We start from the raw sequence: 223,291 nt of genomic DNA, 5'->3' as shown, positions 1-223,291 counted from the left end.
GCAGCCGGGCCTTAGGATCGGTCAGGGACACCGGGGACTCCTTGTCGTGTGTCGAAGGCCCAAGATACGCCCTTGCGGCCCAAAAATCGCCTCCGACCTGGTGTTGGCGGACTAGCAGAGCAGTGTGACCCTTTTATGTCCGGGGTGTTAAATCGATTCCCGCTGGGCTAGGGTTAGGGTATGCACGGTCGAATCCTATTGCTGGTTTTGTGGCTTTGCAGCTGCGCCAGCACCGCGCCCCTCCAGGTCGCTTCTCCGGACCTGTTTGCTGATACCGCGTTTCAGCAGACTCAGCCTGTGCCCTCCCCCGAGTCGATCTTTGCCCTCAGCCCCGAGATGAAACGGACGGTGTTCGAGCTGTCGCGCTCGCCGGATCCCAAGGCGGCGCTGTTGGAGATGATCCGCGAGGACGGCGGGATCCGCTACGACAACAGCCTGACCCAGAACGCCGCCGACACCTTCGCCAGCCGCACCGGCAACTGCATGTCCCTGGTGGTGATGACCGCCTCCCTGGCCAAGGCGCTGGAGATGCCGGTACGTTACCAGCTGGTGCACACCCCGCCGGTGTGGGACCGACAGGGGGGGCTCTACCTCATCAATGGCCACGTGAACCTGCGGGTGGCGGCCGCCTACAACGCCAGTGAGGTGCGGGTCACCGACGGCGGCACCGTGGTGGACTTCCTGCCGGGCAACCAGATCCGCGGTTTCGAGGTGGGACGGATGAGCGAGAACCAGCTTATCGCCCGCTACTACAACAACCTGGCGGCGGAGGCCCTGGTCTCCGGCGATCGGGACAGCGCCTACTTCCTGCTTAAGGCGGCGCTGACCCTGGAGCCCCAATACGGCCACGCCTGGAACACCCTGGGGGTGCTCTATCGTCAGGCAGGCCTGGAGGTGGAGGCCGAGGCGGTGTACCGCTTTGCCGCCTCGATGGACAGCAGCGAGCTGGATGCCCTGCATAACCTGGCGATCCTGCTGGCGGCCCAGGACCGCCTGGTGGAGTGGCAGGCGGTGCACGCCCAGCTGGAGCTGAAGCGAATTCGCAACCCCTACTACCACTTCGACATGGGGGAGCTGGCCTACCAGTCCGGCCAGTACGACAAGGCGGTGCGCTTCTACCGCAAGGCGGTGGACCTGGCGGACTACCGCCACGAGTTCCACTTCGGCCTCTCCCGGGCCTATTTCAAACTGGGCAACTTTGCTCAGAGCGAGCGCCACCTGGACCGGGCGGAAGCCCTGGCGCCCAAGGACGAAAAGTCCCGCTACCAGCTCAAACTGCTGGCGCTGCAGAGCCACCGCCACTGATTTTCCTGCCCTTTGAGCGTCGTTTCCCGGCTATTCCCGTCTCGCGGCGATCTTTGTTAAAATCACGCCAAATTTTGAGGAGACGATTTCTATGCCGATTTACTGCGTGGGTCACAAGATCCCGGACTCTGATTCCATCTGCGGTGCCATCGCCCTGGCTTACCTGAAAAACCAGATTGGTGAAGACGCGGTGGCCGCTCGCCTGGGTGAGCTGTCCCCGGAGACCGCCTTCATCCTGGAGAAGTTTGGCTTCGAGGCCCCCGAGCTGAAGCTGAGCTACGCCGGTGAGCAGGTGTACATCGTGGATCACTCCGAAGTGACCCAGGCCCCGGACGACATCGCCGAGGCCACCATCGTCGGCATCGTCGACCACCACAAGCTGGGCGATCTGACCACCTCCACCCCGCTGGAGTGCTGGATCCGCCCGGTGGGCTGCTCCAACACCGTCATCAAGATGATGTACGACTTCCACGGCGTCGAGATCCCCAAGAACATCGCCGGCATCATGCTGTGCGCCATCCTGAGCGACACCGTGATCTTCAAGTCCCCCACCTGCACCACCGCCGACATCCGCTGCGTCGAGGCGCTGGCCGAGATCGCCGGCATCGAGGACTTCAAGGGCCTGGGGATGGAGATGTTCAAGGTGAAGTCCGCCGTTGAGGGCACCCCGGCCCGGGATCTGGTGCTGCGGGACTTCAAGGACTTCGACATGAACGGCAACCTGGTGGGCATCGGCCAGCTGGAGGTGATCGACCTGTCCGTGCTGGACGCCATCAAGCCCGCCCTGGTGGAGGACATCGCCAAGCTCAAGGCCGAGGGCAAACGCCACTCCGTCCTGCTGCTGCTGACCGACATCATGAAAGAGGGCTCCGAGCTGCTGGTGGTGAGCGACGACACCGCCGTGGTGGAGCGCGCTTACGGCCAGAACCTGGCCCAGGGCAAGGTGTGGCTGGACGGCGTACTGAGCCGCAAAAAGCAGGTGGTTCCGCCGCTGCAGGAAGCCTTCGCGTAAGGCACCGACAAAGCAAAAAAGGCGCCCCTCGGGGCGCCTTTTTCGTGGGTTGGATTCGGCCTTAGCCGTGGTAGCCCAGGCAGGTGTTCACCTCGTTCTTGGAGCCGAGGATCACCGCCACCCGCTGGTGGATCCCGTCCGGCTGGATCGCCATGATCCGCTCGTAGCCGGTGGAGGCCACGCCGCCGGCCTGCTCCACCAGGAAGCTCATGGGGTTGGCTTCGTACATCAGGCGCAGCTTGAACGGCTTGGCCGGGTTCTTGGTGTCCTGGGGGTAGGTGAACAGGCCGCCGCGGGAGAGCACCCGGTGCACGTCACCCACCATGGCCGCGATCCAGCGCATGTTGAAGTTCTTGCCGCGCTGACCCTCTTTGCCCTTGAGGCAATCGGCGATGTAGCTCTGCATGGCCGGCTGCCAGAAGCGTTGGTTGGACATGTTGATGGCGAACTCGGCGGTGTCCTCGGGGATGCGGACCCGCTCCTCCACCAGCAGAAACTCGCCGCTGTTGGGATCCAGGGTGAACATCAGGGTGCCGTCGCCGGTGGTCAGGGCCATCACGGTGGCGGGGCCGTACAGCATGTAGCAGGCGGCCACCTGGTTGGCCCCCGGTTGCAGGAAGGCGGACTCGTCCACCGCGCCGGTCGGGGCCGGCAGCACGGAGAAGATGGTGCCCACCAGGGAGTTGATGTCGATGTTGGAGGAACCGTCCAGGGGGTCGAAGCTCACCAGGAAGCGACCCTCGGCGTTGGCCGGTACCACATCGTCCTCCTCCTCGGAGGCCAGCCCCTTGACCAGCGGCTGGGCGGCCAGGGCGTTCTTGATCAGGTCGTTGGCGATGACGTCCAGCTTCTTCTGGGTCTCGCCCTGGACGTTCTCGCTCTCGGTGGCACCCAGCACCCCGGAGAGGGCACCGCCGCGGACCAGGGTGCTGATCTCGCCGGCGCACTGGGCCAGGGTCTGGATAAGGGCATGGAGGTCGCCGTCGATGCCGCGGCGGCTCAGGGTCTCGTTGAGCGATTGCATGGGTCGGTCCTGTGAGCGGATTTTTGTAGGGTAATTAATGGCCGCAATGATAGCGGAAGCGGCGGGGGATTGCAGTGGGGCAGGGCGGATTTGACGGCCCGGCGAACCCGGTGGTGTGAGTTTGCCACAGCGAATGTAAAGAAATTGTAAATGTACCTATGCCTTTTGTGATGAGAGTCGGATAGACTCCTGTTTTTCGCCCCTTTTCTTGGCGAATTCTCTGAATGGAGTCGGATAATGAATCAGAAGCTTTGCCTGCTGGCCCTGCTCAGCGCCACCCTGACCGCCTGTGGCGGCTCCTCCTCCGGTGACGGGGACGACAACGGTGGGGGCACCCCGCCGCCCCCGCCCCCGCAGACCACCCTGGCGCTGCAAACCCTGAACACCTCCCAGTGCGGCGTGGAGAGCGCAGCGGCCGGCGTCGAGGTGCTGGTGCACCGGACCGACGGCAGCGTGATCAGCAGCGCCCGAACCGGCAGCGACGGTCGGCTCGATCTGGTGTGGCCCGACGGGGCCGCACACCTGACCGTGGCGGGGGAGCGGGTCGCCGAAGACGGCAGCCGCGGGCCGGACATCCGGACCCAGGTGGCCTGGAACTCCGGCGATCCCGGCACCTTCCGCTTTACCAACCTGGCCTCCACAGCGGGCTGTCAGTGCACCGAGGTGACCCTGGACGGCAACGACGTGCTGGCCCAGTTCTCCGGCCTGACCCTGCACGTGACCACTCGCACCGCCAACCGGATCAGCACCCGGCAGTTGAGCGGCAGCGACAGCTTCACCCTGTGTGGCACCGAGGCCGAGTGGGCGCCGGTGGACCTGGTGCTGCGCTCCGACTTCGGCGAGGCCTACGCCGCCGAGCTGACCGCGGATTTCCTGGCCGAGCCCTACCAGCGACTGGACCCGGCCCTGTTTATGGGGGCGGAGAACCGCGGTGAGCTGGTCTCCCTGGCGGTCAACGACAACTACAGCTACAGCTACAGCTTCGCCGAGACCGAGCGGGGCCGGCGTCACTACGCCTACGCCACCCCCTTCGAGCCGGTCTACTACTTCCCCGGCCTGCACGAGCACAACCTGGTCCAGGCCTACGAGTTCCTGGATCTGGGGGCGGTGGCCGAGGGCAGCGTCAGCTACCTGCGGGCCAACCGGGACCGGGTCCGCGATGGCGCCGTCAGCCTGACCCTGCCCACCAGTCAAAACGCGTTCTTCGATGAGGCGTTGCGGGTGCTGGTGGGCATGACCGAGGGCAGCGACGTGTCCGGCTACGATTTCCGTGGCATCGGCGAAGGGCGCAACCTGTTGACCGTGACCCTGGCCGACCGCAATGGTCAGGCCCGCTGGACGGTGGACGCCCCCCTCAGCGGCACCCTGCCGGCCCTGGAACTGCCGGACGCCTACCTGCAGCAGTTCGAGGGGATGGCAGCGCCGGAGCTGACCATCAACAGCTACGGCTACCACCAGGCGCTGGACACCGACAGCTATCGACGCCGGGTGCGGGAGCTGGCGGAGCAGGGCGGGGTTCGCAGCGACTTCTACGACCGCTATGTCTACGAGATGCTGATCGTCACCCTGAACGGCCTGTAAGCGACCAGACGGAAAAAGCCCCGCACTGGCGGGGCTTTTTTTGTGGGCTGACAGGACTCAGAACATCAGCCGCTGGTTTTCCCAGATAAAGAGGCCAATCACCACCAGGGGCAGCAGGGCCAGGGCCAGGGCTGCCACCACCTGGCCGTCCAGCGCCCGGGGCAGCTGCTTCAGACCGAAGAACAGGCTGACCAGGCAGCTGGCCACGCCGGCCAGCACCACCAGCGCCGAGGCGATGGCGCTCCACATGCCGATGCGCCCGCCCATGATCTCCGCCGCTTCGCGGCCGCTGTCGGCGAAGGCGTAGGGGGCAAACAGCAGAATAAAGGCGGTGGCAAAGAGGCCATAGGCCAGCAACACCAGTTTCATTTCGGGGCGGATTTCGGTCACGGTGGGCTCCGATTCAGGCTCGTGATTTCATTGTACAAAAACGGCCACCCCTGTGGGTGGCCGTTTTTAAAAAAGAGTCTGAAGATCAGCCGTTTTGGCGGTTGCGCCAGAGGATGGTGCCGATGGCCAGGCCGGCCAGCAACATGCAGTACCAGCCGTGACTCACCACCGCCAGGGGGGAGAGGGAGAAGGTGGCGGCCAGCAGCAGCGCCTGGGCCCCGTAGGGGATCAGGCCCTGGATGATGCAGGCGAAGATGTCCAAGGTAGCGGCGGCGCGGCGGGGTTTCACGGCGTTCTGCTCGGCCAGCTCGCGGGCCACGGGGCCGGCGACGATGATGGAGACGGTGTTGTTGGCCACGCAGGCGTTGGTGGTGGCCACCAGGGCGCCCATGCCCAGTTCGGCGGCGCCGGCGTTGCCGCGGCGGCTCAGGCGGGCGATCAGGGCCGCCACCTTGTCGGTGAGCCAGGCCAGGCCGCCCTGGGCTTTCATCACTGCCGCCAGGCCGCCCACCAGCATGGAGAGCAGGAAGATCTCCTGCATCTTCTCGAAGCCAGTGACCATGTCCTTGCCCAGGGTCATCAAGCTGTAGTCGCTGGTGACGAAGGCGGTGAGGGCCGCCAGCACTATCCCCAGGGAGAGCACCACGAAGACGTTGATGCCGATCACCGCCAGCACCAGGATGGCCAGGTAGGGCAGCACCTTGACCAGCTCCAGCTGCTGCGGCGCCACCTCCGCCTGGCCGCTGCCGGCCAGGGTGAACAGGACCACGGCGAACAGGGCCGCCGGGGCGGCGATGCGGATGTTCTCCTTAAACTTGTCCTTCATCTGGGCCCCCTGGGTGCGGGTGGCGGCGATGGTGGTGTCGGAGATGATGGAGAGGTTGTCGCCGAACATGGCGCCGGAGAGCACCACCCCGGCCATCAGCGCCGGATCGATGCCGGTCTGCTGGGCGATCCCCAGGGCCACCGGGGCCACCGCGGCGATGGTGCCCATGGAGGTGCCCATGGCGGTGGCGATAAAGGCGCTGATCAGGAACACCCCGGGCAGCAGCAGGGCTGCGGGGATTAGGTGCAGCCCCAGGGCCACGGTGGCGTCCACCCCACCGGTGGCGGAAGCCACGGCGGCGAAGGCGCCGGCCAGCAGGTAGATCAGGCACATGGCGATGATGTTGCTGTCCCCGATGCCGGCGATAAAGGTCTGGATCCCCTGCTCCAGGGACTGGTTGAACTTCCAGGCGCCCAGGCCCAGGGCCAGCACGATGGCCGGCAGGATGGCGACCACCGGGGAGAGTTCGTAGAAGGCGAAGGCGACGCCCTGGGCACTGAGGTAGACCCCGGTGCCGACAAAGAGGGCCAGGAACAGCATCAGGGGCAGCAGCGCCAGGGGGGTGGCGGTGGGCGCGTCTAGGGTGCCGGTGGCGGTGCAGGCCTGGGTTTGGCTCATGGTGTCGCTCTCGTTCAATCTTGGACTTGGCCTTCCCAGGCGGTGGTGATGGTCGCTCCGGACACTGGCGGCGACTTTAGTGGAATTCCAGAAGTCCGTCAATATAGACGTCTAAACGGCTTGATCGCCGTAACACCCTTTATATGGACGCTGTGATCGGTGCAAGGAGAACAATGCCGCTTTGGGCTTTGGTGCCCGGGCCATGCCACGGTTACAATGGCGCTTTTGAGCCACGTCAGGACAGCGCATGCACGTTCACATCCTCGGGATCTGCGGCACCTTTATGGGGGGGCTGGCGCTGCTGGCCCGGGCCCAGGGGCACCGGGTCACCGGCTCCGACGCCAACGTCTACCCCCCCATGAGCACCCAGCTGACCGAGCAGGGGATCGAACTGATTGAGGGGTACGACCCTGCCCAGCTGGATCCCGAGCCGGATCTGGTGGTGATCGGCAACGCCATGAGCCGGGGCAACCCCTGCGTCGAGGCGGTGCTGGAGCGCGGCCTGGCCTACACCTCCGGGCCCCAGTTCCTGTGTGAGCACGTGCTGCCGGGGCGCTGGGTGCTGGCGGTGTCCGGCACCCACGGCAAGACCACCACCGCCTCCATGCTGGCCTGGCTGCTGGAGGACAACCAGTTGGCCCCGGGCTTTCTGATCGGCGGCGTGCCCCGGGAGTTCGGCGTCTCCGCCCGCCTGGGGGAGACCCCCTTCTTCGTGGTGGAGGCGGACGAGTACGACAGCGCCTTTTTCGACAAGCGCTCCAAGTTCGTCCACTACCGGCCGCGCACCCTGCTGATCAACAACCTGGAGTTTGATCACGCGGACATCTTCGACTCCCTGGCGGACATCCAACGCCAGTTCCACCACCTGGTGCGCACCGTACCCGGCTCCGGCCAGATCATCTGGCCCAAGGCGGCGGACGCCGTGGCCGAGGTACTGGCCCAGGGCTGCTGGAGCGAACAGGCGGTGCTGGGCGAGGGTGGCTGGCAGGCCCGCAAGCTCAGTGAGGACGGCACCCGCTTCGAGGTGCACCTGGCCGGCGAGTGCCAGGGCGAGGTGGCGTGGGATCTGATGGGGGATCACAACATCCAGAACGCCCTGGGGGCCCTGGCGGCGGCCCGCCATGTGGGGGTGCGGCCGGCGGACGGGATCCGCTCCCTGGCCCGCTTCCAGGGGCCCAAGCGACGCATGGAGCGGCGCGGCGAGGCCGATGGCGTCACCCTGTACGACGACTTTGCCCACCACCCCACCGCCATCGCCACCACCCTGGCGGGGCTGCGGGCCCGGCTGGGATCCGAGCGGCGGATCCTGGCGGTGCTGGAGCCGCGCTCCAACACCATGAAGCAGGGGGTGCACCAGGCCACCCTGGCCGCCTCCCTGGCCCAGTGTGATGCCGCCTTTGTTTACCAGCCCCCGGGGCTGAGCTGGGACATGGCGGCGGCCATGGCCGAGGCGCCGGTGCCGGTGCAGCTGGCACAGCGGGTGCCGGATCTGGTGCAGGCGCTGCTGGCGCAGGCCCGACCGGGAGACACCATACTGGTGATGAGCAACGGCGGGTTCGAGGGAATCCACCAAACCCTGCTGGACGAGTTGGAGGCGCGCCATGACAAAGCGTGAGCAAGCCATCACTTTGGCCTTTACTGGCGCCTCCGGGGCGCCCTACGGGCTGCGCCTGCTGCAGTGTCTGCTACAATCCGGCCTCCAGGTGCACCTGATGGTGTCCGCCGCGGCACGGGTGGTGCTTAAGGAGGAGGAGGGGCTGTCCCTGCCGGGCAACCCCAAGGCCTGCGAAGCCCTGCTGGCGGAGCGCTACGGCGCCGAGCCGGGCCAACTGCGGGTCTACGGCAAGGAGGAGTGGTTCTCCCCGGTGGCGTCCGGTTCCGGTGCGCCCCGTCGGATGGTGATCTGCCCCTGCTCCACCGGCACCCTGGCGGCGGTGGCCACCGGCATGAGCAACAACCTGATTGAACGGGCGGCGGACGTCATCCTCAAGGAGCGGGGCCAGCTGATCCTGGTGCCTCGGGAGACGCCCTTTAACGCCATCCACCTGGAGCACATGCTCAAGCTGACCCAGCTCGGGGCGACGGTGATGCCGGCGGCGCCGGGCTTCTACCATCAGCCCCAATCCATCGACGACCTGGTGGACTTTATGGTGGCCCGGATGCTGGACCACCTGCAGATTGAACATCGACTGATGACCCGCTGGGGTTACGGTCCCTCTTCTGACTCAGACAACGGCAAGCAAGACCATGAGTGAATTGATGAAGCACAGCCTGGAGGAGATGATCTCCCGGGACGAGATCGACGCCATCCTGGATAAGCTGGCGGCCCAGATCAACCAAGATTACGCTGGCGTGGACAACCTGCTGCTGGTGGGGCTGCTGAAGGGCTCCGTGGTCTTTATGACCGACCTGGCCCGCCGCCTCAGCGGCGACATCCGCTTCGACTTTATGACCGCCTCCTCCTACGGCAACAGCACCGAGTCCTCCGGTGAGGTGAAGATCGTGATGGACCTGGCCAACAACATCCATGGTCGCCATGTGATGCTGGTGGAGGACATCATCGATACCGGTCGCACCCTGTCCAAGACCCGCGAGCTGCTGATGACCCGCGAGCCCGCCAGCCTCAAGATCTGCACCTTCCTGGACAAGCCCGAGCGCCGGGTGGCCGACGTGCCGGTGGACTACGTGGGCATTCAGATCCCGGACGAGTTCGTGGTGGGGTATGGCCTGGACTACGCCGAGCGCTACCGCCAGCTGCCCTACATCGCCAAAGTGGTGCCCCAGTCCTGAGGCACAAAAAAAGCGCCGAACTCGGCGCTTTTTTCTTATCTGCGGCTCAATTGGACTCGTCGTCCTTGGCGGGCAGGGCCTCCTCCAGCAAGGCCACCAGGGCGGCGCCCAGGTCTCCGTTGCGCCAGTGGCTCTCATCCGATTGGGCCAGGGGCGGCTGTGGCTCGCTCATCATCAGGTTCCCTCACATTGCATCTGGGGCGGTCGGACCGTCAGGGTAGAAAAGGCGACGGGTCGGCCACCATTGGACTTTGGTCGTAACGCCGCTCAGTCGTCGTGACCGGCGTCCTGGTAAGCCTCTTCCAACAGGTCCACCAACTGCTGCCCCAGCTGGCTGTCACGCCAGTTGGACTCGGTGGTGGGCACGGACTGGGCCAGCTCCTTCGGGGAGTGGGTCTCGGACATGGGGCCTCCAAAGCGAACGACATTTACCGAATAGATAGCATTATCGCCCCGGCGGATCGAGCAAAAATTCGACTGGTCCGGCCAAATGCCCCGGGCCGGGGCGATGATCACTTCGGGTGTTGGTTATAACTCAGCCACTTCCTCTCTTTTTTGTCTGGTGGCGAGGGGGTAGAGTGGGGGCTTTCGTGAGCAGGTCCGAAGGAGAGAGCGGATGTTGAAGGTGGGGTTCGTCGGGTGGCGCGGCATGGTCGGGTCGGTGTTGTTGCAGCGGATGGTGGAGGAGGAGGATTTCGCCCGCATCGACGCGCGCTTCTTCACCACCTCCCAGGTGGGGGAGCCGGGCCCGGCCCTGGGGGGCGGAAAACCCCTTAAGGACGCCTATGACCTGGACGCCCTGGCCGAGCTGGACGTGATCCTCACCTGCCAGGGCGGCGACTACACCCAGGCGGTCTACTCGTCCCTGCGCCAAGGTGGCTGGCAGGGCTACTGGATCGACGCCGCCTCGACGTTGCGCATGACCCCGGAGGCGGTGATCGTGCTGGACCCGGTCAACCGCGGCGTCATCGACCTGGCCCTGGCCCAGGGCCAGCGCACCTTTGTCGGCGGCAACTGCACGGTATCGCTCTTGCTGATGGCCCTGGGGGGGCTGCTGGAGGCGGATCTTATCGAGTGGGTCAGCCCCATGACCTACCAGGCCGCCTCCGGTGCCGGGGCGCGCAACATGAAGGAGCTGCTCAGCCAGATGGGGGCGCTGCACCAGAGCGTGGCCCCGGCCCTGGCGGACCCGGCCAGCGCCATCCTCGACATCGACCGGCAGGTCACCGACACCCTGGCCAGCGACGCCTTCCCCACGGCGCAGTTCGGCGCCCCCCTGGCGGGCAGCCTGATCCCCTGGATTGACAGCGCCCTGCCCAGCGGTCAAAGCCGGGAGGAGTGGAAGGCCCAGGTGGAGGCCAACAAGATCCTGGGTCACGACGAGGGGCACCTGCCCATCGATGGGATCTGCGTGCGCATCGGCGCCATGCGCTGCCACAGCCAGGCGCTGACCATTAAGCTGCGCCGCGATCTGCCCCTGGCGGAGATCGAAGCCCTGCTGGCGGCCCACAACCCCTGGGTCAAGGTGGTGCCCAACGAGCGGGAGGCCAGCATTGCCGAGCTCTCCCCGGCCAAGGTTACCGGCCGCCTCAGCGTGCCCATCGGCCGGCTGCGTAAGCTGTCCATGGGGCCGGAGTACCTCAGCGCCTTCACCATCGGGGACCAGCTGCTGTGGGGGGCGGCGGAGCCCCTGAGACGAATGTTAAGGATTTTGACGGAGATTCGACGTTAAAAGGGCAAAAAGGGAGCAAAAGTGGCTCCCTTTTTTGTGCTTCAGCTCCAATTTTGACATTTTGTCCCGCTCGGAAGAGAGAAAATTGGGCGTATAGCACAGTTGTGTTAAGAAACCGGACGTAGAGTGTGGTCACTTGTATTTGGCGATAAGGCGATCCAAATGACTACAGCATCGGCCATGGAGGCCAGCGGCACATCCAGCTGGAGCTCTCCCACTCAGACCCGTTTTCGTCAACGGGACCAAGTGCTAATACGTCTGGCGGAGCAACTTATCCGAGAGCAGGGCCTGGTGTCCTTCCGCTTCTCCGAGCTGGCCCCCCTGGCCGGCTGCAGTGCCGGCACCCTGTATAAGCACTTCTCCAGCAAGGAGGATCTACTGGTGGCCATCTTCGCCCGGCACGTGGAGCAGATGGTGGAGCGTCAGCCCCACTTTATGACCAGCGAGCTGAGCTTCGCCGAGCGCTGGGTGGCGATGCACCTGTGCGCCGTGGTGGCCGTCAACCGTTCCGCCTGGACCCTGGGCTTCAACACCCTGGGGGGCGCCCCCAAGGTGGTGGAGCGCGCCAGCGAGTACCGGGTTCAGGAGCTGAAGATGTACCTGGAGCAGTTCTACACCGCCATCCTGCGGGTGGTGGAAGCGGCCCGGATCCAGGGCGAGCTGACCGCCACCGACGACGAGGTGAAAACCCTCCACGCCATGATGGCCTGTTTCCAGCGCGGCGCCTCCGGAGTGATCCACAACCCGCTGATGCACAACGCGGTGAAGCAGCTGAACCCCCGGGAGATCTACTCCGCCTTCGCCATTTTGGTGGGCACCCTGGACTGGCAACGTCCGCTGCAGGAAGACTCCTACCAGCGGATCATCGCCGAGGTGGAGCATCAGCTCTCCGCCAGCGAAGAGCAAGAAGCGATGGTGGCGGCGTTCTAAGCCGCGTGACGACGGCCTCGACCGAGGCTGTTGGCAAACTCCGGACGGGCGGCCAATAGGGCCGCCCGTTGTTGTTCTGACAGGTTGCCTTCCGGCAGACGCAGGGCCTGGCGGCTCAGCTTGGCCCGGGCTTCGGCGGCGATCTTCATCTGGCCCACCGGCCCCTCAATGGCGTAGTGCTCCGGCGCACCGAGCTGCACCAGCACACCGCAGCCTTTGAGCTCCTCCACCGCCGGGTGGTTCAGGGGCATGGGGATCACCGACTTGCCCTGCAGGAAGAACTCCCTCAGCACCGCCCGCTCCACGCCGTCCAGCACCGACAGCTTCGCCTCAATGCTCTGACGGCGTTGTTGCGCCTGTTGGCGATGGTGCAGGTTGCCCAGCCAGATGCGCAGGGCGCCGGCCAGCAGGTAGCTGGCGCTCAGTACGGTCACCAGGCCCAGCAGGAACCCGTTTTGCGCCACCCACTCCTTAAGGAAGAGGGATTGCAGGGCGGACAGCGGCAGGAACAGCAGCGCCAGGCTGGCCACCAGGGCCCAGAGGGCCAGGCGGGTCATCAGCGGGCCGAAGCGGCACTGGCGAAGAAGGTCCAGAAGTTGAGCCATGGGGTCTCCCAAACGACAGATTCTTGTCACTCTGTGGCCCCATCGAGGGGCGGGAAAAATCAAGCAAGCATAATGCCATAAGCGACCACCTGCATCGAAACATGCAGTCGCTTATGGCTGGGGTTTTAGGCGTGGGGGTGCACCAGGGGGGCGACGGTGAACTTGCCGTCCCGGTTGAGCAGCTGGCTGGGGCCGCTCTCCTTGTGGCTGATCCCCTGGGCGGGGCCGATCTCGCACTCCACCCGGGGAAACAGTCGGGCCTTGACGGTGATCAGCACCCGGTCGAAGAAGCCGTCGATCTCCGCTTCGATGCCTCGCAGCTGCTCCAGGTGCTCCTGGTGCTGCTGATCGATCTTCTCCCGACCCAGGGCCAGCTGTTGGCGCAGGGTCTGCAGGGGATCGGCGCCGGACTCCGGCACCGGGGCCAGGTTGCGCTGGGCCAGGCGCAGCTTCATCGACTGGTCCTCCAGCGCCTTGAGCTTGTCCGCCAGGCGTTCGTGCTGCTGTTTGAGCGCCTGGATCCCGTCCCCCAGTCGAAGCCGGGTCTGGGTGCCGGCACGGGCGCCCAGGTTGACCGCCTCCACCGGACCGCTGCAGACGATCTCGCCGCCCACCAGGTCGCCCTTGCGGCCGTGCTCGTCCCCCACCCGGATGCTGCCCCGGCAGTGCACCTGGCAGTGCATCAGCTGGCGCTCAATCTGGATGTCGCTGTCGCACTCCAGCAGGCTGTACTGGATGAAGCGGGCCAGGATCTGGCCGCCACTGCGCAGCACGCAGGTCAGGCTGCCGTCGTCCCGCTGCCGGCCCACCACCCCCTGGGTGACGATGATGTCGCCGCCGGCCTCCAACTGGGCGCCGTCCACAAAGCCGCCGACGGTGATGTCGCCGGTGGCCTTGACTCGCATCCCCTCGCTGACTTCACCGAGGATCATCACCGAGCCGTCGTACTCCACGTGGCCGTGCTTGGCGTCCACCTGCTTGACGGTGAGCACCTCGTCCACGTCCATGCCGTGGCGGATCTCTATGGGCTGGCCGACGCGGCTGGCCCGCAGCAGGTTGGGATCCTTGGGATCCAGCTCGGTGCCCTTGCCGGTGCGCAGGGGGCTGTCCTTGCCCTTCTTGGCGGGCAGCGCCTTGCCGGTGACCGTGTAGCCGCCCTGGCCCTCGGTGGGGGGATGGCGCCGCATCACCGGCTCGCCGGCACGGACCATCACCACGGCGCCGAGATCGCGCATGTCGACCCGGCCGCCGTCCTGCTCCTGGGGTTTGAGCAGCCGCTCCCGGGCCAGGGGCACCAGGCGCTCCAGTCGCGCGTCCTGACCGTGACGGGGGGCACGCCCCCGGGCGATCTCCGCCTTGACGCGGCTGCCGGGCACCCCGCGTTTGGCTTGTTGGATCAGGTCATCGATGGCGGCGCGCAGCAAGCCTTCACTCACCTCCAGCTCCTGCAGCGCGCTGAGCAGCTGGCCGAAGCTGGCGTGCTGGCCCCCCTGGGGCGCGGTCAGCTCCGCTTGCAGGCTCATCTGGTCGGCGGTGAGGGTCAGCTTCCACTGGCCGTTGCGACGCTCCGCCAGACGAAGGCGCATCGGCCCGTCGGCGTTGTCGTTGGCCAGCCGGCCCTGGAGCTCCTTGAGTCGCTGCTCCACCTCGCTGTCGAGGAAGGCGCACTGGGCGTAGGCACTCTGGCCGAGCAGGGCCTGCAGCTGTTCGCGGGTCAGGTCATGATGCTGGGAGGGGATGAGGTCGATGCAGACGGCATTCTGGTCCTCATCCATAAGGAGCATATCGGTATTGAGCATGACGGCTTTTTGCTGGGTTTAGAATTTGTTATCAGCGCGAGCCAGTATAGCGACAAGGGGGGGAGGGGAAAAGCAAAAGACCCCGGCTCTGTGAGCCAGGGTCTCGAATATGGTGCAGATGGGGAGACTTGAACTCCCACGTCCGTTAGGACACTAGCACCTGAAGCTAGCGCGTCTACCAATTCCGCCACATCTGCAAATGTGGTGCTCAGGGGGAGACTTGAACTCCCACGCCCGTTAGGACACTAGCACCTGAAGCTAGCGCGTCTACCAATTCCGCCACCTGAGCAATGTAATCAACGTCGATGGTGCAGATGGGGAGACTTGAACTCCCACGTCCTTTCGGACACTAGCACCTGAAGCTAGCGCGTCTACCAATTCCGCCACATCTGCCTGATGCATCGTCGTTGCTACGGAGGCGCATTATAGGGAGATTTGAGGGCGGGTCAATAAGGTTTTCGCGATTATTTACTGTCTGCGTAGATTTTGAACTTGTTATTGGCCGCCAGGATGTTCACCCGACCGAAAGCGTGAGCCAGGTCGTCGCCATAGGGCAGATGGTGGTTGGCGACGATGATCAGTTGGCCCCCGGGCTTGAGTGCCGCGGCGGCGTCGCGGATAAAGCGCCGGGCGGTGTCGAAGGTCTGCTGGGCCCCGTGATGGAAAGGGGGGTTGGAGACAATCAGATCGAACTGTCCCTGCACTTGGGACAGGCCATCGGAGGGGTAGACCTTGCCCGTCAGCTCGTTGCGGACCAGGCTCTGGCGGGCCGCCGCCAGGGCCATGGCGTTGATGTCCACCATCTCCAGCTCAATCTGGGGGTTGCGCCGGGCCAGGAAGGTGCCGATCACCCCGTCACCGCAGCCAAAATCCAGCACCCGACCCTGGGGCTTTGCGGGCAGGTGCTCCAGCAGCAACTCGGTGCCCGGATCCAGCTCTCCGTGGCTGAACACTCCCGGCAGTGAGGCCAGGGCCAGGGGGCCGTCCGGAGTGGCCACCTCGTAGCTTTGCCACCACTGCGACAGCTCCAGGGGGCGGGGGGCCGGGTTGTGGCCCAGCAGCAACTGGCAGTGGCTGCCGGAGGCCAGCTTGGGGCACTGGGGCAGCCAGGGGGCCACCGCCTTGGCGGCGCTGCGGATCCCCCCCTTGTTCTCCCCCACCAGGAAGATGGGCGCCCCCTGGGGCAGCCGGGCGCAGGCCAGCGCCACCAGAAAGCGCAGCTGCTCCCGGGCCTTGGGCAAGCGAATGAGGGCGCCTTCGGCGCTCAGCCCCTCGCCCTCCACCCCGTAGTGCACTCCCTCGAGCTGACCGGCCAGGCGCTGGTGGTTGAGGTAATCGGCGGTCAGCACCTCGACCTTGTGGCCCTGCTGGGCCAGTTGCAGGGGCAGGGGATCGGCATCGGCATTGAGCATCAGCAGGTGACGGGGCAGGCGGTCGGCGTGCTTCCACACCAGCTGACTGGGATTGGAGAGGGACATGGCGGTGATGGTCGAGTCGAGAATGGGCGCCAGTATACCCCGAGCCTTGCCCACGAGGTAACCGCCGCCGGTTGCTCGGCGGCCCCGCGCTGGTGTGAGCCGGGGCCCGGACCGGGCCGAGGCGCGCTGAATATGTTCTAAGCTCTTTAAAAACCATAAAAAAGGAGCCCAGGGATGGGAAAGTTGCGAACCGCTTTGGCGCTGGCGATCCTCTTGGGCGCGGTGGCAGGGGAGGCCAGGGCCAGTGCGGCGCCGGTGCGAGTGGTGGTCAACAGCGGCCTGGAGCCGGTGACCCTGGCCCCGAAGCGTTTGCGAGCGCTCTTTACCCGTAAGGCGGCCTTCTGGCCCGACGGCAGCGCCGTGGTGGTCTTCGTGCTGCCCACCCGCCACCCCCTGCACCAGCGTTTTTGTCGGGAGCAGCTGGGGCTGCTGCCCTTCCAGCTGGATCGGGCCTGGAACCACCTGGTGTTCTCCGGCGCTGGCGAGCGCCCTCAGGTGGTGGCCAGCGAAGAGGAGATGCGGGCCCGACTGCGCCAGACCCCGGGGGCCATCGGCTACCTCTCGGCGGAGCGGGCCGAGGGCCCGGGGATCACCGCCCTGAGCCCCTGACACCGCGGCGGCGCAAAACGGGGCCCTGCATTGGCCAGATCGGGACTACGCTTAACTTAAGACGACAAGGACGGCGATCGCTTTTCCACCGGCCTCGGGATGAGAGGCCAGACAGGTGGGGACCGCCAGCCACCGAGATGCTGCCGCGCACACTGCGTTGGCGGCTTTTTTCACCTCACTCACACCGGATGGCGGTAACAGCATGATGCAACGGGGCCATGGGCGTTTTCTCAGTTTACGGTGGAAGTTTGTCCTCGCCACCGTCCTCATGCTGCTGCTCATCAGTCTGATCATCGGCCTTATCGGCCTGCGCCGCTTCGACCAGCAGGTCGACAAGGTGCTCACCAACCAGTACCACTACCTGTGGCGGGACTACCAGAGCCGCCTGCAGACGTCGCAGCGACGCCTGGTCTCCCTGAGCCAGGAGCTGCACATGCTGATGGGCAGCGGTGAGGGGCTGGCGCTGCAGGCCATGCAGGAACGCTTCCAGGGGCAGTGGCACGACTTCGAGCTGTTCTGGGATCTCAAGGGGGTGACCCTCTACGACCCGCGGATGGCTGTGGCGCTGGGTCAGGGTGAGGCGCTGGGGGAAGCGGCCCCCTGGGTCGACCGGGTGGCCCAGGATGGCGAGCCGGACCACCGCATTCGCTGCGAACTGGCCTGCCTGATGGACGTGGCGGTGCCGGTGCTGGTGGACGGGGAGATCCACACTTTGGTGCTCACCACCTCCCTGGCCCAGGTGCTGGCGCCCATGAGCGAACATCACCAGGTGGAGCTGGCACTGCTCAGCGCCGAGTCCGGGGCCGGGCCCTGGGGCCTGAGCCTGTTGAGTCTCACCAACCGGGCCGCCACCTTGGGGCTGCTCAACCGCCTGGCGGTGCAGGTGCCCCTGTCGGCGCTGCAGGACGGGCCCAGGCAATTGGCCCAGGACGGCCGGCACTGGGCGCTCTACGCCTGGCCGGTGGCGGATGGGGGGCAGACGCTGATGCTGATCCGAGACGTCAGCGAACTGGCCCAGGGGGAGCGGGCCTTTGCCGGCGATCTGGCGGGGATCCTCCTGATGGCGGTATTGCTTGCGGGGGGCCTGGGGGCCGCCCTGTTCTGGCGGCCGTTGGGGCGGCTGCATCGCCTGGGTCAGGCCCTGCCGCTGCTGGCCCAGAGCCGGTTCGATGATCTGCGGGACCGGCTGCGTCACCAGTCCCGCTGGGCCCGGGATGAGCTGGACCAGCTGGAGAGCACCACCTTGGAGGTGGCCAGCCAGCTGGAGCGTCTGGAGGGGGACGTCGATCGCTACACCAACGAGCTGCAGCGGATGGCGATGATGGACGCCCTGACCGGGCTGCCCAACCGGGCGATGTTCCACCACGAGCTGGCCAAGGCCCTGGCCAGCATCGGCCGGACCGACGAACAGATCGCCCTGCTGTTCCTTGACCTGGACGAGTTCAAGCGGGTCAACGACACCCTGGGCCACGACATCGGCGACGAGCTGCTCAAGACCGTGGCCAACCGACTGCAGAAGAGCATCCGTAACATGGACACCGTGTGCCGGCTGGGGGGCGACGAGTTCACCATCATCGTCCGCGGCCTGGAGTCGGAGTCCGACATCCACCGCATCATCCACCAGATCTTCACCAGCTTGCAGCAGCCGGTGCAGCTGGGGCGCCACACCCTGATCATCACCACCAGCATCGGCGTGGTGTTCTGCGACAACCCCATGATGCGCCCCGAGGAGCTGCTTAAGCGGGCGGATCTGGCGATGTACCAGGCCAAGCAGGCGGGGCGGTCCAACTACCGGGTGTTCAACGAGCAGATGCTGGAGAGCGCGTCCCGGCGTCTGATGCTGGAGCAGGACATCCGCACCGCGCTGAAGGAGCGCCAGCTGGCCCTGGCGATGCAGCCCATCCTCTCCATGGACAGCCAGCGACTGGTGGGCTTCGAGGCGTTGATCCGCTGGTACCACCCCAATCGCGGACTGGTGATGCCGTCGGAGTTTGTCCAGGAGGTGGACGAGAGCAAGGAGGGGGTGGAGCTGGGCAACTACGTGCTGGAGTACGCGGTGGAGCTGCTGGCCCGCTACTCCAAGCTGCGGGGCAGCGACGCCTTCTACGTGGCGGTCAACCTCTCCCCCAACCAGTACATGAACGGCGCCCTGGTGGACCACCTCCAGCAGCTGCTGGAGAAGCACCGGATCCTGCCCTCCCGATTGGTGTTGGAGCTGACTGAGGAGAGCCTCATCAAGAACCTCGACCGGGCCATGACCATCATGCATCAGCTCAAGGGGATGGGGGTGCGGATCGCCATCGACGACTTCGGCACCGGCTACTCCTCACTGAGCTACCTCAAGCAGCTGCCCTTTGACCTGCTCAAGGTGGACCGGGGTTTTGTCTCGGATCTGGACAACTCCGATGTGGACCGCAACATCGTCACCAGCGTGATCGAGCTGGCCCACAACCTCAAGCGCCAGGTGGTGGCCGAGGGGGTGGAGAATCACGACCAGCGCCAGTTCCTCACCAAGGCCGGGTGCGACTTCGCCCAGGGCTACCTCTATTCGCCCCCCCTGGATGAACACCAGGCCCTCCATCTGCTGGAGAGCCTGGATGCGGACCTGCACTGGTCCGAGGATGATCGGGGGGCCCAGGTGATGGGCCGCCAGTCCCGCTAATCCGCCAGACGCAGGGCCTGACGCAGTTCCGAGTCCGACAGGTTGTAACTGGCGGCGATCCGCTCCAGCTCCTTGACCCTCAGGGTCTGTCCCGCCGCGGTTTCCGGCACCTTCTGCAGGTGGGCAAAATCCGGCTGGCAGACGCACAGCATCCGCGCCCCCTCCTCACCGTTCACCGCCTGGTACATCAGGTTGGGGCAGGGGCTGTCCCGCCAGGGGGCCTGCAGGCAGGGCTGGGCCAATGCCGGGGCCGCCAACAGCCCCAGCAGGAGCGCCACCGGCCGGATCACGACAGGCGCCGCTCGATGGCGTCCATCAGGTGGCCGGCGATGTTGATGTCGTAGGCCGCTTCAATCTCCCGCACGCAGGTGGGGCTCGTGACGTTGACCTCGGTAAGGCGATCGCCGATGACGTCCAGGCCCACAAAGATGAGCCCGCGCTTTTTCAGCTCCGGTGCCACCGCCTCGGCGATGCGACGATCGCTGTCGGACAGCGGCTGGGCCACGCCCCGGCCACCGGCGGCCAGGTTGCCCCGGGTCTCGCCCCCCTGGGGGATGCGGGCCAGGCAGTAGGGCACCGGCTCGCCGTCCACCACCAGGATCCGTTTGTCGCCGGCGGTGATCTCGGGGATGAACTTCTGCACCATGGTGTAGTTCTTACCGTGGTTGGTCAGCACCTCGATGATCACCCCCAGGTTGTGGCCATCGGCGTGCACCCGGAAGATGTAGGCCCCGCCCATGCCGTCCAGCGGCTTGATGATGATGTCGCCGTGCTCGGCGTGGAAGGCGCGGATCCGCTCGGCGCTGCGGGTCACCAGGGTGTCCGGAGTGTGCTCGGCAAACCAGGCGGTGAACAGCTTCTCGTTGCAGTCCCGCAGGCTCTGGGGCTTGTTGACGATCAGCGTCCCCTGCTCCTCCGCCCGCTCCAGCATGTAGGTGGCGTAGATGTACTCGGTATCGAAGGGCGGATCCTTGCGCATCAGGATCACGTCCAGTTCCGCCAGGGGTTGATCCACGGCGTCACCCAGCTGGTACCACTGCTCCGGGTTCTCCTCCACCGTCAGCGGCTGCATCCGGGCCCGGGCTTCGCCCCGGTCCAGGTAGAGATCCGCCATCTCCATGTAGTGCAGGGCGTAGCCCCGGCGCTGGGCTTCCAGCAGGAAGGCGAAACTGGTGTCTTTCTTGATGTTGATGCCCGCGATGGGATCCATCACGATGCCAAGCTTGATCATCCTGGACTCCTTATCCAAGGTCGCCAAAGCGAACCTGCAATGCCGTTATGGCGGTCAGGGCCGCGGTTTCGGTGCGCAGCACCCGGGGCCCCAAAAGAATATCAGTAAAACCCTGGTCCCGGGCGGTGCGGATCTCCTCGTCGGAGAGGCCGCCCTCCGGTCCGATCAGCAGCCGCAGCGCCGTTACCGGCTCCGGCAGGGTGTTGATGCTGTAAGGGGCGCGGGGGTGCAGATTGAGCTTGAGGCCCTCGAAGGGCTCGGTGAGCCAGGGCTCGAGCCGCATCACCGGCCGGATCTCGGGCACCCGGTTGCGGCCGCACTGCTCGCAGGCGGCGATGGCGATCTTCTGCCACTGGGCCACCTTCTTGTCCAGCCGGTCGCCGGAGAGCTTGACCCCGCAGCGCTCCGACCACAGCGGGGTGATGCTGGCCACCCCCAGTTCCACCGACTTCTGGATGGTGAACTCCATCTTCTCCCCCCGGGAGATCACCTGCCCCAGGTGCAGCGCCAGGGGGGACTCCGAGTCCTGGGCCTCCATCGATTGGACCGTCACCCGCACCCGCTTCTTTCCCGCCTCGTCGATGAGCGCCGGGTATTGCTGGCCGTCGCCGTTGAACAGCATCAGTGCCTGGCCCGGCTGCATCCGCAGCACCCGACCGACGTGGTTGCTGCCGTCGTCGTCCAGATCGAGGCTGTGGCCCGGGGCCAGGGGAGAGGGTTGGTAGATCCGTGGTACGCGCATAGAGGGTTCCGCTTCAGGGGTTGCACTGTTCGGCGGTAAAGGGGTTGTCGTGGCCCTGCCGCTGGCTGACCAGGCGATGCCGCTGGCACTCCGCCTCGTCCGCCGGGTACATAGTATGCCAAGAGTGCATCAGTTTTTCCTGCGACTCGGACAGGCGCAAATCGTACTGCCCGGCCATGTAGAGGGTGGCCCGGGCCACCGGCCCGCGGGCGGCCATGGGGGGCTGGGCCCGCCGCCCCTTGAAATCCACCAGCATCTGGCACTGGCCGTACTGGTTCGGCTCGCCACCCCAGACGGTGAGCCGGTAGTTGGAGCGATCGCCGTTGACCTCGCCGATGGCCGGGTAGAGGTTGTGCAGATCCGCCTCCATGGCGCGAAAGACCGGGTCCTTGGCGCACTGGCTGCGACCGCCGTTTTGCCAGCACTGGCGCTGGTGGCCGAACTGCCAGGCGGGCACCACGTGCTCCCACTCGATGCGGTTGGCTCGCACCGGTTGCTTGCGCACCTGGTAACCGCACTGATTCAGGTCTGGCACCAACTTGCGGCCCTGGGCCTCGAAGGGGCAGCCGCAGTAGAGGCTGGTGGCGGCCAGAGGGCCGGTATAGAGCTCAAACATCAGGCGCTTGGCCTGGCTGAAGCTGGTGGGGGCGGACAGGGCCGGGGCGGCCACCAGGGCCAGCAGGAACAGCAGGGGTCTTAACATCAACGACAACAACGAATGGGTGGGGTGGGAAACTCGGGAGTCAGGCGGGCTTTAACGCGCTGCCGCAGGCTTTACACAGGTAGCGGGCCTGGCCCCGCTGCACCTTGTTGTGGCGCCGCACCGTCAACTGGTGACTTTGGCAGTCGCAGCGGTAGGGCCAGGTCCTGGGGGCCACACTGGCCAGATCGAACGAATGACGGGTGCGGGGCTCCAGGCCGAAAAGATCCCGCATCATCCCCTGCCACTGGCGACCGTGGGGGGCCACCTTGCCGTGGCAGTGCCACACCAGTAGGTGGGCCACCTCGTGGGGCACCACCTCCTTGAGGAAGGCCTCGGGGTTCTCCGCCAGGAGCACCGGGTTGAACCTCAGCCGGTTCTGGGTCGGGTGGGCGGCTCCGGCGCTCTGCCCCCGCATCGCCAGGCTGATCTCGGGGCGCTCGAACGCCCGGCCGAGGCGCTGCTCCGCCAGGGCGTAGCAGTCGGCCACGGCACTGAGCAGGGCCTGGTGCAGGGAGGGGGACAGGGACATGGGGACTCCGATTGGCTTAACCGCGCCAGTATACAAAGCCTTGCGTCCCTGTCCATCGGCAGGGTTAAAGGGCACGCAGGCCCAGGTCCAGCATCGCTTCGAGCTGCTCGACGATGGCCGCTTCCTGCTTGGGGTCGTGGCCGGTGATCCGCGGGGTGTGGATGTGGCCCAGGGGCACCCGACTCTCCAGCAGCTCCTTGAGCAGGATGCTGCGGTAGCTGATCTCGTTGGAGAGATAACCGCCGCCGGAGCCCTCCACCGAGACGCTGCTTTGCAGGCCATAGAGGTGCTTGGCCTCCTGGGTGCCGGCGGTGGTGGTGACGGTGCGGTTGTCCAGCACCTGCCAGGGGCCCTCGGCCTTCTGCATGGCGGCCACCGGCAGGCTGAACTCGACGAACTCCGGTCCGTTCAGGGTGTGACCATCCAGTTTCGGCGGCAGGGGCTGCTGCTTGCTGGCGCCGGTCAGCACGTTGAGGTTGTCCGGGGCGCTGGCGCTGCGGTTGCGGCCGGGGTAACGCTCCAGATCGAAGTGGTCACGGCCCATGGAGACGGTGACCACCAGGTCCACCTTGTTGTCCCGCAGGTAGGGGGTCAGCAGCGCCTCCACCAGCCCCTGGTCGAAATCCTCGAATCGCACCGGGATCATCACGGTCTCGATCTGCGCCTGGCGACCGTTGACCTGCCAGCGCTTGCCATCCAGTGCCAGGGCGGCCAGGCCGGAGGGGTTGGACTGGGTGATGTCCCTGTCCAGCAGGAAGGGGTCGAAACCGGTCAGCAGCACCCGCAGCTGGCTGGCCTCATCGAACTGGATGTCGCTCATCCCCCGGGAGGCCTTCTCCAGGGTGTCCAGCAGGATCCCCCGTTGCCAGTCGGCGATGGGGAAGGCGGGATCCCGTTGCTTCAGCTCCGCCCGGGCGGCCAGGCGGCCCCAGTAGAGGCTGCGGTCGTCCAGGTGACCGGATTGGACGTCCGCCACCGCCGCGCGCCACAGGGCGTTGCCGTCCTCGGCCACCTTGCGGGTGACGGTCAACTCGTCCCGGTCCGCTTCGTAGCGGGCCAGCAGTGCCTCGACCTGGGCCTGGTAACGCTGGGTGACCTCGGTGCCGAGTTCGGCCTGGGCCTGGGGCAGGCGCTGCTCTTCGACGTCGGTGGGAAAGGCGGCGGACAGGGCCGGGGCGCTGGCCAGCACCAGGGCGGCCAGGGTGGCTAGGGGCTTCATGGCAATCCTTGTCAAAATTGAGTTATAGCTCTTTGAAATTTAGTGGTTATGAATTCAAGAAGCAAAAGAAATCCGGCCGGGTAAGGGGGGCTTACCGACCCGGGGTCAGGGGTCTGAGGGGGCGTTGAGAAAGTGCAGGATCGCCTGGATGGCGTGGTGCTTCTGAGGGCTCTCCCCCGGGGCCAGGGACAGGGGCAGCTTCACCGACTTGCCGGTCTGGTCCTCGGCGATGTGCAGCCAGTCTGGGTGCCAGTAGAAGCTTTGGCCATCCTGGGTCATCCAGTTGTGCACCCCGGATTGCTCGCCCCGGTAGTTGATGTCGTGGGCCTGGTAGAGTTCGCTCATCGTTCGCCTCCCGCTTTTTCGGCGACCCGACAGGTATAGCATAGCCACGGCATCTCGCCGCCCTGATAAAAAAGCCCTATGAAAACCGAGGGTTTCGCTATTTCCAACCGACCCGGTGCCGTTGCTATGGTGGCGGCATACTGCGATGTACCGAGCGTTTTCATGATCGAACCGGGCACCCCCGACTACCGCCGGGCCAGCCGCGCCCTGGCCCTGGGCTCCCTGCTGGTGTTTGCCAACCTCTACCTGTTCCAGCCCCTGCTGCCGGCGCTGGCGACCCAGTTTGCCGTGCCCTCGACTCAGGCCAACTGGGTTCACGCCGCCACCACCCTGGGGTTGGCCCTGACCCTGGTGCCCTGGGCGCTGATGTCGGAGCGCTGGGGTCGGCGCGCCACCTTGCTGCTCAGCCTGGCGCTGCTGCCGGTGCTGGGGGTGGCCCAGGCCCTGGTCAGTGATCTGGTCCAGCTGGCCCTGTTGAGGGGCCTGATGGGGGTGGTGCTGGCCGGGTTTGTGGCGGTCGCCGTGGCCTACATGGCGGAGGAGTTTTCGCCGGTGGCCCTGGCGCTGGCGGTGGGGGCCTATGTGGCGGCCAACTCCCTGGGCGGGATCCTCGGTCGGGTGTACGGCGGCATGGTGGGGGATTGGCTGGGCTGGAAGAGTGCGACCCTGGGGCTGGCCCTGGCCACCGCCGTGGGCACCGCCCTGGTGTGGCGTTGGCTACCGGCGCCGCGGCGTTTTACGCCGAGCCCGGCGCCCTTTGGTCGACGCTGCCAGGACGCCCTGGCCCACCTGAAAAGCCCCCTCCTCTGGTGGGCCATGCTACTGGGCGGGCTCAACTTTGCCCTGTTCGTAAACCAGTTCTCGGTGATGGGCTTTCGCCTGGTGGCGCCCCCTCATCAACTGCCGGTGGCCCTGGTCTCGCTGATCTTCCTCTGCTACCTCACCGGCACCCTGACCTCCCGCCTCAGCGGCCGATGGAGCCTGCGTTTCGGCCCCCGCTCGGGGATGACGGTGGGCACCCTGGTGGCCCTGGCCGGGGCCCTGCTGGCCCGGGTGGAGGCGGTGTGGGCCATGGTGCTGGGGCTTTTGTTGATCAGCGCCGGGGCCTTCTTGGTGCACGCCCTGGCCTACGCCTGGGTCAGCCAGCACGCCCGGGGGGCCAAGGCCAGCGCCACGGCCCTTTACCTGGTGCACTACTACCTGGGGGGCAGCCTGGGGGGGTTCTGGTTGCTCTACGGTTGGGAGCAGGCGGGCTGGGACGGGGTGATCCTCGGCAGTGGCCTGCTCTACGGGGGGATGCTGCTGGCGGTGGCCCGGCTGGGACGACAGCCCCAGGGCGCCCTGCTGGCAGACTGAGCCGCAGCGGATTGAGTCGCACAAAAAAGCCCCGCCAGAGCGGGGCTTTTTCCTGTTGGCCTTAAGGCTTACAGGTTGGCGTCGGCGCGCAGGGCCTCGGCCTTGTCGGTCTGCTCCCAGGGGAACTCGACCCGGCCGAAGTGGCCGTAGGAGGCGGTCGGCTGGTAGATGGGGCGCTCCAGGTGCAGCATCTGGATCAGGCCGTAGGGGCGCAGATCGAAGTGCTTGCGCACCAGGGCGATCAGCTGCTCTTCCGGCAGTTTGCCGGTGCCGAAGGTCTCGATGCTGATGGAGGTCGGCTCGGCCACGCCGATGGCGTAGGAGACCTGGATCTCACAGCGATCCGCCAGGCCGGCGGCAACGATGTTCTTGGCCACGTAGCGGGTGGCGTAGGCGGCGGAGCGATCCACCTTGGAGGGATCCTTACCGGAGAAGGCACCGCCACCGTGACGGGCCATGCCGCCGTAGGTGTCGACGATGATCTTACGGCCGGTCAGGCCACAGTCGCCCATCGGACCGCCGATCACGAAGCGACCGGTGGGGTTGATGTGGAACTTGGTGTCCTTGGTGATCCACTCCTGGGGCAGCACCGGCTTGATGATGGTTTCCATCACGCCTTCGCGCAGATCCTCGGTGGTCACGGTGTCGCAGTGCTGGGTGGAGAGCACCACGGCGTCGATGCCGGCGATGGTGCCGTCCGGGTTGTAAGCGAAGGTCACCTGGGACTTGGCGTCCGGACGCAGCCAGGGCAGGGTGCCGTTCTTGCGCACTTCCGCCTGACGCTTCACCAGACGGTGAGAGTAGGTGATGGGGGCCGGCATCAGCACGTCGGTCTCGTTGCTGGCGTAGCCGAACATCAGGCCCTGGTCACCGGCGCCCTGCTCGCGGGGGTCGGCTTTGTCCACGCCCTGGTTGATGTCCGGGGACTGCTTGCCGATGGCGGACAGCACGGCACAGGAGTCGGCATCGAAGCCCATGTCGGAGTGGATGTAACCGATGTCGCGAACGGTCTGACGGGTGATCTCTTCGATGTCCACCCAGGCGGAGGTGGTGACTTCGCCGCCCACCATGACCATACCGGTTTTTACGTAGGTTTCGCAGGCCACGCGGGCCTTGGGGTCCTGGGCCAGGATGGCGTCAAGCACGGCGTCGGAGATCTGATCCGCGATCTTATCGGGATGACCCTCGGACACCGACTCGGAAGTGAACAGGTGACGTGCCATAGGAATTCTCTCGTCTATCTATACTGAAAAACGTGTAGAGGCTTCTACATCTGGATGGCTATTCTATGGATTTTTGACGCCATTGCCAGTGCGCCGGATCAAATCCTCAACACCGAGTCGTAAACCCATTGCCGGACCTTGAGTTTAGTGCCCTTTTTCCCTGCTGGATTTTGCCCAGTAAAGGGGGTATAAATGCGCGCCTTGGCGCAAGCCGACATCGTCAATCCAAACACAAGAGGCAGTATGGTTCTCGAGGCATAAGCCGTGTGGGGCAGAGATCACCGCACGGCACCTGGCACATCACCCGGCCCACCGGCCCTGATCCCCTCCCCTCGGGCGGCGTCCGCCGTCGAACCACACGCTCTCTTATCTGACTGACGACGTCGCCATGGCGACCGCCGTGAACCATGCTGTCACTGTGACCCATCCCGCGCCCTGGTGCGGCAGTTAGGAGAGAACAACAATGAGCGATACCCGCTACCTGGAGACCCTGTACCCGTCCTACGGCCAGCAGTTCGAGATGGAGGAGGTGCTGTTTCGTGCCCCCACCGAGCATCAGGAGCTGATCATCTTTAAGAACGAACGTTTCGGCCGGGTGATGGCGCTGGATGGGGTGATCCAGACCACCGAAGCGGACGAGTTCATCTACCATGAGATGCTGACCCATGTGCCGATCCTGGCCCACGGCAACGCCAAGCGGGTGCTGATCATCGGCGGTGGCGACGGCGGGATCCTGCGCGAAGTGCTGCGCCACCCCGGCGTCGAGCACGTCACCCAGGTGGAGATCGACGCTCAGGTGATCGAGATGTGCAAACAGTATCTGCCCAACCACAGCCAGGGGGCCTTCGATGACCCGCGGGCCAAGATCGTCATCAGCGACGGCAAAGCCTTCGTGATGAACTGCACCGAGACCTTCGACGTGATCATCTCCGACTGCACCGATCCCATCGGTCCCGGTGAGGCCCTGTTCGAGTCCGATTTCTACAAGGGCTGCAAAAACTGCCTGACCGAAGGCGGCGTGTTCGTGGCCCAGAACGGCGTGCCCTTTATGCAGCCGGACGAGGCGGAAACCACCAAGGCGCGCCTCAAGCCCTTTTTTGCCGACCGCAGCTTCTACTGCGCGCCGGTGCCCACTTACATCGGCGGCGTCATGTCCCTGGCCTGGGCCTCCGATAACGCGCAGCTGCGCCAGCTGTCCACTCAGGTGATCGCTGAGCGCTTTGCCCAGGCGGGCTTTAACACCCGCTACTACACCCCCGCGGTGCACACCGGCAGCTTCGCGCTGCCACAGTATCTGATTGACCGCCTCGAGGCGGTGGAATAACTGAGGGATCCGGCATTGAACTGGACCGTTGACGACGCGCTGAACCTGTATAACGTCCCCTACTGGGGGCGCGGGTACTTTCACATCAATGACAAGGGACAGGTGGCCGTGCGCCCCAACCCGGAGCGGCCCGACCAGCCCATCGATCTGGCTGAGCTGACCGACACCCTGGTCAAACAGAAGGGGGCCAAGCTGCCCCTGCTGGTGCGTTTCCCCGACATCCTGCACAGCCAGGTGAAGGGGCTCTGTGGCGCCTTCCGCCACGCCATCGCCGAGTACGGCTACGAGGGGGATTACCTGGCGGTTTACCCCATCAAGGTGAACCAGCAGCGCAGCGTGGTGACCGAGCTTATCGCCGGTGGCCGTGAGCAGCTGGGGCTGGAGGCGGGATCCAAGGGGGAGTTGATGGCGGTGCTGGCGATGGCCCAGGACGCCGCCTCGGTGATCGTCTGCAACGGTTACAAGGACCGGGAGTACGTGCGCCTGGCCCTGATCGGCCAGAAGATGGGCTACGAGATCTATCTGGTGATCGAGAAGATGTCGGAGCTGGACCTGGTGCTGGAGGAGGGCCGCAAGTTGGGGGTCACCCCGCGCCTGGGCGTGCGTGCGCGCCTGGCCAGCCAGGGCAAGGGCAAGTGGCAATCCTCCGGCGGTGAGAAGTCCAAGTTCGGCCTCTCCGCCGCCCAGATCCTCAAGCTGGTGGCTCGGCTGCGGGCCGAGGGCCAGCTGGATTGCCTGCAGCTGCTGCACTTCCACCTGGGCAGCCAGATGTCCAACATCCGGGACATCCAGAAGGGGCTGACCGAGTGTGGCCGCTTCTACATGGAGCTGCGCAAGGTGGGGGCCCCCATCGCCACCGTCGACGTGGGCGGCGGCCTGGGGGTGGACTACGAGGGCACCCGCAGCCAGAGCAGCTGCTCGGTCAACTACTCCCTGCAGGAGTACGCCAACAATGTGGTGTACGCCATCGGTGACGTCTGCCGCCAGTACCAGCTGCCCCATCCGCGGCTGATCTCCGAGTCCGGCCGGGCCATGACCGCCCACCACGCGGTGCTGATCGCCGACGTGATCGGGGTGGAGGCCTACCAGCCGGAGGAGGACTTGGCGACCCCGGGCCCCGGGGCGCCGCTGGTGCTGTCCAACATGTGGCAGACCCTGGAGGAGGTGCGGGCCAATACCGACACCCGTGCGCTGGGGGAGATCTACCACGACACCCACAACGACCTGGCCGACGTGCACGCCAAGTACAACTACGGCCTGCTGGATCTGGCCCAGCGTGCCTGGGCCGAGCAGGTGCACCTGGCGGTCTGCCACCAGGTGGCCCAGAAGCTGACGCCGAAAAACCGCGCCCACCGGCCGATCATTGACGAGCTCAATGAGAAGCTGGCGGACAAGTTCTTCGTCAACTTCTCCCTGTTCCAGTCCCTGCCGGACGCCTGGGGCATCGATCAGGTGTTCCCGGTGCTGCCCCTGTCGGGCCTCGACAAGAAGCCGGACCGCCGGGCGGTGATCCTGGACATCACCTGCGACTCCGACGGCACCATCGATCAGTACGTGGACGGCCAGGGGATCGAGACCACATTGCCGATGCCCGCCTGGCAGGCGGAGACCCCCTACCACATCGCCTTCTTTATGGTGGGGGCCTACCAGGAGATCCTGGGGGACATGCACAACCTGTTCGCCGACACCGAGGTGGTGGACGTGCGTCTGGATGAGCAGGGCCAGTGGCAGCTGGTGGACCAGGTGGAGGGCACCACGGTGGCCGAGGTGATGGAATACGTGAACCTGGACCCCGGGGTGATCCTCGACCGTTACCGCTCCCGATTGGAGGGCCAGGCCCTGGCCGAGGCGGACAAGGCGTCCATCCTCGAGGAGCTGGAGGCGGGTCTGCAGGGTTACACCTACCTGGAGCCCTGAACCGCAGCGCCCGCCGATATGAAAAAAGGCCCCGATTGGGGCCTTTTTGTTTGCTCGATAGGGGCTCAGTCCGCCAATCGGCGCTCGGACTCATAGCCGCTGGCGTCCGCGTCGGTGCGGCGCATCCGGCCCATGGCCGCCACGAAGTCGGCGTTGGGGGTGACGAAGGCGTCGGTGGAGTAGTGGGTGCTGCCCTCGAAGTGCTCGATCTCCAGGCGGGTGGTGCCGTCCATCAGGGCGGCCGCCTTCTCATCCAGCTCGATGGCCAGGGCTTCGTTGGTCTGGGCCCGGCCCAGCTCTTCGCGGCTGCCGTCGGCTTTCACCAGGATGTAGATGGAGTCGCAGGCCACGTGGGCGGTGTCACAGCTGACCGGACGATCCCAGGTGTGGTTGCTCAGCTCCAGGCGGGTTTCGCGGGTCACCTCGTCGGTGCGCAGTTCGAACTCCAGGGAGCCGCTGCCGTTGTGCTGTTCCGGGGCGGTGGCCAGCTCACCGCTGATCACGGCCACGTCGTGGGGGTTGCTGTCCTCGCTGTAACGCAGGGCGCAGTGGATCTCCGGCAGCTCCTGGTCCAGGCAGGTGTCCACCAGGTCGTCGGCCTGCCAGCCAAAGGCGTTGGCCATCTCGTCCAGTTCCGGCGACAGGGCCGGGGCGCTCTCCTCGGCGGGGGCCGGCTGGGCCATCTCGGCCACGGCGGCGGTCTGTTCGATGCTGGCCTGGTTGCTGGCCGGCTCGTTGTAGCTGCGGTGCTGGTCGTCGGAGCTGCCGCAGGCCGCCAGGGCCAGCGTCAGTGCAAAAGCGGTCAGAGTCTTTTTCATGTTGCCTATCGTTGTCGTCTTGTGTGCCCCAAGGGGGCGGGCCTCTCTCTGTTTCCGGGGTGCGTCAGACCGCAAGTTGCGGCCAGGGGATGACGCCCGGCTGGGAGGTCTAATGATTGGTTCTTGGTTCGCTTTCGAGTTTGGCTAGCTTGAGGCCGTCAGCCTCGGCTGTGCCCAATTCATAGCGGGAAGGAGAATGAATTTTGGTGACTTCTTAGTCACGGTATCGCGATCTTGATGTGGGCGACCGCAGTGGTCGGCCCGGATTTGCTCAGTACCCATAGCTTTCCCCAAGAGGTTTACAACGCACCGACCATCTCTACGAAATCCACTGTGAATCCAGGAACTTGTTGTGGCCCTATTCCGCATAAGAGGAGACTGCTTGGGCACATCTTTTGTTTCGTAGCTTATCGCCAGTGTTCAGTTCTGGTGAACAAGATTCGGTCGAAGATTATACACGGAATGGGACACTGGGCCAGCCTTGCAGTTCAAATTGTGATCAGTGCAATTTTTAACCAGAAGTGCCTGATTCTCCTTGTTGTAAAAATGTGACATTGGTTTCATGGATGTTGATCTTGGGGCGGAGCCCGGCCGGCGCCGGTTTTCCCCCGCTGGCCAGGCCCGTTTGGCGCCGCCCCGGGCCCGGCGTCCGGCCGGGCTTTACCTTATCTGTCTACCCGGTTGTGTTTTTTGTTGAGAGATTTGCGTCTGGGGTCCCAAGGGGCGAAAATATGCCCCCGCCTCAATTCAATTATCTCGGAACCAGGAGCCCAGATGTCTTCCCGTAAAGAGCTTGCTAACGCGATCCGTGCCCTCTCCATGGACGCTGTCCAGAAAGCCAACTCCGGTCACCCCGGCGCCCCCATGGGGATGGCCGACATCGCCGAAGTGCTGTGGCGCGATTTCATGAACCACAACCCGGCCAACCCGGAGTGGGCGGATCGCGACCGCTTCATCCTGTCCAACGGTCACGGCTCCATGCTGATCTACTCCCTGCTGCACCTGACCGGTTACGATCTCGGCATCGAAGACCTCAAGCAGTTCCGCCAACTGCACTCCCGCACCCCGGGCCACCCGGAGTACGGCTACGCCCCGGGCATTGAGACCACCACCGGCCCCCTGGGCCAGGGGATCACCAACGGTGTGGGCATGGCCCTGGCAGAGAAGGTGCTGGGCGCCCAGTTCAACCGCCCCGGCCACGAGGTGGTGGACCACTTCACCTACGTCTTTATGGGTGACGGCTGCCTGATGGAGGGGATCTCCCACGAAGCCTGCTCCCTGGCGGGCACCCTGGGTCTGGGCAAGCTGATCGCCTTCTGGGACGACAACGGCATCTCCATCGACGGCCACGTCGACGGCTGGTTCAGCGACGACACCCCGAAACGTTTCGAGTCCTACGGCTGGCACGTGATCCCGGCGGTGGACGGCCACGATCCTCAGGCCATCAAGGCGGCCATCGAGGCGGCCCGCGCCGAGAGCGGCAAGCCGACCCTGATCTGCACCAAGACCGTCATCGGTTACGGCAGCCCCAACAAGTCCGGCTCCCACGATTGCCACGGTGCCCCCCTGGGTGACGACGAGATCGCCGCCGCCCGTGACTTCCTGGGCTGGCAGCACGGTCCGTTCGAGATCCCCGCCGACGTCTACGGCGCCTGGGACGCCAAGGCCAAGGGCGCCGAAGTGGAAAGCGCCTGGAACGCCAAGTTCGACGCCTACGCCGCCGAGTTCCCGGAACTGGCCGCCGAGCTGAAGCGTCGTCTGGCCGGCGAGCTGCCCCAGGACTGGGCCGGCCACGCCGACGGCTACATCGCTCAGCTGCAGGAGACCGCCAACAAGGTGGCCACCCGTAAGGCCTCCCAGGACTGCCTGAACGCCTTCGGCCCGCTGCTGCCGGAACTGCTGGGCGGCTCCGCGGATCTGACCCCCTCCAACCTGACCTACTGGTCCGGCTCCAAGTCCATCAGCGCCGACGACGCCTCCGGCAACTACGTCCACTACGGTGTGCGGGAGTTCGGCATGAGCGCCATCATGAACGGCGTGGCCCTGCACGGCGGCTTCAAGCCCTACGGCGCCACCTTCCTGATGTTCATGGAGTACGCCCGCAACGCGGTGCGCATGGCGGCTTTGATGAAGAAGCCCTCCATCTTTGTCTACACCCACGACTCCATCGGTCTGGGCGAAGACGGCCCGACCCACCAGCCGGTGGAGCAGGTGGCCTCCCTGCGCATGACCCCGAACATGAGCACCTGGCGCCCCTGTGACGCCGTGGAGTCCGCGGTGGCCTGGCGCCACGCGGTGGAGCGCACCGACGGCCCCACCAGCCTGATCTTCTCCCGTCAGGGTCTGGCCCCGATGGCCCGTGATGCCGAGACCCTGGCCAATGTGGCCAAGGGCGGTTACGTGCTCAAGGACAGCGCCGGTAAGCCGGAGCTTATCCTGATCGCCACCGGTTCCGAGGTGGAGCTGGCCATGGCCGCCGCCGCCGAGCTGGACGCCGCGGGCAAGGCGGTGCGCGTGGTCTCCATGCCCGCCACCGACGTGTTTGACGCCCAGGACGCCGCCTACAAGGAGTCCGTGCTGCCCTCCGACGTCACCAGCCGCATCGCCATCGAAGCGCTGATCGCCGACTACTGGTACAAGTACGTGGGCCTGGACGGCCGGGTGATCGGCATGACCACCTTCGGCGAGTCCGCCCCGGCCGGTGAGCTGTTCAAGCTGTTCGGCTTCACCGTCGAGAACATCGTCGACACCGCCAACGACCTGCTGGGCTAAGCCCCGTCCGGTCGCAAAAACGCCCCCATTCGGGGGCGTTTTTTTATGCCTGGCGCTGGCGGGCCTCAGCGCTCGATGATCTCCTGGACCTCGTCCTGGCGGATCATCTGCTCCTTCCCCTCCTTGTCCTCGTAGCGGTACATGCCGGTTTCCCGGTCCAGCTCGGGTTTGCCGTAGGTGGGGATCAGGCGACCGTCGTGGGTGCTCATGATGTACTCGGTGCTGCCACAGGCGGTCAGGAACAGGGCGAAAAAGAGGAACAGGAACGGGCGCATACGACTCTCCAAACCTGATGGGGAGAGAAAAGTGTAGACCAAAGCGTCGCACCCCAAGGGGCCCCGGTCCCACCCCGGGGCGGGGGATTCAATAATCGCCGCCGGCAGGTCGCCATGGGCTGGGATAAATAGTACTGTTTGTCCGATACTTAGCCCCATTTTCGCCATCGAGAGGGAAAGGTTCCCGCCGTGAGTAGTTCCGATCGTACCCTGCTGTTTTTGCTGCTGCTTCTGATCCCCACGGCGTTGTGGGCCCCCGGCTACGTGGTGATGCACTACCCGGAGCTGGTTTCGCCGCTGCTCTACCTGCCCTGGCTGACCCTGGGGGCGACCCTGCTGCTCAGCCAGGTCTACCACCAGGGGCGACTGGGGTTCCTGGTGATACTAACGATGCTGCTGTACGGCCTCATCCAATGGCAGCTCCAGGTGCCCCTGTTCCAACCGGGCAAGCGGCTGCTGTTCTGGCTGATGGGGCTGGGGGGGCCGCTGCTGGCGCTGACCCTGGCGCTGCTGCCGGAGCGGGTGCCCTTCAGCCGCGCGGCCCTGGGCCACTGGGCGCTGCTGCTGTCGTCGGTGGGCGCCCTGGTGCTGGCGGTGCAGTGGCCGGGAGCGGTCCAGGTGCTGACCGAGTTTCTCGAGCCCCGCGCCTTCGTGCTCACCGAGCACAGCCCGGCGCCGCTGCTGATGCTGGCCTGGCAGGCCCTGGTGGCGGTGGCCTGCTGGTGGCTCTACCTGCGCCGACGGGAGTCGGCGGACATGGCGGCGCTGTTGGTGGTGGTGGGGCTGATGCTGGTGTGCATCGGCTTCGCCCGGCCGATGATCTCCGCCACCTTGCTGGCGGTGGTGGGGGTGGCGCTGTTTGTGGTGGTGCTGGAGCAGGGCCACCAGATGGCGTTTCTCGATGAACTGACCGGGATCCCCGGCCGGCGCGCCCTCAACATGGCCCTCAAGCGGGTGGGCAAGCGCTACAGCCTGGCGATGATGGACATCGATCACTTTAAGAAATTCAACGACACCTACGGCCACGACGTGGGCGACGAGGTGCTGAAGCTGGTGGCCAGCCGACTGTCCCGGGTCAGGGGAGGCGGCAAGGTGTTCCGCTACGGCGGCGAGGAGTTCACCGTGCTCTTCCCCGGCAAACCCGCCAAGGCCTGCGTGGCTGCCCTGGAGGCGGTGCGGGAGGATTTGGCGGATTACCCCTTCGTGGTGCGAGCCGCCGGTAAGCGGCCGGAGGATCACAAGGCCGGCCGCCAGAACCGGGGGCAGGGGGGCGCCAACAAGCAGGTGCAGATCACCATCAGCCTGGGGCTGGCCCAGCGCGGGGGTGAACTGGGGGACGCCGAGGCGGTGATCAAGGCGGCGGACCAGGCCCTCTATAAGGCCAAGAAAGCCGGCCGCAACTGCCTTAAGCTGGCCTAGCGGCCGCGCCCATCATGCTCTGGGCCAGGGTCAGAAAGGCCTGGGCGGCGGGGCTCAGGGGCGTGTCCCGCCGCCAGATCAGGCCGATGGCCCAGTCCAGGGCCGGGGCCAGGGGGCGCTGCACCACCTGCCCTGTGGGCAGGCGGTCGCAGATGGGCTGCGGCAGGATGGCCAGCCCCAGCCCCGACCCCACCATGGCGCCGATGAAATCCCACTGGCCGCTGCGCAGCACCACTTCCAGCTCCACCCCCTGGCGCTGGCTCAATCGGGTCAGCCACTGGGCCAGGGCGAAATCCTCGTTGTAGAGGATCACCGGCTCACCGGTCAGATCCGCCCAGCCCAGGGCGCTCTTGGCGGCCAGAGGATGGTCCGGGGGCAGACAGACGGTGAGCGGGTAGCGGACCAGCGCCTGCTGTTCAAACTCCCCCTGGTGGGTGGTGGGCAGCGCGGTGAAGGAGATCTCCAGGCGGTCGTTGAGCAGGGCCTTCTCGCAGCCGTAGCCGCCATCTTCGGTCAGTGCCAGCTCCACGCCGGGGTGTTCGCCGAGGTAGCGGCGCAGCAGGGGGGCGGCCAGGGGGCTGACCATGGGACAGAGCCCCAGGCGCAGCGTACCCTGCTCAAGACGGTCCAGGGCCTGCATCTCCCGCTGCAGGTGCTGCCATTGGATCACCATCCGCTCCGCCCGCTGCTGCATCCGTTGTCCCGCCTCGGTCAGGCCCAGGCCCTGGCGCCCCCGCACCAACAGCGGTTGGCCCACCTCCGTCTCCAGCTTCTGCATCATCTTGCTGATGGTGGGCTGGGTCAGGTGCATCCGTTCGGCGGTGCGGGTAAAGCTGGCGGTCTGGGCCAGGGTGAGGAAGCACTCCAGGGTTTTGAGGTTCATGGATTCCACTTTGGAATGGCGGTGATAGATGGAATTCATTTTATCTATCATTGGCCCTCCTCTACCATGATCTCGCACTGGAATGGCGGAGGAGAGCCTTGATGTCTTACACCCAATCACTCTGGGTCGGCGCCCTGGCCGGCCTCTTTGTTCCGATCCCGGCCCCCCAAGGCGAGGCAGAGCAGGCGCCTCGCACGGACGAGCCGAACTGACCCTCAGGGTCTTCGCGTGATAACAAAAAAGGCACCCCTCGGGGTGCCTTTTTTTGTGTGGGGTGCGGGTTAGGCTTTGCGCCCCAGGCGCACCTGCTGCTCGTCGACAAACCAGAGGGCTTCGGCGCGCTTTCGGCCCACCACCAGGGCCTGGTCCGCGGCGAACAGGAAGGCCTTCCAGCTGCGCTGGAACACGCTGTAGCGGGTCTCCAGCACGTGGTCGCAGTCGTAGCAGATGTATACCAGGGTGTCCTTCACCCAGCCCAGGTGCTCGGCCAGCGGCGCTGGCAGGGCCGGTTCGTCGCTGTCGAAGGCCTGGTCCCAGTGGGCGATGTCGCTCCAGGTGTCCGCCTGGCTGGGCCAGTCCTTATCGTCCAGACGCTCCAGCTCCACCGCGTCCTGGCTCACTTCCCGCTGCCAGACTTGCTTGGCGTAGGCCGGGGCCAGGGGGCGGATCTGGGCCAGATCCTCCGCCGGGATCGCCAGATCGGCGCGGCGAAACACCCAGAGGAAGGGGTACTGCTCGATGTCGGTGTATTTCATGGCAACCTGTGCGCGCGGGGATGGACGGCGTTAGGGTATCAAAGCCCCGACCCGGCTGCAGGGGTTTTCACGCCCGTCCCCCGCCAGTATGCTGGAGAGCCTGAACCCCGACGAGGAACCCCATGTCTATCTGGAAACGCCCGGTTTGCCTGGACCGGCTCAACGAACAGTCCGCCAACACCCTGGTGGCCCACCTGGGGATCCGCTACTGCGGCTTCGATGAGCGCTCCTTGAGTGCCAGCCTGCCGGTGGACGGGCGCACCCATCAGCCCCTGGGGCTGCTGCATGGTGGGGCCTCGGTGGCGCTGGCGGAAACCGTCGGCTCCCTGGCCGCCAACCTGTGCGTGGACGAGGGCTACTACTGCGTGGGGCTGGACATCAACGCCAACCACATCCGGGCGGTGCGCAGCGGCACCGTCATCGGCCAGGCCAGCCCCATCCATCTGGGGGCCACCACCCAGGTGTGGCAGATTGAGATCCGCGATGAGCGCCAGCGGATGGTGTGCACCAGCCGCCTGACCATGGCGGTGCTCAAACACAAGCGGCCGGCATGATCCTCGAATTCAGCCAGGGCAAGCTTATCGCCAATGCCCACGAGTTGATGGTGCGCCTGAACGGGCCCGGGCGCATCACCCTGCAGGCGGCCGCCGATGCGGTGGAGCTGGTGGGGATCGCCAACGTGGTCACCGCCTTTGGCGGTGGGATCAGCTGGTCGGTGCAACTGGACAGCGCCGACCAGCTTCAGGCCCTGGCGGACGAGCTGGGGCTGAAGATCAAGGCCGCCGGCGACAAGGGCTGAACTACTCCAGCCACAACCACACCCCCAATCCCATCATCAGGGTGCCGGCGATCCGGTTCATCCACTGCACCTTGTCGGCCCGCAGTAGCCGGCGCAGGGTGCTGCCCCCGCTGGCGTAGATCAGCATGCAGACCAGTTCGCACACCAGGATGATCGCCACCAGCACCAGCAGCTGGGGGGCCAGTGGCCGTTCGGCGGAGATGAAGGGGGGCAGCAGGGCGATCATAAAGGCCCAGCCCTTGGGGTTGGCGATGGCGGTGAGCAGGCCGCGCAGGAAAAGCCCGCCGGGGCGCACGTCCGCCACCGGCTCGGCCCGACCCAGCTGGCCCTGGCTGCGCCACATCTGCACCCCCAGGTAGAACAGGTAAGCACCGCCGACGACTTTCAGCGCGGTGAACAGGCTGGGGGCCTTGAGCATCAGCGCCGCCACCCCGAGCACCGCACTGAAGGACACCAGGGCCACGCCAATGAGCTCCCCGGCCATCATCGGCAGGGTGCGGCGCACCCCAATGCTCATGCCCAGGCTCAGGGCCAGCAGCATGCACATCCCCGGGGTAATGGAGACCATAAAGAAGGTCGGCACAAAAAGTGCCAGGGCGGTGGCGTCAATCATGGTGTGGGTTGGCAGGAAAACGGGGCCGGGATTATGCCACGGCCCGGGCCTAGCCGCCCAGTGTCTTCAACTCGGTGGCGGTGGCGATGGCGTCGATGGGCACGTCCCAGGGTTCGCTGGGCAGTTGAGGCACCCGCTGGCAGTCGTGGGCCAGGCCCACCAGGGCCGGTCGGGCGGCCATCTCCAGGCAGCCCAGGGTGCGGTCGTAGAACCCGCCCCCCATCCCCAGCCGGTTGCCCTGGTCATCGAAGCCCACCAGGGGCATCAGGATGAGATCCAGCTCCGCCATGGGCACCACCCGGGGCTTCTCCAGGGCCGGCTCCGGGATCCCGAAGCGGTTGGCCACCAGCGACTGGCCGGGGACAAACTCAAGAAACAGCAGGTGCTGGGGGTGGAAGGGGTGGAGCACCGGCAGGGCCAGGCGTTTGCCCCGGGCGTGCAACACCTCCGCCAACAGGTGGGGATCCAGCTCGCCGTCGTTGGCGATGTAGAGGGCCACCGTGGTGGCGTGCTGCACCAGGGAGCGGTCCGGCAGGTGGCCGGCCAGGCCCACGGCGGCGGCTTTTTGCTGTTGGGGTGTCAGGGCGCGACGAGCTTGGCGCAGCTGCTGGCGCAGGGGCGCGCGGCGTTGACTGGCGGCGGTCATGGTGAACTCCGGACGGGGTTTGTCCCAGAGTGCCCATCGGCCAGGGTAAACACAAGAGAGAGTTGGGTACGGGAGAGGGGGGCCGGACTGGCCAGGGTGAAGAGTGCTCCCCGGGAATGCCGCTGCGGCTGTAAGCCCTTGAACCGTAAGTTCAAGGCGGGTACCCCATCCACGCTTTCGGCTTCTCGGTCGAACCGAGCGTGCGCAGCCGCGTCGAGCAGGGCACCCTGGGGTTGTTAGCATCGGCCAGGGACATGTCACCGCTGGCGAACACCTCAGGGAGCGATTCCAGTGTAGGAAAAGCGCTGGGCTTTTCCTAACCGTCCTCGCCAGTGTATGGCGAGGGTGAGTCGGCTTCAACCCTTTTCGGACGGTTCTGCAGGCGTTCGGACAATGCCTGTTCAATGGCGTCCTGAAGCACCTGGATGCGGGTGGCCATCTGCCGCTCGGTGACCGCCTGCTGCTGCTCGCTGACCATCAGTTCGTGGCTCAGATTCAGCGCCGCCATCACCGCCAACTGCTCCAGGTTGCCCGAACCGGTGCGCTGGCGCAGCTGCTCCAGGCGCTCCTGCAGCCGATCCGCCACCCGGCGCAGCTGCTCCTCCTGCCCCGGGGGACAGGCGACCGCGAAGGCTTTACCCAACAGGTTGATTTCCAGTGTTTTACTACTCATGTGCCGTTCCGCAGGCCCTAGGAAGGGCGACTATAATACAGGGCGTCGGAGGCCGCCATGACGGGCCCCCGACACCGCCCGCCGAGGGGCGCTTTTTCCCGAGGTTTTCGGGTGTTGGCGCCAATGGTGCGGGCTGCTTGGCCATGATAGCATGGGCCAACTCTCAACCGCGGATCTTTGACCCATGAAATGCAACACGCCTCTCCTGCTCAACAAACTCCAAGCCGCCCTGGACGACGCCAAGATCGCGGTGTTGCCGGCGGAGGTGCACGGGGTGCTGACCGGACTGGTTTGTGGTGGCGTGCCGGTGGACGGCAAGAGCTGGCAGAAACCCTTCCTCGAGCTGGTCAACGACGGTGAGCCGGTGCCGGATGGCCTGATGCAGATCGTGCGCGAACTCTACCTGGACGTGGTCAACTCCCTGGTGGACCCGGAGATGGGCTTCTCCCCGCTGCTGGCGGACGAGGACGACCCGCTGGTGGACCGCCTGGAGGCGTTCATCAACTGGGTGCAGAGCTTCCTGACCGGCCTGGCGATGATGCAGCCGGCGCTGGATAAGGCCTCCGCCGACGTTCAGGAGCTGATCCAGGATCTCACCGACTTCACCCAGGTGGAGTTGGAGGTGGAGGAGAATGACGAGAACGAAGAGGGCTTCGCCGCCCTGGTCGAACACGTCCGCATCGCCGCCTGGGAGTGCCTGCGGGAGTTCCGCGGCCTGGGAGAGGACGACGAAGCGGCGCCCAAGACGCTGCACTGAGCCAGACACACATCAAGGACCCCCCGACATGGAACCGATCGATTTCGCGGCCCACCGCCGCGCCCTGTTGTCACAGTTGCCCGCCGGCAGCGTGTTGGTGCTTTGCGCCGCGGAAGAGACCACCCGCTCCAACGACACCGAATACCACTTCCGCCAGGACAGCGACTTCTTCTACCTGACCGGCTTTAACGAGCCGGACGCCGTGCTGGTGCTGCGCCCGGGCCAGAGCCCGGAGTCGGTGATCTTCGTCCGCCCCAGCGACAAGCTGGCGGAGATCTGGCACGGCCGTCGGCTGGGCAAGCAGAAGGCCGCCGAGACCCTGGGTCTGGATCAGGCCTTCGAGCTGGCCGAGCTGGAAAGCGAGTTGCCGGGCCTGGTCAGCGGCGCCGAGAACCTGGCTTACCTGCCGGGCCACAGCGCCCGCGGTGATGCCCTGGTCGCCGATCTGCTGACCCGCCTGCGGGCCGGCTTCCGCCAGGGGCTGAGCGCCCCGGCCCAGATGCAGGACCTGCGCCCCCTGCTGCACGACCTGCGGCTGTTCAAATCCGAGGCCGAAGTGGCCCTGATGGCCCAGGCCGCCCGGATCAGCGCCCGGGCCCATGTGCGCGCCATGCAGGCCTGTCAGCCGGGCCTCTACGAATACCAGCTGGAGGCGGAGATCCGCCACGAGTGCGCCATGGCCGGCGCCCGCGACATGGCCTACAACAGCATCGTCGGCGGCGGGGAGAACGCCTGCATCCTCCACTACACCGAGAACGACGCCCCCCTCAAGGATGGGGATCTGGTGCTGATCGACGCCGGGTGTGAGTTCCAGGGCTACGCCGCCGACATCACCCGCACCTTCCCGGTCAACGGCCAGTTCAGCGAAGAGCAAAAAGCGCTCTACCAGATCGTGCTGGAGGCGGAGAAGGCCGCGGTGGCCATGCTCAAGCCCGGGATCTCCATCAAGGACGCCAACGCCGTGGCGCTGAAGATCCTGGTGGGCGGCCTGGTGGAGCTGGGGATCCTCGAGGGTGAGGTGGACAGCCTTATCGAGGAGGAGGCCTACAAGCCCTATTACATGCACGGCCTGGGTCACTGGCTGGGGATCGACGTCCACGATGTGGGCGACTACCGCACCCCGGACCGGGGCCGGCAGCTGGAACCGGGCATGGTGATCACCGTGGAGCCGGGCCTCTACATCGGCCCCGACGCCGAGGTGGACCCCCGCTGGCGCGGCATCGGCATCCGCATCGAGGACGATGTGCTGATCACCGAGGAGGGCCACCGCAACCTGACGGTGGACGTGCCCAAGGAGATCGAGGAGATCGAGGCCTTGATGGCCGGCTGAGACGTTATGGCAAAGCAGTACGACATTGCCATCATCGGTGGCGCCATGGCGGGGGCCTCTCTGGCCCTGGCCCTGGCCAACCAGCGTCGCCCCGACGGCGGCCGCTGGTCCATCGCCCTGGTGGAAGCGCAACCGGTGGCCCAGGGTGGCCACCCGGGCTACGACAGCCGGGCCATCGCCCTGGCGGAGGGCTCGGTCCGCCGGCTCGACCGCCTGGCGCTGTGGCCCGCCCTGGCCCCCCACGCCCAACCCATCCAGTCGATCCAGGTCTCCGATCGCGGCCACTTCGGCGGCGTCACCATGAGTGCCGAGGAGTACGGCGTCGAGGCCCTGGGCCAGGTGGTGGAGCTGGAGCGGGTAGGGCCGGCCCTGTGGCAGGCCCTGGCCCGACATGAGGGGCTGGACACCTACTGTCCCGACGGTCTGGCCGGACTGACCCAGCATGCCGACCGGGTGGACCTCACCCTGGACTCCGGGGCCCGGCTGAGCGCCCGTCTGGTGGTGGGGGCCGACGGCACCGGCTCCCGGGTGCGCGCCGGCCTGGGCCTGGCGCTGAATCGCGAGCCCTACCCCCAGACGGCGTTGATCGCCAACATCACCGCCGAGGATCACCCCGGTATCGCCTTCGAACGCTTCACTGAGCAGGGCCCCCTGGCGCTGCTGCCCATGGTGGATCGGCGCTACTCCCTGGTCTGGGTGCAGGCGCCCGACGAGGCCGAGCGGCGCCTGGCGCTGTCCAAGGCGGAGTTCCTCGCCGAGCTGCAGAGTGCGTTTGGCTACCGGCTGGGGGCCCTGACCAAGGTGGGCCAGCGGGCCAGCTACCCCCTGGCCCTGTGCAGGGCGGAGCAGCTCACCCACCACAGAGCGGTGCTGGTGGGCAACGCCGCCCAGACCGTCCATCCCATCGCCGGCCAGGGGTTCAACCTGGGGCTTCGGGACGTGGAGGCCCTGGCGGACCGCCTGCAGGCGGCGCTGCTGGCCGACGAGGACCCTGGCGCCTTTGCCCTGCTCAGCGGCTTTGCCGAGGCGCGGGCGCCGGACCGGGACCGGGTCACCGGGGCCACCGATGCCCTGGTCAAGATCTTCTCAAGCGCAGCCCGCCCCCTGGCGCTGGGCCGCAACCTGGGGCTGCTGACGCTGGCCCTGTTTCCCGATTTGAAAGCCGGCCTGGCCAAAGGGGCCATGGGCTGGCACGGGGGCGGTGCCCCCGGCAGCGACAAGAGGTAGCCATGACAGGCGCACAGATTCAGGAGGGGGCATGTTGAAAACCGGTTCGGTCGACATCGCCATCGTCGGCGGCGGCATGGTGGGCATGGCCACCGCGTTGGGGCTGGCCAAGGCCGGCTTCCAGGTGGCCGTGGTGGACAGGGCCCGTCCCGAAGCCCCCAGCGGCGAGCCGGACCTGCGGGTCTCCGCCATCAACCGGGCCAGCGAGCGCTGGTTGCGGGAGTTGGGGGCCTGGCAGCGTCTGCCCACCGAGCGCCTGGGGCCCTACGGCGCCATGGCGGTGTGGGACAAGGACAGCCTGGGCAAAATCGGCTTCGATGCGGCGGATCTCAACGAGCCCAACCTGGGCCACATCATCGAGAACCGCGCCATCGCCCACGCCCTGTGGCAGGCCGCCAAGGACCAGCCCGGGCTGACCCAGTACATCAGTGCCCCCAAGGCGATGGCCCTGGGGGAGCGCGAAGCCTGGCTGACCCTGGAGGACGACACCCTGCTGAGCGCCCGCCTGCTGGTGGCGGCGGACGGCGCCCACTCCTGGGTGCGGGAGCAGGCCAAGGTGCCCCTGGTGTTTCGCGATTACGGCCACCACGCCCTGGTGGCCACCATCCGCACCCAGCGGCCCCACGACCAGGTGGCCCGTCAGGTGTTCCTGCCGGACGGCCCCCTGGCGCTGCTGCCCCTGGCGGACCCCCACCAGTGCTCCATCGTCTGGTCGTCGCCCCCCAAACAGGCCGAGGCCCTGAGCCAGTGTGACGCCGCGCGCTTCGGTCAGCAGCTGACCGTGGCCACCGACACCCGGCTGGGCAGCCTGACCCTGGACTCCGAGCGGGCGGTGTTCCCCCTGACCATGCGCTACGCCCGGGACTTTGTCCGGCCGCGCCTGGCGCTGATGGGGGATGCGGCCCACACCATCCACCCGCTGGCGGGGCAGGGGGTCAACCTGGGCTTCGGCGACAGCCAGACCCTGGTGGAGGTGCTCAGCCAGGCCAAGGAGCGGGATCCGGGGGATCTCAAACTGCTCAATCGCTACGGCCGGGCCCGCAAGGCGGCGGCCCAGGAGATGCTGGCGGCGATGGACGGTTTCCGCTGGCTGTTTGCCGGCAACAACCCGGTGAAAAAGGGGATCCGGGATCTCGGTCTCAACCTGGTGGATCATGCTGCGCCGCTGAAAAAACGGCTGCTCAGCCACGCGCTGGGATTGGGATTACAGAGTCATGTTTCATGGAACCGCTAACGAGCGGATGAATTGTATACAAAGACTTTGTGATCGGTATAATGCGCCGAAAAAGAACAATGTGATCCAGCGCCCAGGGCGGTCGCCCGGTGTGAAGGTCGCCGCTGTAGCCTTTCCAAGGAACCGATATGGCAAGCAAGACTGTACTCTACGATAAGCATCTGGAATCCGGTGCAAAAATGGTGGATTTCCACGGTTGGGAGATGCCGCTGCACTACGGCTCCCAGGTGGAGGAGCACCACCAGGTGCGCCAGGACGCCGGCATGTTCGACGTTTCCCACATGACGGTAGTGGACGTGCTGGGCGCCGACGCCCAGGCGTTCCTGCGCAAACTGCTGGCCAACGACGTGGCCAAACTCACCGTGCCCGGCAAGGCCCTCTACGGCGGCATGCTCAACGAGCGCGGTGGCGTGATCGACGATCTCATCACCTATTATCTCTCCGACACCCACTACCGCCTGGTGGTGAACTCCGCCACCCGGATCAAAGATCTGGAGTGGATCGGCCGCCAGGCCCAGGCCTACGAAGTGACCATCACCGAGCGTCCGGAGCTGGCGATGATCGCCGTCCAGGGCCCCGAGGCCAAGGCCAAGGCCGCCGCCGTGTTCAGCGCCGAGCAGAACGCCGCCGTGGCGGGGATGAAGCCCTTCTTCGGCGTGCAGAGCGGGGATCTCTTTATCGCCACCACCGGTTACACCGGTGAAGCCGGCTACGAGATCGTGGTGCCCCAGGAGCAGGCCGCCGCACTGTGGCAGGCGCTGCTGGAGGCGGGGGTCAAGCCCGCGGGCCTGGGCGCCCGGGACACCCTGCGCCTGGAAGCCGGGATGAACCTTTACGGTCAGGACATGGACGAAGAGGTGAACCCCCTGGCCGCCAACATGGGTTGGACCGTGGCCTGGGAACCGGCGGAGCGGGACTTTATCGGCCGGGACGCCCTGGTGGCCGCCAAGGCGGCGGGCACCGACAAGCTGGTGGGCCTGGTGATGACCGACAAAGGGGTGCTGCGCGCCGGCCTCAAGGTGTTCTTCACCGACGCCGAGGGCAACGAGCGCGAAGGGGTGATCACCTCCGGCACCTTCTCTCCGACCCTGGGGCACGCCATCGCCATGGCCCGGGTGCCGGCGGGGATCGGCAGCGACGCCGAAGTAGAGATGCGCAAAAAGCGGGTGGCGGTCCAGGTGATCAAGCCCAGTTTCGTCCGTAATGGCCAGAAAGCCTTTTGATCTTGCTAATAGGGAATCGACAACATGAGCAACATTCCGTCTGAACTGAAGTTCACCAACTCCCACGAATGGATCCGCGCCGAGGGCGACGGCACCTACACGATCGGGATCTCCGAGCACGCCCAGGAACTGCTGGGTGACATGGTGTTTGTGGAGCTGCCGGACGTGGGCGACGAAGTGAACGCCGGCGAAGATTGCGCCGTGGCGGAGTCTGTGAAGGCCGCCTCCGACGTCTACAGCCCGCTGACCGGTGAGGTTGTGGCGGTCAACGAGGAGCTGGAGGACAGCCCGGAGCAGGTCAACAGCGACCCCTACGGCGACGGTTGGCTGTTCCGCATCAAGGCCAGCGACGAGTCCGAGTTGACCGCGCTGCTGGATGCCGAAGGCTACCAGGCCGTCATCGACGAAGAATAATAATAAAAACAATAACAAAGCCCCAATTGGGGCTTTGTTTGTATCGGATATCTGTACCTAAGGAAGCAGTCAACCATGAACGAGAAGTTGACCCTGGCGCAACTGGACACCCACGACGAGTTTCTGCGCCGCCACATTGGCCCCGATGCCGCCGAACAGAAGGCGATGCTGAGCGCCGTCGGCGCCGACAGCCTGGAAGACCTGACCGCCCAGATCGTCCCCGAGGGGATCCGCCTGGACCGCGAGCTGGCCGTCGGCCTGCCCACCTCCGAAGTCGATGCCCTGGCCCGCCTCAAGGCGATCGCCGGCAAGAACGAGGTGCGCAAGAGCTACATCGGCATGGGCTACTACGGCACCCTGGTGCCCCACGTCATCCAGCGCAACGTGTTGGAGAACCCGGGCTGGTACACCGCCTACACCCCCTATCAGCCGGAGATTGCCCAGGGCCGCTTGGAGGCGATCCTCAACTTCCAACAGCTGACCATGGATCTGACCGGCCTGGACTTGGCTTCCGCTTCCCTGCTGGACGAGGCCACCGCCGCCGCCGAGGCGATGGCCCTGGCCAAGCGCACCTCGAAGAACAAGAAATCCGATACCTTCTTTGTGGCCGACGACGTCTTCCCCCAGACCCTGGACGTGGTGAAAACCCGCGCCGAGCAGCTGGGGCTGACCGTGCTGGTGGGCCCGGCCAAGGCCGCCGCCGATCACGACATCTTCGGGGCCCTGCTGCAGTACCCCAACCAGTTTGGTGAGGTGGCCGACTACCGCAAGCTGGCGGACGCCATCCATGAGAAGAAGGCCCTGGTGTGCGTCGCCTCGGACCTGCTGGCCCTGATCAAGCTGACCGCCCCGGCCCAATGGGGCGCCGACGTGGTGTTCGGCAGCGCCCAGCGCTTCGGGGTGCCCATGGGCTACGGTGGCCCCCACGCCGCCTTCTTCGCCACCCGCGACGCCCACAAGCGCTCCATGCCCGGCCGCATCATCGGCGTGTCCAAGGACACCCGGGGCAAGCCGGCCCTGCGCATGGCGATGCAGACCCGTGAGCAGCACATCCGCCGCGAGAAAGCCAACTCCAACATCTGTACCGCTCAGGTGCTGCTGGCCAACATGGCCTCCTTCTACGCCGTCTACCACGGCCCCGAGGGGCTGAAGAAGATCGCCGAGCGCACCCACCGCCTCACCTCGGTGCTGGCCGCCGGTCTGATGCAGCGAGGCGTCAAGGTGGTCAACTCCAGCTGGTTCGACACCCTGACCCTGGCCGTCGCCGATCGTGACGCCGTACTGGCCCGCGCCGAGGCCGCCAAGCTCAACCTGCGCACCGACCTGCCCACCACTTTGGGGGTGAGCCTGGACGAAACCACCACCCCCGCCGACCTGGTTGCGCTGTGGAACGTGGTGCTGGGCGAGGATCACGGCCTGACCGTGGACGCCGTCGACGGCATGGTGGACAGCGTGCTGGAGGAGAGCCTGGTGCGCCAGGACGCCATCCTCACTCATGGGGTGTTCAACGCCTACCACTCCGAGACCGAGATGCTGCGCTACATCCGCCGCCTCGAGGGCAAGGATCTGGCCCTCAACCACTCCATGATCTCCCTGGGCTCCTGCACCATGAAGCTCAACGCCACCGCGGAGATGATGCCGGTGAGCTGGCCGGAGCTGGCCAACCTGCACCCCTTCTGCCCCCAGGAGCAGGCCCAGGGTTATCGGGAGCTGGTGGACAGCCTCTCCGAGTACCTGCTGGACATCACCGGCTACGACGCCCTGTCGATGCAGCCCAACTCCGGTGCCCAGGGTGAGTACGCCGGCCTGGTGGCCATCAAGAAGTACCAGGAGTCCATCGGCCAGGGCCACCGCGACGTCTGCCTGATCCCCAGCTCTGCCCACGGCACCAACCCGGCGTCGGCCATGCTCACCAGCCTCAAGGTGGTGGTGGTGGCCAGCACCAAGGAGGGCACCGTGGACATGGAGGATCTCAAGGCCAAGGCGGAGGAGTTCTCCGATCGCCTCTCCTGCATCATGATCACCTACCCCTCCACCCACGGGGTGTACGAGGAGCAGATCCGCGACATCTGTGACCTCATCCACCAGCACGGTGGCCAGGTGTACATGGACGGCGCCAACATGAACGCCCAGGTCGGAGTCACCTCCCCGGGCCTCATCGGCTCCGACGTCTCCCACCTCAATCTGCACAAGACCTTCGCCATCCCCCACGGTGGCGGTGGCCCGGGCATGGGCCCCATCGGCGTCAAGGCGCACCTGGCCCCCTTCCTGGCCGGGCACGCGGTGGTCAAGACCGGTGAAGAGACCCAGGACAACGGTGCGGTGTCCGCCGCCCAGTACGGCAGCGCCTCCATCCTGCCCATCAGCTGGATGTACACCGTGATGCTGGGCAGCCGCGGGCTGACCGAGTCCACCCAGGTGGCGATGCTCAACGGCAACTACCTGGCCACCGAGCTGGGCAAGCACTTCCCCATCCTCTACACCGGCCGCAACGATCGGGTGGCCCACGAGTGCATCATCGACATGCGCCCGCTGAAGGAGGAGACCGGGGTGACCGAGATGGACGTGGCCAAGCGTCTGATGGACTACGGCTTCCACGCCCCCACCATGAGCTTCCCGGTGGCCGGCACCCTGATGGTGGAGCCCACCGAGTCCGAGTCCAAGGCGGAGCTGGATCGCTTTATCCACGCCATGGTGAGCATCCGTGAGGAGATCGCCAAGGTGGGCCGCGGCGAGTGGCCGGCGGACAACAACCCGCTGTGCAACGCCCCCCACACCCTGGACGACATCATGGACCCGGCCTTCGATGCGCGCCCCTACAGCCGCGAGCAGGCGGTGTTCCCGGTCGAAGAGGTGCGGGCCAACAAGTTCTGGCCCACGGTCAACCGCATCGATGACGTGTTTGGCGACCGCAACCTGTTCTGCGCCTGTGTCCCCATGGACGCTTACCAGGACTGAGGATCACTTCAGCCATGAAAAAGCCCGGCCAATTGGCCGGGCTTTTTGCTGGGTCGCCTGCGCGCTTACGCGGTCACTTCGGTGTGGAGTCGGTCGTACTCCTGGTGCCACTGGCGCAGCGGAGCATCCAGGGCCGGCCCCGGCCGTTCAGACCAGAGCACCAGCAGCGCCGAGCCACGCTCCAGCAGACCGTAGCCCAGGCTGCAGTAGCGGGCCTGGACGCTCTGCTCGGGCTGGGCCGGCAGCCGCTGGTCCAGCCATTGCACCCGGCTGGCCAGCTGCTTGACCCGCTGGCGGCGGGCCTTGGCGCGCCGGGCCGCTCGCAAACGGGCGAACAGGGGGCGCAACGGGGCGATAACAAAGGCGGACAACTTGGGCAGACTCCCACACAAATGGCTCAGAGGCTGGCCATGGTAGGGGCATTGTGTGACACAAATATGTCACTTGCGCCACTTTGGTGCAGTTTGGCCGGACGGGTGACCGACTGGGTCACCAGCTCACAGACGCACTCCAGCAGCCAGTCCGGCAAGGCCCCGTCCTCCTTGCGCCGAATGGCGTAGTACTTGGGGGGCGGGCAGCGGTCGTGGAGCAGGGCAAACTCCGGCTCCGACATCTCGCGGATGCTGACCCCGGGGATGTGCTGCATGAACTCCGCCGCCTGGCGGGCGCCGATAAAGGTGATGGCGTCGCTCTCCATCAGGTAATCGCTCACCTCCGACAGCACCCCCGCCTTGCCGGCGATCTTCAGCTGACGGCCGTGGTCCATGGCGTACAGCTCCAGGGGATCGATGCGGTCGTTGAAGGCCGGGCATTCGGTCACCAGGAAGGGGTAGTTGATGATGGCGTCCAGCATGTTGTTGGCGGGCCGGTGCCAGATGGGGTGCTCATCCCGGGCCACCACGAACAACCGCTCGCCGGTGGCGATAAAGCGCGACTCCAGCCGCTCCTTCTCGCTGGGCTTGAAGCTCAGCATCAGATCTGCCCGGCCCTGGAGGATGTCGTCCGGGCCGCTGGCGGAGAGCGGCCGCACGCTCAGGGAGAGCTCCTGCTGCTTCAGCACCGCGTGGCGCTTGAGCTCCGAGGCCAGTTTGCAGGAGAGGGTGGCCGGGGCGTAGACGATGTAGTGTTGCTGTTGGCTCGGCTGGTCGCCGGCGCTCTGGCACACCTGACCGGCCAGACACATGATCTGCTGAAAATAGGGATAGAGCTTGTCGGCGGTGGGGGTGGGCTCAAAGCCGTATTGGCGGCGAATGAACAGCTGGTCCCCCAGGGCGTGGCGCAGGGCCCCCAAACAGCGGCTGACCTTGGAGGGGGCCACGTTCAGTGAGTTGGCCACCGACAGGGAGTTAAGTGACTCATACACCATCACAAAAACGCGAATGGTAAATAAGTTGATGTCTCTCAATTTGTCCATAAACCGCTCCCTTAATTCCCAAATGCGGATGTCCCGAATTGAAAAGTAGCTGATTAGATGGAAAGAAATCTTGCTGCAGAGCAAGAGTTCATAATTTTTCTTATCAGGATATACCATTCGTGACAGCTCACGTAAATCTAAGCCATCGAAAGAATGTTTTTTCTGTGAGCTGGGTTGTTATGATGATGTTTAGTGAGATGTGAGTGTTTTGCTCTCGAAATTGCCGTTTTCAAAATATTCATTTTTATTCTTCGATTTTCATAAATTTCAATATGAACTTTAGGTTTTGTGCAATTGGAATGCGCCTCTAAGTTCTTTTATGAAAATTATCAGTCAGAAATGCAAAATGATTTAGATCAATAATCCGAGGCCAATTAACTCCTAATAATTAACTCGGGGATTGGGAATAACCCATTTGATTCTCCCCGTTAATAACCAGGAGGTTACTATGAGCTTCGGTATGTTTTTGACTGTAGTTGTTCCTTATCTGTTCCTCTTCTTCGTGGTCTTTATCGGTCTGCCGGTGGTGATCGCGGGTGTGGTTCGAGCCGGGTACGAGCACTTCAAGAGTGAAGAGCAAGCCAAGGCGCCCCAAGGGGCCGCCGGTGCGGTGCGTATCTGAACCGGATCCCGGGCGCCTTCGGGCGCCCTCAGTGTTGTATGAGGAAAAGATGAGCAAATCCTTACTACTGCCCGTGATGGCCTTGCTGGCGTTGTCCGGCCCGGCCATCGCCTCCGACGAGTCCTGCCTGCGTTGCCATAAGCGCAACGGCACCATGGAAGGTGTCCACGGCCAAATTGGGGCCAACGGCCTCAGTTGCGTCCGTTGCCACGGCGAACAGGATGGACACCCGAGAAACAAAGCGGCCCTGGTCTATTTCGGCCAGGACAGCAAAACCCCCCTGGCAGAGCAAAACGCCCAGTGCACCACCTGCCATCGTGACGCCAAGTTGCGGGAAGCGGATTGGACCCACGATGTGCACCGGCCGGTCCTGCCCTGTGCCAGCTGTCACCAGCTGCACCCGGAAACGGACCCCATGAGCACCCTGGACGACGCCGGCCGCACCCAGGCCTGCGTGGACTGCCACAGCCTGTTAAGCGAGGAGGGGGAGCAATGAGCCTATCCCGTAGAGAGTTTCTGGTCACCGGCAGCCTGGCGATCCCGGTGCTGACCCTGACCGGCTGCGGCGCCCAGGCCAGCAGCGAGGGGCGCAACCTGGCCCTGGCCTTCGATCAGCGCCGCTGCATCGGTTGCGAGGCCTGTGTCCAGGCCTGCCGCCAGACCAACGACGTCCCCGAGGGGGTGACCCGGCTGAACATCGTCCGCACCGGCCCCTTCGGTGAGGGGGAGGAGACCCACTACCGTTTCGACCGCGAAAGCTGCGTGCACTGCGAAACCGCGGCCTGCATCGCGGTGTGCCCCACCGGCGCCTGTTTCCGCGACGAAGACGGGGTGGTGGACGTGGTGGCCAACAAGTGCGTCGGCTGCCAGTACTGCATCGCCGCCTGCCCCTACCGGGTGCGCTACGTCGACCCGGTGACCAAGGCGGTGGACAAGTGCGACCTGTGCCGCAAGACCCGGCTGAGCGCCGGTCTGCCCCCGGCCTGCGTCGAGGCCTGCCCCACCAAGGCGCTGACTTTCGGCGATCTCAATGACCCGAACAGCGACATCGTCAACCTGCTGCGGGCCCACCAGACCTACCGAGACAAGGTGGACCTGGGCACCCGGCCCAAGCTGTACAAAGTGCCTCACGGCCGAGGGGAGGTGATCTGATGAACTCGTCCATCAATGCGGTGCTCAACTTCGACACCATGGTCTGGCCCTGGCCCATCGCCATCTACCTCTTCCTGGCGGGGGTGTCCGCCGGTGCGGTGATGGTGGCCGTGGCGGTCAAGCGTTACCGGGAGTACAAGGGGCTGGTGGTGGCCGACAGTGGCATCATCAAATCCATGGCCCTGATCGCCCCCCTGGCGGTGATCCTCGGGCTGGGGATCCTGATCATCGACCTGACCAAACCGTTGGAGTTCTGGAAGATGATGATCTACTGGAACCCCACCTCGGTGATGTTCTGGGGGGTGATGGTGCTGTCGGTCTACATCGTGGTGCTCTTCCTCTATATGGCGGCGCTGTTCCACCAACCCCTGATGCTGTTCGGCCGCCGTCTGCCCTGGCTGGGCAAGGGGCTGGATCTCATCAAGGCCCAAGAGGGCAAGATGCAGAGCGTGCTGCTGATCCTGGCGGTGGCGCTGGGGGCCTACACAGGCTTCCTGCTCTCCGCCCTCAAAGGGTTCCCGCTGCTCAACAACCCGGTGCTGCCGGTGCTCTTCCTGGTCTCCGGGGTCTCCTCCGGGGCGGCGGCCACCATACTGTTCAGCTTGCTCTGCTTTAAAGAGTCGGCCCACAGCCAGGACATTCACTTTGTCCATACCATCGAAAAGCCGGTGCTGGCCACGGAGATCTTCCTGCTGATCGCCTTCTTCCTTGGCCTGGTGTTCGCCGGCGGCGCCAGCGCCGAAGCGGCCCGGGTGGCCCTGATGGGCGACTTCTGGTCGATGGTGTTCTGGGTGCTGGTGGTGTTCTGCGGCATGGTGCTGCCCTGGGTGCTGCAGTGGACCCTGCCCCCGCGGCTCACCGGCCACGCCGGCTTTGTCGCCGCCCTGTGTCTGCTCAGTTTGACCGGGGTGTTCGCCCTGCGTCACTTCATTCTCTACGCCGGTCAGATGACCGTGGCTTAATCCAAGAAAAATAAGGACTGACTGTGAAGAAATTCCTGATGACCCTGGCCCTGTGCCTGCCCCTGTCCGCCTGGGCCGCGCCCATCGCCGATACCCACACCGACATGGCCGGCTGCGACGCCTGCCACGACCAGGGGGTGCCCTCGGAAGATTTGGCGTACGAGAACGAGACCTGCATCCAGTGCCACGGGGATCTGGCGGCCCTGGGGGGGATGCACGCCGACCACGCTGGCATAATGGAGTGCACCGACTGCCACATCACCCACGAGGAGCACGACGCCAACAGCGGCTGTGCCAATTGCCACTGAGCCTGGCAACCCAATAAAGGAAGCTCATCGCAAGGACGCGCCTCAGACGAAGCGCCTGGCGCTTCACCCCAAAGCCACACCTCGGTGTGGCTTTTTTTTTGTGACGCGCCGGTAAATTTGCCAGCGAGAGCATTCGGGAAAAGCGAAGTGGCGCGCCAGATATACCGATTTAATATGCTGGCGATTGCGGTCGTCGGGGGTCAGGGAGCGTGGCCGATTCGTTATCCTCGATGTTATCGAATGGTAGGACTTTCAAAGATGGGGGGTAAATATCATTATTTGTGTGTAGCAAATTTCAGATGTGGCAATTCTCAAAAAGGTTCGAAAAATTTGATCCCGTTTTTGCCCGGCCTGAATGGCGTTTTGTTCTGTTCGGGACAGGCTGTCGCAGCAGGTTACCCAAAAATAACCTTTCATTTAAAATAACATCATTATCCGTTATCCGCGGTTAAATTGGTGAGCTGACGCATACTTCCCCCCGCCATTCCCTCGTATGTTCAACCGCGGGTGCAGACGCACTTGGAATAAAAATATTGGGAGTGATGATGAAACAACTCAGGAAGCCACACCTTGCTTTGATCGTGGCCGCCGCCATGGCGGTCGCAGGTTGTGCTGACGACGGTAAAGACGGCGCCGATGGCGCACCGGGCGAACCGGGACCCCCGGGCGAAGGCGCGCCGCCGCCGACGGTAGAAGCCACCGAGAGCACCCACATTGAGCTGCTCAACTACGCGGTTGAAGAGGGCCAGGTGGTCTACAGCTTCGAAGTGACCGACCAGGAGGGCACCCTGGTGGTGGGCCTGGAAGCGGCCGAAGGCAAGTTTGCCGCCCTGACCGAGCGAGGCTTTATCCTGAGCCGCACCGACGAGGGCACCAACGGCGGCTACGGCAGCATGTCCACCGAGGGCGCGACCCTGGAGATGGATGAGCCGGGCCAGTACACCTTCACCTTGCCGATGGAGCACGTGACCGCCGGTGAAGAGGGGATCCTCTGGCTGCGCGTCGGTGACCGTTCCGGCCCCATCGTCCGCTCCAACCCGCTGGTGGTGGACAAGCCTGAGATGTCCCACAGCACCACCACTGAGGCCTGTCAGGCCTGTCACGTGGACTACGCCGCCGGCACCCGCCGTCACGCCAGCTACACCGCCATGGATCTCGAAGGCGAGACCGACCTGGTGGCCGGCTGCCTGGTGTGCCACAACAGCGCCTCCCGGGCGGATGACAACGGCGGTTACGCCAACGCCACCCTGTCCAAGATCGCCCACGTCTTCCACGTCGAGAAGAACGAGGTGCCCGGCTTCGAGCGTGACTTCAACGTGCTCAACTGCACCACCTGTCACACCGATACCCCGATCAACACCTCCATCGCCGGTCCGGGCTGTGTCGACTGTCACAACCCCGGTGCGCCGGTGGGTCCGGTCAGCCCCAACACCGATCCCAACTTCGACATCCGCGCCATCCACGCCAACAAGGCGGCGCTGACTGAGATTGCGGAGATCCGTGATGGCCACTACACCACCACCTCCATGCCTTACTTCGATGCGGCGGTGACCTGGCCTGACACCAGCGTGGGTGCAGTCTGTACCGATCTGAAGCTGTTTGAAATTGTCGCCGATGGCGATGACATTCAGCTGAACATCGGTGAGATGTACGCTGCCCACGATCTGACCTACGCCGGTGCCTACATCCACGGCTACGACAGCGATGCCAAGGGCATTACCGGTCGCGCCATCGCTCGCGGTTCCGAGCAGTACGTTGAGCGTGCCGACGGCACCCGCTCCATCTGCTTCCCCGAGCTGCTGGCGATTGAAGGCAGCGACGGTACCGACTTTACCCAGGGCAACTTCCTGGCCAGCACCCGGGTGACCTTCCCGCAGACTGGCTGGATCGATGACGACGGTAAAGATGGCGTCTCCTTCACCACCTACTCCGAAGTGGTCTCCACCGACTACTTCGACGCCGGGGTGACCGCGCCGGTCTTCACCGAGGTCAGCGAGTTCGACCGTCGCCACGCGGTGACCGCCGACAGCTGCACCACCTGTCACAACAGCGAGACCAACTACCACAAGAACGGCAGCTACCAGAACGGCGGCTGGGACTGTGTGGCTTGCCACAACAACGGTCAGAACCGCTCCTCCGGTGGTTCCGCTCCGGCCTTCGGTCCCATGGTGCACTCCATGCACTGGGGTGTGGGCAGCGGCATCGGCACCGACGATGCCAACTCCGCGACCAAGCTGAACGCTGAGAACTGCGTGGCCTGTCACGCCGAGGGTGTGGATCTGTACGCCATCCCCACTCAGTACATGCTGTCTCGTGCCCTCAACGGTGGCACCCGCGGTGTGATGACCACGCCGGTCACCGCCAACTGCTACGCCTGCCACAGCTCCGACGCGGCCCTGAGCCACATGGAGCAGAACGGTGGTGAGGTGAACGCGGTGGCTGACCCGCTGTGGTACCAGACCACTGCGGCCGAGTCCTGCGCCGTTTGTCACGCCGAGGGCAAGACCTTTGGCATCGACAAGTACCACGTGTTTGAGCGCCAGTAAGGTGCCCAGACCAGGGGCATAACGCCTCTGAATTCCCTGCAGATGAACAAGGCCCCTCCGGGGGCCTTTTTTTGTGCCTGAGGGGCCCGCGCCGGGGGCCGGGAAACAGGCACGAAAGGGGCGTACCGACGGCGGCCAGATTCCCCGATTGGGCCAGGGAGAATTGCCCGTTGCAGCATCGGCGGGGCGGGGATCACCCATTCGGCAACTTTGCCGCCAACCCATTTATTTCCCCCGCCATTCGGGTCTAATAACAAGTGAAGGCCGGGGTCACCCGGCGCCGTGACCACAGGGAGGAGACCATGAGTTTAGGCACCTTTTTCGCCGTAACACTGCCCTACCTGTTCCTCTACCTGGTTGTCTTTATCGTCATGCCTTTGGTGCTGCTGGGGCTGGCGCGAGGACTCTGGGAGTGGTGGCAGGCGGGACGGGCAACCCAGCCAGAGACCCGAGTGCGCCATCAGGAGCATCACGGGACCGCCAAATCCTGACACCGGCTTCCGTCCAGAAGACCTTCGCCACACTTCGGTGTGGCGCTTTTTTTGTGCCCCGCAATCGTTAAACCTCTCTCTGCCCCTACCCCTTATGGGCATCCAGGCCCCCATCAAGCACCTGCCCTCCCGCGGCCGCGCCAGCGACCACGCCATTGACCTAGCCATAGACGGCCCGTTCAGGGTTCGACCGATTGCCAGGGCCGCTCAGGGGGCCGCTCACCGGGCCGTTGGCGCCCGCCAGGAAACCGGAGGGGGGTAGGCCGCCTATAAGGCCAGGACGGTGCTGGAGCGGGGTTGGCGGCCCCGGTGGCGGGCTTGGGTGAGGGGGCTTGGGAAAGCGGGCCTTGGCTTAGCCGGAGACGGGTTGTGGGCCTGGCCCGGCCCGGCCTGAGCAGGGGGAAGGGGGCTAAGGGTTCAAAAAAAGGGCCCCGAGGGGCCCTTTCGATGCCTATGCAGGGTCGGCATCAATAAACGTACTGGTGCGCCTCAGCGATGCGGTCCGGCTTGTGACAGACGGCACAGGCTTCCACCGCCGGGGCGGGGTCGAACAGGGCGAAGTCACCGCTTTCACCGCTGTGCATGCCGGCCGGGGCCACGGGCACATTGAAATCACCGCCCTGGTGGCTCATGTGGGCCTTGGCCTGAACGCTGGTGTGGCAGCTGGCGCAGGTGGCGGAGATGGGGGTGATGCCGTAGACGCTGTCTTCGGTCAGCCCGCTCAAGACCACCGCCGGTGCCACGTTCTCCAGGTTGATCTCACCGGTGTGACAGGCCACGCACTCCACCTTCTTGTTGCGGTCGGTGGTGGGCATGGTGACGTCACGATCCTCGTAGTAGCTGCCGGTGTGGATGCTGTGCATGAAGGGACCCCAGGCTTGCACCCGGTCCAGACCCGCCTTGCTGTGCTCCCAGTTGTAGGCGCTGTGGCACTGGGTGCAGGCGTCACCGCCCAGCTCACCGCCCCGCTGGCTGCCGTGACCATCCAGGCCCTCGGTGTGGCAGGACAGGCACTTGGCGCCATCGGCACCGGTGCGGCGCACCTCGTGGATGTTGGAGACGGTGATGGGGGCGCGACTGCCTCCGCCGTAGTAGATGCGGCCGTCGATGCCCCCCACCAGCACTTCGTCTTCCTCGTAGGCGGCCACATGGGTCACCAGGTAGGTGAAGCTGCCGTCGCCGTTGTCGACGATGGCCTGGGAGCGGGCCACGTGGCCGGCGTCACGGCCGGGCAGGAAGGCTTCGCCGTGCTTCATCACCGTGGCCCAGCCACGGGGGGTGTCGGCACTGGTTTCCCCCTCCACCGGGGCCAGGTTGGCCAGGTCGACGGTGTTGCCGTCGGCGTCGATGGCGGAGACGGTCACCTCGACGGTGCTCTTGTCCGCGCTGCGGACGATGGAGAGCAGCTCCACGTCGTAGCGGTTCAAGGCCTCGTCACGGGCGGCGCCGTTCTGATGCTCGTAGTACTTGAAGTTGCCCTCGTCGTGACAGGCGGCACAGTCGGCGTTGGTGTAGCTGCTGTGGTTGTGGCCGTCGCGATCCGGGTCCATCAGGTTGCTGTGGCAGGTGACACAGCCGTTGATGGTGGCGCTGAACACCACGTCATCCATGTGGCAGGTGGAGCAGCGCTTCATGTCCATGGAGTAGTTGCCCCACAGCGCCGCGTGACCCTTGGACACCTTGCCCCCTTCGCCGTCGGCCATCTTGCCGTGGCCAATCATCGCCATGGTGTTCATGGCGTAGCCGCCGTCCTGGGCCTCGGTGTGGGTGTGGCAGGTCATGCAGGCCTCGACGATCACCACCTCACCGTCGTTGTCCAGGGCGTGGTGATGCTGGTGCCAGCCCCAGGTGCTGTTGCCGCTGGCGGCAGTAAAGTCGCCGTGACAGGCCACGCACTTGGCGTCGTCGGTGGTGGCCACCGCGGCGTCCAAAGGCAGCATCACCCGCTTGGTGCGGGGGAAGTTGATGTTGCCGGGACGGACGTAGCCGTTGCCGCTGGCGGTGGCTGTGGCGGCCTCGAAGGGCATGGTGATGGTGTAGACGCCCTCACCCTGGTACTCGAGCTCCCCAATGGGCTGCTCGTCGGTGGCCTTGTAAGTTTCCCGCAAGGTGGTGTGCAGTTGACCGTCGCTGTCGACCACGGTGGCCACCACTTCGATTTGGGCCATGTTGTCCACCCCGACACCGTCCTGGTTCAGCACCTCGACCTGGGCCTGAACGTAGCCGTCACCGAAGTGCCAATCCAGCACCTGGGCGCTGGCGGAGGTGGTGATCACCGGCGGCTCCCAAGGGGCCCCCGGTGCGCCGTCCTCACCATCGGCGCCGTCCCGTCCGTCTTTACCGTCACAACCGGCCAGGCCCAGAAGGCAGGCGGCTGCCAGGGCACTGAAACGCGTAATCTTGCCCATATTCATCATCTCTCTCTGCATTTTTTTGTATTAGGAGTGCTTTTTCAGCTCATACAGTGTCCGAAGCGCCGCTCGGGCGGGCAAATCGTGAAGGGCCCTCGTGAGGGGGACCAAGAAAACCCCCTTCGGGGGATCGCCGTGGCCCATTTGGGGCAGAAAAGAAAAGAGGTTTCGCCAAGCTTTATCAGGGGGTGCCGCAATTGTTATCGGGGGGTGATCTTTTCGCCTGAACAAAATACGAGCGACACTTGGGCCCACAATTTCCGAATGCGAAAACAGAAATAAACGGGGCAGGGTTTCGGGGCAGAGAAAACTCTTTGCTCATCACCTGCACAGGGTGGGATCCCAAACGGGGCGGAAATACGAGCGCGTCGCAAAGGCGTTTGCATTGCCCTCGAACCGGCTGGCTTTGCGGGGTGTGAAGCGGATTTCTTGCGGTCCGTCCGGGAGTGGCGTACTCTGCCGCCATCCGCCGATCTCCCGGCCTGACCCTGAGGAACCATCATGTCGATCATCGCCGTGCCTGAACTGGCCAAACCGGCCATCAAGTCCCATCACAAGGCCCGTCACCTGAAGAAGTACGCCCTGGGCCCCTTCGCTGAGACCTGTGTGGAGTTCCGTTTTGCCGCCGACATCGAGAAGTTCGATGCCCTGGACCTGGCCCTGACCGAGCTGCAGATCGACCAGGGGTGGGACCTGTTCATCGCCTACTTCAACGATCGCTTCCACGTGGCGGTGAGCTACTACACCGAGCAGAGCAGCGTCGACGCGGTGGTGGCGGCGGTGACCGAGGTGCTGAGCAACACCTTTGGCCAGGCCCCTGAGCTGACGGTGCTGGCCGGTGACGCCAACTACGGCGACTGGGACGGCAGCTACCACGAAAGCTGAGCCCGACGGTTCCGCCATAAGCCCGCCTTTCGGCGGGCTTTTTTGTGCCCGACAGAAAGTGGGCCTGTTTTCCTTGATTTAAATCAAGATTGGTAATCGTAAAAAGCGAACAGGATGACCTTTCAACTCTGTTGGATGCGATTGGTGGTGATGTCTATTATCGGTTTTAGAGATTAAAGAGGAGGCCCGCCATGTGGTATGGCCTGTACGACTGGATAGCGTCCCGAGCCGGGGCACACTGTGAGGACACCCCCCATGACTGAACGACTGACCACCCAGAGCGGCGCCCCCATCGCCGACGACCAGAACAGCCTGTCCGCCGGCGCCCGTGGCGGCCTGATGCTGCAGGACTGGCAGCTGATTGAGAAGCTGGCCCACTTCAACCGCGAGCGGATCCCAGAGCGGGTGGTGCACGCCAAGGGCTCCGGCGCCTACGGCACCTTTACCCTGACCAAGGACCTGTCCGAGTACAGCATCGCAGATCACTTCCGCGGTGTGGGCAAAAAGACCGAGACCTTCCTGCGCTTCTCCACCGTGGGCGGCGAGTCCGGCTCCGCCGACGCCGAGCGGGATCCCCGCGGCTTTGCCCTGCGCTTCTACACCGCCAACGGCAACCACGACATCGTCGGCAACAACACCCCGGTGTTCTTCCTGCGTGACGGCATCAAGTTCCCGGACTTTATCCACACCCAGAAACGCGATCCCAAGACCAACCTGAAAAACCCTCAGGCGATGTGGGACTTCTGGTCTTTGCACCCGGAGGCGCTGCACCAGGTGACCATCCTGATGTCCGACCGGGGCATTCCGGCCACCTACCGCCATATGAACGGCTACGGCAGCCACACCTTCTCGCTGTGGAACGACAAGGGCGAGCGGTTCTGGGTCAAGTTCCACTTCAAGACGCTGCAGGGGATCAAGAACCTCTCCAACGAGCAGGCGGACCAGCTCAAGGGGATCGATCCGGACCACGCCCAGCGGGACCTCTTTGCCGCCATCGAAGACGGCGACTTCCCCAAGTGGGCAGTAAAAGTGCAGATCATGCCGGAGGCGGACGCCGAGCAATACCACCTGAACCCCTTCGATCTCACCAAGGTGTGGCCCCACAAGGACTACCCGCTGATGGAGATCGGCGTATTGGAGCTCAACCGTAACCCCGAGAACTACTTCAACGAGGTGGAGCAGGCCGCCCTGGCGCCCTCCAACCTGGTGCCCGGGGTGGGCGCCTCACCGGACAAGATGCTGCAGGCCCGGCTGTTCGCCTACGCCGACGCCCAGCGCTACCGGGTGGGCACCAACTACAACCAGCTGCCGGTGAACTGCCCCCACGCCAGCAAGCCCAACCACTACCAGCGTGGCGGTGCCATGGCCGGCACCGGCTGCCCCTTCCACGGCAGTGCAGCGGGCAGCGCCGGGGACGTCAACTACGGCCCCAACACCCAGGGCGGGGCGGCCCAGCAGGCCCAGTACGCCGAGCCACCGATGGACCTGGCCGGCGCCATGGACCGCTACGACAAGACGGTGGAGGACGATTACGCCCAGGCCGGGGATCTGTTCCGACTGATGAACGCCGACCAGCAGCAGGCGCTGTTCGACACCATCGCCGCCACCTTGAGCCAGGCCAGCGGTGAGGTGCAGGAGAAGATGCTGGAGCACTTCCGCCAGGCGGACGTGGCTTACGCCGCCGGCGTCAAGGCCGCCATCGACGCCCGTCGCTGAGCCCGCAGCCCCATCAAAAAGCCCGCCAATCGGCGGGCTTTTTTTGGTCAGGCGTCGTCGGTGCCCAGCAGGTGCGGCGAGAGGCCGTGGTGGTGTACATCCCGCTGGGGGAAGGGGATGGTGATGTTGTTGTGGTCGAAGGCGATCTTCACCCGCTCGATAAGATCAAAGTAGACCGGCCAGTAGTCGTCGGAGTTGACCCAGGGGCGCACCAGCAGGTTGACCGAGCTGTCGGCGTGGGCGCTGACGTAGATCTCCGGTTCGGGATCTTTGAGGATGCGACTGTCCTCGCCGATCACCTTGGCCAGCACCTCCTTGGCGATGGCGATGTCGTCGTCGTAGCTGATCCCGAAGGTCAGATCCACCCGACGGGTCGGCTCGCTGAACAGGTTTTTGACGCAGCCGTTGGAGAGCAGGCCATTGGGGATCACCACCTTCTGGTTGTCCATGGTCAGCAGTATGGTGTTGAAGATCTGGATCTCGTGCACCCGTCCCAGGAAGCCCTGGGCCTCGATGACGTCGCCGAACTTGAACGGCTTGAACAGCAGGATCAGCACCCCGCCGGCGAAGTTGGCCAGGCTGCCCTGCAGGGCCAGGCCGATGGCCAGGCCGGCGGCACCCAGCATCGCCACCAAAGAGGCGGTCTCGACGCCGATCATGGAGGCGAAGATCACTACCAGCACGAACTTGAGGCCGACGCTGATGATGCTGAGCAGGAAGCGTTGCAGGGTGATGTCGACGTTGGCCTTGTCCATCGACTTGTCCACCACCTTCACCAGGCCGCGGATAAACCACAGCCCCATCAGCAGGACAATGATGGCCAGCATCAGCTTGGGGCCGTAGCTGAGGGTCATGTCGATCCCCTTCTGCGTCAGCCCCTCCATCAGTTTTAGACTCTCTTGGACGTTTTGTTCCATCTCTTCCATGGGGGATCCCTCAACATGCGCAACCGGAAGTGGTTGCCACTAAGGATGGTAAGAGATTGAAAACGCTGTCAAGTTGCGTTTTTCTGACGGACGTGGAAGGGGCTAGGGCACCGACAGTGAGGGGTGGGAAGAGAGCTGATCCTCCATGGTGGCGTAGTCGAGAAAATCGATGTGCTCCTCGATGCGCCGATTCTCCAGATCCAGCTTCAAGGTGGTGACCCCGGGCAGGGCAAAGGTGATGGACTGGCCGGGGTAGCCGAACAGATCGCCCCGGGCCTTGTAGTAGTAGTTGCCGATCATCACCACCCGGGAGCCCTTGTAGAACAGGTGATCCGAGTTGAAGTAGTACTCCTGGGTGTAGGTGTGCACCCGGCGCAGAAAGGCCAGGATGTCCCGGCGGCCGGTGATCGACTTGCCCGCCATGCGGTCGGTGAGCACGCTCTCCCGATCGTAGTACTGGGCCAGCTGGCTGTAGTTGCGGTTGGTGAGGGCGGCCATGTAGTCCTGGGCCAGCTGGATCGCTTCCGGGGTTTGCGGGCTGGGGTCCACCTCTTCGGCGGCCAGGGCCCCCAGGGGCAGGCTCAGCAGCAATATCAGCAGGAAACGCACGGTCGACCTCCTTAGATTCAGCGGGACTTGGGATTATCCAGGGCAAAGGCGGGCAGAGACAAGCCCCAGAAGATCCCCGCCAGTCTCAGCGCCAGGGTGCCCAGCATCGCCAGGGAGGCGGCCAATACCGCGGTCATCCCCAGTGCCAGGGCGCCGGTGTAGAGGATCCCGCCGACGATGCAGGCGGTGGCGTAGATCTCGGTGCGAAGCACCAGGGGCACCTCCCGGCAGAGCACGTCCCGGATCACCCCGCCCACCACGCCGGTCATGGTGCCCATCATCACCGCGATCATCGGTGAGGCGCCGAACAGCAGGGCCTTCTGGGCGCCGATGATGGTGAACACCGCCAACCCCAGGGCGTCGGCCACCTGGAACCAGCGACCGCTCAGTCGCCGGGGGCAGCGCACCAGCAGCATCACCGCCACGGCGGTCAGCATCACCGCCCAGATGTAGTTGGTGTCGGTGATCCAGAACACCGGGGTGGCGCCGAGGATGGCGTCCCGCACCGTGCCGCCGCCCACGGCGGTGACCCCGGCCAGCACCAGCACCCCGAAGGGGTCCATCCGCAGCCGGCCGGCGGCCAGGGCACCGGAGATGGCAAAGACCATGGTGCCAAAGATGTCTAAGACGTAGATGAAGTCGCTCATCGTTTCAGCCCGTCGAGGAAGATGTCCAAGGCCTTCTGAGAGATGCGGATCTCCACCACCGACAGGGTGAGGGAGTGGATCAGCAATCCCAGGCTGGCGCCGAAGCTCCAGAAAGCAAAGCCGGGTTTATCTAAATATATCAGCAGCATGCTCACTACACACAGGGCAAAGCTCAGGACACCGGCTTCCTGCATCCAGCGGATCAGTCGGATTCGGTGACGCAGGTTGGCGATCTGGGCCTCCGCCACGGTGCAATCGGCGCCCTGGTTGGCCAGGGAGCGGATCAGCGCCGCCAGGGAGAGGAAGCGGTTGGTGTAAGCCAGCAGCAGCAGGGAGATGGCCGGAAACAGCAGGGCCGGGGTGGTCAGACTCAGTTGCATGATGGGTCGATATCAAAGGGCGCCGTGGCGCAACATCGCCAGGGCGGCACCGAACAGAAACAGCAGGGAGAGCCACAGCCAGCAGGCGTAGCTCAGCAGACGCCGGGTGCGCAACAGATCCGGTTGCGCCGGCGGGGTGTCGGGGCCCAGGCGGGGACGGATCCGACGCTGGCCCTCCAGTTGCCAGGGGCCACCCAGCTGGCTGCCGAGGCTCCAGGCCAGGCTGAGCTGGGGCCACTGGTGACTGCGGGCCTCCCAGTCGCCACTGAGCTGGTGGCGCGCCCGCCAGGGGGCCAGGGGGGCGCCGTACAGCGCCAGGGTGGCGGCCAGCAGGGCATTGACCGGCAACATCAGCACGCCGGCCACCCGGGTGGGCCAGTGGGCGAAGCAGCCCATGCCGGGGCGATCCCGGTGCCAGACGCGGACCAGCTCGTTGCTCAGCCAGGCGGCGGTGGCCATCAGCGGGCCCCCCAGGACATACCAGAACAGCACTGCGAAGCGCTGGCTGCGCTCCTGCTGCAGCTGGGCTTCGATGGCGGCCTTGGTCAGGCCCATGGGGGAGAGGCTGTAGGTGTCGCGCACCGTCCAGGGGGCCAGCAGGCTGCGGGCCTGCTCCTTCTGCCCCGCCAACAGCCGGGCCGCCAGGGCCTCGTTGTCCTTGGCCAGGGCGGGGCCGGGCAGCAGCCAGGCCAGCAGGGCCAGCTCGAAAGGCAGGGCGTAGGCCGCCAGGCCGGTGATCAGCGCCACCGCCGACAACAGCGGCAACGCCAGCAGCCCCAGGGAGAGGACGCCGGCCAGGCGACGCTGCTGGGGGGTGTGCTGGGGTTTGTTGGTCTTGCGGGCCAGGGACTCGGCCAGGGGCGCCAGGCGATAGCGGGGGCGCCAGGCCTCCGGCACCAGCATCGACAGCAGGTAAGCCAATGCCAGCACCAGCGGGGGTGCCAGCAGGGCGCTGTAGGGACCCAGGGCCGCGTCCATGATGGCTCGGTCAGCTCAGCTTCTGCACCATGGCCATCACGACCTTGGCGGAGTGTTCACCGGCCTTGACGATGAAGCTGTCGAAATCGACGGCGCCGTCGTCGTTGGCGTTATCGGAGATGGCGCGGATCACCACGAAGGGGGTGCCGAACTGGTGGCAGGTCTGGGCGATGGCCGCCGCTTCCATCTCGCAGGCCGCCATGGCCGGGAAGTGGGACAGCATCACCTGGGTGCGAGCGGGATCGGCGATAAAGCTGTCGCCGGTGCAGATCAGCCCCTCGATCGCCTTGACCTCCCCTACGGAGGCGATGGCGCCCTTGGCGGCCTCCACCAGCTTGGGGTGAGGACGGAAGGCCGCCGGCTGGCCCGGCAGCTGGCCCATCTCGTAGCCGAAGGCGGTGACGTCGACGTCGTGGTGGCGCACCTCGGAGGAGATCACGATGTCGCCGATGGCCAGGCCCTGGGCAAAGCCGCCGGCGGAGCCGGTGTTGACCACGTAGTCGGGGGCGAAACGCTCGATCAGGATGGTGGTGGCGATGGTGGCGGTGACTTTGCCGATGCCGCTGCGGGTCAGCACCACGGCCTGGTCACCCAGGCGCCCCTGGTAAAACTCGATGCCGGCGACGGTCTCGATGGTCAGGTCATCCAGGTGGCTGCGCAGCAGGGCCACCTCCTGCTCCATGGCGCCAATGATGCCAATTTTCATGACGATAGATCCTAAAAAAGCGTGGGAAGGAAAGTGGGGCAAGGATACCACCATTGCCCCGAAGGCGTCACCGCCGTCAGCGGCTGTAGACGCAGGAGCAGACGGCCTGGCTGGGGTGGAAGCGGACTACCATGGACTGGCTGTCCGGGTCGTGCTTGAGCACCTCGATGCTGGTGTAGTGCAGGCCGTTATTGGCCAGGTTGCGTTCGCTGAACTGCAGCTGCTGGCGGTAGTGGGCGGGCAGGGGCTCGCCCTCGCTGAGCACCTCGTGCTTGACCAGGCTCATCGCCAGGGGGAAGCGGGTGTCGCTGTGCTCCTGGCGCTCCCCCTGCATGATGATGTTGGCCACCGGCTGCCCTTCGGGGGTGTAGTAGCGGTAGTAGATCCGCGCCGAGGCGCCGTACATGACGAAGTCGGCGATCATGTAGTGCTGCATCTCGTCGGAACGGTCGCTGTCGTACAGCTCGTTGTGGCAGTTGAGCATCAGGGTGTCGCTGCCGGTGCGCGGCCAGAAGTGCACCGCCAGCAGGGGCACCAACAACACCGGCACCAGGGCCCAGAGCCATTTTGCGCTGATGGAGGCGTCAGTCACAGAGCAGCTCCTTCTGTTGCCAGCTGGGAGGAAGGAAGTTGGGGTTGCCCCGAGGATCGCTGATCTTGAGGTTGCGCAGCCGGGTGTGGTGGTTCTCCTGGCCATAGAGGGTGAGGTTGAGCACCCGCTGATCGCTGGAGAGCGAGGCGTACACCTCCTGCCAGGGGGAGGCGGCGCAATCGGAGAACAGTCGAGTGAGCTTGCGCTGCATCTGGGACAGATCCAGCACGTGGCTGCTGGCGGGGCTCAGCCAGTAGAGCGCCAGCGCCTCGTCCCCCGGCAGGGGAATGCTGACCGGGCTGGGCAATTGCGGCCCGCTCTCCCCCGACGGCCAGTGGCGCACCGGGCCGTGGATCACCAGAAGGCCCAGGGCCAGCGCCGCCAGACCCAACAGCGCCAGGCGCTCCCAGCGGCGGGGCGCACGGCGGGTTGGGGAGGCCTCGGGCGTATCGACCGGAGCCGCCCCCGCCGGTTCGGCGCTGGGCAGGCAGAGGCGGTAGCCCACCCCCTTGACGGTCTGGATCAGGCAGTGCTCCTCGTCCTGGAGGAAGTGGCGCAGCTGGAACACCGCCCGCACCACCGCGGACTCACTGACCTGGGGCTCATCGAAGGGACCGCAGCGTAGGGCACGCTTCTTCACCGGCTCGCCCAGGTGGGCCAGCAGGGTAGAGAGCACCAAGTATTCGGCGCGGGGCAGGTCCCAGATCTCCCCCTGGGGGTTCTCCAGACGCTTGCTGTCTTTGTCGTAGCGGCACGGGCCGATTGGGATCATGTCCTGGTCGGTCGATGGCGAATCATTGGCCCACAGTCTAGCGGCCCCGGCGCTCCCTCGCCGTGATCTGGGTTCCACCCTCCGGCAGTGGCAAAGCCCTTGATCTTTCGTCTCACCAGGCCGGTCTTTCGCCCATCTTCGTCGCTGTGATCCGCCTCCGTGAATTTGCCTCGATTTGCCCGGGCAAATTCACCGCTAATCAACATTAGTGCCCATAGTGGTAACCCCGGGCCGTTGGTCGAGCGGGGAAGGTGTGAGCGACGCATGAAAAACAGGCGCCAATCGGCGAGGAATCTTCGGCGGGTTTCGTCTGATGCGGAGTAAAACCGGCCCCGAGATTAGTGTGATGCGCGGCGCACCGGGCCTCGCTTTGGCTCCTTAGACTGGCTCCAGGGTCGCCGACCGGGTCGGGGACAGACATTGATACTTGTAGGGGAATGAGAGAATGACTCTGGACAGACGCCAGGCCATGGGCCGCATTATGGGGATCGCCGGAACCGTGGCGGGCACCGCCTTGATTGGGCCCAAGGCCATGGCGGCGGAATCGTGCAGCGGAGACAACCAGATCGGCATCGGCAGCGAGGGGGGCGGGGATCTGACCGAGAACCTGCTCGGCTACGTCAAACTGGATCCCATGGCGGTGGCCAAACGGGCCTACGACGGCTACGGCCGCGGCGGCTGCATGTACGGGGTGTTTGACGCCATCGTCCAGGAGCTGGCGGAGATGGGCCACGAGGACGCGTGTAACTTCGCGGCCATCCCCACCAACATCGCCGCCTACGGCGGGGGCGGCATCGCCGGCTGGGGCACCCTCTGTGGCTGCGTAAACGCCTCTGCCATGGCGGTCAACATGCTGGCCGGCGTGGATCGCACCGCGGTGATCCGCTCGGTGTTCCGCTACTACGAGCACACCCCCATGCCCCGCGGTGACGAGGCCTTCCTGAGTGCCATCGGGGCACCGACCCGCAACGACGACGCCGGCGAGCCGCTGACCGCCGACAAGCTGGGTCAGTCGGTGGCCAACTCCATCCTGTGCCACACCTCCGTCTCCCTGTGGTCCAAGCAGAGCCGTTACGGCTCCAGCCACCAGGCCAAGCTGGAGCGCTGCGCCCAGGTGACCGCCGAGATCGCCTACACCACCGTCAGCTTCCTCAACCAGTCCGTGGACGGCACCCTGGAAGCGGACACCCAGGCCCCGGGCAACGCCGACTGCCTCTCCTGCCACAGCAGCAGCAAAGCGGAGCCGGACAGCTACATCGCCACCGACGTGGCCAGCCAGATGGAGTGTCAGACCTGCCACAGCCCCCATGATGTGGGTGCCGGCCTGAGCGGCGTCCACGCCGACGCCACCTGCAGCGACTGCCACAACTGAGACCGGGAGGGGTTATGAGCAAACGTCTGTTGAGCGCCGCGCTGGCCCTGGCCCTGGTCGGGTGCAGCAGCGATGACAAGGGGCCGACCCCGCCGAGCAGCGTGCCGGTGGACGAGGCCACCGAACTGGCGCTGACCCTGACCGAGCTGGCGCCGGACGGCAGCCTGAGCTTCACCCTGGATAACGGGGCGGGGCTGGCGGTCACCGGGGCGTCGGATTACAGCGTCACCTTCCTCGGCTACGCCGGGGCCTACGACACCGCCTTCTCGATGCCCTGGCACACCAGCGATCGCTTCGGTTGTGGCCAGGAGGTGCCGGATTGCGTGGGCACCCTGGAGGAGCTTGAGCCCGGGGTGTACCACTTCAGCCCGGACCGGGAGCCGCAACTGGGTGACCGGGTGACGTCGGTCAAGCTGAGCATCCGGGTGCACGGGGCGCTGGCCTCGACACCGCCAAACGTGATGGACGCCCCCCAGGGCTGAGTCCCAGGCCCCCGCAATGCGGGGGCCTTTTTGTTGCAGTGTGATGAAACCGGCCGGGAACTTGATCCCGGCCAAGGTGCGCGCCGGCCAGGGTGCCAAGATCAGGACAGAGGCAGGCAACACGGCATGGGAGGCGGTATGAACCTGTGGTTATTGTTGTGGGTGGTCTTGGGGCTCGGGGTCTGGTTGACCCTTGGGGCCCTGCTCGGTCAGATGACCCCCTGGGGCCGCACACTGGTGCGCTGCATCGCTGACGGGCCCCGCTCGGGCTCCCTGGTCAAGGAGTAAAAAAAGGCCCCGCAACGGGCGGGGCCAAACAGTGGGAACGCGGTACCGCTAGAGCGTATCCAGGAAATCCAAAATGCCGGCGGCGGCTCGCCGGCCCTCGTCGATGGCGGTGACCACCAGATCGGAGCCGCGCACCATGTCGCCCCCGGCAAACACCTTGGGGTGGCTGGTCTGGAAGGCGTACTGACCCCCCTGGGGGGCGCGCACCCGGCCCCACTCGTCGGTAAGGATGCCGTGCTGGCCCAGCCAGGGCGGCGGACTGGGCTGGAAGCCGAAGGCGATGAGCACCGCATCGGCCTTGAGCAGCACCTCGGAGTCCGGCACCGGCTCCGGGCGGCGGCGCCCGTTGTCGTCCGGCTCCCCCAGGCGGGTCTCGCAGCAGCGCACCGCCACCACTTCCCCGTTGGCGTTGGTCTCGATCCCCAGCGGCTGGCGGTTGAAGAGAAACTCCACCCCCTCCTCTTTGGCGTTCTGCACCTCCCGGGCGGAGCCGGGCATGTTGGCTTCGTCGCGGCGATAGGCGCACTGGACGCTGGTGGCGCCCTGGCGTACGGCGCTGCGCACGCAGTCCATGGCGGTGTCCCCACCGCCGAGCACCACCACCCGCTTGCCCTTAAGATCGATGTAGGGGTGTTCGGTGGCGTAACGCTCCAGCTTGGCGGTGTTGGCGATCAGGAAGGGCAGGGCCTGGTGAACCCCCTTGGCGGACTCGCCGGGCAGGCCGCCCTGCATCGCCTTGTAGGTGCCCAGCCCCAGGAAGACGGCATCGTGGCCGCTCAGCAGATCCTCGAAGCTTTTGTCGCGGCCGATGTCGACCCCCAGCTCGAAGCGGATCCCCATCCCCTCCAGCAGGGCGCGGCGCTTGCGCACCACCTCCTTCTCCAGCTTGAAGCTGGGAATGCCGAAGGTCAGCAGGCCGCCGATCTCCGGCATGCGGTCGTAGACGGTGACCTGGGCGCCGTTGCGACGCAGCACGTCGGCGCAGGCCAGCCCCGCCGGGCCGGCGCCCACCACGGCCACGTGCTCGGGGCGCGGTTCAACGCCGGACAGGTCGGGGGTCCAGCCCATGGCGATGGCGGTGTCGGTGATGTACTTCTCCACCGAGCCGATGGTGACGGCACCGAAGTCGTCGTTCAGGGTGCAGGCCCCCTCACAGAGGCGGTCCTGGGGGCAGACCCGACCGCACATCTCCGGCAGGGAGTTGGTCTGGTGGGACAGCTCCGCCGCCTCGAAGATGCGCCCCTCTTTGGCCAGGCGCAGCCAGTCGGGGATGTAGTTGTGCACCGGGCACTTCCATTCGCAGTAGGGGTTGCCGCAATCCAGGCAGCGGTCGGCCTGCTGGTCCACCGCCTCCTGCTCGAAGGGGCGGTAGATCTCGACAAAGTCGGTGGTCCGGGTGGTCAGCGCCTGCTTGGCCGGATCCTCGCGGTCGACGTCGAGGAATTGAAAATCGTTGCTCATGGGGCTCTCCTCCTTAGCCGGCCTGTACCTTGAGTTCCTGGCTGTGTTGCAGCGCCAGCAACTCGCCCAGGGCGCTGGCCCGGGGTTTGACGATCTTGAAGCGGGGCAGCCAGTGGGTCAGATCCCGCAGCAGCTCGGCGGCCCGCTCGGAGCCGGTGGCCTCCAGGTGGGCCTGCAGCAGCTGTTTGAGGTGGTGCTGGATCATCGGCTCGGTGACCGGCAGGGCCTCCACCAGCTCGCCGTTAAGGCGACGATCCAGGTCATCGTGCTGATCGAACACGTAGGCAAAGCCGCCGGTCATGCCGGCGCCGAAGTTCACCCCGGTGCTGCCCAGCACCGCCACCACGCCGCCGGTCATGTATTCACAGCCGTTGTCGCCGCAGCCCTCCACCACCGCCACGGCACCGGAGTTGCGCACCGCGAAGCGCTCCCCGGCCCGGCCGGAGGCGAACAGCTTGCCGCCGGTGGCGCCGTAGAGGCAGGTGTTGCCGATGATCACCGACTCATGGCCCTCGTAGGCCACCCCTTCCGGGGTCTTGACCACCAGCTCCCCGCCGGTCATCCCCTTGCCCACGTAGTCGTTGGCGTCGCCGGAGAGCGCCAGGCGCACCCCACCGACGTTCCAGACGCCGAAGCTCTGGCCGGCGGTGCCGGTGAAGTGGAACTGCAGCTGCTGATCCGCCATCCCCTGGTTGCCCCAGCGCTGGGCGATCTGGCCGCTCAGGGTGGCGCCGACGGCCCGGTCGGTGTTGCGGATGGGCAGGCTCCACTCGCCCCCCTGCTTGGCGGCGATCGCCTCGGCGGCCAGGCCCAGCATCTGCTGGTTGAGCTCGCCTTGGTCCAGGGGGGGATTGAGCTCGGTGCTGTAGGCGGCGGTGTCCTCACCGGGCACCGCCCGCTCCAGCAGATCGCTCAGGTTCAGGCGGCCCTGGCGCGGGGTCTGCCCCGGCAGCTGGGCCAGCCAGTCGGTGCGGCCGATGAGCTGACTGAACTCGGTGACCCCCAGGGCGGCCATGTGACGACGCAGGTCTTCGGCGACGAAGCGGAAGAAGCGCATCACCTTCTCAGGCGTGCCGTGGTAGTGCTTGTCCCGCAGGCGCTTGTCCTGGGTGGCCACGCCGGTGGCGCAGTTGTTGAGGTGGCAGATCCGCAGGTACTTGCAGCCCAGGGCCACCATGGGGGCGGTGCCGAAGCCGAAGCTTTCGGCCCCCAACAGGGCGGCCTTGATGACGTCCAGGCCGCTCTTGAGGCCGCCGTCCACCTGCAGGCACACCTTGTGGCGCAGGCCATTGGCCACCAGCGCCTGCTGCACCTCCGCCAGACCCAGCTCCCAGGGGCTGCCGGCGTAGTGGATGGAGGTCAGGGGGGAGGCGCCGGTGCCGCCGTCGTAGCCGGAGACGGTGATCATGTCGGCGTTGGCCTTGGCCACGCCGCAGGCGATGGTGCCGATCCCCGGCTCGGAGACCAGCTTGACGCTGACCCGGGCCTTGGGGTTGACCTGCTTGAGATCGAAGATCAGCTGCGCCAAATCCTCGATGGAGTAGATGTCGTGGTGGGGCGGCGGGGAGATCAGGGTCACCCCGGGGCGGCTGAAGCGCAGCGTGGCGATCTCGGCGCTCACCTTGTGGCCGGGCAGCTGCCCCCCCTCACCGGGTTTGGCCCCCTGGGCCACCTTGATCTGGATGACGTCGGCGCTCATCAGGTAGGCGGCGGTGACGCCGAAACGGCCGGAGGCCACCTGCTTGATGCGGGAGTTGCCCGGGCTGTTAAAGCGGCGGGGATCCTCCCCCCCTTCGCCGGAGTTGGAGTGCCCCCCCAGGGTGTTCATCGCCACCGCCAGGGCCTCGTGGGCTTCCGGCCCCAGGGCACCGATGCTCATGGCGGCGGTGTCGAAGCGCCAATAGAGGCGCTCGGCCCCTTCCACCGCGTCGGACTCCACCGCGTCCTGGCCGGGCTTGAGGGCCAGCAGGTCGCGCAGTGTGGCGGTGGGGCGCTGGTCCACCAGCTCGGCGTAGCGGTCGTAGGCGGCCTGGTCGCCGCTGTTGACCGCCTGCTGCAGCGCCTGCACCACCTCGGGGTTGAAGCAGTGGTATTCGCCGCCGTGGACAAACTTGAGCAGACCGCCGTGCACCAGCGGCTGATGGCGCTTGAAGGCGGTCTTGTGCAGGCGGGCCTGATCCGCCTCGATGTCGGTAAAATCGGCGCCCTGGATGCGGGAGGCGACCCCTTTGAAGCACAGGGCCACCACGGCGTCGGACAGGCCCACCGCCTCGAACAGCTGGGAACAGCGATAACTGGCCACGGTGCTGATCCCCATCTTGGAGAGGATCTTGAGCAGCCCCTTATCGATGCCGGCGCGGTATTTGAGCAGCCACTCCCGGGCGTTGTCCGCCTGGCCCTTCTGGCGGGCCAGCTCGGCGATGGACTCGTAGGCCAGGTAGGGGTAGATGGCGGTGGCACCAAAGCCCAGCAGCACGGCGAAGTGGTGCGGATCCCGGGCGCTGGCGGTCTCCACCACGATGTTGGTGTCACAGCGCAGCTGCTGGCACACCAGGCGACGTTGCACCGCGCCCACCGCCATCAGCGCCGGCACCGGCAGCTTGGCGGCGTCGATGGCCCGGTCGGAGAGCACCACCATGGTGGCCCCGCCACGGGCGGCGGCCTCCGCCTCGTCGGCGATGCGGGTCACCGCCGCCTCCAGCCCCTCGGCGGGATCGTAGTTCAGTTCAATCAGCTCCGAGCGGTAGTGGTCGTTGTCCAGGGCCCGCAGCTGGGCAAAGTCGCTGTAGAGCAGCACCGGGGAGTCGAAGATCACCCGGTTGGCGTGCCCCGTGGTCTCGTTGAAGGGGTTCTGCTCCTTACCGATGCAGGTGGCCAGGCTCATCACGTGTTTTTCCCGCAGGGGATCGATGGGCGGGTTGGTGACCTGGGCAAACTGCTGGCGGAAGTAGTCGAACAGGGAGCGCACCTGGGTGGAGAGCACCGCCATGGGGGTGTCGTCCCCCATGGAACCCACCGCTTCCGCGGCCCCCTCCGCCAGGGGCCAGAGGATCTCCCGAAGCTCCTCCCGGGAGACGTTGAACAGCTTCTGGTAGCGCAGCAGGGTGGTGCTGTCCCACTCCGCCTGGCCGGCGGCTTCCGCCGGCAGGTTGTCGCCGGCCACCAGGCGCCGGGAGTTGGCCTTCATCCACTCGGCGTAGGGGTGGCGGCTCTTGAGATCCTCGTCGATTTCGAAGGAGCGCTGCAGCTTGCCGGTGAAGGTGTCCAGCACCAGCAGCTCGCCGGGGCCCACCCGGCCCTTTTCGACCACCTCGTCCGGCTGGTAGTCCCAGATCCCCACCTCGGAGGCCAGGGTCAGGATGCGGTCTTTGGTGATCACGTAGCGGGAGGGGCGCAGGCCGTTGCGATCCACGGCGCAGGCGGCGTGGCGGCCGTTGGTCAGCACCACCCCGGCGGGGCCATCCCAGGGCTCCATGTGCATGGAGTTGAAGTCGTAGAACGCCTTGAGATCGGCGTCCATGTCCGGGTTGGACTGCCAGGCGGGCGGGATCAGCAGGCGCATTGCTCGCTTCAGATCCATGCCGCCGGCCAGCAGCAGCTCCAGCATGTTGTCCAAACTGGAGGAGTCGGAGCCGGACTGGTTCACGAAGGGGGCGGCGTCCTGCAGGTCCGGCAGCAGGGGGGAGACAAACTTGTACTGCCGCGCCAGGGCCCACTGGCGGTTGCCGTTGATCGTGTTGATCTCGCCGTTGTGGGCCAGGTAGCGGAACGGCTGCGCCAGTTGCCAGCGGGGCTGGGTATTGGTGGAGAAGCGCTGGTGGAACAGACAGATGGAGCTCTCCATCCGCAGATCCGCCAGGTCGGGGTAGAAGGTGGGCAGATCCCGGGGCAGCATCAACCCCTTGTAGACGATCACCTGGCCGGAGAGGCTGGAGATGTAGAAGTCCGGGTCGTCACTGAGCTGCTTCTCCGCCCGGCGGCGGGCCATAAAGAGGCGGCGCTCCAGGTCCCGGCTGCGCCACCCCACCGGGGCGTTGACGAACACCTGGGCAAAGGTGGGCACGCTCTGGGCGGCGATGGCCCCCAGGCTGTCCAGGTTGACCGGCACATCGCGCCAGCCCAGCACCGACAGGGTTTCCCGCTCCAGCTCCTGCTGCAGCACCGACTTGGCGTGGTGGGCGCGGACCGGGTCCTGGCCCAGCATGATCATGCCCACGGCGTACTTGCTGGAGAGGCGCCAGCCGCTCTCTTCGGCGATGCGCTGGAAGAAGGCGTCGGGTTTTTTGATCAGCAGACCGCAGCCGTCACCGGTCTTGCCGTCGGCGCCGATGGCGCCTCGGTGCTGCAGCCGGTCCAGTGCGCTGATGGCGGTGCGCACCACGCGGTGGCTGGCTTCGCCCTCCATATGGGCGATCAGGCCAAAGCCGCAATTTTCCCGTTCATACCCTGGTTGATACAGCGCCATTCCTTTCCTCCAAGGTTGCCCTACCGCATGCCCGATACGGGTGCAACCACATATTTATGCAATCGAACCAACTAAATTACTTCCACAGCCGGAGCCGGGTCAACTCGCCTGACCACTGAGAAGGGGCCATGACACCATGCTCTTTGGCTATCAAAGCGGTTGATTTTGGGGCCGGCTAGGGGTAGGCCAGAGCGGGTCGATATGCAGTTGGACCCGAAGCGAAGCCGATGGTTGCGCCCTTTTGGCGCGCGCCTGCGCCATGGCGGGGCCCCATCCGGTGGCTCCAAGGCCCAAGCGCGCGCGGCGAGTGGGTTTCGGGGGCGGAATTATGGGCCGATAACCATCGATTATCGCCGGTGGCTGTGATCCGGATCGCCGCCGCTGGATTCATCGATTGGTATCATTGCGCGTTTTTTCATCGCCGGAGCCCGCCGTGGGACTGAACCGATACGTCCATACCCTGGGTCACTACATGACGGCCCGCTATGGCCAGAAGATCCACAAGCTGACCATCGACGCCGCCTTTACCTGCCCCAATCGGGACGGCAACCTGGGGGTGGGGGGCTGCACCTTCTGCAACGTCTCCTCCTTCAGCGCCGAGCACGGCAGCCAGGAGAGTGTGGCGGCGCAGCTCGAAGCGGGCCGAGTCCGGCGGGAAGGGATCACCACCCGACCGGACCGGCGCTACCTGGCCTATTTTCAGGCCTACACCTCCACCTACGACGAGTACGCTGTGCTTAAGCGCAAGTACGAGGAGGCGTTGGCGGTGTCGGACATCGTCGGGATCTGCGTGGGCACCCGACCGGACTGTGTGCCGGACGAGGTGCTGGCGCTGCTGGCCAGTTACCAGCAGCAGGGGATGGAGGTGTGGCTCGAGCTGGGGCTGCAGAGCGCCCACGACGCCACCTTGAAGCGGATCAACCGCGGCCACGACTTTGCCGCCTACGCCGAGACCGTGGCTCGGGCCCGGCTCTACGGCCTCAAGGTGTGTACCCACCTGATCCTGGGCCTGCCCGGGGAGACCCCGGCGCACGGCGAGACCACCCTGCAACGGGTGCTGGCGGAGGGCACCGACGGGCTCAAGCTGCATCCCCTGCACGTGGTGGAGGGCAGCATCATGGCCAAGCAGTGGCGGGCCGGCCGGTTGCCCCTGTGGGACGAGGCCACCTACAGCGATTGTGCCGCGGGGCTTATCCGCCAGACCCCGCCTGAGGTGGTGTATCACCGGGTGAGCGCCTACGCCCGCCCGCCGGAGCTGATCGCCCCCGACTGGTGTGGCGACAAGTGGCTGGTGATGAACCAGCTGGTGGCCCGGCTCGAGCGCGACGGTGGCCAGGGCAGCGCCCTGGGCCGCCCCTTTACCCCCCAATAAACAACGGGCCGGCGCACTGGCCGGCCCGACGATCACTCGCCCTGGCGCTTGTGGCGGATCCCCACCTCTTTTTTCTGCAGCACACAGCTGTTGCCCGAGGGCATCAGGAACAGCCGCGCCGTGCCGTCTTCAAAGGCGGCGACGTTGGCGTTGAGCTCGGTTTTGTAGCTGGCCCCCTTCATAAAGTCCTGGCGGGAGACCGCCATGCAGTTCTGCTCCGCGCTCCAGGTGCGGGTGTACGCGTAGGAGCAGTGGCCGTCCTTGGTGGGGGCCACGGTCAGGTCAATCAGGTGTACCCCGTCGGAGAAGGTGATCTCCATGGCGGAGTTGAAGATCTGGTCGTCCGCCTTGTCGCTGGCCCAGGTGGACCAGGAGCCGTAGTTGTTGCCGGCGCCGAAGAACTGCTCGAGATCGGCGATGGTGGAGAGGCAGGCGGTGATGCCGGCGTTTCTGGCGTGCTTGACCAGCTGTTCCTCGGCCTGGACCTGGGGGGCCAACATCAGCAGGGCGATCAGCAAAGGGGTCTTGGCGGTTCCGTTCATCGGTTACTCCTTGAATGTGGGGTCATGGCGCGCCTCCATCGGGACGTCTGCGTCGCCATGGTGCCGAGGAATGGCCCGGGAAACAAAGATTAACCTTATGATTTATGAGCAGATTAACAGGGTTTGTCGCCCTTTTGGTCTGAGTCTGGGTCGAAGGGGATTTTGTGCCTCTCCCCACCGAGTCGGTCTCATCCGGGCACAAAAAAGCGCCGCGAAGGCGGCGCTTTTTGCTGGGATGGAGCCAGGGCTCAGTAGGGCAGGTAGCCGCCCTCGACGCCCTTGGTGTCCACCGCCACGGCGTCGTGGGCGTGGAGGCTTTCCAGGTGGTTCACCCGCAGCCAGAAATCGGTGTAGCCGGCCTGCTCGTTGAGGGCGTACTTGAGCTTACGCGCGGCGTCCTCCACGAACATCAGGTTCTGGCCGTTGAGGCGGGCGAACTCCTGCTCATCTTCCCGTTTTACCGCGGCCTGGACCGGGGTCTTCAGCGCGCCCTCGATCGCCTCCACCAGGGCCAGGATCGGCAGCTCGGTGAGGCTGTCGGCCAGCTTGACCTTGACCTCGGCCACGCTGCGCTGGCTGTGGGGGGTGGCCACGATGCCGGCGGTGGTGCCCAGCCACTGGTGGATGGTTTCCGCGTTCAGCTGCTCTTCGCCGTGGAACTGGTGCTCGAAGGCTTCCTGGATCAGCTGACGGGCCAGGGCGGCGGAGCAGGGGCAGGTGGAGGAGTAGGCCACTTCCACTTTCAGCTCCAGGTCCAGCTTGCCCTGGTCCAGGCGGCCCACCAGGGTCACCGGGTAGTTGCGCCAGCCGTGGTTACCGGAGATCAGGGCCGGACGACGCAGGTGGTAATCGAAGGCGAAGGTCACCTGGGCCCGGTCGGACAGGGCCTCGTGGCTGCTGATAAAACCGTCCAGCAGGCCCTTGAGGCTCTGCAGGGTCAGTTCCTGCTCCAGGGAGAGTTTGTCCAGCGCCAGGTAGAGGCGTGACATGTGGATCCCCTTGGCCTGGGGCTCGGCCAGGTTCACAAAGGCTTCGACCCGGGTGCTGATCTGCCGCGCCTGGCCGTCGTCGGCCTTGATGGTCATCGGCAATTCAATGTTGCTCATCCCGACCCAATCCAGTGTGCCGCTGACTTGCGCTTTTGCGCTGCTGGCCACGTCGGGCATCGTTGTCGGCATGCTAAGGTTCTCCGTCATCTGTTTCCACCCGGTACTGCAAGAGGGCGGCGATTATAACACGCCCCCCAAGCGGTACACATGCCCAAAGTTTGCATGAACCCGTTCCAAAAACTCGATTGGATCCCAAGTGCGGCGACTTTTGGGGCAGCACACCCTATCGCAAGCCGCCGATGCCACGCAACCATGGATTTTGTGGGGCATTGGGCAGGGCCTTAAGCGCCGCGTTGGCGCTGGCCCGGTCGTCAAAGCTGCCCCACAGGATCTGGTACCAGCCGTTGTGCTGGTGGATCACCACCGGCTGCGGCAGCTGGTGGTTGCGGATAAAGGCCTCGGCGCTGCTGCGGGCCTTGGTGGCCGCCAGCTGCCAGGTCAGGTTGCCGGCCGGCTGGGCCGCCAGCCAGGCGTCGGCGTCGCCGGTATCCGTCGCCGGACGGGGGCTCGCCGCCTGGGTCGGCTTGGCCGGTGCGCTTGGGGTAACCGCCTCGCGCTTGAGATCCCCCACACGTCGGACGATGGGCAGATCGTTGGCGAACTCCTTGGGCAGATCCCGCATGCCGAACTGGGCGGAGCGGACGCTGGGGTACTGGCCGGAGAGCAGCAGGTGCATGGGCCGACCGCCGCGCATCACGGTGATCTGCTCCAGTGACAGGGCCGGGAACTGGCGCTTGAGGCGGGGCAGGTTGAACGCCTCGCGGCTGGCGGAGAGCTGCAGGGTGTAATCGTCGTCCGCCATCCGCGACAGGGGCTTGGCCGGGGGCGGCAGGCTGGCCACCGGGGTCACCACCGGGTTGTCCTGGATCACCTCCGGTTCCACCAGGGTCTGGGCCACCTGCACCGAGGGGCCGTGGGGGCTGCCGGGCAGGATCTCCAGCTCGATGGTCCAGTCCCGGCGCGGCTCGCCCTGGCTGCCGATGTTGACCGGGTAGAGCGGCACCTGGGCCTTGAGCCCCTCTCTTTTCAGCTGACCGTCGTCCAGCACCAGGTAGTAGTTGCCCGGGCGGATCCCGTTCATCTGGAACTGGCCGTCGGCGCTGCTGCGGGTCTGGTGCACCGGTTGGTGCTCCAGATCCGCCAGGGTGAGGGTCAGCCCGGAGACCGGGCCGTGACGGGTCACCAGGGTGCCGTCGATGTCGGTCACCCGCACCAGGGCCAGGTCCACCTCGGTGCGCTGGCCCGCCATGGGCATCACCTCGAGGGGCCCATCCCGCAGCGCCATCCCCGGCGGCAGTTGGCGGGGATCGATGTCGATGCGGTAGAGGCTGGTGCTGGGCACCTGACGGAGCAGGATCTCGCCCTGGTCGTCGCTCACCTCCCGGGGCCAGCTGGGGGCGGTATTGATGGCCACCCCGGATAGCGGCAGATCGTTGCGGTCGAAGTGGCCGTTGTTGTTGGCGTCGACGAACACCCGCACCACCAGGTCCGACAGCTGGGGCCGCAAGGCCTCCGGCGGGGCGCCGTCACGGTTGTCCTTGTAGTTGATTGCTACTGTGGCGGTGGTGTTGACCTGCCAGTTGCCTCGGGTGTCGATCCCCCCCTGCAGGCCCAGGGTGAGCCAGCGGAAGCGGTAGGCGATCTCGTGGCCGATGCCGTAGCGGCTCTTGCGGTCCACCGGGTCGGCGTACCACAGCAGGGTCTGGTTGTAGATGCTGTGGTAGGGGCGCCAGTGCAGCCGGGTCTCCATCTCCTCGACGCCGTAGCCCCACTGGTACTCGGCCCGGCCTGACAGGTTCCAGTCGTAGCCGCTGGTGGTGAACAGCAGCTCCCCGCTCTGACGGGCCAGGCGGTCGTCGTACTGGGTGTCGTAGAAGTAGGTGTGGCTGAAGTTAAGCGGCCCGACCCTTGTGGATAGGCGGTTCTGGTAGACGGAGAAGGCTTCGCCGCCGTCTTGGGGGGCGTTATGGGCGGCCCCGAAGGCGTACTGCCAGCCCCCCAGGCGCCAGGTCTGGCCCTCGAACCAGGCCTCGGTCTCCCGCTTCAGGGCGCGGTCCTGCTGGTCAACGCGGTCCGAGCGCATGTCGCCGTTGTATCTGTGGTTGAGGCGGAAGTGGTGGTTGCTGCCCACCCGGGTGTTCCAGCCCGCCATGTAGGCGTTGTTGCCCTCGTCGTCCCGGACCCCTTCCAGCACCCAGCTGCCGCCAAACAGGTCCGCCGCCAGGTTGGCCCCCAGGTAGTGGCGATCCTCCAGCTCCACCCGGCCCCAGTCGTCGTAGGCCAGTTGCTGCTGGTGATAGCTGATCCCGGCACTGATGCGGTTGGTGAGGCCGTAATCGGCGCGCAGGGCAAACTGGCGGCGGGCCCCCAGATCCTCCTCCTCGTCCGGGCGCAGGCTGTTGAACACGAACTGGGTGTTGTCCAGGTACATGGCGTTGAAGCCCACCTCGCCCTTGCCCACGTGCTGGCCGGACTGGATGGTCTCCCGGCGCATGTGGTGCTCGCCGTTGTTGCCGTACAGGTGCAGTTCGAAGACGTTGGCGCCGTTGATCAGCGGCACGTCCAAAAAGCGGTAGCGGCCGGAGCTGTCGGCCCGGGTAAAGGCCAGCAGTACACCGTTGCGGTAGAGGTGGATCTGCCAGTCCGGCGGCGCGTTGCCCTCCAGGGCGGTGGTGCCGAAGCGGTTGGACTTGGTGCTGGCCAGGTTGCTGATCTGGAAACCCAGGCCCTCGCTGGCCCCATGCAGCAGGTTGTCCCCCAGGTAGCTGATGTCACCGGCCTGGTAACGCCCCAGGTTGAGAGGCAGGTTTTCGCTGACGTCCCCCAGGTCCCGGGAGAAGCGCAGCCGGTATTCACTGCGCTCGTTGGCCAGCTTGGTGTAGTTGAACTCGTAGCTCTGACCCAGCACATCACCGGTGCTGATGAGGCCCAGCTGGTAATCCTGGGACAGCATGTCCTCCCCCAGCACCGCGGCATTGGCGTAGGCGAACACCATGGGATCGGAGAAGTCTTCGTAGACGTGGGGGTGGATGGGGTCGAACCCGGCGCTGTGGAATCGATGTTGCAGGCCCAGCTGGGCCAGTTGCTGTTGCTGCTCCTCCAGCCGCACGACCGCTGGCAGGGGATAGGGGCTGTTGATGGAGAGGCGGCTGGCGGGCCGATTGAAACTCAGGGTCAACGGCAGCAGTTGCTGGATCAGCTCGGCGTCCAGGTAGAGGTCGGCGCTGTCCCGTCCCCAGGGGCGCTCCGGGTCCAGCTCATAGCGCTCGAAACCGCGGCGCGCTTCATCCTGGTTGAGATCCAGCATGAAGTTGGCGTTCTCTCCCACGATCCAGCCGCTGGCGGAGGCGGTGTTGGGATTGACCTGGATGTCGAAGCCCAGTGCGGCGCTCAATGCCTGCAGTGGCACCAGGGTGCGGGCGCCGTGGCGGTAGACCACCAGCGGTTGCTCCAACTGGTGTCCCTGACTGAACAGGTTGAAGGTCTGGATCTGTTTGGCAGGCAGCGGGACTTCGCCCGCCTGGACGGTCTGAGCGCAGGTCAGCGCACCCAATACAGCTAAGGTGACAGCTCGCATCTTCCCACTATTTATTAGGAGGTTATCGATTCGGGCTGGGAGAATACCATTTATTAACCGTCAGGGTGATGGAAAAGCGCGCGTGTTGTGACCCTTGGCATCCCATGGTAATTTTGGACCAGCAATGATGCGCTTACCCTCGACACTGGAGAATCCCATGACTCAAGCTGCTCTCGAGCATCTGGATACCGTCACCCTCGATCAATACTGTGCTGCCATTGGCGCCGGCACCCTGTTGAAGTCGGTGGTGGTGTTTGAGCAGATGGCGCCGGAATACGTTGCCGCCATCGCCCGTGGGCTGGAATCGGGGGACAAGGATCTGGTGCTGTCGGAAGCCCATAAGCTTAAAGGCGCCGCCGGCTCTGTCGGTCTGAAGCGGATCCAGGAGCTGTCCCAGGCACTGCAGTGTGGCGATGAGCCCCAGTGGGAGCCCGAGCACCAGAGTTGGTTCCAGGCGATCCGGGACCACCTGGACGCGGATCTGGCCAGCCTCAAGGATTACCTGACCAGCCGCGCCTGAGTCGCGAGCCGGATCAAAAAAGGCTGCCCGAGGGCAGCCTTTTTTTGTGCTGGGACGAGGCTTACTGCTCGTTACCCAGGGCACCGCAGAAACGGTAGCCTTCGCCGTGGATGGTGGCGATGATCTCCGGCGTTTCCGGGTGGCTCTCGAAGTGCTTGCGGATGCGACGGATGGTCACGTCCACGGTGCGGTCGTGGGGCTTGAGCTCACGGCCGGTCATCTTCATCAGCAGATCGCTGCGGGACAGGATCTTGCCCGGGTTCTCGACGAAGTGCAGCAGCGCACGGAACTCGGAGCGCGGCAGCTTGAAGGGTTCGCCGGCGGGGCTGATCAGGGAGCGGCTGTTGATCTCCAGAGTCCAGTCGTTGAAGTGGTAGTACTCCACCTGGGGCTTCTCGTCGGTGGTCTTACCGGCGTTGACGATGCGGTTCAACAGGTTGCGAGCACGGATGGTCAGCTCACGGGGGTTGAACGGCTTGGTGATGTAGTCGTCGGCACCAATCTCCAGACCCAGGATCTTGTCCACTTCGTTGTCGCGGCCGGTCAGGAAGATCAGGGCGATGTCGTCCTGCTCGCGCAGCTCACGGGCCAGCAACAGACCGTTTTTACCGGGCAGGTTGATGTCCATGATCACCAGGGAGATCTTGTTGTTCTTCAGAGCGTTGTGCATCTCGTCACCGTCAACGGCCACGGTAACGTTGTAGCCTTCGGCTTCGAAGATGCTCTTGAGAGTGTTGCTGGTTACGGCTTCGTCTTCAACGATGAGGATGTGCGGATTTTGCATGTTTAGCTACCTAAAGCGCTGTTCGATACCAATCAAAAGCCAGTGGGCGTCCACTAACCTTAAGCGTATGCAAAGTCCCTTTTATTGCCACATTCAGCCAGGGCAAATTTGTTGCCGAGGGCCGCTTGCTTCCCATAAGGCGCCCACCTGCATCGATTTGGGTGTCTCGCCTCGTGGGAACAAATTACCTCAGTTCGGTTCAACAGTTGGCCAACTTTTGTTAACGGCGCATCGAAACTGGGCGAAAGATCACAAAAAGATGACGAATTGACGGGGCGCAAGCCACGGAATTTTGGGAAAAGTAAGCCAGCAGGTGGCGAAGTTGTAGTCGATTTTGGGGGGCGGGGCATGCCAATGGCCCCTCTTCCCCCTCCAAAGTGGCCTTGTTTGGGCCACTCTGGTTAACGCCTTGTGCCATTTGCCCCATTGGCACCGCCCGAAAGGCATCAGTCGACCCATCTTGGGGCACAGATGTAAACAGTGGAGCAGGAGTGTGATGGCGCTCACAAAAGAGGGCTGGGGTAACGTGCGGCCCTGCAGCGTTTGACAGCTTCGCGTTTTTAGGGTGAGATTGGCGCTCTCCCATCGCTTGGGAGAACAGAAGAGGTGCGTTGTCCAGGTAAGCCGGAGCAGGAGTGCGAACTCCCAGGATCCCGGCCCAGGGGGAGCAACGCCGAGGTCCAGGCCCCATTCGCAGGGGGCCGGATCGGCTGCCGGGGCTGAATCCCCGGGGCTGTCACCCATTTGATGTAGGTGGAGAGCTTCTGGAAGACCCCTCGCGGCGCGTCCTGCCCGCGTGGTCGACCTTGTCCAGGCTCTCCGAACGACAGTTTAGGTTCGGAGCCCAATGAACAACCTCAATCCTCACTCCTCCCCGGTTACCGTGGCCAAGTTTGGCGGCACCTCCGTGGCCGATTACCCCTCCATGAGTCGGTGTGCCGACATCGTGTTGGCGGATGAACGCGTGCGCGTAGTGGTGGTCAGCGCCTCCAGCGGCGTGACCAACCTCCTGGTGGCGCTGTCCGCCGGCGTCGTCGATTCGGACGCCCGCCTGGCGCTGCTGGCCCAGATCGCCCAGATCCAGTACCAGATCCTCGATGACCTGGGTCACCCGGCCTCGGTGGCCGCCCGCCTCGACAGCTTGCTGACCGAGATGGACACCCTGAGCGCTCAACTGGCCGGGACGCCCGCCGACGCGGCCGCCGTGGACGCATTGCTGGCGCTGGGGGAGCAGTGCTCCTCCTTGCTGTTTGCCGAGTTGCTGCGCCAACGGGGGGAGCCGGCCACCTGCTTTGATGTGCGCACCGTAATGCGCACCGACGGCCATCATGGCCGGGCCACCCCGCTGCTGGACGACATCGCCGCGCTGGCGCAGCAGAGCCTGGTGCCGCTGATGCGGGCAGAGCGGGTGGTGACCCAGGGCTTTATTGGCGCCGACGCCGCCGGCCACACCACCACCCTGGGGCGGGGCGGCTCGGACTTCAGCGCCGCGCTGCTGGCCGAAGCGCTGGCGGCGGACAACCTGGCGATCTGGACCGATGTGGATGGGATCTACACCTGCGATCCCCGCCTGGTGCCCTCCGCCTGCGCCATCCCGGAGCTCTCCTTCGACGAGGCCGCGGAGATGGCCACCTTTGGCGCCAAGGTGCTGCACCCGGCCACCATACTGCCGGCGGTGCGTTCCGGGTGTTCGGTGTTTGTCGGTTGCAGCCGGGAGCCGGAGAAGGGCGGCACCTGGATCCGCAACCGCACTGAGCTGACGCCGGTGTTCCGGGCCGTGTCCCTGCGTCGCCAGCAGACCCTGCTTACGGTGCACAGCCTCAACATGCTGCACGCCCAGGGCTTCCTGGCGGAGCTGTTCGCCATCCTGGCCCGCCACCGCATCAGCGTGGATCTCATCACCACCTCCGAGGTGTCCGTGGCGCTGACCCTGGACAGCACCGGTTCCGACAGCGGCGGACGAGAGCTGCTGACCGAAGCGCTGCTGGCGGAGCTGGGGCAGATGTGCCGGGTGGAGGTGGAGAGCGATCTCGCCCTGGTGGCGGTCATTGGCAATCGCATCGCCAACACCGCGGGAATTGGCAAGCGGGTCTTCGAGGTGCTGGAGCAGCACAATGTGCGGATGATCTGCCAGGGGGCCAGCCCCCACAACCTCTGCTTCCTGGTGGACGGCAGCCAGGTGGATGGGGTGGTCAGGCAGCTGCACAGCCGACTGTTGGAGCAATAAAAAAGGGCGCCGAATGGCGCCCTTTTTCGTTGGCCGGTGTTAGGCCGCCTTGCGGCGACGTACCAGGGCCAGCGGAGCCAGCAGCAGGGTCAGCCAACCCAGGCTGCCGCTATCGTCCAGCTCACGCACGGTCACGTTGAAGCTCACCGGTTCGCTGTCCAACTCGCCGTCGTTGGCCACGGCGGAGAAGGTCATCACCTGATCGCTGGTCACACGGGGACCGGAGATGTTGACGGTGCTGCCGGTGATGGAGATCGGCGCGCTCGGACCCGCGGTCTGGGTAACGGTCCAGGTCAGGTCGTCACCGTCCACGTCGGTGGCGGACAGCGGGATGCTGACCGACTTACCGCTGTTGACGGAGTCGTTGGCCGGCGCACTGGCCACAGGGGCGTCGTTCACGTTGGTGACGGTCACCATGGCCTTGGCCATGCCCAGCACCATGCCATCGGCGTCCACGGCTTCGTACTCGAAGCTGTCGGTGCCGAAGAAGTCCATGGCAGGGGTGTAGGTCACGGTCATGTCGCTGTTCACCATCACGGTGCCGTTGGCCGGCTCACTGGTCAGGTTGAAGTCGGTCGGCATGGCGCCGGTGACGTTCACCAGGTGCAGGGCCTCAACCATGGTGCCTTCGTGGGTGCCCTTGAGCATCAGAGGCAGCTGCAGCGCAGCGCTGTCGTTGCTGATGAGCTCGAAGGTGACGGCCTCCTCCTCCATGGTTTCCGCCATGTCGTCGGCGGCCACGTCCAGGGTGTCGGCGGTCAGGGCGAAGTCCATGTTGACGGTACCGCCCGGTACGGCGGCCACGGCAACGGCTTCACCGTCTACCGGGGCGACGCCTTCACCGTTGTAGTACATCATGGCACCCACAGAGCCGCTGAGATCCTCGGCACCGACGGTCAGGTTACCAGGAGTGGCCCCCAGGCTGATGTAGTTCATGATGTTGGTGCCCTTGTTGGCACCCACACCCAGCCAGACGCCGAAGCTGTAGGTTTCGCCGGAGGCGTCGTTCCACAGCTGGGCGTTCAGCCACTCGATGCCGATCCAGGCCAGGTTCCCGTCGCTGCCGTTCAGACCGAAGATGTGCATGGTACCGCCACCGGTGTCACCGGCGGTGCCATCGGACAGGTCCATGTCGGCCCAGAACGGGGCGATCACGTTGTTCGGCGCGGCGCTGTCCGGCAGCATCTGGTTGTTCCAGGAACCGCTGGTCTCCACGTCGCCAGCGGCGATCAGGCCGTTGTCGGAGATGGTGACCTGGGTGTAGTCCTGACCATTGAACTCGAAGGTCGGCAGGTTGTAGAGGAAGGAAACTTCGTCACAGCCGTCGTTACAGGCGATCTGGTTGCCGGCGCCACCGAAGCTCGGCAGGCTCAGCACGCCCAGGGACTCCAGGCCCATGGACTGGGTGCCCAGTTGACCGACCCAGCTCAGCAGACCGTTGGCTTCATCGATCTCCATGCCGGTGGGGTTGGCCATGTTGGCGCTGATCATGGCGCTGCCTTCCACCATGGAGAGGCCGTCCGGGGTGCTCAGGGTCAGGGCCACGGTGCCTTCGAACGCCTTGTTGGCGAACATGGCGTGGTACATCCCCTCTTCGCCGTAGGCCAGGGTCGGCTCATCACCGTAGACCGCCAGCATGGACAGATCGGTGGAGACGTCCGGGAAGATGGCCAGGGGCAGGTGTGCGTCAGTGGTGCCACTGAAGTTCACCTCACCAAACAGCCAGGCCCCCTTGTCGGAGAAGGTCGGATCGATGGTGACGGTAAAGTCGGCAGAGGCACCGGCCTCCAGCATCACGCTGGCGGGGCTGATGGTCACATCGGCACCGGCCACCATGGCGCTCAGAGCCCAGCTGTCCGCCATCATGCCACGGTTGGTCACGGTACCGGTGAACATGCATCCGGAGATACAGGCGGCGTTGGCAAAGGAGGCCTTGTCGAAGGTCAGTACGGCGTTGGAGGCGGCCACCAGGTCAACCCGGCCGGCACCCACATCGAAGGGATCCGCCGGGGTGGCAGCGTCTTCCTTGGTCAGGCCGGTGTTCTTGGCGCTGGAGGTCAGTGCGGTTTTGATCTCCACGGCGCTCCAGTCCGGGTGCATCTCCCGCATCAGCGCGGCGGCACCGGCGATGTGGGGGCTGGCCATGGAGGTGCCGCTGAGCAGGGCGTAGAGGTTGCCCTCCTGGCCCGGCTCTTCCGGTGACATGGCGGAGAGGATGGAGCTGCCCGGAGCGGCGATGTCCGGCTTCAGGATGTTGGGGTCGCCGTTGGGGCCCCGGGAGCTGGAGCTGGCGGTGTTATCGGCAAAGGTGCTGTCCAGAATGCGGCTCACCTCGGCGGTGATCACACCGGCGTTGCCGCCTTCGTTGCCCAGCTCCATCAGCGCAGCTTCACCGTCGGCTTGGCTTATCATCACCGAGGGGATGGTGGCGGCGTCCAGGGACATGGTGATGGGCTGACCATCACGGTTGTTGTAGACCACCATGGCCACGGCACCGGCGGCCGCGGCGTTGTCTGCCTTGTCCTGGAAAGCACAGGCGCCCCGGCTGATCAGCGCAATGGCGCCGTCGAAGCTGGCTTCGGGGAAGGCCATGCAGCCCTCGAAGTTGGCTTCATCGACGTTCAGGCTGGCCACCACGTTGGCGGAGATGTCGTCGGTCAGGCGAGCCGCTGCGGTGCCCTCGATGGAGAGCAGGCCGGTCAGGCTGCCGACGGCCAGTTCGTTGGCGAAGAAACGACCGTGGGTGGTGTTGGCCACGGTGATGCCCGCTTCGATACAGCCCGGGCAACCGATGGTCTGGGGGCCAGAGCCGGAGTTACCGGCGGAGGTGGCGACCACCACACCCGCGGCTTCGGCGGCTTCGAAGGCGGACTTGTAGGGGGAGAAGGCCGGGTCCATGCCCGCGCTGCCGCCCCAGGAGTTGTTGATCACGTCGGCGCCATCCTTGACGGCGTTCTCCAGCGCTTCGAGCAGCATGATGTTGGAGCCGGAGGCGCGGGTCGGATCATCGGCCCGGGCGTACAGCGCCTTGTAGGACATCACGTAGGCACCGGGAGCCACACCGGACACGGAGACTTCCTGACCCATAAAGGTGATGTCCACCTTGTTGCCCGCGGCGGTACCGGCGACGTGAGAGCCGTGACCGTCAAATCCCAGGGGGCTCATGTGCTCGCCTTCCCACACCGGGAAGGTGGGCGCGGACCAGCGCGCCACGATCAGCTTGTCGTTACAGAACGAGGCGTCGGTGGTGGAGCAGTAGTCGTCGGTGGGCATGTTGTCGGTGGGGGCGGTGAAGCCCTCGCCGGCGAACATGTCGTGCTCGGGGCGGATCCCGGAGTCGATAATGGCCACGCGAACCCCGGCGCCGGCGTTGTCACGACCGCCCAGTTGCTCCCAGACGGCGGGCGCGTTGATGAGATCCAAAGAGGCGTCCATCTCGGTGGTGTAGAGACGCTCCGGGAAGACGGCCTTCACGCCCGGCAGGGCGGCCAGCTGAGCCATGGTGGCGTTGCCGCCGACCACGGCCACCCCGTTGAACAGGGTGTCGAAGCGGTGGGAGACCTTGGCGCTGGGCAGGCGAGAGGCCAGGGCGGACTGGAAGGCCCGCAGTTCGGCGTTGAGGTAGTTGCGGTACTGGCTGACGTTGGTGCTGTTCAGATCCAGCTTATCGGCGTTGCCAGCCTTGGCGGTGGCGACCACACCCGGGATCCCTCCCTGGTAAGTCGCGATGGGGGATGCCTCGAGCTGCACGATAAAGCGCTGCTGGGCGATGGGCTTGGCTTGACGCTGCTGAGGGGCCCAGTGTTGCTCGGCAGAGAGCAGTTCCAGGCCTTGACCGCTGAGGCTGACGTTGTCATTGACCGCCGCGGCAACCGAGCCGGCGCTGTAGAGCGCCGTCGCGATGACGAGTGCAAGTTGCTTTTTCATGTGTTTCCTTCCATGTCTTGTCGACGCCATGCGACCGCTTACCTGCATTGGCATACATCCCACTAATGGGAAGATGTTTTTGTAACATGCAATTAACACTCAAGGCGAGCACCTTGTAAGTGTTTTAAAAGTATTAGGTTAGTCCGATATTCCTACTTTGTACGGGTGCCTTTACAGAGGGATATGCCTGAATGGGGTTCGGCTGGCGGGCCGGCCCAGTCAGGGCGCGACCTGACGCTGGATGGGCTGCTGCAGCGACAACAGGGTTTCGGTGGACTGGATCTGGGGGATCGCCTGGATCTGCTGGACCAGCAGATCGTGCAGCGCGTCGATGCTGCGGGTGTGGATCTTGGTGAAGATGCTGTAGTGGCCCGTGGTGTAGTAGGCCTCCACCACCTCCGGCAGGGCTTCGAGCTTGGCCAGCACCTTGGGGTAGTCGCCGGCGGCCTTGAGATTGATGCCGATAAAGCAGCACACCTTGTAGCCCAGGCGCTTGGGATCCACCGTGGCCTGGGTACCGGTGATGATCCCCGCCTGTTTCATCTTCTCCACCCGAACGTGCACCGTGCCCGGGCTGACTCCGTGGCGCTTGGCCAGCTCCGCGTAGGGCACCCGGGCGTCCGCTTTCAGGGCGCTGAGCAGGGCTTTATCGAGATTGTCGATTCGATAGTGTTCGGTCATTTTTTCGCCTCGCCTTTGACGATCATGGAAAGAAAGTGGCGCTTCATTGAGGAAAAAATCTCAATGTCCGTATTTCTTTGATGATCTATTGAAACAACCCGCCGGCGCAATAAAGAATCCTCCTCAGATGCCAGGAAATGATGAGGATCCTTCAGTATGAAACGCGCATACATCGAGAAACAGCAACAGATCGCCCTTATCCGTGACACCTTCAGCCGGGAGTTGAGTGCGCGGCTGAACCTGCTGGAGGTGCAGGCGCCCCTGCTGAGCGAAGTGGGCAGCGGCGTCCAGGATGGCCTGTCCGGTGAGGAGCAGGCGGTGGCGGTTCGGGTCAAGTCCCTGCCGGGGCGGGCGTTCGAAGTGGTGCACTCCCTGGCCAAGTGGAAGCGGGCCACCCTGGGCCGCTACCAGTTCGGCCCCGGCGAGGGGATCCTGGCGCAGATGAAGGCGCTGCGACCGGACGAGGCGATCCTGGGGCCTAAGCACTCGGTCTACGTCGACCAGTGGGACTGGGAGCAGGTGCTGGGGAGTGAGGAGCGCTCCCTGGCCGGGCTCAAAGCGCGGGTGGAGGCGGTCTGGGCGGCCCTGAAAGCCACCGAGGCGGCCCTCGCGCCTGGGCTCACCACCGCCCCCTCCCTGCCCGAGCGGCTGACCTTTATGCACGCCGAGACCCTGCGCCAGCGTTACCCCGAGCTGTCAGCCTCGCAGCGGGAGCGCCAAATCTGTCGAGAGCTGGGGGCGGTGTTCCTTATTGGCATCGGTGGGGCGCTGGCGGACGGTCAGCCCCACGATGCCCGGGCGCCGGATTACGACGACTGGAGCAGCGAGACCGAACTGGGGGCGGGGCTCAATGGCGATCTGCTTATCTGGCACCCGGTGCTGGAGGACGCGTTCGAGCTCTCCTCCATGGGGGTGCGGGTGGACAGCCTGGCCCTGCAACACCAGATGCGTCTGGCGGGCCAGGAGGCGGGGCTGACGCAGCCCTGGCACCAAAGCTTGCTGGCCGGAACCCTGCCGCAGACCGTGGGGGGCGGCATCGGTCAGTCCCGGTTGGTGATGCTGCTGCTGGGGGCCGAACACATCGGCCAGGTGCAGTGCGGCGTGTGGGCCCAGCGTTGCCCGAGCCGGCTCTGAAGCCCGCTCAGTCGAAGGGCTGCGGGGCGGTGAAGCTCAGGGGGGCTTGGGTGTAGGGCTGCTTGAAGCTCAGGGTGTGGGCGTGCAGCAGCAGGCGTTCGGCGGCGGCCAGGGCCTCGCCCGCGGCGTAGAAGTTGTCCCCCAGGATGGGGTGGCCCAGGGCCAGCATGTGCACCCGAAGCTGGTGACTGCGCCCGGTGATGGGGGTCAGTTCCACCAGGGTGGAGTGGGCGTCCTGGCTCAGCACCCGGTAACGGGTCTGGGAAGGCTTGCCCTGCTCGAAGCACACCTTCTGTTTGGGGCGGTTGGGCCAGTCGCAGATCAGCGGCAGGTCCACTTCGCCTTCGGGCTGGGCCAGGTGGCCCCACACCCGGGCCAGGTAGGTTTTGGCGGTCTCCCGGTCGCGAAACTGGCGTTTGAGCTCCCGCTCGGCGTTCTTGCGCAGGGCCAACACCATCACCCCGGAGGTGGCCATGTCCAGTCGATGCACGTCGTAGGCGGTGTCGTAGCGCTCCTGGGCCCGGCTCAGCACGCTGTCCCGATGGGCGGGGTCCCGCCCCGGCACCGACAGCAGGCCGCTGGGCTTGTTCACCACCAGGATGTCCTTGTCCTCGTAGAGCACGTCGAGATAGGGCTCAGTGGGCGGCTGGTAGTGCAACAGGCTCATGGGGTTCTCACGGGGTCACGGGGGGCGCCCACCTTAGGGGATGGGCGCGGCGCTTGCAAGCTCAGAACAGGCTGTCACCGGTGGCGTGGATCAGGCTGAAAGTCCAGACCACGAAGGCCAGGGGCAGGTGCACCAGGGCGTAGAAGAGGGCATCCAGTTTGCCCATGGCGTCGTCATCGAGCAGCAGGTAGAGGTGCAGCAGGCAGATCAGCGGCATGGCGGCAAACAGGGGCCAGACCACCAGGGCCGAACCCGGCAGCAGCAGGCGTCCGAGCAGCGCCAGCACCACCATGGCGGCGGTGATCAGCGGGGCGGCGCCGATGCGATAGTGGACCGGGTACCATTGCAACATCCTTACTCTCCTTGTCACTGGGGTTTGCGGGCGATCAGCTGGGCGATGGCTCGGCGGGGATCGGACTCCACTCCTTCACGGTAGTGGATGTGCTCCAGGGAAGCAAAGGCTTGCTGTAACTCCGTTGGCTGCAGCAGGAAGTCGGGGTTGTTGGGGCGGCCAAACTGGCGGTTGGCCAGGGTAAAGGTTTCGTAAACCAGCACGCCACCGGGGGCCAGGGCGTCCACCAGTTGGGGCAGAAGAGGGCGGTGCAGGTAGTTGAACACCAAGATGGCGCCGAAGCGGCGGGATCCCAGGGGGCGGCGCTGCGCCTCCAGATCCCGCTGCCAGATCACCCCGGACAGGCGTTCCTGGGTGAGGGTCTGCTGCACCTGGGCCAGCGCCTCGGCGTCGCGATCGGCAAACCACACCGGGTGACCCACCCGGGCCAGGGCCAGGCCGTTGCGCCCCCGGCCGCAGGCCAGATCCAGCACTGCCTCGCCCCGGGGCAGGTGCGGTTGGGCCTGGGCCAACAGGGCTGAGGGGTGCGGGTTGGTGTGCATTAACCCTTGATCTCCTTGCCCCGCAGCTCCCGCCGGTGCCAGATGGAGTAGTGGCGCAGCTGGGAGGGGCCGTGAGCGGTGAGCACCGACAGCAGCACGATGACGCTGAACAGCGCCGCCTTCCACTGGGGCAGGGGCACGCACAGGGCCAACAGGGCCAGTTTGACCAGGGTCAGCACCCCCTTCATCTGAATCAGGTAGTAGCGGCTGCGCCACACCTCCCAGCCCAGCAGCGCGGTGCCGGAGGCCATGGCGAGGATCCACCAGTCCCGCCACAGGGCCATGGGCAAGTCGAAATAGAAGCCGCCGGCGGCGCCGCACAGGCCCAATACGTGCAGGGCCCGCAGGGTGGTTTTGCCCATGCGAAGCAGGTAAAACTGTGTTTGAGAGGGTTGCTGGCTCATGGTCCAACCCGGATTGCTGGTCGATGCTGGCGACGATAGTACCGGGTTCCGGCCAGGTGTGTGAAGTGATTCACAGTTTCGTTGCCTACCGGGGATCCCGGGGAACCGAACTGCCAACATCCCGCCTAATCGCTCAACGGAACATCACTTTAGGAACTTTCGTCAGATGAATCGCGCCCTGATCACCCTGGCCTGCGCCGGCCTGATTGCCACCACCGCCCAAGCCCAGCCGCTGGATCACAAGAAGATGCTGGCCACTATGGGAGGCGTGGATCAAAGCGCCATGACCAGCCCCCACGGCAACCCCCATGGCAGCGCCCCGCTGCAGGATGCGGTGCTGACCGGCGAGCTGGACCCCAACAAGATGATCTTCGAACTGGTGCCCATGGGCCGCAGCTACCTGGATTACCAGGTGGACAGCGCTGCCCTGGCGCCGCTGAAGGGGTACGACCAGGCCACCGAGATCACCGTGATCGTCGGCACCTGGTGTGGTGCCTGCCATGAGCACACCCCCGCCTTTATCAAGATCATGAAGGCCCTGAACAACGAGCACATCGCCGTACGCTACGTCGGTGTGGATAAGCAGGGTGACGCCGGTGGCGTGGATCTCAGTGGCCTCAGCTACCAGAGCATCCCCACCTTTATCGTCTCCCGCGGCGGTGAAGAGATTGGCCGCATTGCCGGCGCGCCGGAGCAGTCCCTGGAGGCCGATCTGGTCAAGATCCTGACCCAGTAAGGCGTCTTGCTGCCGTCAAGCGGCGATCCAAAAACAAACCGGGCTTTTGGCCCGGTTTGTCGTTTTCGGCCCTCAGTCGATGCGCCGTCCCGCCCGCAGGCTCAGGGGCCAGTGCACCTCGCGTTCGCCCTCTCCCCACAGGGGGGCCAGGGTGCGACGCAGAGGGACGATGGGGTCCTGACGGTGGTGTCTGAGGTAGCCCTGGGTGGCGGACCAGGTGCCCAGGTAACCGAGAAAACGCGCCAGGGGCCAACGTACGGTAAAGCGGATGGGATCGTGCGCCAGCGGCGCAAAGGGGAAGGGCAGGTCCCGGTAGCCCTGCTCCACGTGGCGGCGCTCCGGCGGCCAGAAGGGGCCCACCACCTGGCGGTAGAAGTGCGCCACCTGTGCGTCGATGGCCGGGTCCACCTGGGCCAGTTCGTAGCACCACACCGCCAGCACGCCGCCGGGCTTGAGCACCCGCTGCACCTCCCGGTAGAAGGGGGGTAAGTCGAACCAGTGCAGGGCCTGGGCCACGGTGATGAGATCCACCTGCCCATTGGCGATGGGCAACGCCTCGCTGCGACAGGCCACCCGGGCCAACCCCGCCGGCGCGGTGGCCAGCTGGGCCAGGCTGAGATCCCCGGCCAGCACCTGTCGGAAGTGGGGCATCAGGCCCAACGCCGCCTGGCCGCCCCCGCTGCCCAGATCCAGCGCCAGATCGTCACCCGGTGCCCAGCGGGCAAACTGGGCGAACAGCCAGTCCGGGTAGTGGGGCCGGTACTGCTGATAGGCCTGGCTGTGGCCGGAGAAGTGGTCGGCGGCGGGTTTGAGCATGCGGTGGGACTCCCTGTTGTCCGCCCCAGAGTACGCAGCAGCCGGGTCGGGGCGCAAGCGGACAGCGGTGGCGGCCCAACGGCAGATGGGGCCGGATGTGACGTGTTTCGCGGCAATTGGCGACCGGCTTGGGTATGATCGCGCGTTTTTGCCAATCGAGGGGGCCGGTCCCCCTGCCGTCAAAGGGAGCCTGTGCATGATCACCAACTGGGATCTGTTCACCGACTTTGGTATCGCCGGCGCACTGCTGCTGGCGGGCAAGTGGCTGCGCGCCCACGTCATTTTGTTGCAGAAACTCTACCTGCCGGCGGCGTTGATCGCCGGCCTGCTGGCCCTGCTGCTGGGCCCGGCGGGGATGGATCTGCTGCCCTGGAGCGCCCAGTTCACCGGCAACGCCGGGGTGCTGACCGTGGTGCTGTTCGCCTCGCTGGGGTTGTCCACCGATTTTCCCTCCGCCCGGGTGCTGATGCAGCGCTGTGGCAGCCTGTGGACCTTCAACCAGATCGCCAACGTGGGCCAGTGGGCCTTCTGCGCCACCGCCGGTCTGGCGCTGATGATCTTTGTCTGGCCGGAGCTGAGTCCCGCCTTCGGTCTGGTGCTCTCCGCCGGTTTTATGGGCGGCCACGGCACCGGTGTGGTGGTGGGTGAGGCCCTGGGCAACCTGGGCTGGGAAGATGCCCTGACCCTGGCGCTGACCACCGCGACCGTGGGGATCTTCGTCTCCATCCTGGTGGGGATGGCGCTGATGCACCTGGCGGTGCACAAGGGCTGGATCCGCGATTTTGCCCGTTTCGAAACCCTGGGCCAGACCGCCCGCCGCGGCCTGGTGCCGGTGGCGGAGCAGGGGCAGCTGGGGCGGGACACCGCGGCGCCGGTCTCCATCGACAGCCTGGCGATGCACGGCGCCTTGCTGATCGCCGTTTCCGCCGCGGCGCACCACAGCGCCCAGTACCTGTCCGGCTTTCACGCCATGGTGCAGGTGCCGGCGTTCGTCACCGCCTTCGCCCTGGGCCTGGCGGCCCGCACCCTGCTTAAGCGCACCGGGGGCAAGGCGTACTTTGACGACAAGATTTTCAGCCACAGCACCGGCACCGCCACCGACTTTCTGGTGGTGTTCGGCATCGCCTCCATCAAGGTCACCATCTTGCTGAACTACGCGGCGCCGCTGGTGGCCATGGTGCTGCTGGGGGTGCTGTTCAACCTCTTTATGGTGCTGGTGGTGGCCCCGCGCATCTTGGGGGAGAACTGGTTTGAGAAGGCAGTGTTCACCTGGGGCTGGCTGACCGGCACCGTGGGCATGGGGATCGCCCTGTTGCGGATCGCCGATCCCAAGATGCGCTCCAAGGTACTGGACGACTATGCCATCGCCTATGTGCCCGGCTCCGTGGTGGACATGGTGATGATCTCCCTGGTCCCGGTGCTGATGATGCAGGGGATGGCGATGGAGGCGATCGGCGGCATGCTGGTCTACCTGGTGGCGGTGCTGCTGTTCTGGCGCCTGGTGCTGAACCGGCGCTCGGCCCTGGCCCCCTCGGCCCAGTAACCCACACCCACGGGGCGCTCAGGCGCCCCGTTGTCGTTCAGCGGGTCATCTTCTTGGCGAACACCACCACGAACAGGGCCAGGGTGAAACTGCCGGTCAGCGCCTCCAGGGCGGCAACGAAGCGGGAGAACCCCGGGGCCGGCGCAATGTCGCCGTAGCCTAAGGTGGTGAAGGTGATCACCGAGTAGTAGAGGCTGCTGGCGGCCAGGTGCAGGGCCTCGCGCAGCGAGTTGGCCTGGTCCAGGCGCTTGAGCGCGCCGTCGTCGATAAAGCCCCCCACCAGGAACAGCAGGGCGCAAAACACCATCACCGACAGGGCAAAGCTCACCACCCGCAGGGGCGCTTCGCCGTAGCCGCAGGCCAGATCCACCAGCTTGGAGAGCCAGCGTTGGGGAGAGTGGCGGGGCATCTGCTTGCGCCGCATGGTCAGCTCCCGGTGGGCGCAGGTGCTGGCCAACTGGGCGCAGCCGTGGGCCTGGGCCGCCCGGCGCAGATCCCGGTAGATCTCCTCCGCCTGCTGGTAGAGATCCTGGCGCACCACCGGATCTTTCTCGGTGCGGGCCTGGCACTGCTGCCACAGCGCCCGACCCAGGTGCAGCTGCTCGATGCGCGCCCCCTCCAGCTTGAGCCCCAGCAGGTTGGCCCCGTCCAGGTTGGCCCGGTTGAGGTTGGCCCCCCGCAGATCCGCCTTCATCAGATCGCAGTGGCTTAAGTTGACCCGGTAGAGATGGGCATCCCGCAGATCCGCCCGATAGCAGTCACTGTGGCTGAGATCCGCTCCCTGTGGGCGCACCAGGTTGACGCCACGCAGGGTGGCTTTGCGCAGTTTGAGGCCCACCAGAATGCCCTGGCCCTGGGCTTCGCGGCCCAACTTGGCGGCGTCATCGGGGTGGGTTTTGGGCGCACCGGCGTCGTGCCAGTAGCAGAAGCCGCTGGCGTTGGCCGCTCTGGGGCAGGGCGTCCCATTCGGGGTGCGGTACCGGCAATGGGCTCTGGTCATGATCGCCAGTATAGTTAGCCCGCCCCGAGGCGGCGGCCAAGGGGCGCTAGTGGCCGGGAAAAACGGGGGAATTGGCTGCGTTTGACCCGTGCAGGCCGGCCGGCTTTCGGGTAGAATTTGCGGTTTGCATCTTCATCACATTAAACGAGTAGTAGGACGAGCATGTTCGAAATCAATCCGGTGCTGAACAGCATCAAGGAGCTGTCTGAGCGGACAGATCTCCTTAGGGGGTACCTTTGACTATGACGCCAAGAAAGAGCGTCTAGAAGAGGTCAACGCGGAGCTGGAGCAGCCCGACGTCTGGAATGAGCCCGAGCGCGCCCAGGAGCTGGGTCGAGAGCGCTCCAACCTGGAAGTGGTGGTGAAAACCATCGACGACCTGGATCAGGGCCTCGAGGACGTCAGCGAACTGTTGGAGCTGGCGGTCGAAGAGGAGGACGAGGAGAGTTTCGAGGAGGCCAAGGCCGAGCTTGAAACCCTGAACGGCCAGCTGGAGAAGCTGGAGTTCCGCCGTATGTTCTCTGGCGACCAGGATCCCAACGACGCCTACCTGGATCTGCAGGCCGGTTCCGGCGGCACCGAAGCCCAGGACTGGTGCAACATGCTGCTGCGCATGTACCTGCGCTGGGCCGAGGCCAAGGGCTTCAAGGCGGAGATCATCGAGGTGTCCGAAGGGGAAGTGGCGGGGCTGAAAAGCGCCACCGTCAAGATCTCCGGCGAGTACGCCTACGGCTGGCTGCGCACCGAGACCGGGGTGCACCGCCTGGTGCGCAAATCGCCCTTCGATTCCGGCGGCCGTCGCCACACCTCCTTCTCGTCGGCGTTCATCTACCCCGAAGTCGATGACAACATCGACATCGAGATCAATCCGGCGGAGCTGCGGATCGACGTTTACCGGGCCTCCGGGGCCGGGGGACAGCACGTGAACACCACCGAATCGGCGGTGCGGATCACCCACCTGCCCACCAATACCGTGGTGCAGTGCCAGAACGAGCGTTCCCAGCACAAGAACAAAGATCAGGCGATGAAACAGCTCAAAGCCAAGCTGTTCGAGCTGGAGCTGCAGAAGCAGAACGCCGAGAAGCAGGCCGCCGAGGACGCCAAGTCCGACATCGGCTGGGGCAGCCAGATCCGCTCCTACGTGCTGGACGATTCCCGCATCAAGGATCTGCGCACCGGCGTTGAGACCCGCAACACCCAGGCGGTGCTGGACGGCGACCTGGATCGCTTTATCGAGGCCAGCCTCAAGTCTGGCCTGTAAGGATTGAGAAGATGACTGAACAACTGCAAGACGAGAACAAGTTGATCGCCGAGCGCCGCGGCAAGCTCGATCTGATCCGCCAGGACTGCAAGGCCAATGGCCACCCCAACGATTGGCGCCCGGAGCATAAGGCCGCCGATCTGCAGGCGGAGTACGGCGACAAGAGCAAAGAGGAACTGGAAGTGATGGCCACCACGGTGTCCATCGCCGGCCGCATCATGGCCAAGCGTGGTCCCTTCCTGGCGGTCCAGGACGTCTCTGGTCGCATCCAGGCCTACGCGTCCAAGGACGTGCAGAAGGCGCTGAAGGCGATCGGCGGCCTGGACATCGGCGACATCGTCGGCGTCAAGGGCCAGCTGCACAAGTCCGGCAAGGGCGACCTGTACGTCGACATGGCCGAGTACCAGCTGCTGACCAAGGCTCTGCGCCCGCTGCCGGAGAAGTTCCACGGCCTGACCGATCAGGAGCAGCGCTACCGTCAGCGCTACGTGGATCTCATCGTCAACGAGGAGTCCCGCCAGACCTTTATGGTGCGCTCCAAGGTGATCGCCGCCATCCGTCAGTACATGACCGAGCGGGCGTTCATGGAGGTGGAAACCCCCATGATGCAGCTGATCCCCGGTGGCGCCTCTGCCCGGCCCTTTATTACCCACCACAACGCCCTGGACCAGGACATGTACCTGCGCATCGCGCCGGAGCTGTACCTCAAGCGTCTGGTGGTGGGCGGTTTCGATCGGGTGTTCGAGATCAACCGCAACTTCCGTAACGAAGGCCTGTCCCCCCGCCACAACCCCGAGTTCACCATGATGGAGTTCTACATGGCGTACGCGGACTACCGGGATCTGATGGACCTGACCGAGGACATGCTGCGCACCGTGACCGAGCAGGTCCTGGGCAGCGCCAAGGTGAAATACGGTGAGGAAGAGTTCGACTTCGGCGCGCCCTTTGCCCGCATGTCCATGCGTGAGGCGATCCTCAAGTACAACCCCGAGGTGACCCTGGAGATGCTGGCCAGCTTCGAGACCGCCTGCGAAGTGGCCAAGGATCTCAAGGTTGAGGTTGAGCCCTCCTGGGGCCTGGGCCGGGTGATCACCGAGATCTTCGAGGAGACCGCCGAGCACCGCCTGATCCAGCCGACCTTCATCACCGAGTACCCGGCCGAGGTGTCCCCGCTGGCCCGTCGTAACGACGATAACCCGGAGATCACCGATCGTTTCGAGTTCTTCGTCGGTGGCCGCGAGATCGCCAACGGCTTCTCCGAGCTCAACGACGCCGAAGATCAGAAGCAGCGCTTCCTGGACCAGGTCAAGGCCAAGGACGCCGGTGACGACGAGGCGATGTTCTACGACGGCGACTACGTCACCGCGTTGGAGCACGGCCTGCCGCCCACCGCCGGTCAGGGCATTGGCATCGACCGCCTGGTGATGCTGTTCACCGACAGCCACACCATCCGCGACGTCATCCTGTTCCCGGCCATGCGCCCCCAGGCTTGAGCCGCACACCCATAAAAAAGCCCGCATTTGCGGGCTTTTTTATGGCCTGGCGCTGGGGTCAGGCTGCCAGCTGAAGATGCCGGGCCAGGCGCTTGAGCAGCCAGGTCTCCCGGGCGATGGACAACCCCGCCTTGGGGCTGCCGGCCATCACCGCTTCGTTGTGGGCGATCGCCTCGCTCAGCTCCACCCAGCGGGGGGCCATGCCGTTGGCCTGCTCGTAGTGCTCCAGTGCGGTCTCCCCCAGTTGTGGGTGGGCGTCGCACAGGTAGCAGTAGGAGAGCATGCGGACGTTGTCGCTCTGGGGCTTGTACCAGGGGCGCAGCTCCTCCACCAAACCAAACTCCGCCAGTATCTTGAGGTCCCGGGCGCCGGTCTCCTCGGTCACCTCCCGCAGCAAGGCCGCTTCCAGGGACTCCCCCTCGTCCACCCCACCGCCGGGCAAGCTGAAATCGTCGTAGCGCTCGGTGTAGAGCAGCAGAACCTGGCTGCCCCGGGCGATCAAGGCTCGCACCGCCACCCGGGTGAACTCGCTGCCGTTGTCGACGGCGTCGGGGTGGGTGAGGGAGTGGATCGTCTCCATGGGCGGGCCTCCTGATGGGAAAGCGCCGGATTGTACGGCGTTGCGGCGCCGCTGGCCAGGGGAGGGGCGGGGGCCCGTGCTACACTGGCCGCTCAAGGAGGGCCCCATGCTGCCGTTGGCACCGGATTACTACCGTCGCAACTTCGTCTTTATCATCGACTTCGTCCGGCGCTACCGGCGCCACCTGATGGACCCGGAGCTGACTCGCTGGGTGGCGGCGTTCGAGTCCCTGACCGTGCCGGCACAATGCCTCTATGTCCGCCTGATCACCCGAAAAGGGGAGCACTTCCGGCTCGACAAGCTGAGCTACGCCGAGGTGGGTCCCCTGGCCCCGGCGGTGACCGCCCTGGTCGAGGCGGGGCTGCTGGCCGATCAACCGAGCCTCGATCTGGCCACCCTGGGCCGGCTTCTCACCCTGTCGGAGCTCAAGCGCCTGCCCCTGGCGGCGCCCCACCTGGCGACCAAACCCAACAAGGGGCAGCTGCTGGCGCGGCTGCAGGAGGATGCCCCCGCAGCCCAACCCCTAAGCCAATGGTGGCCCGAGGCACCGTTTGAGGTGGTGGCCCAGCTGGGGGCGGATCGGGTTGAGCGCCTTCAGCTGCTGTTTTTCGCCAACCTGCACCAGGATCTCAGCGAGTTTGTGGTCTCCGAGTTGGCCCATGTGCGCTACCCCGAGGTGCTGCTGACCCCCGACTCCTTCCCCTTCTCCACGGCCGAAGCCCTTGGGCGTTATCAAGCGCGAGAACGTCTGGCCCGGGCCTGGGACGAGGGCACCCTGGCCAGCGCCGACTGGCAGGCCAGCCTGCTGAGTCCGGAGCGGGAGCCCAAGCTGGAGCGCCAACGCCAGCGCCATGCCCTGGTGCTGGCCCGCCAATACGAGCGTGAGGGGCAGGCGGAGGCCGCCCTGGCGCTCTACCGGCACTGCCATCTGGGGGAGGCCCGGGAGCGTCGGCTTCGGTTGCTGTTCGCCGCCGGGCGCGATGGCCCGGCTCTGGCCACGGCCCTGGCGATGGCGGCGGCTCCCGCCTCGGAGCAGGAGCGGGCGGTGGCCCGGCGTTTTCTTGGCCGCCTGGGCAAACGGCTCCCCATTATTCACACGCCGCCCGCGGCCCATCAGCCGACCTTGGTGGATCGCGTGCTGGCGTGGGACGGCGATGTGGAAGGGGCGGTGGTGGCGCAGTTGCGGCAATCGGGGGCCCAGGCCTGGCACACGGAAAATGCGCTCATTAACGGGGTAGCGGGGCTGATGCTCTGGCCGGTGATCCACGCCCCGCTGCCGGGGGCCTTTGTGCAGCCGTTTCAGCGGGCCCCGCTGGATCTTTACAGCCCCCATTTCGTGCCCCGTCGCCAGGACCTTCTGGCCCAGGAGCTGGCGCATTGGGAGGGGAAAACCCCGGCGGCCTTCACCCAGGCGTTGCTGGCTCGCTATCGCCGTTACCAGGGCACTCACTGTGCCCTGGTGCAGTGGACTCGCTTGCCGGAGGCGGCCATCGAGGCGGCATCGGCCCTGTCTGCGGCCACCTGGGTGGCCCTGGTGCGCTACCTGTTCAGCGATCTTCGGGGCTTGCGGGCCGGCCAGCCGGATCTGCTGGTGGTGCAGGACGGGGGGCTGAGCCTGGTGGAGATCAAGGGGCCCGGGGACAGCCTGAGGGAGCACCAGCGGCGCTGGCTGGCTCAGTTAAGTCAACTGGGGGTGCCCTGTGCGCTTTGGCGGGTGACCCGAGCTGAGGGCGGGTGACATTCGTCACCATGTTGCGCGCTTGTGGTGTGATCGCGCGCGGTTCGGTAACAGATGAATAACTTAATGCGCTGAGCTGGAGGCTTGGGGCAGATAAGGGTTTTGTTACTGAGCAATTCGAAAGGGAAATGCTCCGCGGGGGTGGGGCTTGGTGGTCAAATGCGCTGGCATTTTCGCTCGGCAGGGCAGATCTGCTGCGCGGACCTTTAAGTGTGACGCGCATCACGAAAAGGGTTGTAGGCTGCGGTCTGGCCCTTCCCCGGCAGCAACGTCCTGTATAGCTTGCTTTGGCGAGATCATTCACTGTCATATGGCGATTTGGCAGTTGGGGTGTTTGCGAGCTGGCCCACCGCCCCCCCTGTTGTCCCGGCGCCGAGGCCAGTAGACTTCACTGTCACAACATCAGACTGGCGTGAAATAAGCCAGCACGCGGATGCGTCAGCGCGCATCTTCACCCCAAGCAGCCAAGCCGTGACAGACTATGCAATCACACTCCCTCTCTAAGAAGATCTTCACCGGCCTGTTTTCCGGACTCCTCATCGGGGCCCTGATCCAGGTCTTCCTCGCCGACGTGGCCTTTTTCAGCGACACCGTGGTGGGCCTGGCCTCCATGGCAGGTGGCATGTTCGTCAACCTCATCATGATGCTGGTGGTGCCCCTGGTGTTCGTCTCCATCATCAGCGGCATCAGCGAGCTGCCCAGCGCCAACAGCATGGGGCGCCTGGGGGGCAAGACCTTCGGCCTCTACATCATCAATACCCTGGTGGCCATCTCCGTGGCCCTGGTGGTGGCGTTGGCGCTGCAACCGGGTAAAGGGGTGGAACTGCCCCACGTGGGCGACATGGCGATCACCGCCACCGAGCTGCCCAGCATCAGCGGCCTGATCATGGACATCGTGCCGCGCAACCCCATCGACGCCTTTGCCAGCGGCAACATGCTGCAGATCATCTTTATGGCCCTGCTGCTGGGCTTTGTGATCAAGTCCCTGGGCAAGGAGATGGAGGGGGTGGCCGCGGCCTTCCGCAAAGCCAACACCATTATGATGACCCTGATCACCCTGGTGATGAAGCTGGCCCCTTACGGCGTGTTCGGTCTGATGCTCAACCTGGGGGCCACCCTGGAAGCCGGTACCTTCCTCTCCGTGGCCGGTTACATCGGTCTGATTGTCAGCCTGCTGGTGCTTTGGCTGTTCGTGGTCTACCCCATGGCGGTCGGCGCCCTGACCAACATCAGTGCCGCCGAGTTCCGTCGCAAGACCCGTGAGCAGGTGATGTTCTCCCTCTCCTGTGCCAGCTCCAATGCCACCATCCCGGTCACCATGCGCACCCTGACCGAGAAGCTTGGCGTGTCCAAGGCCACCGCCGGCTTCGGTGTGCCCCTGGGCGCCACCATGAACATGGGTGGGGTGTCCATCTACATCACCATCGCCGCCTTCTTCCTGGCCAACGCCTTCGGCGTGTCCATCACCATGGACCAGATCCCGGCCCTGGTGGCGGCGGTGTTCCTGCTCTCCGTGGGTGCCGGTGGCGTACCCGGTGGCGGTGCGGTGATGATCGGCGTGCTGATCCACCAGATGGGTCTGCCGGTGGAAACCGCCTTTGCCCTGGTGATCGCCGTGGACCGCATCATCGACATGTTCGTGACCTCCGCCAACGTGGTGGGTGACGCCGCGGTGGTCACCATCGTCGACAAGAGCGAAGGCGACGTGCTGGCGGCCGAGGCCAGCCGCACCTGAGGGTGCCGCTAAAGGTCTGACCAGATTGACAAACCCCGCGTTTATGCGGGGTTTTTCTTTGTCTGACAGGGGAGTATGCTGAGACTTCAGCACAGAAAGCAGCCAGTGAGGGATGAATGAGCGCTTGGGTTCAAGGTACCGTGGTTGAGCGGATCGACTGGAACGACAAACTCTTCAGCTTGAAGGTGGACGCCCCGGTCCAGCCTTTCGTGGCCGGCCAGTTCACCAAGCTGGCCCTGGAGCAGGGCGGCGAGCGAGTGCAGCGCGCCTACTCCTTCGTCAACCCTCCCGAGGCGGAGCACCTGGAGTTTCTGGCGGTGACCGTGGAGGAGGGGCAGCTCTCCCCCCGACTGCAGGATCTCAAGCCCGGCGACAACCTGATGGTCAGCCCGCGCCCCAGCGGCTTTCTCACCCTGGACGAAGTGCCGGCGGGTCGGGAGCTGTGGATGTTCGCCACCGGCACCGCGGTGGGGCCCTTCCTCTCCATCCTCCACAGCGAGGATTGCTGGGACCGTTACGAGAAGTTCATCCTGGTGTACGCCGTGCGCCACCAGGCGGATCTGGCTTATCTGGAACCCATCCGAGCCCTGGAGAAGGCCCATCCGGAGCAGTTTCGCTTCGTGCCCGTGGTCAGCCGGGAGTCGATGGAGGGGGCGTTGCAGGGACGGATCCCGGAACTGCTTAGCCGCGGGGCGATCCAGGAAGCCGCCGATGTGCCCATCGCCCCGGCCCGCAGTCAGACGCTGATCTGCGGCAACCCGGACATGATCCGCGACACCCTGGCGGTGCTTGAGGGGATGGGGCTGCGCAAGAACCTGCGCCGCACTCCCGGCCAGATCACCATGGAAAAGTACTGGTGAAACTCTACGCCTCCGATGCCTCTCCCTACGCCCGGGTGATCCGCCTGCTGTGGCGGCAGCTGGGCATTGAGGGGGTGGAGGAGGTGATGGTGAACCCCTTCGAGCAGGACGCCCTGCTGCGCCAGGCCAACCCCCTGGGCAAAGTGCCCTGCCTGATCACCGATGAGGCCAGCCTCTACGACAGCCAGGTGATCGCCCACTACCTGGATCAGCACTGGGGCCAGGGCCGCTTCCATGCCGCCCTGGCGGACGATTGGGGCCTGGCGGTGGACAATGCCCTGTTGCAGGGTTTGATGGACGCGGCGGTGGCCCTGCGGGTGGAAGCCACCCGACAGGCGGAGGGGAGCCGCTCCGCGTTCTGGTGCCAGCGTCATCGTCACAGCCTCAGTGAGGGGCTGGCCAAGCTTGCCAGCAGCAGCGAGCGCTGGCCGGACACCGGCATCCTCTCACTGCGTCTGGTGGCCCTGTTGGAGTACCTGGACTTTCGCCACCCTGAACTGGCCTGGCGCACGGCTCAGCCCACACTGGCCCGCTGGCTTGAGCGTCAAACCCACCCGAGCATCGAGGCCACCCGGCCCCGCTGAATCAATCCGCTTTGAACTGGTTGCTGGTGGCCCGGTAGTGGTAGCCCAGCGACGCCAGGCGTGACTCCAGCTCCAGACTCTCCATCCCAAGCTCGGCGGCCAGGTCCGCCAGGTTGCCGTGCCCCAGCCGCAGCCGCTCGTTGACGATCCCCAACAGGATCGCCGGGTCCATCTGTTGCGCGTTGAGTATGTCCATCTGGGTTTCCTCCCTTGCCTCTGCCTAAGGGTAGTGCGGCGCCGTTTTTGCGACCAGGATCACGTTTTGGGTTCACATCGACCTAACGGGGCGTTAATATTTCCCTTCGGAATTTCATATTCCCTAGGGTTATTAAAACATGCACGACGTGCAGCCGGAGCCTTCGATGTCACAACAAGAATTCTACCTGGACAGCAATGCCACCACCGAGGTGTTGCCGCCCATCGCCGAGGCGGTCATGACGGCCCTGACCCAGGAGTACGGCAACCCCAGCTCGTCCCACATCACCGGGATCCGGGCCAAGGCACGGATGGAGCGCACCCGGCAGCTGGCCCGGCAGGTGATGGGGGCCGACAGCGGCAAGGTGATCTTCACCAGCGGCGCCACCGAGGGGATCCAGACGGCGGTGATCTCCGCCCTCCAGGCGGCGCGCCAGGCGCCCCTGCCGCGTCGGCCCCTGCTGCTCTACGGGGCCACCGAGCACAAGGCGGTGCCGGAAACCCTCAAGCACTGGGCACGGCTGTTTGATCTGCCCGCCGAGGTGCGGGCCATCCCGGTGGACGAGCGTGGCCGGCTGGATCTCGAATTCATCGCCGAGCACGTGGACCGGGCGCTGATGATCTGCACCATGGCGGTCAACAACGAGACCGGCTGCTACCAGGACCTGGCGGCCCTGGAGCGGGCCATCCGCACCCACAACCCCCAGGTGCCCTGGATGGTGGATTGCGTCCAGGCCCTGGGCAAGCTGCCCCTGGCGCTGACCGCCACCACCATCGACTACGCCCCCTTCAGTGGCCACAAGCTCTACGCCCCCAAGGGGATCGGCTGGCTCTACGTGCGCGAGCAGGCGCCCTTTACTCCGGTGATCGCCGGCGGCGGTCAGGAGAGCGGCTGGCGCAGCGGCACCGAGAACGGCGCCGGGATCGCCGCCCTGCAGGCCCTGTTCGAGATGATGCTGGCCGAGAGCGGTCCCCTGGCGGATCATCAGCAGCTGCTGGCCTACCGTCAGACCCTGGTGGCCACCCTCAAACGTGCCTTTCCCGAGCTGGTGTTCAACCAGGATCACGACTGCTGCGTGCCCACCACCTTGAACTTCTCGGTGCCCGGTTTCTCCAGCAAGGAGCTGATGGACCTGTTCGACGCCGCCGGGATCCGGGTCAGCTCCGGCTCCGCCTGCTCCTCCAAGGTGACCCGCAGCTTTGTGCTGGACGCCATGGGCCTGCCGGCCTGGCAGAGTGAGTCCGCCATCCGTCTCTCCTTCGGTCCGGCGATGACCGAGGCCGAGCTGACCGCAGTGTGCGAGCGGATCGAATCCGCGGTGGGGGCACTGGCCACCAGCTGTCTGCTGGAGAGCGATGCGGTGGAGGACAAGTTTGGCCTCAAGGGGCTCATCCAGCTCAAGGCCGGCAGCAGCTGCTGCTGGCTCTACGTGGATCCGGACAGCGATCGCTGCGTGGTGGTGGATCCCCTGGCCAGCCTCAATGAGCGCCTGGAGCGGCTGATCCGCTGCCAGGATCTGGTGCCCGTGGCGATCCTGGACACCCACGGCCACGCCGACCATGTCTCCAGCGGCGTGGCCCTGCGGGCCGCGCTGGCGGATCGCATTCCCGAGCAGTACCGGGCGGTGGACGAGCTAGGCTGGCCCAACGACTGTGGCACCCGCCGTACCCTGGGGGATGGCCAGGTGATGCCGGCGCTGGATCTGGGCAGCAGCGTGCTGGTACGCGCCCCGCTGCCGGGCCACACCGACGACTCCGTGGGGCTGTTTCTCAGCCGCGAGGGCCGGGACACCCTGGTGGGGTCGGACATCGACTTCGCCTTCTGTGGGGACACCGTGCTGGCGGGCACCCTGGGCCGCACCAACTTCACTAACAGCCAGCCGTCGGCGCTCTACCACAGCCTGGTGCACCTGAGCGTCTGGCTGAGCCCTGACACCCTGATCTGCCCGGCCCACGACTACCATCACCAGTTTGCCACCTCCCTGGCGGCGGAGTGTCGTCAGGGCGGGCTGCTGAGCCAGGTGATCGAGGGGTCGCTGAGCGAACGGGACTTTGTGGTGCGCAAGGCGCGACTGGACGAAGCCCTGGTGGATGAGCCGGGCACCGAACTGTTGTGCGGCGCCGATACCGGCAGCTGCAGCGCCGAGCCGCCGGTGGCGGAGATAAGCTCAGCGGATCTGAAGCGCTGGCAAAGCGAGGGTCGGGTGATGGCGGTGGTGGACATCCGTGAGCCCCACGAGTTTGCCCTGAGCCCCGGCGCCGGCATGGACAACGTGCCCCTCTCCCGCCTGGTGGACTTCGTGGCCCAGAACCGATACCGGCTGGAGAGCGATCCCCTGGTGCTGATCTGTCGCAGCGGCAGCCGCAGCCAGCTGGCCTCGCGGAGTCTGCGACGTTTGGGGCTGGGCAACATCGTCCACGTGGTCGGCGGCTACGCCCTCAGCTGAGCCTCCGATAAGGCATAAAAAAGCGCGGCTCAGGCCGCGCTTTTTTCTTGGTTCGTGGGGCTTACGCCGGCGTTTCTTCGCCAAACAGCGGGTAGGGGCGGGGCACCAGGGTCAGGGGCGTCTCCCCCATGCGGAAGGCGGTATCCGGGTCCAGCTCTTTGCTCATCACCGCGGTGATCACCATCTGCCCCTGCCACTGGGCCTTGGCCACCAGGGCACCGGCCCGGCGCCAGTTCTCGCCCATTTGCATCTGCAGCTCCCCCTCGGCGGGGGCGCCGGTCAGGATGTACAGCGCCCGCTTATTGCCGCCGCGAAAGTGCATCCGGGCCACGGTCTCCTGGCCGATGTAGCAGCCCTTGTCGTATTGGATCCCCCCCAGGGCATCGAGGTTGAGCATCTGGGGCACAAACTCCAGGGATTGTTCGGCGTCGAACCAGGGGTGGCCCCGGCGCAGTTCGGTACTGAGCCAGAGGGCTTCCTCCGCCCGGGGCAGCTCGGCCAACGCCGACGGCAGCGAGGCGCCGGCATCGAGCAGCAGGATGGCGCTGTCGCCGTCCACCAGGGCCAGGCCTTGATCCAGGGCACGCAGGGGGCCCTCGCCGGGCAGCAGGCTCAGGGCATCGCTGCCCACCAGGGCATAGCGGTCCAACTGCGCGCCGGCGTCGCTCAGGGTCACCTGGTTGAACACCGCGTACTTGTTCAGCGCCGGCAGATCCTGCTCCAGTTGTCCCTGGGGCATCAGCATCAGCACGTCGCCGTCCCGTCGGCACAACCGGAAGGCGGCGATCAGTTTGCCCTTGGGATCGCAGTGGCCCCCCCAGCTCCATTGCCCCTCGGGCAGCTTGGTCAGATCGCAGGTGAGCTGACCCTGGAGGTAGCTCTGGGTGTCCGGCCCGGTGGCACGGATCACCCCCAGCTGGGAGAGGGGAATGAGCGTCGGAGAGAGTTCGGTGGACATAGGGGCCCCGCTAAAGATGGCTGTGGCTGGGATTGTACTCCGCTGGCGGTAAATGAACAGACCCCGGGGTTCAGCCCGGGCCGAAGCGACCGCGGTAACCCAGGGTGAAGGCGATGTCGGTGCTGTTGTCCATATTGAACACGTTTTCGATCATGGTCAGCTCGATGGCGCCGTTGTCGAGGTGATAGCGGTAGCCCAGCAGCACCTCGTGGGAGACGCTGTCCAGCTCTTCGACGTCGTCGGTCTCTCCACTGTAACCGTGGTACTCCAGCATCAGGCTGTGGTTGGGGTGGAAGCGGTATTGGTAGGCGACGCCATACATAAAGGCCCAGTCGTTGATGCCGATGCCGCCGATGGTCTGCCCTTCGCCTCTGTGACTGGCCCCCAGGGTGACGTAGGCCCGGTGGCGCTCGGAGGGGGCGAAACGGTAGTTGACCTGGGCCAGCTGCTCGAAGCTGCTCACCTCAAACGGGCCGCTGTTGACGTGGTTGTAGGAGAGCCCCACGCCGGTGGAGAGGGCGTGTCGGGCGTGATCCAGCCACTGGTAGCCCAGATAGCCGCTGACCATGTTGGTCAGGGTCTCCCCCTCGAAATCCTCCAGCAGCACTCCGTATTTCTCCGAGCTGACGTGGAAGCGGTGCTTGGGCACCTGGTCCCGGCCGTTTTGCGGGATGCCGAAGAAGTCGTGGAAGCCGGCGGTGAGGCTGTCCAGGCCGTTGTCCGCGGCAAAGCGGTACTGGTACCCCAGCTCCAGCTCCCAGCGCTCTGCCGGGGCGTAGCGCAGGGCGACATCCAGACTGTTGTGGTAGTAGTCCATCATGTAGTCGGGGGTTTCCGCCCAAACGCTGGCGGCGGTGGCCGACACCGAATAGGCCCACTGGCCGGCGGCCAGCTGCTGGGCGTTGCGCATCATGGGGGTCAGGCTCTGGGCCTGCATGGGGGACTGGGCCTTGACCAGCAGGGGGCCGTAATCCTCCGCCATGGCCAGGGGAGCCAGGGCCAGCAGCATCAGGGGCAGGATGGGTCGCATGACATTGTCTGGTAAGAAATATTGCGCGCAAGTATCCCATGGGGTTAAGCCCAGGCCCAGCGAATGTAAGCAAATGTTTAGATGGATGCGATGGCGGGTCAGTTTCGGTTAAGGCCGGCCCTCAGGCCGGCGCTTCGGCCAGGGTGCGATCCCCATGACTGGGCGGGGTGGAGATCACCAAGCAGTGAAGGGGCTGGCTGCTGTCGTTGCCAAAGCGGTGGGGCTGACCAGGGAGGACCTGCAGCCCCTGTCCCGGCCCCAGGGTGTGCACTGTGCCCGCCACCTCCAAGGTCGCCTGGCCCGCCAGCACGTAGAAAAACTGCTCCGCCCGGGCGTGGCGATGGCGGGTTTCCTGACAGCCTGGGGCCAGGCGCTCCTGGATGACGCTCAGCTGGGGGCTCTTTGCCAGGTGCCAGCCTTCGCCCCCGCTCCCCCAGAGGTAATGGCCCAGGGTATCGCCATCGGTGCTTACCGGGTGCGGTAACGATGGACGGTCCATCCGGCCTCCTGATACTGGCACTGCCACACCAGCCCCAGCTTTTCGATGATCCGGCGCGAGGCGTGGTTCTCGGCCACCACCTCGGCGTAGATGGGGTCCAGCTTCAGCACCTGTTGGCCGTAGTCTAGGGCCGCCGCGGCGGCTTCGGTGGCCAGCCCCTGGCCCCAGTACTCCGGCAGCATGCGGTAGCCCAGATCCGGTCCGCCCAGGTGCGGCTCGTACTTGAGGCCACAAAAGCCGATCACCCGCTGGTCCGCCTTGTGCACCAGAGCGTAACGGGCGTAGCCGTGGCGTCGATACTCCGCCAGCCAGATGTCGTTGATCACTCGCTGGGCGTCCGCCAGGGTAGCAATGGCGCCGGCGTCCCCGGTGTAGCGGGTCACCTCGGGCACACTGAAGGCCAGCACTGCCGCGGCATCCTCGGGGGTAAACTCCCGCATCTGCAGCCGGGGGGTGTCGATTTTGATGGTCATCCCTGTCCCTCAATAAAAAGGCCGGCGAAAGCCGGCCTGGGGTTCAATGGAGCAGCCGCGCCCGGATGGTGCCCGGGATCCGCTTCATCTGTTCCAGAGCCTGTTCGGCCTGGTCGGTGTCCACGTCCATCACCACGTAGCCGATCTCGGCGGTGGTCTGCAGGTACTGGGCGCTGATGTTGATCCCCTGCTCGACGAAGGCCTGGTTGATCTGGATAAGGATCCCCGGCTGGTTGCGGTGCACGTGCAGCAGGCGCGAGGTGCCGGCGTGGCCGGGCAGGGAGACCTCGGGGAAGTTGACGGCGGAGAGGGTGGAGCCGTTGTCGGAGTACTTGACCAGCTTGGACGCCACCTCCAGACCGATGTTCTCCTGGGCCTCCTGGGTGGAGCCGCCCACATGGGGGGTGAGGATGACGTTGTCGAACTCGGTCAGCGGGCTGACAAAGGGGTCGTCGTTGGACTTGGGCTCCACCGGGAAGACGTCGATGGCGGCTCCGGCCAGGTGGCCGTTGGCCAGCTGCTCGCATAGGGCGTCGATCTGCACCACGGTCCCCCGGGAGGCGTTGATGAGGATGCTGCCGGGGCGCATCGCCGCCAGCTCCGCCTGGCCAATCATCTCCTTGGTGGCCTGGGTCTCCGGCACGTGGAGGCTGACCACGTCGGCCTGGCTCAGCAGCGCCTCCAGGCTGGCCACCTGGTGGGCGTTGCCCAAAGGCAGCTTGTTCTCAATGTCGTAGAAGCGCACCTGCATCCCCAGCCCCTCGGCCAGCACCCCCAGCTGGGTGCCGATGTGGCCGTAGCCGACGATCCCCAGCACCTTGCCCCGGGCCTCGAAGCTGTTGGCGGCGGACTTTTGCCAGACGCCACGGTGGGCCAGGGCGTTCTTGGCGGGGATCCCCCGCAGCAGCAGCAGGATCTCCCCCAGCACCAGCTCGGCCACCGAGCGGGTGTTGGAGAAGGGGGCGTTGAACACCGGGATCCCGGCCATCTCGGCGGTGGTGAGGCTGACCTGGTTGGTGCCGATGCAGAAGCAGCCGATGGCCACCAGTTTCTGGGCCTCGCTCAGCACCCGCTCACTGAGCTGGGTGCGGGAGCGGATCCCGATAAAGTGGACATCGCGGATCTTGTCGATGAGGTCGGCTTCCGACAGCGAGCCCTTGAGGGCCTCCACCTGGCTGTATCCGGCCTGGGTAAACACCTCCTGCGCCCGGGGGTGGACCCCCTCCAGCAGCAGCACCTTGAGTTTTCTCTTATCGAACGACAGCTGATCCATGAGTTCCAAACGCTCCTAAAAACCGGGCTGACAGCATATCAGAATGTCCGTCTGGATGGCCAAAAAAGGCGCAGCCATAGCGTCATAAAATCAAACGATTAGCGATATCAATGACGGGCCATGCTGAGCCAGAACAGGTCGAAGGCGGCGTCCCGGTAGTGGCCATCGCCCGCCTTGTCCGGATGGTCGATAAAGAACTGGGCGGCGGTCATGAACTGCCCCTGGCACTGCTCCAAAGCCAGATCTTCCGGCACCGGCCGCAGCCGGCCCTCGGCTTGGCCCTGGCGCAGCAGCTCGGGAATAAAGCCCAGGATCTCCAGCATCGCCTGACGCTTGAGATCCCCATCCTGGCCCGGCCTGTGGTACACCAGACTCATAAAGCGCAGCGACTCCGGGTGGGCCAGGGCCCAGTCCATGCCCCGATCCCAGTACTGACGGGCCCGCCCGGCCAGGTCTCCCTCCCCCTGCTCCAGGCGCATCGCCTCGGCCAACTGGGTTTTGACGTTCAGGTAGAGTGCCGACACCAGCTGAGCCTTGCTGGGGAAGTGGTGGAACAGGGTGCCGGTGGCCACCCCCGCCGCCTTGGCGATCTGGGCGGTGGCGGTGGCGCCGATCCCCTGGTGGACGAACAGCTCCAGGGCCGTCGCCAGGATAAGATCACGTTTGCTCATGGTCAGTCTCGCAGGAAGAACTTGAGCATCAGCTTCTGCAGCGGCTTGCCGTAAGGGGGATGCACCAGTCGGCCGGTGTTGATCTTGCCCCGCTTGAGCACCGTCTTGGCCTTGGTAAAGGTCAAGAAGCCCTCGTGGCCGTGGTAGTGGCCCATGCCGGAGGGACCGATGCCGCCGAAGGGGGCGTCCTCCGCCGCCACGTGCAGCACGGTGTCGTTGATGCTCACCCCGCCAGCGTGGGTCAGGGCGAGTACCTTCTCCTGCAGGTCACTGTCGAAGCTCATCAGGTAGAGCGCCAGGGGTCGGGGCCGGGCCTGGATGTAGGCGATGGCGTCGTCGATGCTGTCGTAGGGCACCAGGGGCAGCAGGGGACCGAAGATCTCCTCCTCCATCACCCGCATGCCGTCACTGACGTTGGCCAGCATCACGGTGGCCAGGCGATGGCGCTCGTCGTCCCGGTAGTTGTCGATGGCGGGCAGGGCCACGGCGCCTTTGTGGGTGGCGTCCTCCAGGGTGTCGATCAGCCGCTGGTACTGGCGCGGGTTGACCACCGAGGTGTAGTCGTCGCTGGCCAGGCCCTTGGGGTAGAGCTTGGCGAAGTGGGCGCGGTAGGCGGCCACAAAGTCGTCCATCTTCTGGCGCGGCAGCAGCACGTAGTCCGGAGAGGTGCAGATCTGTCCGGCGTTAAGGCACTTGCCCCAGATCAACCGCTCTACGGCGGTGTCGATGGCGATGTCCGGACCGATCAGGGTGGGGGATTTGCCCCCCAATTCCAGGGTCACCGGGGTCAGGTTGTCGGCGGCGGCGCGCATCACGTGCTTGCCCACCGCGGTGGAGCCGGTGAACAGCAGGTGGTCGAAGGGCAGGGCGCTGAAGGCCGCCGCGGCCTCCGCTTCCCCCTCGATCACCGCCACCTCATCCTCGTCGAAGGCGTCCGCCAGCAGGGCTTTGATCGCCCGGTTGGTGGCCGGGGTGAACTCCGACAGCTTGAGCATGGCCCGGTTGCCGGCGGCCAGGACGGTGATCAGCGGGCCGATGGAGAGCATCACCGGGAAGTTCCAGGGCACCAGGATCCCCACCACCCCCAGGGGTTGGTAATGCACGGTGACGCTGGCGGGGCTCAGCAGCAGGCCCGGGTTGCGGCGGGAGGGCTTCATCCACTTGCCCAGCCGGGCCAGGGTGTAATCGATGTTGCCGACGCAGGGCATCACATCGGAGAGCAGGGAGTCGTAGCGGGCCCGATGGCCGAAGTCCTGGCTCATGGCATCGCACAGGGCGTCCTGGTGCTTCAGCAGGGCGGCCTTGAGGGCCTTGAGCTTGGTTTTGCGGGCCTCCAGGGAGGGCATGGGCGCGGCGGTGTAGGCCTTGCGCTGGCGGGCCAGCAGGGCGTTCATCTGGCCGGGGTGAAAGCCCAGCTGTGTCGGGTCGTCGGTGGCGCTGATGGGGGTGGTGTGCTCGCTCACGGTGATCTCCTGCTCCCTGATGAAATAACATTCGACTGATTGGTCGGTCTAAAGATAGCCAAGAAAAAACGGCGCCGCAAGGGGGCGCCGTTTTTCCCTGAATTCCGGTCAGGAACCGTTCAAGAGTTTCTCGATGGCATCGGTGATCTCGGGATCATCGGGGTCGGTCTTGGGTGACCAGTACTCCACCAGGTTGCCCTGCTGGTCCACCAGGTACTTGTAGAAGTTCCACTTGGGGGCCCCGCCCTGACGGGCCAGCTCCGCAAACAGGGGGTCGGCGTCACTGCCCCGCACCGAGGCCGGGGTGAGCATGGTGAAGCTGACCCCGTAGTTGCGATAACAGACGTCCGCGGTTTCCGCTTCGTCGTCCGCTTCCTGGAAGAAGTCGTCCGAAGGCATGCCGATGATCACCAGGCCCTGGGGGCCGTAGGTCTGATGCAGGGCTTCGAGCTGCTTGAACTGGGGGGTGAAGCCGCAATGGCTGGCGGTGTTAACCAGCAGCACCGCCTTGTCGGCGGTCAGGGCGCAAAGGTCCACCTGTTCCTTGGAGTGCAGGCGGCGCTTCTCGGTGTCGAGCCAGTCCGGGCACTGGGCCAGGGCGGGGGCGCTCAGCGCCAGCAGCAGGGGTAGGGTGCGAAACATGGTGGGCTCCTTGCCGTTTCAGTCTGTCCGAGGTAAACGAAACCGGCGGGATGATGGATCACCCCGCCGGTTCAGTGTGCCGCCAATGCGCGTCGAAAGCGAGTCTTACCCCTTGACGGTTTTGACCCCCTCCGGGGTGCCCAGCAGCAGCACGTCGGCGCCACGGCGGGCGAACAGGCCGTTGGTGACCACGCCCACCAGGTTGTTCAGTTGGGCTTCCAGGGCTTTGGCTTCGGTGATCTCCCAGCTGTGCACGTCCAGGATCTGGCAACCGTTATCGGTGATGCAGCCTTCCCGGTACACCGGGTCGCCGCCCATCTTGACGATCTCCCGGGCCACGGCGGAGCGGGCCATGGGGATCACCTCCACCGGCAGGGGGAAGCGGCCCAGGGTGTCCACCAGCTTGCTGCCGTCGGCGATGCAGATGAACTGCTTGGCCACGGAGGCGACGATCTTCTCCCGGGTCAGGGCCGCGCCGCCGCCCTTGATCATCTCCATCTGGTGGTTGATCTCGTCCGCGCCGTCGACGTAGACCGACAGCTCACTGACACTGTTCATATCGAACACCTCGATCCCCAGGGCCTTGAGCCGCTCGGTGGAGGCCTCGGAGCTGGAGACCGCCCCCTGGATCTGGTCCTTGATGGTGCCCAGGGCGTCGATAAAGTGGTTCACGGTGCTGCCGGTGCCCACACCGACGATGCTGTCGCGTTCTACGTATTCCAGCGCGGCCCAACCGGCGGCTTTTTTCATGGCGTCTTGGGACATGGGGATTCTCCAGAGGATTTTTGCCGCGATTATAGTGCGATGGCGCGACGCTGTCGCCCCGGTTGGCGGAATTACAGGCAGAAAAAAGCCAAGGCCGAAGCCTTGGCAAAGTGTTCGCAGGGACCAGGGAGAGAGGGGTTAGGAGGCTTTGGCCTCGATCACCCGGGCTTGGGTGTCGCCGATGCTGATCTTGCGCGGCTTGAGTGCCTCGGGCAGCTCCCGCTCCAGTTCGACGTGCAGCAGGCCGTTTTGCAGGTCCGCGCCCACCACCTTAACGTGATCGGCCAGGCGGAAGCGGCGCTTGAAGTTGCGCTCGGCAATGCCCTGGTGCAGGAATTGGCGGGGCTCGTCCGCCTTGGCCTTGGTGCCTTCGATGCGCAGGGTGTCACCCTCCACCTCGATGTCCAGCTCCTCTTGGGTGAAGCCGGCCACGGCCATGGAAATTCGGTATTTGTCCTGTTCCACCAGCTCGATGTTGTAAGGGGGGAAGCCGCCTTGCTCCACGCGCATCGCTTCGTCCATCACTTTGGCGAAGCGGTCGAAACCGATGGCGGATTTGTACAGGGGGGTCAGGTCGATGGTACGCATAATCTTTGTCCTCTATTGAGCAACAGTTGAGTGTCAGTTCCGGGCCTCCATTGAGCACCCGTGTTTCCTATTTGGGGGAGGGGTTTGAGTCTTTCAAGGGGCCGGGTGAAAAAAAATCACCACAGAGTCGGTACCAGCCGCCATAAGCGGGGCGAATGCCCGGTTTTACATTGCCCGGGGGGCCTGCTAGCGTGGCTGCTGGTCCCAATGCCACTGATAACTATAAGGACAACGCGCCATGACGCAGAGCAGTACCACGGAGCCAGCCCCGGGAGGGGTGCTCGCCCTGATTGAGAAGATCGGCAAGAAGATCCCGGACCCGGTGATCATCTTCATGTCCCTGCTGGTTTTCGCCTTTGTTTTGACCGCCTTTATCGGCGGCCTGGAATTTCAGACCCTGGGCACCGACGGTGGCCTGGTTGTCCACACCATTAAGGACATGACCGAGGCCGAGCACGTCCGCTGGCTGTTCGATAACGCGCTGCTGAAGAACTGGCTGGGCTTCGGCGGCGGGGTACTGGGGGTGATCCTCATCGTGATGCTGGGGGTCGGCGTTGCCGAGCACTCCGGCCTGCTGACCGCGGTGATCAAGAAGTTGGGCACCCGCCTGAGCGACCGCTTCCTGGCCCCCGCGGTGGTGTTTCTGGGGATCATGAGCTCCATCGCCACCGACGCCGGCTACCTGGTGTTGGTGCCCCTGGCGGGGCTGCTCTACGCGGGCCTGGGCAAAAACCCGCTCATCGGCATGGCTGCGGCCTTTGCCGGGGTGTCCGCCGGCTTCAGCGCCAACCTCATTCCCGCGACCCCGGTGGACGTCATCATCGGCCTCAACGCCCAGGTGTTTGCCGAGGCCCAGGGGGTGCCCTTCGAGGCCAGCGACGGCCGGGCCCTGACCCCCGCCACCATGCACTACTACTTTATCTTCGTCTCCACCTTTGTGCTGGCGGGCCTGGGGGCCTGGGTCACCCAGCGTTTTGTGGCGCCGCGCCTGGAGAAGATGGAGTATCAACTGCCGGAGGGGATGGACCTGTCGGACTTCTCCGTGACCGCCGAGGAGCAGCGTGGCCTCAAGGCCGCGTTCTGGGGCCTGTTGCTGGCCCTGGGCCTGGTGGCCGCCCTGGCCATGGGCCCCCTGGCGCCCTACGTGGATGAGTCCGGCCGCACCGTCACTCCCTACCTCAATAACGTCATCCTGCTGATCGCCATGGTGTTTACCCTGGTGGGGGTGGCCTTCGGCTACGCCACTGGCAAGTTCCGCGGCCTCAAGGACGTGGTTCAAGCGATGGTGAGCCAGATGAACACCATGGGCTACATCCTGGTGCTCACCTTCTTCTGCTACAACTTCCTCGGCCTGCTGGGCTACTCGGGGCTGGGCACCTATGTCACCTACCTGGGGGCCAGCTTCCTCGAAGCCCTGGGCCTGCAGCAGTTCCCCATCCTGCTGATCATCGGCTTCATCTTCACCACGGCGCTGATCAACCTGTTCGTGGGCGGCCTGACCTCCAAGTGGATGCTGCTGGGGCCCATCTTCGTGCCCATGCTCTACCAGGTGAACCCGCAGATGACCCCGGACCTGGTCGCCGCCGCCTACCGGGTGGCGGACTCCTCCACCAACATCATCACCCCGATGATGAGCTACGCCGGGGTGATCCTGGCCTTTATGCGCAAGTACAAGCCGGATCTGAGCTTTGGGGATCTTATCGCCATGATGGTGCCCTACTCGGCGGTGTTCCTGCTGGCCTGGACCACCCTGCTGGTGGGTTTCTTCGCCCTGGGGATCCCCCTGGGCTTCTAAACGGCAATCCGACGCAAAAAGGCGGCCTCCGGGCCGCCTTTTTTTATCGCTGTCGAGGGGTGGAAACTGGGGTTCAACCACCACGCTGAAAGAAAATTACGCCAAGGGTGAATCGAATTCAGGGAAAGTGTGGGGGCGGTCACGTTTTTCTCGCCAAAGTGTGGGCAAACTTACCGGCGCTTACACAAATGCTAACAAGAGTTAACTAGGCTTGAACAAAGCCGTTTCGCGAGGTACCCGAATGGACATGGCAATGGTGTGGGAGTGGGTCGGCTACGCGGCCTCAGTGGTCGTCGCCATCTCATTGATGATGTCGAACATCAAGAAGTTACGATGGTGGAACCTGGTCGGGGCCGCCCTGTTCGTGGCCTACGGCATGGCCATCTCCGCCATCCCGGTGGCCCTGGTGAACGGCTTTATCGTCTTTATCGACGCCTACTACCTGGTGAAGATCTACCAGCACGAGGCCAGCCTGACCTAGCCGGCCTGCGCCTGGAATTGGCCCTGGCGGAGGAAATGATCCGTCTGCCGGGCCACCCCTTCGGCCAGCAGCATGCTGGTGTGGGTCACTGGCAGCACCACGTGATCCGCCATCCCCTCGATCCGCGTCTCCGGCAAGAGCACCGTCCCGTCGTGCTCGGTGTCCGCCGGCATCCCCCCCAATAACTGCCCGAAGCCGAACCCGGCGTTGCCCGCCAGGCTGCCCAACTGGGCCGCGGCGGTCCACTGACGCGGCCCGTCGGTGAACAGCCCGTTGTGCCCGGCATTGCCGATCACCCCACCCAGGTGCCAACTGGCCAGGCGGTCCGCCAGCAGCGCCCCCTGCAGTGGGCTGCCCAGGGTCACCACCCGGCTGTCTGCCGGAAGGGGATGCTGTTGGGCAAAGCGGTGCAGCAATACGCCCCCCAAACTGTGGCCCACCATGTAGGCCGGGCCTTCGGGCAGGGCGGCCACCAGGCGCTGAAACAGGACCTCGGTGTCGATGTTCAGGCTGTTGTAGCTCAGGCACTCGGTTTGCCAGCCCAGCCGGTTGAGCCGGCGGGCCAGGGGCCACATCACCAGTTCGTGCATGTAGAGCCCGTGCAGCAGGATCACCTTGTCCGTCATTCGTTTCCTCCCCTAGACCCGGTTGAGCCTATCAGGGGCACCGGCGGCCGTCCACGGCAGCGGGCTGCCATACTTGGATGACGTCATGGTGTGCAGGAGAGCAAGCATGAGAGCGTGGATTGGGGGCCTGGCCCTGGTCAGTGCCCTGGCCATGGGCCAGCAGCCCATCATCTACCCCGCCGAGGGGCAAACCCCGGAGCAGCAGAAAAGCGACCAGGCCGAGTGCCAGTTGTGGGCGACGGACACCACCGGGGTGGATCCGGTGGCCCTGGCGTCGGCGCCGGTGGCCCAGGATCAGCAAGCGGTGGGGGGAGAACGGGTGCGCGGTGCGGCCCGGGGCGCCGCCGGGGGAGCGGTGATCGGTGCCATTGCCGGTGACGCCGGTGACGGAGCGGCCATCGGCGCCGCCGCCGGCACCCTGCGGGGCGGTCGGCAGCAACGCCAGGCCCAGGCGGCCAACGAGCAGCAACTCAAGCAGGTCGAGGCCGACAGGCAGAGTCAGATGGAGAGCTATGGCCGCGCCTTCAAAGCTTGCATGGAGGGGCGCGGCTACAGCATTCAGTGAGGCTCAGGGCAGCAGGGTTACCACACCGAACACCGCGAACAGCGCCGCACTGCCGCGGTGGATCCAGGCCATCGGCAGCTTGTCCGCGGACAGCTTGCCCGCCAGCACCACCGGCACGTTGGCCAGCAGCATCCCCACGGTGGTGCCGGTGATCACCATCCAAATATCGTCGTACTTGGCCGCCAGCAGCACGGTGGCCACCTGGGTCTTGTCGCCAATCTCCGCCAGGAAAAACAGCACGAAGGTGGCCACGAAGGGGCCGAAACGGTAAAGCGGGCTCTCCTTGGCCTCCACCTTGTCCGGGATCAGCATCCACAGGGCCACGGCAATAAAGGAGCCGGCCAGCACGTAGCGGCCCCAGTCGCCGGTCATCCAGTCACCGAGCCAGGCGCCAAAATAGGCCGCGGCGGCGTGGTTGAGCAGGGTGGCGGCGAGGATCCCCAGGCAGATCACCAAAGGTTTGTGAAAGCGGGTGGCCAGGATAAAGGCCAGCAGCTGGGTCTTGTCGCCGATCTCGGCGATGGCCACCGCCAGGGTGGAGGAGAAAAGGGCTTCCATAATCATCAGAGTTACGGGGCGGACTGGCTACTGAATCGGGCACAATGAACCGCGCCGCCCCGTACTGATTGGGCGGGCCATTGTGCCACGAGTCTTGCCAAGTCCGGACGCCGGTCGAAACCGGGAGGGACCGCGACCACCATGCTCTGCGGAGCAATTATGTTGATGGCCGCCAACTTGAACGAAAGAGAGGCTACTCCCCCGAAGCGACGGCCATTATAGGGGGCGGGAGTCGCGGCGACAACCGTCGCCGGATCCGTTGGCGAGTCAAAATTGTGATCGTGCTCACTTGAGGTGGCTTCGCGTCATGGCTTAGCCTGAATGGGCAGTTAACGAGAGATTATCCATGCCCCTTCAAGCGTATTATTACGCTCGATTTTGCCAGCCCTGATGGCATCGTCGAGCGGACACTGAATCCCGCCTCCACGACGCCATTAGGGCTAATTGAAACCGACCGACGGTCGGGGACCAATTGGCAAGACGGTGTGGTGGCGGACGCGCAACCTCTCTCCTCCCTCTCTCCAAGTTTCCCGTCCTGACGTCCGACGTTACTTTTGACGAACGACGACCATGACCCATTCCAAACTTATCGGTGCCACCCTGATTGTGGCCGGCACCTCCATCGGCGCCGGCATGCTGGCCCTGCCCATCGCCACCGCCGCCATCGGCTTCTGGCCGGCCCTGTGCCTGATGACTGCCATCTGGGCGCTGTCCGGTTACTGTGCCCTGCTGGTGATGGAGGTGAACCTCAAGGTGGGCTTCGAGGCCAACCTGCACACCATGACCGGCCAGGTCCTGGGCCGCGGCGCCCAGGTCTTGGGGGCCCTGGCGATGCTGGCACTGCTCTACGCCCTGACCGCCGCCTACCTGACCGGAGGGGCGTCGCTGCTGAGCCTCAAACTGGCGGACCATCTGCCCTTGACGCCGGCCAGCAGCACCCTGCTGTTTGCCTTCGGCCTCGGTGGTGCGGTGCTGTTCGGCGTGGCCACGGTGGACCGCCTGGTGCGGCTGCTGTTTGCCCTGAAGGTGCTGGCCCTGCTGGCGGTGCTCTGGGCCCTGCTGCCCCAGGTCCAGGGCGCCAACCTGGTGGTCTCTTTGGCGGAATCCGCCCAGCACCAGGGGGTGTGGGTGGCGGCCCTGCCCATCATCCTCACCTCCTTCGGCTTCCACGTCTGCATCCCCACCCTGGTGCGCTACCTGGAGGGGGATGTGACCCGCTTGCGCCAGGCACTGTTGCTGGGCTCGGCCCTGCCTCTGGTGTGCTACGCCCTCTGGCTGGCGGCCGCCCTGGGTCCCCTGGCCCCGGAGCAGCAACAGGCCCTGGGCCAGGGCGACGGCCTGGCCAACCTGGTGCAGGCCCTCAGCGCCACCAGTGGTCAGGGCTGGCTGGCCCGGGCCCTGACCGGCTTTGCCGATCTGGCCCTGCTGACCTCGTTTCTGGGGGTGGCACTGAGTCTGTTCGACTACCTGGGGGAGCTGTGCCGTCGACAGGCCACCGGCGCCGGCAAAGCCCAGACCTGGGCACTGACCTTCCTGCCGCCACTGGCCCTGGCCCTCTACCTGCCGGAGGGCTTTGTGGCGGTGCTCGGCTTCGCTGCCCTGCCGCTGGTGGTGCTGATGGTGGTGTTGCCGGTGCTGATGGCACGGCGGCTGCGCCGCACCACGGCCGGCTACCAGGTGGTTGGGGGCACGCCGGCGCTGGTCCTGGCCCTGGGGGCCGGTGTGGCCCTGGCGTCAGCCCAGCTGGTCAGCGCTCTGTAATCAAATGTTTCTGGTGGGTTAATCCGAATTTGGCTTCGTGTTACCCTCGCTGGCGCAAGGGCCCATGCCCACAAGGAACTTGGAGTGACCAATGAAGAAATGGATGAGCGCCGCGGCGCTGCTGCTGCCCCTGGGGGCCGCCAGCACCGCCCTGGCCAATGAAGGGATGTGGCAGCCCCATCAACTGCCGGCACTGGCTAACGAGCTCAAGGCCCTGGGCCTGGAGCTGGACGCCGACAGCATGACGGATTTGACCGCCTTCCCGATGAACGCGGTGATCAACTTTGGTGGCTGCACCGCCTCCTTCGTCTCCCCCAAGGGACTGCTGGTGACCAACCACCACTGCGGCTACGGCGCCATCCAGTACCACTCAACCGCCGAGAACAACATCCTGGAGACCGGCTTCCTGGCCAAGACCCCGGCCGAGGAGAAAGCGCCGGTGCCCGGGTACAAGATCTGGATCACCGAGTCCATCTCCCCGGTCACCGATCAGGTGGTGGGGGCGGTGGACCCGGCCCTGACCGGTGCCGCCTACGCCGAGGCGATCGAGCAGCGCACCAAGGCGCTGGTGGCCGAGTGTGAGGCGGAGCCCAACACCCGCTGCGACGTTTACAACTTCCACCACGGTGCCCAGTACTTCCTGATCAAGGAGCTGGAGATCAAGGACGTGCGCCTGAGCTACACCCCGGCACTGAGTGTCGGTAAGTACGGCGGCGACATCGACAACTGGATGTGGCCCCGCCACACCGGCGACTTCGCCTTCTTCCGCGCCTACGTCGGACCCGACGGCAAGCCGGCGGAGTACAGCGAAGACAACGTGCCCTACACCCCGAAACGCTTCCTCAAGGTGTCCGCCGCCGGCCTGTCCGACGGGGATTTTGTGATGGTGGCCGGCTACCCGGGGCGCACCAACCGCTACCGCACCGCCGAAGAGGTGCAGACCTACTTCGAAACCGTCTATCCCCAGGCCAAGGTGCTGCGCGAGGAGCTGATTGATCTGATCAAGGCCAGCTCCGAGCCGGGCTCCGACGCCCGCATCAAGTACGAGGGCACCCTGGCGGGGCTGGCCAACTACGCCAAGAACTACCAGAGCATGATTGAGGGCTACGCCAAGACCGGCATGCTGGCCGCCAAGCAGACCGATCAGGATGCCCTGGTGGCCTGGATCCAGGGCAAGGGCGATCGCGCCGCCAAATACGGCGATGTGCTGGCCCAGCTCGATGGCCTGGTGGCCGAGCAGTGGGCCCACGCCGAGCGGGATCTTATCCTCGGTTACCTGCGCTACAACCAGATGACCACCGTGGCCCAGCGCCTCTACCGCCTGGCCAAGGAGAAGCAGAAGCCGGATCTGGAGCGCGAAAGCGGCTACCAGGAGCGGGACTGGGACGGCTTCAAGGCCGGCCTGGAGCGGATGGACCGTCGCTTCGACGCCACCGTGGACAAGGCGATGCTGCACCACCTGCTGATGCGCTACGCTGCCCTGCCGGCGTCCGAGCGGGAGCCCAGCCTGGACCGTCTGTTTGGCCTCAGCGGCCAGGTGGACGGCGCCAAGCTGATGACCAAACTGGACAGCATGTACGCCACCACCGAGCTGGGTGACGTAGCGACCCGCCTGGCCTGGATGGAGAAGGGACCGGAAGCCTTCGAGCAGAGCGCCGATCCCTTTATCCGCTTCGCCGTGGCCCACTACGACACCGCCATGGCCAAGGAGAAGAAAGACAAGGAGCTGGAGGGGCGCCTGCTCAAGGTGCGCCCGGACTACATGGCGGCCATCATCGCCTTTAACCAGTCCCAGGGCCGTCCGGTCTACGCCGACGCCAACTCCAGCCTGCGCCTGACCTTTGGCACCGTGGGCGGCTACAGCCCCCAGGATGGCCTGGTGGCTACTCCGTTCACCACCCTGGAAGGGCTGGCGATGAAAGCCACCGACCAGGTGCCCTTCGACGCCCCGGCCAAGCAGCTGGAGTTGATCGCCAAGGGTCAATACGGTGAATTCGGCGACGAGGCGGTGGGCTCGGTGCCGGTCAACTTCCTCTCCAACCTGGACACCACCGGCGGCAACTCCGGCTCCCCGACCCTCAACGGTCGTGCCGAGCTGGTGGGTCTGCTGTTTGACGGTGTCTACGAGAGCATCACCGGTGACTGGGCGTTCAACCCCGAGCTGAACCGCTCCATTCACGTGGACAGCCGCTACATGCTGTGGGTGATGAAGTATCTGGACGGGGCCGACAACCTGCTGGACGAGATGGAGATCGTCGACTGAAGCCCTGGGGTTGCGCAAAGATGCGGCAGTCGTGCGGCTGCCGCTTGCCAAACCCGGCCCCGGTCTCATAAAGTAGTGGCCACGCGGCTATCGTATAATGGCTATTACCCGAGCTTCCCAAGCTCGTGATGAGGGTTCGATTCCCTCTAGCCGCTCCAAATCTCATCAAAAAACCGACTCAATTGAGTCGGTTTTTTTGTGCCAGTTTGCCGGACATTGGCCCGCCGGAGCGGGCCTTTGGCTCAGTAGTGCCAGGGGAATTTGCCAAACTCCTTGGGACGCTTCTCCAGGAAGGCGTCGCGGCCCTCCTGGGCCTCCTCGGTGCCGTAGGCCAGGCGAGTGGCTTCGCCGGCAAACAGCTGCTGGCCCACCAGGCCGTCGTCCGGCAGGTTGAAGCCGTACTTGAGCATCCGCATGGCGGTGGGGGACTTGGAGTTGATCGCCTCGCCCCAGCGCAGCGCCTCCTCTTCCAGCTCGACGTGGGGCACCACCTTGTTCACCATCCCCATCTCGAACGCCTCCTGGGCGCTGTAGTCGAAGCCGCAGAAGAAGATCTCCCGGGCCCGCTTCTGGCCGATCATCTTGGCCAGGTAGGCGGAGCCGTAGCCGGAGTCGAAGCTGGCCACGTCGGGGTCGGTCTGCTTGAACACCGCGTGCTCCTTGGAGGCCAGGGTCAGATCGCACACCACGTGCAGGCTGTGGCCGCCCCCTACCGCCCAGCCGGGCACCAGGGCGATCACCACCTTGGGCATAAAGCGGATCAGGCGCTGCACCTCGAGGATGTGCAGCCGGCCCATGCGGGCCAGATCGGCGGTGTTGGCCGCTTCCCCCTCGTATTTGTAGCCATCCTTGCCCCGGATCCGCTGGTCGCCACCGGAGGAGAAGGACCACTGGCCCTTCTTGGAGGGGCCGTTGCCGGTGATCAGCACGCAGCCGACGTCGGACCATTGGCGGGCGTGGTCCAGGGCGGTGAACAGCTCATCCACCGTCTTGGGGCGGAAGGCGTTCAGGCAATCGGGGCGGTTGAAGGCGATGCGCACCGTACCCTGCTGCTTGGCGCGGTGGTAGGTGATGTCTTCGAAATCAAAGCCGGGGACGACGTCCCACAGGTCGGGGTTGAAGATGTCACGAGCGGATTGGGTCATGGTCTGGGCCGATGGGTCAAATTGGTGAGCAAAAATGCTAGGTAGTTGCCCCGGGACAGTCAACCGCCCCGGTCCGGTTCCGGGCAAAAGATCCGCAGTCGAAGGGGAATCATTACAGTTTCATGACATTCCGCCGATAGCCTGAGGACCGGAAATCGGTGTGCCGGTGCCAAGACAGGAAGAGGTAAGGATGTTTGAGCGCTATGTGGTCAAGCCCTTGGAGCGGGTAAAGATCCGCACCAAGCTGGTGGGTGTGTTCGTGTTTGGCATGGTGGTGATCGGCGGGGCGCTGGCCTATCTGCTGGCCACCCAGGTGGAGGTGGGCCGCTACTTCCGGGCCGAGGTGGCCGAGCAGGTGGCGGTGCAAAGCGCGGTGGAAGCGCTCAACAACGATTTCAAGACCCAGGTGCAGGAGTGGAAAAACCTGCTGTTGCGGGGAGAGGCGCCCACCAACTACTGGCAGCGGGTGGTGACCCGCCAGGAGGAGATCCAGCAGCGCAGCCAGGACTTGGCCCGGCAGCTGAGTCAGCTGGGACTGGATGAGCAGGCGGCGGTGATCGAGACCTTCCGTGAGGATCATCGCACCCTCTTTGCCGGTTACCGCCAGGGCCGGGAGGGGCTGAACCGGGGGCAGAGCCTGACCCAGGTGGACTCTGGCGTGCGGGGACTGGATCGGGCCCCGGCCAAGGCGCTCAGTGAGCTGGCCGGGGCGCTGGAGCAGCACCGAGTGGCGGAGATGGAGGCGCTGATGGCGCGGGCCACCGACACCCTGGTCCGCGGGGCGCTGCTGGTGGGGGGCCTGATGCTGCTGTTCGTCTGGGGCGGCCGAACCCTGGCTCTGCGGGCGGTGGTGCGTCCCACCGAGACCCTGAGCGCCTTTTTCGCCCAGCTGGCCCAGGGCAACTTCGCCACGCGATTGACCATTGACCGGGCCGACGAGATGGGGGATCTGGCCAATCACGCGCGTCAGTTGCAGGGGCAGCTGCGCACTTTGTTGCAGGCAGTAGGGGAGAGCGGCCGCTCCGTCGGCCAGGCCACCGAGGAGCTGGACCGCAGCAGTGCCCAGGGCACCGAGCGGGCGCTGCAGCAGCGGGATCAGACTCACCAGGTGGCCTCCGCCATGAGCCAGATGACCGCCTCGGTGATCGAGGTGGCCAGCCACGCCCAACACGCGGCGGAGCAGGTGGGCAACACCGACCGGCGCTCCAGCGAGGGCCAGGCTATTCTGACCCGCACCATCTCGGATCTGGAGCAGCTGGACCGCACCCTGAGCGACGCCGGCGAGGCGGTGGCCCGCCTGGCGGGGGAGAGCCAGGAGATCGGGGGGATCCTGGATGTGATCCGCAACATCGCCGATCAGACCAACCTGCTGGCCCTGAACGCCGCTATCGAGGCGGCCCGGGCCGGTGAGCAGGGGCGGGGCTTTGCCGTGGTGGCCGATGAGGTGCGCAGCCTGTCGTTGCGTACTCAAGATGCCACTGGCGAGATCCAGCAGATGATCGACCAGCTGCAAAGCGGCGCCCAGGAGGCGGTCAGCGCCATGACCGCCGGGCAGAGCGGCAGTCAGCGAGGCCTGACCCAGACCCGGGAGGCGGGGGAAACCCTGGCTCAGATCAGCCAGGAACTCAGCGCCCTCAACGACATGAACGCCCAGATCGCCACCGCGGCGGAGGAGCAGAGCAAGGTCTCCGAGGAGATCAACCACAGCGTCGGGCGGATCCGGGCCCTGGGGGACCAGGTGGCCGAGGACGCCGAAGCGGGGCGGCAGATCGCCGGCGAGCTGCGCGGCGGGGCCCAGCGGCTCGATGACCAGCTGGCCCGCTTCACCCTCGCTTAATCACCACGCGGCCTCCGGGCCGCGTTTTTTATGAGTTGCTCGGTGGGCAACGGGTCAGCAGGGCGTCCAGCAGTGGCAGATCCGCCGGCGCCAGGGTAGAACGGTCCACGGCCTGGGGTGGACACCAGCGCAGGGCGTCGTGGCTGCCGGTCAGCTCGATCGTCTGGGGCCGCCAGTGGCAGAGGTAGCCGTGCAGGCGCACTCGCTTATCGCCGTAGTCGTGGGTGTGGCTGGTCAGGTACGCGCCGACCTCGATGCGCACCCGCAGCTCCTCCTCAATTTCCCGCACCAGGGCGGTGGCGTGGGCCTCGTCGGCCTCCACCTTGCCACCGGGAAACTCCCACCAGCCTCCCTGGCTTCCATTGGGGTGGCGGCGGGCGATCATCACCTGTCCCTGGTGCATCAGCAGGGCGGCGACCACGTCTATTGGGGCGCAGGACATGGGCTCAAACTCATCAGTGAATGTAAAAAAGTTGTAAAAATTCTGGCTCGGTAAGCCAATTCAGTGATTGCGGGGGGTGGGGCCCCACCCGGGGCCCGCATCGGCCGCCGGCCAGGCCATTTTATCCCTATTTTGTGCCGTTTTAACCCGGGGGAGGAAGTTGAAGCTTTGACACAAGACTGTCATGTTGAAGCCAAGCCGGGTGGTTGCACCCGGTACCGACCCAACCAGTCTAGGTCGGGTTGTGGGGGACCTGATGCCCGGCTTCGGCCGGGCTTTTTTTTGTCCTGATGCTGGCCGATTCAGCCCTTGGGATAGGGGTGCGCCACGCCCTTGTGGCAATCCACGCAAGTCTTGCGATCCGCCGGGTCCTTGGCGAAGTTGCGCTCGTGCATCCGCCGGGCCATGGTCTTCATCGCCTCGGGCTGATCCTCGTAGACGTGGTTATGGCAGTTGCGGCAGGTGGAGGAGTCGATCTTGCGCAGGTAGACCAGGGCGAGATCCGCCTGCTCCTTGCGGTTGGCGTCCAGCCACTCCTGGGTGTTGAAGCCGTCGATGGTCAGGTAGCCCCAGATGTCCTTGGAGACGATGATCTTCTTCACCAGATAGTTGAAGGGCTCCTGGGCGATGTGGCATTGCTGACACTCCACCACGATGCCGGCCCGGTTGTTGCCGTGGGAGGAGGCCAGCACCTCATCTTTGAGGGAGTGGTTGCTGTGGCAGGTCATGCAGAACTCGTCGGTGCTGGTGGCGTGCAGCACCTGCTGGCTGACAAAGTAGCCGACAACGCCAATGGCGATGCCGACGGCGACCAGGGTGAACAGGGAATACTTGACGCTGGGTTTGAACAGATTTCGCCAACTCATAACGACCTCAGTGCATCCACGGGCGACCGGATCCGCAGCCCCGACTACAGCAAGTGTAGTCGCCTGCACGGGTTTTACGGCCTCCTATACTTAGCCCCTCTGTCCGAGGAGGCCGCCCATGTCCCACACCTACAAACTGATCGAGCTGACCGGCTCTTCCGCCGTTGGCACTGACGACGCCATCCAGAACGCCATCGCCACCGCCTCGCAGTCGCTGCACCGCCTGCGCTGGTTCCAGGTGGTGGAGACCCGGGGTCACATTGAAGCGGGCCAGGTGGCCCATTGGCAGGTCACCATCAAGGTGGGCTTCACCCTGGACGACTGACTCAGGCGTCCCGGGGCAGTCCCTTCTCGACGATGCGAATGAGCCGCTGCTGCAGACGGTGAGGCGTGTCCGGCTCGGCGGCCTTGCGCTGCTGCTCGGCCAGGGCCCAGTGGATGTGCTCATCCACCATGGCGTCCACCCGGCCCAGCCCCTGGGTCAGGGCCGCCTGGATCGCCTCGCTGGCCGGGGCGTTGCCCAGGGCCACCGCCAGGTTGCGCTGCCAGCGGCGATAGCCAATGCGGCGAATGGGGGAGCCCTCGGTGCGCGACAGGAAGGTGGTTTCGTCCCACTGCCACAGGGTCAGCAGTTCCGGGTGGCGTAGCACCTCGCGGGTGTGGAAGTCCGGCTCTTCGGTGACCGGCGCCGCCCGGTTCCAGGGACAAACCAGCTGGCAGTCGTCGCAGCCGTAGATGCGGTTGCCCATGGCGGGTCGCAGCTCGGTGGGGATGGGGCCGTCCAGTTCGATGGTGAGGTAGGAGATGCAGCGCCGGCCGTCCACCACGTAGGGGGCAACGATGGCGTTGGTGGGGCAGATGGTCAGGCAGGCGCTGCACTGGCCGCAATCCCCCTGGTGGGGCGGATCCGTCGGCAACGGCAGGTTGACCAGCAGCTCGCCCAAGAAAAACCAGCTGCCTGCCTTGCGGTTGAGCAGCAGTGAATGCTTACCTACCCAGCCCAGGCCGGCGTTACGGGCCAGGGGGCGCTCCAGCAGCGGGGCGGAATCGACGAAGGGGCGAAAGGCCAGCTCAGGCAGTTCGGCCTGGATCCGCTGCCCCAGCTGCTTAAGGCGGTTGCGCATCAGCTTGTGGTAATCCCGTCCCCCGGCGTAGCGGGACACGTAGCCCTGGTGGGGGGACTTGAGGGTGCGGGCAAAACCGGCGTCCGGAGGCAGATAGTCCAGGGCGACGCTGATCACCCTCAAGGTGCCCGGATGCAGCTGCTCCGGTTGGGCCCGAAGCGCACCATGGCGGGCCATGTAGTCCATCTCACCGTGGTATTGGTTGTCCAGCCAGGCCTGGAGCCGGGGCCACTCATCGGACAGATCCACGTCGGTGATGCCGACGGCGGAGAAGCCCATCTCCAGGGCCAGGGATTTGATCTGGGCCGCGAGTGCGGCCCAGTTGGGGGTTGCTGGGGTCATGGGCGCAAGGGTAGCAAAGCTGGCGCCGCCGCCCCATCACTTTTTCAGCCGCAGATCCCCGCTGACGGTGTTGAGCCGAACGCTGCCACCGCCCTGGCCCAGGGTGATGTCCAGGCTCTCGTTGCTGACGTACTTGCCGCGCTGGGGGGTCTGGTCGCTGACGTCGTTGCGCACCCGGCCACCCGGCCCGGTTTCCGCCCGGATCTGGGCGTCGATCTCACCGGCCACCGCCAGCAGGATGTCTCCGCTGACCGACTCCAGGGCCACCTCGGCTTCGCCGGGGATCCGCTCCAATTGCACCGTCAGTTCGCCGCTGACGGTGCGTCCGCGCAGCTGGCTGGGGGCGGCCATCGCCAGCTCGGCGTCCCCGGAGACCGTCTCCAGGGTCAACGCGCTACCGGTGGCGTCGCGCAGTTCGATGTCGCCGCTGACGGTTTCCAGGCGCAATGTCCCGGACAGGGCCCGCCCCTCAATGTCGCCGCTGACACTGACCAGGGCCAGTTCGCCGGACAGATCCTGGGCTGAGATGTCGCCGCTGACGGTGCTGGCTTTGAGTTCAGCACTGCCGTCCTTGAGGTGGAAATCGCCGCTGACGTTGCCCAATTGGGCCGGGCCGAGGCGCTGGGCGCGGACGTCGGCGGCCACGGTGTCAAACTGCAACGGGGCCGATTGCGGGTAGTAGATGGTGAGCTTGGCGCCCTTGTCGTTGTTGCCGTTGTTGCTGCGGTACCAGCTGTCCGGCAGGCGCAGTTTCACCACCACGGCGTCGCCCTCCTGGGCAAATTCGAAGGCCTCGGTGTCCTCGTCGAGCTCCCCCTGGACGCTGATCTCGTCGCCCTGGGTGCCAATCAGGCTGATCTTGCCCCTAGGGATGTCGATGCGGACCTCGTTGGCGTTGCCCAGGGGCAGGCTGCGATCCACGGCTTCGGCGGCGGCGAGGGGGGCCACCAGGGCCCAGCTCAGCAGCCCTGCAATCATTTTGATGTTCATCCTTGTGCTCCTTAAAGTTGCTGCAGCCGACGCTGTTGTTGCTGCTGGGAATGTATGAGATCCAACTCCTTCTGTTGCACCCAGAGCCACAGCTCCAGCAGCGCGGGATTGAAGGGGTCTTGCTTGAGGGCCTGCAACAGCTCCTTGCTGGCCTGTTTAAGGGTTTGCTGGCCCTCACCGGGTTCGCCGCTGGTGTCGCCGATGGTGAGGTAGCGGCTCTGTGCAGCCTGAATTTGGGCCTCGTGCTGCTGGGCCATTACGGTGATCATGGTCAGCATCGCCTCCTGGCCCCGGTCCGGCCCCTGGCCAGCCCAGTAGCCGCCACCCAGGCCCAGCAGGGCCCCGAGCAGCAGGGGCAGGGCGAAGCCGGCCACCCGGGCCCAGGGGCTGGGGGCAAGCGCCTGGCCGCCGGGTTGATCCAGTTGACGCTCGATGCCGGGCCAGAGATCCCGCTGGGGCTTGAGCTCCGAGGCGGTCTGGGAAAGCAGGGTGTCGATGGGGTCTTGGCTCATGACAGCATCTCCTGTAACAGTTGCCGGGCGCGGTGGTACTGGGCCTTGCTGGTGCCAGCCCTTATTCCCAGCAGCCGGGCGATCTCCTCGTGGCGGTAGCCCTCGATGGCAAAGAGCACGAACACCTGGCGCGCCCGGGTGGGCAGTCGGGGCAGCAATCGGTCGACGCCCTCCAGGTTGGGATCCGGCGCCGCCGGCTCCTCCTGGCCCTCCAGCGGCAGCACCTTCTGCCACCAGGGCTGCTTTTGCAGCTCGTTCAACACCAGGTTGACCGTGAGCCGGTGCAGCCAGGTGGTGAAGCGGGCATCGAAGCGGTACTGGGGCAGCTTCTGCCACACTCTGAGGTAGACCTCCTGCACCGCGTCCTCGGCCCGGCTGGCCTGGCCCAGCAGGCGAAAGCAGAGCGCGTAGGTGCGTCGGTGGTGCCGCTGATAGAGGCGGGCAAAGGCGGCTCGGTCCCCGGCCTGGGCACGCACCAGCTCGGCGCGCTCCAGCTCATCGGGCGGCGGGGAAACCGGGTCGGTTTGGGTCAGCACAGCAGGCTCCTTTTGTTGGCTCTGTTCCCTTGGACAGGGGGTGGTGCGCTAAAGGTTTAAAGCCAGAGTGAAAAAAACACACCCCGTTGGCAACCGGGGGCGCTTCCGGTTGGGCCGGCCAGGGCGGTCAAACCGAGAGGCTCATCACAACTGGCCGGGCAAAAAGTGAGCTGCCTCTCGGAATCCCGGACGCCTTGGTGGCATTCTGACCGGTCCGCCGTCCGGCATGGCTGTTCAGGCAACAAGGTGACTGATGCGCTCCATTCGAACCAACATTCTCAGCTGGATCATCCTGCTGGTGATCGTCACCAACGGGCTGGGCCTGCTGGGCTCCTACCTGGTGGCCCGCCACTACCAGCAGGAGCTGATGGACGCCTCCCTGGCCCAGCGGGCCCGGGTGTTGCTGCACCTGTTGGAGGAGTACCCGACGTCTCAAGGGCCGGATGTGGTGGACTGGGCCGCGTCCGCCTTCACCAGCCTGGGCATGGATCTCAAGCCGGGCTGGCAGCTGGCCAACGCCACCCGGGCCGGCAGCCAGACCATGTGGGTGCAGGTGTGGTTCGATGGCCAGTGCTATGCCCCTCTGATGAACGTCCACTGCGATCCCAATAACAGCCTCAAACTGGATCAGAACGCCTTTGGCGAGCAGAGCTTTGCCGGGGAAACCTGGCGCACCTTCGCGGTCTACTCGGTGCGCCACAATGCCTGGGTCCAGACCGCTTTCCCCAAGTCCTTGCAAACCCACATCCTGGCCCAGGGGATGTGGCGGGCCTGGGGACGGCAGATGCTGGTGATCACCCCCATTACCTTGCTGCTGGCGGCCCTGGTGGTGGGGTTGTCCCTGCGACCGCTGCGACGGATGAACCGGGCGCTGGAGTCGGGTGAGCCCAGCCCGCAGCTCGATGCCGCGCACGCGCCCAAGGAGCTGGTGCCGGTGTTGACCGCCTTGGAGGCGGAACGCCAGGACAACCTGCGGCTGCAAAAACGCCGCAACACCATTGGCGGCCAGATGGTGAGCCTGTGCGAGGAGCACCTGCAGGGGGTGCACCAGGCGATGGACGAGGGCGCCCTGGGCGAGCGGCGGGCCCGTTACCATCTGGGTAAGCTGGACCGTCAGTTGCTCCAGGCCCGGTTGTGGTTGCTGCTCTCCGATGAGCATGAGCCGGATGGTCGGCCCCAGGAGCTCTATCGCCAGGCCTCACTGAGCGTGGCCCGACACTACGGCCTGGCTCGCAGCCTGGGTCAGCGCCTGGTGCTGCGTGGGGTCGACCGGGAGCTGTGGGTGGGGGTGCCGGAGGCGCCGCTGCGGGCGATGCTGGACAGCCTCATCGACAACGCCCTGCGTTACTCACCGCCCAACAGCGAAGTGCTGGTGAGCGTGCGCCGAAGCAAAGGGGGACGAGCACTGGTGACCCTCTCCGACGCCGGCCCGGGGCTGCCCGTCGAGGCCATCGACTCGGCCCAGCGGCTCGATGATGCCAGCAACTGGCTTAAGTCCGGGTTTGGTCTGGCCCTGGTGCGGGCGGTCAGTGAGCGCTATCAGGTGCGCACCGAGATCGGGCGCAGCGAGCTGTATGGGGGGACCAAGGTGGTCCTAAGCTTCGACATCCTGTCGGATGGCGACCCCCGTCCGCGCCTGGGTTAATCCTGCAGCTGGGCCTCGGGCTCGGCGGATGCGGCGTCCATCTCCTTGAAGCTGAGCTGGCGGACCGTAGGCACTCGATGGGCGCTCTGGAACTGGTTGCGTCCCATGTCCTTGGCCTGATACAAGGCGGCGTCAGCTCGACGCAGCAACTCCATCTCCATCATCTGACGCTGCTGCACCAGGGTGGCGACCCCGATGCTGACGGTGACCGACAGGGTCAGTTCGCCGCACTGGATGGGGGTGTCGCGGAACTGGCGCACCAGGGTATCGGCAATGTGCTCGGCGCCGTTTTCACTGGTCTCCGGCAGCAGGATCACGAACTCCTCCCCCCCGTAGCGGCACAGGGCGTCCGCCGGCCGCTTCAGGCTGTAGTAGGCGCGTTTGGCCACCTGCTGCAGCACATGATCCCCCACCGGGTGGCCATAGGTGTCGTTGATCCCCTTGAAGTGATCCAAGTCCAGCACCAGCAGGCTCACCGGTCGCCCCTCCCGGGCGCTTCGGGCCACCTCCATCCGGTAGCGCTCATTGAAAAACTGTCGGTTGCGCAGCCCGGTGAGGGGATCGGTCAGGCTCTTCTCTTTCAGAAGGCGATTTTCCCACTCCAGATCCCGCACCCGGGCTTGCAGCCGTGAGACGTTGCTGGGCAGCGGTTGCTGGCGGCGGGATTGCCGGCGTTGGCCCCGTCGCTTGAAGCGGTGCAGCAGCATCCCCTGTTCCAGCTGAAGCGACAGCTGCCACAGCAGGGCGATCAGCAGGACCCACTCTGGGGCCAGGGCGGGGGCCGGCAAGCGCTCCAGGGTAAGCAGCATTAACAGCCCCAGCTGCAGCTGCACAGGCCAGGTCCCCAAAGTGGGGCTGCGACGCATCAGCAGGGCCAGCTGCAGGGGCAGTAGCAGCGCCGGGACCAGGGCCAGCAGCGGGAGGGGCAGCCATAGCAGCGCCAGGGCCACCCCGGTCAGTGGCAGGAACCAGCGGCGCTGGCCCGCCGGCAGGTAGAGCAGGGTGGTCAGGGCCAGCATCAAAAAGAGCGGACCGCTGCCCAGCAGTGGGCTGAACACCAGCATGCCCCCCAGCAGGGCCCGACCCAGAACAAAGCGTCGACGGGCGCCGCCCAGCAACATCAGGTTGCAGAGCATCAGCGCGCCACCGGCGGCCATCAGAGTATGGGGAGCGGGCCAGAATCCTGGGCTTTCCAGGGCGATGCGTCCCTGAGGGCTGCCCTGATAAAGGAGGGTAACGGGGGCACCGGGTTGGGGCTGGACAGGAAGGCGCAGCGACGCCAGTGACCCATGCTGGGCATCGAGGCTCAGGGTGTGGAGCACCTGGCCGCCCTGGATCACCCACAAGGTGCCGGCCTCATGCCAGGGCAACCACAGGCGTGCTTCGGCCTGCGTCCCGGCGTCGGCGGGCACCACCAGCCGCCGCCACTGGCTCTCCAGTGTCGGCAGTGGCTGCCAACGGGTCTGGTTCAGCGTGGCCAGGGGGGCGCCCGGACCGGCCACATCGGCCCCAAACTGGTAGGGTGGACTGAATTTCAGGGTGAGCAGCAGCAGGGCCGAAAGCGCCAAAACGAAGGCGACAGGCCGGATGCCGTCACGCCAGGAGATGCGCCTTCTCAATGGGTGAGCAACGGGTTGTCGAACAGTCCTTAATCAATAGCATAAAGTGACTGAAGATCCAGAGGTTTTCTATGACAGTCCAAAGGATCTAGGATTGGGTAATGGGTCCATTTCTTGGAGGCGCCATGCAGCCTGTCTTTTTTGCTTTGATGTCCCGGATGCAGAACGTGCACCGCTGGGGCAAGTCCAACCCCACCCGGGCGGAGAACGTGGCGGAACACAGCTTCCAGGTGGCGATGTTCGCCCACTGCCTGGGGCTTGTTCGCAACCGGGTGTTCACCGACGCTCCGCCGCTGGATGAGAACCGCCTGGCGGTGACGGCGCTGTTTCACGATGCCGCCGAGGTGCTCACCGAGGACGTCAACAGCGGCATCAAGTACTGCGAGCCAAGAATGCTGGAGCTTTGCCGGGAGATGGAGTCCATCGCCTCGAGGATGCTGCTGGGCACCCTGCCGGAGCCGCTACAGCCCGGTTACGACCCCTTGATCAACCACGGCGAGGATAAGGAGACCGCGCGCTTCGTCAAAGCCGCGGACCTGCTGTCCGCTTACACCAAGGCGCTGGCGGAGCTGCGGGCCGGCAACAAGGAGTTCGAGGGCACCGAACGCAAGGTGTTGGCCGCCTTGCAGCCATACATCGACCAGATGCCCGAGGTGGCCTGGTTTATGACCCACTTCGTGCCGGCTTTCCAGATGACCATCGATGACTTGGTGGAGGCGGCGTTCGACCCCCAAAGCAGTCGCTAGCGGGCACGGATTTGTGATCGGGATCCGCCGGGGAAAGCTGACGAAAGTTCAAAAATCGAATAGAGTCTGGTTTATCAATCGATATTAGTGAATTTCGTCATGAACAAGCTCCCCAGCCTGAAAAACCTGTATTACCTGGTGCAGCTGCACCGGGAGCAGAACTTCAACCGCGCCGCCAAGGCCTGTCACGTCAGCCAGTCCACCCTCTCCTCCGGGATCCAGAACCTGGAGGAGCAACTGGGGGGCCAGCTGATCGAGCGGGACCACAAATCCTTTATGTTCACCGCCCTGGGTGAGGACGTGGTCAAGCGGGCCCGCAACCTGTTGGCGGAGGTTCAGGAGATGACGGACCTGGCCCGCAGCGCCGGTGAGCCCATGGCGGGCACCATTCGCCTGGGCTGCATCCCCACCATCGCCCCCTTCCTGCTCAACCGCGTGGTGCGTGAGTCCGGCAAGCAGTTCCCCGAACTGTCCCTGCTGCTGCGGGAGGACACCACGGAGAACCTGATGGCGGCGCTGGGCAACGGCGAGCTGGATCTGCTGCTGCTGGCGCTGCCGGTGGACACCAGCGGGTTCCACAGCATGGGGGTGGGGATCGATCCCTTTAAGATGGTGGGCCATCCGGAGCAGATGGCAGTGGGAGAGGTGGAGTACGAATCCCTGCCGGATCAGAGCATCTTCCTGCTGCAGCGGGAGCACTGCATCACGGGCCACGCCATCAGCGCCTGCGAGATGAAGAACAGCACCAAGGTGAACCCCTTTGCTGCCACCAGCCTGCACACCCTGGTGCAGATGGTGGACTCCAAACTGGGCACCACTTTCCTGCCGCAGATGGCCATCGACTCCGGGATCCTGGGGGGCACCGAGTTGGAGATCTACCAGCCGCCGGGCGAGGCCCCCTACCGGGAGATCGGGCTGGTGTGGCGCCAGACCTCAAGCCGTCTGCGCACCTTCAGGACGCTGGGTCAGATGATCCAGGGTCTGTTGCCGGCGAAGGCAGGGTAACGGAGAACACCTCCACCTCCTGCTGCTTGCCCTTGAGGCGAATCGGCCCCAGAGGTTCGATCTGGAATCCCTGGGGCGTGCCCACCATCGTTTTTACCTTGCCGGAGATCAGCAGGTTGCGTTTGAGTGGGCCGCACTGGTCCTGCAATCGGGCCAGGGTATTGAGCACGTCGGAGAAGTAGCTGATCTCCTGCTTGTCCACCCCCACCACGGCGGCCATCACCTTGCCGCCGTGCAGCGCCCCCTTGAACTTGGGCAGAAAGCCGTACTGCTCCTGGAAGTAGTGGCGGTTCCACTGCAGGTTCTGCACGAAATCGAAATAGAGCCCCAGGGCCTGAGCCTGATCCTGGCCCGGCTTGAGCTTCCAGCTGACGATCACCGCATCCCCGATGTATCGGTAGATCTCCCCGCCGTGGCGCTGGACACTGCCGGAGAGGAGATCGAAGCAGTCCTGCACCAGCCGACTGAAGCGGTAGTCCCCCAGTGCCTCGGCGTGGGGGGTGGAGCCGACCATGTCGAGGAAGAGGAACAGGCGCTCCTCCTGGCGGGGGCGGTGGTATTTGCCCAGCCCCATATTGATGAGGTTGCGCCGCCCCACCAGCAGGATCATCTGTTCCAGGAATGCCAGCCAGAGGCGCACCAGCACCAGGTAGACCACCAGGGTCTGGGTGGAGGCGGAGTTGAGGATGCTCTGGGTCAGCTGCTCGTAGCGCAGATCCAGGTTGGGATCCGGCGCCCAGGTGTTCAGCCACAGGGTGATCTTGATCAGCACCAGGGCGCCGATCATCAGGAACATCCCCTTGAACAGCACCACCATCAGGTAGCTCATGCGGCGAATGGGGCTGACGGCGGTGATCAGGTTGGACAGCCAGTGCAGGCAGCCGAGGATGGTCCCCAGGTAGATGGACAGGGTGGTCATGTCCGCAGCGGTCACCGCCCAGTCCGGTGCCACCGGGCTGAGGGCGTAGCGGAAGATCACGAAGGCCCCCATGGCCAGGGTCCAGGCGATCACCGCGAATAGGAGTTTCTGTAGCTCGTGGCCTGCTTGCAAGATTTCTGTACTGCGTGTTCGAACAAAGAGTTGAGGCTTGATGCCGCCCTTAGGCGGCGCAGATTGTAATCAATATCCCTATTGGGAACCAGTGATCTTGGACAAAAATCCAGTGGGTTCAGTGGAGAGGATCACAGGTAATGGCGAGACAGCAGGGCGGCGGTAAAGCGGCTGCGCAGGTAAAACCCCCGGGGCAGGGTCTGGATACGCAGCCCATCCGGACCGATCGCCTCGGTCAACACCCGGCGGTTGGCCGCCTTGGGGCGCAGCTGCAAAAACTCCCCCTGGTGGGCGGTGATGCGCTCCACCTGGCCCAGTGCCACCTGCTCCATCAGCTCCTCCCAGTCCCGTCGCAGCACCGCCGCTTCCTGCTCATCCGGCTGCCACAGCAGGGGCATGCCGACCCGGCGCTCGGCCAGTGGGATCGCGCGGCTGCCCTCAACCGGCACCCAGAGCACCCGGTTGAGTTTGTGGCACACCACGGAGTCCGACCACCGCAGGCCACTGACGTCGGTCAGGGGGCAGACACAGATGTAGGTGGACTCCAGGGGCTTGCCCTGCTCGTCGATGGGGATGCTTTTGAGTTCCACCCCCAAGGCGGGGAAGTCCGGCTCGGGGCGGGACCCGGCACTGGCGCCGAGCCACAGCTCCAGCAGCTGACCGCCCCAGCCCTTGTGGCGGCGCAGATCCTCGGGCACGACCACGTCGAGTTCGGCGGCGATCTCACCCAGGCTCAGGCCGGCCATGGCGTGGGCACGATCAAGCAGTTCGGTGATGGAGTGGGGGGGAGTGACAGGCATCCCGCCATTCTAACGAGCCGATGGGAGGGGCTCCAGCGCCGCCTGGCTAAAAATGCGCCAAACAGAAAATTGCGACTTATCTACAGTGGTAAAAATAATATAAGTGATTGAATTTTAATGATTAAGTTGTGTTCGGGCTTTTTGCGCCCCCCCCCCTGGACCAGTTATCCGGTTGCTTGCGGCGCCTTACGCACACGGTTATCCACAATTCGCTGGGATAACTCGGATCCCAACGGGGCTAACAGAGATCTCCCGCCACCGCAATCCCCAAAATCGCGCTTAATTGTGGACAAAAAACCCTGCGTCCGCCGGGTTTTTCCGGGGATTCAGAGATTGGTGGATCTTTGTGCGATCCAAGTGGCGATCGCTTTTGAGGGTGTCGTGAATTTGGTATAAGCATATGAAAATAGATGATAATGTCCCGATTTCTGTTTCGGGCCGCTGCCCCCTTTTACGCCAGCGTCTGGCGGATATCTCCACAATGGGGCCAGTTACGAACACCGTTATCCACAGAGATCGTGGATATCTTCTGTTTATAACTTGGCGCACAGGCCCACACGCTGTCGATTGCCGCCGACAACCCTTTGTGGAACAATCGCAATAAGTTATGAATTCAATCGGATGACAGCGTGATCGACAACGATGGCTTTCGTGCCAATGTCGGGATCATCATCTGTAACCGTCAAGGTCAGGTGTTGTGGGCCAGGCGCTTCGGTCAGCACTCGTGGCAGTTTCCCCAGGGAGGCGTCAACGAGGGAGAGACGCCGGAACAGACTCTGTTTCGCGAACTCTACGAAGAGGTGGGCCTGAAGAAAGAGGATGTGCGCATCTTGGCGCGCAGCCGCTCCTGGTTACGCTACCGCTTGCCGAAGCGGCTGGTGCGACAGGACAGCAAGCCCCTGTGCATTGGACAGAAACAGAAATGGTTCCTGCTGCAACTGGTCTCCAAGGAGTCGCAGATCAACCTCTCCGCCTGTGGGCGGCCGGAGTTTGATGACTGGCGCTGGGTGAGCTATTGGTATCCCGTGCGTCAGGTGGTGTCCTTCAAGCGGGACGTCTACCGCAAAGTCATGAAGGAGTTTGCGCCGGTGGTGCTGCCGATGCAGGCCGGGGAGGGTTCCAAGGAGCGCCCCAGCCAGCCACGGCACCGACGCCGGCGACGTAAGAGATGATCAGTACACTGCGACACATAGTGCAACGGGTGTCGCAGGCCAATACTGTCGAGCAGTCGATGGCAGAGTTGGTCCGGCTGACCCGTGCCGCCATGCAAACCGACTGCTGCTCCCTCTATCTGGTGGAGGAGCACTCCCTGCTGCTCTTCGCCACCGAAGGGCTCTCCCAGGACGCGGTGGGCCACTCCCGCCTAGACTGGGGGGAAGGGGTGGTGGGCCTGGTGGCCCAGCGGGAAGAACCCCTCAATCTCGCCGACGCTCCCAAACACAAAGCCTTCAAACTGCTGCCCGAGGTCCAGGAGGAAGCCTACCGCGCCTTCCTGGCGGTGCCGGTGATCCACCGTCGCCAGGCCCTCGGGGTGCTGGTGGTCCAGCAGCGCCTGGCCCGTCAGTTCAGCGAGGAGGAGGAGTCCTTCCTTATTACCCTGGCATCCCAGCTGGCCCCCCAACTGCGGGAGCGGGCTCTTAGCCGTCCCCAGGATCCCAAGCTTATCCACTACCCGGCCCTGGTGGCCGCCGAAGGTATCGCCATCGCCCCGGCCCTGTTGGCCCGGCCCAAGATGGACCTGGTCCAGCCCGAACGCCGCGCCGAGTCTCCCGAGCGGGAGTGGCAGCGCCTGGAGCAGGCGTTGCTGGCCACCTCGGAGGAGCTGGCGGAGCTGGGGGGACGGATCAGCGAAGAGGTGGAGTCGGAGCTGGCACTGCTGTTTGACTGCTTCCTGGAGCTGCTGGCGGACGCCGATCTGCGCCTGGCCCTGCGCAACTGCGTCGAGCAGGGCTGGATGGCGGAGACCGCCGTCTCCAAGGTGGTGCTGGAGTACGTCGGTCAGTTCGAGTCGATGAGCGACGATTACCTGCGGGAGCGGGCGGCGGACATCCGGGATCTGGGCCAGCGCCTGCTGGACCAGCTGGCCCGCCCCAGCCTGGCCCCCTACCGCCTGGACCACCCGGTGATCCTGGTGGCCAAGGAGATCACCGCCACCATGCTGGCGGAGATCCCGCGACAGAAACTGGCGGGGATCGTCAGCATCAAGGGGGGGATCAACTCCCACGCCGCCATCCTGGCCCGCGCCATGGGGGTGCCGGCGCTGGTGGCGGTGGAGGGGATCAAGCCGGCCCAGATGGCGGACAAGACCCTGCTGATCGACGGTCTGGAGGGGCGCCTCTGGCTGGAGCCGGCCAGCGAAGTGGTGCGCGCCTTCGAGGCCCTGGAGCGCGGCCTGGAGCGTCGCTCCGCACGCTTCCGTCGCCAGTTGGCCGAAGTGTGCCACAGCCGCAATGGCGAAGCGGTGTCGCTGTTGCTCAACGCCGGTCTGGACGCCGACGAGTCGGTGCTGGGCAAGGCGGGGGTGACCGGGGTGGGGCTCTACCGCACCGAGGCCCTCTTTATGGCCTACAACCAGTTTCCCACCGAGCAGCAGCAGGAGCGGGCCTACCGGCGCGTGCTGGAGCGGGCCAGCGGCAAGCCGGTCACCATCCGAACGCTGGATGTGGGGGGCGACAAACCGCTGCCTTACTTACCCATCCGGGAGGACAACCCCTTCCTCGGTTGGCGCGGTGTGCGCCTGTCGCTGGATCACCCGGATCTCTTCCTGACCCAGGTGCGGGCCCTGATCCGCGCCAATGAGGGGCTGGGCAATCTTCGCATCATGGTGCCCATGGTCTCCCGGCTCGATGAGATCCAAAGTTGCCGTCGTCTGCTGGAGCAGGCGGTGCAGGAGCTGGGGGAGGAGCTGGGACGGCCGGTCACGGCCCCGGCGCTGGGGATCATGGTGGAGGTGCCGGCGGCGCTGCTGCAGCTGGCCCGCTGGTGGCCGCTGCTGGATTTCGTCTCGGTGGGCAGCAACGACCTGACCCAGTACCTGCTGGCGGTGGATCGCAACAACGCTCAGGTGGGGGCCAGCTTCGACAGCTTCCATCCGGCAGTGGTCGCGGCGCTGGCCCAGATCGCCAGCCACTCCGCCGACCAGGATCTGAGCCTCTGTGGTGAGCTGGCCGGCGAAACGCTGGGGGCGCTGTTACTGCTGACCCTGGGGTATCGTCAGCTCAGCATGAACAGCGGCTCCCTCGGGGCGATCCACTTCCTGGTTCAGCATCTGGATCTGGCCGAACTGCCGGCCCTGCGCGAGTCGGTGCTGGCGGCAGCGGACGGCGAGGAGGTGCGTCGGTCTCTTGTCGAGTTCCTCGAAGGCCAGGGGCTGGGGGAGCTGGTGCCCGCCAACGCCTGAGCCGTTGCCGTTACCGCGGGATCCCCTTATCCTAGGGGCCCATCTGCGTCACATCGCTTACCCATTCAAATTTAAGGTTTTGACACCATGTCGGATCAGCTATTTACCTTTCCCCAGATCGATCCTGTGATCTTCGAACTGGGCCCGCTGGCGCTGCGCTGGTACGGGGTGATGTACCTGCTTGGCCTTTTGGGCGCCATGTGGCTGCTCAACCGTCATGCGGACAAGCCCGGCTCCGGCTGGACCCGGGACGAGGTGTCGGACCTGCTGTTTTACTGTTTCCTGGGGGTGATCCTCGGGGGCCGCCTGGGCTACGTGCTGTTCTACGGCTGGCAGTGGTTTATTGAAGACCCCCTCTACCTGTTCCGCATGAGCGACGGCGGCATGTCCTTCCACGGCGGCCTGCTGGGGGTGATCGCGGCAATGGCCTTTATGGCCCGGCGCCAGAAACGCACCTTCTGGCAGGTGGCGGATCTTATTGCCCCCACGGTGCCCATCGGCCTGGGCCTGGGCCGGGTCGGCAACTTCATTAATGCCGAGCTGTGGGGCCGCACCACCGATGCGCCCTGGGGCATCGTCTTCCCCGGTGCCGGGCCCTTGCCCCGTCACCCCTCCCAGCTCTACGAAGCGTTCCTTGAGGGGCTGGTGCTCTTTTTGGTGATGCAGTGGTACATGAAACGCACCGACAAGCCGGGGGCGCTGGCCGGCCTGTTCCTGGTCGGTTACGGCGTCTCCCGCTTCCTGGTGGAGTTTGTCCGGGAGCCCGATGCCCATATGAGCCTCTATCTGGGCTTCACCATGGGCCAACTGCTGACTCTGCCCATGCTGGTGTTTGGCGCCTACCTGATGTTACGTAACCGTCCCGAGGAGAAACGAGTATGAAGGCCTACCTGGAACTGCTGGACCATGTGATGACCCAGGGGGTGGACCGGGACGACCGCACCGGCACCGGCACCCGCTCGGTGTTTGGCCACCAGATGCGCTTCGACCTGGCCGAAGGCTTCCCCATGCTCACCACCAAGAAGCTGCACTGGAAATCCATCGTGCACGAGATGCTCTGGTTCCTCAGTGGCGACACCAACGTGCGCTACCTGCAGGAGAACGGCGTGCGGATCTGGAACGAGTGGGCCACCGAAAGCGGCGAGCTGGGGCCGGTCTACGGTGTGCAGTGGCGCCACTGGCAAACCCCGGATGGCCAGGAGATCGATCAGATGGCCAAGGTGATCGAGGATCTCAAGGTGCGCCCCAACAGCCGCCGCATCATCGTCTCCGCCTGGAACCCGGCGGACCTGCCGGATGAAGGGGTGGGCCCGGCGGACAACGCCGAGGCGGGCAAGATGGCGCTGGCCCCCTGCCACGCCTTTATCCAGTTCTACGTGGCCAACGGCAAGCTCTCCTGCATGCTGACCCAGCGCTCCGTGGACTGCTTCCTCGGGCTGGCGTTCAACATCCCCAGCTACGCGCTGCTGACTCACATGGTGGCCCAGCAGACCGGTCTGGAGGTGGGGGAGTTCATCTGGAGCGGTGGCGATGTGCACATCTACAAGAACCACTTCGAGCAGGTGAAGACCCAATTGCAGCGCACCCCGGGTTCATTGCCTAAGCTGGTGATCCGTCGTTGCCCCGAGTCGCTGTTTGATTACCGGTTCGAGGATTTCGAATTGCAAGATTATGTGGCCCTACCGCATATTCCTGCGCCTGTCGCCATTTAAGGTTTTTTCGAGTGATCGGGATCCCAATTCGGCTATTCCGATCTAAAATGGCGATAGAAACGAATATCTCATTCTATCGGGCCCGACTACACTCGGTCTGTTAAATTCGGAGGAGTGTAATGAAGCACGCAATTAAGAACTTCCTGAGCCAGGAGTCGTCCGGCGGCATCATCCTGATGATCGTCGTGGCGTTTGCCATGGTTTTGGCCAATTCACCGCTGGATGCCATGTACGACGCGTTCCTGAACACCCCGGTTCAGGTGCGAGTGGGTGCACTGGACATCGACAAGCCGATGTTGCTTTGGATCAACGACGGCCTGATGGCGCTGTTCTTTATGTTGATTGGTTTGGAAGTTAAGCGTGAGCTGGTGCAGGGTGCCCTGTCCAGTCCGAGCAAAGCGGCCCTGCCGACCTTCGCCGCCATCGGCGGCATGGTGGCCCCGGCCCTGGTCTTCCTGGCCTTCAACTACGCCGACAGCACCGCCCGCAACGGCTGGGCCATCCCCGCGGCCACCGACATCGCCTTCGCACTGGGTGTGCTGGCGCTGCTGGGCAGCCGTGTCCCGGCCACCCTTAAGGTGTTCCTGTTGGCGCTGGCGATCATCGATGACCTGTTGGCCATCCTGATCATCGCCCTGTTCTACAGCGATTCCCTGTCAGCCGCCAGCCTGGCGGTGGCGGGCATGGCGATCATCGGCCTGACCCTTTTGAACCGTCGCGGCGTGCGGGACCTGATGCCCTACATGCTGATCGGTCTGGTGCTCTGGGTCGCGGTACTCAAGTCCGGTGTGCACGCCACCCTGGCGGGTGTGGTCCTGGCCTTCACCATCCCCTTGAAGAAGGACGAGCACGGTCACTGCCCCAGTGAGCATCTGGAGCACACGCTGCACCCCTGGAGCACCTTCATGATCCTGCCGATCTTCGCCTTCGCCAATGCCGGTGTGAGCCTGACCGGCCTGACCCTGGCCGACCTGACCGCGCCGCTGCCGATGGGCATTGCCCTGGGCCTGCTGCTGGGTAAACCGCTGGGGATCATGCTGTTCAGCTGGCTGGCCGTGGCCCTCAAGGTGGCCAAGCTGCCCGAAGGGCTGCGCTGGGTGCACCTGCTGGGTGTCTCCCTGCTGTGCGGTATCGGTTTCACCATGGCGATGTTCGTGGCGTCCCTGGCCTTTGAGGCCGGCGTGATGAACTATGGCGACCTGTCTCGCCTGGGCATCCTGATCGGTTCCGGTGTGGCCGCCGTCCTGGGTTACTTCATCCTGAAGGCGACCCTGAAGGACGAGCAGCCCGTTGGCCAGACCGCCGACAGTCAAGCCTGATTGAAGTAAGAGAGTGAGGGATTATGAAACAAGCGATTGGAGTGCTGCTGGCCCTGGCCATCAGTCCGGTGGCCCTGGCCAATGACGTCAACCTGGCCCAGTGCCAGGGTGACCCCAAGAGCCAGGCCTGCCTGGATTACCTGGAGGGCACCGTGGACGGTGCCCTGGCGGTCGGCGCCATCATGAACTCGCCCAAGCTCGCCGCGGACAGCTACGCCGAGCGGGCCCTCAAGTACCGCTCTGGCCGCCGCTTCAAGCAGGCCAACGACGCCTACTGCAAGCAGCGTCTGCCGGAGCGGGACCAGATGGTGCTCGCCCTGGATGAGCTGTCCGAGCAGGGCCTCCTGACCACTCAGGAGGAGCTGCAGCAGGCGCTGGCGGCGCTGTTCTACTGCGCACCGGGCCAGTAATCATGGCTCACCTCAACTACAACCATCTGTACTACTTCTGGATGGTGCGAAAGAAGGGATCGGTGGCCAAGGCCGCCGACGCCCTGTTCCTCACCCCGCAGACCGTCACCGGCCAGATCCGGCAACTGGAGCGCCGCCTCGGCGGCAAGCTGTTCAAGCGCCAGGGCCGTCAGCTGGTGGCCTCGGAGCTGGGGGAGCTGGTCTACCGCTACGCGGACAAGATGTACAGCCTCTCCTACGAGATGCTGGACCTGCTCAACTACACCAAGGACAGCTCCATCCTGTTCGAGGTGGGGATCTCCGACGCCCTGTCCAAATCCGTGGCCAGCCGACTGCTGTTGTCGGTGATGCCCGATGGCGACAACATCCATCTCAACTGCTACGAGTCCACCGACGAAAACCTGGTGGACCGCCTCTCCCAGCACAAGCTGGACGTGGTGCTCTCCGGCAGCGACGCCGAATCGCTGAAACTGCCCGAGATCCTGAGCAAGAAGTTGGGCCAGTGCGGCATCACCTTCGTCAGCAAGAAGCCCCTGGAGGGCAGCTTCCCGGCCAACCTGGAGCAGGCCAAGCTGCTGATCCCCCATCGCAAGACCGCGTTGGGTCAGCAACTGCTGCGCTGGTTCGATGAGATCGGCCTGGAGCCGCGGATCACCGGCGAGTTTGACGACTCGGCGATGATGAAAGCCTTCGGTCACTATACCGATGGGGTCTTTGTGATCCCCTCGCTGTACCGTGAGGAGATGCTCAGCATGGGCTTCCACCTCATCGGCGAGACCCCGGAGGTGCAGGAGGAGTACTACGTGATGTTTGCCGAGCGGATGATCCAGCATCCGGCGGTGAAGAGCCTGCTTGATTCAGATTTTGGGGAGTTTTTCCGCGGCGAGGAGTCGCCCGCCTTCCCCCTTTGATGCCTTGCCAGAACACCGGCCAGATGGGATGATGGCCGGTCTCTTTCTGGTCGTCGCGGTATCATGAACGTCCAACGCCCCCCCTACCTGACCCTGATCGCCCTGCTGGGCGCACTGGCTGGGCTTACGCCCCTGGCCATCGACATGTACCTGCCCGCCATTCCGGCGATGGCGGGGGATTTCGCCGTACCGGTCCAGACCATGCAATACACCGTCAGCGTTTACCTACTGGGCTTTGCCCTGGGGCAGCTGCTGTACGGCCCACTGACCGACTCCCTGGGGCGCATGCCCGTGCTCATTGGCGGCCTGGGCCTCTTTGCCCTGGCCAGCCTGGCCTGTGCCCTGGCCCAAAGCGCCGAGCAGCTGATCGCCGCCCGGGTGCTTCAGGCCCTGGGGGGGGCGGCGGGCTCGGTGGTGGTGATGGCGCTGCTGCGGGACCTGTTTGAGCGCGACCAGTTTGCCCGGGCGATGAGTTTCGCCATGCTGGTGATGAACCTGGCGCCCCTGGCGGCGCCGGTGGTGGGCGGTTACCTGCTGCTCATCTTCGGCTGGCAGAGCATCTTTATGGTGCTGGCGGGGGTGGCGGCGGCCCTGGCGCTGCTCATCTGGCGCATCATCGGCGAGACTCTGCCGGTGGAGGCCCGTCCCCCCCTCAACCTGATGTCGGCCCTGGGCACCTATCGACGCATTTTGGCCAACCGGATCTGCATGGGCTACCAGCTGATCGGCATCCTGGTCTCTGCCACTCTGTTCGCCTTCCTGACCGGCTCCCCCTACGTCTACATCGAGTACTTTGGGGTGCCGGCGGAGCAGTTCGGTTACTACTTCGGCGCCAACATCGTCCTGATGATGGCCCTGACCAGTCTGAACGCCCGCTACGTGGCGCGACTGGGCTCGGTCCGCATGCTGGGGATCGGACTGACCCTGGGGGCCCTGGGGGGCACTCTGCTGCTGTTGGCTCAGGCGTTCGGCTTGGGCGGACTTTGGAGCGTGGTGGGGCCGGTGCTGCTGATCATGGGGCCCATGGGCATGGTGTCCGCCAACGCCGTGGCGCTCAGCCTGGATGCCATGGACGGTGCCGCCGGTTCCGTGGCGGCGCTGGGGGGCTTCCTTCGCTTTTTCGGCGGAGCCCTGGTGGGGGGCGCCATGACTCTGGTGCACACCGAGTCGCCCTGGGCTTTGGTGATCACCATGAGCCTGTGCCTGTTTGCGGCCGGCGCCACCTATCTGTGGATGGTCCGTGGTAGGATAGCGCCCAGCCAGTCATCGTGATGGAGAGAAGAATGACACCCGAGCAACACGAGATCATCAAGCGTCTGAAGTGGGCCTGCCGTCGGGGCATGCTGGAGCTGGATGTGCTGCTGGAGCCCTTTGTCGAGCGCGAGTACTTGGGCCTGGCAGCGCAGCAGCAGGAGGACTTCGAGCGCTTGCTCAAGGAGGATGATCCGGATCTGTTCGCCTGGTTTATGGGCCACGCGCCCTGTCCCGATCCCGCCCTGGCCGCCATGGTGGCGCTGATCCTTGAGCGCAACCGCCTCTGAGGCCTCAGGCGTCGCGGCGCGACGCTATCACTTCTATCCCAGGGCGTCCCGAGACGGACGTTCCTGGGTCCTGGCCGGTTACCTTCTGCTGGCCGCTACCCTCGGGCTGTGGCCCGCCGAGCTGCCGCTCTGGGCCCGTTGGGTTCAGGGGGGGATCCTGGTGGGGTTGGGGCTCTTGGCCTGGCGTCATCGGGGGCCGTTGCCGGCCCGGCCGTTCAGCCTTACGGAGGCGGGGCAGGGACGCTGGCTGGACTCGGACAGCGACTTTGCCCTGAGCCCCGCCAGTCGATTGCTGCCCAGGATGGCGCTGCTACGATGGCACCAGGATGGCCAGCGGGGCTGGCACTGGTGTCACCGCGACAGCTTCGAGCGGGCCGACTGGCACCGGCTGTGCCGCCTGGTGCTGCGGGCTCAGCGCGGTGACAGCACCGTGGGGCCGGGCTCGGCCGCCGGTTCCGGGTAATCCAGGGTGTAGTGCAGGCCGCGGCTCTCCTTGCGGGCCATGGCGCTGCGCACAATCAGTTCCGCCACCTGCACCAGGTTGCGCAGCTCCAGCAGGTCATTGCTGACCTTGAAGCCGGCGTAGTACTCCTGGATCTCCGATTTGAGCATCTCTACCCGGCGCAGGGCCCGCTGCAATCGCTTATCGGTGCGTACAATCCCCACGTAATCCCACATAAAGAGTCGAAGCTCGTGCCAGTTGTGGGCGATCACCACATGCTCGTCGGAGCTGATCACCTGGCTTTCGTCCCACTGGGGCAGGGCGGGCGGCTCGGATTGGGGTGCCGCCAGTCGCGCCTTGATGTGGCGGGCGCAGGCGCGGGCAAACACCAGGCACTCCAGCAGGGAGTTGCTGGCCATACGATTTGCGCCGTGCAGCCCGGTGTAGGCCACCTCGCCGATGGCGTAGAGCCCTTCGAGGTCGGTCTGGCCATCGAGATCGGTCATCACCCCGCCACAGGTGTAGTGGGCGGCGGGCACCACCGGCATCGGCTCCCGGGTGATGTCGATCCCCAGGGAGAGGCAGCGCTCATAAATGGTGGGGAAGTGGCGCTGGATGAACTCCGGCGACTGGTGACTGATGTCCAGGTACATGCAGTCCGCCCCCAGGCGTTTCATCTCGTAGTCGATGGCACGGGCCACCACGTCGCGGGGCGCCAGCTCTTCCCGGTCGTCGAACTCCGGCATAAAGCGGCTGCCGTCCGGTCGGCGCAGCAGGGCCCCTTCGCCGCGCAGCGCTTCTGTCAACAGGAAGTTGCGGGCCTGGGGGTGGTAGAGGCAGGTAGGGTGGAACTGATTGAACTCCATGTTGGCCACCCGGCAACCGGCTCGCCAGGCCATGGCGATGCCATCTCCCGAGGCGATGTCCGGGTTGGAGGTGTATTGGTAGACCTTGGAGGCCCCGCCGGTGGCCAGTGCCACGAAACGGGCGCGGACGGTTTCCACCCGCTCCACTTCGCGGTTCCAGATGTAGGCCCCCACCACACGATTGTCTCCCTCAAGACCCAGCTTCTCCGTGGTGATGAGATCGACTGCGTTGAACCGCTCCAGCACCGTGATGTTGGGGTGGGCCAGGGCGCGGGCCTGCAGGGTGTCCTGCACCTCTTTGCCGGTGGCGTCCGCCGCGTGCAGGATGCGACGGTGACTGTGGCCGCCCTCCCGGGTCAGGTGGTAGCGCGCCTGACCGTCGCTGTCGGTCTCCTGGTCGAAGTCCGCGCCTTTGCGGATGAGCCACTCCAGGGCCGAGCGGGCTTCCCGGGCGGTGAACTCCACTGCCTTGGGATCGCACAGGCCCGCCCCGGCCACCAGGGTGTCGGCGACATGGGACTCGACGGTGTCCTGCTCATCGAAGACTGCGGCGATGCCCCCCTGGGCATAATAGGTGGACCCCTCTTTGAGTCGCCCCTTGGCGATGACGATCACCCTGGCGTGGCTGGCCATTTTCAGTGCCAGGGTCAGACCCGCGGCGCCACTGCCGATCACCAGAAGATCGGCATGGTGTTCAAGCCCTTGATTCATCCGTTATCATGCTGTTGAAAGTCGATGGGCCTATGGTACTCCCAGTCGGCAAAAACGCCCACCCCCCAAGGGGCGTACGACTTTGTGATCGGGATCTAAAAAATTTACGAACTTTTACGATTTGGTGCAGTCTGATTAGGTGCGCTTGATACGAGTGAAAGAAAAATCAGCAAGTTAAGTTTTAGGAGAGAGCTCTCGAGTGAGTGAGCCGATTAGCGATCAGCAACTGGTCGAGCGCGTCCAACGAGGCGATAAGCAAGCGTTTAATCTCCTCGTGGTGAAGTATCAGCACAAGGTAGCCAATTTGATTGGCCGTTACGTCAAGAACCAAGGCGACGTAGCGGACGTGGCCCAGGAGGCCTTCATCAAGGCTTACCGCTCGTTGCCCAACTTTCGTGGCGAGAGTGCGTTTTATACTTGGTTGTACCGGATTGCGGTGAACACCGCGAAGAACTATCTGGTCTCCCAGGGTCGCCGGCCCCCCGCCAATGACGTGGATGCCGACGAAGCGGAATTTTACGACGGTGCCGATGCTCTAAGAGAATCGGCAACGCCAGAAAGGCAGCTGCTGTCCGATGAGATCAAACGCACTGTGTTTGCCACCATCGAAAGCCTGCCGCAAGAGTTGAAAGTGGCGATCACCCTCCGGGAAATTGAGGGGATGAGTTACGAAGAGATCGCCGCCGTTATGGAGTGTCCCGTTGGGACAGTGCGTTCGCGGATCTTCCGCGCTCGTGAAGCGATCGACAAACGGATCCAGCCGCTGCTGGAACGGTAATTGAAACTTAAGGTGAGCAATGACTGAACGTAAGGAAAAGCTGTCGGCATGGATGGACGATCAGCCGAGTGACGGCATCTACCAGGACCTTCTGGAGGATGCACAGCTGAGCGAGCGCTGGCACCGTTACCACCTCATTGGTGACGCCATGCGCAACGAGCTGCCTGAGCACCTGCAGTTGGACATTGCCGCCCAAGTGGCGCAAAGCCTGGAGGCCGAACCCGCCATCCTGGCGCCCCGTGCCCGTCGCCGCTTCGCCCTGCCGGGTAAGGTGGTGGAGATGGGACAGCGCTTTGGCCAGTACGCCATCGCCGCCACCGTGGCCGCCGTGGCCGTGGTTGGGGTGCAGCAGTACAGTGCCGAAGAGGCGGTGACACCGCTGCCGGTGCTGGAAACCATGCCGATGCTGGGCGCACCGAGCCCCGCCAGCTACCAGGTTCCGGGTATGGGCCAGTCCCAGTCCCCTGCCGTGGACAAGGAGCGTGAAGCGATGGAGCAACAGCGCCGCGCCAACGCCTTCTTGCGGGATCACCTGTTGCAGCAGCGCCTGAACAGCGGCAACAGTGTCGAGACCGCCGCCATCCGTGAGGACCAATAAGCCCAGTGCGAGTCCTGTTAACCTGTCTTTTGTTGGCGACCTCTCTGGTCGCCAACGCCAATGAGGCCGATACGGCCCAACGCTGGCTTGAACGCATGGCCAGCTCCCTCACCGCCGAAAACTTCCAGATCTCCCTGGTGCAACTGCAACGAGACCAGATCCGCACCCTGCGCTATTTCCATGGCGTGGTGGAGGGGGAAGAGGTGGCTTACCTGGATCACCTGAATGGCCCCAGCAAAAGTGTGGTTCGGGTGGGCAACCAGGTGACTTACCTGGAACACGATGTGGCCCCTTACTCGGTCAATGCCGGCCGGATCCATGGCTGGTTGCCACCGGCCTTTGCCGGCAACATCGAGCGGCTGACCCCCCACTACCAGTTCGTTAAGGCCGGTCGCAACCGGGTGGCCGGGCACACCGCACAGCTCATTCGCATCGTGCCGGAGGACGCCTACCGCTACCAGTACCGGGTGTGGCTCGACATCGAGTCGGCGCTGCCGCTGCGGGTGGATCTGCTGGACACCGAGAACAACCTGCTGGAGCAGGTGCTGGCCATCGAGCTGCACCTGTTTGAACAGCCGCTGCCTCAACTGGAGGAGCTCAAGGCCCAAGTCTGGCCCAATGTGGTGGTACCGCCTCAGTCCAGCCAGAACAGCCGCTGGCAGTTTGGCTGGTTGCCTAAGGGCTTTGCCGTCACCCACTACGACCAGCACCTGCTGCTGGGGCTCAACGAGCCGGTGGAGTACCTCTCCCTGTCCGACGGCCTGGCGGATTTCTCCGTCTACATTGGTTTGGCGGGGCAGGTGGAGTTGCCCACTCACCTCAGCACCACCAACGGCCTGGCGTTGGCCTCGGCCATCCACGGCGAGGTGGAGGTAGTGGTGGTGGGCAAGTTGCCGGTGGACGCTTTGAGCAACGTGGCCAACAACATCTATCCGGCGGGCGAGGCCGGAGGGCCCAGTGATTGAAGCCGTGGGCACCGTTTTGCGGTGCGAGGGCGGCCGGGTCACCCTGACCTGGCAGAGTCAATCCGCTTGCGGCCACTGCGAGCAGGGGGATCAGTGCGGCACCGGTGTGGTGGCCAAGGCCCTGACCCCCAAATCCAACATTCTGACCCTGCCCTGCGGCCGGGACTACCCCCAGGGCACCCAGCTGAGGCTGGGGATCGCCGAGTCGGACCTGCTCAGTGCCTCCGCCCTGGTCTACCTTTTCCCCTTGGCGGGGCTGCTGGCCGGCGCCATCCTGGGCCAGCAACTTGCCGGCTCAGAAGGGGGCAGCATTGCGCTGGCCCTGCTGGGCGGCGTGGGTGGCTTCGGGGTCGCCCGTTTCCGGGCCCGTCAGCAGCGTCAACGTATCACCATTCTAGGGGAGCTGGGCCAGCCGGTGGCCAATGCATAGCCCGCCGGGTGAAAATCCGCTAAAATCGCCTCCCTTATACCGATTCACGATATTTGCGAAGTAGCGGCACCGATGAAGCACATCCGAAATTTTTCCATCATTGCGCACATTGACCACGGCAAGTCCACCTTGTCCGACCGTCTGATCCAGTTCTGCGGCGGCTTGTCTGATCGTGAGATGGAAGCCCAGGTCCTGGATTCCATGGATCTCGAGCGCGAACGCGGCATCACCATCAAGGCCCAGAGCGTGACCCTGGACTACCAGGCCAAGGATGGGGAAACCTACCAGCTCAACTTCATCGACACCCCCGGGCACGTGGACTTCAGCTACGAAGTCTCCCGCTCCCTGGCGGCCTGTGAAGGGGCGCTGCTGGTGGTGGACGCCGGTCAAGGGGTGGAAGCCCAGACCCTGGCCAACTGCTACACCGCCATCGACATGGATCTCGAGGTGCTGCCGATCCTCAACAAGATCGATCTGCCCCAGGCGGACCCGGACCGGGTGGCCCAGGAGATCGAGGACATCGTTGGCATCGACGCCATGGACGCGGTGCGCTGCTCCGCCAAGACCGGCGTGGGCATCGAGGACGTACTCGAGGTGATCGTCAACAATGTGCCGGGCCCGGAAGGGGATCCGGAAGCGCCGCTGCAAGCCTCCATCATCGACTCCTGGTTCGACAACTACCTGGGGGTGGTCTCCCTGGTGCGGGTCAAGAACGGCAAGCTGAAGAAGCACGACAAGATCAAGGTGATGAGCACCGGCCAGGTGTGGGGCGTGGACCGTCTGGGGATCTTCACCCCGAAGCAGAAAGACACCACCGAGCTCAATTGCGGTGAGGTGGGCTGGGTGGTCTGCGGCATCAAAGACATCCACGGTGCCCCGGTGGGGGATACCCTGACCCACGCCAAGCACGGGGCGGAGCAGCCGCTGCCGGGCTTCCAGAAGGTCAAGCCCCAGGTCTATGCCGGCCTGTTCCCCATCTCCACCGACGACTACGAGGACTTCCGCGACGCCCTGGCCAAGCTGTCCCTGAACGACGCCTCCCTGTTCTACGAGCCGGAGACCTCCGCGGCCCTGGGCTTCGGGTTCCGTTGTGGCTTCCTGGGCATGCTCCATATGGAGATCATCCAGGAGCGCCTGGAGCGGGAGTACAACCTGGAGCTCATCACCACGGCGCCGACCGTGGTGTACCGGGTGACCCAGACCGACGGCACCGAGCTGATGGTGGACAACCCCTCCGCGTTGCCGCCGCTCAACAACATCGAAACCATCGCCGAGCCCATCGTTGAGGCCAACATCCTGGTGCCCCAGGAGTACCTGGGCAACGTGATCACCCTGTGTGTGGAGAAGCGCGGGGTGCAGAAGGACATGACTTACCACGGCAACCAGGTGGCGGTGCGCTACGAGCTGCCCATGGCGGAGGTGGTGCTGGACTTCTTCGACCGTCTCAAGTCCACCAGCCGGGGCTTCGCCTCCCTGGATTACAACTTCAAACGTTTCCAGGAAGAGGACATGGTGCGGGTCGACGTGCTGATCAACGGCGACCGGGTGGATGCCCTGGCGATGATCACCCACAAGGACAACGCTCAGTTCCGCGGCCGTCAGCTGGTGGAGAAGATGCGGGAGCTGATCCCCCGTCAGATGTTCGACATCGCCATCCAGGCCTCCATCGGCAACCACGTGATCGCCCGGACCAACGTTAAGGCGCTGCGTAAGGACGTGACCGCCAAGTGTTACGGCGGCGACGTCAGCCGGAAGAAGAAACTGCTTCAGAAGCAAAAAGAGGGTAAGAAGCGGATGAAGCAGGTCGGTAACGTTGAGGTGCCCCAAGAGGCCTTCCTCGCCATCCTGAAAGTGGGAGACAAGTAATCGATGGCCACCCTGTTTTCTCATCTGCTGGTGCTGGTGACTTTGGCCACCGGCCTGGTCTGGGCCTTTGACCATTTCGTGCTGCGGCCCAAGCGGCAGGCCAAGGTGGCCGCCGCCGAGCAGGTGAACAAGCTCAGTGATGATGCCCGGGTCAGCATGCTCAGAGAGGGACCGGTGGCGGAAAACTGCCGCTCCGTCTTTCCGGTGCTGGCGCTGGTGCTGATCCTGCGCTCTTTCCTCTACGAACCCTTCCAGATCCCCTCCGGTTCCATGATGCCCACCCTGCTGGTGGGCGATTTCATCCTGGTGGAGAAGTACGCCTACGGCCTGCGGGATCCGGTGTGGCGCCACAAGTTCATGGAAACCGGTGAGCCGGCCCGCGGTGACGTGGCGGTGTTCAAGTACCCGGAAGATCCCAGGGTGGACTACATCAAACGGATCGTCGGCCTGCCCGGTGATCGGGTGATCTACCGCAACAAGCGGCTCTACGTGCAGCCGGCCTGCGCCGAAGGCGTCGAGCCCTGCCCGCAGATGCAGGAGGTGGCCCGGGTGCCCGAGAGCGTTGGTGACTTCTTCCAAAGCGGCATCCCGCTGGAGCGCTACCGCGAATCCCTGGGTGAGGTGAACCACGACATCCTGGTGAACCCGGCCCGGCGCGATCCCAGCCAGGCCTATTTCGGCCAGCGTGGCCATCGCCCCGGTGAGTGGGTGGTGCCCGAGGGGCAGTACTTCGCCATGGGGGACAACCGGGACAACAGCACTGACAGCCGCTACTGGGGCTTTGTCGATGAATCGCTGCTGGTGGGCAAGGCGGTCTTTATCTGGACCTCCTTCGAGTTTGAGCGTCGTGCCGACAGCGCGCTGCCCAGCTGGATCCCCACCGGTATCCGCTTCGACCGCATCGGTGGTCTGGAGTGAGCGTCAATCCCCTAAACAAACTGCAGCAGGCCCTGGGCTACGGGTTTCAGGATCTGGCCCTGCTGCAACAGGCCCTGACCCATCGCAGTGCCGCTGCCCAACATAACGAGCGCCTGGAGTACCTGGGCGACGCCGTGCTCTCCTTCGTCGTCGCCGAGGCCCTCTACCTGCGCTTCCCCAAGGTGGCGGAGGGGGACATGACCCGGATGCGCGCCTCGCTGGTCAAGGGCGTCACCCTGGCCGAGCTGGGCCGGGAGCTGGCCCTGGGCGAGGTGATCAAACTGGGCCCCGGTGAGCTTAAGTCCGGCGGCTTTCGTCGCGACTCCATCCTGGCGGACGCGGTGGAGGCGATCCTCGGTGCCGTCTACCTCGATGGCGGGATCGAATCCTGCAAACCGCTGATCCTAAGGCTGTATCAGCAGCGCCTCGAGCAGATCGAACCGGGGATCCGGCAGAAGGATCCCAAGACTCGGCTGCAGGAGCACCTGCAGGCGCGCAAGTTGCCGCTGCCCGAGTACGAGGTGGTGTCCGTGGAAGGGGACGCCCATAATCAACGCTTTACGGTGCGATGCATCGTCAGCGATCTGGCGGCGCCGATGGTCGGCACCGGCAGCTCCCGGCGCAAGGCCGAGCAGGACGCGGCCAGCCGGGCACTGGAGCAACTGTCTCAATGAGCGAAACCACTTACTGCGGCTTTGTCGCCATCGTCGGTCGCCCCAACGTGGGCAAGTCCACCCTGCTGAATCAGCTGCTGGGGCAGAAGGTGTCCATCACCTCCCGCAAGCCCCAGACCACCCGTCACCGCATCATGGGGATCCACACCGAAGGGGCCTACCAGACCATCTTCGTGGACACCCCCGGCCTGCACGTGGAGGAGAAACGCGCCATCAACCGCCTGATGAACCGGGCGGCCGCGTCCAGCATCGGTGATGTGGAGATGGTGATCATGATGGTGGAGGGCACTCGCTGGACGCCGGACGATCAGATGGTGCTCAACAAGCTCAAGCGGGGCGCCAGTGAGCGCAAGACGGTGCTGGTGGTCAACAAGATCGACCAGGTCAAGGACAAGGCGGAGCTGATGCCCCACCTGCAGTGGCTGCAGGAGCAGTTCCCCTTCGACGCCATCGTGCCCATGTCGGCGGGCAAGGGGGACGACACCCGCCCGCTGGTGGAGATGGCCCAGAAGGAGCTGCCGGAGTGCATCCACTACTTCCCCGAGGAGTACGTCACCGACCGCAGCCAGCGCTTTATGGCCGCGGAGATCGTTCGTGAGAAGCTGATCCGTTTCCTCGGCGACGAGCTGCCCTACGCCATCAACGTGGAGATTGAGCAGTTCCAGGTGGACGACAAGGGCACCTACCACATCAACGCCCTGATCCTGGTGGAGCGTTCCGGTCAGAAACGCATGGTGATCGGCAACAAGGGCGAGAAGATCCGCACCATCGGCCGGGAAGCCCGGCTCGACATGGAGCGGCTGTTCGACACCAAGGTCTACCTGGAAACCTGGGTTAAGGTGAAGTCTGGCTGGGCCGATGACGAGCGCGCCTTGCGCAGCCTGGGGTATGGCGACGACTGAACCGCTGCACCGCGCCTACCTGCTGCACGCTCGGCCCTACCGCGAGTCGAGCCTGCTGCTGGATCTGCTGTCGGAATCCCACGGCCGGATCGCCGCGGTCGCCCGCGTGGGGGGCCGCAGCGGTGGCGCCAAGAAGGCCCAACTGCAACCCTTCCGCCCCCTGATGATCGGCCTGACCGGTCGCACCACTCTTCGCACCCTGGCCCAGCTCGAGGCCCCCACACTGCCCCTGCCCCTGGCGGGCAACCGCCTCTACGCCGGCCTCTACCTCAACGAACTCTGCCAACGCCTGCTCAAGGAGTGGCAGCCCCTGGACGGGTTGTTTCAGCACTACCACGACGCCCTGATGGCCCTGGCCGGCGAGGCGGCGATGGAGCCGGTGCTGCGGGAGTTCGAGCGCGGGATCCTGGATCACCTGGGGGCTTTGCCGCCGCCCAATCAGGACGCCGAGGGCGCGCCCCTGGCACCGGACGCACACTACCGCTGGCAGCCCCAGCAGGGCTGGGTGTTGCTCGCTGCTGGCCAGAGCGGCTACAGTGGCGACAGTCTGCTTCAATGGCAGCAGCAACGGCTGGCGGGAGAGCCGGCCCTGGGCCAGATCAAGCAGGCGGTGCGGCAACTGCTGCGCCCCATGCTGGGGGACAAACCGCTGCACAGCCGGACCCTTTTTCAACAACAACGAGGACGTAATGAGCATTCTTCTGGGCGTTAACATCGACCACATCGCCACCCTGCGCCAGGCGCGGGGCACCGACTACCCGGATCCGGTGCACGCCGCCGCCGTGGCGGAGCACGCCGGCGCCGACGGCATCACCATTCACCTGCGGGAAGATCGTCGCCACATCGTCGACCGTGATGTGGAGGTGCTGGCCAAGACCCTGAAGACCCGGATGAACCTGGAGATGGCGGTGACCGAAGAGATGCTGGCCATCGCCGAGCAGACCCGGCCGGCCTACGTCTGCCTGGTGCCGGAGAAGCGCGAAGAACTCACCACCGAAGGCGGTCTGGACGTGGCGGGCCAGAAGGCCAAGATCGCCGATGCCGTGACCCGGTTGCGCCAGGCGGGGATCAAGGTGTCCCTGTTCATCGACGCCGATCCCCAGCAGATCGACGCGGCGGTGGCCGTGGGGGCCCCCTACATCGAGATCCACACCGGCCACTACGCCGATGCCGAGGACGAGGTCAGTCGCGACAAGGAGCTGGTGCGCATCGCCGAAGCGGCCCGCTACGCCCACGGCAAGGGGCTGGTGGTCAACGCCGGCCACGGCCTGCACTACCACAACGTTCAGCCCATCGCCGCCATTCCCGAGCTGTACGAACTGAACATCGGGCACGCCATCATCGCCCGGGCGGCCATCGACGGCCTGGATCTGGCGGTGCGGGACATGAAGCGCCTGATGCTGGAGGCCCGGCAGGGGCGCGGCTGATGATCATCGGCCTGGGCACCGACATCGTTGAAATCGGCCGCATCGAGGCCCAGTACAGCCGCCTGGGCCGCCGCTTTGCCGAGCGGATCCTGACCCCGGCGGAGCGGGAGGAGCTGGCGGCGTCCAACCACCCGGTGCGCCTGCTGGCCAAGCGCTTTGCGGTCAAGGAGGCGGCGGCCAAGGCATTGGGTACCGGAATTGGCCGGGGAGTCTCCTTCCAGCACATTGAGCTTCAGCACAGTGAGTGGGGCGCACCCCTGTTGGTGCTCAGTGGCGGGGCCCGGGACCGGTTCGAGCAACTGGGCGGCACCCACAGCCACATCAGTCTGTCTGACGAGCAGCATTACGCCACGGCCACCGTGGTGCTGGAGGGTCAGAAGCGGTAACGGGCGATGAGCGACAGCGCCATCCGCTCGCCGGACTGCTCGTGCTGTTGGTGGGTAAAGTCCAACGCCAGCCGCGCCCTCCCCAACTGGTAGCCCCCTTCGATGCGGGTGGTCTGGTGGCGCTGGGCCTGCCAGTCGGTGCCCAGGTACCAGTGGCGCTCTGGCTTGCCCCAGCGCAACTCCCACAGGGCCTCGCCCTCTGTCTGGGTGGCCGGGGGCAGCGACGGGGCTAGGGGGTGGTCGTATGGGGTCTCATTGGCCTGTGCGGCGGGCAGGAAAGCGAGCAAAGCAAACAACACCGGCCCGGCGCAAAGGAGACGAACTGGCCGGGTCATGGCTCCATCCTGTTTTGGCAGCGCGGAGACTAAGTGTAGTAATGCTGCCGTCAGTTTGCCGGCAAAACTTTCACCGATTTCACCATGTTATCCGCCACTTCCAGCACCTCGACACCGTGTCCATTGATGTTCAGCTGGGTGTGGGGAGCCGGGATCTCCTCCAGACGCTCGAGGATCAGGCCATTGAGGGTCTTGGGACCGTCGGTGGGAAAGGCCCACTGGGTTTCGCGGTTGAAATCCCTAAGGGTGATGCTGGCGTCCACCAGCAGACTGCCGTCATCCTGATGACATATTCCTTCACTGGGCGGCGCCTGCAGTCCGGTGGTAAAGTCGCCGACGATCTCCTCCAGAATGTCCTCCAGGGTCACCAGGCCCTGAATGTCGCCGTACTCGTCCACCACCAGGCCGATGCGCTCCTTGGCGCGCTGAAACTTCAGCAGCTGCACATTGAGCGGCGTGCCCTCGGGGATGAAGTAGATCTCCCGCACCGCCCGTAACAGGGTGCTCTTGTTCGCCTCCCGCTGCTCCTTGGTAAGCAGGCGCAGCACGTCACTGAGGTGAATGAAGCCCACCACGTCATCGATGTTGTCCCGGTAGAGCAGCACCCGGGTGTGGGGGCTGTGGGTCAGCTGGCGAACGATGGCCCGGTAGTCGTCGTTGATGTCGATGGCGTAGAGCTCGGCCCGGGGGATCATGATGTCCTCCACCGTGACCTTCTCCAGATCCAGAATGGACACCAGCATCTCCCGGTGGCGACGGGGGATGAGCCCGCCGGCTTCGTGCACCACGCTGCGCAGCTCATCGGTGCTGAGGTGGTCGCCCCGGGCACTGCGGTGGCTGAGCCCCAGCTGGTTGAGGATGCCGTTGCTGATGGCGTTGACCAGGGCCACCAGGGGGTAGCAGAGGGTCATCAGCGGGCGCAGGATCAGGCTGTTGGGGAAGGCCAGCTTTTCCGGATACTGGGCAGCCAGGGTCTTGGGGGTAACCTCGGCGAAGATCAGCACAATCAGGGTCAGGCCACCGGTGGCCACGGCGGGTCCCCAGTCACCGTACCAGCGCTGACAGACGATGGTGGCGATGGAGGCGGCGGCGAGGTTGACGACGTTGTTGCCGATGAGGATCAGGCCGATCAGGCGATCGGGCCGCTGCAGCAGCCGGTCCACCCGTTGAGCCCCGCGATGGCCTTTGGACGCCAGATTGCGCAGGCGATACCGGTTGAGCGACATCATCGCGGTTTCGGTACCGGAGAAGAAAGCGGAGATCAGGATAAGGACAGCAAGCAGGGTCAGCAAACTGCCGGTGGCGATGTCGTCCAATAGGGGGTCTCTTTTGCCGTTCGGATCCCTAATTAAACGACTGAGGCGCGCCCTGTCAAGGGCGCGCCGGACGGGATCAGGTGAGGATCAGCTCTTTCACCACCCGGGAGCCGAAGTAGGCCAGGGTCAGCAGGGCGGCCCCGCTGAAGGTAAAGGCCACGGCGGAGCGGATCCGCATCCCCTTGGTGTGGTGACGCAGCAGCATGATGCCGTAGACCACCCAGGCCACCATGGAGAGGATCGCCTTGTGCCCCTTGCCATCCCCCAGGAAGTCCTCGAGGAACACCCAGCCGGTCAGCAGGCCCAGGGTCAGCAGAACGAAGCCGATCCAGGTCAGGTGGTAGAGCTGCTTCTCCACCGTCATCAGCGGCGGCAGGGCGGGGTTGAGCATGATCTGACGCTGCTTGAGGCGGCGATCGATGCCCGCCAGCTGGATGGCGTAGAGGGCGGCCAGCAGCATCACCGCGTAGGAGAGCAGGGCCAGCACCACGTGGGTCAGCACCATGGGCTCCGCTTCGAAGTGGGTGATGTACTTGGGCGGCAGCAGCCACAGGCCCACCACCGCCAGGATGGCGCACAGGTAGACCGCCGGCGCCACCACCAGCACCTTGAGCCGGGGCATGGTGACGGTGATCGCCACGGTGATGATCCACACCAGCAGGGATAGGGTGTTGGTGAGACTGAAGTTCTGACCGTCCTTCATCAGGATGGCGTCACCCAGCACCAGGGCATGGCCCACCACGGCGACACCGGCGCTGATGGTCACCAGTTTGCGGTTGGGGCCCTCAGGCGCCAACAGGCGGGAAGCCAGCAGATAAAATGCAATGGCGTATCCGAGGATCGCCACGACCGCGAATAACTCCATGATGTCCCTTTTCGCAGTTAGAGCGCTGAAAACAAAGGCCGCGCCCAGCACCTCGAGCAAGCTTACCACGGCCCACAGGGGGCTGCATCGGGCCGAAGCGCCGAGATGTGATCTGGGCTTGATTGAGTTTGTCTCGGCCGCCTCGCTATAATGCGCCCTCATTTGAACAACTGTGGTGCGGCGATGTTCCAGAATCTTTCCGAGCGCTTGAACCAGACGCTGAAAAACATCAGCGGCCGAGGTCGTCTGACCGAGGACAACATCAAAGACACCTTGCGCGAAGTGCGCATGGCGCTTCTGGAAGCGGACGTGGCCCTGCCGGTGGTGCGGGAGTTCATCAAGAAGGTGCGGGAGCGGGCCATCGGCACCGAGGTGTCCAAGAGCCTGACCCCGGGCCAGGCCTTCATCAAGATCGTACGCACCGAGATGGAAGCGGCGATGGGCGAGGCCAACGAAGCGCTCAACCTGGCCGCCCAGCCGCCGGCGGTGATCATGATGGCCGGCCTGCAGGGGGCGGGTAAAACCACCTCCGTGGGCAAGCTGGCCAAGTTCCTCAAGGAGCGTGAGAAGAAATCCGTCCTGGTGGTCAGTGCCGACGTCTACCGTCCCGCGGCCATCAAGCAGCTGGAGACCCTGGCCGGCGACATCGGTGTGGAGTTCTTCCCCTCCAGCGTCGATCAGAAGCCGGTGGCCATCGCCAACGCCGCCATCGAGCACGCCAAGAAGAAGTTCTTCGACGTGGTGATCCTGGATACCGCCGGTCGTCTGCACGTGGACGGCGAGATGATGGCGGAGATCCAGGCCCTCCACGACGCCATTCAGCCGGTGGAGACCCTGTTCACCGTTGACGCCATGACCGGTCAGGACGCCGCCAACACCGCCAAGGCCTTCAACGACGCTCTACCGCTGACCGGGGTGATCCTCACCAAGGTGGACGGCGACGCCCGCGGCGGTGCCGCCCTGTCCATCCGCCACATCACCGGCAAGCCCATCAAGTTCCTCGGGGTCGGTGAGAAGACCGACGCCCTGGAAGCCTTCCACCCGGACCGGGTGGCCTCTCGCATCCTGGGGATGGGGGACGTGCTCTCCCTGATCGAAGAGGTGGAAGCCAAGGTCGATAAGCAGCAGGCGGAGAAGCTGGCCACGAAGCTGAAGAAGGGGGAGGGTTTCGACCTCACCGACTTCCGCGACCAGCTGCAGCAGATGCACAACATGGGCGGCATGATGGGGATGCTGGAGAAGCTGCCCGGCGTGGGCCAGTTGCCGGCGGACGCCCTGGCCCAGGTGCAGGACAACAAGATGACCCGCCAGATGGAGGCGATCATCAACTCCATGACTCCCAAGGAGCGGGCCCGCCCCGATCTCATCAAGGGCAGCCGCAAGAAGCGCATCGCCGCCGGCTCCGGCACCCAGATCCAGGACGTGAACCGCCTGCTTAAGCAGTTCACCCAGATGCAGAAAATGATGAAGAAGATGAAAGGCGGTGGCATGAAGAAGATGATGCGCAACATGGGTGGCATGATGCCGCCGGGGATGAAGTTCCCGCGCTGAGTCTGCCAACTCCCCCAGGCCGACTAGACTCTATCCCTTGAGCGCCGGTCGGCCCGGGCGATCACTTTCTAGCCCGTAAGGTTGCATTGAGCCTAGGTTCAGGTAAAATCGGCGGGCTTTCTACCTTGGGGCCATTACGGCCCCTGTTTTATTGCTTGCAAACACCATTAGAGGATGTAAACCGTATGGTAACCATTCGTTTGGCTCGTGGCGGCGCGAAAAAGCGTCCGTTCTACTCTGTTGTAGTTACGGACAGCCGTAACGCCCGTGACGGCCGTTTCATTGAAAAAGTGGGTTTCTTCAACCCGATCGCTGCCGGTCAAGAAGAGAAACTGCGCATTGACCTGGACCGCGTTGAGCACTGGGTTAACAACGGCGCCGCGCTTTCTGACCGCGTTGCTACCCTGGTTAAGGACGCCCGCAAAGCGGCTGCCTAAGTCAGGTTTGGGTAGGTAAGGTTGATGTCCAACACTCAGGAAATGATCGTCGTCGGCCGACTCGGTTCGGCGTACGGGATCCGTGGTTGGCTGAAGGTCAACGCCTTTACCGACTCACTCGAAGGCATTTTTGAGTACTCTCCCTGGCGGATTCTGGTCCAGGGGCAGTGGCAAGAGGTGAAGGTGGCCGACTGGCGCCGTCACAACAATGGCATCATCTGCCGTTTGGCTGAGGTCCAGGACCGCAACCAGGCAGAGCAGTACATCAACTGCGACATTGCCATCTTGCCGGAGCAGCTCCAATCGCTGCCGGAAGACGAGTTCTACTGGCGTGACCTGGTGGGTTGCACTGTGGTGAACACCAAGGGCTACGACATGGGTAAGGTGACCGGCTTGCTGGAAACCGGCTCCAATGACGTGCTGGAAGTGGAAGCCAAGAGTAACGATGCGTTCGGCAAGCGGGAACGATTGATCCCGTTTGTGACCGAGCAGTTCATCCTTGAGGTGGACGCGCCCGGCAAAAAAATTGTTGTCGACTGGGACCCCAGTTTCTAAGGGCGAGGGACAAATCGCATGTGGTTAGGGGTAGTGACCCTCTTCCCGGAGATGTTTCGTGCCATTACTGATTTCGGGGTAACCGGTCGGGCCGTGAAAAATGGCCTGATTCAGGTGCAAACGTGGAATCCTCGTGATTTCACTATCGATCGCCATCGCACCGTGGACGACCGCCCTTATGGCGGTGGCCCGGGGATGCTGATGATGGTCGAACCATTGCGCAAAGCCATCCGCGCTGCCAAGGCAGAGGCGGGGGAGGGGGCCAAGGTGATCTACCTGTCTCCCCAGGGGCGCCCGCTGACCCAACCCGGTGTTGAGCAGCTGGCCACCTATGAGCGCGTGGTGCTGGTGTGCGGTCGGTACGAAGGTATCGATGAGCGCATCATCCAGAGCGAAGTGGATGAGGAGTGGTCCGTTGGTGACTACGTACTCAGTGGCGGTGAACTGCCGGCCATGAACCTCATTGACGCGGTGTCCCGTTTGGTGCCCGGCGTCTTGGGGAAAGCGGCTTCGGCAGAGCAGGACTCCTTCTCGGATGGCCTGCTGGACTGTCCCCACTACACCCGTCCGGAAGTATTGGACGGCAGCTCGGTGCCTGAGGTCCTTTTGAGTGGCAACCATGAATTGATCCGGAAATGGCGCCTGAAGCAGTCCCTGGGACGCACCTGGGCGCGACGACCGGAACTGTTAAATAACCTAGCTCTGACTGACGAGCAGGCCCAGTTGCTTGCCGAGTTCGTGACCGAACAGCCGATCGAACGTTAGAGTTTTCAGTATATCTAGGATGAGAGTTTAATTATGAGCAACATCATCAAGCAGATTGAACAAGAGCAGATGAAGAGCGACGTTCCGGCCTTTGGCCCGGGTGACACCGTCGTTGTTCAAGTCCGTGTAACCGAAGGCGACAAGACTCGTCTGCAGGCCTTCGAAGGCGTGGTTATCGCTAAGCGTAACCGCGGTCTGCACTCTGCGTTCACTGTTCGCAAGATCTCTAATGGTGAAGGCGTAGAGCGTGCGTTCCAGACTCACTCTCCGCTGGTAGAAAGCATCACCGTTAAGCGCCGCGGCCGTGTACGTCGTGCCAAGCTGTACTACCTGCGTGAGCGCAGTGGTAAGTCTGCACGTATCCGCGAGCGCCTGAACTAAGATTGCTTAGTTCACGCAAGCACCCTCAAGCCCGCCGTTTCGGCGGGCTTGTTCGTTTTGCCTCCATAAAAGTGCGCTTTTGTCTATTTAGGGCCTAAATCGACGCCAATTGCCGGTTTACAACCGTTTTGAGTGTGGCACTCTGTCTGAAGACCGCGATGTTGCGGCGTGTGCATGGTATGACGACGGAGAAAACACTATGCAAAAGGACAGCATTAACAACATCCACATCGACTCCGAACGAGTCCTCATCACCCCGGCTGAGCTTAAGGCCCAGCTGCCGCTGTCTGATCACGCCTACCGATATATCCTGGACGCCCGCAAGCAGGTGGCGGACATCGTGCACAAGCGCGACAACCGCATCCTGGTGGTGGCCGGCCCCTGCTCCATCCACGACGTGGAGGCGGCCAAGGAGTACGCCCTCAAGCTCAAAACCCTGCACGAGGAGCTCAAGGGCCAGTGCTACATCCTGATGCGGGTCTACTTCGAGAAGCCCCGCACCACTGTGGGCTGGAAGGGGCTGATCAACGATCCGGACATGGACGGCTCCTTCAATGTGGAGAAGGGGCTGCGCCAGGCCCGTGAGCTGCTGATCTGGCTGGCGGAGCTGGAGCTGCCGGTGGCCACCGAGGCGCTGGATCCCATCAGCCCCCAGTACTTGAGCGAGCTGTTCGCCTGGTCCGCCATCGGCGCCCGCACCACCGAATCCCAGACTCACCGGGAGATGGCCTCCGGTCTCTCCATGCCGGTGGGGTTCAAAAACGGCACCGACGGCAAGCTGGGGGTGGCGATCAACGCCCTGCAGGCGGCGTCCCACTCCCACCGCTTTATGGGGATCAACCAGGCCGGCCAGGTGGCGCTGCTGCAGACCCAGGGCAACCCGGATGGCCACGTGATCCTGCGCGGCGGCAAGCAGCCCAACTACGACTCGGTCAACGTAGCCCTGTCCGAGCAGGAGCTGCACGCCGCCGGGCTCAATGCCCGCCTGGTGATCGACTGCAGCCACGGCAACTCCTCCAAGGACCCGGCCCGTCAGCCCCTGGTGGCCCAGAACGTCTTCCACCAGATCTTGGAGGGCAACACCTCCATCATCGGCATCATGCTGGAGAGCCACCTCAAGGAGGGCAACCAGAGCGCCGACACCCCGCGGGACCAGCTGGAGTACGGCCTCTCCATCACCGACGCCTGCATCGACTGGGCCACCACCGAATCGCTGCTGCGGGTGGGCGCCGAAGCCCTCGGCCCCATGCTGCCCAACCGCTTTAAGGAGGCCTGATGGCGGAACCAACCAGCGCCGCCCTCGATGCCTTGCGGGGGCAGATTGATGAAGTGGACCAGGAGCTGCTGAGCCTGCTGCGCCGGCGGCTCGATCTGGTGGGCCAGGTGGGGGCCATCAAGCACAAGGAGGGGGTGCCCATCTACGCCCCCAAGCGGGAGGCCAGCATGCTGGCCAAGCGCCGGGCGGAGGCCGAGGCCCTCGGCGTGCCCCCCCAGCTGATTGAGGACCTGCTGCGGCGGATGATGCGCGAGTCCTACGTCTCCGAGAAGGACGTGGGCTTTAAGCGGGTCAACGACACCCTGGGGCCCATCGTCATCGTCGGTGGTGGCGGTAAGCTCGGTGGCCTCTTTGCCCAGCTGTTTACCCTCTCCGGCTACGAGGTGCGGATCCTGGAGCGGGACGACTGGGACCAGGCCGAGGCCCTGGTTTCCGATGCCGGCGTGGTGGTGGTCAGTGTCCCCATCGAGCAGACCTGCTCGGTGATCGAGCGCCTGCCGCCGCTGCCGGAGGGGTGCCTACTGGTGGATTTGACCTCCATCAAACAGGCGCCCCTGGCGGCGATGCTCAAAGCCCATCGGGGCCCGGTGCTGGGACTGCACCCCATGTTCGGGCCCGACGTGGCCTCGTTGGCCAAGCAGGTGGTGGTGGTGTGCCACGGCCGCGACGAGGGGGCCTACCAGTGGCTGCTGAAGCAGATCGCCATCTGGGGCGCCCGGCTGCATGAGGCCCCGGCCTCGGAGCACGATCAGGCGATGCAACTGGTGCAGGCGATGCGCCACTTCACCGCCTTCGTCTACGGCCTGCACCTGAAGCGCGAGCACGCCGACATCGAGCAGCTGCTGCAGTTCAGCTCCCCCATCTACCGGCTTGAGCTGGCGATGGTGGGCCGGCTGTTTGCCCAGGACGCCAGCCTCTACGCCGACATCATTTTCGCCCAGCCCGATGCCCTGGCCCGCGCCCGCCACTATCTGGCGCGTTACCAGGAGGCCCTGGCGCTGCTGGAGGCCGGGGATAAGGCCGGCTTCGAAGCGGAGTTTGCCGACGTGGCCGAGTGGTTCGGCGACTTTGCCCAGCAGTTCCGGGTGGAGAGCGCCAACATGCTGATGGCGGCCAATGACAGCCGCAGTGGCTGACATCCGGCGCGCGCGCTGCTAGGGTGTGAGGCATGGGTTCGATACACATTGAACGGCCTCACCGCCTCTCCGCCGACGAGCTGGAGTCCCTGGTGAGTGACCTCTCCGGCCAGTTGGCCCAGGAGTATCAGCTGCGGATACAGAAGCGGGGGGATGCGGTGCATTTCTCCCGCAGCGGCGCCCGTGGCACCCTGCTGCCCGGCCCCTCCCAGGTGGTGATCACCCTGGAGCTGGGGCTGCTGCTCAAACCCTTCCAGGCCGGGATCCACCAGGCCATCGAACGCCAGCTGGACCGCCTGATCGGCTGACAATCCGCACCATCAAAGGGGGACGAAATATCGGCCCCCTTTTTGATCTGACGCAATTTTGACCCGCCGTTTAGAACGCCGATTCTAATCCTCCTTCGTACTCTGACAGTAGGGAATGCCCCAGTGTCTGATCCACTCAGAGGAGGTCACCATGTCCAAGCACGAACTGAACAACCCCATCGAACAGGAAGCCCTGGCTCGCAAGATCTGGCTGGCTGGTCTGGGTGCCTACGCCAAGGGCGCCAAAGAGGTTTCTACCCTGTCCGAGCGCGGTCGCAGCTGGTTTGACGAGCTGCTGGAGCGCGGGCGGGAGCTGGAAAACCAGACCAAGAACCGGGTCAAGGATGCCGCCGACCAGACCCAGCAGGCGATGACCCAGCAGGTCAATGCCCGGGTTCAACGCTTTACCGGCCTGGATCCTCACCAGCTGGATGAGCTGGACGCCAAGCTGGACCAGCTGACCGACGTGGTGGACAAGCTGGCCGCCACCAAGGTCGAGCCCGCCCCGGTGGCCGAGGTGAAAGCGGAAGCCAAACCGGCCCCGCGCCGCACCACTCGCAAAGCCCCGGCCAAGAAGGACGCCTGAGCGTCCGGGAGGACACCATGACCGTTGATATCCGTGACAAAGGCCAGGAATGGCTGAACGACAGCGAACAGATGGCCCGCAACATCTGGCTGGCCGGCCTCGGGGTCTACAGCAAGAGCCTGGAGGAAGCCGACGAGCAGCGTCAGCGTACCGAGTCGCTGTTTGACACCCTGGTGGAAGCCGGGCGCGAGGTGGAAGCCCAGACCCGCGACAACGTCGAGCAGCAGGTGCGCCAGGCCAACCGCAACGTCGAGGCCCGGGTGCAGGATCTGTTCTGCCGCCTGAGCGGGGTGAACCCCCGCCGCATCGACACCCTGAACACCAAGGTGGACAAGCTGACTGAGCTGGTGGAGAAGCTGGCCAAGGACGCGTAAGGAGGGCGTATGGCCAATCTCTCGCTGCTCGATCTGGGGTTTGTGCTGTTCGAAAGCGACAGCACGCCCCTGCACATCTCCGGATTGGTGATGCTGACGCCGCCGGAGGGTGAGGAGGCGGAGTTTGGTCGCCGCCTGGTGGAACGCCTCTGGGCCAGTGGCCCGGTGGAGGCCCCCTTCAACCGGGTGCTGGATCTCTCCGTCACCCGGCTGCCCCGCTGGCGTCCCGCGCCGGCGGTGGACCTGGGCTACCACGTGCGCCACTCCCGGTTGCCCGGCCCCGGCGATCAGCACCAGCTGTTGGAGCTGATCAGCCGCATCCACAGTTACCGGCTGGATCGCAGCCGCCCCTTGTGGGAGCTGTGGGTGATCGACGGTCTGGCCAGCGGCGAGGTGGCCCTGGTGGTGAAGATCCACCACGCCCTGGCGGACGGGGTGCGTGCCGCCCAGCTGTTTGCCCGCTGCTGCGCCGAGTCACCGGAGCAGTTCACCCGGCCGTTCTGGATGGGCAATGACGACACCGACGTCACCGCCCTGGCCAAGCGGGAGTCGCTGCTCTCCGGGCTGCTGCAATCCAGCGGCCTGGTGCGTCGCCAGATTGGCGCCAGCATCGGCCTGGCCAAGCTGGCGGGCAAGCTGGCGCTCAACTGGCTTAACTTGCAGCCCACCCGGCTCAAGGTGCCCTTTACCGCCCCCCGCACGCCCTTCAACATCAGCCCCGACCGGGCCCGCACCGTGGCCCTGGCGGACCTGCCCCTGCGCCGCTTCTCCCGCATCGCCAAGCTCACCGGCACCACCGCCAACGACGTGATGCTGACGGTGTGCGACATGGCGCTGCAACGCTATCTGCAGGTGCACAACTGGTCCAGCAGCAAGCCCTTGGTGGCGCTGATGCCCATCAACCTTCGCCGGCCCGGTGAAGAGCCGGTGGCCTGCAACAAGATCACCCTGGGGCTGGTGGAGCTGGGGCGCAGTGAGGACTCACCCCTGGTGCGCCTGGGCAGCATTCGCGACGGCACCGAGGGGGTCAAGCAGGAGGCGCTGGAGCTCTCCGGCGACGCCTACTACCAGTACTCCATCATCATCAATGCCCTGGCCCTGACCGCGGGCCGCCTGGGGTTGCATCACTACCTGCCCCCGGCCACCAACATGCTGATCTCCAACGTGCCCGGGCCCACCCGCCCGCTCTACTTTATGGGTGCCCAGGTCAGTCAGATGTTCCCGCTGTCGCTGCTGCTGCCAGGCCAGACCCTCAACATCACCCTGCTCAGCTACGCCGGTCAGATGCATTTTGGCCTGGTGTGCTGCCGCCGCTCCTTGCCGGGCTTCGAGGCGATCGCCGATTACCTGCGCGACGCCCTGACCGAACTGGAGCAGGCCACCTTGCAGGCGGTGACCGAGGTGGTGACGCGACAATCGGCCTAGCCCTAAGGAGGCCCCATGCCCAGCTGGCGCTCCCTCGCCCTGAACAAGGTGTTGTATCGGGCCATGCGCAGCCGCTTTGCCAGCTGCAATGACGTGCACGCCCTGCGGGCGGCCATCGGTGGCCTGGACAAGCTGGGCAACTACATCCTGCCGCCCCCGGGCCTGGACAGCGTGCCGGACCAGCTGGGCGGCGTGCCCTGCGACTGGGTGCTGACCGGCCAGAGCGTCAGCGAGCGGGTGATCCTCTACTTCCATGGCGGTGGCTTCTGCCTGCGCTCCCCCCGGGTGCACGCGGCCCTGCTGGGGCGCCTGGCGATGGAGACCCACTCTCGCGGGCTGATGGTGGATTACCGGCTGGCGCCGGAGTTTCCCTACCCGGCGGCGGTGGAGGATTGCCTGGCGGTCTACCGGGCGCTGCTGGATCAGGGGATGGTGCCGGGTCAGCTGATCCTGGCCGGCGACTCCGCCGGCGGTAACCTGGCATTGACCACCATGATGCAGGCCCGGGCCCTGGGCCTGCCCCAGCCTGCCGCCGCGGTGCTGCTCTCCCCGGCCACCGACATGGCATTGAACGGCGAGTCGGCGTTTTTGCTGCGGGACAAGGACCCGTTTTTCGATCTCGGCACCCTGCTGCTGATGCGCAACTGCTACCTGAACGGCCATATGCCCTGCGATCCCCTGGTCTCCCCCTGCTACGGCGATCTGACGGAGCTGGCGCCGATGATGATCCATGTGGGTTCGCTGGAGATGTTGCAGGATGATTCGGTGCGCCTGGCCTCAAGGGTGCGGCGCCAGGGCGGGGCGGTGGATCTGACCATCTGGCCGGGGATGGCCCACGTCTTTCCCCTGTTCTACCAGGTGCCGGAGGCCCAGGAGGCGATCGCCCGGGTGCGCGCCTTTATCCTGCACCACACCGACCACAGCACCCTGGGGCCGGACTGAGTCGACTCAGCTTGGGCTCAATGGGCGGGGGTGACTTCGCGCTGGTAGGGGCGCAGCAGGGCGTCCAGGCGCCCCAGAGTGCGGCGGATCTGGGTCTCTCTGTCCCGGTCGGCCTCCAGCTCGAAACTCAAGCCCCCCAGGGCCACCAGCATCAGGCAGTCCGCCAGGCGATCCCGCGGCTCGGCGGCCAACCCCAGCCCCTCGATCTGATCCAGCCTTGCCAGCAGCTGCCGGCTGAACCGCCGCAGCCCGCCCAGCATCCGCAGCCACTTCTGCTCCAACCCGGCGTGGGCGAAGCGAAAGGCTTCCTGATCGCGGAACAGGAAGCGGAAGTGGTCGCAGACCCGCAGCAGGGAGAACAGGTAGGGCTCGAAGTCCGCGCGTCGCTGGATCTCATCCTCCACCCCCTTGGTCAATCGGCCCAGGGCGAGATCGCACTCCGCCAGCAGGGCGATGAGGATCTCCTCCTTGCCGCGGAAGTGGTAGTAGAGGTTGCCGGGGCTGATCCCCAGCTCGGTGGCGATGGCCAGCACGCTGACCTGGGCGGTGCCGCTGTGGTTAAAGGCACGGATGCTCTGGTCCAGGATCCGCTCTCGGGTGCCCATCAGGCCTCCTGGCACTGCCGCATCAGGTAGTCGTACTCCAGGGCCATCATCCGCTCGCTGTCCAGGGCGGCAAAATGGGCCAGTTTCTTGCCCAAAAAGGGCAGCTTGGAGTCCAGGCTCAGGTGGATGGTGTTGCGACAGCCATCGGCCTCGGGGCTGATCACCATGCCCCCCTGGATGGACAGCGGCACGCCCCCGATCTGGATGGTCAGATCGCAACGGAAGTGGCCCTGCTCGTCCCGGTGCCACTGCTCCGATTGCTCAATCTGGTTGCGATCCCCCACCACGGACTTGAGCAGTCCGGGCACCTGGCTGGCCACCTCCCGCACGGTCTGGATGCGCCAGCGGTCGTCGTCCCCCTGGCTGGCCAGGATCCGCACCTTCTCGGCGCCGATCCCCTGGTACTTGGCCTTCACCTCGTCCGGCAGCCGAAACAGGCTGATCAGGGTGTCGGCATCGCAGGGGTAGTCGTGGATCACCTTCAGTTCCATGGCGCGCTCCTTCAGAAGTGAATGCCCCGCAGCAGGGCGGCAAAGCCGATTCTGTCCTGCTGGGCTTTGAGATCCCGCTCCGCCGAGTCGGAGTCGGGGAACATGCGAAACGCCGAATTCATCACGATCTCGGCGATCCTCGGGGCCACCGCATGCAACACGGCGCCGAAGATCCCGAGCCGGGTGGCGATCCGCTTGGGCTGGTGAAGGATCCCCTGCACCACCATGTCGGCGGCCTGCTCCGGCGTCAGGGTGGGCACTTCGTCGTAGAGCTTGGTGGGGGCGATCATCGGCGTGCGCACCAGGGGCATGTTGATGGTGGTGAACCGGATCCCCAGGTCCGAGTACTCCGAGGCCGCACAGCGACTGAAGGCCTCCAGTGCGGCCTTTGAGGCGACGTAGGCGGAGAAGCGCGGCGCGTTGGTCAGCACCCCGATGGAGGAGATGTTGACGATGTGGCCCCGGCGGCGCTGCTCCATCCCCTCCAGGGTGCCCAGGGTCAGGCGCAATGCGGCGAAGTAGTTGATCGCCATGGTGCGCTCGAAATCGTGCATCCGGTCGAGGGAGTCGGCCACCGCCCGGCGGATGGAGCGGCCGGCGTTGTTGATCAGCAGGTCCACCCCCCCGTGCTCGGCGTGGATCTTGGCCAGCAGGGCGTCGGTCTGTTCGGGGTCTGTGAGATCCAGCACCAGGGGGTAGGCTTCGCCCCCCAGGGACTCGACCTGACGGCAGGCCTGGTGCAGCTCCTCCTCCTCCCGGGCCACCAGCAGCAGGCGGGCGCCACTGGGGGCCAGTTTCAACGCGGTGGCCAGACCGATGCCGGAGCTGGCGCCGGTCAGCAGCACCCGCTTGCCCGCCAGCTTCTGCTGCAGGGTGCGTTCGACGAAGAGATCCGGGTCCAGGTGGCGCTCCCAGTAGTCCCAGACGCGCTCGGCGTAGCTGGACAGGGGCGGGCAGTGGATCCCCCCGGCCTGCAGCAGCGCCTGGGTGCGCTCGCAGTCGAAACGGGTGGGGTAGTTGATGAGCTTCAGCGCCGCTTCCGGCAGCCCGTACTCCTTGAGCAGGGCGGCGCCGATCCGCTTGACCGGCGGGTAGCTGGCCACCGAGTGCCACAGGTGGCGGGGCACTACGTCAAACAGCCGGGTGTTGATCCGCATCGCCATGCGTGGTGCGTGGCCGGCGTCGGCAAAGAGGTTGAGCACCTCGCCAGCGCGCATCGGCTGGGGATCGGTCAGGTGGAAGCACTGGCCATCGAGATCCGGCAGGTGGGCCAGGTGGTCCATGGCGTCGGTGACAAAATCCACCGGCACGATGTTGAGCCGTCCGCCCTCCACGCCCAGCAGGGGCATCCAGCGGGGCAGGTTGTCCCGCAGCTTCTGCAGCAGCTTGAAGAACAGGTAGGGGCCGTCCACGCGGTCCGCCTCGCCGGTCTTCGAGTCCCCCACCACGATGCCCGGGCGGTAGATGCGGTATTGAAGGCCTTCGCTTTCCCGCACCGCCTTCTCCCCCAGGTGCTTGGTGAGGAAGTAGGGGTGCTCCAGCTGCTCCGCTTCGTCGAACATGGTCTCGTTGAAGTGGCCCCGGTAGAGACCGGCAGCGGCGATGGAGCTGACGTGATGGAAGCAGCCCGCCTGGATCCGTTTGGCCAGGGCCAGGGTGTGCTTGGTGCCCTCCACGTTGGCGCGGATCTGGTCTTCGGCGGAAGCTTTGAGGTCGTAGATGGCGGCGAGGTGGAAGAGGTGGTCGATGTGGCCGGTGAGGCGGTCGAGGTTGGCGTCGCAGAGCCCCAGGTCAGGCTGGGTGATGTCGCCCTGGATGGGGATCAGCCGCTCCCCATCGAGGCCCAGCGGCCTGCCGATTTCGGCCAGCCGGATGGCGTCCTCATCGGAGCGGACCAAGCAATACAGCGGCCCCGGCCGTTTGGCCAGGCGAGCGAGCAGAAAACGACCAATAAAACCGGTGGCACCGGTGATGAAATAGCCCATAGGATCCCTTCCCTTATGTGACTGGCTCCACCCTGGAGCTGGTCAGTCCAGTAGTAAGGGACATTGTGGGCTGGTGAAAAAAGCGGCGCAAAGGAAAACGGCGTTCCCTTTGCGCTCGATCAATACATTCAGCAGTAGAGGGTTTTCATCATCTGGGCGTACTGTTCGACGTCCAGCCCCGCCGCGCCCTCATCGTCGGCCGGGTGCAGTGCCACCAGCAGGCCATGGGCCCCCGCTGCCTTGGCGGCCTGGGCCATGGGCTGCACCAGCGCCGGCTCGGCCACCGCCTGGGTGGGATCCACCACCACCGGCAGGTGGGTCAGGCGCTTGAGCTTGGGAATGGCGGTCAGATCCAGGGTGTGGCCCTGGGCGCTGTCCAGGGTGCGCACCCCCTGTTCACACAACACCACCTGCTGGTTACCGGCGGCCAGGATCCGTTCCGCCGACTCCAGCAGCGCCTCCAGGGAGGCCAGGGGGCCGCGCTTGAGCAGCACCGGACGCTGGGTCTGGCCCACCGCGTTGAGCAGTTCGCCGTTCTGCATGTTGTCGCCGCCGATGGCCAGCAGGTCGGATTGGGCTGCCACCGCCGCCACCTCATGGGCGTGGTGCACCTCGGTGAGCACCGGCAGGCTCACCCGGTCGCCGGCCCGGCGCAGCAGCGCCAGTTGGTCGTCGTCCAGGTGACCGCCGCCTTGCAGCACGGCGCCGCCATGCTCCTTGACCACCCGGGCGGCCTCCAGAGTCTCGGTCTCCGAGCCCAGGCGCTCGGGGCCGGCCAGGGTGACAAAGCCCTCGCCCCCCAGGGTCAGCCCCTTCACCTGGATCAGGGTGTCGTCAATCTTGTGCGCACGGCTGTACAGGGGCGCGGTGGCACTGGTCTGGGGTGGTACGGGAAGGGTGGGCGCCGGCGAACTCTCCAGTCGCGGGTCATCAGCGTAGGTGCCGCTGTCCAGCTCCGTGGGCAGGATGGTTTCGCAGGGGTAACAGCCCAGCACCTTGATAAAGCGGGTGATCCGGGTCAGCGCCGCCAGGGCGCTCTGCATCGCCTCGCTGTGGACGTTGGCTTCCACGTCCAGGTAGAACATCTCCTCCCAGGGGTTGCCGTGGATGGGCCGGGACTCCAGCTTGGACATGTTGATCCCCAGGTCGCGCAGTACCAGCAGCGCTTCCACCAGGGCCCCGGGCTTCTGGCCGGTGGCCATGATCAGGGTGGTCTTGGCCGGCACCTGGGGCGGCACCTCCACCGGCTTGCGGGCCACCACGATAAAGCGACTTTCGTTCTTCTTCTGGTTGGCCAGTTCGGTGTCCAGCACCGTCAGGCCGTAGAGGGCACCGCCGCGCTCGGAGCCGATGGCCGCGCTGTGACCGCTGGGGTCCGCCGCCGCCCGCTCCATCGCTTCGGCGCTGCTGGCGCAGTACTCCTGGCGCACCCCGTTCAGGCTGGCCAGGAAGCGGCTGCACTGGGTGTGCACCTGGGGGTGGGCGTAGACGGTGGTCAGCGTCTCCAGGCGAGCCTCGGGGCGCACCAGCAAGCAGTGAGCGATGGTCTCGGTGGTCTCGCCGACGATGTGCAGATTGGTGTGCTGCAGCAGATCAAACACCTCGTTGATGGAGCCGGAGGAGGTGTTCTCCAGCGGCAGGATGCCGTGATCCGCCTGACCCTGTTCCACCGCCTCGAAGATCGCCTCGAAGCTGGCCTTGCCCAGCTCGGTCAGGGCCCGGTCCCGTCGACCGAAGTAGTTGTGGGCGGCCAGATAACTGTAGGAGCCCTTGGCGCCCAGGTAGGCCACCCGGGTCTGGGGCGGCTGCTCCGGGTTGCTGCGGGCCTGGAACCAGGCCTGCTGGCGCAGCACCGAGTCCTCGATGATGGTGTGGAACAGCCGGGAGATGTACTGGCCGTCCAGCCCCAGGGTGCGCCCCTCGCCCATCAGGCGGGTCAGCAGGGCGCTCTCCCGCTCGCTGTCGCGCACCGGGGTCACCGCGTCCGCCTTGGTCCGGGCCACGTCCAGGCTGAGTTCCCGTCGCCGGGCCAGCAGGGCAAGCAGCTCCTTGTCGACTTGGGTGATCGCCTTGCGGATGGGGTCCAGGGGGTTGGGTTGACTCATCGACTGGTTCCTTACGTTAATGACTGGTGGCCCACAAGCAAAAAGGCCTCCCGTTGGGGAGGCCTTCTGGTTTCGCGACTTTCTTTATCTCGCGCTGAAACCGCCTCCTGGGGACAGGCTGCGAAAAAAGAAGATAAAGAAAGTGGGGATCCGTTTCATGCCCTTCACACTAAAGGCTGGCGGCTCAGGGTGTCAAGGCCAAAAAAACACCCGCCGAGGCGGGTGCGGGTGTCGGGATGATGGGGCGACCCTCAGGCCGCTTCGGAGTCCGGTGTCTCGATGTTGGTGCGGTCGTGACGGCGGGCGGTTTCCTTGGCCGACTGCTTGTTGAGCTGGCGCTCCAGTTTCTGTCCCATCTGATTGATGGCCACATACATGTCTGTGTGCTGACCTGTGGCGACCAGTTGACCCGAGGGGATGGCTACCGTGGCTTCCACCTGATACTCCTGCCCCTCTTTACCGATCATGACGTGGGGGTTTAACAGGGGGATGTCGTGGCGGGCCAGCTTCTCGAATTTCGCCTGGACCCGGTGACGGATGGAGTCGGTAACACTGACGGGTTTGCTGGTGATCTCAATGCGCATACAGGTTCCCCTTTGTTGACCTTTCTCTAACTTCGATTTCAGATTACCGCCGCAACTGGGTGGCAAAAAGTGATTTGTGTCACCCCGATGTCTGTTTGTTCAAAGCCTGTGCAACCAGTCACAAAGGGACGGAAAAACCCCTTCGAAGCCTTGTCAGATCACACTTTTCGGGTGCAAACTGGGTCGGATAACTACGGACGGGCACAGAGGAGTTGGCGTGAAAATCCAGGTGTGGGACAAGGTGGTCAGGGTCTGTCACTGGGGAATGGTCATCCTGTTGCCGCTGTGCTGGTGGAGCGGTGAGCAGGGCGAGATGGAGTGGCACCAAAGCTTCGCCTACCTGCTGCTGGCTCTGCTGATGACGCGTCTGTTCTGGGGCCTGTTTGGCAGCGAAACCGCCCGTTTCAGCCAGTTCGTTCGTGGCCCTCGACAGGTCTTTGACTACCTCAAATCCTGGAAGCAGCAGCGGGATCCCCATCCGGGCCACAACCCCGCCGGCGCCTATATGGTGGTGGTGATGCTGACGTTGCTGCTGACACAGTTGGTCAGCGGCCTGTTCGCCACCGACGACATCCTCACCGAAGGCCCCCTCTACAGCTACGTCAGCAGCGACACCGCCTCCTGGCTGACCTGGCTGCACAAGCAGAATTTCAACCTGATCCTCGCGGCCGTCGGCCTGCATCTGACCGCGTTGCTGGTGTACCGCCTCAAGGGCACCCCCCTGGTGGCGGCGATGATCACCGGTTATCGCCGGGGCGGTGCCGAGGCGCCGAAGATGGTGACCACCACGCCGGCCTGGCTGGTGCTGCTGGTGCTGATGGCCGGCCTGGGCTGGGGTTTGATCTGGCCGCTGTGGTGAGATTGAGCGCGCAAAAAGGGCGGCCAGTGGCCGCCCTTTTTCGTGTCCGTTCGCTTACTCGGCTTTGAAGTCGTCGTGGCAGCCCTTGCAGGTTTTGCCCACGGCGCCGAAGGCCTTCTTGATGTCGTCGGCGTTGCCGCTGTCGGCCACCGCGGCGAGGCGCTCGGTGGCCATCTGGAAGGCACCGGCCTTGGCTTCAAACTCGTCCCACTCCTGCCAGATCGCCGGCAGCGCGCTGGTGTCGCCCTTATCGGAGCCGTCCACCTTGAAGCCGGTGAAGGGGATCTGGGAGAGCAGCGCCAGGTGTTGAGCGCGCTGGGCAAACGCCTTTTCGTCCATGGGCTTCTTCTTTTTCATCATCGCCCACATGTCGGAGAAGTTCTCCTTGATCAGGCCAAAGGCGGCCTGGCGGTAGTCGATGGCGTCCTGGGCGGTGTCGAAGGCGCCCTCGGCGGCGGCGGTGGTGGAGGCCAGGGCCAGGGAAAGAGCCAGCAACGTGCGTTTCATGATGTCGTCCTTGTTGTTATCGGAAGTAACGCGCTGATTGTAAAGTAAGCATCCGACAGGCACCAGAGGGCGCTGGTAACCGAATGTTGTGATGGCCCTCACGCTTTGTTCGGTTGGGGATGGCGCCCTCCTGAGTGTAATGGTGTACTGCGACGCCAGTACGGTATTGGAGGCAGTGAATGATGCAAACCCGGTGGCAAGAGGTGTTAAGCCTGGTCTCAGCGCCGCGTTCGGAGCCGGAGACGGCAGCCCTGCTGGGGCTCTTGCTCAGCCACGACGAGCGCGAGGCGATCGGCGGACGCTTGGCGGTGTTCCGGGCGTTGTTGGCCGGCGAGCTCAGCCAGCGCCAGATCGCCGCAACCCTGGGGGTGAGCATCGCCACCATCACCCGGGCCTCCAATAACCTCAAGTCCATGGCCGAAGCGGAGCGCGATGCACTGCGCCGGCTGATCCTTTCCCCCCAACAAGAACAATAACGACTGGAGTTCCACAGATGTCTGATGCAGCAGCGGTTTCTACCAAAGCCCAAGACGCGCGCCTACCGGGGATCCTCGGTGGCGCCATGATCGTGGCCGGCACCTCCATCGGTGCCGGCATGTTTGCCCTTCCGGTGTACAGCGCCGGCATGTGGTTTGGCTGGTCTTTGGTGTTGCTGGCCTTTTGCTGGTTCTGTGCCTACTCCTCCAGTCTCTACCTGGCGGAGGCCAGCCAGCACTACCGCGACGGCGCCAGCTACTCCACCATCGCTGAGGACACCCTGGGTAAGGTGGGCAAGCTGTTCGCCACCGGCACCGTGGCCTTCGTCTGCTTTATCCTGCTCTACGCCTACATCTCCGGTGGCAGCTCTGTGGTAAGCCAGACCGCCGCCAACACCCTGGGCATGGAGCTGTCCCAGAGCAGCTCGGCGCTGCTGTTCGGTGCCGTGTTCGGGGGCATCGTGCTGCTGGGCAGCCGGGCGGTGGACCGGGTGAGCACCATCATGCTGGGCGGCATGGTGCTGACCTTCTTCGGCTCCACCTCCATGCTGGCGGGCAACGCCTCCGTCGAACTGCTGTTCCCCGAGATCGGCATGGGGGAGACCGCCCCCTACCTGTGGCTGGCGATACCGGTGCTGGTGACCAGCTTCGGTTTCCACGGCACCGTGCCTTCGCTGGTGAAGCACTACCGTAAGGACGCTCGCCGTGTGCGGATGGCGATCCTGGTGGGCACCATGCTGACCATGCTGGTGTACGTGTTCTGGCAGCTGGCCATCATGGGCAACGTGCCCCGTGACCAGTTCAGCCAGATCATCGCCCAGGGCGGCAACGTCGCCACCCTGATCGGTGCCGTGGGTCAATCCACCGACGTCTCCGGGGTGGAAGCGGCCCTGATCCTGTTCGGCAACCTGGCCCTGGCCAGCTCCTTCCTCGGTGTGGCCCTGGGTCTGGTGGACCTTGTGAAGGACTGGTTCAAGCTGGACGACAGCACCAAGAGCACCGCCATCGCCGGCGCCATTACCTTCCTGCCGCCGATGATCCTGGGTGGCTTGTTCCCCCACGGCTTCATCACCGCCATCGGCTACGCGGCCCTGGCCGCCTCCATCTTCGTGCTGGTGCTGCCGCCGCTGATGGCCCGGGTGCAGCGCCAGCGCGGCCAGACTGCCGGCTTCCAGACCGCCGGGGGCAGCCTGCGCCTGAACCTGGTGCTGGGCTTCGGTCTGCTGGCGGTGCTGGTGGAGGTGGTGAACCAGTTCGGTCTGCTGCCCAAGTTCGGCTAAGCGCCCACGCAATGAAAAACGCCGCCCTCGGGGCGGCGTTTTTTATGGGCTCAATCTTTATCAGCTTAAAAGAGGGCAGCCCCGGGGCAGCACCAGGCGGATGGCGCCGGGGTGGCACTGGAAGCGGATGCTGGGGGCGCGCATGGGCTCACCATCGAGGTTGATGGGCATGGGATCGGCCCCCCGGTACTCGGCCCAGGGGACCCGAAACGCCTTGACGTAGGGGTGGTCGGCACTGGGCTGGCGGATCCCCTGCAGCACCCGGTCCAGCTCGTTGGGCGGAAACGCCATCAGGGCCACCACCTCCAACAGTCCGTCGTCGATCTTGGCCTGGGGGCAGAGCACCTGGCCGCCGCCGGCCTGGGGGCCGTTGCCGATGGCCCCGACGATGGTGGCGCCCTCCAGCCGCCCCATGGGGGTCTCCAGGGTGCCCTGGTAGGGCTCGAACCGCAGCGCCTGCAACAGGCCGTTGAGGGTGTAGGCGCCGCCCCCGAGGAAGTTTTTCAGCGCGATGGGCGTGGTGGCGGTGATCTGGGCGCCGAAGCCCCCTGTGGCCATGTTGATAAAATGGCGCGCGTTGGCCTGGACGGCGTCGACGGGGACCGCTTGGCCGCGTTGAGCCAGGGCCAGGGCGGCGCCGGGCTCGGTGGGGATCTGACAGGCGGTGGCAAAGTCGTTGGCGGTGCCCAGGGGCAGCAGGGCCAGCTCCGGCCGCTGGGCCTCGGGGTAGGCCATCAGCGCCGAGACCACCTCGTTGACCGTGCCATCGCCACCGCCGGCCACCAGGCGGGCGCAGCCCTGGTCGATCGCCTCGGCCACCAGCCGGTCGATGTCGCCCCCCTCCCAGGTGACCCGCACCTCCACCGGCCCCTCCTGGCGGGCGGCCAGGATCGCCTGGCGCACCGGCTCCAGGCCGGCTTTCTTTCCGTTCAGCAGAATGCGCACTCAGACCTCCTTCACCATGGGGACCGCTTCACTGTAGCCCCAGCGGGAGCAAAAAAAAACGCCCGGCGAAGCGGGCGTTTAGGCTCAGAGCGAGTAGAGGAAGTAGATCTGGGCTTTCATCCGGATGATGATGCCGCGGATCACGTCCAGGAAGCCGAGGAAGGCGATGGGCTTCTCGCCGCTGATCCAGGCCAGGCCCACGGCCCCCACCGGGATGTCGTAGCCTTCCGGCTCGGTCAGCTTCAGACGGACGAAGTGGTGCTTGTTCTGCACGTTGGCCCCGGTGGTCTGGCGGACGTTGTCCTCCAGGGCCACCAGCCGGCCCTGGGCCTCGCCGGTGGCTTCGACGATCCCCTCCACCTCGGCCTGGAACACCTTGCCGGGATAGACCGGGGAGGCAAACTCCGCCATCTGTCCCACCTTGACGTTGCGGATCGCCTGGTGGTTGACCCGCATCAGCACGTACTTCTCATCGGTGTACATCTGCAGCCGCGGCACCCGGGAGACCAGCTGACCCTCCCGCAGCAGGAAGTTGGTGACGTAGCCGTCCGTGGGGGCGTGCACCCGGGTCTGGTCCAGGTTCCACTGGGCCTGGGCCAGCTGCTCCTCGGCGGTGGCGATGTCCGCCTCGGCGCTTTTGGCCTGCAGCTTGCGCTTGTCGATGTCCAGCCGCGCCTTCTCGGCGTTGACCCTGTCCTTCTCCAACTGGGAGCGCAGGGCGGTAAGCTGGGCCTCGGCGGCGGCCACGGCGTTGCGCTGCTCGTCGAACTGGCTCTCGGTCACGGTGTGGGCCACCGCGGCGTTCTGCTCCTCGAAGCGGCGCAGGGTGCTCTGTTTCCAGTGCAGGTCCTCCTCGGCAGCGGTGATCCGGTTCTCGGTGATGGTGATGTCCTTCAGTGCCGCCTGGTGTTCGCTGATGGCGATGGCGACGTCCTCCAGGGCGCTCTGGCGGGCCACCTGACGGGCCTCCAGGTTGACCCGCTCCTTGTTGACCGCGATGCGGTACACCTCATCCTCCAGCTCGTACACCAGCTGGCCCTTGTTCAGGCGTTGGTTGGGCTCGATGTGGATGGCGCTCACGTGCCCCTGGATCTGGGAGGAGCCCGGACGCAGCTGGATGTGGGGCGACTGCACCACCGAGCCGCCGGAGACGTCCATGGGGGTGAAGTTGATGAGGCCGGCCCAGACAAACAGCAGCCAGGCGGTGCCCCCCAGGTAGGCAAACCCTTTGGTAAAGGCGTTCCAGGGCATCCCAACCAAACGCAGCAGGTAGATGAACAGGGCCCAGACGGCCAAGCCTTCAAGCATGGTCGACCTCCTCGGTGGTGTCGTTGTGGGGGGGAGATTTGGCCGCCACCGGCTCGCGCCAGATGTCGCGGATCCGGCGCAGGGCCTGCTCGCCGTCGAGGAAGGCGAGGATCACCGCCAACACCCAGACCCAGTGCCAGAGAAAGCCGATCCAGGTGAGCGCAGTGATGAGCCCCAGTTGCTGATGCTGGCGCTTGTGGGCCTTGTTGATGGGCAGCTCGTGGAATTTCCAGAACCCGTAGCCGATGGCGGCCAGGGTGCCCAGCATCACCACCGACGCCACCACGTGCAGGCCGGTATCGAAGCCGGTGTCCACAAACGGCATGTTCATCAGACTCATAGTGACTCCTCAGAGGAAAAAGGGAGGGGAAGGGTAGAGAGCGGGGCGGGACGAAACAATGCCGCTGGATAGATTGAATCGTTTTGGGCAAGAATGTGATGTCTTTGGACGTTAATCCGGGGTGAATATCGAGTCATGAAAAAGATGGAACTGGCCTTTGCCCGCACCATGATGCTGCTGCCGCTGCTGGAGGGGGCGGAGCGGGCCTTCGGCATTACCCCGGCACAGCTTGGGATCCCCGACGCCCTGCTGGCGGAGCCCATGAGTCTGGTGCCCCTGCCGGACGTCAACGCCTGGTATCTGGCGCTGGAGCGGCTCAGTGGCGATCCCTGTTTCGTGGTGCGCGCCCTGGAGGGAGTCTCCCTGGCCCAGATCGGGCCCCTGGCGGAGTGGTTTGTCGCCGCCCCGGACTTGGCCACCACCCTGCGCCGCATCAACTACAGCAGCAGCGCCCTGCAATCGGGGCTGTCCGCCTACGGGGCTCAGTCCGGCAACATCATCAAGTGGTGCTTCGACAACAGTCAGGCCCAGGGTGCGGCCAAGTTCCACGACGGTTGTCGCAAGGCGTTGCTGGTCAAGATGGTGCTGGCCCACTACCCGGAGGTGAGCGATAAGGTGCTGCGTCTGCGCCTGCCCGGCCCCACCCGACCGGTGGCGGCCCTGGAGCGGGCCTTTGGTTGCGAGGTGGAAACCGGCGCCCCCCAGACGGAGATCTGGTTGCCCATGAAACTGCTGGCCCGGACCCGGCGCAGCCAGGCTTTGCCCCACGCCAGCGCCGAGCTGCCCCTGGATAAGATCCTCAACCTGCCGGCCCACACCGACGTGCCCAAGGCGTTCTACGAGCTGGTCAACTACAGCCGCCACTACGGCTACCCCAGCCTGGATTTCATCGCCCAGCGCTACGAGCTCTCCCGTCAGCAGCTGCAGCGCCGTCTGCACCGCTTCGGCTGGAGTTTCTCCGCCATCGTCGGCTATGTGCTGTTCAACCAGGCCACCGAGTATCTGCTGGCGGGCCGTTCGGTGGCGGACACCGCGGCATTGCTGGGTTACAGCAATGTCCAGAGTTTCAGCAAGGCCTTCGTCCGCCACCGGGGACTGACGCCGACTCAGTACCAAACCGCCACATTAGGGGATCAAAAAAGCCCGCACTAGGCGGGCTTTTTGACGAGTGGGAAGACTCAGTGGTGGCCTTTTCCGCCACAGCAGTCGTCGCCTTTGGCGCAGTCGCCGGAGCCACCGCAGCACTCGTGGTCGTCGTGGTCGTGACCGCAGCCACCGGCGGCGTGCACATGGCCGTGGGCCAGCTCTTCGGCGGTGGCTTCACGCACTTCAACCACCTCGACATCGAAGTGCAGGGTCTGGCCGGCCATGGGGTGGTTACCGTCCACCACCACCACGTCGTCCTTCACCTCGGTGACCACCACCGGGCGGGGACCCTGGTCGGTTTCTGCCATAAAGCGCATGCCCGGGGCGATGTCGTCCACGCCCTGGAAGGCCGCCAGGGGCACCTCCTGCTTGAGGGCCTCCACGTATTCGCCGTAGGCCGCTTCCGGGGCCACGGTGGCACTCAGGGCGTCACCGGCCTGCTTGCCCGCCAGTTCACTTTCCAGGCCGGGGATCAGGTTGTTGGCCCCGTGCAGGTACTGCATCGGCTCCGCGCCGAAGGATTCTTCTACCAGTTGCCCCTGGCTGTCTTTCAGACGGTAGTGCAGGGTAACCACGGTGTTGGCGTCGATCTTCATTCGACCTCCTGAGTGCTAGAAAACGCGCATCATACGGGATCCGAACCCGGGTCGCCATGATCCGCCGCCGGTTCTGGGCTCAGGGCCGCAAACGGCAGCCGCGGCGGTAGGGGTAGAGGTCGGGAAACTGCCCCGCCTGGATCCCCTCCTTGAGCCCCTGCCAGTACTCCTGGGTCAGCAGGTCCCGGTGCACCGCGAGGAAGGCTTTGCGCACCGGGGCCCGGCTGAGCAGGAAGCGGCCGAACTCCTCGGGAAAGACGTCCATGGGCCCCACCGAGTACCAGGGCTCCGCCGCCCACTCGTCCTCCGGGTAGCGCGGGGCGGGGATCTTGCGGAAGTTGCACTCGGTCATGTAGCTGATCTCGTCGTAGTCGTAGAACACCACACGGCCGTGGCGGGTAACGCCGAAATTCTTGAACAGCATGTCGCCGGGGAAGATGTTGGCGGCGGCCAGCTGCTTGATGGCCCGGCCGTAATCCTCGATGGCGGCGGTCAGGGCGCTCTCGTCGGCGTCGTCCAGGTAGAGGTTTAGGGGGGTCATGCGCCGCTCAACGTAGAGGTGCTTGATGATCACCTGGTTGTCGGTCAGTTCCACCTCGGAGGGGGCGTCGGCCTGCAGTTCCGCGATCAGCGCCTCGCTGAAGCGGTGGCGGGGAAAGACGAAATTGCTGTAGGCGTGGGTGTCCGCCATCCGGCCTACCCGGTCGTGCTGTTTCACCAGCTCGTACTTGGCCTTCACCTGGGCCTTGTTGCTGTCCTTGGGCGGGGTGAACTCGTCCTTGATCACCTTGAACACGATGTCCAGGGAGGGGAGGGTGAACACCGTCATCACCATCCCCTTGATCCCCGGGGCCGCAACAAACTGGTCCCGGCTCTGGTTGAGGTGGTGGAGGAAGGCCCGGTAGAACTCCGTCTTGCCGTGCTTCTGCAGGCCGATGGCGCTGTACAGCTCGGCCCAGGTCTTGTTGGGCAGCAGGGTCTTGAGGTAGCGCACCAGGGCCCCGGGGGTCTGGGTGGTCACCATAAAGTAGGCGCGGGTGAAGCTGAAGACGATGGAGAGGTCGTCCTCGTCGGTGAGCACCGCATCGATGTGCAGGCCCGCCTCGCCGTGGCGGATGGGCAGCATCAGCGGGCGGGCGCCCTCGGGCCCCAACAGACGCCCCACCAGGTAGGCCCCCTTGTTGCGGTAAAACACGCTGTCCAGCAGCTCCAGTCGAGTCAGCTGATGGGCCTCCACCAGGGGGGCCAGGCGCTGCCACACCAGGGCCAGATCGGCGTCCAGATCGGAGAAGGGGCGGCCGAAGCGCTTGGGCTGGATCAGCCCCTTGAGGGCGGCAATGGGATCCGGGGCTAGGTCCACGCTCTGGCTCAGCCGCTCCGGACGAAAGGGGGCCCGGACGGTGTTGCCGGCGTGGATGTAGAGGTGCTGGTTGTCCAGACCGCGATGGCGGAACAGGCGGGAGAACACCGAGTTGAAGAAGGTTTCGCACAGCTCCGCCTGCGGGTGGCCCAGCAGCAATCGGCTGTAGGCCTGTTTGGTGTGGCGCCACAGCTCGGTGGAGATCACCGGTTTGTCCAGCAGCTGGATCAGCTCCCGAGTGGTTTCGTTGACCCGCTCGCTGTAGAAGCGGATCCGCTCCTTCTGCGCCTCCTGCACCGCCGCCCAGTCGGCTCGGGCAAAGCGGTCCCGGGCCGCCACCGTGGTGCGGGTAAAGAGCCGGTAGTGTTTGTCGAACCCGGCCAGGATGCGATAGGCCAGCTGGGTGGGTAAGCGCCCTTCCATGGCAACCTCCGATGCGCCACGTTAAAGCCCTAACCTAAACCGATGGCATTGGCTTCACAATGGGAACAGGCTACCCTTGCCCGTCGTTTCGACCGTAGAACAAGGCTGTGGAGGCAAGATGGCCGAGGTGATCTTTATCCTGGTGGCACCCGCCCGGGGAGAAAACGTCGGGGCGGCGGCCCGGGCGATGAAAACCATGGGCTTTGAGCGCCTGAGGGTGGTGGGCTCCGAGGCCCACAAGAGCGAACAGGCCAGCTGGGTGGCCCACGGCTCCCAGGGGATCCTGGAGCAGGCCGAAGCCTTCAACACCCTGGCCGAGGCCTTGTCGGACGTGGACCTCTCCCTGGCCACCACCGCCCGGCGCCGGGGCGACAAGCGGCGGCTGCACACCCCGGCCGAAGCGGCGCGCCAGGTGGAAACCCTGGCCGGCAGTCTGGCGCGGGTGGCCCTGGTGTTCGGCTGCGAGGAGTCCGGGCTCTCCAACGAGGATCTGGCCCTAGTGGATCTGCTCACCACCATCCCCCTGGTCAACCCCTACCCCTCCTTGAACCTGGGCCAGGCGATCATGCTCTACGCCTACGAGTTCTCCCAGGCCCGCCTGGAGGGCGAGACGACGGCGGACGCGGGCCAGTTTGTGGCCCTCAAGCAGCGTAGCCAGGCCCTGCTGGACCGCCTGGGGGTGGACGAGGCGGAGCCGTTGCGACGCTGGTGCGCCGACAGCCTGGGCACCCTGTCCCAGCGGGATGTGGCGATGCTGCACCTGCTTATCGGGGACATTGAGAAACGCATCACCAAATAGCCGTTGACATTTCGCTGCCCCTGGGCGAGTGTAAAAAAACTACAGAATGCAGGAGTTGCTCGTGCAACAGCTATTAGGCTTCGGCCTAACCCGTCAGACCATTACCACCACCGAAAGGTTGGGGGCGGGCTGACAGCACCCTGGATTCACACCAAATCCAAAAACAACAAGCCCGCTCCTACCGAGCGGGCTTGTTGCATTTTAGACGGTTCGCATGGCAGTTGAGGGATAGGGAGTTCGAGATGAAAGTGATGAAGTTTGGCGGTTCTTCCCTGGCCAGCGGGGCCCGCCTGACCGAGGTGGCGGCCCTGGCACTGGCCGAGGCACAGGTGTACGGCGTCATGCTGGTGGTCTCCGCCCCGGGTGGGGTGACCAACCTGCTGGAGGCGGCGGCTCTGGACGCCGTGGCCGGCGCCGACGAGCGCCAGCAGGCGGATCTGGCGGCGCTGGACGAGCGGGTCGCGGCCCTGCTGGTGGAGCTGGCGCCGGCCCTCGGCGACGATGCCCAGGCCAACCTGGCCGCCCTGTGGCAGGCGGAGCGGCAACGGCTGCAGCGCCGGCTGGATGGGGTGGCCCTGTTGGGGCGCTGCCCCGACGAGGTGATGGCCGAGGTGCTGGTGACCGGTGAGCGGCTGTCGGTGGCGGCCTTGAAAGCGTTGCTGGCGGAGCAAGGGGTGGACGCCGGGCTGCTGGACCCGCGCACCCATCTGCTGGCGGAAGGGGAGCCCCTGGCCGCCCAGGTGTGCATCGAACCGAGCCGGGCGCGGCTGGCCCAGCTGGACCTGGGGGCCCACCGGGTCTGGCTGATGCCCGGCTTCACCGCCGCCAACGCCCAGGGGGAGACCGTCACCCTGGGGCGCAACGGCTCCGACTACTCCGCCGCGGTGCTGGCCGCCTGCCTGCACGCGGACCAGTGCGAGATCTGGACCGACGTGGACGGGGTCTACAACGTGGATCCCCGCCTGATCCCCGAGGCGCAACTGCTGGAGAGCCTGAGTTACCAGGAGGCGATGGAGCTCTCCTACTTCGGCGCCAAGGTGCTGCACCCACGCACCATCGCCCCCATCGCCCAGCATCAGATCCCCTGTCGCATCCGCAACACCCTGAACCCTTCCGCCCCGGGCACCCTTATTCACGCCCGCACTACCGCCTCCCGCTCTTTGGTCAAGGCGATCAGCCACCTGGAAGCCCAGACCATGGTCAGCGTCTCCGGCCCCGGCATGAAGGGGATGGTGGGCATGGCCTCCCGGGTGTTCGACGCCATGGCCCGGGCCAAGATCTCCATCGCCCTCATCACCCAGAGCTCCTCCGAGTACAGCATCTCCTTCTGCATCGACTCGGCGCTGGCGGGCACCGCCCACCAGGCCCTGGAGGCGGAGTTCGAACTGGAGCTCAAGCAGGACCTGCTGGAGCCGGTGGAGATGCGCCACGGCCTGGCCATCGTCTCCCTGATCGGCGATGGCATGCGCACCCGCAAAGGGGTGGCGGCCCGCTTCTTCCGCTCCTTGGCCCAGGCCAACCTGTCGGTGGTTGCCATCGCCCAGGGCAGCTCCGAGCGGGCGATCTCGGCGGTGGTGGATCAGGCCCATGCGGCCTCGGCCCTGCGCCTGTGTCACCAGAACTTCTTCGACAGCCGCCACTACATCGACGTGGTGCTGGTGGGGGCCGGCAACGTCGGCGGCGAGCTGGTACGCCAGATCCAGGCCCAGCAGAGCGCCCTGTCGGAACACAACATCGCCATCCGCCTGTGCGGCGTGGCCAACTCCCGACAGATGCGGCTGTGTGCCTCTGGGCTGGCGCTGAGCCAGTGGCGGGACGATCTGCAGCAGCTGGGGGAGGCGCTGGACCTGGAGCGCCTGCTGGCCTTTGCCGAGGATGCCCGGCTGGTCAACCCGGTGCTGGTGGACTGCACCGCCGAGCAGAGCCTGGCGGACCACTACCTGGCGGCCCTCAACGCCGGCTGGCACGTGGTGACCCCCAACAAGAAGGCCAACACCGGCGACTGGGCCTACTACCAGGCCCTGCGCCAGGCGGCGCGGGACAACCGCCGCCAGTTCCTGTACGAGACCAACGTCGGGGCCGGTCTGCCGGTGATCGACAATCTGCAGGGCCTGCTGCGGGCCGGCGACACCCTGGTGCGTTTCGAGGGGATCCTCTCCGGCTCCCTCTCCTACATCTTTGGCCTGCTGGAGCAAGGGGACAGCCTGAGCGAAGCCACCCTCAAGGCCAAGGCCAAGGGCTTCACAGAGCCGGACCCCCGGGACGATCTCTCCGGTATGGACGTGGCGCGCAAGGTGTTGATCCTGGCCCGTGAGGCGGGGATGGCGCTGGAGCTGGCGGACATCGAGGTGCAGAGCGTGTTGCCGGCGGAATTTGACGCCAGTGGCGACATCGAGGCCTTCCTCGCCCGCCTGCCCGAGGCGGACAAGGCCATCGCCCAGCGGGTCCAGGCCGCCGCCGAGCGCGGTGAGGTGCTGCGTTACGTTGGCAGCATCGATGAGCAGGGCCGCTGCCGGGTCAGCCTGGAGGCGGTGGGGTCGAGCCACCCGCTGTACAGCATCAAGGGCGGGGAAAACGCCTTGGCGTTCTACAGCCGCTATTACCAGCCGTTGCCCTTTGTGCTGCGCGGCTACGGGGCCGGCACCGAGGTGACCGCCGCCGGCGTTTTTGCCGATGTGCTGCGCACCCAGTCCTGGCAGAAGGAGGCCTGATATGGCGGTAACCGTGTACGCCCCGGCCTCCATGGGCAACGTGTCGGTGGGCTTCGATCTGCTGGGGGCCGCCCTGGCGCCGGTGGACGGCAGCCTGCTGGGGGACAGAGTCAGCGTGGCCGAGGGGGGATCGGGACTGACGCTGTGCTGCACCGGCCCCTACGTGGATGTATTGCCGGCGGATCCCAAGGCCAACATCGTGCGCCGCTGCGCCGAGGTGTTCCTCGAGCGTTGTCACCTGTCGGTGCCCGAGCTGACCCTGACCCTGGAGAAGAACCTGCCCATCGGCAGTGGCCTGGGCAGCAGCGCCAGCTCGGTAGTGGCGGCCCTGGCGGCCCTCAATGCCTATTTTGATTCGCCCCTGGCGCCGTCGGCGCTGCTGCACCTGATGGGGGAGCTGGAGGGGGAGATCTCCGGCAGCGTCCACTACGACAACGTGGCCCCCAGCTACCTGGGCGGTTTGCAGCTGATGCTGCCGGAGCGGGCCCAGCCGCTGCCGGGCTTTGCCCACTGGCACTACGTGGTGGCTTACCCGGGGATCACCCTCTCCACCGCCAAGATGCGGGCGCTGCTGCCCAAGCAGGTGCCCATGGCCACGGCACTGCGTTACGGCCAGCACCTGGCGGCCTTCGTCGACGCCTGCCACCGCCAGGACGAAGCTACGGCGCTGGCGATGCTCAAGGATGTGATGGCCGAGCCCCACCGGGCGGCCCACATCCCCGGTTACCAGGCGGCCCGGGGCCACTTGCTGGAGCTGGGCTGCGCGGCGGTGGGGATCTCCGGCTCCGGCCCCACCCTGTTTGCGGTGGCCCTGGACGCGGCCCAGGCCGAGGCCGCGGCGGCGTACTTGCGACGCCACTATGTCATGAACGAGCGGGGGCTGGTGCGGGTCTGTACCCTGGCACCCCGCGGATGCCAATTATGGGAAGAGGACCTCATCCATGGAGCTGTATAACCTCAAACACCCCGCCGAGCGGGTCAACTTCGCCGAGGCGGTCCGCCGGGGTCTGGGACAGGATCAGGGGCTCTTCTTCCCCACCGAGATCCCCCGCCTGAACCTGGATGACGCCTTCTGGCAGGGGGATTTTGTCCATCGGGCCCAGCGGGTGCTGGGGGCCTGGCTCAATGACGAGTTGGGGGAGGAGACGGTCAACGCCCTGGTGCGGGACGCGTTCAACTTTCCTCTGCCTCTGGTGCCGGTTGAGGCCAACCAGCACTGCCTGGAGCTGTTTCACGGTCCCACCCTGGCGTTCAAGGACTTCGGCGCCCGCTTTTTGGCCCGCACCCTGAGCCTGGTGGCCCAGGACGCCCCCATGACCATACTGACCGCCACCTCCGGCGACACCGGCGCGGCGGTGGCGGACGCCTTCTACGGCCTGCCCAACATCCAGGTGGTGGTGCTCTACCCGGACGGCGGGATCAGTGAACTGCAGGAGAAGCTGTTCTGCACATTGGGGGGCAATGTGCACACCCTCAAGGTGAGCGGCAGCTTCGACGATTGCCAGGGGATGGTCAAAGCGGCGTTCTCCGATGCGCCCCTAAAGGCCCAATTCGGGCTGACCTCCGCCAACTCCATCAACATCGCCCGGCTGCTGGCCCAGACCGTCTACTACTTTGAGGCCCTGGCCCAGCTGCCCGCGGAGCAGCGCCAGCAGGCGGTGTTCGCCGTGCCCTCGGGCAACTTCGGCAACCTCACCGCGGGGCTGCTGGCCAAGGCGATGGGGGCCCCCATCCGGCGCTTTGTGGCCGCCACCAACAGCAACGACACCGTGCCGCGCTACCTGAAAAGCGGCCAGTGGCAGCCGGGACCGGTGCACGCCACCCTCTCCAACGCCATGGACGTGACCAGCCCCAACAACTGGCCCCGGGTGGAGGCGCTGTTCGCTCATGAAGGCTGGCCCTTGGCCGAGTTGGCCGGCGAGCGGGTGTCGGAGGCCGAGACCCAGGCCCGCCTTAAGGCGATGCACCAGGTGGGGTACCTGAGTGAGCCTCACGCGGCGGTGGCCAGCGAGGCCCTAGTGCGGCAACTGGAGCCCGGTGAGGTGGGGGTGTTTCTCGGCACCGCCCACCCGGCCAAGTTCCAGGGGGCGGTGGAGGCCGTATTAACGCTGACGCTGCCCCTGCCGCCGGCGCTGGCGGCGGTGCAGGAGAAGGCGGTGCTGAGCGAGGCGCTGCCGGCCGAGGCCGAGGCCCTGAAGGCGATGCTGCGCGCCCGCTTGTAGTTCAGTCCCGCTGCTGGGCGTAGAGCCAGCGGATCTCCTCCGCCCAGCGGTCGGCGTCGATGGTCTCCAGCACCATGGGGATCCCTTCGGTGGCGGGGTGGTTCATCAAAAAGCGGAACACCTCGGTGCCCAGCTCGCCCTGGTCCAGGCTGTGGTGGCGATCCACCCGGCTGCCCAGGGCGGACTTGGAGCCGTTCAGGTGCATCCCCTGCAGGTAAGCCAGCCCCACTACGGAGTCGAACTGGGCGAAGGTGGCCTGGCAGGCCGCTTCGGTGCGCAGATCGTAGCCGGCGGCGAAGGTGTGGCAGGTGTCCAGGCAGACACCCACTCGGCTTTTGTCCTCCACCCGGTGGATGATCTCCGCCAGCTGCTCGAAGCGGTGGCCCAGGTTGCTGCCCTGGCCGGCGGTGTTCTCGATCACCGCCATCACCCCCTGGGTCTGGTCCAGCGCCAGGTTGATGGACTCGGCGATGGTGCGCAGGCACTGGGTTTCGCTGATCTGGCGCAGATGGCTGCCGGGGTGGAAGTTGAGCCGGTTGAGGCCCAGTTGGGCGCAGCGCTGCATCTCATCGATAAAGGCCTCGCGGGAGCGCAGCAGGGCATCGGGGTCCGGGTGGCCCAGGTTGATGAGGTAGCTGTCGTGGGGCAGCACCTGGTCCGGGCCGTAATCGTGGGCCTCGCAGGCGGCCCGGAAACGGTCGATGTTCTGGGTGGTCAGCGGCTTGGCCTGCCAGCGACGCTGGTTCTTGGTGAACAGGGCAAAGGCGCGGGCGCCGATGGCCGCGGCGTTGGCCGGGGCATTCTCGACGCCGCCGCTGGCGCTGACGTGGGCTCCGATGTATCGCATGGGCTCTCCTTGGGGGTCGGAGCGGGATGGTATGGCCTGGGGGCCAGCGGCGCAAGCTTGCTGACGGAGTCAGCCCTTGGGTATGCTGAACCTTCCGATTTTTCAGGGAGTTTCCCGTGCAGATCCAGAACCAGTGGCAGCACCACCTCGGGCCGGTCAAGGCCGAGTCCTACTTTCAGCAGATGATGGGGCAGATCGCCCAGTGGCGGGCCGAGGGGCAGGTGATCTACCCCCCGGCGGACCAGGTGTTCGAGGCGTTCAAGCGGACCGACTTCGATCAGGTCAAGGTGGTGATCCTGGGTCAGGATCCCTACCACGGCCCCAACCAGGCGCACGGCCTCTGCTTCTCGGTGCAGCCCGGGGTGCGGGTGCCCCCTTCGCTGGTCAACATCTACAAGGAGCTGGCCAGCGACATCCCCGGCTTTGTCATCCCGGATCATGGCTACCTGGCCCACTGGGCGGATCAGGGGGTGTTGCTGCTCAACACCGTGCTGACGGTCAACGCCGGCCAGGCGCACTCCCACGCCACCCTGGGCTGGGAGACCTTCACCGACACCGTAATCGAGCGGCTCAACGCCGAGCGTGACGGGCTGGTGTTCCTGCTGTGGGGCAGCCACGCTCAGAAGAAGGGCCGCCACATCGATACTGAGCGTCACCTGGTGCTCAAGGCGCCGCACCCCTCACCCCTGTCGGCCCACCGGGGCTTTCTCGGCTGCCGCCATTTCTCCCAGGCCAACGCGCGACTGGCGGAGCTGGGTCTTGCGCCCATCGATTGGCAACCGCGACGGCCGTCCGGCTCTTGATCTGGCGCAAGGACCCCGGCAGGGAATTCGCACACTGTAGTGGGGTTAGCTAAGATCAAAGCTTATTAGACAAAAACTTAGGAGGGGTGATGCTTGCCAGGATCCATACTGATCATGCCCACATTTCGACCCTGCTGTCGGTGCTCTCCGGCAAGGTCCAGCGGCTGAAGGACGGCCAGGAGGTCAATCTGACCCTGGTGCGGGACGTGGTGGACTATCTGCAGCGTTACGCCGATCACAGCCATCACCCCATGGAGGACATCCTCTACCAGTACTACCTGGACAAGGTGGGGGACACCAGCCAGGGCGAGGTCCACAAGCTGGCCCAGGAGCACCACAAGTTGCAGCAGGCCACGGACCAGCTGTTCGACACCCTGACGATGATCCTGAACGACGCCGTGGTGCCCCGGGAGCGGTTGATTGCCGACATCGAGGCGTTCGTGGTGATGCAGCGCACCCACCTGGAGCAGGAGGAGCTGCGGGTCTTGCCGCTGCTGGAGCGCAGTCTGGACGAGAAGGACTGGGAGCAGATCCATCGGCTGGTGGCCAGCAAGCTGGTGGATGATCCCCTTTTTGGCGAGACCGGGGATCGGGAGTTTGAGGACCTTCGAACCTATCTTATGGACGCAGAGTCCGGCCAGTAGAACAATCAAAAACGCCCCGCAGTGCGGGGCGTTTTTCATGAATCGGTATCAGAACTCCAAAAGCCCGTCGTCCAGACCGGTGCAGAAGTCGATGTCTTCGAGCTCCTTACGCAGTCTCTGACGCTCTTTCAGGGCTTCAATCTCGCGCCACTTGCGCTTCTTGCTGCCCCGAGAGCGGGTCGGCTTCTCTACCACACTTCCTTCCGGTGAGCCGTAATCCAGTCGTTCCATAACACTCCCCCTGAGCTTTCTTTTTGTTCAACACCGATATATCACAGTCGAAAAACAGTGTGCAACACCGGTGTTGCAAAGTTGTTGCAAGCCTGGGGGCGGGATCCTCTAGTCAATCTGGCCCTGACGGAACAATCTAATCAGGCCGGCGGTGGAGGCGTCCTGGTCCAGTTTGGGCTGTTCGGCTTCCAGCTCGGCCAGTACCGCGTTGCCCAATACCTTGCCCAGTTCGACTCCCCACTGATCGAAGGAGTTGATCCCCCAGACCGCGCCCTGCACAAAGGTGCGGTGCTCGTAGAGGGCCACCAGGGCGCCCAGGGTCTCGGGGGTCAGTTTGTCCATCAGCAGGGTGTTGCTGGGCTTGTTGCCGGGCATCACCTTATGGCGGGCCAGGGCGGTGATCTCATCATCGCTCAGCCCTTTGCCGGCCAGCTCCGCTTCGGCTTCCGCCTGGGTCTTGCCCAGCATCAGGGCCTGGGTCTGCGCCAGGCAGTTGGAGGCCAGCATGGCGTGGTGGCGGCCCAGTGGGTTGTGGCTTTGCAGCGGCAGGATGAAGTCGGCGGGGATCACGCCGCTGCCCTGGTGCAGCAGCTGGTGGTAGGCGTGCTGGCCGTTGGTGCCTTCGCCGCCCCAGATCACCGGTCCGGTGGCGCAGGCCATGGGCTGGCCGGCCTTATCCACCCCTTTGCCGTTGCTCTCCATGTCCAGCTGCTGGACGTAGGCGGGCAGGCCGCGCAGGTAGTGGTCGTAGGTGAGGATCACCTGACTGCCGCTGTCGAAGAAGTTGGTGTACCACAGGGAGAGCAGGCCCATCAGGGCGGGCATGTTCTGCTCCAGCGGGGCGGTGCGGAAATGGGTGTCCATCGCCTCGGCGCCGGCCAGCAGGGCCTCAAAGTGGTCGAAGCCCACCAGCAGTGCGATGGGCAGGCCGATGGCGGACCACAGGGAGTAGCGGCCCCCCACCCAGTCCCACATGGGGTAGACGTTCTCGGCCTTGATGCCAAACGCCTCGGCGGCGGGCACGTTGGCGCTGACCGCCACGAAGTGCTGGCCGATGGCAGACTCGGGAGCGCCGCTGTCCAGGAACCAGGCCCGGGCACTCTCGGTGTTGGTGAGGGTCTCCTGGGTGGTGAAGGACTTGGAGGACATCAGCACCAGGGTGCGCTTGGGATCCAGCTTCTTCAGCTTCTCCGCCAGGGCGGTGCCGTCGATGTTGGCCACGAAGTGGCAGCGCAGATCCGCCCGCCAGTAGGGGCGCAGCGCCTCGCTCATGATCTTGGGCCCCAGGAAGGAGCCTCCGATGCCGATGCTCACCACGTCGGTAAAGCGCTCGCCGGTGTAGCCGGTGAGCTGGCCCTGGTGCACGCGCTCGACAAAAGTCTTCATCCGTTTCAGGGTGGCGCGCACCTCGGCGGCGGCGTCCTCGCCCTGGGCGGAGATGGCATCGTTACCGCGGTAGCGCAGCGCCGTGTGCAGTACCGGCCGCCCTTCGGTGTTGTTGATCACCTCGCCGGCGAACATGGCATCCCGCAGCGCCTCCACCCCGGTCTCCCGGGCCAACTGGCACAGCAGGGCGACGGTGTCGTCGGTGAGGCGGTTTTTGGAGTAGTCCAGGTAGAGGCCGGCGGCCTTGAGGGCGAAGCGCTCGGCGCGCTTGGGGTCCTGGGCAAAGAGGTCGCGCAGGTGGGTGGCTTGGATGGCGTCGCGGTGCTGCGACAAAGCCTGCCAGGCGGGCAGGGCGGTCAGTGCACTCATAGTCGGGTCCCTGAGTCGGCCCGGGCCAGGGCGGCCCGGGCGGTTTCCATAAGGTTAGGCGCTCAGTCGCGCGCGCAGCATGGTTTCGAGCTTGTCCTGATCGATGGCGAAGTTGCGGATCCCCTCCGCCAGCTTCTCTACCGCCATGGCGTCCTGGTTGAGCTCCCAGCGGAACTGGGCTTCGCTCAGCGGTGCCGGGCGGGACTGCACCTCACCGGTGTAGCTCAGCTCGCGGGTGACGCTGACGGCGCTGTTCTCCAGCTCCTCCAGCAGCGCCGGGCTGATGGTCAGGCGATCGCAGCCCGCCAGGGCCAGGATCTCCCCGGTGTTGCGGAAGCTGGCGCCCATCACCACGGTGCTGTAGCCGTGGCGCTTGTAGTAGTCGTAGATCTGGGCGACGGACTGCACGCCCGGATCGTCCTTACCCTCGTAGGTTTCGCCGGTCTTGGCCTTGTACCAGTCGAGGATCCGACCGACGAAGGGGGAGATCAGGTAGACCCCGGCTTCGGCGCAGGCCCGGGCCTGGGCAAAGCTGAACAGCAGGGTCAGGTTGCAGTTGATCCCCTCCTGCTCCAGCTGCTCGGCGGCGCGGATCCCCTCCCAGGTGGAGGCCAGCTTGATCAGGATGCGATCCGGACCGATCCCCGCTTCCTGGTAGAGGCGCATCAGCTTGCGCGCCTTGGCCACCGAGCCCTGGGCATCAAAGGAGAGTCGGGCGTCCACTTCGGTGGAGATGCGCCCGGGGACGATCTTGAGGATCTCCAGGCCGATGTTCACCGCCAGTTTGTCGGCGGCGTCCTCGAGCTGCTGCTCGGCGTCGTCGCTCTGCCCCTTGGCGTAGGCGATGGCGTCGGCGATCAGCGCGTCGTAGTCCGGGATCTGGGCGGCTTTGAGGATCAGCGACGGATTGGTGGTCGCGTCTTCGGGCTGGTAACGGCGGATGGCGTCGATGTCGCCGGTGTCCGCGACGATGGTGGTCAGAGCTTTAAGCTGAGAGAGTGCAGTTGCCATGGTGAAGATTCCATTGTTCGGGCAAAACCGAGAAGTCCGATAAGCAAGGCTCCCCATTAAAGGCGATTTTTCACCAGAATCCAACCGAAAGTGTAATTTAATTACATCTCCAAACCGGCTGTCCCGGGGCCTGTGGCGGGCTCCTGTGAGAATGTGGTGATAAATACGTCACTAACGGATCAAAACTGATGAATGCGCTTCGTCGTGGTCCCGCTCACAGCGGGCTTCCCACCAAGCCTAGTCGGCAAACGCCAGTGCCGTAAGGGCAAAGTGGGAGCGGGATCCCGGCGCAACATCCTGCGGTATGCAAACGGTTGTGAAAAGGTATTGCAACTGTATGCGCGGTGTTATGGTAATGCTTCGCTGTGATCGGGATCACGCGTGGTCGCAAAATCTTTGTGCTAATGTGCCCGACCGATACCAGCGTAGCGAACGTGATTTAACCGTCGCTAACTAGAACAAAATTGCACAATCTCGCTGGGAACAGGCCAGGAAAGGCCGTGTTTCAGGTAATGGAAGTTGAAGTAGCCAACCACCGCATCGCCCGGCTTTCGGGTCGGCCGACGGTGAACGCAAGAAGAACTCAAGTATGTTTGAATCGCTAATCGGCGGCGTCGAGTCCGCAATCAACGCCGCGAACGGTCTGCTTTGGGGCAGCCTGCTTATCTATGTCCTGGTGGCAGCGGGTGTGCTCTTTACCCTGCGCCTGGGCTTCATCCAGTTCCGTCTGTTCGGCCACGGCGTCAAGCTGGTCAAAGAGGGTCGCAACAAGACCGACGGCATCTCCTCCTTCCAGGTGTTCTGCACCTCCATGGCCGCCCGAGTCGGCACCGGTAACATGGCCGGTGTGGCCGTGGCCATCACCGTGGGTGGTGCCGGCGCCATCTTCTGGATGTGGCTGATCGCCCTGCTGGGTATGGCCACCGCCTTTATTGAATCCACCCTGGCCCAGGTCTACAAGGTCAAGGACAGCGACGGTCAGTACCGTGGCGGTCCGGCCTACTACATGGAGCAGGGCCTGGGTAAGCGCTGGATGGGCAGCCTGTTCTCCGTGCTGCTGATCATCGCCTTCGGCTTTGCCTTTAACTCCGTACAGGCCAACACCATCACCGACGCCGTGGGCAACGCCTTCGGCATCAACAAAGCGGTGCTGGGCGTGATCATCGTGGCGGCCACCGCCTACATCATCATGGGCGGCCTGAAGAAGGTGGCCAAGGCCTCCGAGCTCATCGTACCGGTCATGGCCGTGGCCTACCTGGGCATCGCCGTGGTGGTGCTGCTGATGAACCTCTCCGAAGTGCCGGCCGCCCTGGCCCTGATCTTCAAGAGCGCCTTCGGTCTGCAGGAAGCCGCCGGTGGCGCCATGGGCGCCATCATGGCCGGTGTGGCCCGCGGCCTGTTCTCCAACGAAGCCGGTATGGGTTCCGCCGCCAACGTGGCCGCCTCCGCCACCCCGAACCCCAACCACCCCGCTTCCCAGGGTTTCGTTCAGATGATTGGTGTGTTCGTGGACACCCTGGTGATCTGCACCGCGTCCGCCGCCATCATCCTGCTGTCCGGCGTACTGAACAACCCGGGCGACGCCGCCGGCATCGGCCTGCTGCAGATGGCCCTGACCAACGAGCTGGGTGGCTGGGCTGCCTACTTCGTGGCCTTTGCCATCATCCTGTTCTGCTTCAGCTCCATCATCGCCAACTACAGCTACGCTGAGACCAATGTGATGTTCCTGAGCAAGAGCAAGAAGGTGCTGATGGTGTTCCGTCTGCTGGTGCTGGCCATGGTGATGGTCGGTTCCGTGGCGTCCCTGAGCATGGTGTGGAACTTTGCCGACGTTTCCATGGGCCTGATGGCGCTGGTGAACATCGCCGCCATCGTGATGCTCTCCAAGGTGGCCTACGCGGTGATCAAGGACTACGAGGTGCAGCTCAAGGCGGGCAAGGTGCCGGAGTTCGACGCCAACGCCATCCCGGCGCTGAAAGATCGCCTGGCCTGCGACACCTGGACCGGCGAGCGCGAGCCCACCCAGGGCCGCTAAGACTCGAACGAGGCAATCGAAAACCACGCCAATCGGCGTGGTTTTTTTGTGCCTGGCCCATTGTTATAGTGGCGGGCAACCACGAACCAGGCGGCAAAGGCCGCAGCAAGGAGCCCGTTATGCTGGCGGTGATCTCACCGGCGAAGAACCTCGATTTCGACACGCCGCCCCACGTCGATGCCCACACTCAGCCGCAGATGCTGGACCACGCCGAGCTGCTGATGGAGAGCTGCCGACGGCTGACCCCGGCGGATCTGGCTTCGCTCATGAAGCTGTCGGACAAGCTGGCGGGCCTGAACGCCGCGCGTTTTGCCCAGTGGCAGCCCCCCTTCACCCCGGACAACGCGAAGCCGGCGGTGCTGGCGTTCAACGGCGACGTCTACACCGGGCTGGAGGCCGGCACCCTGAGCGACGATCAACTGGCCTACGCCCAGCAGCATCTGCGGATCCTCTCCGGGCTCTACGGCCTGCTGCGGCCGCTGGATCTGATGCAGGCCTACCGCCTGGAGATGGGCACCAAGCTGGCCAACGCCCGGGGCAAAGACCTGTACGCCTTCTGGGACCACCACATCACCGAGGCCCTGAACGCGGCGCTGGCGGCCCAGGGGGACAGCGTGCTCATCAATCTGGCCTCCAACGAGTACTTCAAGGCGGTCAAGCCCAAGGCCCTGGAAGCGCGGGTGATCACCCCGGTGTTCAAGGACTGGAAAAACGGCCAGTACAAGATCATCAGCTTCTACGCCAAGAAGGCCCGGGGGTTGATGGCCCGCTACCTCATTGAGCAGCGCCCGACCCAGCCACAAGATCTCGAAGCGTTTGACTACGCCGGCTATCGCTTCAGTGCCGAGCAGTCCAATGCCGATACCATGGTGTTTTTGCGCGATGAGCCGGCCTGACCGGCACCGAATAAAAAGGCCCGCAATCGCGGGCCTTTTTTGTTGAGGTTCAGTTGGTGGTGGGGGGAATGGGCCGAAGCGTGCTGTCGGCGTTGGCCATCAGCCAGGCAAACAGGGTGTAGACCGCGGCACTTTGCCGGATCGCCTCGGGGTCAATCTTGTCCAGGGTGTCGTCCGGAGTGTGGTGGTAATCGAAGTAATCGGTGCCGTCCATATTGAGGCCCGCCACCGGTACCCCCAGCGGCGGCAACACGGAGACGTCCGGGCCGCCCCAGCTGTGGTTGTGACCCAGGGTGACCCCCAGGGGCGCCATCTGCGCCACCATCGCCTCGATGGCGGGGCGGGCGGCCTCATTCACCCGGCTGTCCAGGCGGTAGATGGGGCCGGCGCCGAAATCCGCTTCCGCGGCGATGTAGTGGTTGTCCAGATCCGCCTGATGGTGGTCCCGGTAGGCTTTTGCGCCGATAAGGCCGATCTCCTCGGCGGCATAGAGCACCACCCGAACGGTGCGCGCCGGGCGCTGTTCCAGGTCCAGGATGTGCTGGGCGGCGGCGGTGACGATCCCCACGCCGGCGCCGTCATCCAGTGCCCCGGTGCCCTCGTCCCAGGAGTCCAGGTGGGCGCCGATCACCACGATCTCCTCCGGCTGGCTGCGGCCGCGGATCTCACCGATGACGTTGTAGGAGGTGGTCTGCCCCTTGTCCATGGACGCCAGCTCCAGTTTGACCTGGATGTCGTCCTGGCGGGCCAGCATGCGGGTCAGCTGGTCGGCGTCCGGCGGCGAGATGGCCGCCGCCGGGATCTTGGCCACACCATCGACGTAGCGCATCACCCCGGTGTGGGCGAAGCGGTGACTGCTGGTACTGACGCTGCGCAGCAGCAGGCCAACGGCACCCTTCTGGGCCGCCGCCACGGCGCCCCGGCCGCGGGCCTTGACCACCGGGCCGTAGCCACGACCGTCCTTGAACCGCTCCATCTTGTGATCGATGAACGCCAGCTTGCCCTTCACCTGGGCTGGATCCGCCGCTTCCAGGTCCGCCAGGGTGTCGAAACGCACGATGCGGGCTTCGATGCCCCCCTCTGGCGTGGGCACCGAATTGCCCAGGGCGCTGATCACCAGCGGCTGGGGGAAGGGCAGGGTGACCTGAGCGTCGGCATAGCCGCGCTCCCAGTGGGGGACGGTGACCGGCTCCAGGCGCACGGCGTCGAATCCCATGGCCTCGAATCGGGCCTTGGCCCAGGCCACGGCCCGGGCGTCCCCCTCGGTGCCTGCCAGGCGGGGGCCCACTTCGGTGGTGAGGGACTCCACCACCTGCCAGGCGATGTCGCTTTGCAGGGCGTGGTCACGCAGTCGGTCGCTGTGATTGAGCGTGGCGTCGTCGAAAGGTTGAGCGTGGAGGCCCGCGGTCAGCAGACCGGCGCCCAGGGCCAGGGCTCGGAAGGAGTGCAGCATGGGGGTCCTTGTTGTTGTTATGTCGTCTCTGTGGAGGCGACAGGGTAACAAAAAGGTGACGGGCTGTCAGAGGGGCACAAAAAAACCGGCCGAAGCCGGTTTTCAATCTGGTATCGAAGCGCCAATTACAGGGCTTTGATTTGGGCAGCCAGGCGGCTCTTGTGACGAGCGGCCTTGTTCTTGTGGATCAGGCCTTTGGTGGCCATGCGATCCAGGATAGGCTGGGCAGCGTTGAACGCTTCAGTAGCGGCAGCTTTGTCGCCAGCGGCGATAGCAGCTACCACTTTCTTGGTGTAAGTGCGCATCATGGAACGACGGCTGGCGTTGTGTTGACGACGCTTCTCGGCCTGGATGGCGCGCTTCTTAGCAGACTTGATGTTAGCCAAGTGCAAACTCCTAAAAACGGTGCAGTCTGGATTCTCAGAAAGGTCGCGAATTTACTTTTTTTGCCCATCTTTGTCAACGACAATGTGCAAATAAGCGTCAGCGCAAAGGTGGACTCAGGACCATACTTGGCGTTCCACGACCCAACTGGTTTAAGATGGGCGCAAATTCTAGCAGCATTACCGCCCAGGCAACAGGGGCAGAATGCAATTTTTCCATATCCAGTGCGGGGGGCGGTTGAAGCGCCCCCCGTCGGTTTTGCGGGACAGCGAACTTGAGTAAGAAATTGGTGCGCTCCGGGATGGTGGTGAGCGCCATGACCCTGGTGTCACGGGTACTGGGACTGGTGCGGGATGTGGTGGTGGCCGGACTGATGGGGGCGGGGGCCGCGGCGGACGTCTTCTTCCTGGCCAACAAGATCCCCAACTTCCTGCGCCGACTCTTTGCCGAGGGCGCGTTCGCCCAGGCTTTTGTGCCGGTGCTCACCGAGTACCAGCAGCAGAAGAGCCAGAGCGAGGTGCAGGAACTGATCGCCAAGGTCAGCGGCACCCTGGGGGGGATCGTCACCCTGGTTACCCTGGTGGGGGTGATCGCCTCACCGGTGCTGGCGGCGCTGTTCGGCACCGGCTGGTTCGTGGCCTGGCTCGGCGGCGAGCCGGAGGGGGAGAAGTTCCTGCTGGCGGCGTTGATGCTGAAGATCACCTTCCCCTATCTGTGGTTCATCACCCTCACCGCCCTGGCCGGCGCCATCCTTAATACCCTGGGGCGCTTCGCGGTGGCGGCCTTTACCCCGGTGTTTCTCAACGTCGCCATCATCGGCTGTGCCCTCTGGCTGTCCCCCGAGCTTGAGCGGCCGGAGCTGGGCCTGGCCTGGGGGGTGTTCCTCGGTGGCCTGATCCAATTTCTGTTTCAGATCCCCTTCTTGCTGCGCGCCAACATGCTGGTGCGCCCCCAGTGGGGCTGGCACCACCCGGGGGTGAAGAAGATCCGCACCCTGATGATCCCGGCGATGTTCGGGGTCTCGGTCAGCCAGATCAACCTGCTGTTCGACACCCTGATCGCCAGTTTCCTGATGACCGGTTCCATCAGCTGGCTCTACTACTCGGATCGCCTGCTGGAGTTTCCCCTGGGGTTGTTCGGCATCGCCATCGCCACGGTGATCCTGCCGGCCCTGTCCAAGGACAAGGCCAATGACGATCCGACTCAGTTCGGCCGCACCCTCGACTGGGGCGTCCGCTCGGTGCTGCTGGTGGGGATCCCGGCGATGCTGGGGTTGATGGTGCTGGCCCAGCCGATGCTGATGGTGCTCTTTATGCGGGGGGAGTTCTCTGTGGCGGACAGCCAGATGGCGGCGGTCAGTCTGCTGGCCTACGCCTCGGGGCTGCTCAGCTTTATGCTGGTCAAGGTGCTGGCCCCCGGTTACTACGCCCGCCAGGACACCAAGACCCCGGTGCGCTATGGCATCATCGCCATGGTGGCCAACATGGGCTTTAACCTGGCCCTGGCGATCCCCTTCGGCTACGTCGGCCTGGCCCTGGCCACCTCCGCCTCCGCTACTTTGAACGCGGCGCTGCTCTACCGGGGCCTGCGCCGCCAGGGGGTGTACCAGCTCAGCAGCGCCAGTGTCGGCATCATCGCCCGCATGGCCCTGGCCGGGGCGGTGATGGCGGCGGTGCTGCTGCAGCTGTGCCCCAACGAGGCCGGCTGGCTGGCCATGGGCTTTATGGAGCGGGTGGCCACCCTGTTTGGTCTGATTGGCCTGGGGGCCCTCAGCTACGGCGTCAGCCTGCTGCTGTTCGGCCTGCGTCCGGCCCAGCTAAAGAGCCTGTGATCTCGCCCCCCGGCTGGGGTATAATCCGGCGATTTTCGAAGCAAAGACAAGCAACGGGTTCATGGAGTTAATTCGCGGCATCCACAACCTCAGTGAACGCCACCGTGGCTGCGTGCTGACCATCGGCAATTTCGATGGTGTGCACCGCGGCCACGCCGAGGTGATCCGGCGTCTGGTGGCCCTGTCCCGTCAGTATGGCGTGCCGGCCACCGTGATGGTGTTTGAGCCCCAGCCTCAGGAGTACTTTCTTAAAGAGAAGGCTCCGGCCCGGCTGAATCTGCTGCGGGACAAACTGGACCGCCTGGCGGAGCTGGGGGTGGACCGGGTGCTCTGTGTCCGCTTCGATCAGCGCTTCGCCCAGTGGGAAGCGGAAGATTTTGTCCAACAATTGCTGGTACAGAAGCTGGGGATCCGCTATCTGGTGGTGGGAGACGACTTCTGTTTCGGCCGGGGCCGGCGCGGAAACTTCCCCTTCCTGCAGCGGGCCGGCGAACAACACGGCTTTGCCGTTGAGGACACCGCCAGCTGTCGCCTGGGGGAGGAGCGGATCTCCTCCACCTTGATCCGCAACGCCCTGGCCGAGGGCGATCTGGTTGCGGCCGAGCGGATGCTGGGTCACCCCTACCAGATCAGCGGCCGGGTGGCCCACGGCGATAAGCTGGGGCGCACCATCGGCTTCCCCACCGCCAACATCCTGCTCAAGCGCACCGTGGTGCCGGTCAGCGGGGTCTACGCGGTTCGGGTGCAGATGGAGGATGGCCGCTGGCACCATGGGGTGGCCAACGTGGGCAAACGGCCCACCCTCTCCGGGCAGCAGTGCCGCCTGGAGGTCCACCTGTTTGATTTTGACGCCGACCTCTACGGTCAGCACCTGCACGTCCGGCTGCACGCCTGGCTGCGGGACGAACACGCTTTCGCCTCCCTGGAGGCGCTCAAAGCCCAAATCCAGTTGGATGCGCAGAACGCCCTCGAGGCGCTGCGTGTCCCGGAACACTCTGAAAACCGATGATGGTGTAAGGATCGATGGTCGATTACAAAACTACGCTGAACCTTCCTGAGACCGATTTCCCGATGCGCGGCAACCTGGCCAAGCGGGAACCGGAAATGTTGCAACAGTGGAATGAGAAGGGGCTGTACAAGGCGATCCGGGCCAGCCGCCAGGGCGCCAAGCCCTTCATTCTGCACGATGGTCCCCCGTACGCGAACGGCGACATCCACATCGGCCACTCGGTCAACAAGATCCTCAAGGACATCATCATCAAGGCCAAGACCCTGTCTGGCTTTGACGCCCCCTACGTGCCGGGCTGGGACTGCCACGGGCTGCCCATCGAGCTCAAAGTGGAGCAGAAGGTGGGCAAGCCTGGCCAGAAGGTTTCCGCCGCCGAATTCCGCCAGAAGTGCCGCGAATACGCCAAGACCCAGGTGGAGGGCCAGAAGGCCGACTTCATCCGCCTGGGGGTCCTGGGGGAGTGGGACAAGCCCTACCTGACCATGGACTTCGGCACCGAGGCCAACATCATCCGTGCCCTGGCCAAGATCATCGACAACGGTCACCTGCACAAGGGTGCCAAGCCGGTGCATTGGTGTACCGATTGCGGCTCCGCCCTGGCCGAGGCCGAGGTGGAGTACGAGGACAAGACCTCACCGGCCATCGACGTGCGCTTCAAGGCGGACGACGCCAAGCTGGTGGCGGATAAGTTTGACTGCGCCGAGGGGCACCAGGGCGAAGGCCCGATCTCCGCGGTGATCTGGACGACCACCCCCTGGACCCTGCCCGCCAACCGCGCCATCGCCCTGCACGAGAGCGTGCAGTACGCCCTGGTGCAGGTGGAGGGCGAGCAGCCCGAGCGGCTGATCCTGGCCGCCGATCTGGTCAAGGACGTGATGGACCGGGCCGGCATCGAGCACTACCACAACCTGGGCTTCTGTGAAGGTCGCGCGCTGGAGCTGACCCAGTTCCACCACCCCTTCTACGACATGCTGGTGCCGGCGATCCTCGGCGATCACGTCACCACCGAGTCTGGCACCGGCTGCGTGCACACCGCCCCCGGCCACGGCCAGGACGACTTCGTGGTGGGCAACAGGTACAACCTGGAGGTGGCCAACCCGGTGGGCAACAACGGCGTCTACCTGGCGGACACCCCGCTGTTCGCCGGTCAGCACGTGTTCAAGGCCAACGGCCCCATCGTCGAGGTGCTCAAAGAGAAAGGCGCGCTGCTGCACCACGAGGCGTTCCGCCACAGCTACCCCCACTGCTGGCGCCACAAGACCCCCATCATCTTCCGTGCCACCCCACAGTGGTTCATCTCCATGGATCAGGCCGGGCTGCGCAGCCGCTCCCTGAGCGAGATTGAGCGGGTTCAATGGGTGCCGGATTGGGGCCAGGCCCGGATCCACACCATGGTGGAGAACCGCCCGGACTGGTGCATCTCCCGTCAGCGCACCTGGGGTGTGCCCATCGCCCTGTTCGTTCACAACGAGACCCAGGCCCTGCACCCGCGCAGCGTTGAGCTGATGGAGCAGGTGGCCCAGAAGGTGGAAGCCGATGGCATTCAAGCCTGGTGGGATCTGGACGCCGCCGAGCTGCTCGGCGACGAAGCGGCCCACTACAGCAAGGTGACCGACACCCTGGACGTGTGGTTCGACTCCGGTGTCACCCACGCCTCCGTGGTGGACGCCCGGGGCGAGTTCAACGGTCACGGCGCCGATCTCTACCTGGAAGGCTCCGATCAGCACCGCGGCTGGTTCATGTCCTCCCTCATCTCCTCCGTGGCGATGAAAGAGGGGGCGCCTTACCAGCAGGTGCTGACCCACGGCTTCACCGTGGACGGCAAGGGCCGCAAGATGTCCAAGTCCCTGGGCAACGTGATGAGCCCCCAGCAGGTGGTCAACAAGCTGGGCGCCGACATCCTGCGCCTGTGGGTGGCTTCCACCGACTACACCGGTGAGATGACCGTCTCCGACGAGATCCTGAAGCGCAGCGCCGACGCCTACCGCCGCATTCGCAACACCTCCCGCTTCCTGCTGGCCAACATGAGCGGCTTTAATCCCGCCACCGACATGGTGGCTCCGGAGCAGATGGTGGCCCTGGACCGCTGGATCGTGGCCCGCGCCCATGCCCTGCAGCAGGAGATCGTGGCCGCCTACGAGGGCTACAACTTCCACCAGGTCAGCCAGAAGCTGATGCACTTCTGCTCCATCGAGCTGGGCAGCTTCTACCTGGACATCATCAAGGACCGCCAGTACACCGCCAAGGGCGACAGCCTGGCCCGGCGCTCCTGCCAAAGCGCCCTCTACCTCATCACCGAGGCGATGGTGCGCTGGATGGCGCCGATCATGAGCTTCACTGCCGACGAGATCTGGCAGGCCCTGCCCGGCGAGCGCGAGCCCTTCGTCTTTACCCAGCTCTGGTACGACGGCCTGGTGGCCATGGACGAGCAGGCCGAGGTGAGCAACGGCCAATGGCAGCAGCTGGTGGAGGTGCTGGCGGAGGTCAATAAGCAGCTGGAGCAGGCCAAGGCCGAGGGCATCAAGAACCGCCTGGAAGCCGAAGTGACCCTCTACGCCGAGGGCGAGCTGCTGGCCCTGCTGGAGAAGCTGGGGGACGAGCTGCGCTTTGTGCTCATCACCTCCGAGGCCAAGGTACGTCCCCTGGGCGAGGCGGGCGACGCCGCCGACAGCGCCATCGAAGGGCTGAAAGTGGCGCTGGTAAAAACTGAGGCGGCCAAGTGCGAGCGCTGCTGGCACCACCGTCCCGAGGTGGGCACCCTGGACGCGCACCCGACCCTGTGCGGGCGCTGTGTCACCAACATCGACGGCGAAGGAGAGCAGCGTCAGTATGCTTAAGCAACTCTGGGCCAAGCGCCCCGGGCAGTGGCAGGCCTCCGGCTGCAAATGGCTGTGGGTCGGGGTGGTGGCGCTGGTGATCGATCAGATCACCAAGATCTGGGCCAGCACCAGCCTGACCTACATGGATCCGGTGCCGCTGATGCCCTACCTGAACCTGTTCTACATCCATAACGAAGGCGCCGCCTTCAGCTTCCTGGCGGACGCCGGGGGCTGGCAGCGCTGGGGCTTTGCGGTGTTTGCCCTGGCGGTCTCCGCCGGGTTGCTGTTTATGCTGCGCACCCAGGCCGCCGGCCTCAAACGACTGAACCTGGCCTACGCCCTGATCCTGGGCGGGGCCATCGGCAACCTGATCGACCGGGTGCTGTACGGCTACGTCATCGACTTTATCGACTTTTACGTCGGCAACTGGCACTGGCCGGCGTTCAACATCGCCGACAGCGCCATCTGTGTGGGGGCGGGACTGATGATCCTGGACGCCTTCCTGCAGCCGAAACACACCGAGGAGGCCAAATGAGCCAAGTGGTAGTGGGCCCCGGCGCCCAGGTGTTCATGCACTTTAACGTGGAGCTGCCGGACGGCAGCGTGGCCGACAGCACCCGCGCCCACGGCAAGCCGGCCCGGCTGACCCTGGGGGATGGCAGCCTGAGCCCCGCCATGGAAGCGGAGCTGATGGGTCTGGCCAAGGGCGACAAGAAGCGCTTCTCCCTGGCCCCGGAGCACGCCTTCGGTCAGCCCAACCCGGACAACGTCCACCACATGGACCGCACCCAGTTCGCCGCCGACGCCGAGCTGTCCGAGGGCACCATCATGGCCTTTACCGCCGCCGACGGAAACCAGTACCCTGGGGTGATCCGCTCGGTAGAGGGCGATTCGGTCACCGTCGACTTCAACCACCCCCTGGCGGGCCAGACGGTGCTGTTCGACGTGGAAATTTTGGACATTCTGGCCAAGGAGGCGTGATGAAAGTCTTACTGGCAAACCCCCGCGGCTTCTGCGCCGGGGTGGACCGGGCCATCAGCATTGTGGAGCGGGCCCTGGAGCTGTTTGAGAAGCCCATCTACGTGCGCCACGAAGTGGTGCACAACCGCTACGTGGTGGACGGCCTGCGCCAGCGCGGCGCCGTCTTTGTCGACCAGCTGCACGAGGTGCCGGACAACGCCATCGTCATCTTCAGCGCCCACGGCGTCTCCCAGCAGGTGCGGGACGAAGCCAAGGACCGCGGTCTCAAGGTGTTCGACGCCACCTGTCCGCTGGTGACCAAGGTGCACATGCAGGTCACCCGGGCCAGCCGCAAGGGCGTGGAGTGTGTGCTCATCGGTCACGCCGGCCACCCGGAGGTGGAGGGCACCATGGGCCAGTACGACAACGCCGACGGCGGGATCTACCTGGTGGAATCCCCGGAGGACGTGGCCAAGATGACGGTGAAGGACGAAACCAATCTCACCTTTGTCACCCAGACCACCCTCTCCATGGACGACACCGCCGAGGTGATCGACGCCCTCAAGCGCCGCTTCCCGGCAGTGGAGGGGCCCCGCAAGGACGACATCTGTTACGCCACCCAGAACCGTCAGGACGCGGTGCGCGAGCTGGCGGTCCAGTGTGATCTCTTGCTGGTGGTGGGGTCGAAAAACTCCTCCAACTCCAACCGGCTGCGGGAGCTGGCGGAGAAATCCGGCACCCAGGCCCACCTCATCGACGGCGCCGACGACATCCAGCCCCAGTGGCTGTCCGGCGTCCAGCAGGTGGGGGTCACCGCCGGGGCCTCGGCCCCCGAGGTGCTGGTGCAGGGGGTGATCGACGCCTTGAAGTCCCTGGGGGCCGCCGAGGTGGCCGAAGCCAGTGGCCGTGAGGAGAACGTGGTGTTCCACGTCCCCGCCGAGCTGCGCTGAGCCTTGCCATAAAAAGCGCCGCCCCGGTTCTGTACCGGGGCGGCGTTTTTTATGGGGCTTACCAGCAGGCGCTGGGGCTGCGAACGTCGGCGTGACTCAGGCTCAAGGTGGCGCAGCTGGTGCTGCCCTCGGTGTCGCTGGCCTGGGAGGTGCCGGATTTGGCGGTGGCGGTCAGGGTGTAGCCGCCGCCGCTGGTGGTCACCGACAGGGTGTAGTAGTTCAGGGATTTGCCGGTCAGGTCGCTGGTGGTGGCGGTGTAGCTGCGGGCCTCCAGCCAGTGCTCCTCCTGGGCCAATTGCATCTGGATCAGCGACTCCAGCGCTTCGGCGCGACGGGCCTCCCGCAGGTGGCTCTGGAAGGAGGGCACCGCGATGGCCGCCAGCACGGCAGCGATGGCCACCACTATCATCATCTCAATCAAAGTGAAGCCGCGAAGGCGAAGTGCTGTTGGGGCCATAACCGTTCCTTGTTAAGTCCGACAAAAAAATAACTCAGTGCTACCCTTAACCCTGTATGTTATTAAATGTTAGCGTCTTTATGTAATTTTTTGTTGGGCAAGGATCCGCCATGAAACGCCTCAAGGACTCCGTCTCCCCTCGAAGGGTCGCGGGGCTGACCCTGCTGGAGATGTTGATCGCCGTCGCGGTGCTGGCGATCCTGGTTTCCGTCGCCGTCCCCTCCTACCAAGAGATCTCGCAAAACCTGCGCCTGCGGGCCGCCGGCTTCCAACTGTTCGAAACCGTCCACCAGGGGCGCAGCGAGGCGATCAAGCGCGATCTGGAGGAGGTGACCCTCAAGTTCATTACCCCCAGTACCGGTGACTGGTGCATCCGCCTCACCGACTCCCCGGATGAGTGCACCGATTGCAGCCTAAGCGGCCAGACCAACAAGTGCGACCTGCAGGGGGACGGCATCGTGCGGGGCGTCGACGGCGGTCGCTTCCCCAACGTCAGCCTGAGCACCACTTTCAGCAACAACAAACTGACCCTCACCAACAGGCGCAACACCTTAAGCGCCGGCAACGGCAAGTTCAGCCTGGGCAGCGACAAGGCCGCCTGCCTGGTCACCTCGAACCTGGGCCGGGCTCGGCTGTGCACCCCGAACGGCAAGGACAGCATCTGGGGCCTGGAGCAGTGTGGAGGCACCGTATGCAACTGAACCGCGGTTTCACCCTGGTGGAGATGATGATCGCCATGGTGCTGGGGCTTATCGTCCTGGGGGCCACCCTGGCCTTTTTCACCTCCAACCTGCGAGCCAACAACACCACCTTGCAACTGGCCCGGCTCAATCAGGAGCTGCAGACCCTGAGTACCATGATGGTGCGCGACATCCGCCGGGCGGGCTTTCGCGGCGATGCGGTGGCCAACCGGGACCTGTCGGATCGCAGCTTTATGTTCCTGCCGCTGACCGCCAGCAGCAGCGGCGGTGCCACCACCTGGACCGCCCAGGACCTGGACATTCTGGCCACCGTCGACACCACGGGCACCGCGGGCAGCCACGCCAACGGCGGGCCCTACACCTGCATCATCCTGAAATCGGACCTGGACGGCGACGGGGTGTTGGACACTGCCGCCAGCGATGACGAGCGGGTGGGGTACCGCTACGACAGCACCAATCAGCAGGTGGACAAGGGCAACTGGGCCGCCAGCGTGACCACCCCCACCTGCGCCAACGGCGCCTGGACCGCCATCACCTCCAGCAACGTGGTGATCACCGCGCTGGAGTTTGAGCTGGACCCGCCGGTCACCGCCGAGGACAAGCGCCTGGTGCAGTCGGTGATCCTGCGTTTGAGCGGGCACCTGGACAGCAACAGCGCCATCGACATGACCATCGAGCAGCGGGTGCGGCTGCGCAACAACGCCTTCTGAAGGGGACAGGGATGGAATCGGGCCAAAAGGGATTCGCCACACTCACCGTCACACTGCTGATCACCGTGATCCTGGCGATGGTGACGCTCTACGCCGCCAAGGTGATGGTGGTGGAGAAGCGCATCGCCGCCAACGAAACCGCCTACTCCGCGGCCTTTGCCCTGGCCGAGTCCGGCCTGGACGCGGCGGGCAAGGCGTTCATCGACGACGACTCCCTGTGTGACACCAGTCGGGACTTCACCCTGGTGGGCGGGGAGAGCATCGCGGTGTCCTGGAGCTGCATCGGAGGGGCGGCTCCGGTTACCGTCGAGGCCACCTACCGCGACAGCAGCACCGGCGCCAAGGTCACTCTGGCCGAAGCCTACACCTACGCTTTCTTGCTCGACATGGGCGCGCCGCCGCCCCTTTCCGCCGCCGGTTTTGTCGACGTTCAGGGCTCCTTCCGGGTGGGGGCCAACCCCAACGGTGGCGGCAACGGGGTGCCGGTCTCCATCTGGTCCGGTGACGACATCGACATGACCAACGCCAACGGCAAAACCTGCGCGGTGCAGGAGTTCAGTCGTGACCGCTGCGCCAGTGATACCTACAGCGAACGGGGCGTGGAGGGGGAGGACTTGGCCCAGTCCGACCCCAACTTCCCCGATGATCTGCTCGCCTTCACCTTCGGCGTGCCCATCGAACAGTGGGAAACCCTGCTCACCACCGGCCGCATCCCCGCCAGCAACGTGCTGCCCGACTGCACCTCCCTGGACGCCAACAGCACCGGGATCTTTCTGATTGAGGGCGATTGCAACGTCAATGGCATCGGGGCTGCCGACACCCCGGTGGTGGCGCTCATCCGAGACGGCAGCCTCAAGGTCAACGGCAACGACGACTCCTACGGCATCTTCTTCTCGCTGGAGACCGACGAGGCGGGCACCGCCGAGATCACCACCAGCGGTAACGCCACCATCTACGGGGCGGTGATGGCCAACCACAACAACGTCAAGATCACCGCCGGGGCTTTCGGGGTGACCTGGCATCCGGACGTGTTTGACCGTCTGCTCAGTGACAACAACACCATCTTCAAGCCGCTGGTCAAGGTGGCCGGCAGCTGGCGTGATTTCGAGGTGACACCATGACAGGGAAGCATCAGCGAGGGATAGGCCTGGTGGAGGTGCTGATAGCGATACTGGTGGTGTCGCTGTCGGTGGTGGCCCTCTCCCGGTTGCAGGGCCAGCTGCTGCGCAGCGGCGGCGAGACCAGCATGCGCGAGGTGGCCTTGAAGCTGGCCCAGGCCAAGTTGGACGATCTGCGCAGCTTCACCACGGCGGTCGATACCGGGGGCTTCGATTACGGGGACATCGCCAGCAATGCCGGCGGTCGACTGACCGCCGCCGATGCCTTGATGATGCCCAGCGGTGAGACCACCTTCGACAACCAAAGCTTCACCCTGCGCTGGGCGGTCACGGATCTCTACCTGGTGGGTGGAGCCTACACCGCTACCGACCCCGGGGGGGCCGAGGTGGCCCAGAAGCGGGTGAAGATCGGTGTCGGCTGGAACGTGGCGGACGGCAGCAGCAAGACAGTCACCCTGGAGGGCTACATTGCGCCCATCGCCACCGACACCGGCGTCGCCGATCCCGGTGGGGCGGGCATCGGCGGCGGCGGACCCCAGGTCTACACCACCGAAGGGGTGGCCCCGGACGTGCTGGGCCTGGATATCGGTGACACCAGCAACGAGAACGGCAGCCATAACGTTGAGCGGGAGACCTTCAAACCCATCCCGGACGTGGAGCTGGACGACGAGGTGGTGCTGGTGCAGTTCGACACCATCAACTTCATCGACGATGGGGTCAAAAGTGGCGAGGTACTGCGACTGAACCAGCAGGATGCCCTTACCGTGGGCTGCAACTGCGAGTACAACGCCAGTTTCAGCGGCGAACTCGAATTGCCGTCCCCCCTCTACCTCGACGACTCCCTGGAGGAGTACCAATGGCAGCGTTACCTGCCGCCGGTGACGCTCAGTCAGGCGGGCAAACAGGCCGTGGGCCAGCCCAACGTCAGTGGCAGCGTCAGCGCCCGGGCCCTGGATTTTTGCACCACCTGCTGTGAGAGCCATTTCGACGGCAAGGACTCGGCGGTGGGCAGCAGCGATCTCTCGGATCTGGCTGGGGCCACGGGCAACCCCTACGATGAGCTCAGCTACGGCGATTTCCAGTTCTACAGCCAGGACAGCAGTCGGCGCAATGCGGATCGCTACACCGACCCCTATGAGGTGACCTCCAAGATCACCCCCAACGCCGCCGGCATCTACGCCGAGGCTTGCCGCATGCAGCGCATCGACGGCTACTACCGGATGATGCCCGACTGGCAGCAGATCGATCTCCAGGTGCTGCCCCGCTCCTACCTGAGCACCGGAGCGGTGGAGAGCGCCTACCTGACCCACATCAGCAACGTACTGGAAACCTACATGAGCTGCGGCGGTTACGGCGATCCCGTAGGCTTCCCCAGCGGCACCTGCGCCATCAGCGACACCGCCGTAGGCAGCGACGCCGACGGCGACGGCGACTCGAGCAACGACCTCATTCCCAAAACGTCCACCACCCTGACTCCGGGGACCCATCAGCTGATGGCCCGGGCCATCTACATGGATCCGGTCAACAGCGCGGTGCGCTCGGCCTACCTGGGCGAGAGCGGCACCGAATCCAACCTGGCGGCGCTGCCCTTTAACGAGGTGAACATCACCCTGTTCGCCGATTGGGAGCTCTACCAGTGCCCCAACGGCACTGAAGTTTGGTCTGCCAGTGAACTCGAGGCACTGAGTAACGGCTGCAAGCTGTGCACCGACGCCCTGTGCACCGACGCCTCCATCACCTCGGAGCCAGTGGAGACCATCGTTGACCCGGCCAACAACTACTACGGCACCTACAGCCGGGGCCTGCTGACCATCAGTGCCACCGCGGATCAGAACTTCGATTACTACGCCCTGGTGCGCTCCGGCCAGGGCAACTCCGGGCTGACCGGCCTGGGGCCCACCATGCCGCGGGACATCGACACCGCCCGCGCCTCCGCCATCAAGCTTAAGGTGGACAGCACAGTGGCCGGTTTCGGCGGGCGCATCGAGTGTTTGGTGCCTAAGGCCACCGGGGGCAGCATTGCCTACGATAAATGTTCCAACAGCGATTGGGATTCCATCAGCATTGCCGAGTCCGGCAACGTGAGCTGCACCATCTCCACCTCAGGGTCGGCGGCCAGTAACTCCTTTACCTGCAGCTACAGCGCCTGGACCGGCCAGGTGGAGGTAGTCGGCACCGGCAAACAGACCGTCGGTGGTCTGCTGACCGTCAGTGAGGTCAAGGCCGCGGCCCTTAAAGAGGACGGTTCGGAGAACCAGTTCTGCATCGTGGTGTACGAGCCCGACCCCGATGGGGCGCTTGGAGTGCCGGAGGCCTGCACCTTCTGATCGTTCCCTCCGGGGCGGGATTTCGCTACCATGCGGCGATCGCAACCGAAGTAAGGACAGCGCGAAGCATGAGCAAACAACTGGTGGTGGCCCTGGCCCAGCTCAACCTCACCGTCGGGGCCATTGAGGAGAACACCGACAAGATCCTGGCCTGGACCGCCAAGGCCGAGGCCCAGGGGGCGGATCTGGTGCTCTTTCCCGAACTGGCCCTGACCGGCTACCCGCCGGAAGATTTGCTGCTGCGCCCCGACTGCCTCGCCCGGGTGGACGCTGCTCTGGCGCGCCTCAAGGCCTACCCCGGGGAGGCGGCCATGCTGGTGGGCCACCCCGCCGACTCCGAGCCGGGCCTGCGCAACCGCGCCAGTCTCATCCACCAGGGCCAATGTCTGGGCCACGTCGACAAGCAGCGCCTGCCCAACTACCGGGTGTTCGACGAGGACCGCTACTTCGAGCCGGCCGATCACAGCGCCGTCATCCCCTTCAAGGGGCATCAGCTGGGGGTGCTCATCTGCGAGGACATCTGGCACCCGGGGCCGGTGCGCCAGGTGACCGAACAGGGCGCCGATCTGCTGCTGACCCTCAACGCCTCCCCCTTCGACATGGCCAAGCTCGATGAGCGCCTCGACGTGCTGGAAGCCTGCACTGCCGAGTCTGGCCTGTCGGTGATCTACCTCAATCAGATCTGCGGCCAGGATGAGCTCATCTTCGATGGCCACTCCCTGGTGATGGACGCCGCGGGCCACATTTGTCACGAGCTTCCCCAGTTCGAGGAGGCGCTGCAGCTGGTGCGCTTTACCGACGGCCAGCCCGATGAGGGGGCCCGTCATCCGCTGCCGGAACAAGACGCCCAGGTGTACAACGCCCTGGTGCTGGCGGTGCGCGATTATGTCGGCAAGAACGGCTTTAAGGGCGCGGTGCTCGGCCTCTCCGGTGGCATCGATTCCGCCCTGACCCTGGCGGTGGCCGCCGATGCCTTGGGGGCGGAGAAAGTGCAGGCGGTGATGATGCCCTTCAAGTACACCTCCTCCATGAGCCTGGAGGACGCCAAAGGGCAGGCCGACGCCCTGGAGGTGGATTACGAGGTGGTCTCCATCGAGCCAATGTTTGACGCCTTTATGGGCCAACTGGCGCCCCTGTTCGAGGGCACCGAAAAGGACACCACCGAGGAGAACCTGCAGGCCCGGGCCCGCGGCGTGCTGCTGATGGCCCTGTCCAACAAGAGCGGCAAGATCTTGCTCACCACCGGCAACAAGAGCGAGATGGCGGTGGGCTACTGCACCCTCTACGGCGACATGTGCGGGGGCTTTGCGGTGATCAAGGACCTGCCCAAGCTGCTGGTCTACCGCCTGGCCCGCTACCGCAACACCCTGTCGCCGGTGATCCCGGAACGGGTGATCACCCGCCCCCCGTCGGCGGAGCTGGCACCGGACCAGGTGGACCAGGACAGCCTGCCTCCGTATGATGTGCTCGATGACATCCTCGAGCGCTATGTCGAGCGAGATCAAGGCCTTGATGAGATCGTGGCCGCCGGGCACAACGAACAGGATGTGCGCCGGGTGATCCGGCTGACCGACATCAACGAGTACAAGCGGCGCCAGGCGGCCGTGGGCCCGCGGATCACCCCCCGGGCCTTTGGCAAGGATCGTCGCTACCCCATCACCTCTGGATTTGGCAAACGGAACTGGTAACGAAGATGAAAAAGTTGGAAGCGGTGATCAAGCCGTTCAAGCTGGATGACGTGCGCGAGGCCCTGGGCGAAATCGGCATCACCGGGATGACCGTCCAGGAAGTGAAAGGTTTTGGTCGCCAGAAGGGCCACACCGAGCTGTACCGCGGCGCCGAGTACATGGTGGATTTTCTGCCCAAGGTGAAGATTGAGCTGGTGATCGCCGACGAGCTGCTGGAGCAGGCCATCGAGGCCATCGTCGACACCGCCCGTACCGGCAAGATCGGTGATGGCAAGATCTTCGTCACCGACGTGGCCCGGGTGATCCGCATCCGCACCGGCGAAGAGAACGAAGACGCCATCTGACCCTCAGACCGGCACACACAAAAAAAAGGCGCCCATCGGGGCGCCTTTTTTCGTGGCTCTGGCCTCAGAAACGGTTGGCCAGGCGGTTGTTCGGGTAGGTGGCTTTGAGCACCTGAATGCTGTGATCGCGCATGGTCTCCTGACCCAGCTCGTCGTAGCTGGTGACCATGATCTCCAGGGCCCGCTCGCTGGCGGGGGTGCCCGGGTAGGTCTCCAGCACCTGCTGGGCCCGGTTGGCGGCGCCCACCCAGGCCTCCATGGTGACGTAGTACTCCGCCACCCGCAAAGAGAAGTCCGCCAGGCGGTTACGCAGCATGATCATGCGACGCTGGGCGTCCGGGGCGTAACGGCTGTTGGGGTAGCTCTTGATCAGGGTTTCGAAATCCCGGAACGCCGAGATGGCGTGGCTGGGATCCCGGTCGGAGCGGTCGATCCCCAGCATGTCGTGGAACAGGTAGCTGTCGGTCTGCATGTTCACCAGACCACGCATGTAGTAGACGTAGTCGATGTCCGGGTGGGTGGGGTTCAGACGGATAAAGCGGTCCACATTGGCCAGGGCACTGGGGCTGTCTTCCAGCTTGTAGTAGGCGTAGATGAGATCCAGCTGGACCTGGGTTTTGTGGGGCCCGAAGGGGTAACGGCTGTCCAGGGCTTCGAGCACCTGAGAGGCCTTGGTGAAGTTGCCCAGTTCCATGGCTTGGCGTGCGTCGGCGTAAAGCGCTTCCGGGGAGCGGTCTTCTACGACGTAGCCGGAGCGGTCGCCGGAGCTGGAGCAGGCGGACAGGGCAAAAACGCTGCCCAGAGCGAGCAACAGCGAACCTGTGATCTTGCGCATGCTGATGTGAGATCCCTTATCTGGCCGTGCGTGACGGGGTCAAAACACGATAAAATGCAATTTGAGCGATTCTAACAGAACTGATACTGATTTCGAGCCTTTCCGGCCTGAGCTAAACACTATGACGCAACAAATTGAACTGGAAGGAATTATCTCCGATAGCCAGCTGGGACAACGACTCGACCAGGCCCTGGCGGAGTGTTTTCCTGACTACTCCCGCAGTCGGATCAAAGAGTGGATCCTGGCCGAGCGGGTCAGCCTGGACGGAAAGACGGTGGCCAAGCCCCGTGAGAAGGTGATGGGGGGCGAAGCGGTCCTCATCCAGGCGGAGTTTGAGGAGGAGGTGGCAGCCCAGCCCCAGGCGATGGACCTGGACATCATCTACGAGGACGACGACATCCTGGTGATCAACAAGCCGGCGGACCTGGTGGTCCACCCCGGCGCCGGCAACCACGATGGCACCCTGCTCAACGCCCTGCTGCACCACTGCCCCGACATCGTCAACGTGCCCCGGGCGGGCATCGTCCACCGATTGGACAAGGACACCACGGGGCTGATGGTGGTGGCCAAGACCGTCCCGGCCCAGACCCACCTGGTGAGCCAACTGCAGGACCGGGCCATCACCCGGGAGTACGAGGCGATCGCCATGGGCGTGATGACTGCCGGTGGCCACGTGGACGAGCCCATTGGCCGTCACCCCCAGCGCCGCACCCACATGGCGGTGACCGAACTGGGCAAGCCCGCAGTCACCCACTACCGGGTGGCGGAGAAGTTCCGTGCCCACACCCGGTTGCGCTTGCGTCTGGAGACCGGGCGCACCCACCAGATCCGCGTCCACATGGCGCACCTGCATCACCCCCTGGTGGGCGATCCCCTCTATGCCGGCCGGCCCCGTCCCCTGCGTCTGGCCGATGAGACCCTGAGCACCACCTTGAAGCGTTTCGGCCGTCAGGCCCTGCACGCCGCCATGCTGCGCCTGGAGCACCCCATCACTGGGGAAACCATGCAGTGGACGGCGCCGGTGCCTGAGGACATGGTGCGCCTGACGGCCCTGCTGCGGGCGGACACCGCCGAGCACGGGTTCGACTACTGATGTGGTTCGAGGCCGACTGGCCAGCCCCGGCCTCGGTGCGGGCCATCAGCACTGACCGGCAGGGGGGCGTCTCCTTACCCCCCTTCGACGGCTTCAACCTGGGCGGTCACGTTGGCGACCGGCCGGAGCACGTGACGGCCAACCGTCATCAGTTGCAAGGCCAGGCCGGTTTGCCCAGCGCCCCTTACTGGCTCAATCAGGTGCACGGCACCGCCGTGGAGGTGCTGCCCAGTGCTCGAATCACCCCACAGGCGGACGCCAGCTACAGCCGTCAGGCGGGGACGGTGTGCACCGTGATGACCGCCGACTGCCTGCCGGTGCTGCTGTGCGATCGCGCCGGCACCGAGGTGGCCGCCGCCCATGCCGGTTGGCGGGGGCTGGTGGATGGCGTGCTGGAGGCCACCCTGGCCCACTTTAAGGCTCAACCCGGCGAGATCCTGGCCTGGCTCGGCCCGGCCATCGGGCCGGCGGCCTTCGAAGTGGGACCGGAGGTGCGCGAACGCTTTGTCGCGCAGATGGCTGAGGCGGAGCAGGCCTTTGTGCCCCGCGGCGACCGTTACCTGGCGGATCTCTACGTCCTGGCCCGTCAGCGACTGGCCCGGGCCGGGGTGACCGACGTGTATGGCGGGCAGTGGTGCACCTACCAAGACCCCCAGCGCTTCTTCTCCTACCGCCGGGATCAGCAAACCGGCCGCCAGGCGAGCCTGATCTGGCTTCAAGACGCTTGAAAAAGTCGATTAGCGCCCCCAATTAGTGAGTATCCGCCCGAACCGGGCTTCTTCGCTTTAAGGGGGCAGCGCATGCGACTTGACCGAATGACCAGCAAGTTCCAGCTGGCGATCTCCGACGCTCAGTCACTGGCACTGGGCCGCGACCATCAATACATCGAACCGGCCCACGTGATGCTGGCCCTGCTGAACCAGGACGGCGGCACCGTCCGGCCGCTGTTGCAGCTGTGCACCGTGGACATCACCGCCCTGCGCAGCAAACTCACCCAGGCGTTGGACAACCTGCCCAAGGTCACCGGGGGAGATGCCGAGGTGCAGCTCTCCCGCGAGCTCATCAAGGTGCTCAACCTCTGCGACAAGCTGGCCCAGAAGCGCAAGGACCAGTACATCTCCAGCGAACTGTTTGTCTTGGCTGCCGTGGAGGCCCGCGGCGCTTTGGGCGAAACCCTGCTGCAGCTGGGGGCCGAAAGTAAAAAGCTGGAGAGCGCCATTGAGCAGGTGCGCGGTGGTGCCCAGGTGGATGACCCCGGTGCCGAAGACCAGCGCCAGGCCCTGGACAAGTACACCATCGATCTCACCGAGCGGGCCGAGCAAGGCAAGCTGGACCCGGTGATCGGCCGGGATGAGGAGATCCGCCGCACCATTCAGGTGCTGCAGCGCCGGACCAAAAACAACCCGGTGCTCATCGGCGAACCCGGAGTGGGTAAGACCGCCATCGTCGAAGGCCTGGCCCAGCGCATCATCAATGGCGAAGTGCCCGAAGGGCTCAAGGACAAGCGCGTCCTCTCCCTGGACATGGGGGCCCTGCTGGCCGGCGCCAAATACCGCGGTGAGTTCGAGGAGCGGCTCAAGGCCGTACTTAACGAGCTGGCCAAGGAGGAGGGCCGGGTGATCCTCTTTATCGATGAGCTCCACACCATGGTGGGTGCCGGTAAAGCGGAAGGGGCGATGGACGCCGGCAACATGCTTAAGCCGGCCCTGGCCCGCGGTGAACTGCACTGCGTCGGGGCCACCACCCTGGACGAATACCGCCAGTACGTGGAGAAGGACGCCGCCCTGGAGCGCCGTTTCCAGAAAGTGGTGGTGGATGAGCCCAGCGTCGAGGACACCATCGCCATCCTGCGGGGCCTGAAGGAGCGCTACGAACTGCACCACAGCGTGGAGATCACCGATCCCGCCATCGTGGCGGCGGCCACCTTGTCCCACCGTTACGTCTCCGACCGCAAACTGCCGGATAAGGCCATCGATCTCATCGACGAAGCCGCCTCCAGCATCCGGCTGGAGATTGACTCCAAGCCGGGACCCCTGGATCGCCTGGAGCGGCGCATCATCCAGCTTAAGCTGGAGGAACAGGCCCTGGCCAAGGAGAGCGACGAAGCCAGCCTGAAACGCTTGGGCCTGCTCAAGGAGCAATTGACCGAGTTGGAGCGGGAGTTTGGCGAGCTTGAGGAGATCTGGAAGACCGAGAAAGCGGCCCTGGCCGGTACCCAGCACATCAAGGCTGCACTGGAGCAGGCCCGGCAGGATCTCGACGTGGCTCGCCGTGCCGGGGATCTGACCCGCATGTCCGAGCTGCAGTACGGTCGCATTCCAGAGCTGGAGAAGCAGCTGGATTTGGCCGCCCAGGCGGAGATGCAGGAGATGGCGCTGCTGAAAAACCGGGTCACCGACGCCGAGATTGCCGAGGTGCTGGCCAAGGCCACCGGGATCCCCGTGGCCAAGATGCTGGAGGGGGAGCGGGACAAGTTGCTGCGAATGGAATCCGAGCTGCACCGGCGGGTGGTGGGGCAGGACGAGGCGGTGGACGCCGTGTCCAATGCCATTCGCCGCAGCCGGGCCGGGCTGGCGGATCCCAACCGGCCCATCGGTTCCTTCCTGTTCCTGGGGCCCACCGGGGTGGGGAAGACCGAGCTGTCCAAGGCGCTGGCCCAGTTCATGTTCGACAGCGACGACGCCATGGTGCGCATCGACATGTCGGAGTTTATGGAGAAGCACTCCGTGGCCCGCCTGGTGGGGGCCCCCCCGGGGTACGTGGGGTACGAGGAGGGCGGTTACCTGACCGAAGCGGTGCGCCGCAAACCTTACTCGGTGATCCTGCTGGACGAGGTGGAGAAAGCGCACCCGGACGTGTTCAACATTCTGCTTCAGGTGCTCGATGATGGCCGCCTGACCGACGGTCAGGGCCGCACCGTGGATTTTCGCAATACGGTGATCATCATGACCTCCAACCTGGGCTCGGATCAGATCCAGCAGCACTTCGGCGAGCTGGATTACGGCGAACTCAAGAGTCTGCTGCACGGGGTGCTGATGCAATCCTTCCGTCCGGAGTTCATCAACCGGGTAGACGAGACTGTGGTGTTCCACCCACTGGCGGAGGATCAGATCGCCCAGATCGCCCGCATACAGCTGCAAGGTCTGGAGCGGCGCCTGGCAGAGCGGGACTACCCCTTGGCCATCAGCGACGAGGTGCTGGCCAACCTGGCTACTGCCGGCTTCGATCCCGTGTTCGGGGCCCGGCCGCTCAAGCGGGCCATTCAGCAACGGCTGGAGAACCCCCTGGCCCAGCAGATCCTCTCGGGGACCCTGGTGCCGGGCAAACCCATTCAGGTGGTTCTGCAACCGGACGGGCTGGGATTCACCCAGTGATAACCAACGAAGGAGGGGCCGTGGCCCCTCCTTTTGGTTATATCGGACAGGCAAAGCGATCTAAAAGCGTCGACCCCCAACTGCTATCTGTTTGTAGTGAAGCCCAGAGAACCCAAGAGAGGCATCATGAAGAAGGTACTGATTGCGGGGTTTGCGTTGTTGGCACTGCCGGTGATGGCAAACCACTACGGAGGTGTGCAGTTTTACGACATCGCCACCAAGTCCAAGGCCGAAACCAAGGTACTGGCCCAGGCCGATTCCATCGAGGCACTCCAACAGCAGTTGATGGCCAAGGGGGAGAGTGAGCAAGACATTAATGCCCTGCTGCGCGATTCGCCCACCGCCGCCGGCGGCGATGAGGGCACCCGGATTGAAGCCAAGCGGGTGGTCGACCGCTGCTACTACAGCTTCCAGGCTGTGGCTTGCAGCACCAAAGTGGTCTATCAGGTGATCGAGTAACCCTGTCAAACTCGCTTTGCCCGAAGCAAACGCGAGTTCAACTTGAGAAAAGCGCCGTCTAGCGGCGCTTTTTTGTCCTAAACTAAGAAGTCCGGGTTTGAGAAAGGCGATAAAACAGCCGTCTTGCTCGAAGAGTGAGCGGTCGGCCGTTCAGGGGCAAATTTCCCCTTGTCGGCGCCAAACTCGGCCCTATAATGCGCTCCCTGTCGACGGGGCACAGCGGGAAACAACGCGCTGCGCTACCAGAGGGCCCCAAGGGGTGCTGGTTAAAATGTCGACGGTCGGATGGGAAAGTTCAAAACGGCCCTTGACGACGACGGAGGAAAGCGTAGAATGCGCCTCCTGCCTTGAGAGAGGCAACGCTCTTTAACAATTAGTCAGACAATCTGTGTGGGCACTCACGCGGGATTGAGATTTCATCATTTATCTCAATGCTAACTGAGTGACACCAAGTTAATTCAGTATTCATTGAGTAGGTC

Annotated in this window: 215 protein-coding genes, 4 tRNA genes, 1 other RNA gene and 1 riboswitch; of the genes, 121 read left to right on the top strand and 99 right to left on the bottom strand. The window is 65.1% G+C overall.

Annotated features, from left to right (window positions below):
• Nucleotides 1–180 precede the first annotated feature (180 nt).
• Nucleotides 181–1,305: a tetratricopeptide repeat protein gene (locus KUV81_RS16100; protein ID WP_222544918.1), complete on the top strand. Its 1,125-nt coding sequence runs from the start codon at nt 181–183 to the stop codon at nt 1,303–1,305.
• 91 nt (nt 1,306–1,396) lie between these two features.
• Nucleotides 1,397–2,317: a manganese-dependent inorganic pyrophosphatase gene (locus KUV81_RS16095; RefSeq protein ID WP_222544917.1), complete on the top strand. Its 921-nt coding sequence runs from the start codon at nt 1,397–1,399 to the stop codon at nt 2,315–2,317.
• Between the two features lie 61 nt (nt 2,318–2,378).
• Here KUV81_RS16095 and KUV81_RS16090 read toward each other — a convergent pair whose 3' ends face one another.
• Nucleotides 2,379–3,341 carry a class 1 fructose-bisphosphatase gene (locus KUV81_RS16090; RefSeq protein ID WP_222544916.1) on the bottom strand — a complete coding sequence of 321 codons (963 nt, stop codon included), beginning with the start codon at nt 3,339–3,341 and terminating at the stop codon, nt 2,379–2,381.
• A 237-nt stretch (nt 3,342–3,578) separates the two neighbouring features.
• Here KUV81_RS16090 and KUV81_RS16085 point away from each other — a divergent pair, with 237 nt between their 5' ends.
• Nucleotides 3,579–4,922 (top strand): hypothetical protein, encoded by a 1,344-nt coding sequence (locus KUV81_RS16085; RefSeq protein WP_222544915.1) that lies wholly within the window; start codon nt 3,579–3,581, stop codon nt 4,920–4,922.
• A 57-nt stretch (nt 4,923–4,979) separates the two neighbouring features.
• Here the strand turns inward: KUV81_RS16085 and KUV81_RS16080 are convergent, their stop codons facing one another.
• Both KUV81_RS16080 and KUV81_RS16075 read right to left on the bottom strand, forming a co-directional pair.
• Complete coding sequence (locus KUV81_RS16080) at nt 4,980–5,312, bottom strand: hypothetical protein (protein WP_222544914.1); 333 nt, start codon at nt 5,310–5,312, stop codon at nt 4,980–4,982.
• 85 nt (nt 5,313–5,397) lie between these two features.
• Nucleotides 5,398–6,756, bottom strand: coding sequence for a Na+/H+ antiporter NhaC family protein (locus tag KUV81_RS16075; protein WP_222544913.1), 1,359 nt, complete (start codon nt 6,754–6,756; stop codon nt 5,398–5,400).
• A gap of 247 nt (nt 6,757–7,003) precedes the next feature.
• Here KUV81_RS16075 and mpl point away from each other — a divergent pair, with 247 nt between their 5' ends.
• From mpl to hpt, 3 genes are read left to right on the top strand one after another with little or no spacing between them, the layout of a single operon-like run.
• Nucleotides 7,004–8,371: a UDP-N-acetylmuramate:L-alanyl-gamma-D-glutamyl-meso-diaminopimelate ligase gene (gene mpl, locus KUV81_RS16070; RefSeq protein ID WP_222544912.1), complete on the top strand. Its 1,368-nt coding sequence runs from the start codon at nt 7,004–7,006 to the stop codon at nt 8,369–8,371.
• Nucleotides 8,358–9,011, top strand: a complete 654-nt coding sequence (locus KUV81_RS16065) for a flavin prenyltransferase UbiX (protein ID WP_222544911.1) — start codon at nt 8,358–8,360, stop codon at nt 9,009–9,011. The genes mpl and KUV81_RS16065 overlap by 14 nt, the downstream gene beginning before the upstream one ends.
• Before the next feature lie 4 nt (nt 9,012–9,015).
• A complete protein-coding gene (hpt, locus tag KUV81_RS16060) occupies nt 9,016–9,546 on the top strand; it encodes a hypoxanthine phosphoribosyltransferase (protein ID WP_222545036.1) in 531 nt (176 codons plus the stop codon).
• A 46-nt stretch (nt 9,547–9,592) separates the two neighbouring features.
• Here hpt and KUV81_RS19765 read toward each other — a convergent pair whose 3' ends face one another.
• Nucleotides 9,593–9,718, bottom strand: coding sequence for a hypothetical protein (locus tag KUV81_RS19765; RefSeq protein ID WP_261389443.1), 126 nt, complete (start codon nt 9,716–9,718; stop codon nt 9,593–9,595).
• 95 nt (nt 9,719–9,813) lie between these two features.
• A complete protein-coding gene (locus KUV81_RS16055; protein ID WP_222544910.1) occupies nt 9,814–9,951 on the bottom strand; it encodes a hypothetical protein in 138 nt (45 codons plus the stop codon).
• Between the two features lie 211 nt (nt 9,952–10,162).
• Here KUV81_RS16055 and asd point away from each other — a divergent pair, with 211 nt between their 5' ends.
• Both asd and KUV81_RS16045 read left to right on the top strand, forming a co-directional pair.
• Complete coding sequence (gene asd, locus KUV81_RS16050; RefSeq protein ID WP_222544909.1) at nt 10,163–11,278, top strand: aspartate-semialdehyde dehydrogenase; 1,116 nt, start codon at nt 10,163–10,165, stop codon at nt 11,276–11,278.
• Nucleotides 11,279–11,440: 162 nt separating this feature from the next.
• Complete coding sequence (locus KUV81_RS16045; RefSeq protein ID WP_222544908.1) at nt 11,441–12,208, top strand: TetR/AcrR family transcriptional regulator; 768 nt, start codon at nt 11,441–11,443, stop codon at nt 12,206–12,208.
• Here KUV81_RS16045 and KUV81_RS16040 read toward each other — a convergent pair.
• The 6 genes from KUV81_RS16040 to KUV81_RS16015 form a co-directional block, all read right to left on the bottom strand.
• Complete coding sequence (locus tag KUV81_RS16040) at nt 12,205–12,813, bottom strand: superinfection exclusion B family protein (RefSeq protein WP_222544907.1); 609 nt, start codon at nt 12,811–12,813, stop codon at nt 12,205–12,207. The two genes, KUV81_RS16045 and KUV81_RS16040, sit on opposite strands and share 4 nt — an antisense overlap.
• Nucleotides 12,814–12,938: 125 nt before the next feature.
• Nucleotides 12,939–14,612 (bottom strand): DUF342 domain-containing protein, encoded by a 1,674-nt coding sequence (locus tag KUV81_RS16035; protein WP_222544906.1) that lies wholly within the window; start codon nt 14,610–14,612, stop codon nt 12,939–12,941.
• A gap of 110 nt (nt 14,613–14,722) precedes the next feature.
• Nucleotides 14,723–14,809 (bottom strand) — tRNA-Leu (locus KUV81_RS16030).
• 5 nt (nt 14,810–14,814) lie between these two features.
• A tRNA-Leu gene (locus tag KUV81_RS16025) sits at nt 14,815–14,901 on the bottom strand.
• A 17-nt stretch (nt 14,902–14,918) separates the two neighbouring features.
• A tRNA-Leu gene (locus KUV81_RS16020) sits at nt 14,919–15,005 on the bottom strand.
• 71 nt (nt 15,006–15,076) lie between these two features.
• The gene (locus KUV81_RS16015; protein ID WP_222544905.1) at nt 15,077–16,144 is read right to left on the bottom strand and encodes a methyltransferase; all 1,068 of its coding nucleotides are present in this window, start codon (nt 16,142–16,144) and stop codon (nt 15,077–15,079) included.
• A 120-nt stretch (nt 16,145–16,264) separates the two neighbouring features.
• On the opposite strand from KUV81_RS16015, the gene KUV81_RS16010 reads away from it, so the two are divergent.
• Nucleotides 16,265–16,699, top strand: a complete 435-nt coding sequence (locus tag KUV81_RS16010; RefSeq protein WP_222544904.1) for a hypothetical protein — start codon at nt 16,265–16,267, stop codon at nt 16,697–16,699.
• Nucleotides 16,700–16,967: 268 nt separating this feature from the next.
• Nucleotides 16,968–19,361, top strand: coding sequence for a putative bifunctional diguanylate cyclase/phosphodiesterase (locus KUV81_RS16005; RefSeq protein WP_222544903.1), 2,394 nt, complete (start codon nt 16,968–16,970; stop codon nt 19,359–19,361).
• Here KUV81_RS16005 and KUV81_RS16000 read toward each other — a convergent pair.
• The 7 genes from KUV81_RS16000 to KUV81_RS15970 form a co-directional block, all read right to left on the bottom strand.
• Nucleotides 19,358–19,651: a hypothetical protein gene (locus KUV81_RS16000; protein ID WP_222544902.1), complete on the bottom strand. Its 294-nt coding sequence runs from the start codon at nt 19,649–19,651 to the stop codon at nt 19,358–19,360. The genes KUV81_RS16005 and KUV81_RS16000 overlap by 4 nt on opposite strands.
• The gene (gene gshB, locus KUV81_RS15995; protein ID WP_222544901.1) at nt 19,648–20,592 is read right to left on the bottom strand and encodes a glutathione synthase; all 945 of its coding nucleotides are present in this window, start codon (nt 20,590–20,592) and stop codon (nt 19,648–19,650) included. The genes KUV81_RS16000 and gshB overlap by 4 nt, the downstream gene beginning before the upstream one ends.
• A gap of 10 nt (nt 20,593–20,602) precedes the next feature.
• Complete coding sequence (rsmE, locus tag KUV81_RS15990) at nt 20,603–21,334, bottom strand: 16S rRNA (uracil(1498)-N(3))-methyltransferase (protein ID WP_222544900.1); 732 nt, start codon at nt 21,332–21,334, stop codon at nt 20,603–20,605.
• 13 nt (nt 21,335–21,347) lie between these two features.
• On the bottom strand, nt 21,348–22,037 hold the full coding sequence (locus KUV81_RS15985; protein WP_222544899.1) for an endonuclease: 690 nt from the start codon (nt 22,035–22,037) through the stop codon (nt 21,348–21,350).
• A 40-nt stretch (nt 22,038–22,077) separates the two neighbouring features.
• Nucleotides 22,078–22,566, bottom strand: a complete 489-nt coding sequence (locus KUV81_RS15980) for a SprT family zinc-dependent metalloprotease (RefSeq protein ID WP_222544898.1) — start codon at nt 22,564–22,566, stop codon at nt 22,078–22,080.
• Nucleotides 22,567–22,630: 64 nt separating this feature from the next.
• Complete coding sequence (locus KUV81_RS15975; protein WP_222544897.1) at nt 22,631–23,785, bottom strand: hypothetical protein; 1,155 nt, start codon at nt 23,783–23,785, stop codon at nt 22,631–22,633.
• A 105-nt stretch (nt 23,786–23,890) separates the two neighbouring features.
• Entirely contained in the window at nt 23,891–24,130 is a 240-nt protein-coding gene (locus tag KUV81_RS15970) for a hypothetical protein (RefSeq protein ID WP_222544896.1), read from the bottom strand.
• A gap of 162 nt (nt 24,131–24,292) precedes the next feature.
• Here KUV81_RS15970 and KUV81_RS15965 point away from each other — a divergent pair, with 162 nt between their 5' ends.
• Nucleotides 24,293–25,486 (top strand): MFS transporter, encoded by a 1,194-nt coding sequence (locus tag KUV81_RS15965; RefSeq protein WP_222544895.1) that lies wholly within the window; start codon nt 24,293–24,295, stop codon nt 25,484–25,486.
• A gap of 68 nt (nt 25,487–25,554) precedes the next feature.
• On the opposite strand, the gene metK is transcribed toward KUV81_RS15965, so the two are convergent.
• Nucleotides 25,555–26,709, bottom strand: coding sequence for a methionine adenosyltransferase (gene metK, locus KUV81_RS15960; RefSeq protein ID WP_222544894.1), 1,155 nt, complete (start codon nt 26,707–26,709; stop codon nt 25,555–25,557).
• 463 nt (nt 26,710–27,172) lie between these two features.
• Here metK and speE point away from each other — a divergent pair, with 463 nt between their 5' ends.
• Nucleotides 27,173–28,033: a polyamine aminopropyltransferase gene (speE, locus tag KUV81_RS15955; RefSeq protein ID WP_222544893.1), complete on the top strand. Its 861-nt coding sequence runs from the start codon at nt 27,173–27,175 to the stop codon at nt 28,031–28,033.
• Nucleotides 28,034–29,950 carry a biosynthetic arginine decarboxylase gene (gene speA / locus KUV81_RS15950; RefSeq protein WP_409995574.1) on the top strand — a complete coding sequence of 639 codons (1,917 nt, stop codon included), beginning with the start codon at nt 28,034–28,036 and terminating at the stop codon, nt 29,948–29,950.
• Between the two features lie 65 nt (nt 29,951–30,015).
• Here speA and KUV81_RS15945 read toward each other — a convergent pair whose 3' ends face one another.
• On the bottom strand, nt 30,016–30,768 hold the full coding sequence (locus tag KUV81_RS15945) for a hypothetical protein (protein WP_222544891.1): 753 nt from the start codon (nt 30,766–30,768) through the stop codon (nt 30,016–30,018).
• A gap of 774 nt (nt 30,769–31,542) precedes the next feature.
• Here KUV81_RS15945 and tkt point away from each other — a divergent pair.
• On the top strand, nt 31,543–33,540 hold the full coding sequence (tkt, locus tag KUV81_RS15940) for a transketolase (protein ID WP_222544890.1): 1,998 nt from the start codon (nt 31,543–31,545) through the stop codon (nt 33,538–33,540).
• Between the two features lie 65 nt (nt 33,541–33,605).
• Here tkt and KUV81_RS15935 read toward each other — a convergent pair whose 3' ends face one another.
• Nucleotides 33,606–33,815, bottom strand: a complete 210-nt coding sequence (locus KUV81_RS15935) for a YgdI/YgdR family lipoprotein (RefSeq protein ID WP_222544889.1) — start codon at nt 33,813–33,815, stop codon at nt 33,606–33,608.
• 189 nt (nt 33,816–34,004) lie between these two features.
• Between KUV81_RS15935 and KUV81_RS19875 the strand changes: the two genes are divergently transcribed.
• The gene (locus KUV81_RS19875; protein WP_222544888.1) at nt 34,005–35,234 is read left to right on the top strand and encodes a GGDEF domain-containing protein; all 1,230 of its coding nucleotides are present in this window, start codon (nt 34,005–34,007) and stop codon (nt 35,232–35,234) included.
• On the opposite strand, the gene KUV81_RS15925 is transcribed toward KUV81_RS19875, so the two are convergent.
• Entirely contained in the window at nt 35,221–36,156 is a 936-nt protein-coding gene (locus KUV81_RS15925; RefSeq protein WP_409995573.1) for a LysR family transcriptional regulator, read from the bottom strand. The two genes, KUV81_RS19875 and KUV81_RS15925, sit on opposite strands and share 14 nt — an antisense overlap.
• A 242-nt stretch (nt 36,157–36,398) precedes the next feature.
• Complete coding sequence (locus KUV81_RS15920; protein ID WP_222544887.1) at nt 36,399–36,872, bottom strand: DUF2947 family protein; 474 nt, start codon at nt 36,870–36,872, stop codon at nt 36,399–36,401.
• A 122-nt stretch (nt 36,873–36,994) separates the two neighbouring features.
• Between KUV81_RS15920 and KUV81_RS15915 the strand changes: the two genes are divergently transcribed.
• Together KUV81_RS15915 and KUV81_RS15910 are read left to right on the top strand one after the other, a co-directional pair.
• Entirely contained in the window at nt 36,995–37,426 is a 432-nt protein-coding gene (locus KUV81_RS15915; RefSeq protein ID WP_222544886.1) for a hotdog fold thioesterase, read from the top strand.
• A complete protein-coding gene (locus tag KUV81_RS15910) occupies nt 37,423–37,671 on the top strand; it encodes a DUF3389 domain-containing protein (protein ID WP_222544885.1) in 249 nt (82 codons plus the stop codon). Before KUV81_RS15915 ends, KUV81_RS15910 begins: the two co-directional genes overlap by 4 nt.
• 1 nt (nt 37,672) lies before the next feature.
• Here the strand turns inward: KUV81_RS15910 and KUV81_RS15905 are convergent, their stop codons facing one another.
• From KUV81_RS15905 to KUV81_RS15890, 4 genes are all read right to left on the bottom strand, one after another.
• The gene (locus KUV81_RS15905; protein ID WP_222544884.1) at nt 37,673–38,284 is read right to left on the bottom strand and encodes a LysE family translocator; all 612 of its coding nucleotides are present in this window, start codon (nt 38,282–38,284) and stop codon (nt 37,673–37,675) included.
• Nucleotides 38,285–38,333: 49 nt separating this feature from the next.
• Nucleotides 38,334–38,930 (bottom strand): 5-formyltetrahydrofolate cyclo-ligase, encoded by a 597-nt coding sequence (locus KUV81_RS15900; RefSeq protein WP_222544883.1) that lies wholly within the window; start codon nt 38,928–38,930, stop codon nt 38,334–38,336.
• Nucleotides 38,931–39,033: 103 nt separating this feature from the next.
• Nucleotides 39,034–39,215, bottom strand: a non-coding RNA gene (ssrS, locus tag KUV81_RS15895) — 6S RNA.
• Nucleotides 39,216–39,246: 31 nt separating this feature from the next.
• Nucleotides 39,247–39,603, bottom strand: coding sequence for a cell division protein ZapA (locus KUV81_RS15890; RefSeq protein ID WP_222544882.1), 357 nt, complete (start codon nt 39,601–39,603; stop codon nt 39,247–39,249).
• A 184-nt stretch (nt 39,604–39,787) separates the two neighbouring features.
• Between KUV81_RS15890 and KUV81_RS15885 the strand changes: the two genes are divergently transcribed.
• From KUV81_RS15885 to gcvP, 7 genes are all read left to right on the top strand, one after another.
• On the top strand, nt 39,788–40,360 hold the full coding sequence (locus KUV81_RS15885) for a UPF0149 family protein (protein WP_222544881.1): 573 nt from the start codon (nt 39,788–39,790) through the stop codon (nt 40,358–40,360).
• Between the two features lie 28 nt (nt 40,361–40,388).
• Nucleotides 40,389–41,690: a Xaa-Pro aminopeptidase gene (gene pepP, locus KUV81_RS15880; RefSeq protein ID WP_222544880.1), complete on the top strand. Its 1,302-nt coding sequence runs from the start codon at nt 40,389–40,391 to the stop codon at nt 41,688–41,690.
• A 6-nt stretch (nt 41,691–41,696) separates the two neighbouring features.
• A complete protein-coding gene (gene ubiH / locus KUV81_RS15875) occupies nt 41,697–42,917 on the top strand; it encodes a 2-octaprenyl-6-methoxyphenyl hydroxylase (protein WP_222544879.1) in 1,221 nt (406 codons plus the stop codon).
• A 31-nt stretch (nt 42,918–42,948) separates the two neighbouring features.
• Complete coding sequence (locus KUV81_RS15870; RefSeq protein WP_222544878.1) at nt 42,949–44,151, top strand: FAD-dependent oxidoreductase; 1,203 nt, start codon at nt 42,949–42,951, stop codon at nt 44,149–44,151.
• Nucleotides 44,152–44,279: 128 nt separating this feature from the next.
• Nucleotides 44,280–45,374 (top strand): glycine cleavage system aminomethyltransferase GcvT, encoded by a 1,095-nt coding sequence (gcvT, locus tag KUV81_RS15865; RefSeq protein ID WP_222544877.1) that lies wholly within the window; start codon nt 44,280–44,282, stop codon nt 45,372–45,374.
• A 24-nt stretch (nt 45,375–45,398) separates the two neighbouring features.
• Nucleotides 45,399–45,788 (top strand): glycine cleavage system protein GcvH, encoded by a 390-nt coding sequence (gcvH, locus tag KUV81_RS15860; RefSeq protein WP_222544876.1) that lies wholly within the window; start codon nt 45,399–45,401, stop codon nt 45,786–45,788.
• Nucleotides 45,789–45,863: 75 nt separating this feature from the next.
• Nucleotides 45,864–48,746, top strand: coding sequence for an aminomethyl-transferring glycine dehydrogenase (gene gcvP, locus KUV81_RS15855; protein WP_222544875.1), 2,883 nt, complete (start codon nt 45,864–45,866; stop codon nt 48,744–48,746).
• Nucleotides 48,747–48,811: 65 nt separating this feature from the next.
• Here gcvP and KUV81_RS15850 read toward each other — a convergent pair whose 3' ends face one another.
• On the bottom strand, nt 48,812–49,117 hold the full coding sequence (locus KUV81_RS15850) for a hypothetical protein (protein WP_222544874.1): 306 nt from the start codon (nt 49,115–49,117) through the stop codon (nt 48,812–48,814).
• Nucleotides 49,118–49,143: 26 nt separating this feature from the next.
• The gene (locus KUV81_RS15845) at nt 49,144–50,160 is read right to left on the bottom strand and encodes a LysR family transcriptional regulator (protein WP_222544873.1); all 1,017 of its coding nucleotides are present in this window, start codon (nt 50,158–50,160) and stop codon (nt 49,144–49,146) included.
• A 448-nt stretch (nt 50,161–50,608) separates the two neighbouring features.
• Here KUV81_RS15845 and KUV81_RS15840 point away from each other — a divergent pair, with 448 nt between their 5' ends.
• The 7 genes from KUV81_RS15840 to KUV81_RS15810 all read left to right on the top strand — a co-directional run bounded on the left by KUV81_RS15840 (nt 50,609) and on the right by KUV81_RS15810 (nt 56,241).
• Nucleotides 50,609–50,782 carry a hypothetical protein gene (locus KUV81_RS15840; RefSeq protein WP_222544872.1) on the top strand — a complete coding sequence of 58 codons (174 nt, stop codon included), beginning with the start codon at nt 50,609–50,611 and terminating at the stop codon, nt 50,780–50,782.
• Between the two features lie 49 nt (nt 50,783–50,831).
• On the top strand, nt 50,832–51,278 hold the full coding sequence (locus KUV81_RS15835; RefSeq protein WP_222544871.1) for a cytochrome c3 family protein: 447 nt from the start codon (nt 50,832–50,834) through the stop codon (nt 51,276–51,278).
• Entirely contained in the window at nt 51,275–51,934 is a 660-nt protein-coding gene (locus KUV81_RS15830; RefSeq protein WP_222544870.1) for a 4Fe-4S dicluster domain-containing protein, read from the top strand. The genes KUV81_RS15835 and KUV81_RS15830 overlap by 4 nt, the downstream gene beginning before the upstream one ends.
• Entirely contained in the window at nt 51,934–52,896 is a 963-nt protein-coding gene (gene nrfD, locus KUV81_RS15825) for a cytochrome c nitrite reductase subunit NrfD (protein WP_222544869.1), read from the top strand. The genes KUV81_RS15830 and nrfD overlap by 1 nt, the downstream gene beginning before the upstream one ends.
• A 23-nt stretch (nt 52,897–52,919) precedes the next feature.
• A complete protein-coding gene (locus tag KUV81_RS15820) occupies nt 52,920–53,204 on the top strand; it encodes a cytochrome c3 family protein (RefSeq protein ID WP_222544868.1) in 285 nt (94 codons plus the stop codon).
• A gap of 545 nt (nt 53,205–53,749) precedes the next feature.
• Nucleotides 53,750–55,750: a multiheme c-type cytochrome gene (locus KUV81_RS15815; protein WP_222544867.1), complete on the top strand. Its 2,001-nt coding sequence runs from the start codon at nt 53,750–53,752 to the stop codon at nt 55,748–55,750.
• A gap of 302 nt (nt 55,751–56,052) precedes the next feature.
• Nucleotides 56,053–56,241 (top strand): hypothetical protein, encoded by a 189-nt coding sequence (locus tag KUV81_RS15810; protein WP_222544866.1) that lies wholly within the window; start codon nt 56,053–56,055, stop codon nt 56,239–56,241.
• Between the two features lie 467 nt (nt 56,242–56,708).
• Here the strand turns inward: KUV81_RS15810 and KUV81_RS15805 are convergent, their stop codons facing one another.
• Nucleotides 56,709–58,649 carry a multiheme c-type cytochrome gene (locus tag KUV81_RS15805; RefSeq protein ID WP_222544865.1) on the bottom strand — a complete coding sequence of 647 codons (1,941 nt, stop codon included), beginning with the start codon at nt 58,647–58,649 and terminating at the stop codon, nt 56,709–56,711.
• Between the two features lie 504 nt (nt 58,650–59,153).
• Between KUV81_RS15805 and KUV81_RS15800 the strand changes: the two genes are divergently transcribed.
• Both KUV81_RS15800 and KUV81_RS15795 read left to right on the top strand, forming a co-directional pair.
• Nucleotides 59,154–59,537: a hypothetical protein gene (locus tag KUV81_RS15800; RefSeq protein ID WP_222544864.1), complete on the top strand. Its 384-nt coding sequence runs from the start codon at nt 59,154–59,156 to the stop codon at nt 59,535–59,537.
• Between the two features lie 255 nt (nt 59,538–59,792).
• The gene (locus KUV81_RS15795; RefSeq protein ID WP_222544863.1) at nt 59,793–61,253 is read left to right on the top strand and encodes a catalase; all 1,461 of its coding nucleotides are present in this window, start codon (nt 59,793–59,795) and stop codon (nt 61,251–61,253) included.
• Between the two features lie 47 nt (nt 61,254–61,300).
• On the opposite strand, the gene KUV81_RS15790 is transcribed toward KUV81_RS15795, so the two are convergent.
• The 8 genes from KUV81_RS15790 to KUV81_RS15755 form a co-directional block, all read right to left on the bottom strand.
• Nucleotides 61,301–62,179 carry a mechanosensitive ion channel domain-containing protein gene (locus tag KUV81_RS15790; RefSeq protein ID WP_222544862.1) on the bottom strand — a complete coding sequence of 293 codons (879 nt, stop codon included), beginning with the start codon at nt 62,177–62,179 and terminating at the stop codon, nt 61,301–61,303.
• 102 nt (nt 62,180–62,281) lie between these two features.
• On the bottom strand, nt 62,282–62,788 hold the full coding sequence (locus tag KUV81_RS15785) for a nuclear transport factor 2 family protein (RefSeq protein ID WP_222544861.1): 507 nt from the start codon (nt 62,786–62,788) through the stop codon (nt 62,282–62,284).
• Between the two features lie 17 nt (nt 62,789–62,805).
• Nucleotides 62,806–63,435, bottom strand: coding sequence for a trimeric intracellular cation channel family protein (locus KUV81_RS15780; RefSeq protein ID WP_222544860.1), 630 nt, complete (start codon nt 63,433–63,435; stop codon nt 62,806–62,808).
• Complete coding sequence (locus tag KUV81_RS15775; protein ID WP_222544859.1) at nt 63,432–63,815, bottom strand: DUF2721 domain-containing protein; 384 nt, start codon at nt 63,813–63,815, stop codon at nt 63,432–63,434. The genes KUV81_RS15780 and KUV81_RS15775 overlap by 4 nt, the downstream gene beginning before the upstream one ends.
• A 12-nt stretch (nt 63,816–63,827) precedes the next feature.
• On the bottom strand, nt 63,828–64,793 hold the full coding sequence (locus KUV81_RS15770; protein ID WP_222544858.1) for a cobalamin biosynthesis protein: 966 nt from the start codon (nt 64,791–64,793) through the stop codon (nt 63,828–63,830).
• 10 nt (nt 64,794–64,803) lie between these two features.
• The gene (gene mtnN / locus KUV81_RS15765; RefSeq protein WP_222544857.1) at nt 64,804–65,499 is read right to left on the bottom strand and encodes a 5'-methylthioadenosine/S-adenosylhomocysteine nucleosidase; all 696 of its coding nucleotides are present in this window, start codon (nt 65,497–65,499) and stop codon (nt 64,804–64,806) included.
• Between the two features lie 76 nt (nt 65,500–65,575).
• Nucleotides 65,576–66,091 (bottom strand): hypothetical protein, encoded by a 516-nt coding sequence (locus KUV81_RS15760; protein WP_222544856.1) that lies wholly within the window; start codon nt 66,089–66,091, stop codon nt 65,576–65,578.
• Complete coding sequence (locus KUV81_RS15755) at nt 66,084–66,863, bottom strand: transcriptional regulator (protein ID WP_222544855.1); 780 nt, start codon at nt 66,861–66,863, stop codon at nt 66,084–66,086. Before KUV81_RS15755 ends, KUV81_RS15760 begins: the two co-directional genes overlap by 8 nt.
• Before the next feature lie 445 nt (nt 66,864–67,308).
• Between KUV81_RS15755 and KUV81_RS15750 the strand changes: the two genes are divergently transcribed.
• From KUV81_RS15750 to KUV81_RS15740, 3 genes are all read left to right on the top strand, one after another.
• The gene (locus tag KUV81_RS15750; protein ID WP_222544854.1) at nt 67,309–68,235 is read left to right on the top strand and encodes a C-GCAxxG-C-C family (seleno)protein; all 927 of its coding nucleotides are present in this window, start codon (nt 67,309–67,311) and stop codon (nt 68,233–68,235) included.
• A 14-nt stretch (nt 68,236–68,249) separates the two neighbouring features.
• On the top strand, nt 68,250–68,717 hold the full coding sequence (locus tag KUV81_RS15745) for a hypothetical protein (protein WP_222544853.1): 468 nt from the start codon (nt 68,250–68,252) through the stop codon (nt 68,715–68,717).
• A gap of 138 nt (nt 68,718–68,855) precedes the next feature.
• Complete coding sequence (locus KUV81_RS15740) at nt 68,856–69,005, top strand: hypothetical protein (RefSeq protein WP_222544852.1); 150 nt, start codon at nt 68,856–68,858, stop codon at nt 69,003–69,005.
• A gap of 48 nt (nt 69,006–69,053) precedes the next feature.
• On the opposite strand, the gene KUV81_RS15735 is transcribed toward KUV81_RS15740, so the two are convergent.
• Together KUV81_RS15735 and gltB are read right to left on the bottom strand one after the other, a co-directional pair.
• Nucleotides 69,054–70,466, bottom strand: a complete 1,413-nt coding sequence (locus tag KUV81_RS15735) for an FAD-dependent oxidoreductase (RefSeq protein WP_222544851.1) — start codon at nt 70,464–70,466, stop codon at nt 69,054–69,056.
• Nucleotides 70,467–70,479: 13 nt separating this feature from the next.
• A complete protein-coding gene (gltB, locus tag KUV81_RS15730; protein ID WP_222544850.1) occupies nt 70,480–74,931 on the bottom strand; it encodes a glutamate synthase large subunit in 4,452 nt (1,483 codons plus the stop codon).
• 433 nt (nt 74,932–75,364) lie between these two features.
• Here gltB and KUV81_RS15725 point away from each other — a divergent pair, with 433 nt between their 5' ends.
• Nucleotides 75,365–76,303, top strand: a complete 939-nt coding sequence (locus tag KUV81_RS15725) for a TIGR01212 family radical SAM protein (protein ID WP_222544849.1) — start codon at nt 75,365–75,367, stop codon at nt 76,301–76,303.
• A gap of 32 nt (nt 76,304–76,335) precedes the next feature.
• Here KUV81_RS15725 and KUV81_RS15720 read toward each other — a convergent pair whose 3' ends face one another.
• The 3 genes from KUV81_RS15720 to KUV81_RS15710 form a co-directional block, all read right to left on the bottom strand.
• Nucleotides 76,336–76,845 (bottom strand): hypothetical protein, encoded by a 510-nt coding sequence (locus KUV81_RS15720; RefSeq protein ID WP_222544848.1) that lies wholly within the window; start codon nt 76,843–76,845, stop codon nt 76,336–76,338.
• Between the two features lie 248 nt (nt 76,846–77,093).
• A complete protein-coding gene (gene folE2, locus KUV81_RS15715) occupies nt 77,094–78,023 on the bottom strand; it encodes a GTP cyclohydrolase FolE2 (protein ID WP_222544847.1) in 930 nt (309 codons plus the stop codon).
• A gap of 154 nt (nt 78,024–78,177) precedes the next feature.
• Nucleotides 78,178–81,531, bottom strand: a complete 3,354-nt coding sequence (locus KUV81_RS15710; RefSeq protein ID WP_222544846.1) for an SPOR domain-containing protein — start codon at nt 81,529–81,531, stop codon at nt 78,178–78,180.
• 157 nt (nt 81,532–81,688) lie between these two features.
• Between KUV81_RS15710 and KUV81_RS15705 the strand changes: the two genes are divergently transcribed.
• Nucleotides 81,689–82,051, top strand: a complete 363-nt coding sequence (locus KUV81_RS15705) for an Hpt domain-containing protein (RefSeq protein ID WP_222544845.1) — start codon at nt 81,689–81,691, stop codon at nt 82,049–82,051.
• A 61-nt stretch (nt 82,052–82,112) separates the two neighbouring features.
• On the opposite strand, the gene arcA is transcribed toward KUV81_RS15705, so the two are convergent.
• Nucleotides 82,113–82,835, bottom strand: coding sequence for a two-component system response regulator ArcA (gene arcA, locus KUV81_RS15700; RefSeq protein ID WP_222544844.1), 723 nt, complete (start codon nt 82,833–82,835; stop codon nt 82,113–82,115).
• A 593-nt stretch (nt 82,836–83,428) separates the two neighbouring features.
• A riboswitch (Lysine riboswitch) is annotated at nt 83,429–83,607 on the top strand.
• 75 nt (nt 83,608–83,682) lie between these two features.
• Here arcA and lysC point away from each other — a divergent pair.
• Nucleotides 83,683–85,062, top strand: coding sequence for a lysine-sensitive aspartokinase 3 (gene lysC, locus KUV81_RS15695; RefSeq protein ID WP_222544843.1), 1,380 nt, complete (start codon nt 83,683–83,685; stop codon nt 85,060–85,062).
• 39 nt (nt 85,063–85,101) lie between these two features.
• Here lysC and KUV81_RS15690 read toward each other — a convergent pair whose 3' ends face one another.
• Entirely contained in the window at nt 85,102–88,989 is a 3,888-nt protein-coding gene (locus tag KUV81_RS15690; RefSeq protein WP_222544842.1) for a S8 family serine peptidase, read from the bottom strand.
• Between the two features lie 219 nt (nt 88,990–89,208).
• Complete coding sequence (gene asnC, locus KUV81_RS15685) at nt 89,209–89,670, bottom strand: transcriptional regulator AsnC (RefSeq protein ID WP_222544841.1); 462 nt, start codon at nt 89,668–89,670, stop codon at nt 89,209–89,211.
• Nucleotides 89,671–89,826: 156 nt separating this feature from the next.
• Here asnC and asnA point away from each other — a divergent pair, with 156 nt between their 5' ends.
• Nucleotides 89,827–90,804, top strand: coding sequence for an aspartate--ammonia ligase (asnA, locus tag KUV81_RS15680; protein WP_222544840.1), 978 nt, complete (start codon nt 89,827–89,829; stop codon nt 90,802–90,804).
• Between the two features lie 7 nt (nt 90,805–90,811).
• Here the strand turns inward: asnA and rluA are convergent, their stop codons facing one another.
• The 4 genes from rluA to KUV81_RS15660 form a co-directional block, all read right to left on the bottom strand.
• Nucleotides 90,812–91,471 (bottom strand): bifunctional tRNA pseudouridine(32) synthase/23S rRNA pseudouridine(746) synthase RluA, encoded by a 660-nt coding sequence (gene rluA, locus KUV81_RS15675; RefSeq protein WP_222544839.1) that lies wholly within the window; start codon nt 91,469–91,471, stop codon nt 90,812–90,814.
• Between the two features lie 61 nt (nt 91,472–91,532).
• Complete coding sequence (locus KUV81_RS15670; RefSeq protein WP_261389442.1) at nt 91,533–91,823, bottom strand: hypothetical protein; 291 nt, start codon at nt 91,821–91,823, stop codon at nt 91,533–91,535.
• A gap of 14 nt (nt 91,824–91,837) precedes the next feature.
• Nucleotides 91,838–92,365: a class I SAM-dependent methyltransferase gene (locus tag KUV81_RS15665; protein WP_222544838.1), complete on the bottom strand. Its 528-nt coding sequence runs from the start codon at nt 92,363–92,365 to the stop codon at nt 91,838–91,840.
• Nucleotides 92,365–92,769: a hypothetical protein gene (locus KUV81_RS15660; protein WP_222544837.1), complete on the bottom strand. Its 405-nt coding sequence runs from the start codon at nt 92,767–92,769 to the stop codon at nt 92,365–92,367. The genes KUV81_RS15665 and KUV81_RS15660 overlap by 1 nt, the downstream gene beginning before the upstream one ends.
• Before the next feature lie 166 nt (nt 92,770–92,935).
• On the opposite strand from KUV81_RS15660, the gene KUV81_RS15655 reads away from it, so the two are divergent.
• On the top strand, nt 92,936–93,505 hold the full coding sequence (locus KUV81_RS15655; protein WP_222544836.1) for a thioredoxin family protein: 570 nt from the start codon (nt 92,936–92,938) through the stop codon (nt 93,503–93,505).
• A 72-nt stretch (nt 93,506–93,577) separates the two neighbouring features.
• Here KUV81_RS15655 and KUV81_RS15650 read toward each other — a convergent pair whose 3' ends face one another.
• Complete coding sequence (locus tag KUV81_RS15650) at nt 93,578–94,321, bottom strand: class I SAM-dependent methyltransferase (RefSeq protein ID WP_222544835.1); 744 nt, start codon at nt 94,319–94,321, stop codon at nt 93,578–93,580.
• Nucleotides 94,322–94,517: 196 nt separating this feature from the next.
• On the opposite strand from KUV81_RS15650, the gene KUV81_RS15645 reads away from it, so the two are divergent.
• Complete coding sequence (locus tag KUV81_RS15645) at nt 94,518–95,864, top strand: sodium:glutamate symporter (RefSeq protein WP_222544834.1); 1,347 nt, start codon at nt 94,518–94,520, stop codon at nt 95,862–95,864.
• A 37-nt stretch (nt 95,865–95,901) separates the two neighbouring features.
• Here the strand turns inward: KUV81_RS15645 and KUV81_RS15640 are convergent, their stop codons facing one another.
• Entirely contained in the window at nt 95,902–96,864 is a 963-nt protein-coding gene (locus tag KUV81_RS15640; RefSeq protein WP_222544833.1) for a pentapeptide repeat-containing protein, read from the bottom strand.
• 162 nt (nt 96,865–97,026) lie between these two features.
• On the opposite strand from KUV81_RS15640, the gene prfB reads away from it, so the two are divergent.
• Both prfB and lysS read left to right on the top strand, forming a co-directional pair.
• A protein-coding gene (gene prfB / locus KUV81_RS15635) for a peptide chain release factor 2 (RefSeq protein ID WP_222544832.1) occupies nt 97,027–98,125 on the top strand; the annotation gives its coding sequence in 2 pieces (ribosomal slippage) (nt 97,027–97,101 and nt 97,103–98,125; 1,098 coding nt in all).
• Nucleotides 98,126–98,136: 11 nt separating this feature from the next.
• Nucleotides 98,137–99,618 carry a lysine--tRNA ligase gene (gene lysS, locus KUV81_RS15630; protein ID WP_222544831.1) on the top strand — a complete coding sequence of 494 codons (1,482 nt, stop codon included), beginning with the start codon at nt 98,137–98,139 and terminating at the stop codon, nt 99,616–99,618.
• A 58-nt stretch (nt 99,619–99,676) separates the two neighbouring features.
• Here lysS and KUV81_RS15625 read toward each other — a convergent pair whose 3' ends face one another.
• Complete coding sequence (locus KUV81_RS15625) at nt 99,677–100,198, bottom strand: NUDIX hydrolase (RefSeq protein ID WP_222544830.1); 522 nt, start codon at nt 100,196–100,198, stop codon at nt 99,677–99,679.
• A gap of 106 nt (nt 100,199–100,304) precedes the next feature.
• On the opposite strand from KUV81_RS15625, the gene KUV81_RS15620 reads away from it, so the two are divergent.
• From KUV81_RS15620 to KUV81_RS15605, 4 genes are all read left to right on the top strand, one after another.
• On the top strand, nt 100,305–101,936 hold the full coding sequence (locus tag KUV81_RS15620; RefSeq protein WP_222544829.1) for a VRR-NUC domain-containing protein: 1,632 nt from the start codon (nt 100,305–100,307) through the stop codon (nt 101,934–101,936).
• A gap of 481 nt (nt 101,937–102,417) precedes the next feature.
• Nucleotides 102,418–103,671 (top strand): dicarboxylate/amino acid:cation symporter, encoded by a 1,254-nt coding sequence (locus tag KUV81_RS15615; RefSeq protein WP_222544828.1) that lies wholly within the window; start codon nt 102,418–102,420, stop codon nt 103,669–103,671.
• A 116-nt stretch (nt 103,672–103,787) separates the two neighbouring features.
• Nucleotides 103,788–104,531: a ferredoxin--NADP reductase gene (locus KUV81_RS15610; RefSeq protein WP_222544827.1), complete on the top strand. Its 744-nt coding sequence runs from the start codon at nt 103,788–103,790 to the stop codon at nt 104,529–104,531.
• Nucleotides 104,528–105,115, top strand: coding sequence for a glutathione S-transferase N-terminal domain-containing protein (locus tag KUV81_RS15605; RefSeq protein ID WP_222544826.1), 588 nt, complete (start codon nt 104,528–104,530; stop codon nt 105,113–105,115). The genes KUV81_RS15610 and KUV81_RS15605 overlap by 4 nt, the downstream gene beginning before the upstream one ends.
• 1 nt (nt 105,116) lies before the next feature.
• Here the strand turns inward: KUV81_RS15605 and KUV81_RS15600 are convergent, their stop codons facing one another.
• Nucleotides 105,117–105,311, bottom strand: coding sequence for a DUF4250 domain-containing protein (locus KUV81_RS15600; RefSeq protein ID WP_222544825.1), 195 nt, complete (start codon nt 105,309–105,311; stop codon nt 105,117–105,119).
• Nucleotides 105,312–105,477: 166 nt separating this feature from the next.
• Here KUV81_RS15600 and KUV81_RS15595 point away from each other — a divergent pair, with 166 nt between their 5' ends.
• A complete protein-coding gene (locus KUV81_RS15595; RefSeq protein ID WP_222544824.1) occupies nt 105,478–107,757 on the top strand; it encodes an aminotransferase class V-fold PLP-dependent enzyme in 2,280 nt (759 codons plus the stop codon).
• Between the two features lie 61 nt (nt 107,758–107,818).
• On the opposite strand, the gene KUV81_RS15590 is transcribed toward KUV81_RS15595, so the two are convergent.
• From KUV81_RS15590 to KUV81_RS15545, 10 genes are all read right to left on the bottom strand, one after another.
• The gene (locus KUV81_RS15590) at nt 107,819–108,715 is read right to left on the bottom strand and encodes a YgfZ/GcvT domain-containing protein (protein ID WP_222544823.1); all 897 of its coding nucleotides are present in this window, start codon (nt 108,713–108,715) and stop codon (nt 107,819–107,821) included.
• Between the two features lie 70 nt (nt 108,716–108,785).
• Nucleotides 108,786–109,745, bottom strand: a complete 960-nt coding sequence (locus tag KUV81_RS15585) for a DUF3187 family protein (protein ID WP_222544822.1) — start codon at nt 109,743–109,745, stop codon at nt 108,786–108,788.
• A 121-nt stretch (nt 109,746–109,866) separates the two neighbouring features.
• Nucleotides 109,867–110,244, bottom strand: coding sequence for a cupin domain-containing protein (locus KUV81_RS15580; protein WP_222544821.1), 378 nt, complete (start codon nt 110,242–110,244; stop codon nt 109,867–109,869).
• Nucleotides 110,214–110,717, bottom strand: coding sequence for a GNAT family N-acetyltransferase (locus KUV81_RS15575; RefSeq protein ID WP_222544820.1), 504 nt, complete (start codon nt 110,715–110,717; stop codon nt 110,214–110,216). The genes KUV81_RS15580 and KUV81_RS15575 overlap by 31 nt, the downstream gene beginning before the upstream one ends.
• A gap of 43 nt (nt 110,718–110,760) precedes the next feature.
• Nucleotides 110,761–111,990 (bottom strand): phosphoglycerate dehydrogenase, encoded by a 1,230-nt coding sequence (gene serA / locus KUV81_RS15570; RefSeq protein ID WP_222544819.1) that lies wholly within the window; start codon nt 111,988–111,990, stop codon nt 110,761–110,763.
• Between the two features lie 107 nt (nt 111,991–112,097).
• Nucleotides 112,098–112,661, bottom strand: coding sequence for a TetR/AcrR family transcriptional regulator (locus tag KUV81_RS15565; protein WP_222544818.1), 564 nt, complete (start codon nt 112,659–112,661; stop codon nt 112,098–112,100).
• A gap of 2 nt (nt 112,662–112,663) precedes the next feature.
• Nucleotides 112,664–114,055, bottom strand: coding sequence for a coniferyl aldehyde dehydrogenase (locus KUV81_RS15560; RefSeq protein WP_222545033.1), 1,392 nt, complete (start codon nt 114,053–114,055; stop codon nt 112,664–112,666).
• 177 nt (nt 114,056–114,232) lie between these two features.
• Entirely contained in the window at nt 114,233–114,766 is a 534-nt protein-coding gene (locus tag KUV81_RS15555) for a glutathione peroxidase (protein ID WP_222544817.1), read from the bottom strand.
• Nucleotides 114,767–114,871: 105 nt separating this feature from the next.
• Entirely contained in the window at nt 114,872–115,531 is a 660-nt protein-coding gene (gene rpiA, locus KUV81_RS15550) for a ribose-5-phosphate isomerase RpiA (RefSeq protein WP_222544816.1), read from the bottom strand.
• Between the two features lie 138 nt (nt 115,532–115,669).
• Nucleotides 115,670–116,119 carry an Hsp20 family protein gene (locus tag KUV81_RS15545; protein ID WP_222544815.1) on the bottom strand — a complete coding sequence of 150 codons (450 nt, stop codon included), beginning with the start codon at nt 116,117–116,119 and terminating at the stop codon, nt 115,670–115,672.
• Between the two features lie 238 nt (nt 116,120–116,357).
• On the opposite strand from KUV81_RS15545, the gene KUV81_RS15540 reads away from it, so the two are divergent.
• Together KUV81_RS15540 and KUV81_RS15535 are read left to right on the top strand one after the other, a co-directional pair.
• On the top strand, nt 116,358–117,914 hold the full coding sequence (locus KUV81_RS15540; protein WP_222544814.1) for an AbgT family transporter: 1,557 nt from the start codon (nt 116,358–116,360) through the stop codon (nt 117,912–117,914).
• A 241-nt stretch (nt 117,915–118,155) separates the two neighbouring features.
• Nucleotides 118,156–118,395 carry a hypothetical protein gene (locus tag KUV81_RS15535; RefSeq protein WP_222544813.1) on the top strand — a complete coding sequence of 80 codons (240 nt, stop codon included), beginning with the start codon at nt 118,156–118,158 and terminating at the stop codon, nt 118,393–118,395.
• Here KUV81_RS15535 and KUV81_RS15530 read toward each other — a convergent pair.
• On the bottom strand, nt 118,392–119,021 hold the full coding sequence (locus KUV81_RS15530) for an esterase/lipase family protein (protein ID WP_222544812.1): 630 nt from the start codon (nt 119,019–119,021) through the stop codon (nt 118,392–118,394). The two genes, KUV81_RS15535 and KUV81_RS15530, sit on opposite strands and share 4 nt — an antisense overlap.
• Before the next feature lie 106 nt (nt 119,022–119,127).
• On the opposite strand from KUV81_RS15530, the gene KUV81_RS15525 reads away from it, so the two are divergent.
• Nucleotides 119,128–119,586, top strand: coding sequence for a glycine zipper family protein (locus KUV81_RS15525; protein ID WP_222544811.1), 459 nt, complete (start codon nt 119,128–119,130; stop codon nt 119,584–119,586).
• A gap of 3 nt (nt 119,587–119,589) precedes the next feature.
• Here the strand turns inward: KUV81_RS15525 and KUV81_RS15520 are convergent, their stop codons facing one another.
• Nucleotides 119,590–120,144, bottom strand: a complete 555-nt coding sequence (locus KUV81_RS15520) for a TMEM165/GDT1 family protein (RefSeq protein ID WP_222544810.1) — start codon at nt 120,142–120,144, stop codon at nt 119,590–119,592.
• Nucleotides 120,145–120,714: 570 nt separating this feature from the next.
• Between KUV81_RS15520 and KUV81_RS15515 the strand changes: the two genes are divergently transcribed.
• The 3 genes from KUV81_RS15515 (at nt 120,715) to KUV81_RS15505 (ending at nt 124,326) form a co-directional block, all read left to right on the top strand.
• Nucleotides 120,715–121,905, top strand: a complete 1,191-nt coding sequence (locus KUV81_RS15515) for an amino acid permease (protein WP_222544809.1) — start codon at nt 120,715–120,717, stop codon at nt 121,903–121,905.
• A gap of 91 nt (nt 121,906–121,996) precedes the next feature.
• Entirely contained in the window at nt 121,997–124,168 is a 2,172-nt protein-coding gene (locus KUV81_RS15510) for a S46 family peptidase (protein WP_222544808.1), read from the top strand.
• Nucleotides 124,169–124,251: 83 nt separating this feature from the next.
• Nucleotides 124,252–124,326: transfer RNA gene (locus KUV81_RS15505), tRNA-Gly, on the top strand.
• 84 nt (nt 124,327–124,410) lie between these two features.
• On the opposite strand, the gene KUV81_RS15500 is transcribed toward KUV81_RS15505, so the two are convergent.
• Nucleotides 124,411–125,313, bottom strand: coding sequence for a 1,4-dihydroxy-2-naphthoyl-CoA synthase (locus tag KUV81_RS15500; RefSeq protein ID WP_222544807.1), 903 nt, complete (start codon nt 125,311–125,313; stop codon nt 124,411–124,413).
• 190 nt (nt 125,314–125,503) lie between these two features.
• Between KUV81_RS15500 and KUV81_RS15495 the strand changes: the two genes are divergently transcribed.
• Nucleotides 125,504–127,150, top strand: a complete 1,647-nt coding sequence (locus KUV81_RS15495; RefSeq protein ID WP_222544806.1) for a methyl-accepting chemotaxis protein — start codon at nt 125,504–125,506, stop codon at nt 127,148–127,150.
• Nucleotides 127,151–127,178: 28 nt separating this feature from the next.
• Here the strand turns inward: KUV81_RS15495 and KUV81_RS15490 are convergent, their stop codons facing one another.
• Both KUV81_RS15490 and KUV81_RS15485 read right to left on the bottom strand, forming a co-directional pair.
• Nucleotides 127,179–127,592 carry a (deoxy)nucleoside triphosphate pyrophosphohydrolase gene (locus tag KUV81_RS15490; protein WP_222544805.1) on the bottom strand — a complete coding sequence of 138 codons (414 nt, stop codon included), beginning with the start codon at nt 127,590–127,592 and terminating at the stop codon, nt 127,179–127,181.
• A 302-nt stretch (nt 127,593–127,894) separates the two neighbouring features.
• Nucleotides 127,895–128,458 (bottom strand): NapC/NirT family cytochrome c, encoded by a 564-nt coding sequence (locus KUV81_RS15485; RefSeq protein ID WP_222544804.1) that lies wholly within the window; start codon nt 128,456–128,458, stop codon nt 127,895–127,897.
• A 118-nt stretch (nt 128,459–128,576) separates the two neighbouring features.
• Between KUV81_RS15485 and KUV81_RS15480 the strand changes: the two genes are divergently transcribed.
• Nucleotides 128,577–128,783, top strand: coding sequence for a dodecin (locus KUV81_RS15480; RefSeq protein WP_222544803.1), 207 nt, complete (start codon nt 128,577–128,579; stop codon nt 128,781–128,783).
• A 1-nt stretch (nt 128,784) separates the two neighbouring features.
• On the opposite strand, the gene queG is transcribed toward KUV81_RS15480, so the two are convergent.
• Genes queG through KUV81_RS15460 form a run of 4 tightly spaced genes read right to left on the bottom strand, consistent with a single transcriptional unit; the run spans nt 128,785 to nt 131,962 of the window.
• Nucleotides 128,785–129,924, bottom strand: a complete 1,140-nt coding sequence (gene queG, locus KUV81_RS15475; protein ID WP_222544802.1) for a tRNA epoxyqueuosine(34) reductase QueG — start codon at nt 129,922–129,924, stop codon at nt 128,785–128,787.
• Nucleotides 129,925–129,960: 36 nt separating this feature from the next.
• The gene (locus KUV81_RS15470) at nt 129,961–130,914 is read right to left on the bottom strand and encodes a DUF4097 family beta strand repeat-containing protein (protein ID WP_222544801.1); all 954 of its coding nucleotides are present in this window, start codon (nt 130,912–130,914) and stop codon (nt 129,961–129,963) included.
• Between the two features lie 11 nt (nt 130,915–130,925).
• The gene (locus KUV81_RS15465) at nt 130,926–131,426 is read right to left on the bottom strand and encodes a hypothetical protein (protein ID WP_222544800.1); all 501 of its coding nucleotides are present in this window, start codon (nt 131,424–131,426) and stop codon (nt 130,926–130,928) included.
• Nucleotides 131,423–131,962: an RNA polymerase sigma factor gene (locus KUV81_RS15460; protein ID WP_315900093.1), complete on the bottom strand. Its 540-nt coding sequence runs from the start codon at nt 131,960–131,962 to the stop codon at nt 131,423–131,425. The genes KUV81_RS15465 and KUV81_RS15460 overlap by 4 nt, the downstream gene beginning before the upstream one ends.
• Nucleotides 131,963–132,215: 253 nt before the next feature.
• Here KUV81_RS15460 and KUV81_RS15455 point away from each other — a divergent pair, with 253 nt between their 5' ends.
• Nucleotides 132,216–133,607: an ATP-binding protein gene (locus KUV81_RS15455; protein ID WP_222544799.1), complete on the top strand. Its 1,392-nt coding sequence runs from the start codon at nt 132,216–132,218 to the stop codon at nt 133,605–133,607.
• On the opposite strand, the gene KUV81_RS15450 is transcribed toward KUV81_RS15455, so the two are convergent.
• Complete coding sequence (locus tag KUV81_RS15450) at nt 133,604–135,175, bottom strand: GGDEF domain-containing protein (RefSeq protein ID WP_222544798.1); 1,572 nt, start codon at nt 135,173–135,175, stop codon at nt 133,604–133,606. The two genes, KUV81_RS15455 and KUV81_RS15450, sit on opposite strands and share 4 nt — an antisense overlap.
• A gap of 176 nt (nt 135,176–135,351) precedes the next feature.
• Between KUV81_RS15450 and yfbR the strand changes: the two genes are divergently transcribed.
• A complete protein-coding gene (gene yfbR / locus KUV81_RS15445; RefSeq protein WP_222544797.1) occupies nt 135,352–135,972 on the top strand; it encodes a 5'-deoxynucleotidase in 621 nt (206 codons plus the stop codon).
• Between the two features lie 99 nt (nt 135,973–136,071).
• A complete protein-coding gene (locus tag KUV81_RS15440) occupies nt 136,072–136,977 on the top strand; it encodes a hydrogen peroxide-inducible genes activator (protein WP_222544796.1) in 906 nt (301 codons plus the stop codon).
• Here the strand turns inward: KUV81_RS15440 and KUV81_RS15435 are convergent.
• Both KUV81_RS15435 and mutH read right to left on the bottom strand, forming a co-directional pair.
• Nucleotides 136,925–138,028 carry an adenylate/guanylate cyclase domain-containing protein gene (locus tag KUV81_RS15435; RefSeq protein WP_261389441.1) on the bottom strand — a complete coding sequence of 368 codons (1,104 nt, stop codon included), beginning with the start codon at nt 138,026–138,028 and terminating at the stop codon, nt 136,925–136,927. The genes KUV81_RS15440 and KUV81_RS15435 overlap by 53 nt on opposite strands.
• 131 nt (nt 138,029–138,159) lie before the next feature.
• Nucleotides 138,160–138,828, bottom strand: coding sequence for a DNA mismatch repair endonuclease MutH (mutH, locus tag KUV81_RS15430; protein WP_222544795.1), 669 nt, complete (start codon nt 138,826–138,828; stop codon nt 138,160–138,162).
• Between the two features lie 629 nt (nt 138,829–139,457).
• On the opposite strand from mutH, the gene rppH reads away from it, so the two are divergent.
• The 10 genes from rppH (at nt 139,458) to KUV81_RS15380 (ending at nt 148,584) form a co-directional block, all read left to right on the top strand.
• A complete protein-coding gene (gene rppH / locus KUV81_RS15425; RefSeq protein ID WP_222544794.1) occupies nt 139,458–140,000 on the top strand; it encodes an RNA pyrophosphohydrolase in 543 nt (180 codons plus the stop codon).
• On the top strand, nt 139,997–142,228 hold the full coding sequence (ptsP, locus tag KUV81_RS15420) for a phosphoenolpyruvate--protein phosphotransferase (protein WP_222544793.1): 2,232 nt from the start codon (nt 139,997–139,999) through the stop codon (nt 142,226–142,228). The genes rppH and ptsP overlap by 4 nt, the downstream gene beginning before the upstream one ends.
• Before the next feature lie 87 nt (nt 142,229–142,315).
• Nucleotides 142,316–143,110: a prolipoprotein diacylglyceryl transferase gene (gene lgt, locus KUV81_RS15415; protein ID WP_222544792.1), complete on the top strand. Its 795-nt coding sequence runs from the start codon at nt 142,316–142,318 to the stop codon at nt 143,108–143,110.
• Entirely contained in the window at nt 143,107–143,940 is an 834-nt protein-coding gene (locus KUV81_RS15410) for a thymidylate synthase (protein WP_222544791.1), read from the top strand. The genes lgt and KUV81_RS15410 overlap by 4 nt, the downstream gene beginning before the upstream one ends.
• 119 nt (nt 143,941–144,059) lie before the next feature.
• Nucleotides 144,060–145,259 (top strand): Na+/H+ antiporter NhaA, encoded by a 1,200-nt coding sequence (gene nhaA / locus KUV81_RS15405; protein ID WP_222544790.1) that lies wholly within the window; start codon nt 144,060–144,062, stop codon nt 145,257–145,259.
• A 23-nt stretch (nt 145,260–145,282) separates the two neighbouring features.
• Nucleotides 145,283–145,669 (top strand): hypothetical protein, encoded by a 387-nt coding sequence (locus tag KUV81_RS15400; protein ID WP_222544789.1) that lies wholly within the window; start codon nt 145,283–145,285, stop codon nt 145,667–145,669.
• Between the two features lie 2 nt (nt 145,670–145,671).
• Nucleotides 145,672–146,580, top strand: a complete 909-nt coding sequence (gene nhaR, locus KUV81_RS15395) for a transcriptional activator NhaR (RefSeq protein ID WP_222544788.1) — start codon at nt 145,672–145,674, stop codon at nt 146,578–146,580.
• A 63-nt stretch (nt 146,581–146,643) separates the two neighbouring features.
• Nucleotides 146,644–147,852, top strand: coding sequence for a Bcr/CflA family multidrug efflux MFS transporter (locus tag KUV81_RS15390; RefSeq protein WP_222544787.1), 1,209 nt, complete (start codon nt 146,644–146,646; stop codon nt 147,850–147,852).
• An 11-nt stretch (nt 147,853–147,863) separates the two neighbouring features.
• Nucleotides 147,864–148,121 carry a succinate dehydrogenase assembly factor 2 gene (locus KUV81_RS15385; protein ID WP_261389440.1) on the top strand — a complete coding sequence of 86 codons (258 nt, stop codon included), beginning with the start codon at nt 147,864–147,866 and terminating at the stop codon, nt 148,119–148,121.
• Complete coding sequence (locus KUV81_RS15380; RefSeq protein WP_222544785.1) at nt 148,102–148,584, top strand: protein YgfX; 483 nt, start codon at nt 148,102–148,104, stop codon at nt 148,582–148,584. Before KUV81_RS15385 ends, KUV81_RS15380 begins: the two co-directional genes overlap by 20 nt.
• On the opposite strand, the gene nadB is transcribed toward KUV81_RS15380, so the two are convergent.
• Nucleotides 148,533–150,140 (bottom strand): L-aspartate oxidase, encoded by a 1,608-nt coding sequence (gene nadB / locus KUV81_RS15375; RefSeq protein WP_222544784.1) that lies wholly within the window; start codon nt 150,138–150,140, stop codon nt 148,533–148,535. The two genes, KUV81_RS15380 and nadB, sit on opposite strands and share 52 nt — an antisense overlap.
• Before the next feature lie 199 nt (nt 150,141–150,339).
• On the opposite strand from nadB, the gene rpoE reads away from it, so the two are divergent.
• The 11 genes from rpoE to acpS all read left to right on the top strand — a co-directional run bounded on the left by rpoE (nt 150,340) and on the right by acpS (nt 159,084).
• Entirely contained in the window at nt 150,340–150,918 is a 579-nt protein-coding gene (gene rpoE, locus KUV81_RS15370) for an RNA polymerase sigma factor RpoE (RefSeq protein WP_222544783.1), read from the top strand.
• A gap of 19 nt (nt 150,919–150,937) precedes the next feature.
• Complete coding sequence (locus tag KUV81_RS15365; RefSeq protein ID WP_222544782.1) at nt 150,938–151,516, top strand: sigma-E factor negative regulatory protein; 579 nt, start codon at nt 150,938–150,940, stop codon at nt 151,514–151,516.
• Nucleotides 151,517–151,548: 32 nt separating this feature from the next.
• Complete coding sequence (locus KUV81_RS15360) at nt 151,549–152,481, top strand: MucB/RseB C-terminal domain-containing protein (RefSeq protein ID WP_261389439.1); 933 nt, start codon at nt 151,549–151,551, stop codon at nt 152,479–152,481.
• Nucleotides 152,474–152,911 (top strand): SoxR reducing system RseC family protein, encoded by a 438-nt coding sequence (locus KUV81_RS15355; RefSeq protein WP_222544781.1) that lies wholly within the window; start codon nt 152,474–152,476, stop codon nt 152,909–152,911. Before KUV81_RS15360 ends, KUV81_RS15355 begins: the two co-directional genes overlap by 8 nt.
• A gap of 72 nt (nt 152,912–152,983) precedes the next feature.
• Nucleotides 152,984–154,777: a translation elongation factor 4 gene (gene lepA / locus KUV81_RS15350; protein WP_222544780.1), complete on the top strand. Its 1,794-nt coding sequence runs from the start codon at nt 152,984–152,986 to the stop codon at nt 154,775–154,777.
• Between the two features lie 3 nt (nt 154,778–154,780).
• Nucleotides 154,781–155,695, top strand: coding sequence for a signal peptidase I (gene lepB / locus KUV81_RS15345; protein WP_222544779.1), 915 nt, complete (start codon nt 154,781–154,783; stop codon nt 155,693–155,695).
• The gene (gene rnc / locus KUV81_RS15340; protein ID WP_222544778.1) at nt 155,692–156,369 is read left to right on the top strand and encodes a ribonuclease III; all 678 of its coding nucleotides are present in this window, start codon (nt 155,692–155,694) and stop codon (nt 156,367–156,369) included. Before lepB ends, rnc begins: the two co-directional genes overlap by 4 nt.
• Nucleotides 156,366–157,271, top strand: a complete 906-nt coding sequence (gene era, locus KUV81_RS15335; protein ID WP_222544777.1) for a GTPase Era — start codon at nt 156,366–156,368, stop codon at nt 157,269–157,271. The genes rnc and era overlap by 4 nt, the downstream gene beginning before the upstream one ends.
• The gene (gene recO / locus KUV81_RS15330) at nt 157,258–157,983 is read left to right on the top strand and encodes a DNA repair protein RecO (protein ID WP_222544776.1); all 726 of its coding nucleotides are present in this window, start codon (nt 157,258–157,260) and stop codon (nt 157,981–157,983) included. The genes era and recO overlap by 14 nt, the downstream gene beginning before the upstream one ends.
• Nucleotides 157,961–158,698, top strand: coding sequence for a pyridoxine 5'-phosphate synthase (gene pdxJ / locus KUV81_RS15325; protein ID WP_222544775.1), 738 nt, complete (start codon nt 157,961–157,963; stop codon nt 158,696–158,698). Before recO ends, pdxJ begins: the two co-directional genes overlap by 23 nt.
• The gene (acpS, locus tag KUV81_RS15320) at nt 158,698–159,084 is read left to right on the top strand and encodes a holo-ACP synthase (RefSeq protein WP_222544774.1); all 387 of its coding nucleotides are present in this window, start codon (nt 158,698–158,700) and stop codon (nt 159,082–159,084) included. Before pdxJ ends, acpS begins: the two co-directional genes overlap by 1 nt.
• Here the strand turns inward: acpS and KUV81_RS15315 are convergent.
• The 3 genes from KUV81_RS15315 to KUV81_RS15305 form a co-directional block, all read right to left on the bottom strand.
• Nucleotides 159,072–159,419 carry a hypothetical protein gene (locus KUV81_RS15315; protein ID WP_222544773.1) on the bottom strand — a complete coding sequence of 116 codons (348 nt, stop codon included), beginning with the start codon at nt 159,417–159,419 and terminating at the stop codon, nt 159,072–159,074. The two genes, acpS and KUV81_RS15315, sit on opposite strands and share 13 nt — an antisense overlap.
• A 50-nt stretch (nt 159,420–159,469) precedes the next feature.
• Nucleotides 159,470–160,735 carry an HlyC/CorC family transporter gene (locus KUV81_RS15310; RefSeq protein ID WP_222544772.1) on the bottom strand — a complete coding sequence of 422 codons (1,266 nt, stop codon included), beginning with the start codon at nt 160,733–160,735 and terminating at the stop codon, nt 159,470–159,472.
• Between the two features lie 76 nt (nt 160,736–160,811).
• Entirely contained in the window at nt 160,812–161,600 is a 789-nt protein-coding gene (locus KUV81_RS15305; protein ID WP_222544771.1) for an inner membrane protein YpjD, read from the bottom strand.
• Nucleotides 161,601–161,783: 183 nt separating this feature from the next.
• Here KUV81_RS15305 and ffh point away from each other — a divergent pair, with 183 nt between their 5' ends.
• The 12 genes from ffh (at nt 161,784) to KUV81_RS15245 (ending at nt 171,336) form a co-directional block, all read left to right on the top strand.
• On the top strand, nt 161,784–163,151 hold the full coding sequence (gene ffh / locus KUV81_RS15300) for a signal recognition particle protein (protein ID WP_222544770.1): 1,368 nt from the start codon (nt 161,784–161,786) through the stop codon (nt 163,149–163,151).
• Nucleotides 163,152–163,336: 185 nt separating this feature from the next.
• The gene (gene rpsP / locus KUV81_RS15295) at nt 163,337–163,588 is read left to right on the top strand and encodes a 30S ribosomal protein S16 (protein WP_222544769.1); all 252 of its coding nucleotides are present in this window, start codon (nt 163,337–163,339) and stop codon (nt 163,586–163,588) included.
• A gap of 24 nt (nt 163,589–163,612) precedes the next feature.
• Complete coding sequence (rimM, locus tag KUV81_RS15290) at nt 163,613–164,143, top strand: ribosome maturation factor RimM (RefSeq protein WP_222544768.1); 531 nt, start codon at nt 163,613–163,615, stop codon at nt 164,141–164,143.
• 18 nt (nt 164,144–164,161) lie between these two features.
• Nucleotides 164,162–164,908, top strand: a complete 747-nt coding sequence (trmD, locus tag KUV81_RS15285; protein WP_222544767.1) for a tRNA (guanosine(37)-N1)-methyltransferase TrmD — start codon at nt 164,162–164,164, stop codon at nt 164,906–164,908.
• Nucleotides 164,909–164,941: 33 nt separating this feature from the next.
• Entirely contained in the window at nt 164,942–165,289 is a 348-nt protein-coding gene (gene rplS / locus KUV81_RS15280) for a 50S ribosomal protein L19 (RefSeq protein ID WP_222209254.1), read from the top strand.
• Nucleotides 165,290–165,488: 199 nt separating this feature from the next.
• On the top strand, nt 165,489–166,565 hold the full coding sequence (locus tag KUV81_RS15275; RefSeq protein WP_222544766.1) for a 3-deoxy-7-phosphoheptulonate synthase: 1,077 nt from the start codon (nt 165,489–165,491) through the stop codon (nt 166,563–166,565).
• Complete coding sequence (tyrA, locus tag KUV81_RS15270; protein ID WP_222544765.1) at nt 166,565–167,701, top strand: bifunctional chorismate mutase/prephenate dehydrogenase; 1,137 nt, start codon at nt 166,565–166,567, stop codon at nt 167,699–167,701. Before KUV81_RS15275 ends, tyrA begins: the two co-directional genes overlap by 1 nt.
• A 32-nt stretch (nt 167,702–167,733) precedes the next feature.
• Nucleotides 167,734–168,009: a polyhydroxyalkanoic acid system family protein gene (locus KUV81_RS15265; RefSeq protein ID WP_222544764.1), complete on the top strand. Its 276-nt coding sequence runs from the start codon at nt 167,734–167,736 to the stop codon at nt 168,007–168,009.
• Nucleotides 168,010–168,160: 151 nt separating this feature from the next.
• Nucleotides 168,161–168,595, top strand: coding sequence for a phasin family protein (locus KUV81_RS15260; protein WP_222544763.1), 435 nt, complete (start codon nt 168,161–168,163; stop codon nt 168,593–168,595).
• 17 nt (nt 168,596–168,612) lie between these two features.
• Complete coding sequence (locus KUV81_RS15255; RefSeq protein WP_222544762.1) at nt 168,613–168,969, top strand: phasin family protein; 357 nt, start codon at nt 168,613–168,615, stop codon at nt 168,967–168,969.
• A gap of 9 nt (nt 168,970–168,978) precedes the next feature.
• Nucleotides 168,979–170,394, top strand: coding sequence for a wax ester/triacylglycerol synthase family O-acyltransferase (locus tag KUV81_RS15250; RefSeq protein WP_222544761.1), 1,416 nt, complete (start codon nt 168,979–168,981; stop codon nt 170,392–170,394).
• A gap of 15 nt (nt 170,395–170,409) precedes the next feature.
• Entirely contained in the window at nt 170,410–171,336 is a 927-nt protein-coding gene (locus tag KUV81_RS15245; protein WP_222544760.1) for an alpha/beta hydrolase, read from the top strand.
• Nucleotides 171,337–171,353: 17 nt separating this feature from the next.
• Here KUV81_RS15245 and KUV81_RS15240 read toward each other — a convergent pair whose 3' ends face one another.
• The 5 genes from KUV81_RS15240 to hpf all read right to left on the bottom strand — a co-directional run bounded on the left by KUV81_RS15240 (nt 171,354) and on the right by hpf (nt 177,106).
• The gene (locus KUV81_RS15240) at nt 171,354–171,941 is read right to left on the bottom strand and encodes a TetR/AcrR family transcriptional regulator (RefSeq protein WP_222544759.1); all 588 of its coding nucleotides are present in this window, start codon (nt 171,939–171,941) and stop codon (nt 171,354–171,356) included.
• On the bottom strand, nt 171,941–172,432 hold the full coding sequence (locus KUV81_RS15235) for a DUF2505 domain-containing protein (protein ID WP_222544758.1): 492 nt from the start codon (nt 172,430–172,432) through the stop codon (nt 171,941–171,943). Before KUV81_RS15235 ends, KUV81_RS15240 begins: the two co-directional genes overlap by 1 nt.
• 11 nt (nt 172,433–172,443) lie before the next feature.
• Nucleotides 172,444–174,417 carry an SDR family oxidoreductase gene (locus tag KUV81_RS15230; RefSeq protein ID WP_222544757.1) on the bottom strand — a complete coding sequence of 658 codons (1,974 nt, stop codon included), beginning with the start codon at nt 174,415–174,417 and terminating at the stop codon, nt 172,444–172,446.
• Nucleotides 174,418–174,545: 128 nt separating this feature from the next.
• Nucleotides 174,546–176,522, bottom strand: a complete 1,977-nt coding sequence (locus KUV81_RS15225) for a chorismate mutase (RefSeq protein WP_222544756.1) — start codon at nt 176,520–176,522, stop codon at nt 174,546–174,548.
• A gap of 251 nt (nt 176,523–176,773) precedes the next feature.
• A complete protein-coding gene (gene hpf / locus KUV81_RS15220) occupies nt 176,774–177,106 on the bottom strand; it encodes a ribosome hibernation-promoting factor, HPF/YfiA family (RefSeq protein ID WP_222544755.1) in 333 nt (110 codons plus the stop codon).
• A gap of 217 nt (nt 177,107–177,323) precedes the next feature.
• On the opposite strand from hpf, the gene KUV81_RS15215 reads away from it, so the two are divergent.
• Nucleotides 177,324–177,965 (top strand): cytochrome b/b6 domain-containing protein, encoded by a 642-nt coding sequence (locus tag KUV81_RS15215; protein WP_222544754.1) that lies wholly within the window; start codon nt 177,324–177,326, stop codon nt 177,963–177,965.
• Nucleotides 177,966–178,019: 54 nt separating this feature from the next.
• Here KUV81_RS15215 and KUV81_RS15210 read toward each other — a convergent pair whose 3' ends face one another.
• A complete protein-coding gene (locus KUV81_RS15210; RefSeq protein WP_222544753.1) occupies nt 178,020–178,472 on the bottom strand; it encodes a c-type cytochrome in 453 nt (150 codons plus the stop codon).
• A 179-nt stretch (nt 178,473–178,651) separates the two neighbouring features.
• On the opposite strand from KUV81_RS15210, the gene trpR reads away from it, so the two are divergent.
• A complete protein-coding gene (trpR, locus tag KUV81_RS15205) occupies nt 178,652–178,948 on the top strand; it encodes a trp operon repressor (RefSeq protein ID WP_222544752.1) in 297 nt (98 codons plus the stop codon).
• 17 nt (nt 178,949–178,965) lie between these two features.
• Nucleotides 178,966–180,228: an amino acid permease gene (locus KUV81_RS15200; protein WP_222544751.1), complete on the top strand. Its 1,263-nt coding sequence runs from the start codon at nt 178,966–178,968 to the stop codon at nt 180,226–180,228.
• A gap of 60 nt (nt 180,229–180,288) precedes the next feature.
• Here KUV81_RS15200 and yegS read toward each other — a convergent pair whose 3' ends face one another.
• The 3 genes from yegS to KUV81_RS15185 form a co-directional block, all read right to left on the bottom strand.
• Nucleotides 180,289–181,173, bottom strand: a complete 885-nt coding sequence (gene yegS / locus KUV81_RS15195; RefSeq protein ID WP_222544750.1) for a lipid kinase YegS — start codon at nt 181,171–181,173, stop codon at nt 180,289–180,291.
• An 84-nt stretch (nt 181,174–181,257) separates the two neighbouring features.
• Nucleotides 181,258–182,481: an HlyD family secretion protein gene (locus tag KUV81_RS15190; RefSeq protein ID WP_222544749.1), complete on the bottom strand. Its 1,224-nt coding sequence runs from the start codon at nt 182,479–182,481 to the stop codon at nt 181,258–181,260.
• A complete protein-coding gene (locus KUV81_RS15185; RefSeq protein ID WP_222544748.1) occupies nt 182,474–182,821 on the bottom strand; it encodes an MFS transporter in 348 nt (115 codons plus the stop codon). The genes KUV81_RS15190 and KUV81_RS15185 overlap by 8 nt, the downstream gene beginning before the upstream one ends.
• Nucleotides 182,822–182,956: 135 nt before the next feature.
• On the opposite strand from KUV81_RS15185, the gene KUV81_RS15180 reads away from it, so the two are divergent.
• Nucleotides 182,957–183,973, top strand: coding sequence for an AraC family transcriptional regulator (locus KUV81_RS15180; protein WP_222544747.1), 1,017 nt, complete (start codon nt 182,957–182,959; stop codon nt 183,971–183,973).
• A gap of 26 nt (nt 183,974–183,999) precedes the next feature.
• On the opposite strand, the gene slyD is transcribed toward KUV81_RS15180, so the two are convergent.
• Both slyD and aceK read right to left on the bottom strand, forming a co-directional pair.
• Entirely contained in the window at nt 184,000–184,563 is a 564-nt protein-coding gene (gene slyD, locus KUV81_RS15175) for a peptidylprolyl isomerase (RefSeq protein ID WP_222544746.1), read from the bottom strand.
• Between the two features lie 79 nt (nt 184,564–184,642).
• Nucleotides 184,643–186,346: a bifunctional isocitrate dehydrogenase kinase/phosphatase gene (gene aceK, locus KUV81_RS15170; RefSeq protein ID WP_222544745.1), complete on the bottom strand. Its 1,704-nt coding sequence runs from the start codon at nt 186,344–186,346 to the stop codon at nt 184,643–184,645.
• A 118-nt stretch (nt 186,347–186,464) separates the two neighbouring features.
• On the opposite strand from aceK, the gene KUV81_RS15165 reads away from it, so the two are divergent.
• The 4 genes from KUV81_RS15165 to thrC all read left to right on the top strand — a co-directional run bounded on the left by KUV81_RS15165 (nt 186,465) and on the right by thrC (nt 192,078).
• Nucleotides 186,465–187,145: a tRNA/rRNA methyltransferase gene (locus KUV81_RS15165; protein WP_222544744.1), complete on the top strand. Its 681-nt coding sequence runs from the start codon at nt 186,465–186,467 to the stop codon at nt 187,143–187,145.
• Nucleotides 187,146–187,387: 242 nt separating this feature from the next.
• Nucleotides 187,388–189,856, top strand: a complete 2,469-nt coding sequence (gene thrA / locus KUV81_RS15160; protein WP_222544743.1) for a bifunctional aspartate kinase/homoserine dehydrogenase I — start codon at nt 187,388–187,390, stop codon at nt 189,854–189,856.
• Between the two features lies 1 nt (nt 189,857).
• Nucleotides 189,858–190,811, top strand: a complete 954-nt coding sequence (gene thrB / locus KUV81_RS15155; protein WP_222544742.1) for a homoserine kinase — start codon at nt 189,858–189,860, stop codon at nt 190,809–190,811.
• The gene (gene thrC, locus KUV81_RS15150; protein WP_222544741.1) at nt 190,798–192,078 is read left to right on the top strand and encodes a threonine synthase; all 1,281 of its coding nucleotides are present in this window, start codon (nt 190,798–190,800) and stop codon (nt 192,076–192,078) included. The genes thrB and thrC overlap by 14 nt, the downstream gene beginning before the upstream one ends.
• Nucleotide 192,079: 1 nt before the next feature.
• On the opposite strand, the gene nfo is transcribed toward thrC, so the two are convergent.
• Complete coding sequence (nfo, locus tag KUV81_RS15145) at nt 192,080–192,925, bottom strand: deoxyribonuclease IV (protein WP_222544740.1); 846 nt, start codon at nt 192,923–192,925, stop codon at nt 192,080–192,082.
• Between the two features lie 116 nt (nt 192,926–193,041).
• Here nfo and ung point away from each other — a divergent pair, with 116 nt between their 5' ends.
• Both ung and KUV81_RS15135 read left to right on the top strand, forming a co-directional pair.
• Nucleotides 193,042–193,728, top strand: coding sequence for a uracil-DNA glycosylase (gene ung / locus KUV81_RS15140; protein ID WP_222544739.1), 687 nt, complete (start codon nt 193,042–193,044; stop codon nt 193,726–193,728).
• A gap of 89 nt (nt 193,729–193,817) precedes the next feature.
• Nucleotides 193,818–194,372 carry a hemerythrin domain-containing protein gene (locus KUV81_RS15135; protein WP_222544738.1) on the top strand — a complete coding sequence of 185 codons (555 nt, stop codon included), beginning with the start codon at nt 193,818–193,820 and terminating at the stop codon, nt 194,370–194,372.
• A gap of 48 nt (nt 194,373–194,420) precedes the next feature.
• Here KUV81_RS15135 and KUV81_RS15130 read toward each other — a convergent pair whose 3' ends face one another.
• The 3 genes from KUV81_RS15130 to tal form a co-directional block, all read right to left on the bottom strand.
• Nucleotides 194,421–194,603, bottom strand: a complete 183-nt coding sequence (locus tag KUV81_RS15130; RefSeq protein ID WP_222544737.1) for a DUF3545 family protein — start codon at nt 194,601–194,603, stop codon at nt 194,421–194,423.
• Nucleotides 194,604–194,711: 108 nt separating this feature from the next.
• Nucleotides 194,712–196,358, bottom strand: a complete 1,647-nt coding sequence (gene pgi, locus KUV81_RS15125) for a glucose-6-phosphate isomerase (protein WP_222544736.1) — start codon at nt 196,356–196,358, stop codon at nt 194,712–194,714.
• 54 nt (nt 196,359–196,412) lie between these two features.
• On the bottom strand, nt 196,413–197,369 hold the full coding sequence (gene tal / locus KUV81_RS15120) for a transaldolase (protein ID WP_222544735.1): 957 nt from the start codon (nt 197,367–197,369) through the stop codon (nt 196,413–196,415).
• 589 nt (nt 197,370–197,958) lie between these two features.
• Here tal and KUV81_RS15115 point away from each other — a divergent pair.
• Both KUV81_RS15115 and yaaA read left to right on the top strand, forming a co-directional pair.
• A complete protein-coding gene (locus KUV81_RS15115; protein ID WP_222544734.1) occupies nt 197,959–199,404 on the top strand; it encodes an alanine/glycine:cation symporter family protein in 1,446 nt (481 codons plus the stop codon).
• Between the two features lie 119 nt (nt 199,405–199,523).
• Nucleotides 199,524–200,300, top strand: a complete 777-nt coding sequence (gene yaaA / locus KUV81_RS15110; RefSeq protein ID WP_222544733.1) for a peroxide stress protein YaaA — start codon at nt 199,524–199,526, stop codon at nt 200,298–200,300.
• A 49-nt stretch (nt 200,301–200,349) separates the two neighbouring features.
• On the opposite strand, the gene KUV81_RS15105 is transcribed toward yaaA, so the two are convergent.
• Both KUV81_RS15105 and rpsT read right to left on the bottom strand, forming a co-directional pair.
• Nucleotides 200,350–201,753, bottom strand: a complete 1,404-nt coding sequence (locus KUV81_RS15105) for a M20/M25/M40 family metallo-hydrolase (protein ID WP_222544732.1) — start codon at nt 201,751–201,753, stop codon at nt 200,350–200,352.
• Nucleotides 201,754–201,878: 125 nt separating this feature from the next.
• Entirely contained in the window at nt 201,879–202,139 is a 261-nt protein-coding gene (gene rpsT, locus KUV81_RS15100; protein WP_222544731.1) for a 30S ribosomal protein S20, read from the bottom strand.
• Between the two features lie 272 nt (nt 202,140–202,411).
• On the opposite strand from rpsT, the gene murJ reads away from it, so the two are divergent.
• The 6 genes from murJ (at nt 202,412) to ispH (ending at nt 209,706) form a co-directional block, all read left to right on the top strand.
• Nucleotides 202,412–203,968 (top strand): murein biosynthesis integral membrane protein MurJ, encoded by a 1,557-nt coding sequence (murJ, locus tag KUV81_RS15095; RefSeq protein WP_222544730.1) that lies wholly within the window; start codon nt 202,412–202,414, stop codon nt 203,966–203,968.
• Nucleotides 203,969–204,029: 61 nt separating this feature from the next.
• The gene (gene ribF, locus KUV81_RS15090; RefSeq protein ID WP_222544729.1) at nt 204,030–204,977 is read left to right on the top strand and encodes a bifunctional riboflavin kinase/FAD synthetase; all 948 of its coding nucleotides are present in this window, start codon (nt 204,030–204,032) and stop codon (nt 204,975–204,977) included.
• A 14-nt stretch (nt 204,978–204,991) separates the two neighbouring features.
• The gene (gene ileS, locus KUV81_RS15085) at nt 204,992–207,814 is read left to right on the top strand and encodes an isoleucine--tRNA ligase (RefSeq protein WP_222544728.1); all 2,823 of its coding nucleotides are present in this window, start codon (nt 204,992–204,994) and stop codon (nt 207,812–207,814) included.
• Nucleotides 207,807–208,331 (top strand): signal peptidase II, encoded by a 525-nt coding sequence (lspA, locus tag KUV81_RS15080; RefSeq protein WP_222544727.1) that lies wholly within the window; start codon nt 207,807–207,809, stop codon nt 208,329–208,331. The genes ileS and lspA overlap by 8 nt, the downstream gene beginning before the upstream one ends.
• Nucleotides 208,328–208,777 carry an FKBP-type peptidyl-prolyl cis-trans isomerase gene (fkpB, locus tag KUV81_RS15075; protein WP_222544726.1) on the top strand — a complete coding sequence of 150 codons (450 nt, stop codon included), beginning with the start codon at nt 208,328–208,330 and terminating at the stop codon, nt 208,775–208,777. Before lspA ends, fkpB begins: the two co-directional genes overlap by 4 nt.
• Nucleotides 208,777–209,706 carry a 4-hydroxy-3-methylbut-2-enyl diphosphate reductase gene (gene ispH / locus KUV81_RS15070; protein WP_222544725.1) on the top strand — a complete coding sequence of 310 codons (930 nt, stop codon included), beginning with the start codon at nt 208,777–208,779 and terminating at the stop codon, nt 209,704–209,706. The genes fkpB and ispH overlap by 1 nt, the downstream gene beginning before the upstream one ends.
• Nucleotides 209,707–209,764: 58 nt before the next feature.
• On the opposite strand, the gene KUV81_RS15065 is transcribed toward ispH, so the two are convergent.
• Nucleotides 209,765–210,163, bottom strand: a complete 399-nt coding sequence (locus KUV81_RS15065; RefSeq protein WP_222544724.1) for a type IV pilin protein — start codon at nt 210,161–210,163, stop codon at nt 209,765–209,767.
• Nucleotides 210,164–210,273: 110 nt separating this feature from the next.
• On the opposite strand from KUV81_RS15065, the gene KUV81_RS15060 reads away from it, so the two are divergent.
• From KUV81_RS15060 to glnB, 6 genes are all read left to right on the top strand, one after another.
• Nucleotides 210,274–210,864, top strand: coding sequence for a GspH/FimT family pseudopilin (locus tag KUV81_RS15060; protein WP_222544723.1), 591 nt, complete (start codon nt 210,274–210,276; stop codon nt 210,862–210,864).
• Nucleotides 210,855–211,574, top strand: a complete 720-nt coding sequence (locus tag KUV81_RS15055) for a PilW family protein (protein ID WP_222544722.1) — start codon at nt 210,855–210,857, stop codon at nt 211,572–211,574. Before KUV81_RS15060 ends, KUV81_RS15055 begins: the two co-directional genes overlap by 10 nt.
• Before the next feature lie 11 nt (nt 211,575–211,585).
• Complete coding sequence (locus KUV81_RS15050; RefSeq protein WP_222544721.1) at nt 211,586–212,695, top strand: PilX N-terminal domain-containing pilus assembly protein; 1,110 nt, start codon at nt 211,586–211,588, stop codon at nt 212,693–212,695.
• Nucleotides 212,692–215,019 carry a hypothetical protein gene (locus KUV81_RS15045; protein WP_222544720.1) on the top strand — a complete coding sequence of 776 codons (2,328 nt, stop codon included), beginning with the start codon at nt 212,692–212,694 and terminating at the stop codon, nt 215,017–215,019. Before KUV81_RS15050 ends, KUV81_RS15045 begins: the two co-directional genes overlap by 4 nt.
• Nucleotides 215,020–215,087: 68 nt before the next feature.
• Nucleotides 215,088–216,707, top strand: a complete 1,620-nt coding sequence (locus KUV81_RS15040) for an NAD+ synthase (protein ID WP_222544719.1) — start codon at nt 215,088–215,090, stop codon at nt 216,705–216,707.
• A 5-nt stretch (nt 216,708–216,712) separates the two neighbouring features.
• On the top strand, nt 216,713–217,051 hold the full coding sequence (glnB, locus tag KUV81_RS15035; protein ID WP_222544718.1) for a nitrogen regulatory protein P-II: 339 nt from the start codon (nt 216,713–216,715) through the stop codon (nt 217,049–217,051).
• A 64-nt stretch (nt 217,052–217,115) separates the two neighbouring features.
• On the opposite strand, the gene KUV81_RS15030 is transcribed toward glnB, so the two are convergent.
• The gene (locus tag KUV81_RS15030; RefSeq protein ID WP_222544717.1) at nt 217,116–217,886 is read right to left on the bottom strand and encodes an outer membrane protein assembly factor BamD; all 771 of its coding nucleotides are present in this window, start codon (nt 217,884–217,886) and stop codon (nt 217,116–217,118) included.
• A 121-nt stretch (nt 217,887–218,007) separates the two neighbouring features.
• Between KUV81_RS15030 and rluD the strand changes: the two genes are divergently transcribed.
• The 4 genes from rluD to KUV81_RS15010 all read left to right on the top strand — a co-directional run bounded on the left by rluD (nt 218,008) and on the right by KUV81_RS15010 (nt 222,812).
• Nucleotides 218,008–218,979, top strand: coding sequence for a 23S rRNA pseudouridine(1911/1915/1917) synthase RluD (rluD, locus tag KUV81_RS15025; RefSeq protein ID WP_222544716.1), 972 nt, complete (start codon nt 218,008–218,010; stop codon nt 218,977–218,979).
• Complete coding sequence (gene pgeF / locus KUV81_RS15020) at nt 218,979–219,707, top strand: peptidoglycan editing factor PgeF (protein ID WP_222544715.1); 729 nt, start codon at nt 218,979–218,981, stop codon at nt 219,705–219,707. The genes rluD and pgeF overlap by 1 nt, the downstream gene beginning before the upstream one ends.
• 72 nt (nt 219,708–219,779) lie before the next feature.
• Nucleotides 219,780–222,353, top strand: a complete 2,574-nt coding sequence (gene clpB, locus KUV81_RS15015) for an ATP-dependent chaperone ClpB (RefSeq protein WP_222544714.1) — start codon at nt 219,780–219,782, stop codon at nt 222,351–222,353.
• Nucleotides 222,354–222,479: 126 nt separating this feature from the next.
• A complete protein-coding gene (locus KUV81_RS15010; protein WP_222544713.1) occupies nt 222,480–222,812 on the top strand; it encodes a hypothetical protein in 333 nt (110 codons plus the stop codon).
• Nucleotides 222,813–223,291: the final 479 nt, after the last annotated feature.

The organism is Ferrimonas balearica (assembly GCF_019802085.1).
Classification (GTDB): Bacteria; Pseudomonadota; Gammaproteobacteria; order Enterobacterales; family Shewanellaceae; genus Ferrimonas; species Ferrimonas balearica_B.
The sequence above is the reverse complement of the archived record's forward strand: the minus strand, read 5'-3'. Positions and strand labels throughout refer to the sequence as shown.

Excerpts from the sequence above, each read along its gene's own strand:
- KUV81_RS16100 (WP_222544918.1), top strand. The coding sequence starts at position 181 with ATGCACGGTCGAATCCTATTGCTGGTTTTGTGGCTTTGCAGCTGCGCC.
- KUV81_RS16095 (WP_222544917.1), top strand. The coding sequence starts at position 1,397 with ATGCCGATTTACTGCGTGGGTCACAAGATCCCGGACTCTGATTCCATC.
- KUV81_RS16090 (WP_222544916.1), bottom strand. The coding sequence starts at position 3,341 with ATGCAATCGCTCAACGAGACCCTGAGCCGCCGCGGCATCGACGGCGAC.
- KUV81_RS16085 (WP_222544915.1), top strand. The coding sequence starts at position 3,579 with ATGAATCAGAAGCTTTGCCTGCTGGCCCTGCTCAGCGCCACCCTGACC.
- KUV81_RS16075 (WP_222544913.1), bottom strand. The coding sequence starts at position 6,756 with ATGAGCCAAACCCAGGCCTGCACCGCCACCGGCACCCTAGACGCGCCC.
- mpl (WP_222544912.1), top strand. The coding sequence starts at position 7,004 with ATGCACGTTCACATCCTCGGGATCTGCGGCACCTTTATGGGGGGGCTG.
- KUV81_RS16065 (WP_222544911.1), top strand. The coding sequence starts at position 8,358 with ATGACAAAGCGTGAGCAAGCCATCACTTTGGCCTTTACTGGCGCCTCC.
- hpt (WP_222545036.1), top strand. The coding sequence starts at position 9,016 with ATGAAGCACAGCCTGGAGGAGATGATCTCCCGGGACGAGATCGACGCC.
- KUV81_RS19765 (WP_261389443.1), bottom strand. The coding sequence starts at position 9,718 with ATGAGCGAGCCACAGCCGCCCCTGGCCCAATCGGATGAGAGCCACTGG.
- KUV81_RS16055 (WP_222544910.1), bottom strand. The coding sequence starts at position 9,951 with ATGTCCGAGACCCACTCCCCGAAGGAGCTGGCCCAGTCCGTGCCCACC.
- asd (WP_222544909.1), top strand. The coding sequence starts at position 10,163 with ATGTTGAAGGTGGGGTTCGTCGGGTGGCGCGGCATGGTCGGGTCGGTG.
- KUV81_RS16045 (WP_222544908.1), top strand. The coding sequence starts at position 11,441 with ATGACTACAGCATCGGCCATGGAGGCCAGCGGCACATCCAGCTGGAGC.
- KUV81_RS16040 (WP_222544907.1), bottom strand. The coding sequence starts at position 12,813 with ATGGCTCAACTTCTGGACCTTCTTCGCCAGTGCCGCTTCGGCCCGCTG.
- KUV81_RS16035 (WP_222544906.1), bottom strand. The coding sequence starts at position 14,612 with ATGCTCAATACCGATATGCTCCTTATGGATGAGGACCAGAATGCCGTC.
- KUV81_RS16010 (WP_222544904.1), top strand. The coding sequence starts at position 16,265 with ATGGGAAAGTTGCGAACCGCTTTGGCGCTGGCGATCCTCTTGGGCGCG.
- KUV81_RS16005 (WP_222544903.1), top strand. The coding sequence starts at position 16,968 with ATGCTGCTGCTCATCAGTCTGATCATCGGCCTTATCGGCCTGCGCCGC.
- gshB (WP_222544901.1), bottom strand. The coding sequence starts at position 20,592 with ATGATCAAGCTTGGCATCGTGATGGATCCCATCGCGGGCATCAACATC.
- rsmE (WP_222544900.1), bottom strand. The coding sequence starts at position 21,334 with ATGCGCGTACCACGGATCTACCAACCCTCTCCCCTGGCCCCGGGCCAC.
- KUV81_RS15985 (WP_222544899.1), bottom strand. The coding sequence starts at position 22,037 with ATGTTAAGACCCCTGCTGTTCCTGCTGGCCCTGGTGGCCGCCCCGGCC.
- KUV81_RS15980 (WP_222544898.1), bottom strand. The coding sequence starts at position 22,566 with ATGTCCCTGTCCCCCTCCCTGCACCAGGCCCTGCTCAGTGCCGTGGCC.
- KUV81_RS15975 (WP_222544897.1), bottom strand. The coding sequence starts at position 23,785 with ATGAAGCCCCTAGCCACCCTGGCCGCCCTGGTGCTGGCCAGCGCCCCG.
- KUV81_RS15970 (WP_222544896.1), bottom strand. The coding sequence starts at position 24,130 with ATGAGCGAACTCTACCAGGCCCACGACATCAACTACCGGGGCGAGCAA.
- KUV81_RS15965 (WP_222544895.1), top strand. The coding sequence starts at position 24,293 with ATGATCGAACCGGGCACCCCCGACTACCGCCGGGCCAGCCGCGCCCTG.
- metK (WP_222544894.1), bottom strand. The coding sequence starts at position 26,709 with ATGGCACGTCACCTGTTCACTTCCGAGTCGGTGTCCGAGGGTCATCCC.
- speE (WP_222544893.1), top strand. The coding sequence starts at position 27,173 with ATGAGCGATACCCGCTACCTGGAGACCCTGTACCCGTCCTACGGCCAG.
- KUV81_RS15945 (WP_222544891.1), bottom strand. The coding sequence starts at position 30,768 with ATGAAAAAGACTCTGACCGCTTTTGCACTGACGCTGGCCCTGGCGGCC.
- tkt (WP_222544890.1), top strand. The coding sequence starts at position 31,543 with ATGTCTTCCCGTAAAGAGCTTGCTAACGCGATCCGTGCCCTCTCCATG.
- KUV81_RS15935 (WP_222544889.1), bottom strand. The coding sequence starts at position 33,815 with ATGCGCCCGTTCCTGTTCCTCTTTTTCGCCCTGTTCCTGACCGCCTGT.
- KUV81_RS15925 (WP_409995573.1), bottom strand. The coding sequence starts at position 36,156 with ATGAATTCCATCTATCACCGCCATTCCAAAGTGGAATCCATGAACCTC.
- KUV81_RS15920 (WP_222544887.1), bottom strand. The coding sequence starts at position 36,872 with ATGAAATACACCGACATCGAGCAGTACCCCTTCCTCTGGGTGTTTCGC.
- KUV81_RS15915 (WP_222544886.1), top strand. The coding sequence starts at position 36,995 with ATGTCTATCTGGAAACGCCCGGTTTGCCTGGACCGGCTCAACGAACAG.
- KUV81_RS15910 (WP_222544885.1), top strand. The coding sequence starts at position 37,423 with ATGATCCTCGAATTCAGCCAGGGCAAGCTTATCGCCAATGCCCACGAG.
- KUV81_RS15905 (WP_222544884.1), bottom strand. The coding sequence starts at position 38,284 with ATGATTGACGCCACCGCCCTGGCACTTTTTGTGCCGACCTTCTTTATG.
- KUV81_RS15900 (WP_222544883.1), bottom strand. The coding sequence starts at position 38,930 with ATGACCGCCGCCAGTCAACGCCGCGCGCCCCTGCGCCAGCAGCTGCGC.
- KUV81_RS15890 (WP_222544882.1), bottom strand. The coding sequence starts at position 39,603 with ATGAGTAGTAAAACACTGGAAATCAACCTGTTGGGTAAAGCCTTCGCG.
- KUV81_RS15885 (WP_222544881.1), top strand. The coding sequence starts at position 39,788 with ATGAAATGCAACACGCCTCTCCTGCTCAACAAACTCCAAGCCGCCCTG.
- pepP (WP_222544880.1), top strand. The coding sequence starts at position 40,389 with ATGGAACCGATCGATTTCGCGGCCCACCGCCGCGCCCTGTTGTCACAG.
- ubiH (WP_222544879.1), top strand. The coding sequence starts at position 41,697 with ATGGCAAAGCAGTACGACATTGCCATCATCGGTGGCGCCATGGCGGGG.
- KUV81_RS15870 (WP_222544878.1), top strand. The coding sequence starts at position 42,949 with ATGTTGAAAACCGGTTCGGTCGACATCGCCATCGTCGGCGGCGGCATG.
- gcvT (WP_222544877.1), top strand. The coding sequence starts at position 44,280 with ATGGCAAGCAAGACTGTACTCTACGATAAGCATCTGGAATCCGGTGCA.
- gcvH (WP_222544876.1), top strand. The coding sequence starts at position 45,399 with ATGAGCAACATTCCGTCTGAACTGAAGTTCACCAACTCCCACGAATGG.
- gcvP (WP_222544875.1), top strand. The coding sequence starts at position 45,864 with ATGAACGAGAAGTTGACCCTGGCGCAACTGGACACCCACGACGAGTTT.
- KUV81_RS15845 (WP_222544873.1), bottom strand. The coding sequence starts at position 50,160 with ATGGACAAATTGAGAGACATCAACTTATTTACCATTCGCGTTTTTGTG.
- KUV81_RS15840 (WP_222544872.1), top strand. The coding sequence starts at position 50,609 with ATGAGCTTCGGTATGTTTTTGACTGTAGTTGTTCCTTATCTGTTCCTC.
- KUV81_RS15835 (WP_222544871.1), top strand. The coding sequence starts at position 50,832 with ATGAGCAAATCCTTACTACTGCCCGTGATGGCCTTGCTGGCGTTGTCC.
- KUV81_RS15830 (WP_222544870.1), top strand. The coding sequence starts at position 51,275 with ATGAGCCTATCCCGTAGAGAGTTTCTGGTCACCGGCAGCCTGGCGATC.
- nrfD (WP_222544869.1), top strand. The coding sequence starts at position 51,934 with ATGAACTCGTCCATCAATGCGGTGCTCAACTTCGACACCATGGTCTGG.
- KUV81_RS15815 (WP_222544867.1), top strand. The coding sequence starts at position 53,750 with ATGAAACAACTCAGGAAGCCACACCTTGCTTTGATCGTGGCCGCCGCC.
- KUV81_RS15810 (WP_222544866.1), top strand. The coding sequence starts at position 56,053 with ATGAGTTTAGGCACCTTTTTCGCCGTAACACTGCCCTACCTGTTCCTC.
- KUV81_RS15805 (WP_222544865.1), bottom strand. The coding sequence starts at position 58,649 with ATGGGCAAGATTACGCGTTTCAGTGCCCTGGCAGCCGCCTGCCTTCTG.
- KUV81_RS15800 (WP_222544864.1), top strand. The coding sequence starts at position 59,154 with ATGTCGATCATCGCCGTGCCTGAACTGGCCAAACCGGCCATCAAGTCC.
- KUV81_RS15795 (WP_222544863.1), top strand. The coding sequence starts at position 59,793 with ATGACTGAACGACTGACCACCCAGAGCGGCGCCCCCATCGCCGACGAC.
- KUV81_RS15790 (WP_222544862.1), bottom strand. The coding sequence starts at position 62,179 with ATGGAAGAGATGGAACAAAACGTCCAAGAGAGTCTAAAACTGATGGAG.
- KUV81_RS15780 (WP_222544860.1), bottom strand. The coding sequence starts at position 63,435 with ATGAGCGACTTCATCTACGTCTTAGACATCTTTGGCACCATGGTCTTT.
- KUV81_RS15775 (WP_222544859.1), bottom strand. The coding sequence starts at position 63,815 with ATGCAACTGAGTCTGACCACCCCGGCCCTGCTGTTTCCGGCCATCTCC.
- KUV81_RS15770 (WP_222544858.1), bottom strand. The coding sequence starts at position 64,793 with ATGGACGCGGCCCTGGGTCCCTACAGCGCCCTGCTGGCACCCCCGCTG.
- mtnN (WP_222544857.1), bottom strand. The coding sequence starts at position 65,499 with ATGAAAATTGGCATCATTGGCGCCATGGAGCAGGAGGTGGCCCTGCTG.
- KUV81_RS15755 (WP_222544855.1), bottom strand. The coding sequence starts at position 66,863 with ATGATCCCAATCGGCCCGTGCCGCTACGACAAAGACAGCAAGCGTCTG.
- KUV81_RS15750 (WP_222544854.1), top strand. The coding sequence starts at position 67,309 with ATGACTCTGGACAGACGCCAGGCCATGGGCCGCATTATGGGGATCGCC.
- KUV81_RS15745 (WP_222544853.1), top strand. The coding sequence starts at position 68,250 with ATGAGCAAACGTCTGTTGAGCGCCGCGCTGGCCCTGGCCCTGGTCGGG.
- KUV81_RS15740 (WP_222544852.1), top strand. The coding sequence starts at position 68,856 with ATGAACCTGTGGTTATTGTTGTGGGTGGTCTTGGGGCTCGGGGTCTGG.
- KUV81_RS15735 (WP_222544851.1), bottom strand. The coding sequence starts at position 70,466 with ATGAGCAACGATTTTCAATTCCTCGACGTCGACCGCGAGGATCCGGCC.
- gltB (WP_222544850.1), bottom strand. The coding sequence starts at position 74,931 with ATGGCGCTGTATCAACCAGGGTATGAACGGGAAAATTGCGGCTTTGGC.
- KUV81_RS15720 (WP_222544848.1), bottom strand. The coding sequence starts at position 76,845 with ATGAACGGAACCGCCAAGACCCCTTTGCTGATCGCCCTGCTGATGTTG.
- folE2 (WP_222544847.1), bottom strand. The coding sequence starts at position 78,023 with ATGCCGACAACGATGCCCGACGTGGCCAGCAGCGCAAAAGCGCAAGTC.
- KUV81_RS15710 (WP_222544846.1), bottom strand. The coding sequence starts at position 81,531 with ATGCGAGCTGTCACCTTAGCTGTATTGGGTGCGCTGACCTGCGCTCAG.
- KUV81_RS15705 (WP_222544845.1), top strand. The coding sequence starts at position 81,689 with ATGACTCAAGCTGCTCTCGAGCATCTGGATACCGTCACCCTCGATCAA.
- arcA (WP_222544844.1), bottom strand. The coding sequence starts at position 82,835 with ATGCAAAATCCGCACATCCTCATCGTTGAAGACGAAGCCGTAACCAGC.
- lysC (WP_222544843.1), top strand. The coding sequence starts at position 83,683 with ATGAACAACCTCAATCCTCACTCCTCCCCGGTTACCGTGGCCAAGTTT.
- KUV81_RS15690 (WP_222544842.1), bottom strand. The coding sequence starts at position 88,989 with ATGAAAAAGCAACTTGCACTCGTCATCGCGACGGCGCTCTACAGCGCC.
- asnC (WP_222544841.1), bottom strand. The coding sequence starts at position 89,670 with ATGACCGAACACTATCGAATCGACAATCTCGATAAAGCCCTGCTCAGC.
- asnA (WP_222544840.1), top strand. The coding sequence starts at position 89,827 with ATGAAACGCGCATACATCGAGAAACAGCAACAGATCGCCCTTATCCGT.
- rluA (WP_222544839.1), bottom strand. The coding sequence starts at position 91,471 with ATGAGCCTGTTGCACTACCAGCCGCCCACTGAGCCCTATCTCGACGTG.
- KUV81_RS15670 (WP_261389442.1), bottom strand. The coding sequence starts at position 91,823 with ATGTTGCAATGGTACCCGGTCCACTATCGCATCGGCGCCGCCCCGCTG.
- KUV81_RS15665 (WP_222544838.1), bottom strand. The coding sequence starts at position 92,365 with ATGCACACCAACCCGCACCCCTCAGCCCTGTTGGCCCAGGCCCAACCG.
- KUV81_RS15660 (WP_222544837.1), bottom strand. The coding sequence starts at position 92,769 with ATGAGCCAGCAACCCTCTCAAACACAGTTTTACCTGCTTCGCATGGGC.
- KUV81_RS15655 (WP_222544836.1), top strand. The coding sequence starts at position 92,936 with ATGAATCGCGCCCTGATCACCCTGGCCTGCGCCGGCCTGATTGCCACC.
- KUV81_RS15650 (WP_222544835.1), bottom strand. The coding sequence starts at position 94,321 with ATGCTCAAACCCGCCGCCGACCACTTCTCCGGCCACAGCCAGGCCTAT.
- KUV81_RS15645 (WP_222544834.1), top strand. The coding sequence starts at position 94,518 with ATGATCACCAACTGGGATCTGTTCACCGACTTTGGTATCGCCGGCGCA.
- KUV81_RS15640 (WP_222544833.1), bottom strand. The coding sequence starts at position 96,864 with ATGACCAGAGCCCATTGCCGGTACCGCACCCCGAATGGGACGCCCTGC.
- lysS (WP_222544831.1), top strand. The coding sequence starts at position 98,137 with ATGACTGAACAACTGCAAGACGAGAACAAGTTGATCGCCGAGCGCCGC.
- KUV81_RS15625 (WP_222544830.1), bottom strand. The coding sequence starts at position 100,198 with ATGGAGACGATCCACTCCCTCACCCACCCCGACGCCGTCGACAACGGC.
- KUV81_RS15620 (WP_222544829.1), top strand. The coding sequence starts at position 100,305 with ATGCTGCCGTTGGCACCGGATTACTACCGTCGCAACTTCGTCTTTATC.
- KUV81_RS15615 (WP_222544828.1), top strand. The coding sequence starts at position 102,418 with ATGCAATCACACTCCCTCTCTAAGAAGATCTTCACCGGCCTGTTTTCC.
- KUV81_RS15610 (WP_222544827.1), top strand. The coding sequence starts at position 103,788 with ATGAGCGCTTGGGTTCAAGGTACCGTGGTTGAGCGGATCGACTGGAAC.
- KUV81_RS15600 (WP_222544825.1), bottom strand. The coding sequence starts at position 105,311 with ATGGACATACTCAACGCGCAACAGATGGACCCGGCGATCCTGTTGGGG.
- KUV81_RS15595 (WP_222544824.1), top strand. The coding sequence starts at position 105,478 with ATGTCACAACAAGAATTCTACCTGGACAGCAATGCCACCACCGAGGTG.
- KUV81_RS15590 (WP_222544823.1), bottom strand. The coding sequence starts at position 108,715 with ATGTCCACCGAACTCTCTCCGACGCTCATTCCCCTCTCCCAGCTGGGG.
- KUV81_RS15585 (WP_222544822.1), bottom strand. The coding sequence starts at position 109,745 with ATGCGACCCATCCTGCCCCTGATGCTGCTGGCCCTGGCTCCCCTGGCC.
- KUV81_RS15580 (WP_222544821.1), bottom strand. The coding sequence starts at position 110,244 with ATGGACCGTCCATCGTTACCGCACCCGGTAAGCACCGATGGCGATACC.
- KUV81_RS15575 (WP_222544820.1), bottom strand. The coding sequence starts at position 110,717 with ATGACCATCAAAATCGACACCCCCCGGCTGCAGATGCGGGAGTTTACC.
- serA (WP_222544819.1), bottom strand. The coding sequence starts at position 111,990 with ATGGATCAGCTGTCGTTCGATAAGAGAAAACTCAAGGTGCTGCTGCTG.
- KUV81_RS15565 (WP_222544818.1), bottom strand. The coding sequence starts at position 112,661 with ATGAGCAAACGTGATCTTATCCTGGCGACGGCCCTGGAGCTGTTCGTC.
- KUV81_RS15560 (WP_222545033.1), bottom strand. The coding sequence starts at position 114,055 with ATGAACGCCCTGCTGGCCCGCCAGCGCAAGGCCTACACCGCCGCGCCC.
- KUV81_RS15555 (WP_222544817.1), bottom strand. The coding sequence starts at position 114,766 with ATGTTTCGCACCCTACCCCTGCTGCTGGCGCTGAGCGCCCCCGCCCTG.
- rpiA (WP_222544816.1), bottom strand. The coding sequence starts at position 115,531 with ATGTCCCAAGACGCCATGAAAAAAGCCGCCGGTTGGGCCGCGCTGGAA.
- KUV81_RS15545 (WP_222544815.1), bottom strand. The coding sequence starts at position 116,119 with ATGCGTACCATCGACCTGACCCCCCTGTACAAATCCGCCATCGGTTTC.
- KUV81_RS15540 (WP_222544814.1), top strand. The coding sequence starts at position 116,358 with ATGACGCAGAGCAGTACCACGGAGCCAGCCCCGGGAGGGGTGCTCGCC.
- KUV81_RS15535 (WP_222544813.1), top strand. The coding sequence starts at position 118,156 with ATGGACATGGCAATGGTGTGGGAGTGGGTCGGCTACGCGGCCTCAGTG.
- KUV81_RS15530 (WP_222544812.1), bottom strand. The coding sequence starts at position 119,021 with ATGACGGACAAGGTGATCCTGCTGCACGGGCTCTACATGCACGAACTG.
- KUV81_RS15525 (WP_222544811.1), top strand. The coding sequence starts at position 119,128 with ATGAGAGCGTGGATTGGGGGCCTGGCCCTGGTCAGTGCCCTGGCCATG.
- KUV81_RS15520 (WP_222544810.1), bottom strand. The coding sequence starts at position 120,144 with ATGGAAGCCCTTTTCTCCTCCACCCTGGCGGTGGCCATCGCCGAGATC.
- KUV81_RS15515 (WP_222544809.1), top strand. The coding sequence starts at position 120,715 with ATGACCCATTCCAAACTTATCGGTGCCACCCTGATTGTGGCCGGCACC.
- KUV81_RS15510 (WP_222544808.1), top strand. The coding sequence starts at position 121,997 with ATGAAGAAATGGATGAGCGCCGCGGCGCTGCTGCTGCCCCTGGGGGCC.
- KUV81_RS15500 (WP_222544807.1), bottom strand. The coding sequence starts at position 125,313 with ATGACCCAATCCGCTCGTGACATCTTCAACCCCGACCTGTGGGACGTC.
- KUV81_RS15495 (WP_222544806.1), top strand. The coding sequence starts at position 125,504 with ATGTTTGAGCGCTATGTGGTCAAGCCCTTGGAGCGGGTAAAGATCCGC.
- KUV81_RS15490 (WP_222544805.1), bottom strand. The coding sequence starts at position 127,592 with ATGTCCTGCGCCCCAATAGACGTGGTCGCCGCCCTGCTGATGCACCAG.
- KUV81_RS15485 (WP_222544804.1), bottom strand. The coding sequence starts at position 128,458 with ATGAGTTGGCGAAATCTGTTCAAACCCAGCGTCAAGTATTCCCTGTTC.
- KUV81_RS15480 (WP_222544803.1), top strand. The coding sequence starts at position 128,577 with ATGTCCCACACCTACAAACTGATCGAGCTGACCGGCTCTTCCGCCGTT.
- queG (WP_222544802.1), bottom strand. The coding sequence starts at position 129,924 with ATGACCCCAGCAACCCCCAACTGGGCCGCACTCGCGGCCCAGATCAAA.
- KUV81_RS15470 (WP_222544801.1), bottom strand. The coding sequence starts at position 130,914 with ATGAACATCAAAATGATTGCAGGGCTGCTGAGCTGGGCCCTGGTGGCC.
- KUV81_RS15465 (WP_222544800.1), bottom strand. The coding sequence starts at position 131,426 with ATGAGCCAAGACCCCATCGACACCCTGCTTTCCCAGACCGCCTCGGAG.
- KUV81_RS15455 (WP_222544799.1), top strand. The coding sequence starts at position 132,216 with ATGCGCTCCATTCGAACCAACATTCTCAGCTGGATCATCCTGCTGGTG.
- yfbR (WP_222544797.1), top strand. The coding sequence starts at position 135,352 with ATGCAGCCTGTCTTTTTTGCTTTGATGTCCCGGATGCAGAACGTGCAC.
- KUV81_RS15440 (WP_222544796.1), top strand. The coding sequence starts at position 136,072 with ATGAACAAGCTCCCCAGCCTGAAAAACCTGTATTACCTGGTGCAGCTG.
- mutH (WP_222544795.1), bottom strand. The coding sequence starts at position 138,828 with ATGCCTGTCACTCCCCCCCACTCCATCACCGAACTGCTTGATCGTGCC.
- ptsP (WP_222544793.1), top strand. The coding sequence starts at position 139,997 with ATGATCAGTACACTGCGACACATAGTGCAACGGGTGTCGCAGGCCAAT.
- lgt (WP_222544792.1), top strand. The coding sequence starts at position 142,316 with ATGTCGGATCAGCTATTTACCTTTCCCCAGATCGATCCTGTGATCTTC.
- KUV81_RS15410 (WP_222544791.1), top strand. The coding sequence starts at position 143,107 with ATGAAGGCCTACCTGGAACTGCTGGACCATGTGATGACCCAGGGGGTG.
- nhaA (WP_222544790.1), top strand. The coding sequence starts at position 144,060 with ATGAAGCACGCAATTAAGAACTTCCTGAGCCAGGAGTCGTCCGGCGGC.
- KUV81_RS15400 (WP_222544789.1), top strand. The coding sequence starts at position 145,283 with ATGAAACAAGCGATTGGAGTGCTGCTGGCCCTGGCCATCAGTCCGGTG.
- nhaR (WP_222544788.1), top strand. The coding sequence starts at position 145,672 with ATGGCTCACCTCAACTACAACCATCTGTACTACTTCTGGATGGTGCGA.
- KUV81_RS15390 (WP_222544787.1), top strand. The coding sequence starts at position 146,644 with ATGAACGTCCAACGCCCCCCCTACCTGACCCTGATCGCCCTGCTGGGC.
- KUV81_RS15385 (WP_261389440.1), top strand. The coding sequence starts at position 147,864 with ATGACACCCGAGCAACACGAGATCATCAAGCGTCTGAAGTGGGCCTGC.
- nadB (WP_222544784.1), bottom strand. The coding sequence starts at position 150,140 with ATGAATCAAGGGCTTGAACACCATGCCGATCTTCTGGTGATCGGCAGT.
- KUV81_RS15365 (WP_222544782.1), top strand. The coding sequence starts at position 150,938 with ATGACTGAACGTAAGGAAAAGCTGTCGGCATGGATGGACGATCAGCCG.
- lepA (WP_222544780.1), top strand. The coding sequence starts at position 152,984 with ATGAAGCACATCCGAAATTTTTCCATCATTGCGCACATTGACCACGGC.
- lepB (WP_222544779.1), top strand. The coding sequence starts at position 154,781 with ATGGCCACCCTGTTTTCTCATCTGCTGGTGCTGGTGACTTTGGCCACC.
- era (WP_222544777.1), top strand. The coding sequence starts at position 156,366 with ATGAGCGAAACCACTTACTGCGGCTTTGTCGCCATCGTCGGTCGCCCC.
- recO (WP_222544776.1), top strand. The coding sequence starts at position 157,258 with ATGGCGACGACTGAACCGCTGCACCGCGCCTACCTGCTGCACGCTCGG.
- pdxJ (WP_222544775.1), top strand. The coding sequence starts at position 157,961 with ATGAGCATTCTTCTGGGCGTTAACATCGACCACATCGCCACCCTGCGC.
- acpS (WP_222544774.1), top strand. The coding sequence starts at position 158,698 with ATGATCATCGGCCTGGGCACCGACATCGTTGAAATCGGCCGCATCGAG.
- KUV81_RS15315 (WP_222544773.1), bottom strand. The coding sequence starts at position 159,419 with ATGACCCGGCCAGTTCGTCTCCTTTGCGCCGGGCCGGTGTTGTTTGCT.
- KUV81_RS15305 (WP_222544771.1), bottom strand. The coding sequence starts at position 161,600 with ATGGAGTTATTCGCGGTCGTGGCGATCCTCGGATACGCCATTGCATTT.
- ffh (WP_222544770.1), top strand. The coding sequence starts at position 161,784 with ATGTTCCAGAATCTTTCCGAGCGCTTGAACCAGACGCTGAAAAACATC.
- rpsP (WP_222544769.1), top strand. The coding sequence starts at position 163,337 with ATGGTAACCATTCGTTTGGCTCGTGGCGGCGCGAAAAAGCGTCCGTTC.
- rimM (WP_222544768.1), top strand. The coding sequence starts at position 163,613 with ATGTCCAACACTCAGGAAATGATCGTCGTCGGCCGACTCGGTTCGGCG.
- trmD (WP_222544767.1), top strand. The coding sequence starts at position 164,162 with ATGTGGTTAGGGGTAGTGACCCTCTTCCCGGAGATGTTTCGTGCCATT.
- rplS (WP_222209254.1), top strand. The coding sequence starts at position 164,942 with ATGAGCAACATCATCAAGCAGATTGAACAAGAGCAGATGAAGAGCGAC.
- KUV81_RS15275 (WP_222544766.1), top strand. The coding sequence starts at position 165,489 with ATGCAAAAGGACAGCATTAACAACATCCACATCGACTCCGAACGAGTC.
- tyrA (WP_222544765.1), top strand. The coding sequence starts at position 166,565 with ATGGCGGAACCAACCAGCGCCGCCCTCGATGCCTTGCGGGGGCAGATT.
- KUV81_RS15265 (WP_222544764.1), top strand. The coding sequence starts at position 167,734 with ATGGGTTCGATACACATTGAACGGCCTCACCGCCTCTCCGCCGACGAG.
- KUV81_RS15260 (WP_222544763.1), top strand. The coding sequence starts at position 168,161 with ATGTCCAAGCACGAACTGAACAACCCCATCGAACAGGAAGCCCTGGCT.
- KUV81_RS15255 (WP_222544762.1), top strand. The coding sequence starts at position 168,613 with ATGACCGTTGATATCCGTGACAAAGGCCAGGAATGGCTGAACGACAGC.
- KUV81_RS15250 (WP_222544761.1), top strand. The coding sequence starts at position 168,979 with ATGGCCAATCTCTCGCTGCTCGATCTGGGGTTTGTGCTGTTCGAAAGC.
- KUV81_RS15245 (WP_222544760.1), top strand. The coding sequence starts at position 170,410 with ATGCCCAGCTGGCGCTCCCTCGCCCTGAACAAGGTGTTGTATCGGGCC.
- KUV81_RS15240 (WP_222544759.1), bottom strand. The coding sequence starts at position 171,941 with ATGGGCACCCGAGAGCGGATCCTGGACCAGAGCATCCGTGCCTTTAAC.
- KUV81_RS15235 (WP_222544758.1), bottom strand. The coding sequence starts at position 172,432 with ATGGAACTGAAGGTGATCCACGACTACCCCTGCGATGCCGACACCCTG.
- KUV81_RS15230 (WP_222544757.1), bottom strand. The coding sequence starts at position 174,417 with ATGGGCTATTTCATCACCGGTGCCACCGGTTTTATTGGTCGTTTTCTG.
- KUV81_RS15225 (WP_222544756.1), bottom strand. The coding sequence starts at position 176,522 with ATGAGTCAACCCAACCCCCTGGACCCCATCCGCAAGGCGATCACCCAA.
- hpf (WP_222544755.1), bottom strand. The coding sequence starts at position 177,106 with ATGCGCATTGAGATCACCAGCAAACCCGTCAGTGTTACCGACTCCATC.
- KUV81_RS15210 (WP_222544753.1), bottom strand. The coding sequence starts at position 178,472 with ATGAAACGCACGTTGCTGGCTCTTTCCCTGGCCCTGGCCTCCACCACC.
- trpR (WP_222544752.1), top strand. The coding sequence starts at position 178,652 with ATGATGCAAACCCGGTGGCAAGAGGTGTTAAGCCTGGTCTCAGCGCCG.
- KUV81_RS15200 (WP_222544751.1), top strand. The coding sequence starts at position 178,966 with ATGTCTGATGCAGCAGCGGTTTCTACCAAAGCCCAAGACGCGCGCCTA.
- KUV81_RS15190 (WP_222544749.1), bottom strand. The coding sequence starts at position 182,481 with ATGCTTGAAGGCTTGGCCGTCTGGGCCCTGTTCATCTACCTGCTGCGT.
- KUV81_RS15185 (WP_222544748.1), bottom strand. The coding sequence starts at position 182,821 with ATGAGTCTGATGAACATGCCGTTTGTGGACACCGGCTTCGATACCGGC.
- KUV81_RS15180 (WP_222544747.1), top strand. The coding sequence starts at position 182,957 with ATGAAAAAGATGGAACTGGCCTTTGCCCGCACCATGATGCTGCTGCCG.
- slyD (WP_222544746.1), bottom strand. The coding sequence starts at position 184,563 with ATGAAGATCGACGCCAACACCGTGGTTACCCTGCACTACCGTCTGAAA.
- aceK (WP_222544745.1), bottom strand. The coding sequence starts at position 186,346 with ATGGAAGGGCGCTTACCCACCCAGCTGGCCTATCGCATCCTGGCCGGG.
- KUV81_RS15165 (WP_222544744.1), top strand. The coding sequence starts at position 186,465 with ATGGCCGAGGTGATCTTTATCCTGGTGGCACCCGCCCGGGGAGAAAAC.
- thrA (WP_222544743.1), top strand. The coding sequence starts at position 187,388 with ATGAAAGTGATGAAGTTTGGCGGTTCTTCCCTGGCCAGCGGGGCCCGC.
- thrB (WP_222544742.1), top strand. The coding sequence starts at position 189,858 with ATGGCGGTAACCGTGTACGCCCCGGCCTCCATGGGCAACGTGTCGGTG.
- thrC (WP_222544741.1), top strand. The coding sequence starts at position 190,798 with ATGGAGCTGTATAACCTCAAACACCCCGCCGAGCGGGTCAACTTCGCC.
- nfo (WP_222544740.1), bottom strand. The coding sequence starts at position 192,925 with ATGCGATACATCGGAGCCCACGTCAGCGCCAGCGGCGGCGTCGAGAAT.
- KUV81_RS15135 (WP_222544738.1), top strand. The coding sequence starts at position 193,818 with ATGCTTGCCAGGATCCATACTGATCATGCCCACATTTCGACCCTGCTG.
- KUV81_RS15130 (WP_222544737.1), bottom strand. The coding sequence starts at position 194,603 with ATGGAACGACTGGATTACGGCTCACCGGAAGGAAGTGTGGTAGAGAAG.
- pgi (WP_222544736.1), bottom strand. The coding sequence starts at position 196,358 with ATGAGTGCACTGACCGCCCTGCCCGCCTGGCAGGCTTTGTCGCAGCAC.
- tal (WP_222544735.1), bottom strand. The coding sequence starts at position 197,369 with ATGGCAACTGCACTCTCTCAGCTTAAAGCTCTGACCACCATCGTCGCG.
- KUV81_RS15115 (WP_222544734.1), top strand. The coding sequence starts at position 197,959 with ATGTTTGAATCGCTAATCGGCGGCGTCGAGTCCGCAATCAACGCCGCG.
- yaaA (WP_222544733.1), top strand. The coding sequence starts at position 199,524 with ATGCTGGCGGTGATCTCACCGGCGAAGAACCTCGATTTCGACACGCCG.
- KUV81_RS15105 (WP_222544732.1), bottom strand. The coding sequence starts at position 201,753 with ATGCTGCACTCCTTCCGAGCCCTGGCCCTGGGCGCCGGTCTGCTGACC.
- ribF (WP_222544729.1), top strand. The coding sequence starts at position 204,030 with ATGGAGTTAATTCGCGGCATCCACAACCTCAGTGAACGCCACCGTGGC.
- ileS (WP_222544728.1), top strand. The coding sequence starts at position 204,992 with ATGGTCGATTACAAAACTACGCTGAACCTTCCTGAGACCGATTTCCCG.
- lspA (WP_222544727.1), top strand. The coding sequence starts at position 207,807 with ATGCTTAAGCAACTCTGGGCCAAGCGCCCCGGGCAGTGGCAGGCCTCC.
- fkpB (WP_222544726.1), top strand. The coding sequence starts at position 208,328 with ATGAGCCAAGTGGTAGTGGGCCCCGGCGCCCAGGTGTTCATGCACTTT.
- ispH (WP_222544725.1), top strand. The coding sequence starts at position 208,777 with ATGAAAGTCTTACTGGCAAACCCCCGCGGCTTCTGCGCCGGGGTGGAC.
- KUV81_RS15065 (WP_222544724.1), bottom strand. The coding sequence starts at position 210,163 with ATGGCCCCAACAGCACTTCGCCTTCGCGGCTTCACTTTGATTGAGATG.
- KUV81_RS15060 (WP_222544723.1), top strand. The coding sequence starts at position 210,274 with ATGAAACGCCTCAAGGACTCCGTCTCCCCTCGAAGGGTCGCGGGGCTG.
- KUV81_RS15055 (WP_222544722.1), top strand. The coding sequence starts at position 210,855 with ATGCAACTGAACCGCGGTTTCACCCTGGTGGAGATGATGATCGCCATG.
- KUV81_RS15050 (WP_222544721.1), top strand. The coding sequence starts at position 211,586 with ATGGAATCGGGCCAAAAGGGATTCGCCACACTCACCGTCACACTGCTG.
- KUV81_RS15045 (WP_222544720.1), top strand. The coding sequence starts at position 212,692 with ATGACAGGGAAGCATCAGCGAGGGATAGGCCTGGTGGAGGTGCTGATA.
- KUV81_RS15040 (WP_222544719.1), top strand. The coding sequence starts at position 215,088 with ATGAGCAAACAACTGGTGGTGGCCCTGGCCCAGCTCAACCTCACCGTC.
- glnB (WP_222544718.1), top strand. The coding sequence starts at position 216,713 with ATGAAAAAGTTGGAAGCGGTGATCAAGCCGTTCAAGCTGGATGACGTG.
- KUV81_RS15030 (WP_222544717.1), bottom strand. The coding sequence starts at position 217,886 with ATGCGCAAGATCACAGGTTCGCTGTTGCTCGCTCTGGGCAGCGTTTTT.
- rluD (WP_222544716.1), top strand. The coding sequence starts at position 218,008 with ATGACGCAACAAATTGAACTGGAAGGAATTATCTCCGATAGCCAGCTG.
- pgeF (WP_222544715.1), top strand. The coding sequence starts at position 218,979 with ATGTGGTTCGAGGCCGACTGGCCAGCCCCGGCCTCGGTGCGGGCCATC.
- clpB (WP_222544714.1), top strand. The coding sequence starts at position 219,780 with ATGCGACTTGACCGAATGACCAGCAAGTTCCAGCTGGCGATCTCCGAC.
- KUV81_RS15010 (WP_222544713.1), top strand. The coding sequence starts at position 222,480 with ATGAAGAAGGTACTGATTGCGGGGTTTGCGTTGTTGGCACTGCCGGTG.